Source organism: Micromonospora aridisoli, assembly GCF_056150025.1.
This window is the reverse complement of the sequence record NZ_JAXCFK010000001.1, coordinates 115,344-346,029: the sequence shown is the minus strand read 5'-3', so window position 1 is coordinate 346,029 and position 230,686 is coordinate 115,344. Positions and strand designations below refer to the sequence as shown.

Sequence of the window (230,686 nt, the reverse complement as noted above, 5' to 3'; positions counted from 1 at the left end):
CTTCAGGTACGCGAAGGTGGTCTCGTCCGGCGCGATCATGCCGGCCTTGGCGCCCCACTCGATGGACATGTTGGCGATGGTCATCCGCCCTTCCATGGACAGCGCCCGGATCGCCTCGCCCCGGTACTCCACGATGTGACCGCGTCCACCGCCGGTGCCGACCTTCGCGATCAGGGCCAGCACCAGGTCCTTGGCGGTGACGCCGGGGCCAAGCTGACCGTTGACGGTGACCGCCATCGTCTTCGGCCGGGCCTGCGGCAGCGTCTGGGTGGCCAGCACGTGCTCGACCTCGCTGGTGCCGATGCCGAACGCCAGGGCGCCGAAGGCGCCGTGGGTGGCCGTGTGCGAGTCGCCGCAGACGATGGTCATGCCCGGCTGGGTGAGGCCGAGCTGCGGGCCGATGACGTGCACGATGCCCTGGTTGGCGTCGCCGAGCGGGTGCAGCCGTACGCCGAACTCGGCGCAGTTGCGCCGCAGCGTCTCGATCTGGGTGCGGGAGGTGGGGTCGGCGATGGTGAGCAGGTCGCCGCGGCGCTGCTGGAACGAGGGATCGGCGTACCCGGTCGGGGTGTTGTGATCCTCGGTCGCGAGGGTGAGGTCGGTACGCCGGACCCGGCGGCCGGCCATGCGCAGTCCGTCGAACGCCTGCGGGCTGGTGACCTCGTGCAGCAGGTGCAGGTCGATGAAGAGCAGATCGGGCTCACCATCGGCGGACCGGACGACGTGCGCGTCCCAGACCTTCTCGGCCAGGGTCCTCGGCTCAGGAGTGACTCCCACCATCTGGACATCCTAAATTCTGGGAGGTAAATTTCGGCTTGTGGGACACAGTATGAGCGGTGTCGGCGTTCTCGACAAGGCGGTGGTCATCCTGGCCGCCTGTGTCGACGGCGCCAGCCTGGCCGAACTCGTTGAACGCACCAAGCTGCCCCGGGCCACCGCGCACCGGCTGGCGCAGGCGCTGGAGATCCACCGGATGCTGGTCCGGGACACCCAGGGTCGCTGGCGTCCCGGCCCGCGCCTGGGCGAACTGGCGAACGCGGCCCCAGACGTGCTGCTGACCGCGGCCGAGCCACTGCTGGCCGCACTACGGGACGCCACCGGCGAAAGCGCCCAGCTCTATCTGCGCCGGGCGGACGAGCGGATCTGCGTGGCCGCCGCCGAGCGGGCCAGCGGACTGCGGGACACCGTGCCGGTCGGCTCGGTGCTGCCGATGACCGCCGGGTCGGCGGCGCAGATCCTGCTCGCCTGGGAGCCGCCCGAGGCGGTGATGCCACTGCTGCCCCGGTCGAAGTTCACCGGCCGCACCCTCGCCGAGGTACGCCGCCGGGGATGGGCGCAGAGCGTGGCGGAACGCGAGGCCGGTGTGGCGAGCGTCTCGGCACCGATCCGCGACCGCACCGGCCGGGTCATCGCCGCCATTTCCATCTCCGGCCCCATCGAGCGCCTAGGCCGCCGCCCCGGCGAACGCCACGCCATGGCCGTCGTCCGAGCCGGCCAACGCCTCTCCGGCCTCTAACCCCCACCCACCCACCCCACCCCGCCCCACCCCGCCGAACAGGGTTGATCATGGAGTTGTTGCCATGACACGCCGAACACAGGGGCAACAAGTTCATGATCAACCGCGCGATGAGGCGCCACAGGGACGACTGGGCGGGAAAGGGTGTTGGGGCGGTCGAGTGACGGCCTGTGGTAGCCCCGACCGGATTCGAACCGGCGCTACCGCCTTGAGAGGGCGGCGTCCTGGGCCGCTAGACGACGGGGCCAGGTACTTTCCTGTTCACCAGCCCTCGCGGGTGGTGCGGCAGTAGTCTAACGACGCCGCCGTACGGTGCCGCAGAGGGGTCCACGAGCGGGGCGACGACATCCCACGTACGACAAACGGCCCGCCTCACCGAAGTGGGACGGGCCGGATCTGTAGCCCCGACCGGATTCGAACCGGCGCTACCGCCTTGAGAGGGCGGCGTCCTGGGCCGCTAGACGACGGGGCCAGGCACAACATCGCGGCACCACCTGTCAGGCGGTGCCGCCGAACTCTACCAGACCTCGTGACCGAGCCCCTCGCGGTGCACCGGTGCCGAACTCCAACAGAATCCAGCGACCTCGATTCGTGACGAATCTCGGCTGCGCTGGGGTACCAGGACTCGAACCTAGACTAACTGAACCAGAATCAGTCGGGCTGCCAATTACCCCATACCCCATTGGCCCCTTGCGGCGCCGGGATCAAACTCTACCCTCCCGGCACCGACAGGCCAAATCGACTTCCCCAAAACGCCCCTGAGCTGCCAAAACGTCGCTCAGGCCGGCGACACCACCGGGTTGGTGAGCTCGCCGATCCCCTCGATCCGGACGCTGACCGTATCCCCGTCCGTGAGCGGGCTAACCCCCGCCGGAGTACCGGTCAACACAACGTCACCGGGTAGCAGCGTCATCACGTGTGAGACGTAGGACACCAGCGCCGGCACGTCGAAGACCATGTCCCGGGTCCGGCCCAGCTGGCGTACCTCCATCTCCTCCGGCGTGCGTCCCACCTCACAGCGGATCTCCAGGTCGGTGACGTCCAGCCCGGTGGTGATCCACGGCCCGATCGGGCAGAACGAGTCGAACCCCTTCGCCCGGGTCCACTGGCTGTCGGAACGCTGGAGGTCGCGGGCGGTGACGTCGTTGGCACAGGTGTAGCCGAAGATGGCCCGTTCCGCGGCGGCCCGGTCCGCCCGGCGGGCGCCCGGCGCGCCGATCACCACCGCCAGCTCGGCCTCGTGCTCGACCTGCTTGCTGAACTCCGGAAGCCGGATCGCGTCCCGGGGGCCGATGACCGAGGTCGAGGGCTTGAGGAACAGCAGCGGCTCCTTCGGCACCTCGGCGCCGTGTTCGGCGGCGTGCTCGGCGTAGTTGCGGCCGACGCAGACCACCTTGCTGGGCAGGATCGGCGACAGCAACCGGACGTCGGACAACGCCCAGCGGACGCCGCTGAAGGTGATCTGGCCGAACGGGTGACCGGAGATCTCGGCGATGGTGAGCCCCTGGGGGCCCGCCTCCGGCTCCCCCTCGACGACACCGAACGACATTCCCTTGGCATGAGCGAAACGAGCGATACGCACCAGGCCAATGTAGTGCGGCGCGAGGACGGTCGTCGCAGCTTACCCGCGCCGGTCGCCGCCGGAGCCGGATTCACCGCTTCGTACCCGCACGACGTGCGCCCGCACCTAGCGTCGGCTGCGGAGGTTCGTTCGTATGCCTGCATCGACACGACACCACAAGGCCCTCGCGGCGATCGTGCACTGCGTCGGTCTGCTGACCGCCCTGCCGGTGCTGCCGGCGGCCACCGCCCCGGACGCCCCGACTGCCGGGCGGAACCACGCGGCGGCGGCCACGCCCGACCCCAGCATGCCGGCGGCACCACCGGCGGTACCCACGCCGACCCGGGTGGCCTCGCCGGCCGCCAAGCCGAAGGTGAGCGTACGGGTCGCGCCGGAGCAGAGCGCCGCGCCCGGGTACCGCATCGAGGTCCGCAACGCCGGCAGCCGCCCGGTGGACACCACCGTCCGTCAGGAGCTGCCCCAGGGCGTCTCGGCGACCGCGATCAGCGACGGGGGTCGACTGGTACGCGCCGACGGGTCGGCCGCCGCCGAGGTGACCTGGCGGCTGAGGCTGCCGCCGGGCAGCACCACCACACTGGGCACCACTCTCACTCCCGCTGCCGCCCGGCAGCCGGTGACCGCGCCGGCTTGCGCCTTCGCCAGCGACGGCCGGCAGCCGTACGACTGTGCCAGCGCCACCTGGACGGGGCCGGGGATGGCGGCGGCGCAGTCGCAGGAGCCCACGGGTTGGCGTCGCCAGGCACCCGCGCTGCTGGCCGGCGCGGCCGTGCTGCTGGGGCTCGCTGTGGTGGGACTGCTCGCCTGGCGACGCCGCCGCCGGCCGGTGGCGGCAGCTCTGGCCTCGGACGGGCCGGGCACGGTCTATCCCCGCCCGGCCGCTCCCCGGCCGTCGACCCGGCGCCGCAGGCCACCGGTCTGGGCGGTGGTGCCGGTGGCCGCCATCGTGCTGGCCGGCACGGTGGGTGCCGCCGCCTGGTCCGCGACCCGCCGGGTCGTCGCGATCGACACGGACAGCCAGCCGACCACCGGCGCCTGGAAGGGCACCAGGGTCACCGGCGCGCTGGGCATGCCACTGCGCGAGGACGCGTTCGAGTTCACCGTCTACCGGATGACCTGCGAACCGGGAGGGGGCGCACGGCAGTGCCAGGCGACGGTCGGGGTCCGCAACCTCACCCCGGAGCACCACAGCTGGCACGGCAAGTTGCAGCGGGCGTACCTGGCCAACGGCAACTGGGTCACCACCGACGAGCAGGCCACCCGACAGGCGAACCAGGGACGGGACGTGTTCGCCGAACCGATGGCGGCCGGCAGCCGCATGGTGCTGCCGTTGGTCTTCACGATCAACGGGCGTGAGGCGCCGCAACGGCTGGAGCTGCGCAGCGGCGTCTTCTCCGCCGGGGTGCGGGTCGACGTGCCCTGACCGGCGGCGGAGCGCGGCCGTACCCTTGGGCCGTGACCGCTGTCCCCGCCCCCGCCACCGTCGCCGCCTCCGGCGGGCTCGGTGAGACCGCTGCCCCGCGGCCGGAGCCGGTGACCGATCTTCCCGCGGCCGTCTGGCGGTCACGGCTGGTGGACCACGAACGGCGGGCCGACGCGCTCACCGCCGGTCACCGGGCCCGCCGGGTCACCGGGGAACGTCACGCCATCGACGATTTCCTGTACGACTACTACGGCACCCGCCCCTCGGTGCTACGACGCTGGCATCCCGGCGCCGGTGTCCGCCTGGCCCCCGGCGCGGACGGTCCGGCCCCGCACCACCGGTGGCGCTGGTACGCGACGGACGCGGACGGGGCGGTACGTCTCGACGTCGAGGCGTTCCTCGCCGACCGGGGCGAGTCGGTGCGGTTCGTCCACCGGCTGTTGACCGCGATCGCGTCCCGTCCGGCCTTCACCGGCTGCTTCGGCCTGCACGAGTGGGCGATGGTGTACCGCCAGCGGGAGCACCGGCATCCGCTTCCCCTCCGGTTGGGGCAGCGGGGCACCGACGCGGTGGTCGAGTCGCACCAGATCCGCTGCACGCACTTTGACGCTTACCGGTTCTTCACCCCGGACGCGGTCGGCCTCAACCGCGTCCGGCCGACGCGGGCCAGCCAGGTGGACCTCGACCAGCCGGGCTGTCTGCACGCCTCGATGGACTGCCACAAGTGGGCCACCAAGCTGGGTCCCGCCGTCCCCGGCGACCTGGCGCTCGACTGTTTCGAGTTGGCCGGCGACATCCGGCTGCTCGACATGCAGGCGTCCCCGTACGACTTCTCCTCGTACGGGCATCCGGCGGTGGCGATCGAGACCCCCGAGGGCAAGGCCGAGTACGTGACGCGGCAACGCGAGTTCGCCCAGCGGGCCGGCGAGCTGCGCGCCCGGCTGGTCGGGATCTGCGCGGCGCTGCTCGAACGGGCCTGATCGCGACGGAAGGTTCGCCCATCTCACCCTGGGTAGTCGTTCGACCCTGGCGGGTGATGCAGGCGTCCGGGGCGACCGATCGGTCGACGGACGATCACCGACTACTCGGCGTCGACCCGGCGGCCGACTATTCGTCGCCGACCCGGCGGTCGCGCTTGCGTTGTCCGCGGCGTTTCTTCTCGGCCAGCCGCCGCTCCTTGGCGGCCCGGGACGGGCGGGTCGGACGGCGCGGCGGCGGTGGCGGTGCGACCGCCTCACGCAGCAGCGACACCAGCCGCTCCCGGGCCGCCTCACGGTTGGCCAGCTGCGCCCGGTGTTCGCTGGCGGCGATGGTCAACACGCCGTCGACCAGCCGTCCGGCCAGCCGGTCCAGCGCCCGCGCGCGCAGCGACTCGGGGATGCTCGGCGATCCGGCCAGGTCGAAGCTCAGCTCGACCCGGGAGTCGGCGGTGTTGACCCCCTGCCCGCCCGGCCCGGACGACCGGGAGAACCGCTCCCGCAGCTCGGCGGCGGCAATCACCCACCGGTCGGTCACCCGCAGCCCGTCCTCCACGCCCTAAGGCTAGTGCGCTGTCCGGAGGCCGTCCGCGCCAATACCGCGAGCGCACCTACCGCCAGCGGCACCGGGCGTCAGCGGGCGGGACGTTCCTCCACGGTGCTGCTCGGCGTCGGCGCCGCGGGGGTCGGCTCGTCGCCGCCACCGGCGGCGGCGTACGCGACCGCACCGATCAGGAGCAGGGCGATGACGCCGACCTTCGTGGTGACCACCTTGATCAGCATCCAGGCGGCGCGGCGCGCTCCGGGCACGGTCTTCTTCGCCGCCTGGTAGTCGTTCCAGCCCCGCCGGGCGCGCGCGTACGACGACCCGACGCCACTTCCGATGATGAGGCCCACCAGCAGGAGGACCGCGATGAGAGGACGCTCCACCCACGCCAGTATCCATACTGAGCGTAATATTTCCATTCTCCGATCATCGAGCGCCGGAATCCGACAGTTGCCCCGATCGCCCCGTAATCGGACAGCTACTCTGCGTACTCACCCGCCCTTGCCGATGATCGTGTCGGCGGTCTGCTGCACCTGCTCGATCGGGATGGCGAAGCCGATGCCGATCGACCCGTTGCCGTCGATGGTGGCGATGGCCGTGTTCACTCCGACCACCTCACCCCGCGCGTTGACCAGCGGACCGCCGGAGTTGCCGGGGTTGATCGAGGCGTCGGTCTGCACCGCCCGGTGCCGGTTGTCACCGAGGCGCACCTGACGGTCGAGGGCGCTGACGATGCCCGCGGTGACCGTACCCGGCAGCCCCAGCGGCGATCCGACGGCCAGTACCGGTTCGCCCACCCGGGTCGAGCCCGGCTTGGCCAGCGGCAGCGACGCCAGGCCGGCCGAGGGCGGCACCTTCAGCACCGCGAGATCACTGCCCGGCTCCCGGCCCACCACCTCCGCCGCGAACCGCCGGCCGTCCGGCAGCTCGACGGTCACCGGGCCGCCGCGCCCCTTGGCGATGATGTGGTCGTTCGTGATGATGTGCTGCTCGGAGTCCACCGCGAAGCCGGAACCGCTCGCCGAGTTCCCGCCGGCACCGCCGACCAGCACCGACACCACACCTGGCACGGTCTTCTCGGCGGCCGTCACCAACTCGGCCGGCACGGGAGCCGCGGACGCGGCGGCCGGACCCGGGCCACCGTCACGACCGGCCACCCAGCCACCGGCTGCCGCGCCCGAGCCGGCGGAGATCGCGATGACCGCCAGCCCGGCCAGCAGCCGACGCTGCCAGCCCCACGCCGCTCCATGCCGCGCCTCCGACACCGTCTCCCGTCCGACCCGTCCGTGCGGGTCCAGGTCGGGCGAGACGAACCCGGGTCCACGTGGCTCGCCCAGTCCGGTCTGCACTGCCATACGTACGCTCCTCACGTGTGCGGCCGGGCACGGCCGCGGATCGGGCCGTCGGGATCAGGGCAGCCGGGAGAACCAGCGCATCGAGCCGAACGCCGCACCCATCGCGAACACCAGGCCGAGCCCGATGAACCGGGCCGAGACGTCCTGCCGTACCTTGCGCCACCCCACCGAGCTGCCGATGTCGTCGTAGACGGCCCGCAGCTCGGCGCTCGAGCCGGCCTCGTGGAAGCCCCCACCGGTCTCCTCGGCGACGGCCCGCAGCGTCTCCCCGTCCACCGGCACCTGGATCGGCCGGCCGCCACGGTCGACGAAGCCACCCGGCGTACCGAACGAGATCGTGTGCACCGGCACCTCGAGGGCGACCGCCTCGGCGGCGGCCTCCATCGGATCCATGCCCGAGGTGTTCGCCCCGTCGGAGAGCAGGATGATCCGGGCCGGTGGCGGCTCGGTGGCGGCCTCGGCGTCGAACGCCTTCACCGCGCCCAGCGAGGTGCTGATCGCCTCGCCGATCGCGGTGCCCTGCACACCCGTCACCCCCTCGGCGAGGCGCTCGATTCCGTCGTGCAACGCCTCCCGGTCGGTGCTCGGCGGCACCAGCACCGCCGCGCTGCCGGCGAACGCCACCAGCCCCACGTTGAACTCGCCGGGCAGACCGTCGGTGAACCGCCGGGCGGCGCTCTTGGCCGCGCTGAGCCGGTCCGGCTCGACGTCGCCGGCGAGCATCGAGGTGGAGACGTCCACCGCCACCATCACGGTGGCGCGTTCCCGGGGCACCCGGACCTCGGCGGTGGGCCGGGCGAAGCCGACCACGAGCAGGGCCAGCATCGCCAGGAAGAGGCCCGCCGGCAGGTGCCGGCGCCAGGTCGGGCGCCGGGGGGCCACCCGGTCGAGCAACCGCAGGTTGGTGAAGCGGACCGCGTACCGGCTGCGCCGCCGCTGCGCCACCAGGTACGCCACGGCCAACGCCGCCACGCCGAGCAACAGCCAGAGCCGCACGGGCGACTGCCAGATCACGCCGCACCTCCCCGGTGCGGTCCGGCCGGAGCGGCGGCCAGCCGGCGTTGGGCGTGCACGTGCCGCACGATGTCGGCGGTCCAGTCCCGGTCGGTGCGTAACGCCAGGTGGGTCGCGCCGGCCCGGCGCAGGGCCTCCCGGACCTGGGCACGCTGCGCGGCGGCCGCAGCGGCGTAGCGCTCGCGCAGGTGCCGGTCACCGGTCCACACCTCGCGGCGCTCGCCGGTCTCCGGATCGGCCAGGGTGATCAGGCCGACGTCCGGCAGTTCCAGCTCGCGGGGGTCGGTGATCTCGACCGCGAGCACCTGATGGCGCACGGAGAGTCGACGCAGCGGACGCTCCCAGTCCGCCGGTCGCCGGGAGTCGTCAGGCAGGCCGTCGAGGAAGTCGGAGACCACCACCACCAGGCCACGCCGGTGGGCCACCCGGCGCACCTCGGCCAGCGCGTCGGCCAGCCCGACGGCCTCCGGCAGGCCCGGGGGTGGGAGGTCCCCGTCGTGATCGCCCGCCCGAGGCGCGGCCAGCAACGCGCGGAGCAGCCCGAACAGGTGGGTACGCCCACCACGGGCGGGTACCCGGCGCAGCCCGTACGGCGTCAGCACCTGCGCGCCGAGCCGGTTGCCCGCGCCGGCGGTGAGGAAGCCGATGGTGGCGACCGCGGCCACCGCCAGTTCCCGCTTGTCCAGCTCGGCGGTCCCGTACTCCATGCTGGGGCTGGCGTCGACCAGCAGCCAGGTGGTCAACTCCCGGTCGGCCTCCACCTCCCGCACGTGCGGCACGGTGGTGCGAGCCGTGACGGACCAGTCCATCCGGCGCACCTCGTCCTCACCCGGCCGGTACTCGCGGCTGCCCGCCGGTTCGCTGCCGGGTCCGGGCAGCAGGCCGCGACGCTCGCCGTGCAGCAGGCCGTCGAGACGCCGGGTCACCGTGAGTTCCAGCCGTCGCAGCCGCTGGTCGGGGGTGAGGTCGGTCAGCACCGGGTCCGCCGCCACGGGCGGCGTGCCGCTCCGGCCGCCCATCAGGCGGCTGCCAGGTCGGTCGCGTACTCCGGCGTTCCGCTCGCCACCCGGGGCGGCGGAACCACCTCGACCAGCCGGCGTACCACCCACTCGGCGCTCACCCCGTCGGCGACCGCGTCGAACGAGAGCACCAACCGGTGGGCCAGTACGTCCACGGCGAGTTCCCGGACGTCGTCGGGCAGGACGTACTCCCGCCCTCGCAACAGGGCCTGGGCGCGAGCGGCCGAGACCAGGCCGAGGGTGGCGCGCGGGCTGGCGCCGTAGGCGAGCAGTCCGCCCATCTCCGGCAACCCGAACCGGCCCGGGTCGCGGGTGGCGAGGATGAGCCGGACCACGTACTCGGCGATGGCGTGGTGGACGAAGACCTGCCGGGCCTGGCGCTGGAACTCCCGCAGCCGTTCCGGATCGAGCACCCGGTGCGCCCGGGGACGGTCGGCGCTCATCCGGTAGAGAATCGCCAGTTCGTCGGCGCCGTCCGGGTAGTCGACAAGGATCTTCATGAGGAATCGGTCCCGCTGCGCCTCCGGCAGCTGGTAGACCCCTTCGGACTCGATGGGGTTCTGGGTGGCCAGCACGAGGAAGGGCTCCGGTACCCGGTGGCTGCGCCCGCCGATCGACACCTGACGCTCGGCCATCGCCTCCAGCAGCGCTGACTGCACCTTTGCCGGCGCCCTGTTGATCTCGTCGGCCAGCACGAGGTTCGCCATCACCGGGCCGAGCTCGACGTCGAAGCTCTCCTTCGAGGCACGGTAGATCCGGGTACCGACGATGTCGGAGGGTACGAGGTCGGGGGTGAACTGGATGCGGGAGAAGCTGCCGCCGACCACCGTGGCGAGGGTCTGCGCGGCGAGGGTCTTGGCCACCCCGGGGACGCCCTCCAGCAGGCAGTGCCCGTCGGCGAGCAGTGCGACGAGGAGACGTTCGACGAGCCGATCCTGCCCGACGATCACGCGTTTGACCTCGAAGAGCGTCTGGTCCAGCTCAGCCGCGGTCGCGTCGGGATCGGCCGGGCTGGGCAGGCTGGCCATGGTGTCCGAGATGTCCGTCACGGTGCTTGCTTCCCGAGGCGACCAGCGGACAAACGTCGGAATTACCGGCCCTCGCCCGCCCAGACCACGCGATCGGCGTCGTTACCGGACAGCGCCGAGGAGGGCGCCGGCCACGCACCGCCGCCACCGACACTGTCACCGGCCTCCGTCGAGCGACGGAGGCCGGTGACAGTGGACGGTTCAGCGGTGCACGAGGAGGTGGAACGGCAGGTCGGCGGCGACACCGGCGGAGTTGCGGGTCTGGATGAAGACCGCGTTCGGCGTCTCCAGCCGCGGTGCGACCGCAACCTCACCGCCCGGCGGGATGCAGCACGAGTCCGGCCGGCCGATCGTCGCCACGTAGACGCCGGTGGTGACGTTGCTGCCGAACTGCACCTCGTACTGACCGACGCCGTACTTGATGACGACGCCGGCACCGCGCGCCTTGGTGCCGTTGGCGTTGACCACCGTGGCGTAGAAGCCGGTGACGGCCTGGGTGCTCATCGAGTCACCCTTGGCGAGGGTGGCCTTCGCGCTGCTCAGCGAGGCCGTGGTGACGGCTGGCTGCTGAGCCGCGCGAGCGGGCTGGGCGGACTCTGCCGTGGGCTTCGCGGCGGCGATCCCGCCGCCGGCCAACGCCAGCGCCAGCGCCGCGATCGCCACCGCGGCCGTCTTACGTCGGAATAATCTGGTCATGACGGGTCTCCCTTGTCCGGGCGTGGAGATGCGGCCGACCCGTGACACACGGGGCGGTTCTTGCCTATTCCGAGTCGGGCGGCAATGAGCGCTCACCGCCTGCGTACCCCGTCCGGGAGCGCACCCGCAGACGTGTCCTGCTCGCCGCCTGTCATGCGCCCTCAACTGCGAACATTCCGCCGGGCGCGGCCTTCTGAGCAGGTGAAACGTAGCATCGGAAAATGCCGTGGGTCAATAGCGCAAATGCCGTCGGCGAGTTTCCGAGGGACGACCGAGCAATTGTGAAATGTGAAGCCATGACAATTCGCGAAATGAATTCGACGGCTCGACCCCAGCCGAATCTTCCTCACCATTTCGGTGAATGAACACCCGGTGGACGTGTTCGCACCGCCCCCGACGGGCAGGCGTTCAGTAGCCTGCCTCCCGTGGAGATCACCGCCGTTCGCCGGACGTGGCAGCCCTCGGGCAGCAGCCTGCTCTGCTGGCTGGTCGTCGCCCCGGCCGCGTTGTGGACGCTGGTACGTTCGACCGGGCTGGACCGGGGGCCGCTGGTGCAGGCGTTGGCGTTCACGCCGTACGTGGCTCTCGGGAGTCTGGCCCCGCTGCTGCTCGTGCTCGCCCTGCGACGCCGTGGACCGGCGGTCGTCGCGGCGTTGACCACCCTGAGCCTGGTCGCGCTGGTGATGCCCCGTGCGCTGCCCGCGCCGCAGCCGCGTACCGCCGGGCCGACCGTGCGGGTGCTCACGGCCAACCTGCTCGCCGGCTCCGCTGACCTGCGGACACTCGTGGACCTGGTCCGCACCGCGCAGGTCGACGTGCTGGTCGTGCAGGAGTTCACCCCGACCGCCCAGGCCGATCTGGACCGCGCCGGCCTCGACCGGCTGCTGCCACACCGGCAGCTCAACCCGGTCGTGGGCACCCCCGGCTCCGGTCTGTACGCCCGCCATCCGATCAGCGACGGCGGCATCCGCCAGCTACGCGGCGGATGGGGATTCACCCAGGCGTACGCGACCGTCGCGGTGCCCGGCGCGTCCCCGGTACGCGTCGAGTCCGCGCACCCGGCGGCCCCCTATGCGATCGACCAGGTGGGCTCCTGGCGCGCCGACCTGGCCGCCCAGCCGGCGGCCACCCCCGACGGGGCGCTGAGCATCCTCGCCGGGGACTTCAACGCCACCCTGGATCACGGTCCGTTGCGCACCCTGCTCGACACCGGATACGTCGACGCCGCCGCCTCGGTCGGCGCCGGACTCATCGGCACCTGGGGGCCGTACGACGGCGATCCGATCCCGCCCGTGGTGATCGACCACGTGCTGGTGGACCGCCGCATCGCGGTACGGGAGGTCACCGTGCACCCGCTGCCCGGCAGCGACCACCGCATGGTCCTGGCCGAGTTGCGACTGCCCGCCGCCGAGAGCCGATAGGAGTGCCGGCTACACCCGGGCCCGGTCCAGCCCGTAGGTGAGCGCGTCGACCAGCGCGTGCCAGCTCGCCTCGACCACGTTGGGGTGCACGCCGACGGTGGTCCAGCCACCGCCCCGGCCGTCGGCCGTTTCGACCAGCACCCGGGTCACCGCGCCGGTGCCGTGGCTGCCCTCCAGGATCCGCACCTTGTAGTCGGCCAGCTCGAAGTCACGCAGCTCCGGATAGTGCCGACCGAGACCGACGCGAAGCGCCTCGTCCAGCGCGTTCACCGGCCCGTTGCCCTCCGCGGTGGCGATCAACCGTTCGCCACGTACCCGGATCTTCACGGTCGCCTCGGAGACCACCGAGCCGTCCTCACGGTGCTCGACCAGCACCCGGTACGACTCCAGGGTGAACGGTCGCGCCGGCGCGGCGTCCGGCAGTTCGGAACGGACCAGCAGCTCGAACGAGGCGTCCGCGGCCTCGAACGACCAGCCGCCGGCCTCCAGTTCCTTGACCCGGTTGGTGACCCGGGACAGCGTCTCCGGATGGCCGGCCAGATCCAGCCCCAGCTCGCGGCTCTTGAGCTCGATGCTGGCCCGGCCGGCCATCTCGGTGACCAGGATCCGCATGTCGTTGCCGACCACCTCGGGCTCCACGTGGTTGTAGAGCAGCGGATCCACCTTGATCGCACTCGCGTGGATGCCCGCCTTGTGAGCGAAGGCAGCGGCCCCGGCGTATGCCTGGTGGGTGTCGGGGGCGATGTTGGCGATCTCGGCGATGGCGTGGGAGACCCGCACCATCTGCTCCAGGCAGCCCTCCGGTAGGACGGGCATCCCGAGCTTGAGCTGGAGGTTCGCCACGACGGCGAAGATGTCGGCGTTGCCCGGTCGCTCGCCGTACCCGTTGGCGGTGCCCTGGACGTGGCGGACACCGGCCTCGACGGCGGCGATCGTGTTGGCGACCGCGCACGCGGTGTCGTTCTGGGCGTGCATGCCGAGCAGTTCGGGCGCGGCGCCGATCCGGTCGGTCAGGTCGGCGACGGCGGCGGTCACCCAGGAGGGGAGCATCCCGCCGTTGGTGTCGCAGAGCACGAAGCGCTCGGCGCCCGCGGCGAGCGCGGTCTCCACCACCGAGGCCGTGTACGCCGGGTCGTGCCGGTAGCCGTCGAAGAAGTGCTCGCCGTCGACGAAGACCCGACGCCCCTCGGCGACCAGGTGGGTCACCGTGTCGTGGATCATCGCCAGGTTCTCCTTGGCGGTGGTGCGCAGCGCCCGTTCGACATGCCGCAGGTCGGCCTTGGCGACCAGGGCGACCGCCGGGGTCTGCGCCTCGAGCAGACCGCGGACCTGCGGGTCGTCGGCGGCGACCGCGCCGGCCCGGCGGGTGGCCCCGAAGGCGACGAGCACCGCGTGCCGGAGGTCGAGTTCGGTGCGCGCCCGGCGGAAGAATTCGGTGTCCTTCGGCACCGCGCCCGGCCATCCGCCCTCGATGAACCCGACACCGAACTCGTCGAGCAGCCGGGCCACCGCGAGCTTGTCGACCACCGAGTAGCTGAGCCCCTCGCGCTGGGCGCCGTCGCGCAGCGTCGTGTCGTAGACCTGGAACGTCATGGGGATCCCTTCGTCAGGCACCGGCCGACGCAACAAAAAGACCCCCCGCGGCTGCGGGAGGTCTGCGCGCTCGGCGGAGGGGAGGCCGGCGCGCTAGTTGCCAATAATGCGGGCGGTGCTGGTCACGATCGGTACTCTGCCACCTCCGGCCCACTTTTGGGAGGCACTATCCACATCTCGGGACGGCCGGCGACCACCGTGACTCGTGGTTCTGGCGGGATGGGTGTAGAGCGTCAGGCAAGGGGTAGGAGTTTTCGGGACAGCGAGTCACGTTCCTCCGAGACGACTCGGCAGGGTCGGGAAGGAGAGATCCCATGGACAGGTTCGACGAGAACACCACGCACGCCACGCCGGACCCGGCGCTGCGCGCCGTCGACCAGAGCGTTGTCGCCGGCGGCACCCCCGCCGGTGCCTTCGACCCCTGGAGCTACCGGGACGAGGTCGGGGTGGCCGGCGCCAACCTGGTCGGCTACAAGGTCGAGGCCAGCGACGGCTCGATCGGCAAGATCGACAGTGACAGCGCCGAGGTCAACGCCAGCTACCTGGTGGTGGACACCGGGCCGTGGATCTTCGGCAAGAAGGTCATGCTCCCGGCCGGGACGGTGAACCACGTCGACCACGAGGAGCAGAAGGTCTACGTCGACCGCAGCAAGGACCAGATCAAGGCGGCACCGGAGTACGACGAGACGGCCACCGACCCGGCCTACCGGGACAAGCTCGGCGGCTACTACAACGACACGTACGCCGCCACCCCGCCCGGTGGCGGGCTCCGGTAACCGAACAGGACCGCGTGAACGGCCGGTGGGCATCGACCCACCGGCCGTTTACCGTGTCAGGGTGGACTCCATCGAGGTCAACCGCAGGATCCCGTTCAACACCACCTTCAACTTCCGGGACGTGGGCGGATACCGCGTCCAGGACGGCCGCACGGTTCGCACCGGCCGGCTCTACCGCTCCGACTCGCTGCACCGCATCGGCGACGACGACCGGGAGGCCTTCGCGGCACTCGGCGTGCGGACGGTCATCGACCTCCGCCGCCCATCCGAGGTCGAACGCGACGGCCGGGTCCCCGACTTCGACGGGCTGTCCTACCGGCACATCCACCCCGAACACGCGGACTGGAGGGAGCGGCCGTACCAGCCCGGCGACGATCTCGCGCGCTACCTCGCCGACCGGTACGCCGACCTCGCCCGTACCGGCACCGCCGGGCTGGCGGAGGCGATCGGTCTGATCGCCGACGAGGCGAACTCACCGGTCGTGGTGCACTGCGTCGCCGGCAAGGACCGCACCGGCATCGTCTGCGGGCTGACGCTCGCCGTTCTCGGCGTGGACGACGGCGAGATCGCTTCGGACTACGCGCTGAGCACCGAGGCGTCGCAGCGGTACCAGGCGTGGATCGCCGCCACCCTCCCGGATCTCGCCGAGATCCCGGCGCCGTACCTCTCCTCCCCCGCCGAGACGATGCTGCTCTTCCTCGCCGAGATCCGGGCGGCTCACGGTTCCGTCGACGGCTACCTGCGCAGCGCGGGCGTCACCGACGACCAGCTCACCGCCCTGCGTACCCACCTGCTCGACTAGGCGTGCCCGCCCCCGCCGGCAGCGCTGCGGGCGTGCGTTAAAAGGGGGCCCCTCCTATACGCCAGGCGTTAAGAAGGGGCCCTTCCTTGCACTTCAGAGCACGCGGTGGACCCAGTTGTGCGGGTCCTCCGCGTTGCCCCGCTGGAGATCCACCAGCTGCTGCCGCAGCGCCATGGTGACCGTGCCCGGTTCCCCGCCCGCCACGGCGAACTCCCCGTCGGGAAAACGCACCCGCCCGATCGGGGTGATCACCGCAGCGGTGCCGCAGGCGAAGACCTCGCGCAGCCGGCCGCTGGCGGCGTCCGTCCGCCAGTCGTCGAAGGTCACCGGCCGCTCCTCGACCCGGTGTCCGGCCGCCGAGGCCAGGGTGAGCACCGACTCGCGGGTGATGCCGGGCAGGATGGTGCCGGTGAGCGGCGGAGTGGCGATCGAGCCGTCGTCGTAGACGAAGAAGACGTTCATGCCGCCCAGCTCGTCGACGAACCGCCGCTCCACGGCATCCAGGAAGACCACCTGGTCGCAGCCGTGCTCAAGGGCCTCGGCCTGGGCGGCCAGCGAGGCGGCGTAGTTGCCGCCGCACTTGGCCGCGCCGGTGCCGCCGGGCGCGGCCCGGGTGTAGTCGGGCGAGACCCACACCGTCACCGGCTTGACCCCGCCGGAGAAGTACGCGCCGACGGGCGAGGCGATCACCGAGTAGAGGTACTCGTTGGCCGGGCGGACGCCGAGGAAGACCTCGCTGGCGAACATGAACGGCCTCAGGTAGAGGCTGCCGCCGTCGGCACCGTCCGGGATCCATTCCCGGTCGATCTCGATCAGCCGGTGCAGGGAGTCCACGAAGGTCTCCTCCGGAAGGGCCGGCATGGCCATCCGGGCGGCCGAGGTGTTGAACCGGGCCGCGTTGGCGTACGGACGGAACATCGTCACGCCGCCGTCGGCCGCACGGTAGGCCTTCATGCCCTCGAAGATCTCCTGCGCATAGTGCAGCACCGCGCTGGCCGGATCCATGGGGATGGGCGCGCGCGCCTCGACCCGGGCGTCGTACCAACCCTTGCCGTCGGCGTAGCGGATGGTGACCATGTGGTCGGTGAACACCCGGCCGAAGCCGGGGTTTACCAGCAGGGCAGCCCGGTCGGTGGCGGATACCGGTGCGGGGTTCGGACGGATCTCGAAATCGATCTTGTCACCACCGCTCATCGCGCTGACCTCCCTGGGGGACGACGGCATGCGCCGACCGCACGCCGGAAACATGTTTGTGCCAGAAACCTACCCCGAACGGTCGTTCAGCGGATAGGTCCACCGGTGCACAGGTGGCACGCCACCGGTGAACGGCCGACGGCACACCGGCCCGGAGAACCGGCGGAGCGGGGTCGGCCGGTGGGACGCGAACGGTTCAGCCGGCGGCCTGCGCCGCGATCCGGTCGCCCACCTCGGCGGTGCGTACCGCCGTCTCGGGGCTGCGGCCGGCCAACTCCGCGCTGACCGCGGCGGTGATCCGCGCGGCGGCGTCGGCATGCCCGAGCTGGTCGAGCAGCAGGGCCGCCGAGAGTACGGCGGCGACCGGGTCGGCCACGCCGCGACCGGCGATGTCCGGCGCGGAGCCGTGCACCGGCTCGAACATCGACGGGTACGACCCGTCGGGGTTGATGCTGCCGCTGGCGGCCAGCCCGATGCCGCCGGTCACCGCGGCGGCGATGTCGGTGAGGATGTCGCCGAAGAGGTTGTCGGTGACCACCACGTCGTACCGCTGCGGCTGGGTGACCAGGAACATCGCGGCGGCGTCGACGTGCTGGTACTCGGTGGAGACGTCGGGGTGCTCGGCGGCCACCGCCTCGAAGGTGCGCGACCAGAGCGACCCGGCGTGGGTGAGCACGTTGGTCTTGTGCACCAGGGTCACCTTGCGCCGCTCGCGCCGGGCGGCGCGGGCGAAGGCGTCCCTGATCACCCGCTCCACCCCGTGCCGGGTGTTCAGGCTCTCCTCGGTGGCGATCTCCGCCGGCGTGCCCCGGTGCAGTGCGCCGCCGGCACCCGCGTACAGGCCCTCGGTGCCCTCCCGGACGACCACCAGGTCGACCTCGCCGGGCTTGACCGCGGCGAGCGGACTGGCCACTCCCGGCCAGAGCCGCGAGGGGCGCAGGTTGACGTACTGGTCGAAGGCGAAGCGCAGCTTCAGCAGCAGGCCCCGCTCCAGCACCCCGGGGGGCACGGTCGGGTCGCCGACCGCGCCGAGCAGGATCGCCTCGTGCCCGGCCAGCTCGCTGAGCACCGAGTCGGGCAGGACCTCGCCGGTGCGGTGGTACCGTGCCGCACCGAGGTCGTACTCGGTGACCTCGACGCCGGGAAGCACCGCGTCGACGACCTTGCGGGCCTCCGCGACCACCTCGGGTCCGATCCCGTCCCCGGCCACCACCGCGATCCGTGCCACGTCCGTCAGCTCCTTCGCTCGAATGGCTCGACGGTACGCCGCCGTCCCGCCCCCCGGTACGAGTGTTCCACTTTTCGGGACATGGAACGCACAGCAGCTTCCCAGGCGGCATTCATGGGGCGGTCATCTCCGCTGCCTAGCGTGAGCGTGATGGGCCGTGGGCCCGGGCGAGCACCGCGACGGGGCGGCGCGCGTCGTGAAGGGGGCGGATGCGATGTGGACCGACGAGCAACCACGAACCCGCTGGGTGGACCCCGCGGCCTTCCGGTTCCGCCGGCCCGACCTCCGACTGGGTACCCGGGAGCGACGGCCGGACCGTGCCGGCCTGGTCGCCGGTGACCGGATCGCCGTCCGGCACACCGTACGCACCTCGACCGGGGAGTACACCCTGCTGCTGAACGCCCCCGAATGGTTGGGCCGGCGCGGCACCGGCGAGGCGCTGCGGGACGCCGTGGCCGAGTTGCGGGCGATCGACCTCACGTACGGCCCGAACCGTCCGGAAAGCCTGGTGTCCCGGCTGCGCCGGGGCGAGATCAGCCCCGAGTCGTACCCTCCGCTGGCCGACCTCGTGGACAGGTGCGCCGCGATGCGCGCGGCCACCGACGGCTGGTTCGACGCCTGGGCCGTGCCCGGCGGCTTCGACCCGGGTGGCCTGCTCGGCGGGTGGGCGGTCGAGCGGGCCGCGGCCCGGCTGCGGGACGCCGGCATCCACGACTACGCCCTGCTCAGCGGTGCCGACCTGGTGGTACGCGGACACGCGGGGCACGGCGGCCCCTGGCGGGTGGCCGTGCACCACCCGACCGCCCGGGACCGGGCACCCCTGCTGCTGGAGATGACGGCCGGCGCGGTCGGCACCTCCGGAGTGACCGGACGGCACGGACACGTGGTGGATCCGCACACCGGCGAGCCGGCCGCTCAACTGGCCGCCGCGACCGTCGTGGGGCCCGACCTGGCGGTCGCCGACGCCTACGCCACCGCCCTCTACGCCGCCGGAGCGGCCGGGCTGGGCTGGTTCCGCACCGGGTCGGACTACCGGGTGCTCTTCGCCGCCCCCCGCTGATCCGCGCGGCCGCATCCGTGGCAGGCACAGCGATCGGCCTCCACGGTCGCGGCAACGACCGTGGAGGCCGGTCGGCGACGAGTGCGCGTGGCTCGCGCAATCGAGGGGTGCGGGCCGGTCGGCCGGACGTCGACCTCGCCACCCGAAGACGGGCCGGCGCCACGTGCTCGGCAGGTGACCGCACCCGTACGCTATCGAATTGACGTGTTTCGCGGCAAGGGTTCCACACGGGAGCATCTGAGCGATCCTGGTACCTCAACGGCTGGTCTGCCGCAGGGTCGTTTTCGACAAGGTGAACCGCAGATGGCACGCTGTCCGCCGTGAGTTTCGATCTGAGCGTCTGGGCCCTGGCGGACGGGGCGACGCCCGAGGACGTACGAGCGGCGGTACAACGGTGCCGCAACGGGCAGCACCACGAGCGTCAACCGGACCCGCGGTGTGTGGCCTTCTACCGGGCGATCACCGTCAGCTACCCCGATCAGCCGGCCGGTCCGAACACTCCCTGGGCGGTCGCGCCGCTGCACAAGGCGGCCGACCACATCGAGCTGAACCTGGACCCGGCCTGTCCGGACCAGGTGCTGCTCGACATCGAGCGGCTCGCCGGCGAGCACCGGCTGATGCTCTTCGACGCCCAGGACGGCTCGGTCTATCCGCCGCCGGGCATTCGGCTGCCCGGCTGACCGACTCGCCACGCAGCGGGCGACAGGCCGGCACCACGCGCCGGCGTGGAGGTCCGGCCGCACCGCGTGCTCGGCGATCGGACGACCAGGGCCTGTGTCGAAGTACTCGGTCGCGCCGAGGACTTCGACACAGGCCCCAGGGGCCCGGCCATCGGCCGGGCCCCGTCGTGGCGTGCCTGAACGTCGCGCGGCCGGTTACACGTCGCGCAGGTCGGCGGCGCTGGCCGAGGTGGCACCGATCGAGTCGGCGGCCGAGGTGAGCAGGTCGGCACCGAGCGCCTGGTCGACGGTGAGCGTCATCAGCGTCTCGCCGCCGGCCTCGCGGCGGGCCACCTGCATGGCCGCGATGTTGATGCCGGCCTGACCGAGCAGGGTGCCGACGGTGCCGACCACGCCCGGACGGTCGGCGTAGCGGAGGAAGAGCAGGATGCCCTCGGCACCGATCTCCACGTCGAAGCCGTCGACCTCGGTCAGCTTGATGATGTCGCGGGTACCGGCCTGGGTGACGGTGCCGGAGACACTGACCGTACGGCCGTCGGGCAACGCGCCACGCACGGTCACCAGCACCGGGTGGTCCACGGTCTCGGTCTGGGTGGTCAGCGACACCTCCACACCCCGCTGAGCGGCCAGGTGCGGCGCGTTCACGTAGGTCACCTGCTCCTCGACCACCGAGCTGAACAGGCCCTTGGTCGCGGCGAGCTTGAGCACCGAGACGTCGTGGCCGACGATCTCACCGCGTACCTCGACGGTGACGCTGGCGGCGACCCCGCCGGCCACCGCGGTGAAGGCGCGGCCGAGCTTCTCGGCCAGCGGCAGCAACGGCCGTACGTCCTCGGCGACCACGCCACCGGCCTGCACGTTGACCGCGTCGGGCACGAACTCGCCCTGCAGGGCCAGCTTCACGCTCTTGGCCACCGCCAGGCCGGCCTTGTCCTGCGCCTCGGCCGTGGAGGCGCCCAGGTGCGGGGTGGCCACCACGTTGTCGAAGGCGAACAGCGGCGAGGAGGTGCACGGCTCCTTGGCGTAGACGTCCACCCCGGCACCGCCTACCCGGCCCTCGGCGAGCGCGTCGGCGAGGGCCTGCTCGTCGATCAGCCCGCCCCGGGCGGCGTTGACGATCCGCACGCCCGGCTTGACGATGGACAGCTCCTTCTCACCGATCAGACCCACGGTCTCGGGGGTCTTCGGCAGGTGGATCGAGATGAAGTCGCTCTCGCGCAGCAACTCCTCCAGACCGACCAGGCGTACGCCGAGCTGCGCGGCCCGGGCCGGCTGGATGTACGGGTCGTACGCGATGAGGCGGGTGCCGAACGCGGCGATCCGGGAGGCGAAGAGCACGCCGATGCGGCCGAGACCGACCACGCCGACGGTCTTGCCCTGGAGCTCGACGCCGGTGTACTTCGACCGCTTCCACTCCCCCGCCTTGAGCGCGGCGCTGGCGCTGGCGGTGTTGCGGGCGACCGCGAGCAGCAGCGCGACGGCCTGCTCGGCGGCGGAGACGATGTTGGAGGTGGGTGCGTTGACGACCATGACGCCCCGCGCGGTGGCGGCCGGGACCTCGACGTTGTCCAGACCGACACCGGCCCGGGCCACGACCTTGAGTCGGGGGGCGGCGGCGATCGCCTCGGCGTCGATCTGGGTGGCGCTGCGGACGATGACGGCGTCGGCCTCGGAGAGCGCCGAGAGCAGGGCCGGGCGGTCGGTGCCGTCCACGTGCCGGACGTCGAAGTCGTGGGCGAGCACCTCGATGGCGGCGGGGGCGAGTTCTTCGGCGATCAGTACGACAGGAGTCATTGGTCCTCGTAGATGTCGTCAGAGCGGTCGGCCGGGGGCTGGGCGCTGCGCTGCGCCCGGCGCGCTCCCGGGCCATGGCCGTCAGGTGCCGCCTGGAGCACCTACCCGCGATCGTAGGGGGCGGGCCGCCCGGCGCGCCCCGGAGTGCGGGGTGAGTGCCCTCACAAACCGGACGTGACGTGCGTGTTAACGATCGTTAGCCGGGTGGAGACAGCACGGCACCCGGATCCGGCGTCGGGGAGAACGCCGGGTCCGGGTGCCGTTGGGGAAAGCGCTCAGGCGGTCTCGGTGATCGGGCGGTCCACCCAGCTCATCATGCCGCGCAGCTTGCGTCCGGTCTCCTCGATCGGGTGCGCGGCGCCCTCGGCCCGCCACTTGTTGTAGTTGGGCCGCCCGGCCTCGTCCTCGGCCACCCACTCGCGGGCGAACTCACCGGACTGGATCTCACCGAGGATCTTGCGCATCTCCTCCTTGACCCGGCCGTCGATGACCCGAGGCCCACGGGAGAGGTCGCCGTACTCGGCGGTGTCGGAGACGCTGTAGCGCATCCGGGCGATACCGCCCTCGTACATCAGGTCCACGATCAGCTTCAGCTCGTGCAGGCACTCGAAGTAGGCCACCTCGGGGGCGTAGCCGGCCTCGGTGAGCACCTCGAAACCGGTCTGCACCAGCGCTGCCGCACCGCCGCAGAGCACCGCCTGCTCGCCGAAGAGGTCGGTCTCGGTCTCCTCGGTGAAGGTGGTCCTGATCGCGCCGGCCCGGGTGCCACCGATGCCCTTGGCGTACGACAGGGCCAGCGCGAACGCGCTGCCGCTGCCGTCCTGCTCGACGGCGACCAGGCAGGGCACGCCCTTGCCGTCGACGTACTGCCGGCGAACCAGGTGACCGGGGCCCTTCGGGGCGACCATCGCCACGTCCACCCCGGCCGGCGGCTTGATCAGCCCGTACCGGATGTTGAACCCGTGGCCGAAGAACAGCGCCTTGCCCGGGGCCAGGTTCGGCGCGATCGACTCCGCGTAGATGTGGCGCTGGGCGGTGTCCGGCGCCAGCACCATGATCACGTCGGCCTCGGCGGACGCCTCGGCCGGAGTGAGCACCCGCAGCCCCTGCTCCTCGGCCTTGGCCCGGCTCTTCGAGCCCTCGGGCAGGCCGATCACGACGTCGACACCGGAGTCGCGCAGCGACAGCGCGTGGGCGTGGCCCTGGCTGCCGTACCCGATCACGGCGACCTTCTTCGCCTGGATCAGGCCCAGGTCGGCGTCGTCGTCGTAGTACACCTCAACGCTCATGACTTCCCTTTCGTACGGCGGCCGGAGCGGCCCGTCGTGGCTTCTGGCCGGCCCCGGTCACCCGGACCGTGGGCCGGGATGGGTCAGGCGGCCCGCAGGGCCGGGCCGGCGGTGATGGCACGCGAGCCGCGCCCGATCGCCACCAGGCCCGACTGGACCATCTCCTTGATGCCGAATGGCTCAAGGTCGCGCAGCAGCGCGTCGAGCTTGTCGGGGGTGCCGGTCGCCTCGACGGTGAGCGTGTCGGCGGCCACGTCGACGACCCGGGCCCGGAACAGGTTGACCGTCTCAAGGACCTGCCCCCGGGCGTTACGGTCGGCGCGCACCTTCACCAGCAGCAGCTCGCGGGCCACCGAGGTGGACGGATCCAGCTCGACGATCTTGAGTACGTTCACCAGCTTGTTGAGCTGTTTGGTGACCTGCTCCAGCGGCGAGGACTCCGCGTTGACCACGATGGTGATCCGCGAGACGTCCGGGTTCTCGGTCTCGCCGACCGCGAGACTGTCGATGTTGAACCCGCGCCGGGAGAACAATCCGGAGACCCGGGCCAGCACGCCCGGCTTGTTCTCCACCAACACGGAGAGAGTGTGCATCGTCATCAGATGTCATCCTCGTCGAAGGCCGGGCGGACGCCGCGGGCGAACATGATCTCGTCGTTGCTGGTGCCGGCGGGGACCATCGGCCAGACCATGGCGTCCTTGCCGACCACGAAGTCGATGACCACCGGCGCGTCGTTGATGGACATCGCCATCTCGATGGTCTTGTCCACCTCCTCGGCGGTCTCGCAGCGCAGCCCCACGCAGCCCAGCGCCTCGGCGAGCTTGACGAAGTCCGGGATGCGGTGCTTGTGGGTGCCGAGGTCGGTGTTGGAGTACCGCTCGCCGTAGAACAGCGTCTGCCACTGGCGGACCATGCCGAGGTTGCCGTTGTTGATCACGGCGATCTTGACCGGGATGCCCTCCAGGGCACAGGTGGCCAGCTCCTGGTTGGTCATCTGGAAGCAGCCGTCGCCGTCGATCGCCCAGACCACCGTGTCCGGCTTGCCGACCTTGGCACCCATCGCCGCCGGCACCGCGTACCCCATGGTGCCGAGACCGCCGGAGTTCAGCCAGGTCTGCGGCTTCTCGTACGAGATGAACTGGGAGGCCCACATCTGGTGCTGGCCGACCCCGGCGACGTAGATCGTGTCCGGGCCGGCGATCTCCCCCAGTCGCTTGATCACGTACTGCGGGGAGAGCGTGCCGTCGGACGGCTCCTCGTAGCCCAGCGGGTAGCGCTCGCGCAGGTCGTCCAGCTGCGTCCACCAGTCGGCGAGGTCGGCGGTACGTCCCGCCGCCCGCTCGGCGGTGACCGCCGCCACCAACTCGTCGATGACGTGCCGGGCGTCGCCGACGATCGGCACGTCCGCGTGCCGGTTCTTGCCGATCTCCGCCGGGTCGATGTCGGCGTGCACCACGGTGGCGTCCGGCGCGAAGGAGTCCAGCTTCCCGGTGACCCGGTCGTCGAACCGGGCACCCAACGCCACGATCAGGTCGGCCTTCTGCAACCCGTAGACCGCGGCGACGGTGCCGTGCATGCCGGGCATGCCCAGATGCTGCCGGTGCGAGTCGGGGAAGGCGCCGAGCGCCATCAGCGTGGTGATCACCGGGATGCCGGTCAACTCGGCCAACCGGCGCAGACCCTCGGTGGCACCGGCCTTGAGCACACCGCCGCCGACGTAGAGCACCGGCCGGCGGGCGCCACTGATCAACCGTGCCGCCTCGCGGATCTGCTTGCCGTGCGGGTGCAGCGTCGGGCGGTAACCGGGCAGGTCCAGGGTGGGCGGCCAGGCGAAGGTCGTCGGCGCCTGGAGGACGTCCTTGGGGATGTCCACCAGGACCGGCCCGGGACGCCCGGTCGAGGCCAGGTGGAACGCCTCGGCCAGCACCCGGGGGATCTCGCTGGCCTCCTGCACCAGGAAGTTGTGCTTGGTGACCGGCAGGGTGATGCCCTGGATGTCCGCCTCCTGGAAGGCGTCGGTGCCGATCGACGGGCGGGCCACCTGACCGGTGATCGCCACCAACGGAACCGAGTCCATGTACGCGTCGGCGATCGGGGTGACCAGGTTCGTCGCACCCGGGCCGGACGTGGCGATGCAGACCCCGACCCGGCCGGTGGCCTGTGCGTAGCCGGTGGCCGCGTGACCGGCGCCCTGCTCGTGCCGGACCAGGATGTGCCGCACGGTGGAGTCGTAGAGCGGGTCGTAGGCCGGCAGGATCGCGCCGCCCGGGATGCCGAAGACGACGTCGACGCCGAGCGCCTCCAGGGAACGCACCAGCGAGCCGGCACCGGAGACCTGGGCCGGGGCGGTGCGTACCGCCGGGACGGCCGGCGTGGCGCGGGCGTGGTCGGCGTCGCCCGGCGCCTCGGCGGCGGTGCGGGCCCGCCGGGCGGAGTGGGCGAGGGTCTCGGGCGTGGGTCTCGTCATGGCGGTTGGCCTTCGGCTGGAGTGGGTGGGGCTGCTCACACTGTGGAACGCGGGCGGAGCCGGCGTTCGATTGGTTCGACGGCAAGAAAAAGGCCCACGTGCCAGATGCACGGGGCCAGCGCACTCTCAGTCAGGGAGAGTGCGCTCAGGTAAGTACTCGCAGCGACCGGTACGACGACATGGGCTCAAGACTGACGCATCTCATGCGATGAGTCAACTGATCCCACATTTTGGTTCACGGAGGCCGGCGCGTCGTCCGACGGCACGCCGCTCGGACCGGGCGTGACCTGCTCGGCGACGCTCTGCGCCCGACGCTGGGCGGGCGGTCCGATCGGACGCGGAAGCGGGTCGCCCGGCGAGGCGGTACGGGCCGGGCGGGCACCCGGCGACGTCGCCGCGTCCAGCATCGCCTCCAGGTGCTCGGCCGGTACGCCCCAGCCGAACAACGCGCCCTGGCCGAACCGGCAGCCGGCGGCCACCACCGCGGCCAGCTCCGTCGGCGTGGTGACCCCCTCGGCGATCACCTCCAGGCCGAACTGGTGCCCCAGCCGCATGACGATGTCGACCATCGGGGCGAAGGCGGGCCCGTCGCGCCCGACCGGCCGGACCGGCTCGTGCTCCGCCACCAGCCCATGGTCGATCTTGAGGATGTCGATCGGGAGCCGCCGGAGCTGGTTCAGCGAGGAGTAGCCGGCCCCGAAGTCGTCCAACGCGATCCGCACGCCGGTCAGCCGCAGCGCGGTCAGCCGCCGGATCAGCTCGTCGAGGTCGGTGGCGACCGCGTGCTCGGTGACCTCCAGCACCAGCCGCTGCGGCGGCACGTGATGGGCCCGCAGCGCCTCGGCGACCTGCACCACGTACTCCGGGGCGTGCAGTTCACGCGGGGAGACGTTGACCGAGACCCAGACGTCGTGCCCCTCGGCCAGCCACCGGGACAACTGGTAGCAGGCCTGGTGCAGCACCCAGGCGCCGAGCTTGGCGATCATCCCGCTCTCCTCGGCGAGGGGGATGAACTCGTCCGGCCGGACGTTGCCCAGTTCGGGGTGCCGCCAGCGCAGCAGCGCCTCAGCGCCGACCGGGCGCACCGACGGAAGGGAGGCCACCGGCTGGAACACCAGCCGCAACTCGTCCCGCTCGATCGCGCCACGCAGCTCGTGCTCCAGCGTGGTACGCCGGCGCAGCAGCCGGTCGTACGCGCTGTCGTAGCACTCGATCCGGTTCTTGCCGCGCTGTTTGGCGTAACGCAGCGCGAGATCCGCGTGCCGCAGCAGCAACTCGACGTCGGGTTCGTCCGCCCATCCCGCCAGCCCGATGCTGACCGAGAGGAAGACCGGCGCCTCGGGCTGCTCGTACGCGCCGCCGAGCACCCTCAGCAGCCGCTCCGCGACCACCCCCGCCTCCGCCGGCCCCCCGTGCATGAGCACCGCGAACTCGTCGCCGCCGAGCCGGGCCGCGAGATCCCCCGGGCGCAGGTTGCCACGCAACCGTCGGCCCACCTCCGCCAGCACCGCGTCGCCGACGTCGTGGCCGCGCATGTCGTTGACGTGCTTGAAGCCGTCCAGGTCCAGCCCGAACAGCACGCACGGCACGCGCTGTTCGGCGCAGCGGTGCAACGCGCGCAGCAGCCCGCGCCGATTGGCCAGGCCGGTGAGCGCGTCGGTGTGCGCGAGCTGCCGGAAATGCGCCTCCCGCTCGGCCAACCGGTGGGCGTAGGCCCGCACGTCGTGCAGGGTGAGGTACTGCCGGGCGACCAGGGCGAATCCCTCGACGCTGCCGGCGGCGATGGCCAACCCGTCGAACCGGCCGTCCTGGAGGAGGTGGTACATCGCCGAGGCGGCCATGGCGACCATCGGCACGAAGGCGTACTCGCCGTCGCGGCGGATCACGTCGATGGCCAGCTGTCCCGGTGGCTCGATGCGGTAGGCCGCCACCGCGGCGACCAGCAGGCCCAGGGAGAGCACCACCGCGCCGGTCAGCGCCAGCTCCGGACCGGCCTGGCAGAGCCCGGCCGCGACGCCCAATCCGCCCACCGAGGCGGCGATGATCCCGGTGCCGAGCACCGCGAGGCACCGTCGAGGCGCGGGTGCCCGGAGCACCATGATCGCGGCGATACCGGCGCTCAACGCCGCGCTGACCGAGGCGAGCAGGATCGACGGGCAGGCCATCGGCGTCGAGTCGCCGAGCAGCCGGGTGGGCTCGGAAAACAGCACCCAGCCGACGAACCACAGCGCCGTGCCCACGATCACGCCGTCCAGTGCGAGCCGGGCCGCCGAGGGCACCGAACCGCTCACCCCGGGCAGGCGGAGCAGACCGAAGCAGAACAGCAGCCCGCTGGTGGCCGTGCCGAGCGCCACCAGCGTGGCCCAGGTGGTGCGCTGCTGCTGCTCGTGCGCCCAGTGCTCGCTGGTGGCCAACGCGGCGACCACCCCGACCAGCAGGGCCACCGTGGCAAACGCGCCAGCGACCGCCAGCAGCGCGTACGCCGGACGGTGGCGGGCGGCCCGGCGCCGGACCGCGGCGGTCAGCAGCACGCCGGCCGTGAGGGCGACCAGCGCGCTCAACACCGCGGCGCCGATCATGGCCGGGGGTGTGTGCACGCCCTCAACTCTGCCGGATCGACGCTCACCGTGGGGATCGGGTGTGCATCTGTTGGGACACGGCGCCACGCCCGTGTCCGGACGCTCCGACCGGTGCCAGACTGGTACCCATGCCTGAGCTGCGGTCGAAGACCTCCACGCACGGTCGGACGATGGCCGGTGCCCGGGCCCTCTGGCGGGCCACCGGGATGACCGACGACGATTTCGGCAAGCCGATCGTCGCCATCGCGAACAGTTTCACCCAGTTCGTGCCGGGCCACGTACATCTCAAGGACCTCGGCGGCCTGGTCGCCGACGCGGTGGCCGAGGCCGGCGGGGTGGGCCGGGAGTTCAACACCATCGCGGTCGACGACGGCATCGCCATGGGCCACGGCGGCATGCTCTACTCCCTGCCCAGCCGGGAGTTGATCGCCGACGCGGTGGAGTACATGGTCAACGCGCACTGCGCGGACGCCCTGGTCTGCATCTCCAACTGTGACAAGATCACCCCAGGCATGCTGCTGGCCGCGTTGCGGCTGAACATCCCCACGGTGTTCGTCTCCGGCGGGCCGATGGAGGCCGGCAAGACGGTGGCGATCGAGGGGATCGTGCACAGCAAGATCGACCTGATCGACGCGATGATCGCGTCCTCGAACGAGGCGGTCACCGACGAGCAGCTCGGCGAGATCGAGCGGTCCGCCTGCCCCACCTGCGGCTCCTGCTCCGGCATGTTCACCGCGAACTCGATGAACTGCCTGACCGAGGCGATCGGACTGGCGCTGCCCGGCAACGGCTCGACGCTGGCCACCCACGCCGCGCGCCGGTCGCTCTTCGTCGAGGCCGGTCGCACCGCCGTGGAGATCGCCAAGCGGTGGTACGACGGCGACGACGCCTCGGTGCTGCCCCGGGCGGTGGCCTCCCGGGCCGCGTTCGAGAACGCCGTCGCGCTGGACGTGGCGATGGGCGGCTCGACCAACACGATCCTGCACCTGCTCGCCGCCGCCCGCGAGGCCGAGTTGGACTTCTCCGTGGCCGACATCGACGCCATCTCGCGCCGGGTGCCGTGCCTGGCCAAGGTCGCCCCGAACTCGCCGCAGTACCACATGGAGGACGTGCACCGCGCCGGCGGCATCCCGGCCATTCTCGGTGAACTGGACCGCGCCGGCCTGCTGCGCCGGGACGTGCACGCGGTGCACTCCCCCAACCTGGAGCGCTGGCTGGCCGACTGGGACGTGCGCGGCGGCACCGCCACCCCGGAGGCGATCGAGCTGTTCCACGCCGCGCCGGGCGGGGTGCGCACCACCGAGCCGTTCTCCACCAGCAACCGCTGGTCGTCACTGGACACCGACGCGGCCGGCGGCTGCGTGCGGGACCTGGCGCACGCGTACAGCGCCGACGGCGGGCTGGCCATCCTCTACGGCAACCTCGCGCCGGAGGGCTGCGTGGTGAAGACCGCCGGGGTGCCCGAGGAGTGCCTCACCTTCCGCGGCCCGGCGAAGGTCTACGAATCGCAGGACGACGCGGTGACGGCCATCCTCGCCAAGGAGATCGTCGCTGGGGACGTCGTGGTCATCCGCTACGAGGGGCCCAAGGGCGGCCCGGGCATGCAGGAGATGCTCTACCCCACCTCGTTCCTCAAGGGTCGAGGGCTGGGCCGGGCCTGCGCGCTGCTCACCGACGGCCGGTTCTCCGGCGGCACCTCCGGGCTCTCCATCGGGCACGTCTCGCCGGAGGCCGCCTCCGGTGGGCTGATCGCGCTGGTGGAGCCGGGCGACGAGATCGTCATCGACATCCCGGCCCGCTCGATCGAGCTGAACGTTCCGGCCGACGTGTTGGACGCCCGCCGGGTCGCCCAGGAGAAGCGGGACCGCCCCTACACCCCGCTCGACCGGCAGCGCCCGGTGTCGGCGGCACTGCGCGCGTACGCCTCGATGGCCACCTCGGCCAGCGACGGCGCCTACCGGCGCGTTCCGGAGTGATCGGCCGGATGGCCCGGCCTCCGGTGGCGGGCCATCCGGGTGCGGGTGCTGTCGAGCTGGTGGCGCGAGTGGATCGCGGTGGCTGCTGCGGGTGACGGACCCCGCTTGACAGCACGGACGGATCAGCTCGACCGTGCCCACGGGGTGCATCCAGGGGCAACGGTCGCCGACTCCGTCGGGTAGCCTGAGCCCAACGTCGCGTGCCGGTGACAGACCGTGTCAGGCATGGAGGCGTCGGATACGAAGGACCACGACGATGACATTGTCGTTGCCTTCGCCCTCCTGTGACTGAGGGCGAGAAGACCAGGCTCGTCGCCTGGAGCCACGAGCTTCGCAGCGTGCACGATCGGCTGCGCGAAGCCCTGCACCTGGCCCGCAGCGCACTCGCCGGTGGCGATGCGGCGGAACCCGCCACCCGTGACCTGCTGCTGTTCTGTCACGGCTTCTGTGCCGCGCTGACCGGGCACCACGAGGGTGAGGACCACGAACTGTTCCCCGCGATCTCCGCCGCCCATCCGGAACTGCGCGACACCCTGCGCTATCTCAAGCAGGACCACTCGATGATCGCGCATCTGCTCGCAGGGCTGCAGGCTGCCGTGGACCGGGCCGCTACCCCGGCCGAACTCGACCGCCACGTCGAGGGCATCGCCGCCATCATGGAGAGCCATTTCCGTTACGAGGAACGCCAGCTACTGGCGGTGCTCGACACGCTCGCACTGAACGCGGACCCGTCGGACGTCCTGGGGCCGCTGTGAGCTGTCGCGGCCCACAGTGACAAGCGATGAGAGACGGTGACCGTGCCGACGTTCGTGTCCGGCCTGTCGCTGGCCGCCAGCACGTACCACGAGGCGGTCCGGCCGATACTCGATGCCAGCTTCCCCGGGCTCCCGCACTCGGCGGCGCTGCTCGGTCCCGGTTCCGAGGTGCTCGGCTTCGACACCGCTCGTTCGACAGATCACGACTGGGGTCCACGGCTGCTGCTGTTCCTCCGGCCCGCCGACGCCCGCCGACACGCCAGCGACCTCAGCAGCGTGCTCGCCGAGCGGATGCCCGTCGCGGTGCGCGGCTGGAGCACCAGCTTCAGCCCAGCCGAGCCCGGACGCTCCCGCACCCTGCGGACCGCCGGCCACGGCCCCGTCGACCACCGCATCGAAGTGCTCGACCTCGACGCCTGGCTGGCCGCCCGCCTCGGCCGCGACCCGCGCAGCGGCCTGACCGCCCGCGACTGGCTGGCCATCCCGACCCAACTGTTGCTGGAGGTCACCGCCGGGGCGGTCTTCCACGACGGGCTCGGCCAGCTCGGACCCGTCCGCACCGCGCTGACCTGGTATCCCGACGACGTCTGGCGCTATCTGCTGGCCTGCCAGTGGCGGCGCGTCGCCCAGGAGGAAGCCTTCCCCGGCCGCTGCGCGGAGAACGGCGACGACCTGGGCTCCCGGCTGGTCACCGCCCGGCTGGTCCGGGACCTGATGCGCCTGACGATGCTCATCGAACGTCGCTACCCGCCCTACAGCAAGTGGCTGGGTACCGCATTCGCCCGGCTGCGCTGCGCCCCGGCGCTGCAACCACTGCTCACCGCCGCCCTCGCCGCCACTGACTGGCCGCGCCGTGAGGACGCGCTCTGCGCCGCTTACCAGCATCTCGCCCGCGCCCACAACGCCCTCGGCCTGGCCGACCCGGTCGAGCCCACGGTGCGCCCGTTCCACGACCGGCCGTTCCGCGTCCTGGCCGCGGACCGGTTCGCCGACGCCACCTACGGCGCGGTCACCGACCCGGAAGTGTCCACACTGCCGCGGCACGTCGGTGGCGTCGACCAGTTCGTGGACAGCACCGACGTGCTCAGCGCGGCCGACCCGGCCCGGGCCGTCGCCGCCGCCGCACTGCACGGGCCGTGACCGGACCGGCCACAACAGTTGATCGTCGACCACGGTTCACCCTGGCGTCATGGCGGTCCCGGTAGCGTGGCGATCGTTGATCGTGAATCGGGAGGGTGTCGATGGGTGCGAAGCGAACGGTGTGCGCCGGGATCATGGCGGCGCTGCTCGCCGCGACGACGACGGTCGCGGTGACGGCGCCCGCCACCGCGGGTGGACAGCAACCGGGCGGGAAACGGACCGGCCCGCTGCGGGTGGCGACCTTCAACGCCTCACTGAACCGGGACACCGCCGGCGGGCTGGTCACCGACCTGTCCCGGCGGGACAACACCCAGGCCGGCAACGTCGCCGAGGTGATCCAACGGGTACGCCCGGACGTGCTGCTGATCAACGAGTTCGACCACGACCCGCAGGGGCGGGCGCTGGCACTGTTCCAGGACAACTACCTGTCCGTACCGCGCAACGGGACCCGGGCGATCCGCTACCCGTACCGCTACGCCGCCCCGTCGAACACGGGTGTCCCTTCCGGACACGATCTCAACAACGACGGGACCGTCGGTGGGCCCGACGACGCCTACGGCTTCGGTCTCTTCCCCGGCCAGTACGGCATGGCGGTCTACTCGGCGTACCCGATCGACCTGGCAGGTGTTCGTACGTTCCAGACGTTCCGCTGGCGGGACATGCCCGGGGCGCTGCTGCCCGACGACCCGGCCACCCCCGCGCCGGCCGACTGGTACTCCCGGCAGGAGCTGGCCGACGTGCGGCTGTCCTCCAAGAGCCACTGGGACCTGCCCGTCCGGTTGCCCGGCCGCACCGTGCACCTGCTGGCCAGCCACCCGACGCCACCGGTCTTCGACGGGCCGGAGGACCGCAACGGCCGCCGCAACCACGACGAGATCCGTTTCTGGGCCGACTACGTCTCCCCCGGACGGGCCAGCTACATCTACGACGACAACGGTCGGCGCGGCGGTCTGCGACCGGGAGCGGCGTTCGTGATCGCCGGGGACCTGAACTCCGACCCGTACGACGGTGACAGCGTGCCCGGCGCGGCGCAGCAGCTGCTCGACCACCCCCGGGTCGACGACCGGGTCGTGCCGGCCAGCGCCGGCGGTACCGCCGCGGCCCGGCGGCAGGGCGGTGCCAACCTCGACCACCGCGGCGATCCGCGTTTCGACACCGCCGACTTCGCCGACACCAGCCCCGGCAACCTGCGGGTCGACTACGTGCTGCCGAGCCGGGGCCTGCCGGTCCGCTCCACCGGGATCTTCTGGCCGGTGCCGGGTGACCCGCTGTTCCGGCTGGTCGGCGACTACGACCCGGCCCTGCCGGGCGGCTTCCCCACCTCCGACCACCGGCTGGTCTGGCTCGACCTGCGGCGCTGAGATGTCGCGGGCCCGGCAGCCGGTCGAGCCGGGCCCGCCCGGCCGCGGCCGGCTACCCCGCCCGGTTCAGGGTGAGGGACACCCAGGCCCAGCCGGCGACGACCGCGACAGCAAACGCGATCATCGCGATCGGGTGCCCGCCGGAGCCGATCAACGCCAGCCAGGCCAGGGCGAAGAAGCATCCGGTGGCGATGCTGTACGCCGCCCAACCACGCTCGCCCTGCCGCGCGTACCGGCGACCGGCCACCAGGCAGGCCCCGATGAGGGCGGAGAACGCGACGGCACCCGCCCCGAAGTGCGCCAGGCCGTGCCAGCTGACCTCGCCAGGACCGGCGGGAGTACCGGCGGGAAAGCCGTCGAGCGGATCGGCGACGAAAACACCCGCGAGGACCAGCCCGACGCCGTACTGGCCGACAAGCCACGGGCCGGCACGCCGGCCGAGCCCGGGATGCTCGACCCGGCGCAGGGCCGCCGCCGCGCCGACGCAGAGCAGGCCGGCGACCACGAAACTGCTGATCTGGAGCCAGCCCAGCTCGCCCGTGCTCAACACGCTGACCGGGTGCCGCCGGAAGTCGAAAGCCTCCCGGGTCAGCCCCTGGACCAACGCGACAGTGACCCACACCGGCCCGGCGAGCACACCGCCGGTCAACAGCAGCCGGTCCAGGCCGGCCCGGCTGCTCATCCGGTCGACGCCGATCGCCTCGGTCATCGTGCCGCCCCTCAGCCCTTGTCGAACATCTGCCCGATCCGGATCCGGTTGCCGAACGGGTCGCGGATGCCGAAGTCGATGCCGTACGGCCGCTCCATCGGCTCGTCGGTGATGTCGACACCCTTGGCGACCAGTTCCTCGTACGTCTTGTGGGCGTCGTCGGTGGTCATGAAGAGGAAGCCGCCCGCGGCGCCCTTGGTCAGCAGCTCGCGGACCTGCTCGGCGGTGGCCGGGTCGAGGTTCGGCGGGCCCGGCTTCTCCAGCAGGATCTCCCGCTGCCGGTCGCCGGGGATGTTCACCGTGAGCCAGCGCATGAAGCCGAGATCCTGATCGGTGTTCAGCTCCAGGCCGAGCTTGCCGATGTAGAAGTCGAGCGCCTCGTCCTGGTCGAGGACGTAGATCTGGGAGCGGCTGATCGCGTTCATCGTCATGCCCGGAACGCTAGTGCAACGGCCTGACCTGCTGCTTATCCAAAACTGCTCGGTCTGGTCCACGCCTTCGTGAAGCAGCTCGGCACCGGCGCGACGGGCGCCGTCCGCCGCTTGCGGTAGTCGGTGGGGGACTCCCCGACGATCTGCCGGAAGGTACGGCTGAACGTGCCGAGACTGCCGAAGCCGACCGCGGTGCACACCTCCGTCACGTCCTGACGGGTGTGCAGCAGCAGGTACATGGCCCGTTCCACCCGACGCCGTTGCAGGTAGCGGTGCGGTGTCTCACCGAAGGTGGCCCGGAAGGTGCGGATGAAGTGCGCCTCGGACACGTGCGCGATCCGCGCCAGCGTCGGGATGTCGAGCGGTCGCGCGTACGCCCGGTCCATGGCGTCCCGGGCGCGCAGCATCGCCCGATTCGTCTCCTCAACCGCCCTGCTCACCCCGCCACCTCCCCGGACCACCATGCACCGTCGGGCGCTTGTGTTCATCTTCCCATCGCTCGAAGGCGTGCAGGGCGTGGCGCACCTACCTCCGCCTGGATGCTCGGACACTTTCTCTAGTTGACGCTTGATAAAGCAGATGCTTGAGTAAGCTCATGGGAACCACCATCGAGGACCAGCGGCTTGACGCGGTGTTCACCGCCCTGAGCGACCGCACCAGGCGAGACATCGTCGCCCGGCTCAGCGTGGGCGAGGCGACGGTCAAGGAGTTGGCGGAGCGGTACGAGATGAGCATGCAGGCCGTGTCACAGCACATCGGGGTCCTTGAGCGATCCGGCCTGGTCAGCCGGGGCCGACACCGGCAGACCCGGCCGTGCCGGCTCGAACCGGCGGGCCTGGCGGTCGCCGTCTCGTGGATCGAGCAGAGCCGCCGCACCTGGGCGGCACGAATGGACCGGCTGGAAACCCACCTCGCCGATCTGCAACAGGGTGAGAGCCGGTGAGCGACGAGCTTGTCTACCGACGAGTGCTGCGGGCTCCACGCGAATTGGTGTGGCGTTGCCTCACCGAGCCCGCCGAACTCGCGCGCTTCTGGGGGCCGCAGGGGATGGACACCCCCGTCGACGGCATCGTCGTCGAACTCCGGCCGGGCGGCCGCTTCGAGACCTTGATGCTCGGCACGCACGGCAGCCACCGGATGGTCGCCACGTTCACCGAGGTGGTGCCGCCCGAACGGCTGGCCTGGATCGAGCCGGCCAGCGGGATGCACACCACCAGCACGCTCGATGACCTCGGCGACGGCACCACCTGCGTCGTCATCCGTCAGCGGCACGTACCCGAGGCGATGCGTCGGCCCGAGGCGCGAGCGGGCTTCCTCACCTCCCTCGACAAGCTCGAGGAACACCTCGCGCACCTCATGCAGGGAGACCGACAGTGACCGATCCGCAGTTCTGGGCGGCAACGACCTACGAACGGCTCGCCGATCTTCTCGCCGCCGCAACCGTCGCGACGTGGGACGCACCGTCGCTGTGCGATAAGTGGCTCGTACGTCACGTGATCGCGCATGTGACGATGCCGGTGCGGCTGACCCCCGCGCAGTTCGGCGCCGAGATGGCGGCGGCCGGCGGTGACTTCACAGTGCTCTCCGACACCGTGGCGACGCGGGACGCCGCGCTGCCCCTCACCGACCTTCTCGATCAGCTTCGGTCGCCGGAGCTGCACGCGTGGCAACCGCCGGGCGGCGGCGCGGCAGGTGCGCTGAGCCACGCCGTCATCCACTCCCTGGATGTGACGATCGCCCTCGACCGGCCCACCGTCGCACCACGGGAGGCGGTGACCGCCGTCCTCGGCCACGTCACCGCCGCCAACGGCACCCTGTTCGGGGTGGACGTGACCGGTCTCCGGCTCGAAGCCACGGACATCGCCTGGAGCACGGGGCATGGCCGGCTCGTCCGCGCCGACAGCGGCGCGCTTGTGGCACTCCTCAGCGGTCGCGCGCTCCCCGGCGGGTCCACCCTTCCCCGCAGCTGACCGCTGGGGCCATTCAGGGACAGCCAGCGAGACTGTCAGCCTGGCAGCAGTGAAAGGGCCCGTTCCCGGCATTGCTGGAGGTGTGCCCGCTCGGCGGGGTCGTGGGTGAGGTCGATCGCGCTGGCGTAGGCGACGGCCGCCTCCGTGTGGCGGCCGAGCCGTTCGAGCAGGTGGGCGCGGGCGGTCCTGGCCGGTTGAAACCGTCGGGCCCGACCGTTCTCGACGCTCAGCAGCTCGTCGAGCCGGGCCAGCCCGGCCGCTGGGCCCTCGACTTCGGCGGTGGTGACCGCGAAGGCGACCGCGCCGCCGAGCGACGGCGCGAGCGCGTGTAAGGCGCGATGCAGGTCCAGCAGCGTCGGCCAGTCGGTGATGCCGGTCTCGCGCCGGGCACAGTGCACGGCCTGGACGGCGGCCTCAAGCTGGAAGCGGCCGACCTGCCCGCGCCCGTGCGCGGCGCGCAGGTGCGCGTACGCCCGGTGGATCAGGCGGTCATCCCAGCACGACGGGTCCTGCTCGGCCAGCGGCACGAACCGCCCGTCTGCGTCGAGGCGGGCCGGCAGACGCGCGGACGAGAGCTGGACGAGGGCGGCGAGGCCGTGCGCCTCCGGGTCGTCGGGCACCAGCGTCGTCAGCACCTCCGCGAGGTGCAGGGCCTCGGTGGGCACCTGCCGGGCCTCCGGTCCGGTCGTCGCCCAGTCGATGACGTACGCCCCGTAGACCGCCTCCAGCACTGCCGCCATCCGCCCCGGCAGATCGCCGCGGTCGGGGATGCGGAACGGGATCCGCGCGGCCTTCACGCGCCGCTTCGCCCGCACCAGACGGGTCGCCATCGTCGAACCCGGTACCGAGAAGGCCCTGCCAACCTGAGCGGCCGTGAAGCCGAGCACCGTGTTGAGCATGAGCGGGGTGTGCACGCCGCGCTCGATCGCCGGGTGGGCGCACACGAGCATCAGTTCCAGCCGCCGGTCCGGAATGGCGTCGAGGTCGAGGCCGTCGAGATGCACCGGGCCGTCCCGCTCCACGTCGAGCGGTCCGGTGCGTTGCCAGTGCGCCGACTTCCACAGGTCCCGTAGCCGGTTACGCGCCACGGTCAGCAGCCACCCGTCGGGGGACTCCGGCACGCCCTGGTCGGGCCAGGTGCGCAGGGCCCGCTCGAACGCGTCGGCGAGGGCGTCCTCGGCGGCGGCGAGGTCGCCGGTCGACGCGGACAACAGGGCGAGCAGCCGCCCGTAGCTGTCGCGGGCGGCGACAGTCGCGGCTGCCCACCCTTCGTCGCCGATGGTCAGCTCGTCCATGCCCCGTCGACGATCGCCGTCGCGCTCGGACGTACCTCCACCACGCCCCACTGCGCGGCCGGGCACTTCTCCGCCCAACCGATCGCGGCGTCGAGGTCCGGTACGTCGAGGAGGAACACCCCGGCCAGCGCCTCCTTCGTCTCGGCGAACGGGCCGTCCTGCACCCGCAGGTCACCGTCCCTACGGGTCACTGTCGTCGTCGCCGCGGTCGGCTGCAACACGTCGGCCGCCAGCAGCACCCCGGCCGCGACCAGCGCCCGGCCGTACGCGTCGAAGGCCGCCCTCGCCTCGGCGACGACCTCGTCGCTCAGCTCACCCTCGCCCGGCTCACCGTAGTGAATCAGCAGCGCGTAACGCATGGTCATCTCCTTCGCTCCCAGTGTGGGCCATTGGTGCCCGCACCGAGATGACGAACGACGGCAACCCGAATCGCCACCCGCCGCCGGGAAAGCCTCGGATGTGCATCCACCAGCCATGGAGCGCGCCGGGCCGTGGCTCAGCCACCACCCGGCGACAGGTTCAATCCTTGCGTCCGGTGACGGCCACGGTGACGCCGAGCCCGATCAGGGTGAGCCCACCGACCCCACCGACCAGGGAGAGCCGCCTCGGCGAGCGGGCGAACTCCGTTGGACCGGGACTCAGCGCAGTGTGGCTATCGCGGCCCTGAGGTCGGACTGGGTGATCGGATCCACCGACACGCCTCCGACCGCCTCCCGCATCGCCTTGGCGAACTGGACCCGGCGCAGCAGTTCGCGGATGTCGGCACCGGTGAAGCCGACGCTGAGCGCGGCCAGCTCCTGGACGTCGATATCGTCGGCGACCAGCCGGAAACCGGGACGCTCCCGGGCGACCAGGTTCCGCAGCATCTTGACGAAGATGTCGGCGCGGCCGGTCTCATCGGGTGCCGCGATGGCCAGCTTGACGTCGAACCGCCCGGAACGGACAAGTGAGGCGTCCACCCGGTGCGGGAAGTTGGTGGTGGCCACGACGATGACGTTCGGGTTCTCCTCGACCAGGGTGTTCATCTCCTGCTTGAAGATCCCGGCCACCGCGTTGACCGCCTGGCTGGCGGCGTCGCCACCGGCCCCGGCGTAGCTGATGATGCTGTCGAACTCGTCGAAGAGCAGCACGGTTGGCTCCCGCCAGCGCCGGGCTTCCCGGAAGATCCGCTTGATGTTGCGCTCCGACCCACCGAGCCACTTGTCGAGGATCTCCGGGGTACGGATCTCTCGGAACTCTGCCCCGATCTCGTTGGCCAGGGCCCGAGCCAGCATGGTCTTGCCGGTTCCCGCCGGACCGTACAGCAGAATCCCCTGTGGTCGGCGGGCACCCCAGCGGGCCAGCACCTCCGGATGACGGAACGACACGGCGATCTCGCGGAATCGGGTGACCACCTCGTCGAGACCACCGACCTGATCGAGGGTCACCGCGCCGGAATCGGGAAGGGCCAGCGGCCGGGTCACCTCCGGCGACCTGCCCAGCACGTACCGGTGCCCGCGCAGCAGCCGGGGATCCGGGCCGTCCCCGACGATTTCCCGCACCGCCTGGAGCACCACACCGAAAGCCGCGTTCACGCTCGCCGGCGTGACGGTATCGCCGGGCATCGTCACCAGCATGGTGATGCGCTGTTCACCGCGACCGCCCGGCGCGGGCCACTGAAGGTCGGTACGCAGACCCAGCTCCGCCGCCTCGCCGAGGGTCGCGATGCCGGCCGAATCGGTGGCTCGCATGCCGTCGGGAAGCGGGGCGGGGGCGGCAATCCCCAGGCGGTGGGACGCCGCGACCGCGACCCTACCCACCCCGGCCAGCGCTTTGTCGGCGCCGGGTCGGGTGCGAGCCAGCCTGCGGGCCAACAGCAGCCCCGCCGGGCCGACGAGCACGCCGAGCAGTGAGTTGGCCGTGACGACCGCCAGCGGATGCGCGGGGCCGGTGCGGATCTCGGCTTCGAACCGGTACCCGGGCCGGCCACCGTCGTGCTGCGCACGGAGCGTGCAGCGCACCTGGCGTACCGGCGTGGGGAAGGCGGTGCTGTCCAGCAGCGGCACGGCACCGGTACGGGCCGCGCTCAGTGTGCCGGCCAGGTCGACGACGCTGATCTGCGCGCCGAACCGCTCGAAGTGGTCGGCGTGCGGTCGGAGCTGGTACCGCTCTTCGTCCACCTGGACCACGTCCCTCACCCGGGGATATCGACCAGGAGAAGTCTGCCAGGGCGAAGGGGCACCTGCCACCGCGGAAGGCGGTGGGCCCGCTACAGGGCGGGTCGGACCACGAAGGTGGCCGTCGAGGGCGTTGCCCCCTCACCGATCAGGGAGATCCGCATCTGCGCGTGGGGGTGATGGCTCAGGTACCGATCCGGGTAGTTGTGCGCGCGCAGTGACGTGTGCCGGCCGCCGATGCCGGTGACCGGGCAGAACGTGGCGTCGGCGCGGAACAGGGCGCTGCCGTCGGGACGGTGCAGGAACACGCGGAATTCAGCGTGCCGTAGGTAGTGGCCGGGGAAGTTGACCGACTCGAAGGAGACACAGCTGCGCCTGGCGAGGCCGGTACGGACGACGAACGCGGCGTCGGCTTTCGCGCCGGCGCTGCTGGTGGCACCGACCGGGTCGACTCGGGCCTGGAAGTTGGTGTGTCGGACCCGGTGACCGGGCAGGTTGGCGGCTTCCAGACCGATCCGGGCGCCCGGAACCAGCACCGGTCCGGCGGGCCCGGAGGGCACGGAAGAGGGTGCTGCGGGGGTTCCCGGGGCCGGTGGTGGGGCGTTGGTGGCCGGCATCGCCGGTGTCGTGACGGGGGTGATGGTCGGGCCGGGGCCGGCAGTGCCGCCGCCGGTGCGTGGGTTGAGGCCGGGCCGTACGACCGGGTCGGTGGTCGGGCCGGGCGACGTGCTCCCGTCGCCTCGGTCGTCGGACCCGGTGCCGTTCATGCCGGCCGGCCGGCCGTCGTTGACCGGATCACCCGGTTGGGGCACCCCGGCGACGAACTCGCCGCGGATGGGCTCCTGCGGGTCCCCGTCGCGGAGCGCCATCACCCCGACGAATGCGGTAATGACGACGAGGGCGACCCCGCTGAGCAGATGTGTGCGCCGTGGGGCGGCCCGGCCGACGATCCCGGGAAGCCAGCCACCCATCCGCAGGTGTGACCGACCGTTGCCGTGCTGCGACATGGTGCTCTCCTGCTGCTTAGCGCACACGCCTGACCCGCGCATGATCAAAGGGCCGCAGCGGACACACTCTCACCTTCGCCGCGTTGATGCCAGTAGCACGGCTCCTCGCTGTGCGCGGCGGCCGGTCCGGTACCCGGGTGACGCTGGGCGGTCAGGTTCGCCCGGTCGGTGCCAGCGCGAGTGTCCTCGCGTACGCGATGGCGGCCGGGGTGTCGGGGAAGACCAGTCCGTCGCGGCGCAACTGGTCGGCGACGCCGAGCGCGTCGAGGACCTGGTCGTGACCGGGCACGATGCCGGAGAGCAGCACCGTGGTCCCGCGTCCCTGGAGCCGGCGGATCGCGTCGCCGAGGACGTGGGCGCCGGTGGCGTCGATGGTGGTGACCCGGGACATCCGCAGGATCACCACCCGCACGTCGGCGACGTCGGAGAGCCGGAGCAGGAAGGTGTGCGCGGCGGCGAAGAAGAGCGGCCCGTCGAGCCGGTAGGCCACGATGTGCTCGGCGAGCAGGGCCTGCTCCTCGTCGGTGTGCTCGGTGGAGTCGAGCGGCACCTGTTCCAGTTTCGCGCTGCGGGCGATGGCACGCAGCGCTACGACGACCGCCACTGCGACGCCGACGGCCACGGCGGTGACCAGGTCCCAGATCACGGTGACGGCGAAGGTCAGCACCAGCACGAGCGCGTCGCCCCGGGTGGATCGGGCCAGTGCCCACAGCGACGCGGCCTCGACCATCCGTACGGTGGTGGCCAGCAGGACGCCGGCCAGGGCGGCGAGCGGGATGCGGCCGACCAGCGGGGCGGCGGCCAGCACGATGACGGCCAGCGCCACCGCGTGGGTCAGCGCGGCCAGTTTCGAGGCCGCGCCGGCCCGCACGTTGACGGCGGTCCGGGCGATGGCCGCCGTGGCCGGGATGCCGCCGAACAGCGGCGAGGCCAGGTTGGCCAGGCCCTGACCGAAGAGTTCCCGGTCCGGGTCGTGCCGCTGGCCGACGGTCATCCCGTCGGCGACGGTGGCCGAGAGCAGACTCTCCAGCGCCGCCAGCGCGGCCACCGCGAGTGCGGCGGGCAGCAGTACGCCCACCGCCCCGAGATCGAGGAAGTCCAGCGACGGCGCGGGCAGCCCCTGCGGCAGCGCACCGATCCGGACCAGGTCGGCCGGCACGAACTCGGCGAGCAGCGTTGCGGCGGCCACCGCCAGCAGGGAGAAGGGCAGCCCTGGACGCCACCGGGCACCGAGCAGCATCACCGCCGCGACGCCGAGGGCGACCGCGACGGCGGCCGGCCGGGGGTGTACGACGAAACGGGCGACCGCGTCGGCCGCCACCGCCCACACCCGGTCGCCCTGCGCGTCGGTGACGCCGAGCGCGGCGGGCACCTGTTGCAGGGCGATGACCACGGCGATGCCGGCGGTGAAGCCCTCGATCACCGGCACCGGCAGGTAGCGGACGTAGCGGCCGAGTCGGGCGAGGGCCAGGGCGATCAGGATCAACCCGGCCAGCGCGCCGACCATGAGCACCCCGACCGCCCCGAACTGCGCGACGACCGGCACCAGCACCACGGTCATCGCGCCGGTCGGGCCGGAGACCTGGAGGTTCGAGCCGCCGAAGACGGCCGCCACCGCACCGGCGACCACGGCGGTGATCAGCCCGGCCTCCGCGCCGAGCCCGGAGGTGACCCCGAAGGCGAGCGCCAGCGGCAGCGCGACCACGGCCACGGTGAGCCCGGCGACCAGGTCGCGGCGGGGTGAGCGGCGTACCGCCTGCCAGTCGGCACGGCCCGGTAGCAGGTCGCGGACCCGACGCCAGGCGGCGGACAGGGTCGGGCCGGCCGGATCGACCGGCCTGGTGCCGGTGGCCGTCACCGGTCCGGTCCGCCGGCGCGCAACTCGTCGAGCAGGGCGTCCCGGTCGGTGAGCACCGCGCCGAGGATCCGCCGTCCGGCGGCCAGCAGGTCGGCGACATCGGGCGTGCTGAGCGCGTACATCACCAGCGGGCCGTCCCGGTGCGAGGTGACCATGCCGGCTCGGCGTAGCACGGCGAGCTGCTGGGAGAGGTTCGACGCCTCCACGTCGATGGCGGCCAGCAGGTCGCGTACCGGTCTGGGACCGTCCTGGAGCAGTTCCAGCACCCGGATCCGGACCGGATGCCCGAGGGTGCGGAACAGCTCCGCCTTGGCCTGGTACAGCGGCACCGACATGCCACGCTCCCCCTTGATGTGTCGCCACCGCGGCAGCACCCTGAAGACTTTAGCACTTGCGAAATTCTTCAACACGCGGCGCCTGGTCCACCGTCCTGGGTGCATCTGTTGTCGTGACAGCGACAACAGATGCACCCAGAGACAGGTGAAGGGCGGGCCGCTGGCGCGGCCTACTCGGCGCGGAGGTGGTCCAGGTCGTGGACGCCGGGGCTGACCCAGATCAGGATCGCGCGGACGTCGGCCAGGTCCGAGGTGTCGCAGGACATCTGGGTAAGCAGGTCGATCTCCACGGTGGTGGTGGTGCCCTCGCCGATCCAGCCGAACGCCGACTGGCACCAGGCCCACCCGGCACCGGTCTGCACGGCGATCGAGGTGGAGGTGCCCGCCGAGGCCGAGGTGCGCAGGTCGTAGCGGAGCACGCTCTTGGCGGACAGGTCCACCGGTTCGGGCAGGGTCACGCCGAACCAGCCGCCGCCGGTCGCGGTGACCCGCAGGCCGTACCCGCCGTCGGTGGCGAAGGCGTCGGTCCGCGTCAGGGTGCCGGCGTCGGTCTGCCAGTCGCCGGGCGCCCAGCCCTCCAGGCCGGTCTCCCACGAGGCCAGCACGATCGGGTCGCCGGGTGCCGGCTTGACGGTGACGGTCAACTCGGCCACGTTCGACCGCCGGCCGGCGCTGTCCTGGACGGTGTACGAGGCGACGGCCCGGCCCTGGAACCCGTCGGCCGGGGTGAACTCGACCGCCCCGTCGGTGCCGAGCGCGAAACGGCCGCCGGTGACGGACACCGCGCGCTGCTGTCCGCGTACACCCGGGTCGAGGTCGATGGTGGACGGCCGCACGGTTGCCGCGTACGCGATGTCGTTGCTTGTCGGGGTGAGGGTGACCGGCGTGCCGGCCTCGGTGACCGCGGTGTCGTGGTCGGCGACCGGCGGGCGCGGGCGGAAGCCGCGCCGGATCGTCTCGCCCGCGTTGCTCAGGGTGGTGCAGACGGGGCTCGGGCAGTAGACGGTATAGCCGTCGTAGTCCGGGTAGAGGGTGCCGTCGTCCTGGCTGCCGGAGAGGATCCAGTGCATGAGGCCGGTGCCGCCGGTGCGGATGAACGTGTCGGTCCAGCGCTGGTAGACCGGGTTGCGGGTGGCCTTGTCGTGCCAGCCGAACTCGCCGAGCACGGCCGGCTTGCCGATCCGCCTCGCCTCCCGGTTGTGCCGCTCGATCCAGCGCACGCTCCAGTCGGCGTCGGTGCCCCAGTGGTCCGGGTACAGGTGGTAGCCCAGCAGGTCGACGGCGGGCAGCCGGCTCAACGCGATCGAGTCGACGCCCTCACCGCAGTTGACCGTCCAGTGGCCGGCGTCGGGGCCGTCGCAGAAAAAGCCCTCGTCGCCGACGCCGACCAGATGCCGACGGTCGACGGACCTGATGTGCCGGCTCATCTCGTCGGCCCAGGCGGTGATGGTGTCGGTGGAGCACCGCGGTGAGGGCGGGTAGACCCCGGAGCCCTTGCAGCGCGGCTCGTTGGCCAACTCCCAGGCCATGATCGTCGGGTCGTCCTTGTACGCCACCCCGGTCAGCGTGTTGACCCGGTTGAGCAGGTGCGACACCCAGTCGCGGTACCAGCCACGGATCACCGGATCGGTGTAGAAGTCGTCGTGGTGCTCGGCCCCGCGCCAGCGCACGTACTGGTCGATGCCGCCGAAGTCGCGCCAGTTGTTGGTGAGCGGGATGACCACGCGGACGCCGGCCCGGCGGGCGGCGTACAGCACGTAGTCGAGGCGCTCAAGGCCGTCCGGGCCGTCGTTGATCGCGGGCTTCTGCCCGTCCCAGTACTGGAACCAGACGCCGTCGGCGGGGCCGTGCACCGAGTCGGAGCCGCCCGGGGTGCCGATGTCGAGGAAGCCCCAGTGCCGCAGCACGGTGAACCCCGCGGTCCTCGCGTCGGCGAACACGTCGTCGACCATCGTGCGGGACTTGTACATCAGGTAGTAGTTGTTCGTTCCGGCGAACCGGAACGGCTTGCCGTCGACGAACAGCCGGTCGCCCCTACGAACCACGAATCCCTGGGCCTGACCGCCGACACCCCCGGCACCTCTCGGCACCGCCTCGATCGCGGCGCTTCCCCGCAGCGTCGCGGCACGCCCCGGCAGCGTCGCGGCATCACCGGGCGGCGTCGCCGGGCGCACGGCATCCGTCGGTGTCCGCGGGGGTGCGGCCACCGCCGACCCGGCACCCGCCGTGGCCATCAGGCCAGCCAGGGCCAGCAGTACGCCGGCCAGTCTCTTCCTCATCGGTTTCCCCTTCTGGTGGTGGTGTTAAGAAGGGGCCCTTCCTCTACCGGAGGCGTTAAAAGGGGGCCCTTCCTTACAGGTCGTTCACGCAGCGGAGCACCGGGCGGGTGGTGAGGGCGGTGGGGTCGAGGGGGGTCGCCGACCGGACGGTGAAGGTCGCCGACTCGTCGGGGAGCAGGGTCACCAGCGCCGCGTCGACCTCGGCGGACGGGTCGAGCCGGTCCGGGAAGAGGGTCACGTCACGCAGGATGGTGCGGGCGGTGACGCGTACCCGCTGACCGCCGTCGACCGGCTGCACCGTCGCGTCGAAGGCCGCCGCCGGCCATCGGACGTCGCGGTCCTCGGCGAAGAACCACCACGCCCGTTCGGCGGGGTCGCCGGCGTCGGCGACCAGCAGTTCCTCGTGGGCCTCGTCGGGACGGGCCAGTTCCGCCGGCAGCGCCAGGTCGGCCGTCGCGTACGCGGGCACGTCCAGTTCCACGGTGGTCTTCGCCCTCGGTTCGCCGGCCAGGGTGAGCCGGGTGACCGTGGTCGACGCCCGCCACGGCTGGCCGCCGTCGTTGACCGCGACCAGGGCCAGCCCACCGTCCCGGGGCTGGAGGGTGAGCAGCCGGTCGGCGTAGGCGTGGCGCAGCGCGTACCAGAGTGGCTTGCGGCGACCGTCGCCGTCGATCGCCGCCCACGAGGTGACCGGCCAGCAGTCGTTGAGCTGCCAGACGATGGTGCCCATGCAGTGGCCCCGGTGGGAGCGGAAGTGTTCCACCCCGAGGGCGATGGCCCGGGCCTGGTTGAGCTGGGTGAGCCAGTGCCAGTCGTCGAAGTCGCGCGGCTCGGGCAGGTGCGCGTCCAGCCCTCGGCGCAGTTTCCGGTCGCCGTCGGTGGCCTTCTGGTGGTGCGCCATGCCGGGCGAGTCGTGGGCGAGCGGTTCGTCGGAGAGCGCCCGGCGCAGCGTCGCGTACGCCGGTGGACCCTGGTAGCCGAACTCGGCGACGAACCGGGGCAGATACCCGCGGTACTTCACGTAGTCGTCGGTGTTCCACACGTCCCAGATGTGGGTGGTGCCGTACGCCGGGTCGTTGGGGTGGATCTCCTCGCTGCCCGACCACGGGCTGCCCGGCCAGTAGGGCCGGGTCGGGTCCAGCGTGGCGACGATGCCGGGCAGCAGATCGAGGTAGTAGCCGCGGCCCCAGGTGCGCCCGGCCAACGGTGCCTGCCAGTCCCAGTCGTGCCATCCCCAGAGGTTCTCGTTGTTGCCGGTCCACAGCACCAGCGAGGGGTGCGGCGCGAGACGGATCACCTGCTCGGTGGCCTCGGCGGCCACCTCGGTGGCGAACGGCTCCTCCTCCGGGTAGGCGGCGCAGGCGAAGAGGAAGTCCTGCTGCACCAGCAGTCCGCGCTCGTCGGCCAGGTCGTAGAAGTCCTCCGACTCGTACCGGCCGCCACCCCAGACCCGCAGCAGGTTGACGTTGGCCGCCTCGGCCTGGTCGAGGCGGTGGGCCAGGCGCTCCCGGGTGACCCGGTGAGGGAAGGCGTCGTCGGGGATCCAGTTGACGCCCCGGACGAAGACCGGTGTCTCGTTGACGTGCAGCACGAACGGGGTGCCGTGTTCGTCGGGGGTGGTGTCGAGGCGTACGGATCGGAAGCCGATCCGCCGGTGCCATTCGTCGAGCGGGTCGCCGTCGGAGTCGTGCAGGGTGACCGTCAGCTCGTGCCGGTACGGTGCGCCGTAGCCCCGCGGCCACCAGAGTTCCGGCCGGTGCACGGTGAGGGTCAGCACCACGGACCGCTCCCCCGCCGGGACGGTCGCCTCGGCGCTCTCTCCCGCGACCTGCGCCCGTACGGTGAGCGGCCGGTCGGCCGCCCGTTCCACCTCGACGTGCAGTTCCACCCGGCCGGTGTCGCCGTCGACGGTGACCAGTGGACGCACCACCGCCAGTCGGGCGACCGACCAGCCGTGCAGGGCGATCTCCTGCCAGATGCCGGCGGTGACCAGGGTCGGCCCCCAGTCCCAGCCGAAGTTGCAGGCCATCTTGCGGATGAACTGGAACGGCTCGGAGTACGCGTTCGGCCGGTCGCCGAGCCGTTCCCGCTGCGCCTCGGCGTACCGGTAGGCGGAGTCGAAGCGTACGACCAGGTTGTTGTCCTCGGCGGCCAGCAGCGACGTGACGTCGAAGCGGTGGCCGCGGTGCATGTTCTCGGTGCGGCCGACCTCGACGCCGTTGAGCGTGATCGTGGCGACCGTGTCCAGGCCGGCGCAGACCAGGTCGAGGCGGGCGTGCCCGGCGGCCGGCCGGTCGAAGGTGGTCTCGTACTCCCAGTCGGTACGCCCGATCCAGGTCAGCGCGGTCTCGTTGGCGTCGAGGTACGGATCGGGGATCAGCCCGTCCGCCAGCAGGTCCGTGTGCACGCAGCCCGGCACGGTGGCGGGCACCCGCGCGCCGTCGACCTCGGGCGGCACCTGCTGGCCGGAAACCGCCCGCATGGTCCACCCGTCGTGCAGCGCCAGCCGGAACGGGCCGGTCCCCCGCGCGTCGCTCAAGACTTCACCGCGCCTTCCATGATTCCCCGGACGATCTGCCGACCGCCGATGACGAGCATGATCAACAATGGGACGGTCGCCACGAACGCACCCGCCAGCACCCGGCGGTAGATGACGTAGTTGCCGCTGGCCAGGTCGGAGATGGCGACCATCGAGGTGGGGTAGTCGGTGCCGTTGAGGGTGATCAGCGGCCATTGGAAGTCGTTCCAGGTGGCCACGAAGGTGAGCAGGCCGAGCACCGCCAACGCCGGCCGCACTGCCGGTAGCACGATGTTCCAGTAGACCCGCATGGTGGTGGCGCCGTCCACCCGGGCCGACTCGACCAGTTCGTCGGGCACCGTGTTCACGATGAACTGTCGCATGTAGAACACCCCGAAGGCGGTGACCAGGCCGGGCACGATCACGGCCAGCAGGGTGCCGTTCCAGCCCAGTTTGCCCATCACGATGTAGAGCGCGACCACGCCGAGCTGGTTGGGCACGGTCAGGGTGAGGATCACGAACAGCATCAGCGGCCTGCTGCCCCGGAACCGCAGCTTGGCGAAGGCGAAGCCGGCCAACGAGCAGAAGAACAGCACCGACGCGGTGACCACCGTCGAGACGATCACGCTGTTCACCAGGGAGGCGGCGAAGTAGACGTCCTGGAGGGAGAAGACCTCCTCCAGGTTGACCAGGAACTCCCCGCCCGGCGTCACCACCGGCGGCAGTTGGGAGGTCGCCTCGTCGGTGCTGGTGGCGATGACCAACATCCAGTACAGCGGAAACGCGGCGAACAGGGTGGTCAGCGCCAGGAACAGGTAGGTCCAGAAGCCCGCCGAGGTGTCCTGCGGTGCCCGGCCCAGCAGCGTGGCCCGCCTGCGTCCGCCGGGCGTCGCCTGCCGTGATCGCTCCAGCAGGGTCATTTGCGTCCCCCCGAGATGCGGTTGGTCAGCAGGGTGTTCAGGGCCGCGACCACGAGGATGATGAGGAACAACGCCCAGGACATCGCGGCGGCGTAGCCGAGGTTGAGGTCCTTCCAGCCCACCTTGTAGATCAGCTGCGCGACGGTCTGCCACTCGCCGCCGGCACCACCGGTGGCGGCTTGGCCGTTCAGGTCGAACAGCATCGGTTCGGTGAACAGTTGCAGTCCGCCGATGGTGGACAGCACCACGGTGAAGATGACCACCGGACGGATCATCGGCACGGTGATCCGCCAGAGTTGGCGCCACGGGCCGGCACCGTCGAGCGCCGACGCCTCGTAGACGTCGCGCGGGATGGACTGCATCGCGGCCAGGTAGAGCAACGCGTTGTAGCCGATCCACTTCCAGTTGACCATCGTGGCGATGGCCAGCCACGAGTGCAGCTTGTCGGCCCGCCAGTCGATCGGGTTCTCGGTGCCGATACCGAGCAGGCCGAGGGCCCAGTTGGCCATGCCGAAGTCGCGGGAGAAGAAGACGTTGAAGACCAGCGTGGAAGCGGTGATCGGGGTGATGTAGGGCAGCAGGGCGCCGACCCGCCACCAGGTCTGCCCCCGCAGCCGGCGGTTGAGCATCGACGCGACGATCAGGGCGAGCAGGAGTTGCGGGACGGTGGAGAGCAGGAAGATGCCGAAGGTGTTGTAGAGCGCATTGCCGAAGTCGCCGTCGGTGAACAACCGGTTGAAGTTCTCGGCGCCGGCCCAGCCGGTCAGATCCGGGTCGTCCAGGCGCCAGTGGCGCAGCGCCACCACCCCGTTGAAGATCATCGGGAAGAGCCCGAAGACGAAGAAGAGCAGGAAGAACGGCGCGATCATCAGGTACGGCATGTACCGCACGTCGAATCGGTGCAGCCGGTCACGCCAGGTCATCGACCGGTCCGGGGAGGTCCTGGGGCGGCGGGTGGCGGGTTCGGGGGCCGCGCGCGTGGTGGACATGGGCACTCCAGGTGCGGGGGCGACGGGGACTTCAGACCGGAACCGGGGCGGCACGGGCAGCCACGCACCCGCGCCACCCGCGGTGGCGTTACCTACCGGCCTTCTCGGCTTCCTTGATCGCCTCGGCCCAGGCGGCGTCCGACTTGAGCGTGCCGTTCTGCACCCGGTTGATCACGTTTTCCACGGCGACCCGGGTCGGGCCGTTCTTCCTGCCCAGGTACTGCGGCGTCAGACCCTCCGCCATCTTCGGGAAGATCTGGCCGACCGGGGCGGAGTTGAAGAACTCGTTCTGGAAGTCGGCGATGGCGGGGTCGGTGTAGAGCGCCGGCTGCGAGGGCAGGTTGCCGACCGTCTTGAAGATCTCGATCTGCTGCTCCGGCTGGATCAGCCATTCCAGGAACTTGTACGCCTCGTCGACGTTCCTGCCCTGCTTGGGGATGGTGAGGAAGGAACCGCCCCAGTTGCCACCGCCGCCGGGCACCGCGGCGATGTCCCATTTGCCCTTGGTGCCGGGGGCGGTGTTCTGGATGTGGCCGAGCATCCACGCCGGGCAGGGCAGCACCGCGAAGGCGCCGCTGGTGAAGCCCTTGTCCCAGTCGGCCTGGAAGCTGGTGAGGTTCGCCGACAGACCGGCGTCGGCGGCTCGGATCGCGTAGTCGAAGGCGACCTTCGGACCGCCGTCCATCCGCAACTGCTCGCTCTCGTCGTAGAAGCCGGCCTGCTGCTGGCCGAGGATCGGGTTGAACAGGTTCGTCGCGTTGTCGATGAACTTCTTGTTGGTCTTGGCGGTGTACTGCTGGCCCACCTGCAGGAACCTGTCCCAGGTGGGCCAGAGCGCGGAGACCTGGTCCCGCTCGGTGGGCAGGTCGGCGGCGGAGAACAGGTCGGTGCGGTAGCACATGGCCAGGCCGCCGACGTCGGTGCCGAGCCCGATCTGGGTGGCGCCGTCGGCCGACAGCGACTGCTTCCACTTCCACGGCAGGTAGTTCGTCTCGTACTTGCCGGCACCGAAGTCGAGCAGGTTGACGAACTGGTCGGCCTGGCTGCGGAACTGGACGATGAAGCCCTCGTCGATGGCCGCGATGTCCGGTGCACCCGACCCGGCGATCAGCTTCTTCTGCAGGTCCTCGTGCTGGGCGTTGTACTCACCGGAGTTGAGAGCGATCTTGACGTGCTGGTTCTCCGCCTCGTACTTCGCCTTGAGGTCCTGGAGCCCGAAGTCGCCCCAGAAATTGATCGTCAGCGTCACCGCGCCGTCGCCACTGCTGCCGCTGCCCTGAGTGCTGCGACCGCTGCACGCGACGACCAGGGAGCCGACCATCAGACCCACGGCTGCGACCCGCAGCCACCGAGGCGTAGACCGTCTCATGACCCATCCTCCAAGACCGTTGGAAACGCTCCAGGCATCGAGGAACGTTGACTGAACCGGATAAGTGAGGCCACCGTACGGGCGGCACTTTCTCCGTGTCAACGAGGCCGAAGCCGTAGACTGAACCGAGCAAGTTCCTGCCCTGGGCGGTCGACAAACCGCCCCGTACCGATCCACGAGCGGACGACGGGTAGCGTGTCCAACGCCGCCTGCGCCACCGACGCGGCCGGCAGGACGAACTGGTTCAGGAGGACGTACGCCGGTGAAGCGGCCCACGATCGCGGACGTCGCCCGGCGGGCAGGGGTCTCCAAGGGCGCGGTGTCGTACGCGCTGAACGGCCAGCCGGGCGTCTCCGAGGCGACCCGACAGCGCATTCTCGCCATCGCCGCCGAGATCGGGTTCAGCCCGAGCAGCGCCGCCCGGGCCCTGTCCGGCGCGACCGCCCGCGCGATCGGCCTGATCCTCGCCAGGCCGGCCCGCACCCTCGGCATCGAGCCGTTCTTCATGGAGCTGATCAGCGGCGTCGAGGCGGAGCTGTCCGCCCGTTCGTACGCGCTGACCCTCCAGGTCGTGGCCGACCAGAGCGCCGAGATCGCGGTCTACCGGCGGTGGTGGGGCGAGCGTCGGGTCGACGGTGTGCTGGTCTGCGATCTGCGTACCGACGACGGGCGGGTGCCGGTACTGGAGGAGCTGGGACTGCCGGCCGTGGTGATCGGCGGCCCGGCCGGCACCGGCGGGCTGCCCAGTGTCTGGTCGGACGACGCGGCGGCACTGGTGGAGACCGTGGAGTACCTCTACGCGCTGGGTCACCGGCGGATCGCCCGGGTCGGCGGTCTGCCCGAGCTGCTGCACACCGCGATCCGCACCGAGGCGTTCACCGAGGTGTGCCGGCGTCTCGCCCTCGCCGACGCGGTCACCGCCTCCTCCGACTACACGGGCGAGGAGGGCGCGCGGGCCACCCGGCGACTGCTCAGTTCCCGCGTGCGTCCCACCGCCGTGATCTACGACAACGACGTCATGGCGATCGCCGGGCTGTCGGTCGCCCAGGAGATGGGACTCACCGTCCCCGCGGATCTGTCGATCGTGGCCTGGGACGACTCCCCGCTGTGCCGCCTGGTGCACCCGCCACTGACCGCACTGGGCCGGGACATCCCGGCCTACGGGGGGCACGCGGCGCGCCAGTTGCTCCAGCTGATCGAGGGGGCGCCGACGGTCGGGCTGGAGGACGAGACCGCCCGGCTGACCCCGCGGGGCAGCACCGGCCCCGCTCCCATCGACAGGTGAAACGGTTAAGCCCCCTCAGCGCGAGGTGGAGGGAAACTCCTCGAAGTACGCCTCGACCCGCTCGGCGGTCGCCGGCCTGGCCAGCTCGAAGCCCTGGCCGTACCGGCATCCGGCCCGGTGCGCCCCCTCGACCTGGTGAGCCGACTCCAGCTCCTCGGCCACTACCTCAAGGCCCAGTCGCTCGGCCACCGTGACCACCACGTCCAGCAGCGGACGGTGCGGATCACCGCCCGCCGTGGCGACCTCCGGTCCGACCTTGAGCAGGTCGATCGGCAGCCGCCGCAGCTGAGCGAGGGAGGCGTGCTCGGCACGGAAGTCGTCGAGCGCGGTACGGATGCCCAGCGAGCGCAGCCCGGCCAGCCGGGCCACCACCGTCGGCAGCTCGGCGGCGACTCTCGGCTCGGCGACCTCGATCACCAGCTGGTCCGGCCCCACCCCGTACGCCTCCAGCACCGCCGCGGTCCGGGGTACGAAATCCGGTGAGGTGAGTTCCCGGGTGGTGACGTTGACCGCCATCCACAGCCGTCGGCCGCCCACGTTCCAGTCGGCCAACTGCCGGCAGGCCCGGTCCAGCACCCAGACCCCCAGCTCGCCCACGATGTCGAGATCCTCGGCCACCGGCAGCAGCTCCGCCGGGAAGACGGTGCCCAGCACCGGATTGCGCCAGCGCAACAGCGCCTCCGTACCGACCGGAGCCCGGTCGGCCAGGCCGAGCACCGGCTGGTAGACCAGGTCCAATTCGCCCCGCGCGACCGCGCCGGGCAGTTCCCGTTCCAGGTCGAGCCGGCGGACCAGTTGTTCCTCCAGGAAGGCGTCGTACCACTCGACCCGGTCCCGGCCGAGCTGGGCCGCGCGCCGGCGGGCCAGGTCCGCCTGGCGGAGCAGGTCCTCCGGCCGGCCCCGGCCCAGCTCGGCGAGCCCGATGCTGGGTCGCGACCGCAGCACCGCCCCCGAGACCTCGTACGGCCGGCTCAACGCGGTGAGCAGCCGGGCGCCCAGTGCGTACGCCAGCACCGGCCCGGACCCGGTGACCACCGCGAGACCGCTCCCGGCCAGGTCGAACACCTCGTCATCGTCGGCTGCCACGGCTCGCGCCCGGCGGACCGCCTCGGCGGCCACGTCGTCGCGCACCAGCCGGCCGGGCAGCTCGGTGAGGTGCAGGTCGATCACGAGCAGTGCGCCACAGACCGGGTCGGGCCGGGCCGCCAGGGCCCGCAGCAGGGCCGCGCGACCGGCCGGGCAGCCCGGGTCGACCGGTGCCGCCGTGGGTGCCGTGGCCGGCTCGGTGGCCGGTGGCGGGTCCGTGGTCACCAGCGACGGCGCGGCGGCACCGAACAGCTCGCGCGCCACCAGCGGCGGCACCGCGGCGAGCGCGAGCAGCACCGCCGTACGGTCCGGCAGGAGGCCGGCCTGCAACTGGTGGACGATGGCGAGCACCGCTGCGGCCGGTGGGAGCACCGCCCGCGGCCAGACCCACGGGGTCCGCCCGGCCGGGCCGTCCGGTGCCACCCGCCGGCCCCCGGCGGCGACCAGCAGCACGCCGCACACCAGTGGAGGCACGGCCAGCAGCGCCGCGCGCCCGGCGGCGGGACCGGCGGGCAGCGCGGCCAACAGCACCAGGGCGAGCAGGGTCGACGCGGCGCCGCCGCGGCAGCGGGCCGCGCCGCTGTCGCGGTCCGCCCCGGTCAGCGCGGCCAACGCGGCGACGGCGAGCAGCCCCAGCGCCACCGCGACCGCCAGCCGCACCGGTGCCGCCACGCCGGCGTACGGCAGCAGCAGCCAGGCGGTGAGCACGAGGCACACGCCGGGGGCGGCCTGGTCGAGCAGCGCGCGTAGCCGGCCCCGGGTCGACGGCCGTGCCCGGTACGGCAGGCTGAGCAGGCCACCACCGAGCAGCGCGGCGGTGCCGGCCAGCCCGGCGACGGCCGCCGCCGGCCGGTATCCCGCCGAGGCCAGCGGCAGCACGGCGGCGGTGAGGCCGGCGGTCACCACCGCGGCGTGCAGCAGTGCGGCCGCCCGGCGGGGACGGGCCGCCCGACGGCGCGCCAGCCGCCCGGCGGGCGGGTCGACGGAGGTCGGGTCAGGCCCGAGAGCCAGCCGGGACAGCCGCACTCCGGCCAGGGTGGACGCGGCCGCACCGGCGAGCGCCACCACGGCGAGGGCCGGCACCGGACCGGCCGCGCCGAGGGCGATCAGCACGGTGGAGACCGCGAGGACGCAGATCTCCGGCAGGATCGGGCGGTGGGCGGTGGCGCGGAGCGGGGCGACACGGAACACAGACGCGACGGGCACGACGTTCGCCTTCGTGAGGGGGCACGGGGGCGGTGCGCGGACGGTGGACATGGTCCACCGCCCACCCTCGGTGAACGAGTCGGCCGGCGGGAAGTGACGGCCAGTCGACAGTGAGTCAGGTCACTGCAACAGAGCGTCAACGCGACGCCGCGCGCTTCCTCGCCGGCCGGAAGCCACGCCCCGGGAGGTGGTCGTGGCACCGCCGCCGTGGTCCACTGCCAGCCGTCGCCGACCAGGTGGGATCATCGGGTCATGGCTCGCACCAACACCGCGCGTTTCCGACACAACCAGGCCATCCTGGTCGGCGCGATCGTCGCCACCCTCGGCGCCCTGCCGCTGGCCAGCGCCCGCGCCTATCTGCTTCCGGTGCTGCTGGTGCCGCTGGGGGTGGCCGTCTGGGCCTGGCGTGCCGGCACCGACGCCGACGGCCGTGGGTTGCGGCTGCGAGCACTGGCCGGCGAGCGTCGGATTCCCTGGGACCAGGTGGCCGAGTTCAGGGCCGACCCGCGCGGTCGAGCGGTGGCCCAGCTCGACGACGGCCGGCAGCTCGTGCTCCCGGCCGTGCGTCGTGCGGACCTGCCGCGACTCGTGGCCGCGTCGGAACGCGACGGCCCCGACCCGGATCAGTAGCCGTCCACCACCACGTTGCGCGGCGGCTCACCGGCCGCGAACCGTCGGACCTGCTGACCGACCAGGCGGTAGGCCCGGGGCAGCAGACCCCGCACCGAACCGGCCACGTGCGGAGTGATCAGCACGTTCGGCAGCTCCCAGAGCGGATGGTCGGCGGGCAGCGGCTCCGGGTCGGTCACGTCCAGCGCGGCGGAGATGCGGCCGGTGGCCAGCTCGGCGACCAGCGCCTCGGTCCGGGCCACCGGGCCCCGGGCGGCGTTCACCAGCAGGGCGCCGTCCCGCATCGCGGCCAGGAACTTCTCGTCGACCAGCCCCCGGGTCTGCTCGGTCAGCGGCACCAGCAGCACCACGACGTCGGCCTGCGGCAGCAGTCGCGGCAGCTCGTCGACGCCGTGCACCCCCTGCTCCGGCCGGGCGGTCCGGGCCACCAGCACGAACTCCACCTCGAAGGGCGTCAACCGGTCCCGCAGGGCGGTGCCGATCGACCCGGCGCCGACGATCAGCACCCGCTTGCCGGCCAGTTCGTCCGTGGGCGCCACCTCGTCGTACGCCCACCGTCGCCGGGCCTGGGCCCTGGCCATCGTCGGGAAGGCACGCAGCTGGGAGAGGATCGCGGCGACCACCCACTCGGCGGTGGACGGATCGTGCACCCCCCGGGCGTCGCAGAGCGTCACCCCGGGCGGCATCCGACCGGCCCAGGCGTCCGCGCCGGCCGAGAGCAGCTGCACCACCGCCAGGTCGGGCAGTTCGTGCAGCAGGGCCACGGCGTCCCCGCCGGCCAGGAAGGGCGGCACCCAGAACCGGACGCCGGCCAGTGGCGAGGGAGGCTTCGTGGGATCCTCCATCGTCTCGACGGTGACCTCCGGCGGTAGCTCGCCAAGCAGGTCGTGACCGGCCTCGTGCGGGATCCATACCTTCACCTCGCCGACGATAGGCGCGTCGGAACGGGCGTACCAGCCGATGGGGGTGGACCCACGTCGCCTTCCACGGCATCGGCCCCGGCGGGCTACCCTGGGGCGGGTGAGCGCTCCCCCGTATCTCCGCGCCCGTCCGGTCCGTGCCGCCCTCGTGGCCTCCTGCGCGACGCTGCTGCTGGTCGCCGGGGGTTGCAGCCTCGGCGAACCGGAACCCGACCCGGCCGGCGAGCCGCCGAACCTGCCCAGCCCCACGGTCACGGCGGGCAACGGCGACCAGGAGGTCGTCGCCACCGTGCTCGCCCAGGGTCTGCGGGTGCCGTGGGGGATCGCCTTCCTGCCCGACGGCGGCGCGCTGGTCACCGAACGCGACAGCGGCCGGATCGTCCAGGTCGGGCCGGAGTCGACTCCCGACGGCCTGAAGATCACCGAGGTGCAGACCATCGACGACGTGGTCGCCTCGGGCGAGGGCGGTCTGCTGGGCATCGCGGTCTCCCCGCAGTTCGCCCAGGACCGCACGGTCTTCGTCTACTACACCGCCGAGCGGGACAACCGCGTCGCGCGGATGCGGCTCGGTGAGCAGCCCACCCCGATCCTCACCGGCATCCCCAAGGCGGGCATCCACAACGGCGGCGGTCTCGCGTTCGGCCCCGACGGGCAGCTCTACGCCAGCACCGGCGACGCCGGGGACACCGACCAGTCGCAGGATCGCGAACAGCTCGGCGGCAAGATCCTGCGGATCACGCCGGAGGGTGAGCCGGCGCCCGGCAACCCCTTCCCGAACTCGCCGGTCTGGTCGCTGGGCCACCGCAACGTGCAGGGCATCGCCTGGAACGGCGACCGGATGTACGCCGTCGAGTTCGGTCAGAACACCTGGGACGAGATCAACCAGATCACCAAGGGCAAGAACTACGGCTGGCCCGAGGTCGAGGGACGCGGCGACGACGAGAGGTACGTCGACCCGATCGTGCAGTGGTCGACCGACGAGGCGTCCTGCTCCGGCCTGGCCGCCACGGAGCGGATGCTCGCCACCGCGTGTCTGCGCGGGCAGCGCCTCTGGCTGGTCGAGCTGACCGAGACCGGCACGGTCCTCGGCCAGCCGCAGGCGCTGCTGACCGAGCGCTACGGGCGACTGCGCGCGGTCGCCACGGCACCGGACGGATCGCTGTGGGTCAGCACCTCCAACCACGACGGGCGGGGACGGCCGGCGCCCGAGGACGACCGGCTGCTGCGGCTGGTCTTCTCCGGTGGCGGTGCCGGGCGTAGCTGAGGCCACCGCCCGACGCGTCATCGCAGGTTTGCCAAGATCCTTCGGCGGGCAGGTCAGAATCTCACCATGGACGGTCAGCAGAACGAGGAGCCGCGCCGCGACCGGGACCGGGGCACACCCACCGGTCGTCCGCGCCGCTTCCCCTCCCTATGGCGGGGCACCGCGCCGCGAAACGCCGGTGGGCGGCACCTCGGCCTGCGCCGAGTCGCCGTCGCGCTGGCCGTCCTCGCCGTCGCGCTGGCCGGCGTGCTCGCCGGTGTCGTCGCGGGCGGGCACGTGGGTACGGACATCGGGCCCTTCCACGCCCGGCTCTCCGTTTCGGCCGCGACCACCGGCGGCACCAGCGTCGACATCCCCCCGCTGGGCTCGTTGCAGCTGAAGAGCCATGACGGGCCGACCCACCTGACCGTGGAGCTGGGCGCGCTCGACCAGCGCCGCGTCGAGGCCCTGATCGACGACCCGGCGAGCCTCAACCGGGCCACCCAGTCGGCGACGGACGAGGTCCGGGAGGGGGTGATGCGGCTCGGGCTGCGAACCGTCGGCTCGGCCGTCCTGGCCACCCTGGTGCTGGCGCTGCTGGTGTTCCGGGACACCCGGCGGGCGGCCTGGGCCGGCGGCCTGGCGCTGTTGATCACGGCCGGCAGTCTGGGCACCGCCGCGGCGACCATCCGCCCTCAGTCGATCGAGGAACCCCGGTACGAGGGGCTGCTGGTCAACGCCCCGGCGATCGTCGGCGACGTACGCAAGATCGCCGACGACTACACCCGGTACGCCGAGCAGCTCCAGCGCCTCATCGGCAACGTCACCCAGCTCTACACCACGGTGTCGGCGCTGCCGCTGTACGAGCCGGAGCCGGGCACCACCCGGGTGCTGCACATCTCCGACATGCACCTCAACCCGACCGCCTGGCAGCTCATCCGGACCGTGACCGAGCAGTTCGGCATCGACGTGGTGATCGACACCGGCGACATCACCGACTGGGGCAGCGAGCCGGAGGCCTCCTACGTCGGTTCGATCAGCCTGCTCGAGAAGCCCTACGTGTACATCCGGGGCAACCACGACTCGGGCCGTACGGCGGCGGCGGTGGCCCGCCAGCCGAACGCGATCGTGCTGGACAACACCACGACCACCGTTGCCGGGTTGACCATCGCCGGCATCGGCGATCCCCGCTTCACTCCGGACAAGAGCACCTCGCCGGCGAGCGGTGGGCTCACCCAACCCACCGCCAACGAGTTGATCACCAACGGCGAGAAGCTGGCCGCCACGATCCGCAGTTCGCCCCGGCCGGTCAACATCGCGTTGGTGCACGACCCGGCCGCCGCCGGCCCGCTCTCCGGCACCTGCCCGCTGGTGCTCGCCGGGCACACCCACGACCGGCGGGTCAACACGCTGCCGGAGGTGCCGGGCCAGCAGCCCACCACGCTGATGGTGCAGGGTTCCACCGGCGGCGCCGGACTGCGCGGGCTGGAGGGCGAGGAGCCGACCCCACTGGCCATGACGGTGCTCTACTTCGACCAGGACAAGCAGCTCCAGGCGTACGACGACATCACCGTGGGCGGCACCGGCCAGGCCCAGGTGAACCTGGAACGCACCGTCATCGCCCCACCCACCACCACCCCCGCAACCCCCACCCCCACCCCGGCCCTCTCCCCAACCCCCACCCCCACCCGCTAGTCCGATCCGTTGATCATGAAGTTGTTGTCCGGGAGAGCGCTTCCGGGCGACAACAACCTCATGATCGACGGACGGGGTTTGGGGTGGGGTGGGGTGGGGACAGTCAGCGGAGGGAGAGGGCGGCGAGGGCGGCGTTGACGATGCTGCCGGGGAGCAGGTCGTGCAGGTCGTAGAGGTCGTGGACACTGCCGGACTGGCCGAACTCGTCGACGCCGAGCGGGACCGCCGGTGCGGCCACGGCCGAACCGAGCCAGGCCATCGCGTGCGAGGCGGCGTCGTGCACCGTCACCACCGGCACCCGGTCGGCGAAGGCGGACCGCAGGGCACCGGGCACGCTCGGCACGGTCGCCGTGCGTACGCCCTGACGCAGGGTGCGCTGCCAGGCCCGGTAGAGGCGGTCCAGGCTGGTCACGTCGACGACGTGGGCGGCGACCCCCTCGTCGGCCAGTTCCGCCGCCGCGGCCAGCACCTCGGGCAGCACCGCGCCGGAGGCGGCCAGTTGCACCGTCGGCGCGTCGGCCAGGTGCGGGTACGCCTGATGGGCGTCGACCAGGCGGTACGCCCCGGCGAGCACCTGCCGACGCAGCACCGCGTCACCGAGCCGGACCCGGGCCGCCTCGAACGGCGCCTGGTCCACCGGCCGGGTGCTGAGTCGGAAGTAGTACGCCCCGTCCTCGGCCGGCACCGCCGTCGGCGTCGGCCGGGTCGCGCCGGCGACGTGGCCGAGCGCGTCGCAGAGCAACCAGTCGAGGCTGGCCGCGTACGCGGGCTCGACGAACGTCACCCCGGGCAGTTCCAGGCCCACGCTCGCGGTGATGGTCGACTGGTGGGCCCCGCCCTCCGGGGCGAGGGTGACGCCGGACGGGGTACCCGCGACGACGAACCGGGACCCGGAGTACGTGCCGTAGAGGAAGGCGTCCAGGCCGCGCAGCACGAACGGGTCGTAGACCGTGCCGACCGGCAGCAGCGGCTGCCCGGACAGGTCCCACGCGAGGCCGAGCTGCCCGAGGAGCAGGAACAGGTTCATCTCGGAGATGCCCAGCTCGATGTGCTGGCCCTCGGGGCTCTCCGTCCAGCGCAGCATCCGGTCCTCGGACCAGGAGCGCTGGGCCGTCGGGGCGAACACGCCGGTCTTGTTGATGAACCCGGCCAGGTTGGTCGAGGTCGCCACGTCCGGCGCGGTGGTGACGAGATACCTGCCCACCTCCGGATCGCGGGCCAGGTCGACCAGCACCCGACCGAAGACCTCCTGGGTGGAAATCGGCTTGTTGGCGCGTACGTTCGTGGCCGCAGGCACCGTGACCCCGAGCGCACGCTCACGGGGCGCGCGGGACAGTGCCTCGCGACGCTGCCCGGCCCGGATCCCGGCCGGCGAGGCCGGGTCGAGGCGGTCCCACTCGGTGTCACGGGTGAGCCCGTGCGCGGCGCGCAGCGCGTCGACCTGTTCGCTGGTCAACAGCGCCGAGTGGTTACGCGGGTTGCCCGCGATCGGCAACCCCCACCCCTTGACGGTGTACGCGAACACCACGCTCGGCCGGTCGGTGACCGCGTCGCACTGGGCGTACGCGTCCAGCAGCGCCGCCAGGTCGTGCCCGCCCAGGTCGGTGACGAGCGGGCCCAGATCCTCGTCGGAGACGTCGGCCAGCAGCGCGGCGATGCCGTCGGGAGCGCCGTCCAGGAACTGCTTGCGCAGCGCCGGCCCGGTCAGCCCGAACAGCGACTGGTACTGCTCGTTCGGCATCGCGTCGATCCAGTCGCGCAGGGCCTCCCCGCCCGGCCGGTCGTACGCCTCGGCGAGCCGGCGGCCGTACTTCACCTCGACCACGTGCCAGCCGGCGGCCTCGAACTGGCCGCGCCACTGGTCGATCCGCACGCCGGGGACGACCCGGTCCAGCGACTGCCGGTTGAAGTCGACCACCCACATCACGTTGCCGAGGCCGGTGGTGGCCGGGTCGGCGACGGCCTCCCAGATGTTGCCCTCGTCCAGCTCGGCGTCACCGATCAGCGCGACGAACCGGGAACGCGGCCGCTCGCCGAAGTGCGCGTCGACGTAGCGCCGGGTCACCGCCGCGAACAGCGGCGCGGCCGCGCCGAGCCCCACCGAGCCGGTGGAGAAGTCCACCTCGTCCGGGTCCTTGGTCCGCGACGGGTACGACTGGAGCCCGCCCCGCGCCCGCAGCCGGGTCAGGTACGACCGGTCCAGGTTCCCCAGCAGGTACTGGATGGCGTGGAAGACGGGTGAGGCGTGCGGCTTGACCGCCACCCGGTCCTCGGCGGAGAGATGCGCGAACCACAGCGCGGTCATCGCGGTCACCAGTGAGGCGCTGGACGCCTGGTGCCCGCCGACCTTCACCCCGTCGCCGGTGCCGCGATCGTGGTTGGCCGCGTCCACTATCCGGGTCGCGAGCCACAGCACCCGCCGCTGGATCTCGTCGAGGACATCGAGGTCGTGCTCGTTCACGGTGGACTCCATCCGGGCGTCGCCGTTGACGCCCTCACGGGGGTGGCGCGGGGGGTGTCTGCTGCGCACCTGCTGTCTCGGCCGTTAGGAAGGGGCCCCTCCTCTACACCAGGCGTTAAGAAGGGGCCCTTCCTTACACCTCAGACGCCGAGGCGCTCCAGGATCAGGGTGCGGACGGTCTGGGCGTCGGCCTGACCGCGGGTGGTTTTCATCACCGCGCCGACGAGGGCGCCGGCGGCTGCGATCTTGCCGCTGCGGACCTTGTCGGCGATGGCCGGGTTGGCCGCGATCGCCTCATCGACAGCGGCGGTCAGCGCGCCGGCGTCGGAGACGACCTCCAGGTTGCGGGCGGTCATGATCTCGGTCGGCGAGCCCTCCCCGGCCACCACGCCCTCCAGGACCGTACGGGCCAGCTTGTCGTTGAGCTTGCCGGCGTCGACCAGGCCCTGCAGCTCGGCGACCTGTGCCGGGGTCGCCCCGATGTCGGCCAGCTCCACGCCCGTCTCGTTGGCCCGCCGGGACAGCTCGCCCAGCCACCACTTGCGGGCCGCCGCCGGCGTCGCACCGGCCGCCACGGTGGCCTCGATCAGCTCGACCGCACCGGCGTTGAGCACCGACTGCATGTCCAGGTCGGACAGCCCCCACGCCTGCTGGAGGCGGCGGCGGTGCAGCCGGGGCAGCTCCGGCAGGGCGGCCTTCAGCTCGGCCACCCAGGCCGGGTCCGGCGCGAGAGGGACCAGGTCCGGCTCCGGGAAGTACCGGTAGTCGGTGGCGGTCTCCTTGGACCGGCCGGGGGTGGTGTCCCCGGTGTCCTCGTGGAAGTGCCGGGTCTCCTGGGTGATCCGCCCGCCGGAGTCGAGGACGGCGGCCTGGCGCAGCATCTCCGAGCGGACCGCCCGCTCGACCGACCGCAGCGAGTTGACGTTCTTGGTCTCGGTACGGGTGCCCCACTCCTGCCCCGGCAGGTTCAGCGAGGTGTTCACGTCGCAGCGCAGGGAGCCCTCCTCCATGCGTACGTCGGAGACACCGAGCGAGCGGATCACGTCCCGCAGCTCGGTGACGTACGCCCGGGCCACCTCGGGGGCCAGCGCGCCGGTGCCGGGGATCGGCTTGGTGACGATCTCCACCAGGGGGATCCCGGCCCGGTTGTAGTCGACCAGCGACTCGGTCGCGCCGTGGATGCGGCCGGTGGCACCACCGACGTGCAGCGTCTTGCCGGTGTCCTCCTCCAGGTGCACCCGCTCGATGCCGATCCGCACCGTCTCGCCGTTGACCTCGACGTCCAGGTAGCCGTCGACGCAGAGCGGCTCGTCGTACTGGCTGATCTGGAAGTTCTTCGGCATGTCCGGGTAGAAGTAGTTCTTCCGGGCGAACCGGCACCACGTCGCGATGGAGCAGTTCAGCGCCAGGCCGATCCGGATGGTCGCCTCGATGGCCGCCTTGTTCGCCACCGGCAGCGAGCCGGGCAGCCCCAGGCAGACCGGGCAGACCCGGGTGTTCGGCTCGCCGCCGAAGTCGGTCGGGCAACCGCAGAACATCTTGGTGTTCGTGCCCAGCTCGACGTGGGTCTCCAGGCCGATCACCGGCTCGTAGCGCGCGACGACCTCGTCGTACGCGGGCAGTGTCGTGGTCATCTGTGCTCCTGCCTCACAGTGCCGGTGGGGTGAACGTGCCGACGGCGCTCTCCAGCGCGGCGGCGACCCGGTACATCCGGTCGTCGGCCAGCGTGGGAGCCATCACCTGAAGACCGACCGGCAGCCCGTCGGAGAGCCCGCACGGCACCGAGATGCCCGGCCCGCCGTAGAGGTTGGTCGGGATGGTGAACAGGTCGGCCAGGTACATCTGGTACGGGTCGGAGGTACGCGCCCCCAGTGGGAACGCCACGAACGGGGTGGTCGGCGAGATCAGCGCGTCGACCCGCTCGAACGCCGCGGTGAAGTCCCGGGTGATCAACGTACGCACCTTCTGCGCCTGCCCGTAGTAGGCGTCGTAGTAACCCGACGAGAGCGCGTACGTGCCGATCATGATGCGTCGCTTGACCTCGGGGCCGAAGCCGGCCTCCCGGGTCAGTGACATGACCTCCTCCAGCGACCGGTTGCCGTCGTCACCGGTCCGCAGCCCGAACCGGACGCCGTCGAAACGGGCCAGGTTGGAGGAGCACTCGCTGGGCGCGATCAGGTAGTACGCGGGCAGCGCGTACCGGAAGTGCGGGCAGGAGATCTCGACGATCTCCGCGCCGAGCTTGGTCAGCGTGTCGACGGCCTCGTTGAAGGCGGCCATCACGCCCGGCTCGGCACCCTCGCCGCCGAACTCGGTCACGATGCCGAGCCGCACGCCGCTCAGGTCACCGGTCGCGCCGAGCTTCGCCGCGGCCACCACGTCCGGCACCGGCGCCGGGATGGAGGTGGAGTCGCGCGGGTCGTGACCGCCGATCGCCGCGTGCAGCAACGCCGCGTCGAGCACCGTGCGCGCGCACGGGCCGGGAGTGTCCAGCGAGGAGGAGAAGGCCACCAGGCCGTACCGGGAGGTGCCGCCGTAGGTCGGCTTCGCACCGACGGTGCCGGTGACCGCGCCGGGCTGACGGATCGAGCCACCGGTGTCCGAACCGATCGCCAGCGGTGCCTCGTACGCGGCGAGCGCCGCCGCGCTCCCCCCGCCGGAGCCGCCCGGGATGCGGTCGGTGTCCCACGGGTTGCGGCTCGGCCCGTACGCCGAGTACTCCGTGGAGGAGCCCATCGCGAACTCGTCCATGTTGGTCTTGCCGAGCATCACCGTGCCGGCCGCGCGCAGGCGCTCCACGATCGTCGAGTCGTACGGTGGACGCCAGCCCTCGAGGATCTTCGACCCGACGGTGGTCGGCACGCCCCGGGTGGTCAGCACGTCCTTGACCGCCACCGGCACGCCGGCCAGCGGCCCCAGTTCCTCGCCGGCGGCCCGGCGGGCGTCGACGTCGCGGGCGGCGGCGAGGGCCCCCTCGGTGTCGACGTGCAGGAAGGCGTGGACCCGGTCGTCGACCGCGGCGATCCGGTCCAGGTGGGCCTGGGTGACCTCGACGGCGGAGGTCTCACCGGTGGCGACGAGCTCCGCGATCTGCGTCGCGGTCATTCTGGTGACGTCGGTCATGAGGCCACATCCTCGTCCAGGATCCGCGGTACGCGGAACCGCTGCTCCTCCGCGTCGGGCGCACCCGACAGCGCCTCCTCGGGCGTCAGGCACGGCGTCACGACGTCCTCCCGGAGCACGTTGGTCAGCGGCACCGAGTGGGAGGTCGGCGGGATGTCCGCGGCGGCGACCTCGCCCACCTGGGCGACCGCCTGGAGGATCACGTCGAGCTGGCCGGCGAAGGTGTCCAACTCCTCCTCCGTCACGGCGAGCCGCGACAGTCGCGCCAGGTGCGCGACCTCCTCGCGGGAGATGGCGGCCATCGGTGCCCCCTTCGTGGCTGGTTCTGCGTGTGCCCGACCTGTGCCCACCGGCGTCGGGTACGCGACGCGTGGTGACGGCAGCGAGTCTATTGTTTCGCGCCCGGCGGGCCGTTGCCGCCTCCCCGAGCGCCCGCCGTCAGCGGGCGTGCCGGCGGGGCACCTCCGCCTCGTCGTGTCCGCCGAGCGGGCGCAGCGGACGGTACCGGGCCAGCCAGGCGACCAGTTCCTCCGCCGGCATCGGCCGGGCGTAGAACCAGCCCTGGGCGGCGTCGCAGCCCGCGGCGTGCAGCATCCGCCAGGTCCGCTCGTCCTCCACGCCCTCGGCCACCACCCGCAGACCCAGCGCCTTGGCCAGCTCGATGGTGGAGCGGACGATCGCCGCGTCGTCGGTGTCCTCGGTCATGCCGAGGACGAACGAGCGGTCGACCTTCACCTCCGACAGCGGCAGCCGGCGCAGGTGCTGAAGGGAGGAGTAGCCGGTGCCGAAGTCGTCCAGCGCGATGCCCACGCCGATCCGGTGCAGTCGGGTGATGGTGGTCAGCACCCGACGCGGGTCGGCCATCAGCGCGCCCTCGGTGATCTCCAGTTGCAGCCGCTCCGGTGCCACGCCGTAGCGGCTGAGCCGCTCCGCGATCTGGTCGGCGATCTCGGCGGTGTGCAGGTCCCGCACGCTGACGTTGACCGCGGCCCGCAGTCCCAGACCGGCCGCCGACCACTTGGCCAACTGCTCCACCACGTCGTCGATGACCCGGCGGGTGAGCAGCCGCATCACCGCACTCTGCTCCGCGACCCGGATCAGCTCCTCCGGGTCGACCATTCCCCGCCGTGGGTGCCGCCAGCGCAGCAGCGCCTCCACCCCGACCACCTCGCCGGTGGCGATGGCAACCTGCGGCTGGTAATACATCATGATCTCGCTCGCGTCCGCGCCCGATCCGGCGTCGGGGCGATCGTCGAGAGCGGCGGCAGGGACGTCCGCCCCGCCAGCGCCGCGCGCGAGATCCGGCCGGTCACCGGTACGCGGCCCGGACCACGCCGCGCCGTCGGCCGCCGCGTGATCCGACTCACCGGCCCGGACAGCCCGGCGCAGGGTCGGGTCCGCGCCGGTGATGATCCGGGCGATCAGCTCGTCGTCGTGGTCGACCACCCGGGGCCGGCGTCGTCGTCGACCCCACCAGCGGGCACCGCCCGACTCCTCCAACGCCGGGGAGGTGGGCAGCACCGCGCCGTCACCGCCACGGACGGTGCTCCGGTCGGCGGGCGCGGACCCGTCCGCCCGGCCCGACGCGCCGACCTCCAGCACCCGGCGCAGGTCGGCCAGCAGACCCAACCGCTCGGCGGAGTTGTGGTCGGACTCGGCGGTGTAGACGGCGACGGTGTCGTTGCGGTGCTTCGCGTCGTACATCGCCACGTCGGCGTGCCGCATCAGGGTGGCGAAGTCCTCGCCGTGTTCCGGGTAGAGGGCGATGCCGATGGAACCGCCCACGTCCAGCGGCAACCCGTCCAGCGGCACCGGCTCGGCGAGGGCCTGGACGACCTGGTCGGCCAGCCCACGCGCCTCGCCGACATCGGTCAGCCCGGTCATGACGATCGCGAACTCGTCGCCGCCGAGCCGGGCCACCATCTGCGGCGGCGCGACCACGTCGGTCAACCGGGCGCTCACCTCGACCAGCAGCCGGTCACCGACCGCGTGGCCCAGCGCGTCGTTGACGTTCTTGAAACGGTCCAGGTCGATCAGCAGCAGGGCGAGGCGGGCGTCGGACGCCCCCCGGGCGGCGCGTTCGGCGTGCCGGTGCACCTGCTCGTTGACCTCGGCGAGCAGCGCCTTGCGGTTCGGCAGCCCGGTGAGCGGGTCGAGTGAGGCCAGCTGATGCTGCTCGACGGTGAGCCGGGCCATCCGGTACACCGCGAACAGCGGCACCAGCACCAGCGGCACCAGGGCCGCGCTGGCTCTGGCGGCGGTGACCAGCACCGGTGCGAGCAGCAGCAGCGACCCGGTGGAGAGCAGTTCGAAGGGCAGGCCGTGCCACGCGTTGGGCCACCACCGCTCACCGAAGCGCAGCCGTACGGCGGCGGTGACCAGCCCGTAGTTGACCGCGAACCAGGCCACCCCGGCACCACCGATCGCGGCGATGTCGGTCCAACCCAGCGCGTCGCCGTCGTAGATCCCGCCCGGACCGAGCCGGGTGATCGCGTACGCGGCGGCCAGCGAACAGGCGTACTGCCCGGCGTTGAAGGCGGTCCGCCAGGGCGCGTGCCGCATCCGGACCCCGGACACCACCACGGCGACCGCCTGCACCGCGACCGCCGGGCCGAGCCCCCAGCCGAGCAGGATCGCGAAGGTGAAGCAGGTGGAGGGAAAGACCGCCGAGGAGGACTGTCCCCGGCCCGGCGGCAGGAAGGGCCGCGCGTCGCAGGCCACCGCGAGCACCGCCATCGTCCAGAACGCCGCCGGCAGGTCGGGCAGGGCGGTGGCGAGCGACACCAGACCGTCCGCCGACACCAGCACGGCCAGCACGAGTACGGCCGCGACGAACGTCGAGAACGGCGCGGTACGTCCGGGCGGGACGAGGTTGCGCGGATCGGGCGACTCCATCACACCTCCCGGCACGGAACCGGCCCGTGGTTTCACGCGCCGTGCCCCAATGAAACGCCCACAACGCCCGATTACCCGACGCGACAGTCACGAATCGGTCGTAGTCGTAATTAAGTTGGTATCCGGGAGAGTGTCCTAAAGATCGTTGGAGCGACCGCTCCTACTCCTCGACGCGCGCCACCTGCCGGGCCGCGTCGGGGCCGGAGTCGAGCAGCACCCGGAAGCCCTCCTCGTCGAGCACGGGCACCTTCAGGCTGGCCGCCTTGTCCGCCTTGGAGCCGGGATTGTCGCCCACCACCACGAAGCCGGTCTTCTTCGACACCGAGCCGCTGACCTTGCCGCCCCGGGACTGGATCGCCTCCGCGGCCTGGTCCCGGGAGAAACCGCCGAGCGTGCCGGTGACCACCACGGTCACCCCCTCCAGCGGGCGTGGCCCCTCCTGCACCGCCTCCTCGGCCATGCGGACACCCGCCTCCGCCCACTTGCGGACCACCTCGCGGTGCCAGTCGACGGCGAACCACTCGCGGATGCTGGCGGCGATGGTCGGGCCGACACCGTCGACTGAGGAGAGTTCCTCCTCGGTCGCCTTGTCGATCGCCTCCACCGACCGGAAGTGCCGGGCCAACGCCTGCGCGGCGGTCGGCCCGACGTGCCGGATGGAGAGGGCCACGAGCACCCGCCACAGGTCGCGCTCCCGGGCCGTGGCGAGGTTGTCGAGCAGCTTGACGGCGTTGCTGCCGAGGCTGCCGTCCTTGTTGACGAAGAACGGCGCGCGGGCCAGCCGCTCGGCGTCGAGTGAGAAGAGATCACCCTCATCGGTGATGATCTGCGCGTCGAGCAGCGCGGCGCCGCTCTTGTAACCGAGCGCCTCGATGTCGAAGGCGCCCCGCCCGGCCAGGTGGAACACCCGCTCGCGCAACTGCGCCGGGCAGCTGCGCGAGTTGGGGCAGCGGATGTCGACGTCGCCCTCCTTGGCGGGGGCGAGCGGGGTGCCGCAGGCCGGACAGGTGGTCGGCATGACGAACGCGCGGGCGTCCGGTGGACGCAGGTCGACCACCGGCCCGAGCACCTCGGGGATCACGTCGCCGGCCTTGCGGATCACCACCGTGTCGCCGATCAGGACCCCCTTGCGCTCCACCTCGCGGGCGTTGTGCAGGGTCGCGTACTCGACGGTGGAACCGGCCACCCGCACCGGCTGGAGCACGGCGCGGGGTGTGACCCGGCCGGTGCGCCCGACCTCGACCTCGATGTCGAGCAGCGTGGTGTTGACCTCCTCCGGCGGGTACTTGAAGGCGATCGCCCAGCGGGGAGCCCGACTGGTCGAGCCCAGCCGGCCCTGGATGGGCACCGGGTCGACCTTCACCACCACGCCGTCGATCTCGTGCTCGACGTCGTGCCGGTGCGTGGCGTAGTGCGCGACGAAGTCCCGGACACCCGCCAGATCGGGCACCACCCGCCACCGGTCGCTGGTGGGCAGACCCCAGGCCCGCAACGCGGCGTACGACTCGGACTGGGTGGCCGGCTGGAAGCCGCGGCGGGCACCGATGCCGTGCACCACCAGGCGTAGCGGCCGGGAGGCGGTGATCCGGGGATCCTTCTGGCGGAGGCTGCCGGCCGCGGCGTTACGTGGATTGGCGAAGGGCGCCTTGCCCTGCTCGACCAGCCCGGCGTTGAGGTCGGCGAAGGCGGCCACCGGGAAGTAGATCTCGCCACGGACCTCGATGAACTCCGGGGCCGGACCGAACTCGGCCGAGTCCGTCAACCGACCCGGCACGTCCCGGATGCTGCGCACGTTGGCGGTGACGTCCTCACCGGTGCGACCGTCACCACGGGTCGCCGCCCGCACCAGCCGGCCGCCCTCGTAGGTGAGGTTGATCGCCAGCCCGTCGACCTTCAGCTCGCACAGGTAGGGCACCGGCCCACCGGCGTCCCGCTCGACCCGCTCCGCCCAGGCGGCCAGCTCCTCGTCGGCGAAGGCATTGTCCAGCGACATCATCCGCTCGGCGTGGGCGACCGGGGTGAAGTCGGTGGAGAACGTGCCGCCGACCCGCTGCGTCGGGGAGTCCGGGGTACGCAGCGCCGGGAACTCCGACTCCAGTGCCTCCAGCTCGCGCAGCTGGCGGTCGAAGTCGGCGTCGGAGATGGTCGGCGCGTCGAGCACGTAGTAGCGGTACTGGTGTTCCGTCAGCTCCTGGCTGAGCGTGGTGTGCCGCTCCCGCGCCTGCGGCGTCGGCTCGGGGCCGGCGGCCTCCTGCGCCGCATCGACCTGCTGAGGAACCGCTTCCTCGGACACCCTGCCGCCTTCGGACACCGCTGTCGACCTCCCGTGATCGTGCTACCCCCGCACGGTAGTCCCCGGGTGGGACAACCGTGCGGCCAGCGCGGCGAGTTGGTCCGCGTACTCGATCCGGCTCGCCCATCCGGACGGCCAGCCGGCCATGCCGTGGGCCGCGCCGACGAAGGCACCGGCGAGGGCGGCGATCGAGTCGGAGTCGCCGGCGGTCCGCGCGCCCCGCACGAGCGCGTCCACCGGGCGGTCGGCGTGCCGTAGGGCGCAGTACAGAGCCACCGCGAGCGCCTCCTCGGCGATCCAGCCCTCACCGAGGAGCCGGCACGGGTCACCCCCGTCGTCCGGTACGGCCAGTGCCGCGTCGAGCCGGTCCAGTGCGCGTCGGCACTCGTCCCAGCCCTCGGCGATGAACTCCTCGGGTGTCGTGGCGTCCGAACGCCGCCACAACTCACCGAGCCAGTCGCCCCGGTAGACCCGGCGCTGCTCGTGCGCCCGGGCGGTGAGCAGGTGGGGCAGCTCGGTCAGTCCGGCGTCGCCGTGGACCAGCAGCCGGACCGCGTACGCGGTCAGCTCGCTCGCCGCCAGACCGGTCGGGTGGCCGTGGGTGAGGCCGGCCTGAAGTTGGGCCAGCCCCGCGAAGGTGTCCAGGTCGACGTCGAGCAGCCCGACCGGGGTGACGCGCATGTTCGCCCCGCACCCCTTCGAGCCGGCCTCGGTGGCCTCCTGCCAGGGCAGGCCCCGGGACAGCTCGGCGCAGGCCCGCAGACAGGTCATCCCCGGCGCGCGGTTGTTGTCCGGGCTGGCCGCCCAGTCCAGGAAGCGGCGACGCAGCAGCGGCTGCACCGCCTCGGCGGTGTAGCTGGGCGCGTCGTGCAGGGCCCAGCCCACCGCCAACGCCATCTGGGTGTCGTCGGTGACCAGCACCGGGTCGCCGACCAGTTCCCGGGGGCCGGTCGGGCCGTACCGTCGGTCGATCTCGGCAACGGTGAGGAACTCGGTGGGTCTGCCGAGGGCGTCACCGTAGGCGAGACCGAAGAGCGAGCCGGCGGCACGCCGAGCTGCGGGACTGATCATGGACGCGATGATGCCCGCCGCCCGCAAACCCCGCTGCGTCCGATCGGCTCACCAGTGTCGGGCGGTCGGCCGGTCGGGCCCGCTGGTCAGTCCCAGCAGAGGCAGAACGGGTGGCCGACCGGGTCGGCGTAGACCCGGAAGCCCTCGCCATCGCCCCCGCCGGGCAGTCGGCGTGCCCCGAGGGCCAGGGCCGCCTTCTCCGCCGCCTCGATGTCGTCCACCGTCACGTCGAGGTGGAACTGTTGCGGCCGCTCCGGATCGGGCCAGGCCGGCGGGCGCAGGTCGATCGCCCGCTGGAAGGCCAACCGTGGCAGGTGGCCGGGCGGACCGCCGAGCACCACCCAGTCGTTACCGTCGGAGTTGTCCTCGATCAGCGGCAGGCCGAGCAGCTCCGAGTAGAAGCCGGCCAGCGCACGCGGGTCGGGGCAGTCGATCACCGTCGAACGCAGTTGTCCAATCATGGTGAGCATCGTGCCCCGTGGGTACGACGGGAAAACTCACTCCTCGGACAGCCGGCGACCGGCGTCCCGGCACGCGGTGAGGACCGCCCGGGCGTACGCCTCGGTGGCCCCGGCCAGACCGCAGGCGGGGGTCACCACCACCTGCTCGGCGAGCCTGCGCCGGGGGAACCCGAGGCGGTCCCAGAGGGTGCGGACGCGATCGGCCAGCTCGGCGGAGGTCGGCGCGCGCCCGGCCGGCGTCGTCGGCGCGGCACCGGCCAGCAGCCCGAACCCCGCGTCGAGCGCCTCGCCCAACGGATCCAGGTCGGTGACCAGGCTCAGGTCGAGCGCGACGCCGATCGCGCCGGCGGAGCGGAGCAGTTCCAACGGCACGTCCGGGGCGCAGCAGTGCACCACGCTCGGCACCCCGACCGCCTCGATCACCGTGCCCAGCAACGCGCGGGCGTCGCCCGACTCCACCGCCCGGTAGGCGCCGAGGCCGCTCTCGGTGGGTACCCGGCCGGCCAGCACCGCCGGCAGGGACGGCTCGTCCAACTGGAGCAGAACGGAGGCGCGCGGCACCCGGCGGGAGACCGCCTCGACGTGACCGCGCAACCCCTCGGCCAGCGAACCGGCCAGGTCACGCAGCGCACCGGCATCGCGCAGCATCCGACCGCCGATCGGCAGCTCGATCGAGGCGGCGAGGGTCAGCGGGCCGGCCGCCTGGATCTTGAGCGGACCGGCGTAGTCCTCGGCCTGTTCGGCGAGCTGGTCCAGATCACGTTCCATCAGGTCACGCGCCCGGCGCAGGTCCCGACCGGGACGCGGGGCCACCCGCCACCGCGCGGCGTACAGCTCGATCGGTAGCTCCACCAGCAGGCCGCCGGTGCGCCCGATGAGATCGGCACCCGGACCTCGGGCCGGCAGCTCCGGAAGATGCGGCAGGGCGGGCAGCTCACCGAGGACGATCCGCTGCGCCTCCGCGATGTCGGTGCCGGGCAGCGACCCCACCCCCGTCGCCGCACCCGCCGACCACGGCAACCCCTGATCACTCACGGCCGCAGCCTACCCGCCACCACCTCAGCCACCTGTTGATCAAGAAGTTCTGGTCACGATTCCGGGGTGCGGTGGACGAAAACTTCTTGGTCAACTCCGGAGAGGGGGTCACTCGGTGATGGTGGCGGAGCCGAGGACGATGTCGCCGGCGGGGTCGGGACGGTAGGCGACGATGGCCTGGCCGGCGGCCACGCCCCGCACCGGGTGGCGCAGGTCGGCGTGCAGGGTGTCGCCGTCGACGGTGACGGCGGCGGGCACCACGACGCCGTGGGCGCGCAACTGGACCTCGCACTCGATCGGGCCGTCGGGCCGCGGGCCACCGGCCCAGACCGGGCGGGCGGCCCGGACCGTGGAAACCTCCAGCGCCTCCGCGGGGCCGACGGTGACGGTGTTCGTCTTCGGCGTGATGGAGAGCACGTAGCGGGGCCGGCCGTCCGGGGCGGGCCGGTCCAGGTGCAGGCCCCGCCGCTGGCCCACCGTGTACGCGTACGCACCGGCGTGCTGTCCCACCACCGCGCCGGTGGTCGCGTCGACCACGTCGCCGGGCGCCTCACCGAGGCGCTGGGCCAGGAAACCCCGGGTGTCGCCGTCGGCGATGAAGCAGATGTCGTGCGAATCCGGCTTGTCTGCGACGGCGAGTCCCCGATCGGCGGCCTCCTGCCGGACCTGCGCCTTGGTCGAGTCGCCGAGCGGGAAGATCGAACGGTCCAGTTGTTCGCGGGTGAGCACGGCCAGCACGTACGACTGGTCCTTGGCCGTGTCGACGCTGCGGCGCAGCAGGCCGTCGGAGCCGAGCCGGGCGTGGTGACCGGTGACCACGGCGTCGAAGCCCAGGGCCACCGCGCGGTCCAGCACCGCCGCGAACTTGATCTTCTCGTTGCACCGGAGACACGGGTTCGGGGTACGCCCGGCCGCGTACTCGGCGACGAAGTCGTCGACCACGTCTGCGTGGAAGCGGTCGGCCATGTCCCAGACGTAGAACGGGATGCCGAGCACGTCGGCGGCCCGCCGGGCGTCGCGGGAGTCCTCCAGGGTGCAGCAGCCCCGAGCACCCGTGCGGTAGGTCTGCGGGTTGCGGGCCAGAGCCAGGTGCACGCCGGTGACGTCATGCCCGGCCTGCACGGCCCGTGCCGCCGCCACGGCGGAATCCACGCCGCCGGACATCGCCGCCAACACCCTCACCCGGACCACACTCCCTTCCCGTCGAGCCTATCTCCGCCCGACACCGGCTCAGCGCGGAGTACGCAGCGCCGCCGCCCGTCGGGCCCGGTGCACGGCCGTCGGGAGGGCGGCGATGAGGGCGTCGATGTCGGCGGTGGTGCTGGTGTGGCCGAGCGAGAAGCGCAGCGAGGAGCGGGCCCGGTCGTCGTCCGCGCCCATCGCCAGCAACACGTGGGAGGGCTGGGCCACCCCGGCCGAGCAGGCCGAGCCGGTCGAGCAGGCGATGCCCTGGGCGTCCAGCAGGAGCAGCAGCGCGTCCCCTTCGCAGCCGGGGAACGAGAAGTGCGCGTTGCCGGGCAGCCGATCGGTCGGGTCGCCGTTGAAGACGACCTCGGGGACCGCCTGACGGACCCGCCGCACCAGGTCGTCGCGGAGCGCGGCCACCCCGGCCGCGTACTCCTGCTGGTCCTTCACGGCCTTCTCGACGGCGACCGCGAAGGCGACGATGCCGGCGGTGTCGAGGGTGCCGGAGCGCACGTCCCGCTCCTGCCCCCCGCCGTGCAGCAGCGGAACCGCAGCGACGTCCCTGGCCAGCAGCAGCGCCCCGACGCCGACCGGGCCACCGAGCTTGTGGCCGGTCACGGTGAGCGCGGCGACCCCGCTGGCGGCGAAGTCGACCGGTACCTGACCGACCGCCTGGATGGCGTCGGTGTGGAACGGCACGCCGTACTCGGCGGCCACGGCGGCCAGCTCGCCGATCCGCTGGACGGTGCCCACCTCGTTGTTGGCCCACATGGCGGTGACCAGCGCCGCCCGGTCGCCGTGCTCGGCGAGTTCGGCGCGGAGCGCGTCGGGGTGCAGCCGGCCGGCCCCGTCGACGGGCAGCCAGCCCACCTCGGCCCCCTCGTGCCGGCCCAACCACTCCACCGCGTCGAGGACGGCGTGGTGTTCGACGGCGCTGCAGATGACCCGGCTCCGGTCGGCGTCGGCGGCCCGGCGCGCCCAGAAGATGCCCTTCACCGCGAGGTTGTCGCTCTCCGTGCCACCGCCGGTGAAGATCACCTCGGACGGCCGGGCGCCCAGCGCGGCGGCCACCCGCTCCCGCGACTCCTCCACCCGCCGACGGGCCCGCCGGCCGGACGCGTGCAGGGAGGACGCGTTGCCGACCTCGCGGGCGGTCGCGACGTACGCCTCCAGTGCCTCGTCGAGCATCGGAGTGGTCGCGGCATGATCCAGGTAAGCCATCACGGTTCAGCCTAACGACCACTCCCGCCTCCCCCGCAGACCGGATTGCCCGGTGGGACCGTCAGGCCGGTACCGCGGTCACCACGATGTTGTCCCGGTAGCGGCGGGCGTCGGCGTCGAACGGCCCGCCGCAGGTGATCAGCGTCAGTCGGGGTCGACCGTCGCGGGCGAAGTACCGCTCCAGCGGGATCTTCGTCTTGTCGTACTCCTCCCGGGCCACCACCCGGTAGGTCCGCTCGGTCCCGTCGTCGCCGGTGGCCGTGACGGTGTCGCCCGGTGCGAGTTCACGCAGCCGGTAGAAGGCTCCCCTACCCTGTTCGGCGCTGTCCACGTGCCCGGCGATGACCACCGATCCGGACTCGGTCTCGAGCCCGGGACCGTAGCGGTACCAGCCGATCTGGTCGACGCTGGGCGGCACGTCGAACTCCCGGGTGCGCTCGTCGACACCGACCGGGTCGACCCGTGCGGTGACCCCGATCGAGGGGATCCGCAGCCGGACCGGGCGCACCGGTTCGGCGTCGTCCGGCAGCGCACCCGGGGCCACCGCCACGGCCGGTCCGGTGGCCGACGGGCCGGGGCTGGCCAACGCGGCGGCCTGCTCGGCGCCGACGTTTCCCGCCGGCCTGGAGACGACGGCCACCACGGCCGCGACGGCGAGCGCGGCGGCGCCGGCGGCCACCGCCGCCAGCGCCCCACGGTTGACGACGGTCACCGGCGACCCGACCGGACGACAGCCGCCCGCGCCCCACCCGCGACCAGCAGCAGGATCCCGGTGCCCGCCAGGGCGTACCACCAGGCGCCGAGGCCGGTGCCGGCCTGCCCGCCGGTGCCGCTCGGCACGCCGGACGGGGCCGAGTGCAGGCCGTCGATGGTCTGCGCCACGACGGAGAGGTTCTCCGCCTCGGCGGAGCCGATGGCGTAGACGATCGTCGCCGTACCCTCACGCAGGTTGAGGTCGGCCGGCCCGATCACCACGGTGTCGGTGCCGGCGAGCACGACGTCCGCAGCGACGCTGCCGGCGTCCACGTCGCCCTTGGCCTCGTTCGGGTTGGTCAGGTCCTCGAAGACCGGGCTGCCGCCGGCCCGCACGTCCACGGCCGGCGCGGCGGCGGTGTGCCGGACGATCAGCCGGGCCTTGCCGGCGTCGACCTTGGCGGTGTCGTTCACGAACGGGGTGATCGTGGGCTGGCCGTCGGCGTCGAGGTGGGCGGCGATGCTGATGTTCGCCCCGCCGGGGACCTCGGCATCGTCGGCGGTGAGGATGGCCTGCCCGATCGGCTCGCCCGGCTTGGTCAGGGCGATGTCGTACTGCCCCTCGGGCAGGTCCAGCGGCCCGGCCACGTCACCGGGCTCGAAGTTCTCCAGGGTCTTCTCCCCGTTGACGTAGACGTCCACCGGGGTGTCCGGAATCCCGTGCACGACGGAGACCTTCGAGCTGGCGGCGTACGCCGGGGTCGCGGTCGCGATGCCGGCGCCGACGAAGGTCAGCGCGGCGACCGCACCACCCGCGGCGACGCGACGAAGGTACGCGAACTGCATGTCTGCCTCCTGGTGTTTCATCCCACTTCGTCAGGCTTGCTGTGCACCCCGAGTTACGCCGGCGTCTCGCCGCCCGGATGCGGCCGGAGGCGACTTTCTTTTTCCGGTCGCGGCCGCATCCGGCGGGCACCGCGCGGACGAAGAGAGGTCAGGAGACGCTGGGCTGACAGAGGGGACGGCGCCGGTGCGAGCTACAGTCGGGCATGCCCCCAACCAGGCGAACCGTCCCGTGACCGGGATCCGGCAGCAACCGGGCACACCCGAGGACGATATGGCCGACCGTTTCCGCGCCGGCGATGAGCAGGCGCTGCGCGAGGCGTACGACCGTTACGGTCGGGCCGTTCTCCACCTGGCCACCAGCACGTTGGTGAACCGCAGCGACGCGGAGGACGCCACCCAGGCCACGTTCGTCGCCGCCTGGCTCGGCCGGGAGACCTTCGATCCGTCGAAGGGGTCCCTGGTCGGCTGGTTGCTGGGGATCGGCCGACGCAAGGTCATCGATCGGCTCCGGTCCGCCGCACGGGAGAACCGGGTGGTCGAGACCGTACGCCAGCTACCCGAGCCGGCACCCGCGGAAAGTGACCCGGACACGGTGGTTGATCGGCTGGTGGTGGCCGACGAGCTGGCGCGCCTGCCGGACGAACAACGGCGCATGCTGGAATTGGCCTTCTTCGACGACCTGACCCACCAGCAGATAGCGACGGTGACCGGCGTACCGCTCGGCACGGTCAAGAGCCATATCCGGCGTGGCATGGCAAGTCTGAAGCGCAGATGGGAGGTGGACGGTGCAGCACCTGGAGCACGACCGGCTGGTATTTCTGGCGCTCGGTGAGAGCGAGGTCGACACCGCCGACCGCACCCACCTTGACGCCTGTCCGCACTGCCGGACGGAGTTGGAGAGCCTGCGCCATGTCGCCGGTCTCGGCGCCGCCACGCAGGGTCTGAACGACCTGCCCGATCCGCCGGAGCACGTCTGGCAGGGCATCATGGCCGAGATCACCGCGGCCGAGGAGCTGCCCCGGCTCACCGCCGACCGGCAGCGGCCGACGCCGATCGACGCGACAGACGAGGACACCACCGCCGCCACCCGCGTTCCGCGCCGGGGCCGGCGCGGACGCTGGTCGCGCCTGGCGACGATCGCGGTCACGGCCGTCGCCGCGGCCGCTGTCGGTGTGGTCGGCACCGCCGCCGTACTGCGTGAGGGCCCACCCGCCGAGCCGACGGTGGTGGTGGCCAGCGGCCCGCTGGCGGCGTACGGCTCGACCCCGCCCGAGGCCCGGGGCGACGCCCGGGTGCTGGGCACCGGCGAGTTGCACCTGCACGTGGCGAATCTCCCGGCCGTACCGGGGTACTACGAGGTATGGCTCATCAACCCGCAGAACATGGAGATGTTCTCGGTCGGCGTGCTCGGCGACGGCTCTGATGTGCTGCTGCCGCTGCCACCCAACGTCGACCTGGGGCGGTTCTCCGTCGTTGACGTCTCGGCCGAGGAGTTCGACAACGACACCGCCCACTCCGGCGACAGCCTGTTGCGGGGCTCCCTGACGGGCTGATCGGCGGGCCGGTTCAGCTCCCCGGCCCGCCGATCAGCTCCCTGCGCGACGCGGACCGAAGTCCCTCGTGGACGACGCAGCCGCCGCCCGATTCCCGGGCGGCGGCTGCTCGGCCACGTCTCACTTGCGCTTGCGGATCTCCTCCGCGGCCTGCGGGACGATCTTGAACAGGTCGCCGACCACGCCGAAGTCGGCCAGCTCGAAGATCGGCGCCTCGCCGTCCTTGTTGACCGCGACGATGGTCTTCGAGGTCTGCATGCCGGCCCGGTGCTGGATCGCGCCGGAGATGCCCAGCGCGATGTAGAGCTGCGGGGAGACGGTCTTGCCGGTCTGGCCCACCTGGAACTGGTGCGGGTAGAAGCCGGAGTCGACCGCGGCCCGGGAGGCGCCCACGGCGCCGCCGAGCAGGTCGGCCAGCTCCTCGACCAGCTTGAAGTTGTCCGCGTTGCCGACGCCCCGACCACCGGAGACGACCACGCCCGCCTCGGTGAGCTCCGGGCGGGAACCCTTCTGCTCGGCCACCCGGTCGACCACCCGGGCCAACTTGTCGCTGTCGGTCACGGTGACGGTGAGCTGCTCGACCGCGGGGCTCGCCGCGGCCGGCGCCGGCGTGACCGAGTTCGGCCGGACGGTGACCAGCGGCAGGCCGCGGGTGACCTTGGACTTGACGATGGTCGACCCGGCGAAGGCCACCTGGGTGGCGGTGCCGTCGGCGGCGAGGGCCACCACGTCGGTCAGGATGCCGTTGTCCAGCTTGACCGCCAGCCGGGCGGCGATCTCCTTGCCCTCCTGGGAGGAGGCGAGCAGGACGGCGGCCGGCTGCACCCGCTTGACCAGGTCGGCGACCACGGTCGCCTTCGGCGCCACCAGGTAGCCGTCGATCTCGTCACCCTCGGCCGCGTAGATCTTCTCCGCGCCGTACTCGCCCAGCTTGCCGGCGAGGGCGTCGGCGGCACCGGCACCGCCGAGCACCACCGCTGACGGGGTGCCCAGCTCACGGGCGAGGGTGAGCATCTCCAGGGTGACCTTCTTGACGCCGAATTCCCCGGTGGCTTCGACGACGACGAGAACCTCAGACATGTCCCACACCCCTCACACGAACTTCTCGGTGGCGAGGAACTCGACGAGCTGCGTGCCGCCGGAGCCCTCATCGGTGACCTTGACGCCACCCGAACGCGGCGGGCGCTTGCTGTGCTCCAGCACGGCGCTGGTCGCGCCGTCGAAGCCGACCTCGTTCGCGGCCACCCCCAGGTCGGCCAAGGCGAGCGTCTGCACCGGCTTCTTCTTGGCGGCCATGATGCCCTTGAACGACGGGTACCGCGGCTCGTTGATCGTGTCCCACACGGAGACGATGGCCGGGGTCGAGGCGGTGACCACCTCGTAACCCTCCTCCGTCTGCCGCTCGACGGTCAGCGTGGCCCCGTCGACCGTGAGCTTGCGGGCACCGGTCAGCGCCGCGATGCCCAGCCGCTCGGCGAGCATGTGCGGCATCACCTGCACCCGCCCGTCGGTCGACTCCGAGCCGCAGAGCACCAGGTCGGCGTTGAGCTGCCCCAGCGCGGCGGCGAGCACCTTCGAGGTGGCGACGGCGCAGGAACCGTGCAGGGCCTCGTCCACCACGTGGACCGCCTTGTCGGGGCCCATCGACAGCGCCTTGCGGATCGACTCGGTCGCCCGGTCCGGACCCATGGTCAGGATCGTCACCTCGCCGCCGTGCGCCTCCTTGATCTTCAACGCCTCCTCGATGGCGTACTCGTCCATCTCGTTGATGACGTTGTTCGCCGAACCGCGGTCGACAGTGTTGTCGTCAGTACGCAGGTTGCGGTCCGCGCCCGAATCGGGCACCTGCTTGACGAGTACGACGATGTTCATCGCGCTTCGACGACCCTCCTGCTGTGGTGGTGTGATCTTCTCACCCTGATCTGGGGCGCAGCCTCGCGTGTGCGGTGCCGTCCGGTCAACCGTGGGCTGTTGTGCGGTTTCCCACGGGCGCAATGTTACCTGCCAGTAGCATCCGCCTCCGGGCCACCCGGGGTGACACAGCTCACCGCATTGTCCCCCGCCGCTGTCGCCGGCGGCCGCACCGTCAGGCGGACTCGCCCAGGACGTTTCGGATCCGCTCGATGACGTCGGCCTCGGCGGGGCTGACACCGTCATGGGCGCGGGCCGTGCGATCCGCCGCCGACAGCACCACCGCGCGGTAGACCGACACGTCCTGCGGGGCCTTCTCAATCAGGATCTCGATCCCCCGGCGCAGCGCCGGCAGCACCACCGACTCCACCTCCAGCGCCGAGTCACGGGGCAGCTTCGGCAACGGACCGCTGGTCAACGCCTCCTTCACCACTCCGCTGGCGTCGGCCATCGCGCCGGAAGCGGCGAAGCTCTCCCGGAACAGCGCGAGCACCCCCGGATCGGCGTTCGAGACCATGAGCACCGCGCCGAAGGCACCGGTCTTGAGGGTCAGTTTCTCGTCGTCCGTCAGCCGCTGGCTCATGATCACGGAGTGTAGACGTAGGGCGTGGTGGTGGTGACCGCGACGAGTCCGAGCCGCTCCAGCACCGGCCGGCTCTCGTCCGACGCGTCGACCTGCAGCAACGTCCGACCACGCTGCCCGGCCAACCGGGCGCGATAGGTGACCAGCGCACGGTAGATGCCCTGGCGCCGCCACTGCGGTCGGGTCGCGCCGCCCCAGAGTGTGGCGAACGTGCTGTCCACCGGGTAGCGCACCCAACCGGCACTCACCATCGTGTCGCCGGCCTCGGCCACCACGATCGCGACCGACTGCGGATCGGCGGCGATCTCCCGTTCCAGCCCGTCGGCGAGTCCGGACAGGTCACGGCCCCACACCTCGGTCTTCAGCTCCGCGATCCGGTCCAGGTCCGCGCGGCCGGTGACCTCCCGCAGGCGTACGCCCTCAGGCACCACCGGCAGCGCGGAGGCCAGCGGAGCGACCGGGCCGACCACGACGGTCTCCTGGTCCTCCGGCACGAAGCCCGCCACTCGCAGCCGCTGCGGCAGGTCGGCCGGCTCGTCGTGGCCGTGCAGCTTCCACTCGACCGACTCGCCCCGCTCGCGGAACACCGCCACCTGCCGGGCGATCAGCTCGTCGAGATCGGCACCGGCCAGCCCACCGAGGTCGCGGTAGGTCACCATGCCCCGATCGTCCAGACCCCGCACCCGGAACAACGGACCGTCGGACTCCACCACGACGCCGTCGGGTACCGGGTCCGGCAGATCCGGCCGCAGCTGGGTGTCGTACGCCGAACGCAAGGTGGCCACGTCAAGATCCGTCATGCTCCCAACCTATTCCCGCTGGGAACCGGATAATCACCTTCGTGTGGCAGATGATCAGGAACTGGTTCGATCCACGGGAGTTGCGGTCGGTGGGGAGCACCCCCGACTACCGCTTCTCGCTGGCCAACGAACGCACGTTCCTGGCCTGGCTGCGTACCGGCCTGGCGCTGATCGCCGGTGGGCTCGCCGCCGCCCAGTTCCTGCCGACGTTGTCCCTGGTCCACCTGCGCGAGGCGATCGCCGTGGCGTTGCTGCTGCTCGGCGGCACGGTCGCGATCCGGGCGGTCGATCACTGGGCACGCACCGAACGGGCCATCCGGCTCGGCGATGAACTGCCCGCGTCCCGCTTCCCGGCCGCCTTGGCCCTGATCGTCGGCTTCGGCGCGCTGGCGCTGGTGGCGGCGGTGCTGGCCGGCGCGATCAGCGGATGACCCCGGTCCGCGACCCGGGGCTGCAACCCGAACGCACCAGGCTGGCCTGGCGACGCACCCTGCTCACGCTGACCGTGGTGGCGCTGCTGACCGTCCGGCTCGCACTCACCGGTGGCCCGGCCGGCGCCGGGCCGGCGGCGCTGGCCATCCTGATCTGGGGCGTCGCCGTCACACTCTGTTGGCGGCGGGCGACCGGTGGTGGCGTCCCTCGGACCGGTGGTCGGCTTCTCGCCCTGGTGGGCCTGGCCACCGCCGGATTCGCGCTCCTGGGAGCGCTACTGGTGCTGCGCGGGCTGTGACCGCTGTCCCGGGTAGGTAATGATGGTTACATGGCCCGGCTGTACATCCTCCTCTTCCTGGTGCAGGTCGTTCTCGCCGTCTGCGCCCTGATCAGCTGTCTCTCCGCCGAGGAGGACGGCATCCGCCACCTCCCCCGGATCGGCTGGCTGCTGATCATCCTGTTCTTCCCGCTGGTCGGCTCGATCGCCTGGTTCGTGGCCGGGCGGGAGCGCAAGGCCGTCGGCGGGTCCCCGTCCTGGACCGGCGGTACCCGCCCGGCCGAACGCCCCCGGGCGCTCGCCCCGGACGACGACCCCGAGTTCCTCCGCTCGATCGAGGAACGCTCCCGCAAGGAGGACCAGGAACTCTTCCGTCGCTGGGAGGAGGACCTGCGCAAGCGCGAGGACGACCTGCGCAAGCGCGAGGGCGAACCGCCACGCGAGGAACCCCGCCCCGAGGTCTAGTGCGGTGTCGGGGCGGGGCTGCCCGGGTCAGGCCAGGTTCGAGGAGCGGGGGTAGGCGTCGGCCGGGTCGGTGAGCACGTTGACCAGGTACGGCACCCCGGCGTCGAACGCGCGTTGCAGGGCCGGCCCGAGATCCGCGGCCTTGGCCACCGTTTCGCCCGCGCCGCCGAGCGCGCCGACCACCTGGTCGTACCGCAGCTCGGGCTGGAGGTCGGCGGCGACGTCGTAGCCGTACATGGCCCGCATCGGGTGCTTCTCCAGGCCCCAGATGCCGTTGTTGCCGACCACGATGACCACCGGCAGCTGCTGCCGGGCCAGCGACTCCACGTCCATCAGCGAGAAGCCGGCCGCGCCGTCACCCATCAGCACGCAGACCTGCCGGTCCGGGTGGGTGACCCGGGCACCCATCGCGTAGCCCATGCCGGTGCCGAGGCAGCCGTACGGGCCGGGGTCGAGCCAGGTGCCCGGCTGGGCCGGTTCCAGGTAACGCCCGGCGTACGAGACGAAGTCACCGCCGTCGCCGATGGTCACCGCGTCGCGGGCGAGGACCTTGCGCAGCTCGCCGTAGATCCGGGCCGGTCGGATCGGGTCGGTCTCGGCGGCCATCTCCTCGGCGTCGCGGGCCTTCGCGGCGTCCTCGGCGGTCCGCAGCTGGGCGACCCAGTCTTCGTGGTCGACCCGGTCACCGGGGTGGTCGGCCAGCGCGGTGAGGATGCCACGCAGGTCTCCGGCGGGGGCGGCGGCGGGTTGCACGTGACCGGCGCGCTGGCTGGGCGCGTCGACGATGTGCACCACCTTGGCGTCGCCGAAGTCGCCGAAGGAGAGGCGGAAGTCCAGCGGGGTGCCGATCACCACGACCACGTCGGCATTGGACAGGGCCACCCGACGGGCCTTGGCGAAGGCCAACGGATGCTCGGGCGGCAGGGCGCCGCGGCCCATGCCGTTGGTGAAGACCGGCACGGTGAACGCCTCGGCCGCGGCGCGCAGGGCGTCCACCGCGTCGCCGGTCCAGACGTCCGACCCGGCGATGATCACCGGACGCGCCGCGCCCGCGATCAGGCCGGCGGCGCTGGCCACCTCGTCGGGGTCGGCGTCGAGGGGGGTGATCTGCGGCCCGGCCGGCAGCTCGGCGTCGCCGACCGAGAAGATCGCCTCAAGGGGGAAGTCGAGGAACACCGGTCCCCGGTGCGGGGTGAGGGCGGTGGTCAGCGCGGCGGCCACCGCGCGGGGGATGTCGTCCGCGCTGAACACCGTCTCCGCGTGCTTGGTGACCGGGGCGACCAGCGGCAGGTGGTCCATCTCCTGGAGGCTGCCCGAGCCCCAGCGGAACTGTGGTGCCCGACCGCCCAGCACGAGCACCGGCGAGGCGTTGAAGAAGGCGCTGGTCAGCCCGGAGATGCCGTTGGTCACGCCGGGACCGGCGGTGAGCACGGCGAGACCGGGTCGGCGCTGCAGCTTCGCCACCGCCTCGGCGGCGAAGACGGCGGACTGCTCGTGCCGCACGTCGTAGATCGGGAAGCCGGTCTTGTGCGCGGCGTCGTAGAGCGGGAACACGTGCCCGCCGGAGAGGGTGAACATCTCCCGCACCCCGTACGCGCGCAGCGCCGCGAGGGCGAGTTCCCCGCCGTGGCCTTCGATCCGCTCCGTCATGCCCGCTCCTTCTCGTCGCCCGACCGGAGTCACACGCTACTGGCCAGTAGGAGGAATGTGAACCATCCTCGCGCGGTCAGCGTCCGGTGAAGTCCGGCTTCCGCTTCGCCACGAACGCCGCCATCCCCTCGCGCCGGTCGTCGGTGGCGAACAGCGCCGCGAAGAGCTGGCTCTCCCACGCCAGGCCCGAGGTCAGGTCCATGTCCAGGCCGCCGTCGACGGCGAGCTTCGCCGCGCGCAGCGCCTGCACCGGGCCGGTGAGGTACGGCCGTACCATCGCCACCGCGGTGTCGTACACCTCGGCCGCCGGTGCGATCCGGTCGGCCAGGCCGATCCGCAGCGCCTCCTGCGCGTCCACCATCCGCCCCGACATGATCAGGTCCTTGGCGCGGGCCGGGCCGACCAGCCGGGCCAACCGCTGGGTGCCCCCCGCGCCGGGGATGATGCCGAGCTTGATCTCGGGCTGACCGAGCTTGGCGTCCTCGGCCACCACCCGCCAGTCGCAGGCGAGCGCCAGCTCGCAGCCGCCACCGAGGGCGTAACCGGTGATCGCGGCGACGACGGGCTTGGGGATCCGGGCGATGGCGCCGAGCGCGCTGGACAGGTCGGCGGCCCGCGCGGCCATGTCCACGTAGGACATGTCGGCCATCTCCTTGATGTCCGCGCCGGCGGCGAAGACCTTCTCCCCGCCGTACACGATGACCGCGCGGACGCCGCTGTCGGCGGTGGCGGCGGTCGCGGCGGCGCGCAACTCCTCCTGCACCTGGGTGTTGAGCGCGTTCATCGGCGGCCGTTCCAGCCGAATGGTGCCGATGCCGTCCCGGGTCTCCAGCCGCACGAACTCGCCCACGCTGAGCCTCACTTCCTCGTCGAAGTCGCGTGCCAACCTTACGACCCGGCTCGTTTGGGTAAGTAGTCTGGTGCCAGCCCCGTCAGCCGGGAGTCGCACGATGAACCGTCCGCCATCTCAACCGCGCGGTGTCCGTGCCGCGCCATCCGCCCACCCCGCGGGCGGGACGCACGGACAGTTCGACAGGGGCTCCGTGACGTACTACGACGACCGGCTGGTACGGGTCACCTCGGCCGCCGTCACAGTCGACGGCCGGGTCTATCCACTGGCCGAGATCAGCGAGATCTGGCACCAGCACGGCACCCGCTCCTGGCGCGTCCTGGCCGGACGCGGTGCGATCGGTGCCGCCATGGCCGCCCCGCTGGTGGCCGCCGCCGCCGGAGTCGCGCTGGCCGTCCGGCTGGACCGGTCGGCGACCGTCACGATCGCGATCATCGGGGCCTCCGTGCTGGTCGGGTTGGCGGTCGGGCCGGTCGCCGACTTCCTCTTCGAGCACCTGGACCGTTCCTACGCGCGCGGCAGTCGCCAGCGGGAGGTCTGGATCCGCTGGCGGGGCCGCCCGGTGCAGTTGCTCCGCACCCCGGACGCGCTGCGTTTCGGGCAGATCTACCGCGCCGTGCAACGCGCCTTGGAGGCCGGCCGACCGACACCACCCCGCCGACGCTGAGCGACCCCCTGGCTACGACAAGTTGCCCGGTGGTGCTTAGTCTTAGTGATGACCCTCTATTACCGGGACGACGCGGTGCAGGTGACCTCCGAGTCGATCCAGGCCGGAGGACACGTCATCCCGATCACCGAGGTGACCTACGTCTGGCACGCCAAGGGCCGCACCACCCTCGCCGTACGCGGTCGGGTGCTCGGTCGCGGGGTCCTGGTCCTGCTGCTGTCCCTGCCGCCACTGATCGGGCTGATCTGCGTACTCTCGCTGGCCTGGTCCGCCCACGACCGGGGCGAGTGGGTCCCCGCGCTGATCGTGCTCGTCGCCTGCGTGGTCATCACCCTCGCCCTGGTGCCGTTCCTGGAGCTGCCCCTCGGTTGGCTGGACCGCTCCTACGAACGCGGCAACCGGGTGCAGGAGTTGTGGGTGCAGTACCGCCGGCAGGAGGTGATGGTGCTGCGCACACCGGACGCGCTGCGCTTCGGGCAGATCTACCGGGCGGTGCAGCGCGCCGTGGAACAGCAGAGCGACCACTGGTAGGCGTCGCCGGGCGGCCCTGGCCCGCCCGGCGCACACTTGATCCCATGGCACTCCCCCTTCCCCGGCCGACCGCGGTTCTCGGTCTCACCCGTACCGCCCTCGACCAGGCCGCGTCCTTCGCCGCCATCCCGGCCCGCGCCTTCGCGGTGCTCGACGAGGTGGAGGCGCTGCTGGCCCGGATCAACGGAGTGGTGGACCGGGTCGAGCAGACCCTGGACCGGACCGACCGGATGGTCACCGACGCCGAGGCGGCGGTCCGCGAGGTGGCGGTGATCAGCGCCGCCGCCACCGCCGCCGTGGACAACGCCACCGAGGTCGCCGCGACGGCGGCCGTCGTGGTGGAGTCTGCGCGGTCGGTCGCCGGGCGGGCCGCCGAGACGGTGGGCACGGCCGCCGAGGCGGCCGCCACCGCGGCCGAACTGCTGTCGGCGTACGAACCGGCGCTGCGGCGGGCCGCCCCGATGGCCAACCACTTCATCGAGCAGCTCAGCCACGAGGAGGTGACCGCGGCGGTCCGCCTGGTCGACGAGTTGCCGAAGCTGCGGCAGCACCTGACCGCCGACGTCCTGCCGATCCTGGCCACCCTCGACCGGGTCGGCCCCGACCTGCACGACCTGCTCGACGTGACCCGGGACCTCAAGCTGGCGGTGGCGGGCATCCCGGGTCTGTCGATGCTGCGCCGTCGCGGCGAGAAGCTCAACGACGACGCCGGCTGAGCACCCGCCCGCGCCCCCGTGTGGCGCGGGCGGTGCCTCACCCCGCGGTCAGCGGACGGTGCCTGCCCGGCGGTCAGCGGAGGGTGCTCGCCCGGCGGTCAGCAGTCGCAGGCGACGGAGGTGCGCGGCGCGGTCAGGTCGTCCACCGGCCGGTGGGTGAGTCCCGTGGCGGTCACCACGGGCAGTCCCTCCCGGACCCAGTACTCGTAGCCGCCGCGCATCTCCTTCACCGCGTAGCCGAGCCGGGCGAACTCCAGCGCGGCCCGGGTGGCACCGTCGCAGCCGGGACCCCAGCAGTAGGTGACCACCCGGGCCCCGGGCGGCACCACGGCGGTGGCCCGCTCGGCGATCAGGGCGGTGGGCAGGTGCACGGCGCCGGGCAGATGGCCCTGCCCCCAGGCTTCGTCGCCGCGCGAGTCGACCACGACGAGGTCGGGCACCACGGCGGTGAGGTCGGCGTGCACGTCGGCCACGTCGGTCTCGAAGCGCAGCCGGGCGAGGTAGTGGCTGACGGCGGTGGGTGGATCGGCGGCCGGTACGGCGAAGGATCTGGTCATGCCATGAATGATCGGCCGGGGCCGGGCGGTGGACGAGTGGCGGTGACGCCGTACTCCGCTAACATCCGGCCATGGCTCCGGTCGATCGCAGCGTGGCCGTGCTCGCGTACCCCGGGATGTCGGGTTTCGAGACCGGGATCGTCACGGAGGTCTTCGGGCTGCCCCGGCCGGAACTCGACGTGCCCTGGTACGACCTGCGGCTCTGCGCCGAGCGACCCGGCCCCGTTGCGCTGCTCGGCGGCGCCACCCTGCACAGCCCGTACGGGCTGGAGGTGCTGGCCGCCGCCGCGACCGTCATCGTTCCCGGCGTGCCCGACGTGCACGGGACGCCCTCGCCGGAACTCGTCGCGGCGCTGCGCCGCGCACACCGCGCCGGTGCCCGGCTGCTCTCCATCTGCTCGGGCGCGTTCGCCCTGGCCGGCGCCGGACTGCTCGACGGCCGGCGGGCCACCACCCACTGGCGGTACGCGGACCTGCTGGCCCGCCGCTACCCGCGGATCACCGTGGACGCCGACGTGCTCTACCTCGACGACGGAGACATCCTCACCAGCGCCGGCAGCGCCGCCGGTCTCGACCTGTGCGTGCACGTGGTGCGGCGCGACCACGGCGCGCTCGTCGCCAACGCGGTGGCCCGCCGGCTGGTGATCCCGCCGCACCGCGACGGCGGTCAGGCGCAGTTCGTCGAGGCGCCGGTGCCGGTCGACCCGGACGACGACCGGATCGCCGGCAGCATCACCTGGGCGCTGGAACACCTGGCGGAGCCGCTCACGGTGGCCCGGCTGGCCCGGCAGGCCCACATGTCGCCCCGCACCTACCTGCGACATTTCGCCAGGGCCACCGGCACCAGCCCCATCCGGTGGCTGGTCGAGCAACGGATCCGGGCCAGCCTGGCGCTGCTGGAGAACACCGACGCCACGGTGGGACAGATCGCGACGGCAGTCGGCTTCGACGCCCCGGTGACCTACCGTCACCACTTCACCCGGGCGATGCGGACCTCACCGTCGGCGTACCGTCGCGCCTTCCGTACCGGCTCCCACGCCGTGGCGGGAGCGGGGCACGACCGATCGGGCACGCCCGTGCGGCCCTAGGCTAGGCCGCGTACAACTGGTCGATCTCGACCCGGTGCGGTAGCGACACGCTGGCACCGAGCCGTCGTACGCAGGCGGCGCCGGCCGCGGCCGCCCAGCGGACCGAGTCGACCAGGTCGCGCCCCTCACCCCAGGCCACCGCCAGCGCGCCGGTGAACGCGTCGCCCGCGGCGGTCGAGTCGACGGTGTCCACCTTGACCGCCGGGACGTGCACCGCCGTGCCGTCCCGGTCGCCGTACCAGGCACCCTCCGCGCCGAGGGTCAGCACCGCCCGGGGCACCAGGTCCAGCAGCGCGTGCGGCTCCTCGCGGCCTCGTCCGGTGTACGCCTGCGCCTCGTTCTCGTTGACCACGAGCAGGTCCACGGCGGCGAGCAGTTCCGGCGGGAGGGGGACGGCCGGCGCCGCGTTGAGCACCACCCGGGTGCCGGCGGCCCGGGCCGCCACCGCCGCACCGGTGACCGTCTCCACCGGGATCTCCAGCTGCGCGACGAGTACGTCGGCGTCGCGTACGGCGGCGAGATCGGTCTCGGTCAACTCGGTCAGGGAGGTGTTCGCTCCCGGGGTAACCAGGATCGCGTTCTCACCCTCGGCGTTGACCATCACCAGGGCCACCCCGGACGCGCCGTAGGTGGTGCGCAACTGGCTGGTGTCGACCCCGGCGGCGGTGATCCGGGCGCGCAGGGTGACCCCGAAGGAGTCGGAGCCGATCGCGCCGAGGAAGACGCTGGCCGCACCGGCCCTCGCGGCGGCGATGGCCTGGTTGGCGCCCTTGCCGCCGGGCACGGTGACGAAGTCGGTGCCGAGCCTGGTCTCGCCCGGGCGGGGCAGGGCCTCGGCGGTGGCGACCAGGTCCATGTTCGCGCTGCCCACCACCACGACGCGGGTCTGACGCACGGGAGCCTCCGGCGGGGTTGCAGTGGTTAGGAAGGGGCCCTTCCTATACAACAGGCGTTAATAAGGTGCCCTTCCTTACAGCTCAGGCGGCGCGGGCGGTGAAGCGGTCGCCGTTGCGCTCGACCAGCAGCGGCAACCCGAAGGTCTTGGTGAGGTTGTCGGCGGTGAGGGTGTCGTCGAGCAGGCCCTGCGCCATCACCGCACCGTCGCGCAACAGCAGCGCGTGGGTGAAGCCGGGCGGGATCTCCTCGACGTGGTGGGTGACCAGCACCAGCGCCGGGGCGTCCGGGTCCTGCGCCAGGCCGGCGAGGCGGCCGACCAGGTCCTCCCGTCCGCCCAGGTCCAGCCCGGCCGCCGGCTCGTCGAGCAGCAGCAGCTCCGGGTCGGTCATCAGCGCCCTCGCGATCTGAGCCCGCTTGCGCTCCCCCTCCGACAGGGTGCCGTACGTCCGGTCGGCCAACGCGCTGACGCCCAACTGGTCCAGCAGGGCCCGGGCACGGGCCTCGTCGGCCGGGTCGTAGCTCTCCCGCCACCGGCCGACCACCGACCAGGCGGCGGTCATCACCACGTCGACGACCCGCTCCTGGGCGGGCAGCCGCTCCGCGAGCGCGGCGGTGGAGAGGCCGATGCGGGTACGCAGCTCCATGACGTCGGTACGCCCGATCCGCTCGCCGAGCACGTACGCGGTGCCGGTGGTCGGGTGCAGTCGTCCGGCCGCGATGTTGAGCAGGGTGGTCTTGCCGGCGCCGTTCGGCCCCAGCACCACCCAACGTTCGTCCAGCTCCACCCGCCAGTCGACGTCGTGCAGCAGGGCGGTGCCGGACCGGCGTACGGCGACGCCGTCGAGGCTGACCACCAGATCCGCGTCCACGGGCGAGGGGGCGGGTGCGGCACCGGCGGTGCCGGGGATCAGGTCACCAGTCACCAGCCCATCCAACCACGCACCGCCGGGGTGCCCCCACGGGCCGGCTCCGCCACCGTAGGGTGAGGCGCCGTGTCGTTGCTCACCCCACCCGGAGGACCGCCCATGACCAGTGGGGTCATCGAGATCGAGGGTCTACGCAAGACCTTCCACAGCATGCGCCGGGGGCGACGGGTCGCGGTCGACGGTTTCGACCTGCTGGTGGAGGCCGGCCAGGTGCACGGCTTCCTCGGGCCCAACGGGTCGGGCAAGACGACCACCCTGCGCGCGCTGCTCGGGTTGGTACGCGCCGACGACGGTCGGATGCGGGTGCTCGGCGCCAGCGCGCCGGAGCAACTGCCCCAGGTCGCCGGCCGGGTCGGTGCGATCGTGGAGAGCCCGCAGTTCTACGGCAACTTCACCGGGTACCGGACGCTGCGGCTGCTCGCCCTCGCCGGTGGCGTACCGGTCGGTCGGGTCGACGAGGTGCTGGAGCAGGTCGGGCTGGCCGACCGGGGCGACGAGCGGGTGAAGGGCTACTCGCTGGGCATGAAGCAGCGGTTGGCGGTGGCCTCGGCGCTGCTCAAGCGACCCGAGCTGCTGATACTGGACGAGCCGGCGAACGGGCTCGACCCGGCGGGCATCCGGGAGATGCGGGATCTGGTGCGGGCGCTGGCGGCCAACGGCGTCACGGTGCTGATCTCCAGCCACATCCTGGCCGAGATCCAGCTGATCTGCGACCACGTCACGATCATCTCGCGGGGCCGGCGGGTGGCGTCAGGGCCGGTGGCGCAGGTGCTCGCCGGTTTCGACCACAACGAGCACCTGGTCCGCGCCGACGACCTGGCCCGGGCCGAGGAGCTGCTGGTGGCGGCCGGGCTGACGGTCACCGGGCACGCCGACCACCTGGTGGTCAGCGGCGTACCGGACCCGGCCGCGGTGAGCCGGACCCTGGGCGAGCAGGGCGTCTGGGTACGCGAGCTGACCCCGCTACGCCCGGATCTGGAGAGCGTCTTCCTGGAGTTGACCGGCAGCCCGGCGCAACCGGCGGTACCCCGTCAGGTGGACGGGTCGGCACCGGCCGTCGAACGGCACATCGACCTCGGCATGCGGGGAGTGGACGCGTGAACCTGATCCGCGCCGAGCTGGAGCGGCTGAGCGCCCGCCGCTTCGTACAGCTCATGATCGTCCTGTTGATGCTGGCGTTCGCGGTGACCGCGGCGACCACGCTGGCCGGCTCGCACCAGCCCACCGCCGTCGAGCTGGCCGAGGCACAGCGACAGGCCCTCGCGGAGCGACGCGACCTGGAACTGGCCCACGAACGGTGCCTGGCCCGGGATCGGGGCGAGCCACTGCCCCGCGACGAGCACACCTACCTGCCGCCGGACTGTTCCGAGCTGGACCCGGCGCTGCGGGACCGGCTGCCGGTGGCCGCCGACTACCTGACCGGGGTGTTCACCTTCACCCGGCAGGCCGAGCCACTGCTGTACTTCCTCGTGGCGTACCTGGTGCTCTTCGGGTTCCTGGTCGGTGCCTCGTACATCGGCGCCGACCTGAACTCCGGGGGCGTGGTCAACCTGCTGCTCTGGCGACCACGCCGGCTGACCGTGCTCGGCGCCAAACTCGGGACCTTGCTCGGGGCCGTACTGACCGTGTCGGTGCTCGCTTCCCTGGCCTATCTCGTCACCTTCTGGGTCATCGCCCAGATCTCGGGCTATCCCGGCCCGACCAACGCGGCGTTCTGGGGCGACCTGGGCGCGATCTGGGGTCGCGGGCTGACCCTGGTGCTGCTCGCCGCGGCGACCGGCTTCGCCATCGCGACGATGGGGCGGCACACCGCGGCGGCGCTCGGCGCGGTGGCCGCGTACCTGGTGGTGTGGGAGCTGGGCGGGCGGATCGTGCTGCAGATCATCGAGGTGGCCCGCCCCGACCAGCTCATGCTCGCCAGCTACGTGGGCGCATGGCTGGCCGGAGAGGTGACCTTCTGGGACGGCAACGCCTGCCGGACGGTCAGCTACGGCTACTGCGACGGCAGCTACACCCTGACCTGGCAACCGGCGCTGGCGGTGCTGTTTCTGCTCACCGCCGGGCTCACCGCGGCCGCCTTCGCCCTCTTCCGCCGACGCGACCTGATCTGACAACCTTCTCCTCGTCGATCATGAAGTTGTCGTCACCGGCGGGCGCTCTCGCCGACAACAACTTCATGATCGCGGAAGAAAGGGGCGCGGGCTCGGCTCAGCCGACCGTTGAGCCGAAGACCTCGTCGCGGACGGCGTCCAACGCCGTCCGCAGGGCGCCGTGCAGGATCGGTTCCTCGGTCAGCCCGGTGGGCACCACCCGGGGACGCACCAGGGTGATCGCGGCGACCTCCTGCTGCACCCGCTCGGCCAGGGCCGCCCCGCCGGCCTGCCCCACCTCCCCGGCGAGCACCACCAGGGGCGGGTCCAGCACCACGCAGGTGCTCGCCACACCGAGGGCGAGCCGGCGGGCCACCTCGTCGAGCATCGGCGCGCCCGAGGTGCCGTCGGCGATCGCGGCGCGTACCGCGTCCGCGGCGCCCCCGTCCGGGTAGCCGTGCTCCCGGGCCAGGGCACGGATCGCGTCCGCGCCGGCCAGCTGCTGGAACGCCGGCTTGGCCCGGCGCGAGACGTCGCGCGGGATGGGTGCGCCGGGCACCGGCAGGTAGCCGATCTCACCGGCGGCACCGCTGCTGCCGTGGTGCAACCGCCCACCCAGCACGATCGCCAGACCGACGCCGGCACCCACCCAGACCAGCACGAAGTCCGACAGTCCCTGGGCCGCACCGGACTGCGCCTCGGCGAGCGCGGCGAGGTTGACGTCGTTCTCGAAGACGACCGGGGTGTCCAGGTCGTCGCGTAGCGCGGCGAGCAGACCACGATGCCAGCGGGGCAGGTTGTACGCGAAGGTGATGTCGCCGGTGCCCGGATCGACCAGGCCGGGGGTGCCGAGGACGATCCGGCGCACGCTCGACAGCTGCGCCCCGGCGCTGCCGGCCACCCTGACGACGGCGTTGTGCACCACGCCGACCGGGTCGTCGGTGTCCTGGGTGGACTGTTCGACCCGACCGATGACCGCGCCGGTGATGTCGGCGCAGGCGGCGACCACCCGCTCCGGCCCCACGTCGACACCGACCACGTGGGCGCTGCCGGGCCGCACGGCGTAGAGCTGGGCGTTCGGTCCCCGTCCACCGGCCTGCTCGCCGACGCGGGCGACCAGCCCGCGTTCCTCCAGCCGCTCCACCAGCTGCGAGGCGGTGACCTTGGACAGGCCGGTCAGCTCACCGATCCGGGCCCGGGTCAGTGGCCCCCGTTCCAGCAGCAACTCCAGCGCCGCGCGGTCGTTGAGGGCCCGCAACAGACGTGGGGTGCCGGGCAACCGGGTCGCACTCATGCCATGTCCTCAGGATTAGTAAACTTTGCTAACCTTTAAGCTTTTAAGTAGCTGTGCACCGCCCTGTGAACGGGTAGCCGATAGCGTATCGGCCACGTGGGAGCGCGGCCCTCCGCCGACCCGGTACGACATCCGTACCGGCCGGCACGAGAGGAGAGAGCACGTGGGGCTGGATTCAGGACTGCGCCGGCTGGCGCTCGGCACCCTGCTGGCCGCGTACCCGGGGCCGGTTCCGCCGCAGTGGGCCGTCGACCTGGTCGCCGACGGGCTGGCCGGGCACACGCTGTTCGGCACGAACGTCCACGAACCGACGCAGGTGTCGGCCAGTACGGCGGCGCTGCGCAGCGGCCGGGCCGACGTGCTGATCGCGATCGACGAGGAGGGCGGCGACGTCACCCGGCTGGCGCACGCCACCGGCAGCCCGTACCCGGGCAACGCCGCGCTCGGCGCGATCGGCGACCCGGCGCTCACCCGACGGGTCTACCAGGCCCTCGGTGCCGAGTTGGCCAGCCTGGGCATCACGGTCGACCTGGCACCCACGGTCGACGTCAACACCGTCGACGACAACCCGATCATCGGCACCCGTTCCTTCGGTGCCGACCCGGTCAGCGTCGCGGCGCACGCCGCCGCCGCGACGTCGGGCCTCCAGGCCGCCGGGGTGGCGGCCTGCGCCAAGCATTTCCCCGGCCATGGCGCGACCGTGGCCGACTCCCATCACGAACTGCCCACCGTGGACGTCACGCCCGACGAGCTGCGCCAGCGGGACCTCCCCCCGTTCGCCGCGGTGGTCGCCGCCGGGGCGAAGGCGGTGATGACCGCGCACATCCGGGTACCCGCGCTGACCGGGGACGGACCCGCCACGTTCAGCCGTGCGGTGCTGGTGGACCTGCTGCGTCGCGAGTACGGCTTCGACGGTGTGATCGTCACCGACGCGTTGGAGATGAAGGGCGCGGCCCTCGCCGCCGGCGGCATCGCGCCCGGCGCCGTACGCGCCCTGGCCGCCGGCGCCGACCTGCTCTGCATCGGCGCCAAGGTCGACGGCGACCTGGTCGAGCGGGTCGCCGCCGAGATCGTGGCCGCGCTCGGCGACGGACGGCTGGAGCGCGCCCGCGTCGAACAGGCCGCCGGCCGCGTCGCCGACCTCGCCGCCTGGACCCGGACCGCAGGTCGCGCCACCGTCGCTGCCGACGACCTGGGGTACGCGGCGGCCCGCCGAGCGGTCCGGGTGGAGGGCGTGCTCACCGGGCTTGACCGGCCCCTCGTGGTGCAGCTGCACGCGCGGTCCACCATCGCCGAGGGGCGGGTGCCGTGGGGACTCGAACCCCACCTCGACGGCACCGAGCAGATCCGGGTGGTGGCGGCCGAAGCGGACCCGGCCGACCTGCGCCGACGCGCCGGTGACCGCCCGATCGTCCTGGTCGCCCGCCACCTGCATCGGCTGCCCGGCGGCCCGGAGCTGACCACCGCGCTGGCGGCCACGCATCCGGTGGGCGTGGTGGAGATGGGTTGGCCGGCCGCCTGGCGGCCCGCCGGTGTCCGGGCATTCGTCACCACCTACGGGGCGAGCCACGCCAACGGCCGTGCCGCCGCCGAGGCGCTCGGCCTCACGACTGCGCGTGCTGCGCCCGGTGACCCAACAGGCTCTCGGTCTGATTCACACCCTGCGTCACTGACGGAGGCGAGCGAGCCAGAGGCGTCGCACCAGGTCAAGTCCACAATTGGACAGCAAGAAGACGGTGGCGGCGGCTTGCCGAGTTGATTCTGAATACGTAGCGTGATCGGCACTGAAGCCTCGCGCGGACCTGGGGAGAGGCTGCGGACCGTGGATCCGGCCCGGGATCCACGGTCCGCCCTGCCGGTCGACGTTCAGGTCGGATAGACGCCGTAGGACCGCCAGCCGCGGTCGGGAAAACCGGCGGCCTCCGCCACCCGCGCCGAGGCGGCGTTGCCCCGGTCGTGCAGATAGGTCGGTACGGCACCGTCGTCGATCACCCGTCGGGCGGCCTGGGCCACCAGCCGCCGGGCCAGTCCGCGCCCCCGAGCCGCGGGGACGGTGCCCACCGCCAACTCGTGTCCGTGCCGGTCGTGCCGTTTGATGCCGACGCCGGCCAGGTAACGGCCCTGCCCGTCGCGGACCACGAGCACCGGGCGGTCGAACAGTCGCAGCCAGGAAGGCAGCCCGGCGGTGGTGGGCGGCACCCATTCACCGGCGTCCGGCAGGGATGCCGGTGCCACGCTCCACCGGAACACGTCGTCGTGCACGGACCAACCCGGATGCCCGACCGCCGCGGGCAGCGCGGCCAGCAGACGGTCCGGCAGCCGCGCCAGTTCGCGTACCGCCGTGACCCGGTCGGGTGGCACCGAGAGCACGCCGCTCCGGCCGGTGGTGACCGCGATCGCCGGGCGCAGCCGGCCGTCCCAGGCCGGTCGGGTGCGCCGCCCGGACCCGACCACGTGCAGGCCGGGACCGGCCGGCCACTGTCCCAACCAGGTCGCCAGGTGCAGGTGCAACCGCCGGTCGACCATCGTCACCTCCCGGTCCCGCACCCGCCGACGCCGCTCACGGTACGACGGCGCGGCCGGTCGGGTGCGTAGGTGGGCCCGATTCGGGGAACCTGAGCGATCGATTGACCGTCATATCCATTTCCATACATGGACAACTTTCTTTGGAACGGTGGGGGCATGCCGAAACAGCCGCACGACCGTTATCAGCAGGACACCGAGCGCGTCTGGCGCAGTCGCGCGGTCACCGCGCACTTCCCGGCCCAGGCTTCTTACCGGGGCCACCGCACGCACCCCGGGACGCTCTCCTGGCACGACCTGAACAGCCTGCCGGCCGGTGCCGTGCGCCGCCACCTGAACCCCCGCTGACGCGCCGAGCGACTGGTGACCCCGGTGAGCGGAGTGGGTCGCTCCCGGGAGGCCTCCGGCCGGACCCCGGCGGCGAGCCAGCGCGCGCTTTCGCACACCTGTCGGGTAACGTCTGCTGGTCCTCTGACGGGTCACGACGGGAGCTGGCGCATCCATGGGCAAGAAGACGATCCACGTCTCCGACTTCAGCGGCACGGTGCTGGGTGCCGACGACGAGGCCGTCCGCGTCGTCGTCCTCGAGCACCCTGACCTGGTGGCCGGGCCCGTGCAACTGGACGCGACCCCGGTGGAGGTGGAGAGCATCGACGACGCCGCGCTGGACGTGGCGGTGGTCGAGATCCACGACCGTCACGGGCACGGCGAGCCGCGCCGGGTGGTGCTGACCGCGAGCGAGTTCGACGCCATGGCCACCGACGTGCCGATGGCGCAGTTGCTGAAGACCGCCGAACGGGTACGTCCGCCGAAGACCCGCCGCAGCGCTGAGAAGATTGACTACGGCACCGTCGAGCACGCGGGCCGGCCGCACCGGGGGCGGGTCACCGAGGAGGAGGCCCGGTTGGTGCGTGAGCGACTCGACGAGGTGAACAAGCGCCTCGCCGACGCCGGGCTGCGCCAGATCGATCCGGCCGACCCGGAGCACGCCGCCCGGTACGGCTTCCCCACCGCATCCTGATCCGTTACTCGAACACCCGGAGCTTGGCCAGGGCCGCCACGAGGTACGCCTCGGTGGCGGCCTTGTCGACCCCGAGGCCGGTCAGCACGCCCTCGCCGTCCTCGTGTTCGAGCAGCGCCAGCAGGATGTGCTCGGTGCCGATGTAGTTGTGCCCGAGGCGCAGCGCCTCACGGAAGGTCAGTTCCAGGGCTTTCTTGCCGGCCGCGTCGTACGGGATCAGCTCCGGAACCTCGCTCGCCGACGGCGGCAGCGCGGCGGAGGCCGCCTCGCGCACCGCCTCGGCCGTCACCCCTGCGGCGGTCAGCGCCTTGACGGCCAGCCCTTCCGGTTCGGCGAGCAGGCCGAGCACCAGGTGCACCGGTCCGATCTCGGTGTTGCCGGCGGCACGGGCCTCGTTTTGCGAGGCCGCCACGACGTTGCGGGCGCGCGGGGTGAAGCGGTTGAACCCCTGCTGCGGGTCGATCGGCCCGGCGTCCCCCTTGGCCACGAAGCGCTTCTGGGCGGCCTGCTTGCTCACCCCCATGCTGCGACCGATCTCCGTCCAGGAGGCGCCGGAGCGGCGGGCCTGGTCCACGAAGTGGCCGATGAGATGGTCGGCGACCTCACCGATGTGGTCGGCGATCATGACCGCGTCGGTGAGCTGTTCGAGTGCGTCGGAACGGGTCTGCTTGATGGCCTGGATCAGGTCGTCGAGCCGGACGGGGTTGGTCATCTGGACCGGATTCGTCATGCGTCAACCATAAGTTGACGCATGCCGGGCCGTCAACCACGAGTTGACGATCACCAAGCGTGGCGGCCTGCCATGATCGCTGTTAACAACCTTGACTAAATCTTCATAAATCGACACACTGCGATGTGGAGAGCGCTCTCTTCTCCTCGCCGGGGCGCCAGCCTCATCCGCCCACCCCAAGGAGACCATCGTGTCCACCACCTCCCGCAGACTCCGACGGACGGCCGCGGTCCTCGCCGCGGCCGTCGTCGCCAGCCTGCTCGTCGTACCCGTGACCGCCGCGCCGGCCGCCGCCGCCATCGGCGGGCTCACCTGGCAGGACGAGTTCAACGCACCCGCCGGCACGCCGGTCGACCAGGCCAAGTGGCGCTTCGACATCGGCGGCCACGGCTGGGGCAACAACGAACGGCAGTACTACACCAACAGCACCAGCAACGCCGTGCACGACGGGCAGGGCAACCTCGTCATCACCGCCCGCCGGGAGAACCCGGCCAACTACCAGTGCCACTACGGACGGTGCGAGTACACCTCGGCCCGGCTGCTCACCGCCGCCACCTTCAGTCAGGCGTACGGCCGGTTCGAGGCACGCATCAAGATCCCCCGGGGTCAGGGCATCTGGCCGGCCTTCTGGATGCTCGGCAACGACTTCGGCAACGTCGGCTGGCCGGCCTCGGGCGAGATCGACATCATGGAGAACATCGGGCGGGAGCCGAACACCGTACACGGCACCATCCACGGTCCGGGCTACTCCGGCGGGGCCGGCATCGGCGGCAGCCGCACCATCGGGCAACCACTGGCCGACGCCTTCCACACCTACCGGGTGGACTGGGAGCCGAACATCATCCGCTGGTACCTCGACGGGGTGGAGTTCTTCCGGGTCGACCCGGGCCGGCTCGGTGGCAACCGTTGGGTCTTCGACCACCCCTTCTTCATGATCCTCAACGTGGCGGTGGGTGGTAACTGGCCCGGCTACCCCGACGGCAGCACCCAGTTCCCGCAGCAGATGCTCGTCGACTACGTCCGGGTCTACGGCTACGTCCCGGACGGCAACACCGGCACCACCACCCGGATCCGGGGGCAGCAGAGCGGCCGGTGCATCGACATCCCCGGCGCCAACCCGGTCGACGGGGCAGCACTGCAGATCTGGGACTGCAACACCACCGCCGCGCAGGCGTGGACCTTCGCCGCCGACGGCACCGTCCGCGCGATGGGCAAGTGCATGGACCCGGCCTGGGCCGGCACCGCCAACGGCACCGAGGTCAACCTCGTCACCTGCAACGGCAACCCCGCCCAACGCTTCACCCTGAACGCCGCCGGCGACCTGGTCAACCTCAGCGCGAACCGCTGCGTCGACGTACGCGACAACAACCCGAACAACGGCGGCCGGTTGCAGCTGTGGGACTGCGCCGGCACCCCCAACCAGAAGTGGTCCCGGGCCTGAGACGCACCGTCCATCAGGGACCGCTGGGCTCACCGCCCCGACGTCGGCGGTGAGCCCGGCGGGCCTCCCACGCGTAAGAGTCGGTGACGGGCGGGTAGTAACCCCTGCGGTCACCGACGTACGGGAGGCGACGTGGAGAACACTCAGGCGGTCGGCGGGCGACGGCTCTGGTGGTGGCTTGGTGCTGCCGTACTGGTCATCATCGTGGTGGTGGTCGCCACCTGGACGTGGGTGACCGTCCGGGGTGACGGCCGCAACGGGCACGTCGTCACCGGTGCCGTCGGCGACCTGCAGGAGGCCACCTTCGTCCTGCTCGACGGTGCCGACGTGGTCCGGTTGCGCACCGCCGACCTCGGCGACGACGCGTACCGGGTGTCGACGCCCCGCGAGGCGAACGTACGACCCGCCGTCTCCCTCACCGACGGGAACCTGCTGACCAGCCTGCGCGGCACCGACCGAGACGGCCCGGCGGTCGTGGAGGTGGTGCTGGCCGAGTCGGTGCGCTGGCACGTCCGGCTCAGCGGTGGCGCGAAGGAACAGCACCTCGACCTGCGTGGCGCGCGGCTCGGCGACATCGAGTTCACCGCCGGTGCGAACCGGATCGAGCTGACGTTGCCGGCGCCGGAGGGGACGCAACGGACCCTGCTCGGCGGTGGCGCGAGCCAGGTCGTCGTCCGCCTGGCCGGCGACGCCCCCGTGCAGGTACGCGCCGGCGGCGGTGCCGGTTCGGTCACCATCGACGGCACCACCCATTCGGGGGTGGCCGGCGGCAGCACCTTCACCCCGCCGGAGTGGGACTCGGCGACGGACCGCTACGACATCGACGCCACCGGCGGCGTCTCCACCCTCACCGTCGCCCGCGCCGACACCGACTGAGCATCACCGGTACCGCAGACACCAGACTGGGCCGGCATTGAGCGTCCGGATACGGTACGTCCGGTGCTCGTTCGGCGGGTGCGGGGTACCGAAGCGGGAGGGGCCGGCGTGGTCATGCGGCTGCACGTCGGGTGCGCGATGTGGACGCACCGGTCGTGGCAGGGGAGGCTGCTCCCCCACCCCCTGCCGGCGCACGAACGGCTCCGGCACTACGCCGGCTGGTGCGACGCGGTCGAGGGCAACACGACCTTCTACGCCACGCCGTCCCGCGAGACGGTCGCCTCGTGGGCGGAGCAGACCGGGCCCGACTTCCGCCTCGTGGTCAAGCTGCCGAAGGTGGTCACCCACGAGCGCCGCCTCACCGACGTCGATCAGCCGATGCGTGCCTTTCTCGACGCGATCGAGCCACTCGGCTCCCGGGCGTACGCCCTCTGGGTCCAGTTGCCCGGCTCGTTCGGACCGGGCGACGTGCCCACGCTCGCCCGTTTCCTGCGCCGCCTGCCCGCCTCCCACCGACCCGCCGTGGAGGTCCGCGATCCCGCCTTCTTCACCGACGCCGACGCGACCCGGCTGCTGGAGGCGGCGCTCGCCGAGACGGACGCCGAGTGGATCCCGTTCGACACCACCGCGTTCTTCGCCGAGCCACCGACCAGCGACGCCGAGCGGGACGCCTGGACGAAGAAGCCGAGGATGCCGCTGCGCACGGCCGCCCTCACCGACCGGCCGATCGTCCGCTACCTCGGTCGCGACGACCCGGCGCGCACCGTCGAGGGCTGGCGGCGGTGGGTCGACGTCACCGCGGCGTGGCTTCGGGAGGGCCGCTCACCGACCGTCTTCATCCACACCCCGGACAACGCCGACGCGCCGACCCTGGCCCGCCGCTTCCACGACGAGGTACGCGGCCGCGTACCCGAGCTGGCACCGCTGCCCGAACCGATCCCGGTCGAGCCCACCACCCTCTTCTGACGGCTCCCGCCGACCGTCGCAGGGCGTCACCGCGCTGGACTACGTGGCGGTGCTGGACTACGTGGCGGTCGCGTCCGACCCCGGTCGGGGAGGTTCGGGACCACGGTTCTCCTGGATGGTCCGGGTGACCTGGTCGAGCAGTTGCCTGGGATCGGTTCGCCCGGTCACCTGGACCTCCACCTCCGACTCGCCGATCCGCATTCGGACGCTGGCACCGCTGGGTTGCTGGCTGACCCAGGTCTGGAGCAGGGCGAACAGGCCGGGCAGCAGGCTCTGCGCCACCACCGCGATGATGACGGCCTCGCTGAAGCCGGCCCGCCCGCCGGTACGGGCACCGAGATCCCGCACCCCGGTGCGGAACTCCGGCCGACGATGGAGCCAGTCGACGAGCGGCACCTGGGCCGGCTGGCGGAGAATCGTAATCATCTGTAGCCGGACGGGCTGCCTCGCCGACGGGTTCGGATCGGTCACCGGATACTCCTGATCAATCGTCGATGCCGGGCTGGAAGGAGAACTCCTCGCCGGTCACGGTGACGACGCCGGCGACGGCGATCGGGTAGGTCTCCGTGAACGTCTCCTTGCCGTAGAAGGACTGGTAGGTGCCGCTCACCTGCACCTCGCCCCGCCCGTCGTACGGCGTCGAGACCTGCGCGGCGGCCGAGCCGAGCACGTCGATCTGCAGCGTGGGGTAATTGTTGATCGTCCATTTGATTCCGTCGGCCTCCTGGTAGCCGGACAGCCGGAAGGGGCAGCCCTGCGGGGCGGCGTCGGTCTGCCGCGCGCACTCGTCCAGGTACGCCTTCACCTGCGCGTCGATGGTGTCCCGGGCGTTGGGCTTCAACTCAGGGACGGCCTGGATCGCAGCGCCGGTCCCGTCGCCGGGCAGGACCATGATGCGCTGCGGTGCCACCTCACTGAGCGGGTTGGACACCGTGGTGACAACGTGCACACCCGGGACCGAGAGCACCGACTGCTCCTGCGGGCTCTCCGGCACCGGCACACCATTGATCATCAGACCCTGCTGGTCGGCACCAACGAAGAGGTTTGGGACGCCACCGACGACGTGCCAGCCCTTGAAGACACCGAGGGTCGCTTCCTCGTCGCGACGGAGCATCAGCTCCGCCTCCATCCGGGTCTCCCCGACCACGAACGAGACCAGGGCGGTCGTGTCGTCGTCCTCCCGATCGATCGACCGGATGTCGACGTCAGCGGGCGGCTGGTAGTCGGCTGACTTGAGCAGGTCAGCGAAGAGGGCGTCGTTCCGTACCGCGGCCGCCTCAGTCGGGCTCAACCATCCGGCCAGGTCGTTCACGTCGCGGTCGGCCAGGGCGGAGAAGTACCCTTCCACGGCGGCCGCCGGCCGGAAGAAGCCCCACTGCACGACGCCGAGCAGGCTGGAGACCAGACAGACGGAGAGCAGAGCGACTCCACCGATCACGGCGGGACGCCGCAGGTCGACCGGGTCGTCGCCGCCGAACAGCTCCTCGGTGGCGACCACCCGTCTCGGCGGGTTCTCCGGTTGCACGGTGTCGTTCCCGGCCCGCACCATCTCCAGCCTTTCCAGGCGCAGCTCGTTCGGCGGGTGCTCGGCGCAGACCGCCTCGTCCCAGCCGCTGCGCCCGCTCTCGAACGATTTCCGTCGTTCGAGGACGGCCCGCAGGCCGTCGGTGTGGCCGGTCACCACCGCGCCCAGGTCCGCCCGATACTCGGCGGCCCGGACATCAGCTCGGTGTAGTGGCTGAACCAGGTACTTCATCGTCAGCAGGACCGGCCAGAAGAAGACGAACACGAACAGGTTCGTCGCCGGGTGCGGGAACTTCCGCATCAGCCAGGTCGGCACGGCGTGCACGAGGACGAGTGGCAGACCCACACCCCGGACGAAGGCCGAGGTGATCTCGTCACCCGTGCGCCAGTGCACCAGCTCGTGACTCAGCAGCGCGGCGATCTCGTCTCGCGGGTTCGTGAGCAGGCCGGTCGTGACGACGATGTGCCGGGCGTAGGTACGCGCATTCGTGCTGACCAGGTCGTCCTCGACCAGCAGTCGCGGCTCCCCGGGCAGACCGAGCCGCTCCGCACATTCGTGCAGGATCGGCATGATCAGCTCCTTTTCCCGGCGGCTGAGGTCACGCGCGCCCGACACCCGGAGCAGTCGGTGCTCGAACAGCACCCGGTACAGGGTGTAGAGAACACCCACGAGGATGGCCGCAGCCACAATTCCGACCAGTTGGGCGAGCACCGAGACGCCGCTGTCCGCTCCGCTGAACCGGAGGACCGGCACCAGCAGCAATCCGACCAGGAGCGCCAGCGCGACACCGACGAATGCGCCGATCGCGCCCCCGGACTGCTCCAGGAAGGAACTGATCAACCGCCCGATGATCGGGGCGTCCCGGACCTCGTCCGGGACCTGATCCGCGAACATCTCACCGCCGGTGAACACCAGCGTGAGGCCGGCGACGACGGCGAGCACCACCGCGCTGAAGAGCGCCACCGGCACGTAGAACCAGGCGGCGATGAAAGAGCCCAGCACACCGCGCCAGTCACGCAGAATCCCGACGCGCAGCCAGATGATCGCGTTCGGATAGCCGGGGGGCCGGTTGGCGAGGCGTCCGCCTTCCGGGCTGGGGCGGATGGCGTCCTCGTCGGGGACGGACGGCCGGGGCTCGTGCGGCGGGGAATCGACCGTCAGCTGATTCTTATCGCCGGAAGGCTGCACCGCATCCTGCTGCACAGAAGCTCCTTCATGGGGCCGAACAGGGAAAACAGCAGCCCGCTTCACCCGGCAACTGGTTTCCGGATTGAGACAGCGGGCCGCGTAATAGTCAGTGAACCGATCTGCGGTAGGGGCACCTTACTCCGGTCGATACCTCTACACCACCCGGATATGCGCGCGAAAAGGCGACCCGCCGACCGATGATTCCGGCAGTTGGTGCAGAGTGGACAGTCATTGGCGAGCGAAAGGGGTGGGTGGTCGGGTTCCCGACCGGAGCGACGATAAAGATGAAAATTCCACAGGAAACTGCGTTCGGCTTTCCGTCCGGACGGAACGGTCCCGGCCTGCCGTTCAGCGCAGGGTGTCGAGGTGATGGTCGAGGTTGACCGCGGTACTGATCAGCGAGAGGTGGCTGAACGCCTGCGGGAAGTTGCCGACCTGTTCTCCGGTCGGGGCGATCTCCTCCGAGTAGAGACCGAGGTGGCTGCTGTAGGTGAACATCTTCTCCAGGGTCAGCTGCGCGTCGTCGAGCCGGCCGGAGGCGGCGAGGGCCTGGACGTACCAGAAGGTGCACATGCTGAAGGTGCCCTCGGCGCCGGGCAGACCGTCCGGTGAGGCGGCCGGGTCGTAGCGGTAGACGAGACTGTCGGAGACGAGTTCGGCGTCCATCGCCCGCAGCGTCGACTGCCACATCGGGTCGGTCGCCGCGACGAAGTCGACCGAGGGCATCGCGAGCAGCGCCGCGTCCAGCGTGTCGGTCCGGTAGTGCTGGACGAAGGCGCCTCGACCGGGGTGGAAGCCACGGGTCATGATCTGCTCGTAGATGGCGTCACGTTCCCCCGTCCAGCGGGCGGTGTGGGCGGGGCGGCCCCGAGCCTCCGCGAGGCGGATCGCGCGGTCGAGCGCCACCCAGGACATGAGCCGACCGTAGGTGAAGTCCTGCCGGCCGGAGCGGTGCTCCCAGATGCCGTCCTCGGGCTGATCCCAGTGGTCGCAGAGCCAGTCCATCAGCCGGACGATGTCCCGCCACCCCTCGTACGGCATGAACAGTCCCTCACGGTCGGCGAGGTACACCGAGTTGAGCGCCTCGCCGTAGATGTCGAGTTGCAACTGGCCGGCCGCGTCGTTGCCGATCCGCACCGGGCTTGAGCGTCGGTACCCCTCCAGATGGACCAGCACCTCTTCCGGCGGCACAGGCGAGCCGTCGACCTGGTACATGACGCGCAACGGCAGGTCGGCGTCGTGAGCGTCCCGGATGCGGTCGCTCAGCCACAGCAGGTAGCGGCGAGCCTCGTCGACGAAGCCCAGGCACAGCAGCGCGTGCACCGAGAAGGACGCGTCCCGTACCCAGGTGTAGCGGTAGTCCCAGTTCCGGCTTCCGCCGACCTGCTCCGGCAGGCCTACCGTGGGCGCGGCGACCAGCGCGCCGGTCGGGGCGTACGTCATCAGCTTGAGCGTCATGGCGGACCGCTCGACCATCTCCCGCCAGCGACCCCGGTAACGGGAACGGTTCAGCCACCGCTGCCAGAAGTCGCGGGTCTCCTCGAACATCCGATTGACCTCGCCCATGCTCGCCGGGCGCGGCGGGTACGGCGCTGCCGTCTCCAGGATGACTCCGCCGGTGTTTCCCTCGTGCAGGGTGTAGACCACTCGGACGCCCTGCTCGTCGCGTTGGACGTACCGATCGTCGACAAGCGGCTCCCCCTCACGAAAGGACGTGAGGGTGAGGGTCAGAGTCGAACTGCGGAAGATCGTGCCGCACGGATGCACCTCCAACTCGTACGGATCGCGCCCGTAGTTGAAGCGCGGCCGGCAGTCCGCGCGGAACCGGATGCTCCCACGCACGATCCGGATCAACCGGACCAACCGGTGCCGGTCAGTGGCCGACTCCCCGGTGACGGGCATGAAGTCGATCAGTTCCGCCACCCCGTCCTGGCTGAGGAAACGCGTGATCAGAATCGGCGTACCGGGCAGGTAGAGCTGCTTGCTGACATAGTCGACGCCCTCCGGCGACATCTGGAAATAGCCGCCCTTGCGGCGGTCGAGCAGCCCCCCGAAGATGCTCGGGGAGTCGAAGCGGGGCGCACAGAACCAGTCCAGCGTGCCGTCCTTGCTGATCAACGCGGCGGTCTGGAGGTCACCGATCAGGCCGTGCGCCTCGATCGCCGGGTAGTTGTCCATCCCCGTCCTTTCCCTTCGCGCCGGGGAGGGCGACTACCCGGGACGAGACGGGGCAAACGGCCCGCGGAGCCGCGACGGCGGTCAGGAACTCTGCCCGATGAAGGCGGCGATGTCGTCAGCGATCTGCTCGGGCTGCTCCCCGTTGACGGCGTGGGAGGCACCCGGGTAGAGCCGGACGGTGCCGCGAGGCAGCGCCCCTCGTGCGGTCTCGGCCGCCGACTGCGGGTCGTGCATCACCGATTCCCCGGCGATGATCGCCAGGACCGGCAGGTCGAGTCCACGGAGCCGTTCCTCGCTGATCCGCGTGGGCTGCGGCAGCCGAAGTTTGTAGTGCTGCATGCCCGCTTCGATCATGTCGGCGACCGGCACGTCCTCGACCGGTGCGCCGCCGGCCGTATAGGAGTTGAAGCTGTCCCGCCAGGACCTCGGTAGCCAGGGCAGGGCGGCGGGGATGGACCGCACGATCGTGCCGAACGGCATGTCGGCGAAGACGTAGACCGGGTCGATGACGGTCATCGACGCGATGTGCTCCGGGCGGTGCAGGGCCAGGTTGACCGCGGTCCAGCCACCGATCGACAGGCCGACCAGGTGGAACTTCTCCGGCACGAGCGCCCGGAGGGTCTGGTGCAACCACTCGGCCTGCTCCTCGTCGCTGTCGATCGGACGATCCTGCACGCTCATCCCCGGCTCGCCGAGCAGGTCGATCGTGTAGACGTCACCGATCCTCAGCAGCAGGGGCACGTTGTCGGCCCAGACCGGCGTGGCCGAGGCCCGCCCGGGCAGCAGCAGAAGCGGGACGTTTTCGCCGCCGGCTCCGGTGCCGGCGAAACGGTAGACCCGCACGACGCCGAAGTCCGTGCGTACGTCCATGGTCTCCGCCGGGGTGGGCAGGTCGGCGAAGGCCTCCCGGTAGGCCCGCAGGAAGCGGTCCTGGCCGTCGGCACTGTCCCAGTGCCCGACCGGAGCGGGCGTCCGCACCGCGAAGGTGACGACGAGGGCGATCAGTCCCAGCACGACCAGGACGACGCGCACGCGGCGTGACCTCGGCCGGAGCCGATCGAGAACCTTACTGAGCGTGGTACGCATGGAAGCTCCTAACCGCTCGGTAGATTTTTCTACCGTACGGTAGAATCCGATGGGTGACAAGGCGACGAGACGATGCGACGGCCGGGCTGACCCTGATCGAGCGCGCCCGACGCGCCCAGCTGATCGAGGTCACCATCGAACTGGTCGCCGACCGGGGCTACGCCGGAGCTTCCCTGGCGGCGATCGCCGAGCGCGCGGGGATCACGAAGGCCGCGGTGCTCTACCACTTCCCCACCAAGGCCGCGGTCGTGCGCGCCGCGCACGAGCACGCCCTCTCCGCCCTCGTCCGCGACGTCGCCAGCGCGGTCGAGGCCGCCGACGTCGGCGACCGACCCGCCGCGTACGTCAGGTCGATGGTGGGGCATCTACGGGAGCATCCCCGGCACACCCGCATGATCATCGAGGCGATGGTCCACGACGACGGCGACCGCGATCCGGCCGCCCGATGGCGTCCGCTGGCCGAACTCATCAGCGTCGCCCGACGCGCGCGCGGCGGCAGCGGCGACACCGACGTACGCACGACCGCGATCATCGTCGGTGGTGGCATCGACGCGATCGTCGCCGAGCAGCTCCACGACCCCGACTACGACACGGCGGCGGCGGCCGAGCATCTGATCGAGATGCTCGACCGCACTCTCGTCACCTGAGCCGGCGCGGCGGCGACACCCGTCGCACCGGCCCGCCGGCCCCGGTCACGACGCGCTCGTGGCGAACTGTCTCGACCTCCGGTGGTACTTCGGTCCGTCCGGGTCGTGCATCACGCCGCGGTAGATGCCGTGCCGCAGCTCGGAGACGTAGCCGTCCAACTCGGGCATGCCCAGTCGGGCGGCCACGGTCAGCTCGGCCTCGACGTCGTACGGCACGCGCACGAACTGGATCGAGAACGGCGCGTCGAGCTCCGAGCCGACAACACCTTCGAGGATCACGTAGACCGGAGTCGGATCGCCCATGGCGTTGCCCACGCTGCCGGTGTTGAACAGGGTGCGGCGTTCGAGGTCCACCTCGTAGAACGGATCGTGCGTGTCGCCGTAGCCCACGACGGAGGGTTCCGGTCCGTCACCGGTCGCCGGGGTGTTGGCGAACATGCCGAGGAACTCGGCCTCGTCGTGGTCGAACCGCACCCGACGGTGCACGCTGGTCGGCGAGGCGTGGAAGAGCCGTACCCGACGCCCGCTCAGCAGGAAGTCGTGGCTGAACGGCAGCCCGCGCAGCCAGTCGCCCTGGCCCTCGGCGAGCTGCGCCAGCCACCAGGCGATCGCCTCGCTGTCGTACGTCCGGTCCGGGTCGGGAAGGAAGTCGTCCCAGTTGCCGAGGATGTTGACCTCGCAGCGGTCCCGACAGACCTCGATCACCTCCCGACCCCGCGGCCCCTTGCCGACGTAGTCACCGAGGTTGAAGATCCGCTCGATGCCACGCGCGTCGATGTCGGCAAGCACGGCCTCCAACGCGGTCAGATTGCCGTGGACGTCGGAGATGAGCGCGATGCGATCGAGGGATCGAGCCACCGCCTGATCCTAGACGTGATGATGACCGACGGTGGTGTCGGCGACGGCGTTGCGGGTAGTGGGGCGGACATGCCGCAGCGATATGAGAACTACCCCCGGATCGCCGTCGTCACGGGCGCCGACTCGGGCATCGGCCGGGCCTGCGCGGTCGCGCTGGCCCGCGCCGGCTTCGACCTCGGCGTCACCTGGCATCGGGACTCGGCCGGGGCCGAAAGGACCGCGAGCGAGGTACGCGCCGTCGGCCGGCGATGCGTCGTCGCCCACTTGGACCTGACCCGGCTGCCCGACGCGGCGTCCGTGGTGGACGAGATCGCCGACGAGTTGGGCGGGATCGGCGTGCTGGTCAACAATGCCGGCACCGGCTCGTCCACCCCGTACGTCGACACCAGCTACGAGCAGTGGCGGGAGGTTCTCTCGGTCGACCTCGACGGCCCGTTCCTCTGCGGCCAGCGGGCCGCCCGCCGGATGCGGGCAGCGGGCACCGGAGGCCGGATCATCAACATCACCAGCGTGCACGAGCACGCACCCAGGGTGGGTTCGGCAGCGTACTGCGCGGCCAAGGGCGGCCTGGGGCTGCTGACCAAGGTGATGGCCCAGGAACTGGGGGTCGACGGCATCACGGTCAACGCGGTCGCGCCGGGCGAGATCTCCACCCCGATGACCGGGCAGGAGGACGTCGACCCGTTCACCGAGGAACGGCCCGGCATCCCGGTGGGCCGTCCCGGCGACGCCCGGGAGATCGCGGCGGTGGTGGCGCTGCTCGCCTCGCCGGCCGCCGCGTACGTCAACGGTGCCTCCTGGGTCGTCGACGGCGGCATGACGTTGATGGGTCCGCAGGGCGCCTCCGGCCTGGAATCCACCGCCTGGCGCGACGTCTGACGTGAGGCACCCAGCCTCGGCAGGCTCTCCATCCGGTATTTGCCCACACCGCGGCGTCAGCCCTGAACAGGCCCGATCCGGACACTGAGCTGAGCACCAAGCTCGCGGAATCCCAGCGCCCGCGCCACCTGACGCGAGGGCTGCGGACGGGCCCGCCACTGCGGCAGCAGCCGGTTGGCCAGGCTGTCCGTCACCGCGGCGGCGGCGGCGACCCGCGCCAGCCCGCGTCCACGCCACTCCGGCGCGGTCAGCACGCTCAGGTGTGCCACGTCGCCGGGCCACCGGCGGTAGCCGGCCGCAGCGACGATCCGGCTGCCGCCGCGTACCACGAAGGCCGCCGAGGTGATCTCCGCCAACCCGCACTCCTCGGCGTCCTCGACCGGGACTTCGGCAAGAAGGGTGGCGAGGTCGGGGTGGTCGCCCCGGAGTTCCTCGACGCCGTTCGGTGCGGTGGGTCGGTGATCCCGTGCGTCGAGATACGCCAGGCTCGCCGGTCCCAGGACTTCGGCGACCGGAAGCGCGGCACGTAGCCGGTCAGGATCTGTCATGGCCGCGACCGGCATCCCGTCAAGCGCCTCCCGCACGACCTCGACCAGTTCGTCGACCGGCACGGTGACGATCGCGGCATCACCCAACGCGACGATCCCCGCCCAACCCGGCGGACACAGTCGCGACCCCGCCGAGACCATCACGTCGGCACCCCACTGGGCGGGAAAGTCGACAGGTACGCCGGCCAGCCCGACCCAGAGCCGACGGACCCGAGCCAGGAACGCGTCATCGACCACGACGCAGCCTCGCCGCCGCTGACAGTTCGTGGCCCTGCTGCTCCGCCCGGCTCGACCTCAACGCGGTGCCGAGCCCACGGAACCGACGCCGCTCTCGCCCGGTGGGTCAGCGGCCGGTGTCGGTGCCACCGACCCGGTGCCGCCACCCGCCCCGGTCGTCAGGCGCAGGTCAGCCGGGTAGCGGTCGAACCGGCGCAGGCCCAGCTTGCGCACCGCGACCGACCACGGCCTATCGGTGGCGGACACGACGAGATGCTCGAAGTTTGCCAGGTACGACTCGCCGCGCGCTGCCCGCTCGGCGAGGATGTACGGCTCCAGCACCGCCCACGCCTCCCGGGCGCGGAACCCGCCCGTGCCGATCAGCAGAGCCGGGTCGACCACGTTGAAGGCCAGCATCTGGCCGAGCCCGTTGTAGTACAGCGCGATCCGGTTCACGTGCTTGCGGGCGTCGGGCGGCAGCTCGCTGACCCGTACGCCCGGCGGGTGGTTCGTCCTCAGCTCGGTGAGCACGAACTGCTGGCTGTCCAGGAAGGCGTCGCTCATCCGGTCGCGGGTGAGCAGCTCGATCGCGACCAGCGTGTGGTTCGCGCTCTGCGACAGCCGCAACTGGCGGAGGGCGAAGAACACCGAGACACCGACGGTGATCACCGAGACCACGGCCACGACCGCGTTGGCGACATCCATGGTGGTCATCGTACGGAGGTCACTCCACTGACGAGGCCCTGACCCGGGGCCGGATCCGGGTCGACCCGGCCCCGGTGTGGCTGGTCAGCTACGCAGGTTCCACTGCTGGTTGGCGCCTCCGTTGCACGCCCAGAGGATGATCCTCGTGCCGTTGGCGGTGGCGGCGCCGTTGGCGTCGAGGCAGAGCCCGGACTGGACGTTCGTGACGGTGCCGTTGGCGTTGAGGTTCCACTGCTGGTTGGTGCCGCCGTGGCAGTCCCAGATGATGACCGCGGTGCCGTTGGCCGTGCCCGCCCCGGAGGCGTCCAGGCACTTGTTCCCGTACACGGTCAGCTGCCGGGCGGTGGTGTGGGTCCACCGCTGGTTCGCGCCGCTGGAGCAGTCCCAGAGCTGCGTCTGGGTTCCGTTGGTGGTCGTCGAGTTCGGCACGTCCACACAGCGGCCGGACTGTCCGCCGACGAGTTGCCCGGTGCGCTGACCGCCGCTGCCGGCCTGTTGCCGGACGATCGAGGTGGACTCGGCTGACCGGTTGCCCTGGGCGTCGACGACGTAGAGCCGGTACTCGCCGGGTGACGTGGGCACGGCGATGGAGGTGGCGGTGCCGCCCGCCCTGGTCATCGTCGGGCCGGTGGCGAAGGTGGTGGTGCCGGAGGGGGCCAGCCAGATCGTGCTGGCCGCGTCGCCGGTGCTGCGGACCGGGATCGACGCCGTCGTGCTGGTGACGAACGTGCTGGCCGGCAGGACGTAGTTCGGCCTGGAGAGACTGCTCGCCGGGATGATGTCCCGGAAGGAGTCCTCGAGACCGGAGTTCACGGCGATGCCATGGGCCGGTGCCGGCCAGACATAGTCTGCCGAAACGAGGATGTCGTGAATCGTGCTGTTCGGCAGATTCTTGTTGGAGACCTTGTTGATCGGTCCGTACGTCTGCGTGATGTTCAGATCGTGCTTGCGGCCGAAGTCGTCGGAATTGATCATCCAGGTGATGTTCTTGTCCACGCTCAGCACGTTGTCGCGGAAGGTCATGTACGCCGAGCCCTCGTCCGGGTGCAGCCCGTACTTGTGGCCGGCCGGCACGCCCTGGAGGTAGTTGTTGGTGACCGTGGTGCCCGGCTGGCTGCCCAGCGTGTAGATGGGGGCCGTGTCGCTGAGGCGCTGCACGGTGTCGATGATGTGGTTGTAGCTGATGTTGTTGTTCTTCGCCGTCGTGGTCGGCCGGTTGGGCACGATCGACCCGGCGGACCCGTCGAAGTTCCACCACCCCCAACCGAGCGTGATGCCCGCCCACGGCGCCTTTTCGATGCGGTTGTGCTGCACGGTGAGGGAATCGGCGAAGTAGGCGGCGACCGCGCCGTGCCCGTTGAACAACACCGCGCTGTCGTGGATGTAGTTGTTCTTGATCTCGATGTTCTTCGGTAGGCCCTCGACCTGCGCCGGGTACTTCTCCCGGTTGGTGGAGGTGTGGTCTCCGATGTACACGTGCTGCGGATGACCGACGGTGATGGCGCTGCCGGCGATGTCGTTGGTGTAGTTGCCGATCAACTGGCTGCCCTGCACGTCGTTGACCATGTTGATCCCGTCGGCGCCGGTGTGCTGGATCCGGTTGCGCTGGAACAGGATCCCGTCGGCGTTCTGCACCTGGACGATGCCGGGGGTGACGTCCACGTTCCGGTAGTGGTAGACGTGGAAGTTCCCCTTCGCGTACGCGAAGGCGCTCAGGTTGCCCTGTTGCGCCTGCTTGAAGACCGAGCCGGCGACGTTGACCAGGTTCCAGTCGGAATGCTGCACCGTCAGGCCGGAGAACGTGATGTTGCGGGCGTGGTTGCTCGTCGAGGTGCCGGCGACCCGCAGCAATGTGGACACGTTGTTCGGTGCGTAGACCGTCGCGGTGGCCATGTTCTCGGTGTTCGACTTGTAGTAGTACAAGGTCCGCGTGCCCTTGTCGAAGTAGAACTCGCCGGGCGCGTCCAGGAACTCGTACGCGTTCATGACCTTGTGGCTGCCACCCACCTGGGCGTTGCCGTTGAACGCACCCTGGGCGATGGCCGCGCCGGGTTGCTGGAAGAGGGCCACCCGGTTGGCGCCGTCGGTGGTCACCTGACGCACTCCCACGAAGGCCGTGGTCCAGGTCGTTCCCGTCTCGATCTCGATGTCGTCGTGATTGCGGGCGATGGCCGGGAAGTCGGCCTGGCTGTACCGTGCGCCAGCGCACTGTGATCCCGATTCCCAGGCCCAGTCGGCCTGGCCAGCGGTGATGGTGTACGTCCCGTGGCATCCCGCCGAGCTGATCGTCTTCGAGGCCATGAACGCGCGTCTGTCGTTGACGTAGAGCGCCCGCAGCTTGTTGGCCCGGTCGAGCGGCGCCTTCCAGATGTTGCCGCTGTGCTGGGTCCAGCCGGTCACCTGGACGCCGCCTTCGAGCACCGGCCGCTCGTTGGGATAAGCGGCGTACACGACCCGGAACCCGTTGGTGCCGGAGTCGGCCGCGCCGAACTCGATGGTGCTGCTGACCGGATAGCTCCCACCACGGAGGAAGACGTTGATGTCGCCCGTCATGCTCGTGTTCACCGTACGAACGGCGTCCCGCGCGCGTTGCAGGGTCCGGAACGGGGACTGGAGCGTGCCCGGGTTGGCGTCGTTACCGTCCGGAGCGACGTAGTAGGTCTGTTGGACCGCGGCCGAGGCCGGCGCCTGGTTCGTCAGCACCGCCGGCAGCGTGGCGGAGACGAGCACCGCGACCGCCAACAACGCTGTGCGAGCGGTGGACACGATTGACTTCACGCCCTGTTCCTCTCACTTGCCCTCGACATGGACCTGCGCACGTTCAGACGTTCTGTACCTGCCACTTCTGGTTGTCGCCGCCCCAACAGGCCCAGAGCTGGACCTTCGACGTCGCGGTGTTCACGTCCAGACACAGGCCGGACTGGGCGCCGCGGATCATGCCGTCGCCGCCGATCGTCCACCGCTGGTTGTCGCCGCCGTTGCACGCGTACGTGCCGACGACCGTGCCGTTCGTCGTCCCCCGGTTGTAGGCGTCCAGGCACCGTTGACCGGCAAGGGCCGTGAGCTGTCCAGCGGCCGTCGCGGTCCACCGCTGGGCGGCGGTGTCGTTGCAGGCGTACACCTGGACCTGGATGTTGGCGGTGGTGGCGCCGGGGATGTCCAGACACTGCCCGGTGCCGACGTTGCGCAGCCGGCTCACCCGGTCGGGAACGCCACCGTCGGTCAGGCCCCAGGCGTACCGGAGACGGTCGAGGCCGCTGGCGTTGGGAGTGCTCAGGGTGAGGTTGGTGCCGCTGCCGTGCAGCTTCTGCATGGCGTACCAGTCGTCGCCCTGACCGGCGGTGACCTTGCCGCCCAGGGCCGGCCAGTAGATCGAGCCGATCCGCAGTTCCCGCAGCACCTGGGTGGTGGCGCGGTAGTAGCGCACGAAGTTGTCCGTACTGGTGGCGTCGTGGTAGTTGAGCCCGGTGTCCATCGGCGCGCCGAACTCGTCCATCACGGTGCGCGCGGCGCAGGTCCCGATCGCGTCCCGCAGGAAGGCCACCCACTGGTCGTAGGTCTTCGCGCCGCTGAAGAAGGTGTAGTGGTGCAGCGACACGATCGTCCCGTCGAGGCGGCGGTCGGCGCACATCGACTTGATGTCGGTGTTCAGGCCGGCGCCGCTGACGAAGACGCGGTTGCGGGGGATCGACGGACGGGCGTTGAGCCAGTTGTTCACCACGTTGGCCCAGTCCGCGGCGCTGTGCCCGCCGGGCTCGTTCATCGGCTCGAAGTACACCAGGTCGTTGGTGCCGTACCTGGCGACCACGGTGTTCCACATGGTGTTGAAGGCGGCGGTGTCGACGATCCGCCCGCCGCTGGCGGCCACGCCGTCGTCCCAGTAGGAGAGGACGACCTTGAAGCCCTTCGCGGTGGCGGCGTCGATCGCCCCGGTGTACGCGTTCCACCAGCTCGTACCGACGGTGTAGGTGTTGATCGGCAGCCGGACGGTGTTCGCGCCCAGGTTGTTCTGGAAGCCGGTGTAGATGGCGTTGGCCTTGGCCTGGACCGTCGCGTAGCTGTCCGAGCTGCTCAGCCCGTGCAGCACCAGCGGTCCGCCATGGAAGTTGTCACCCAGCCGGGCCCAGTTGACCCCACGGAACTGGGTGGTGTCCGCGGCGGCCGGCGAGGCGCCGGCGAGCACGGCGGTCGGCACCGCGCCGAGTGCGACCACGGCGCAGGCGAGAAGCCGGGTCAGGTGACGACTCGAACGGAATCGGATTACTGTGGTTCCCTCCTGTGCGGTGCCGACCGTCGTACCTGCTCGTCAGCTCACGCCCTCGACCAGCGTTGGTTGGCTCCGCCGTGGCAGCTCCACACGATCACCGCGGAGCCGTTGGCGGTGGCGGCGCCGTTCACGTCCAGGCACAGCCCGGTCTGCGCGTTGCTGATCGTGCCGTTGCTGTTGATCACCCACTGCTGGTTCGCCCCACCGTGGCAGTCGTAGATCTGCACCCGGGTGCCGGCAGCGGCATTGTTCGGTACGTCCAGGCACTTGCCCATCACCTGCAACGCCCGCCCGTTCTGGGTGAACTGCTGGTTGGCATTGCTGTGGCAGTCCCAGATGATCATCTGTGCGCCGTTGGCCGAACTCGCCCCGTTCACGTCCAGGCACCGGCCGGCTCCCTCGTTGCGGAACCTGTTGCCGGTCGGATTCGGAGTGCTGCCGCCGTTGAGGGTGTCGAGGACCGCCGTGTACGCGGGCTTCTTGTTGCCCGCGCAGTCGAAGAGCAGGGCGTTGTCTCCGCCGCGCCAGGAGTCACAGTCCCGCACGCCCCACACCGTGATGCCGGTGCAGCGCGAGATCGCCAGGCAGGCGCGGGTGACGGTGGCGTAGATGTTGGCCTGGTTGCCGCCCTGGGTGACGTCCAGCTCGGTGATTTCCACGTCCACGCCCAGGTCGGCGAAGCGCTGCAGGTTGGCCTGGTAGTCACCGGGGATCGAGGTGCCCAGGTGGGACTGGAAGCCGACGCAGTCGATCGGCACACCACGTTGCCTGAAGTCCCGGACCATGTTGTAGACGCCGGTCGACTTCGCGTTGATCCCGTCGGTGTTGTAGTCGTTGTAGCAGAGCTTCGCGCCGGGGTCGGCCGCGCGGGCGGCGCGGAACGCCGCCTCGATCCAGTCGTTGCCGGTGCGTTGCAGGTTCGAGTCGCGCCGGGCGCCGCTGCCGCCGTCGGCGAACGCCTCGTTGACCACGTCCCAGGAGTAGATCTGCCCGCGGAAGTGGGTGGCCACCCGGGTGACGTGGTTGATCGCGGCGTTGCGCAGGTCGCCGCCGGACAGGCCCTGCGCCCAGCCGGGCTGCTGGGCGTGCCAGAGCAGGGTGTGCCCACGTACCTTCATGCCCCGCGACCGGGCGTGGTTGACGATGCGGTCGCCGGCGCTGAAGTTGAACACCCCCCGCTGCGGCTCGGTCGCGTCCCACTTCATCTCGTTCTCGGCGACGAGGCTGTTGAACTCGCGGTTCAGCACCGTCATGTACGTGTTGTCGTTGAACTTGTACGTGCCGACGGCGGCACCGAAGTAGCGGCCCTTCTCCGCCGCCGCGGTGCCCAACGTGGTGCCCGCGTTGGCTGCCCCGACAGGTGCCAGCGCCATGCCGGCCGCCAGCAGCCCGGCCGCCAGCAGGCGCAGCGTCCTTCCGGCGAACCACCGTCGGCGCGGAGAACCGCTCGGATGTACGAGATTCTTCATGTGTCCCAGCACCTCCAGAGTTGCGTCATGTCGAGGAGTTAGCGCTAACACCGGCTGGCCGGCTCGGGTGCTCTTCGGGCAGACCACGGGGGACGGGAGAACGCTACACATCGATGAAAGTGAGATTGCCACAAAGTTACGGGGCGCTCAAGAAACTCAGCTCATTCACTCGAAAAAGTCGACGTTTACCAAGGTCAACGCTCTGCTCAAGTCAGCTCAACCGCAGTGCTCCCCGCCCGGAGACCTGCGGCCCGAAGATCCACAGTGGCGAACCGAGCCCGACACGTGCCAAACCTCGGCGCGCGATGTGCACGCGAACATTGCGCGGCCACGGGGCCACTCTGGACCGGGCCACGGATGAGGCGATCACGGACATCGGCGGACCTCGAACGGGGGCGAGGGGACGCGTCACCCCTCGGGCGACGGCCCGATGCGCACCGGTTGGATATCGATAGGAGCTTATGTATGGTGGGAACGCTCCCAGCTCGCCCGCCAGTCCACCTGCCCGAGGAGCTGAAGAAGATGTCGCGATGGCGCTGTCGCCCGGTCCCCGCGCTGGCCGGTCTGCTCGTTCTGGTCCTGTCCGTGCTTCTGCTGCCACCGGTGTCGGCGACCGGCACCGCCGCGGCCGGCACGTCCCACCCCGGCCGCGTGCCACTCACCGAGCTGACCGTGTCGTACGAACAGGTGGCTTTCGGACTGCAGCGCCCGATCGCGCTCACCGGGCTGCCCGACGGCCGGATGCTGATCGCGGAGAAGAACGGCACCGTCCGCGCCTACCACCCGGACACCGGCCTGGCGGCCGAGCCGGTGCTCGACCTGACCGCCCGGATCGACACGTCGGGCAACGAGCGCGGCCTCCTCGGCATCACCCCGGCCCCGAACTTCGCCCGGACCGGAATGCTCTACGTGGCCTACACGAGCCTCCCGGCCGGCGCACTGACCCTGGCGCGACTGCCCATCAACGCTCCCGAGCGGCTGCAGGTGCTGCTCACCCAGGAGCACGCCGAGTACAACAACCACAACGGCGGACAGGTGGCGTTCGGTCGCGACGGCTACCTCTACTGGTCCCTGGGCGACGGCGGCCACGCCAACGACCCGTACAAGGCCGGTCAGGATCTCGGCACCCTGCTCGGCAAGATCCTGCGGATCGACGTCAACCGCAGTTGCGGAGCGAAGCCCTACTGCGTACCCGCCGACAACCCGTTCGTCCGCACCCGCGGCGCACGCCCGGAGATCTGGCTCTACGGGCTGCGCAACCCGTGGCGGTTCTCCGTCGACCCGGTCGACGGCTCACTGTGGATCGGTGACGTCGGCCAGGGTCTGGTCGAGGAGATCAATCACATCCGTCCCTGGCAGGGTGGGGCGAACCTCGGGTGGTCCTGCCGGGAAGGCACCCCGGTGTTCGACCCGGAGCAGTGCCGGCCGGGCGTGAAGTACACCGATCCGGTCTTCGAGTACGAGCACTACATGACGGAGAGCTGCGCGGTGACCGGCGGCGTGGTGTACCGAGGGTCCGCCACCCCGGAGGCATGGGGCACCTACGTGGCGAGCGACTACTGCTCCACCACCGCCTTCGCCGTACGCCCCAAGCCCAGGGGCGGCTACGAGACCGCCACGATCGGCAACTTCCCCATCCAGCCGACCGCGATCGACGTCGACGTGCACGGCGAACTGTATGTGCTCAGCGACCTCCCGGGCTGGCTGAGCAGGGTGCGGTTCGAGCGGGTCCGCCCACCGGCTGGCAGCGGAGCGACGAACCGCTGAACCTCGGGACACGGGCCGGCGGCCCCTGCAGATGATCGTCGTCTGCGCCGCCGGCCCCGCCGGGCGGTCAAGCGCGGCCGACTTCGAGCAGGGCGAGGAAGCGACGGAGCGCCGGGTTGCCGCTGTCCTCTCGCCAGGCCAGGGCGACATCCACGACGGGTGTCGGGGCGGCGAGCCGGCGCAGGCGTACGCCGGGCATCCGTAGCGCGCGGGCTCGGCCGGCCGGAACGGCCGCGATCACGTCTCCCTGTGCCACCGCCCGGAGCAGTTGCTCGTCGTCCGGTTCCTGCCGCACGAGTCGGAAGCCGCCGTCCGGCCAGACCTGCTCGATGGTCCGGTCGAACATGCCGGGGCCGTTCTCCCGTGGCCACATCACGACCGGAAGGTCGACCACGTCGGCGCGGCTGACCCGCCGGCGACCGACGGCCAGGGGATGACCCGCCGGCAGGGCCAGCAGCAGTTCCTCGCTGTCGACGGTGTGACAGGCCAGTGCGGGCTCGTAGACCGGCGGGCGGACGAACGCCACATCGAGCCGACCGGCGAGCAGGCCGGCCACGTTCGGCGCGGTCCAGGCGGTCTCCGGGATCACCTCGACGTCGGGATGGGCGGCCCGGAACCGGGCCACCAGGTCGTCGACCCGGCCGCCACGCGCCGAGCGGGTGTAGGCCAGCCGCAGCCGACCGCCCCGCCCGACCGCCAGATTCCGGATGCGCGCGGTCGCCGCGTCGACGTCGGTGAGCAGCCGGACGGCCTCGTCGGCGACCTGTGCCCCCACCTCCGTCAGGCTGCAGCCTCGACTCGTGCGGTGCACGAGCGGCACGCCGAGTTGGCGCTCGAGGGCACGGATCTGTTGGCTGAGCGCGGGTTGGGCGATGCGCAGCCGGGCGGCTGCCCGGGTGAAGTGCAGTTCCTCGGCGAGCATCGCGAAGTAACGCAGGCGGCGTAGGTCCGACCAGGCACTCGGGGCCGGTGCGTCGGACATGGAGCCCATCATAAGCGCTGCTTATCGCCACCTGGCCGGTTCGTCTTGGACGGCGGGTGGTCGGCACGGCCACGATTCGGAGGCCAGCCGCACGAGTGACGGGAGAAGACGATGACGGTAGCTACGGACGTGGTGGTGGTCGGCGGAGGCATCGTCGGCATGACGGCAGCGGTCACCCTTGCGCAGCGAGGGGCACGGGTGACCGTGCTCTCCGCCGACGACCCGGCGGACACCGTGTCCACCGTGGCCGCGGCGGTCTGGTACCCGACCCACACCGACGAGGACCCGCGGGTGCTGAACTGGGCACGCCAGACGTACACGGAATTGAGCCGCCAAGCGGCCGACGGCGCGCCGGGGGTGGTCGACCGGCCGACCCGGATGCTGCTGCGCGGCCCGTACGTCGGCCCGCCCTGGTGGGCCCAGGCGTGCACGGACGTGGTGGCAGAGCCGGCGGAGACACCGTTCACGGCACTGCTGCGGTTCACCGCGCCGACCGTGGAGATGCCGCCGTACCTGGCCTGGCTTCGGCAGCGGTTGACGACCGCCGGAGGAAGGCTGCTGCGCCGCCGGGTGAATCGGCTCACCGACGCGTTCGACATCGCGCCGACGGTCGTCAACGCCACCGGGCTGGCCGCCGGCCGACTCGCCGCCGACCCGGCCGTGTATCCGGTGCGTGGGCAGCTGGTGCTGGTGGCGAATCCGGGCCTGACCGTGTCGGTCCGCGACGAGGACAACCCGGCCGGGATCACGTACGTGCACCCGCGCCGGCACGACGTGGTTCTCGGCGGCACGTACCAGCCGGGGGTGGGGCACACCGAGCCCGACCCGGACGCCGCCGCGGCGATCCGACGTCGCTGTGTCGCCCTGGTGCCGGAACTCGCCGACGCCCCGGTCCTCGGCGAGCGGATCGGCCTGCGGCCGGCACGCCACGGCGGCCCCCGAATCGAGATCGACCCGGGGTCCCACCCCGGTCGCCGACTGGTGCACGCCTACGGGCACGGCGGAGCAGGCGTCACGCTGTCCTGGGGATGCGCCACCGAAGTCGCGGACCTCGCGCTCGACGGTTGATCACCACTCGACGCCGACCCACCCATCGTGCTGCTCCACATGCTGGTTCCCGATACGCCGCCCGTGATCGCCTCGTCCCTTCTGTGCTTCCGCGGTCGACGTGGGAAAGGATGGACACATGCTGCGATCGCCTCGCGCGCTCCTGTTGGACTTCGGCGGCGTCCTGGCCGACGCTCCGCGACAGCCAGCGGCGCCACCGGATCTGGTGCGTCGACTGTTCGACCTGGCAGGTGGCACGGTGTCGGCCGAGCAGATCGCCGCCGACCTGACCGAGGGCGGCCGGGCCTACGCCCGGTGGCGCGACGACATCGGCCGCTCCGACGATCCGATCGAGCTGCCACACGCACGGGTGTGGGCGGACTTCGTCACCCCGACCTGGCCGGCACCGGCCCGCAGGGCGGTCGAGGAAGCGGCAACGCCGCTGGCGTACGCCTGGGCCTGGCGACCGGAATGGCACGTCCGCCCGGGCATCCCGGAGGCGCTGCGGGCCGCGGCCGATGCGGGTCTGCCGATGGCGGTGGTCAGCAACGCGCTCTGCGGGGCGGCGCATCGGGACTATCTCGCCGCAGCCGGGCTGTCCGACCTGTTCGTGGCCGAGTTCTACAGCGACGAGGCCGGACTCCGCAAACCCAACCCCCGCCTGGCCCGGTTGGCCGCCGACGCCGTCGGCGTACCGATCGAGGACTGCTGGTTCGTCGGCGACAGTGTGCACCGGGACGTGGCCTGCGCCCGTCGGGCCGGTGCCGGTGCCGCCATTCTGATGCGCTCACCCCGCACCGACCGCGAACCGCCCCACCCCGACCTGCGACCGGACGCCCGCATCGAGGACGGCCACGAGCTGCTCGCCTTGCTGGATCCCAGCTCACAGAAAGGGGTCAGAGCCTACCCCGGCCAGTTGGCCAGGTAATCGTCAAATGGAACGTCGTCAGGCCGCTGGCCGCCGATCTCGACGTAACCGTCGATGTCCCGGCCGTACGGTGGACCGACCAGGATCGGCAACTCGTGCGTGGAGTGACGGGCCAGAAACCGCCAGGCCGCCCGGTTGAGCACCGGCTGCCGCGAGTTGGCCGGAGCCTCCGGACCACCATGGTGGAAGAACAACACCCGACCGTCGGCATCGCGCACCGCCTGCCCCAGGCAGAGCCGTTCCCGACAACGAAAACAGGCAAGGTAGCCGACCTTCGACACATCCCAGCCGCTATCCCGATAGGCGGCGAAATCGTCCTCTGGCCAGCCGGCGAGGTAGTCATCGAACTCGATGTCACCAGGCTCGTCGCCGCCAATCATGGCCGGCGGCCCAGGTGGCTCCCACATCTCGTCGTACTCCAACTGAGAGTCGTAGATCACCTGCAACTGGTGACCGACATGCTCAGCGAGAATCTTCCACAACGCCCCCGACATCCGCCGCGACTGACTGTGCTTTGGCGTACTCGGGTGCACGTAGGCGAAGTAAATGATGTCGTCCCACGAGTTACGCACGGGCTTGCCGAGAACGAGCTGGACCCGTCGGCACAGGCAGAACAAGGTGGCGTCTATTCCCACAGTCGTCCCCCGCTCAGCCCGGCACGCCCATGCCACGCGCGCCCGGCATCCACAAGCCCAGCGGCCTTCCGTCCGGAGAACGAAACGCCACCCACATGTTCTGGTAGGCGGCCAGCCGCGCATCGGAGCGGTTGCCCCAAAAGCTCTTGCGGGCAAGCACCTCGACGGGATTGACCGGCGCGGCGCCGACTCCAAGCAAGAATGTTCTGGCCAGCCGCCTACAGCGAGAGCAGGGCCTCCTTGTTGGAGGTGATGAACTCGGTCAGCCCTTCCGGCTTGAGATCCACCGCAGGCAGCCTCTCGATCGTCACTCGATCGAGCTGATAGTCACCACGCGATGGATCATCGAACTCCGGCCCGGTTCGAGCATCCTCCCGCAGCCCAAGTAGCCGACAGACGAAGAAGTGCTGGACAGAAACACCCTCACCAGCCGGGACGGTACACAGGAACACCTGGGCGAACCGGTCGGTCTCGGCACCAAGTTCTTCGTGCAACTCCCGGTGGAGCGCCGCCTCCAGGGAGACGTCCGTCGACTCCACGCCACCACCCGGCGTCGTCCAGTACGGCGCCTGACCGGGCTTGATCCGCTTGATCAGCACGAGGCGGCCTTCCTCGTCCACAAGAATGGCCCGCACCGACCTGCGCACGACCCGACGCACAGCTAACCCCCTACCCACGCCCAACAGGCACTGCCTACAGCGCACCCAATCGGCACCGGTCGCATCGCCCCTGGCTAGCGCCCAGGAGCTTAATATGCGAAGCTATCTATGTAACGAGAAGTGCACAGGTAGCCACACTAAGCGATGCTGGTGGTTCTGTTGGGACAACTTCCGTTGTGGGGACCGAGCGCGAACGATCATCCGTCGTCCAAGCCAGTACTGACACGACCAGCGACACTTCGCCTCTTGATCACCGTGAAGGCGGCACCCAATCCCTCCGCCCGTTACGGGGAGACGGTCTGCGTCGGTGCACTCGGCCTTGACCCGCCCTGGACGCGCTGGACGCGCCTCTACCCGATCCACTTTCGGGAACTCGCTGCCGACAGCAGGTTTCGCAAGTACGACATCGTCCGGCTCCAGGCAATGCCCGCCAAGAAAGACGTACGCCACGAGAGCTGGACGCCGATCGTGGACACCATCACCACCGAGCAGCACCTTGCGAACGAACAATCACGTCGCAATCTCCTCGATCCACTCGTCGAAGACTCCATGTGCCGGCTCAACGAGCAGACCCGCGACGCCCCGAGCCCGCGGTCGATCGCCCTGATCCGCGTCGCCGATGTCTCGTCCATGCAGATCAAGCGCCATCGCGGCTGGTCGGCGGAAGACCGCAGAAAGATAGCGGGCTACCTCAACCAGTTCGACCTGTTGGAGCCGTCCAAGCCCACCCCTCTTCAAGCACCACGATTCACCGGCTCCTACCGCTACCGATGCGCAGACCGCCACTGCCGCGGGCACCAGCAGACACTGTGGGACTGGGAGTTCGTGGCCCTGCAACGTCGCCTGACCCAGCTCACCGACGCGGAGGCCACGGATCAACTCAGAGACAAGTTCCTCACCCAGCTCTGCGCGTCCGACCGCGACGTCGCCTTCTACGTGGGCAACCAGGCGGCACGGCCACAATCCTTCAGCATCGGCGGCGTCTACGCACCCAGACGCCCCACCACTCGATACCGACTACACGTCAACCGATGACCTCGGCCAGCACATCAGCGTGGCAGGCATCCTCAACGCGGCACCAACACGCCAACTGCTTCCCGGCGAGCTCCCGACGCGCCCGCTCGACAAGCGCAGGCTGCCCCACAAGCCACCGCCGATACAGGCGCAACGCCTCAGCCCGATCGTGCTGTCGAAGACTGAACGGATTGGCCCAGGGCGAACGCCGCAACCCGAACCCCTGCCGCCCGACATAGACCGCACCGGACGGCACCACCGGATGGTAGAGATCCCCCTGCACACGAACCCGGGACGGCACCAGCACGCGGCCAGCGTAGCTGCCGACGGCGGGCTCCGACGGCAGCTCATCAGTACACCGCGTCCAGGCAGATGCGGTGCTTCCAACGGCTCCCGAGCACCCAGCGAGCGACCACCCGCCACCGGCGTACGCGAAAAAGGCCCCGACCGGCAGAGTTCTACCAGGTCAGGGCCTTGCTCGTTGGTGCGCCGCCAGGGACTCGAACCCCGAACCCGCGGATTAAGAGTCCGCTGCTCTGCCAGTTGAGCTAGCGGCGCTCGTTGGCAACGGGGAGAACACTAGCACGCACCCTGAACCGGGTTCCAATCCGATCCCCGGGTCCTCCCTTCGGCCGAGCTTTTCGGGCATTTGGCGAGAACCCCTTGCAAAGTGTGGGACCGGGGTGATGCCGGGCGGCAGCGATACGGCACGATGTCCGCCAGGTGCGCGAGGACAGGGGTGGGCATGGGCAGGTTCGCGCGGTCCGGGGCGCTGCTGGGGGCCCTGGGCCTGGTGGCGTCGCTGGCGTTGTCGGGCTGCGGCAAGGAGCGCGCGGCGGCCGAGTTCGTGCCCGGGGAGACGCCCGGGGCGACCGGCGCGCCGACGCCGGGGACACCGGGGGCGCCGGAGGTGCCGAGCGGCCCGCCGTTGGCGGTGAGTCCGGCCGACGGTGCGAAGAACCGGCCGGTGAGCGTGGAGATCGGGGCGAAGCTGCCGGACGGCGGCGAGGTGTCGCAGGTCACGCTGACGACCGAGGACGGCAAGCAGGTCAAGGGCAAGCTGCGCACGGACGGTTCCGCCTGGGTTCCGTCGGCTCCGCTGAAGTGGTCCACCCGCTACACCGCCACCGTCACCGCGAAGGGGTCGGACGGCACGGTCAGCGAGGGGACCAGCACGTTCACCACGATGGCCAAGCCGGGCTCGATGATCACCTCGGGGCTGTACCTGTTCGACGACCGGACGTACGGGGTGGCCATGCCGGTGGTGGCGGAGTTCCACCCGGGCATCCCGGAGAAGGACCGGGCCAAGGTGCAGAAGCGGATGTTCGTGCAGACCGACCCGCCGCAGCCGGGCGCCTGGCACTGGGTGAGCAACGGCACCCAGGCGTACTACCGGGCGCCGGAGTACTGGAAGCCCGGCACCAAGCTGACCGTACGTATCGCGCTGGCCGGCATTCCGCTGAGCAACGGTCGGTACGGCAACGTCGACCGCAACGCCACCGCCAAGATCGGGTCGGCCTTCGAGATGAAGGTCACCAACTCAGACAAGCGGATGCGGGTGTACGAGAACGGGCAGCTGATCAAGACGTTGCCGGTGAGCCTGGGCAAGAAGAAGACCCCCTCCTCCAGCGGCACGCTGGTGGTGATGGAGAAGAAGGAAGCGACCGTCTTCGACACGATGGACGACCCGGATCCGGAGAACCGGTACGTCACGGACATCCAGTTCGCCCAGCGGCTCACCTGGGGTGGCGAGTACATCCACGCGGCACCCTGGTCGGAGCACGTCCAGGGGCGGCAGAATGTCTCCCACGGCTGCGTGAACGTCTCCATGGCGAACGCCCGCTGGCTCTTCCAACGTACGAAGATCGGCGATCCGATCACCATCTCCGGCACCGAGCGCAAGCTGGCGTCGGGTAACGGCTGGACCGCGTGGAACCTGAGCTGGTCGGAGTTCGTCAAAGGCAGTGCGTTGCCGGTTCCGGATGGTGGCGCCGGTCCGGCCCTGTGACCGGACGAAATATGTCACTATCCGGACATCCCGCTCCACGTGTTTCGGTTCACCTTCCGCAACGGGTACGTGAACTGGTGCGTCAGTGATGTGGAGGGGAAGCGGACCACGACTGTGAGGACACCATGCGAGTTCGGGACCAGCGCAACCGGCGGCGGGGGGTGCTCGCCGCGGGAATGCTCGCCGTGGCGTTGGCGCTGACCTCCGCCTGCACCGGCGGCAAGGGCGGCGACAAGGGGCCGGGCTGGCAGGACGGAGCGGACCAGCCGGCCGCCAAGGCGTCGGTGAGCATCAGCGAACCGGCGGCCGAGGCAAAGAACGTGCCCGCCTCGACGGCGATCGTCTTCGCCGCCGAGCAGGCGGAGGATACGAAGGTCGAGCTGACCGACAACGACGGCGAGGCGGTCGAGGGCACCCTCGCCGCCGATGGCCGCAGCTGGCTGCCGTCGAAGGCGTTGACCTACGGCGGGTCGTACACCGCCACTGTCACCGCGACCGGCGACGACGGCATCCCGGTGACCGCGACCAGTGCCTTCACGGTCATGAAGCAACCGGAGAAGCAGGTACGGATCAGCAGCTTCCTCGGCGACGACCAGACGGTGGGCGTGGCCATGCCGCTGATCGTCAAGTTCGGCCGCGCCATCCCCGAGAAGTACCGCGCCGACCTGCAGCGTCGGATGACGGTGACCTCGGAGCCGGCCCAGGAGGGCATCTGGCACTGGGTCAGCCCGACCGAGGTCCGCTACCGGCCGAAGGAGTTCTGGCAGGCGGGCAGCAAGGTGTCCTACCGCGTGCAGGCCGGTGGCCTGCCGCTGGGCGACGGCTGGTACGGCCGGGCCGACCTGACCGTCGACATCACCATCGGGCCGAAGCTGGTCATGACCGTGGACAACCGGACCAAGCGGATGGTCGTCACCCGGGACGGTGAGACGATCAAGACGATCCCGGTGAGCCTGGGCAAGAAGAGCACCCCGTCCTCCAGCGGCACCATGGTGGTGATGGAGAAGCTGCGCAAGACGGTGTTCGACACGTACGCCGAGCTGGGCCCGGACGAGGGTTACCGGACGAAGATCGACTACGCACAGCGGTTGACCTGGGGTGGCGAGTTCATCCACGCCGCGCCGTGGTCGGAGGGGCAGCAGGGCACCACCAACGTGTCGCACGGCTGCGTGAACGTCTCGATGGCCAACGGCGCCTGGCTGTTCAACAACACCAAGGTCGGTGACCCGATCATCGTCAAGGGCACCGAGCGCAAGCTCCAGCTCGGCAACGGCTGGACCGACTGGAACGTCAGTTGGGACGAGTACGTCAAGGGCAGCGCCCTGCCGTACGAGCCGGCGGAGCCCGACGTGGCCGACCCGGACATCGCCCCGAGCGAGACTCCCACCGCCTGAACACACGCGACGGCGGCCCCTCCCTGCTGGTGGGGGCCGCCGTCGTCATCTCCCACCGATGCATGGAACGCGTCAGGCCCCCTCCGTGGAGGGGGCCTGACCGGTGGGGTGACTGATGGGAATTGAACCCACGACAACCGGGACCACAACCCGGTGCTCTGCCAACTGAGCTACAGCCACCATGCCCGCCGCGCCCGGTCGAATGCCCGGGGCGGGTGCGGAGAAATCATACCCCCACCACCGCCGACTCCGTCCAGCGGGTTGCCGGCGGGCGGTCAGAGCTCCGCGGCGATCGCCTTGGCGCTCTCCACGTCGGGCCCGGGCAGAGGGACGAAGATCGTACGCCGGTAGTACTCCAGCTCCCGGATGCTCTCCCGGATGTCGGCCAGGGCCCGGTGCGCCAGGCCCTTCTGCGGCTGGCCGAAGTACACCCGGGGGTACCAGCGGCGACACAGCTCCTTGATCGAGGAGACGTCGATCATGCGGTAGTGCAGGTGCGCGTCGAGGCGGGGCATGTCCCGGGCGATGAAGCCACGGTCGGTGGCGATCGAGTTGCCGCAGAGCGGGGCGGTACGCGGGTCCTTCACGTGGCGGGTGACGTAGTCGAGCACCCGCTCCTCCGCCTCGGCCAGGGTGATGGTGGAGCGACGCACCTCGTCGGTCAGCCCGGACTTGCCGTGCATCGTCCGGACGATCTCGGGCATCGCGTCGAGCGCGGCGTCGTCGGCGTGGATCACCACGTCCACACCCTCACCGAGCACGTTGAGATCGGGGTCGGTGACCAGCGCGGCGACCTCGATCAGCTTGTCGCCGGCAAGGTCGAGCCCGGTCATCTCACAGTCGATCCAGACGAGAAGATCAGCCACCGGGACAGCCTACGCGCAGCCCAAGGCTCGTGGCTGCGCGCCGCCGCCGTCACCGACCGCTAGGGTCTTTCCCGTGCCCGCCGAACCCGCCACACCACCCAGCGTGGACCTCGACGACCCGGCGAGCCGTACGGCTCGCCGGGTGGTGGGAGCGCTGGCGCTGGCGGCGGTGCTCCCGGCCCTCTACCTGCCCGGGACCATCCACAACTTCTTCGACCTGAAGATCTACATGGCGGCGATGGACTGGTGGGCCGCCGGCAACCCGCTCTACGACTACGTGCAGCCGGACCGGGTGCAGGGCGAACTGTATTTCACCTATCCGCCGTTCGCCGCCCTGCTCCTGCTGCCGTTCTCCTGGCTGAAGCTGGGCGCCACGGTGGCGATCTTCACCGGGTTGACCCTGCTCGCCGTGGTGGTCACCACGAAGTGGCTGCTCGACCCGGTGATCCGTCGGCACCGGCTGCCGCACCTGTTCACCCTCGTGGTGGGGGTGCTGCTGGTGCTCGCGGTGGAGAGCACCAGGGAGACCATCACCTTCGGGCAGATCAACATGCTGCTGGTGGTGCTGATCCTGGCCGACCTGCTGTTCGCCGTACCCCGCGACAGTCGCTGGGCGGGCGTGGGCGTGGGCCTGGCGGCGGCGCTGAAGCTGTTCCCGGCCATCTTCGTGATCTACCTGCTGGCCACCCGGCGGTGGCGGGCAGCGGCGGTGGCCACCGCGACGGCGGCCGGGGCGACCCTGCTCGCCGCGGCGGTCGCGCCGGGAGACTCGTGGCGCTTCTGGACGCACGAACTGTGGGCCACCGACCGGGTCGGCCGCACCGACTACACCGGCAACCAGTCGCTGTTCGGGTTGCTCAGCCGGCTCACCGCGCCGGAGGAGCCGAGCCGGCTGGTCTGGCTGCTGCTGGTGGCCGTGGTCGTCGGGTACGGGTTGTGGCGGGCGGTACGGGCGGCGCAGGCGGGGGACGCGCTCACCGGCCTGACCCTGACCGGCCTGGTCGCGGCGCTGATCAGCCCGATCACCTGGACGCACCACATCTACTGGTTCATCCCGGCGGTGGTGATCCTGGCCGACGCGGCGTTGGCCACCGATCCGCGTACCGCCGCGGGGGCACGGCGACGCCGCCGGCTGGTCACCCTCGCTGTCGCCACCTCGGCGATCATCGTGTACGGGGTGGTGTCCTTCTACGACTGGGGAATCGCCCCGTCACCCACCGCCAGCCCGTGGGAGTTCCTGCTGCGCAACGCGTACGTGTGGCTCTGCCTGCTGCTGCTGGTGGTCCTGCCGGTGCGCCCCGGCACCCGGGCACCGCAGCGGCAGCACACAAAGACGGACACTCTTCCCGAGACTCCCATTCACCGGTAATCTCCCCCTAGGGGCACCAAAACCCCAACGGCCACCGATCCCCCGGTGAAGGGCGGCCCTCCGCGTCGGCAGCACGGAGGGCCGCCCGCCGCATGTCCGGGTGGGGTCAGCCGGGCGGGGCCGGGGGACGGAGCGGGTGTTCCGGGGCGGGGAGGTCGGCGAGGCTGGCTGGACGTGGGACGGGACCGATCGCTGGCCGGCTCGTCGTGGCGGTCACCGAGACGAGTTGACGCTCGGGCAGCCGGCGCGGGCCGGGCGGGGCCGGGGTGCCCAGGCCGCTGAGCGAGCTGACCCCGAGCCGTCCGGCGAGCACCGGCACCTGGTCCGGCTCGACCACGAAGACCACCTCGCGCGGGCGCATCGGACGCAGCAGCACCAGCGCGGCGAGGATCACCAGCAACGTCCCGCCGGTCAGCGCACCCCAGGTCACCGGGGCGATCCACCCCGCGCGTAGTTCCGCGCGCAGGTCGAGGGCCACCTCCGCCCCGCCGTCGGGTCGCATCAGCACCAGGCTGAGCCGTTGACCGGTCAACTCCCCGGGGCTCCAGTCCAGCACGCCGTGGCCGGCGCGTACCCAGAACGGCTGCGCTGCGGGCGCGGCCGGGACCGTCGGCGACGTACCGTCCGCCGGGCTGACCTGCTCCAGCCGGACCGGCAGCGGTCCCCGGGTCAGCGCCATCCGCTCGACCACCGCATGTGGGGCCCCGGCCAACCACCGCTGCGCCTCCTCGGCGGGCGCCAGCCCGACGAAGGCCGGCCCGTCCGGGGTGCGGGCGTCCAACCGCAGCCGGACCTGCCCGCCACGGGCGAGGGGCACCTCCTGCCGTACCAGGGCGTCGAGGTCGGTCACCACCACTGCGTGCCCCGAGGTCTGCACGGGCTCGAATCGGGCGGTGAACGCCCCACCGGGGTCCGTGTGGCCGGTCAGCAGCCCGAGCGCGGCGGCACCGAGCAGCGCGGCCGTACCGATGGTCAGCAGCAGCATTCCGGTCAGCGTCCACACGAAACGCATGCGCCCTGTCCCCCTCCGCAGCCAGATACCCGGCCGACCTTACCTACGCCGACCCGTCGATCAGGGGATATCCACGGCACCGACGCCGGAGAGCGACCGGCAACAGGGCGGCGGAAACGAGGCGGGCCCGCCGGGGTTCCCCGGCGGGCCCGTGCGGCGGTGCGGGTCGTCAGGACGTCGGGGTCGCCGTCTCGTCGCCCGGGGTCGTAGCCGCCTCGCGCCGGGTGCGCGCGAAGGCCAGCCCACCGAGGACCAGCCCGCCGAGTCCGGCGAGCAGGCCGGCGACGCCGAGGCCGATCGCCAGCCCGTTGCCGTCGGAGTCGTCGTCGTCCGATGGCGCCGCGGCGGGCGAGTCGGCCGGTGCCGCCGTGGGCGAGTCGGCGGCCGCGGCGGTGAGCGTGAGCACCGGTGCCGGGGTGGCCGGCTCCTCGCCACCGGGCTGCGGCTCCTCGATCCAGCGGACCACGGCACCGTCGGAGTAGGTCTGCAACGCCTTGAAGACCATCTGGTCCACCTCGGGCAGCGGACCCATGGAGACCGGGAACTCCTGGAACGTGCCGGGGGTGATCGCAGCCCCCTCACCGGCGGTCCAGCTGATCTTCGACACCACCTCGGTGATCTCGGTGCCGTGCACCTGCACCGGCGGATCGACCTGCCGCTTCTCCACGGCCACCGTCCAGCCGGGCACCGGCATGGTCGACACCGAGCCGACCGGTGCGTTCTCCGGCAGGAAGATCTCCAGCTTGGTGGTCGACGCGGTGTCGCTCTCGTTCGGCACGCGGAACGCGAACCGGCCGTAGCCGCCCTGGTCTGCCTCTCTCGGGTTGACCGTGACATGCGCCGACGCCGGAGCCACGAAGCCGAACACGGCCGTGGCGACGGCGCCGAGCGTCAGGGCGGCAGCGGTGGCTGCGAAACGCCGGTGTCGGAGCATCAGTGGACCTCTCTATCGGATGGGCACGGTGGCGGTCACCGTGGCCTGGTCGATCTCGGTGGTACGGGCGGTGACCCGCAGCTCCCACTCCCCCGCCGCAGGAAGACTGATCTCTCCGGTGGCGTGGTTGTCGGTGAGCGGCAGCAGCGGCACCTGGATCGGCTCGATCCCGGCCGACGGCAGGGCGACGGTGACCCGCCACTCGGCGACCGGTTGGGGCTGGTTGTCGAGCGTGTACGCGTACAGGTGCACCGAGTTGTTGCCGCGCCGCGCCGGGGACACCTCGATCTGCATGGAGTAGAGCGAGCTGTCGACCCTGGTGTTGAAGTAGGCGCTGTCGGCGGCGGACACGTCGGTGGAGACGCTTCGGGCGGGCGTGGTCTGGACCAGGGTGGCCGACACTCCCAGCACGATCGCGGTGATCGTCAGCTCCGCCCAGATCGCCCGGCGTACCGGGGCGGGTCGGCTGGCCGCGACCCGGGTGCGCACCAGGTGCCGGGAGTAGGCGGCCACCCCGATGACCAGCACGAAGAGCCCGATCTTGGCCAGCACCAGCCGCCCGTACGTGGTGTTCACCAGCGCCGCCGGGGTGGCCACCTCGATCAGCGCCTGGACGGTGCCGGCCAGCAGCAGCGCGGAGACCGCCAGGGCGGCCCACCGCGACCAGATCGGCAGGATCGCACCGAGTTCCCGCTCGTCGGCCCGGGGCAGCAGGAACACGGCGAGCATCACCAGCCCGCCCAGCCAGACCGCCATGCCACCCAGGTGCACCGTGTCGACGAGCACCGACACCGCCGGGGCGGGCGAGGCTGCCGGGTGCCCGGACACCGGCCAGGTCAGCAGCGCACCCACCGCGAGGACGCTCAGGATCACCAGGTCCGTCCGACCCACCGGCCCGGCCAGCAGCGGGCGGAGCAGCAACGCGGTGGCGGCCAGCAGCCCGAGGCGGACCAGATGGGCGGCGCCGAAGGTGCTGCCGAGCACCAGGCCCAACCCCTCGCCGGAGATGTCGAACAGCCCGCCGCCACTGGTGTACGGCACCTGGAGCAGGATCGCCGCCACGGTGGCCAGCGCCACCAGTCCAAGGCCGACCCAGGCCAGCCGGGCCGGCCCGCGTCGGGACAGCCGGCGCGGCCAGAGCAGGGCGAGGACCAGCGCCGGGCCGACGACCAGCAGCAGTCCGGCGTAGCCGACGAACTTGGCGACCTTGACCGCGGTGCCGACCACCGGGTTGGCCCGGCCGTCGTCGCCACTGTCCACCGGCGGCTCGGAGGGCGCACCCACCGAGTAGGTGAACGCGCCGGAGACGGGGTGGCTGTCGGCGGAGATCACCCGGTAGGTGACCAGGTAGGTGCCGTTGCCGCCGCCGGTGTCGACGGCGATGTTGACCACACTGCCGGCGAAGGTGGGTTCGCCCCGGTCCGCGCGGGAACCATCCGGCGCGATGACCCTGATCCGGTCCGGCACCTTCCGCACCGTCTCGCTGAAGGTGAGCACCACTTCGGCGGGCGGGGCCGGTACCACGGCCGAGGCGGCCGGGCTGCTGCTGGAGAGCACGGCGTGGGCGCTGGCCGGGGTGGCCGGGACGAGCAGCAGGGCCACGACGGTGACCAGCAGGCCGGCGGTCGCGGCCAGCCGGGCGAACCGGCGGCGATGGACGGCAGTCATGACGCCCATCGTCGCCGACGACAGCCGTTCCAGGCGAGCCAGGTTCATCGATTGGCACCGATTGCCCATGATCGAGCGCGAGCGCGCGGACACCGGGCCGGAGGTCACAGCCGGATAGTCGGCCGGAACGCCGGAAAAGTTCCCGGAGTGGTGCACCCCATGGAAGGGCCGAAGGACCCTGCTGCTCCGCGCAGCGCGGCGTAACCTGGGTTGTCGTGATCCCCGCCGCGCGCGACACCTCCGCCCCCGCCCACACCGGCGGAGGCCGTGCCGCCGGCCGTCCCGGGCGATCCGCCGGGGCACCACGAACCGGGAACCCGGAGCTCGCCGGCCCGTCGGAGTCGGCCGTCGAGTCGGCCACCCGGTGGGCGTTGGCTGCCCGGGACGGCGACCCGGTCGCCCAGTCCGCCTTCGTGCGCGCCACCCAGGCCGAGGTGTGGCGGTTCGCGGCGGCGCTGGTCGATCCGGACAGCGCCGACGATCTCACCCAGGAGACCTACCTGCGGGCGTTCCGCGCGCTGCCCGCCTTCGAGGGCCGCTCCAGCGCGCGCACCTGGCTGCTCGGCATCGCCCGCCGGGCCTGCGCGGATCACCTGCGCACCGTGGTGCGGCGACGGCGGCTCGATCAACGGCTCACCGCGCACGCGCACACCGACGTGCCGCACCCCGACCCGGCCGCTCAGCTCGGCGCGACGGACCTGGTCCGCCGGTTGGCCGCCGAGCGGCGCGGGGCGTTCGTGCTGACCCAGCTGCTCGGCCTGTCGTACGCCGAGGCCGCCGCGGTGGAGGGGGTGCCGGTGGGCACCGTGCGGTCCCGGGTGGCCCGGGCCCGGGCCGAGCTGCTCGACGCGGTCGGAGAGGCGTTGGCCGGGTGAACAGCAACCTGCGCCGCTGGCGTCCCTGGCTCGGGCTCGCCGTCCGACTCGGCCTGGCCGTCGTCTGGCTGTGGGCCGGCTGGTCGAAGGTCGGTGACCTGGCCGCCTCCGGTCGCGCGGTGAACGCGTACCAGGTCCTGCCGTACGACGTGGCGATGGTGGTCGGCGCGGCGTTGCCCTTCGTGGAGCTGGCGCTGGGCCTGCTGTTGCTGCTCGGCCTGGCCACCCGGCTGGCCGCCGGCTTCTCCGCGGCGCTGCTGCTGGTCTTCATCGCGGGCATCGCCTCGGCGTGGTCGCGCGGACTGGCGATCGACTGCGGCTGTTTCGGGCTGGGCGGCGAACTGCCGGCCGGGGAGACCCCCAGCTACCTCCCGGAGATCCTCCGGGACATCGGCTTCCTGGCGCTGGCCGGGTTTCTGCTGATCTGGCCCCGCACCGCCGTCTCCGCCGACGGCATGCTGACGGGCGAACCGGTGGAGGACGAGGATGAGTAGTCGCAAGGGACGCAAGGACGCGGCCCGGGTGGTCCGGGAACAGCTGAACCGGGAGCGGCGCCGCAAGCGGACGCTGTGGATCTCGGTTGGCGCGGTGCTGGTGCTGGTCATCGCCGGCCTGATCGGCTGGAGCGTCTGGTCGAGCCAGGAGTCCGACGACTTCACCCCGCCGCCGGGAGCCAACGACGCGGGCACCGGCATCGTGGTCGGCTCCGGGCCGGTGACCATCGACATCTACGAGGACTACCTCTGCCCGGCCTGCAAGCAGTTCGAGCAAACCAGCGGCGCCACCATCGAACAGCTGATCGCCGACGGCAAGGTGCGGGTGGTGTACCACCCGGTGGCCTACCTGAACCGCTACTCCAGCACCGAGTACTCGACCCGGTCCTCGGCCGCCTCCGGCTGCGCCGCCGAGGGCGGCCGGTTCACCGAGTTCAGCCGGGCGCTGTTCGAGCGGCAGCCGCCGGAGGGCGGCGCCGGCCTCAGCAACGACGAGATGATCGACATCGGGGCCGAGGCCGGACTGGACCGCGACGCCTTCGGCAGCTGCGTCCGGGATGGGAAGTACCGGCCCTGGACGGCGCACGTCACCGCCGAGGCGAGCCGCGCCAACATCACCGGCACGCCGAGCATCCTGGTCGACGGGCAGCCCGTGCGGGAGTGGACGCCGGAGAACATCACCGCAGCGGTGGAGGCGGCCGGCCGGTGAGCCCGCTCGCCCGGGCCGGGCTGCTGCTCGCCGGTACGGTCACCGCGATCCTCGCCAGCGCCGCCCCCGCCCTCGCACACGGCGCGGACGCGCCCAACGGCACGGACTACCGGGTGACCGTCACCGAGGTCGCTCCGGCCCGCCCGGACCTGACGGTACGGGTCATCGAGGCGGGTGCCCGGCTGGAGCTGACCAACACCGGTGGTACGCCGGTCGAGGTCATCGGTTACTCCGGTGAGCCGTACCTGCGGATCGGCCCGGACGGCGTCTACGAGAACACGCGCTCACCCGCGACCTACCTGAACCGCACGATCGTCGGGGACACCGCCCTGCCGGCCGAGGCCGATCCGGCCGCCGAGCCGCGCTGGCGTCGCGTCGACGGCGGAACGACGGCCCGCTGGCACGACCAGCGGGCCCTGTGGCGCGAGCCGGGACCACCCGCACAGGTCCGCGCCGCCCCCGACCGCGAGCACCGGGTACGCGACTGGGTCATACCGCTGCGCGGCCCGGACGGGCCGGCGGAGATCCACGGCACCCTGGACTGGGTGCCGCCGCCGGACGCGTACACCTGGTGGGTGGTGGCCACCGTCGGCACGCTGGCGGTCGGTGCGCTCGGGGTGCTGCCGGCGGCCTCCGCCCCGGGCCGGCGGGCGCTGGTCGCCCTCGGCGGGCTGCTGGTCGTCGGCGGGGCCGCGGCGGTCGTGCTCGCCCTCGGTCGGACGCTGGACGCCGGGGCGCAGGGACCGGGTGGCGTGCTGGCGGGTCTGCTCACCGGGCCGGTGTGGGCCCTGCTGACCGGTCTGGCGGCGATCGCCGCCGGAGCGCACACGATGGTCGGCCGGAGGTCACCCGTCAGCACGGATGAGCGGGCCTCGGCCGCCCGTTCGCACGCCGACTTCGTGGTGGCCCTGGCGGGCGTCTGCCTGGCCCTGTTCGCCGGGGTGGTCAACACCGCCGGGTTCGCCCGTGCCGTGCTGCCGGTGCCGTGGCCGCCCACGATCGCCCGGATGCTGGTCGTCGTCGTGCTGGTCGCCGGTGCCGGTGCGCTAGCCGCCGCGTTGCTGCGTCTGCACGCCGCCGGCCGCCAGGCGGCACCGGTCACTCCTCGTTGACCTGGGTACGCCCTCCGGTGGGGCGGAACGGGTAGGGCAGTTCGAGGCGGTGCCGGGCGAGCAGTTCCTCGTCGTCGAACAGCTCGGGCGTCGGCCCGTCGGCCACGATCCGCCCGCCGTCGAGGATGACCGAACGGTCGCAGAGTTCGAACGCGTACGGCAGGTCGTGGGTGACCATCAGCAGGGTCACCGGCAGGGTGCGCAGGATGCCGGCGAGTTCCCGGCGCGCCGCCGGGTCGAGGTTCGACGACGGCTCGTCGAGCACCAGGATCTCCGGGCGCATCGCGAGCACGGTGGCCACCGCCACCCGGCGCCGCTGCCCGAAGGAGAGATGGTGCGGTGCCCGGTCGCGATGCTCGGACATGCCCACCGCGGCCAGCGCCTCGTCCACCCGGGCCGCCAGCTCCGGCCCGCGCAACCCGAGGTTGGCCGGACCGAACGCCACGTCCTCCGCGACGGTGGGCAGGAAGAGCTGGTCGTCCGGATCCTGGAAGACGATGCCCACCCGCCGGCGGATCTCCGCCAGCGTCGCCCGGTCCCGGCCGACGGCGAGGCCGCCGACCGCGATCTGACCCTCCGTCGGCGTCAGGATGCCGTTGAGGTGCAGCACCAGCGTGGTCTTGCCGGCACCGTTCGGACCGAGCAGCGCGACCCGCTCGCCCCGCGCCACCGTCAGATCGACACCGTGCAGTGCGAGGTGACCGTCCGGGTAGGCGTACCGGACGCCGCGAACTTCCAGGCTGAGCGGGGTGGACTGCACGGTTCGATCATGTCAGGACGGCTGCGGTGGCGGCGACGGTCCCGGCCAGGACCGGTACGGTGGCCGCGATCAGCCAATGCCCGGCCGTCGCCGCCGCCGCACCCTGCCACGTCGTGGGCATCCGACCGGTGTACCCACGCGACAGCATCGCCAGATACACCCGCTCGCCGCGCTCGAAGGCGCGCAGGAACAGCGCGCCGATGCCGGCGGCGAAGCCGCGCAGCTGCCACAGGAACCGCGGGTCGTCACCGCGCGAGATCCGGGCGAGGCGCATCCGCTGGGCCTCGCCGACCAGCACGTCGAGGTAGCGCAGCATGAAGGTGGCGATCTGGGTGAGGATCTGCGGGCAGCGCAGCCGGTCCAGCCCGACGATCAGGTCACGGGTGGAGGTGGTGGCCGCCAGCAGCAGCGACGCCCACACGCCCAGGGTGCCCTTGGCGATGATGTTCCACGCACCGTAGAGACCGTCGACCGACAGGCTCAGCCCCGCCACGTCCATCCGCTCGCCCGCGCCGAGAAACGGCAGCGCGAAGGCGAACAGCACGAACGGCAGCTCGATGGTCGACCGCAGGAGCAGCCAGCGGGCGTTCACCCGGGCCAGCGCCGCGACGGCCGCGACCAACAGGGCGTACGCGCCGAAGGCCCAGAGCGCCTCCCGGGGCGTGGCGACCACGGCGATGGTGAACGCCACCATCGCCGCGATCTTGACCTCCGGCGGCAGGCGGTGCACCGGCGAGTCGACCTCCCGGTACAGCACGTGGGCGTGGCCCGCCCCCACGTCGGCTATCCCCCGCTCGTGGTGGCCGGGTCGTCGGTGCGCTCGGCCCCGCCCGCCGCCGCCGACGCCGGGTCACGACGGCGGACCAGCCAGAACACGCCACCGGCCACGGCGAAGGTCAGCAGTACGCCCAGCACCCCGGACAGTCCGGTGGAGAGGAAGTCGTTGTCGATGCCGGCGATGCCGTAGTCGGCCAGCGGCCCGCCGATCTCGTGCTCCTTCTCCTGCTGAGCAGGGCAGCTACCGCCGGTGATCTCACCGTCGGCGTCGAAGGTGCAGCCCTCCCGCAACGACGAGTCCAGCCCGTCCGGGTGCGACGAGGCGAAGTTGCTGACCACACCGGCCAGCAGCAGGGCGACGAGGAGGCCGCCGACGATGAAACTCCACTTCCTCACCGGACACCTCCAGCGGTCGTCACGGCCGCCGGCGCGGCCGGCTTCAGGGCGCGCAGCGCGTACACCAGGTCGGGCCGGACCTTCGCCACGGTGACCACCGTGGTGGCGGTGATCAGCCCTTCGCCGATGCCGATGAACAGGTGGGAAACCGCCATGGTGCCGGCCAGCCCGGCCAGGTTGCCGCCGAGGTCGGTGGTGCCACCGAGCTGGTACTGCAACACGAAGCCCATCGCCGCGACGACGACGCTGACGAGTGCCGAGACGAAGGCGGCGACCGCCAGCCCGGTCGGGGTGCGCGGCAGCACCCGGACCAGCAGCGCGATCAACAGGTACGCCACCGCGATGCCGATGATCGCCATGTTGGTGATGTTGAGTCCGAGCATGGCCACCCCGCCGTCGCCGAAGACGAGGGCCTGCACCACCAGCACCACGGCCACGCAGAGAGCGCCGACCCAGGGGCCGACCAGCATCGCGGCGAGCGCACCGCCGAGCAGGTGGCCACTCACCCCGGCGCTGAAGATCGGAAAGTTGAGCATCTGCACGGCGAAGATGAACGCGGCGACGAGACCGGCCATCGGCGCCAGCCGGTCGTCCAGGTCCTGCCGACCACGGATGACGCAGTACGCCATCGCCGCCAGCGCGATCGCCGCGAAGACCGCAGCGACGGGACCGTTGATGATCCCGTTCGAGATGTGCATCGCCAGGGCTTCCACGTGACCTCCCACGTGTCGACGGACCCGTGCCCGCCGGCAGGGGTGAGCGTATTTCCCACACCAGGCTGTTGCAAATAGCTGGCAACAGCGCCGACGTCGACCCGTACGCCGCGCCGTGCCGGCCGGCACCACCCCGGGCGACGGTAGGGTCTTGCCATGACCGCACCCGCTCGCCTCTCCCCCGGTGACCCGGCGCCCGAGTTCAGCCTGCCCACCGACACCGGCGGGCAGCTCGCCCTGACCGACCTGCGCGGCCGCAAGGTCGTCCTGTACGCCTACCCCGCCGCGATGACTCCCGGCTGCACCAAGCAGGCCTGTGACTTCCGCGACTCGTTGGCGTCGCTGCAGGCCGCCGGGTACGAGGTGGTGGGCATCTCACCGGACAAGCCGGAGAAGCTGGCGAAGTTCCGTGAGCGCGACGCGATCACCTTTCCGCTGGTAGCCGACACCGACAAGGCGGTGCTCACGGCCTACGGCGCGTACGGCGAGAAGCAGATGTACGGCCGTACCGTCACCGGGGTCATCCGCTCCACCTTCGTCATCGACGAGGAGGGTCGGATCGAGCGGGCGCTCTACAACGTCAAGGCCACCGGCCACGTCGCCAAGCTGCGCCGGGATCTCGGCCTGGACTGAGTCGTCGTACCGTCCGCTCGGCACCGCACCTCATCCTGAGGGAGGCCGGGCTCGACACGGCCAAGGGTCGCTCTAGAATCACTCAGGCCAGCGGGAGTGGCGGAATCGGCAGACGCGATAGGTTTAGGTCCTATTGTCCGAAAGGACGTGGGGGTTCAAGTCCCCCCTTCCGCACCAGTAAACGCTTTCCCCTCGAGAGTAGATCGAAGCGCTGTCGGGCTCGTCACCATCGCGGGCGGTGATGACGACTGGCGGGTCAGGATGAGCGGCGTGAGTCTGCGCTTCGTCCTCGACCCCGAACTGACCGGTGAGCTGCGCGAACAAATCGTCGCGCTCTGGGTCGACGTGACGAACGCCGGCGGTGCGGTCGGGTTCGTGGCACCGGTCACCGCCGACGAGGTCCATACCATCGCCGACCCGACGCTGGCCGGCATCGCCGACGGACCGGACCGGTTGCTGCTCGGCTACGACGGTGACCGGCTCGTCGCCATGGCGATCTTCACCGATCCCCGGTTCCACCTGAAGACACACCTGCGGGTGCTCACCCGGGTGATGGTGCACCCCGACACGCAGGGACGTGGCTTCGGCGAGGCGTTGATGCGCGAGGCCGAACGGGTGGCCCGCAACCTCGGGCTGGCGGCGCTGCACGTGACGGTCCGCGACGGGCTCGGCCTCGACCGGTTCTACCGGCGGCTCGGGTACCGGGAGGTGGGTCGTTGGCCCGGGGCGCTGCGCGTCGCCCCCGGCGACGACCGCGACGAGGTCCTGATGTGGCTCGGCCTGACCGGGCACCGGCCCGGTCACCCGGCCACGGGCTGACCGGCCCGGACAGATTGCTCCCGCAGCCGGTCAGGGCCCGGTCAGCCGCCGGCCGGTCGCGGCCCGGTCAGCCGCAACCGTCGAGAACTCGGTCAGCCGCAGCGGGGTGACGGCTCGGCGAGCGGCGGCTGTGCGAACGCGTCGACGGCGGCCGGCTCGACCGACGCGGTCGCGTCGACAGCCACCGCAGTCGACGGCGTCGGTCGGGCCGAGGAACGGGTCGACGCGCTGGCGGACGGCTTCGGACGCGCCGACGGTGTGCCGGTGAACGTGACCGAGCCGCTGGAGCCGCCGCCCCCGTACATCCGGACCGAGCTGCGCTGCACCTGGCCGGGTGCCATCCTGATGCCGGTGGCGGTGACCCGGTGGCCCCGGGTGTCGGTGACCCGGATCTGGTACGGGCCGGACCCGGCGCCGGAGTCGATCAGCCAGTAGTTGTAGCTCTCCCGCGCGGCCGCCCGCCACTGACCCGAGCTGCCCTGCCGGACCTCGACGGAGCGCAGCGGGTTGCCGTGACCGGCGACCAGCACCGCGAACCACCACTGTGACGCGCCTTCCTTGATCCGAAAGGTGAGCGGGCCGGACAGCGGCGGGTCGGCCACCATGCGATAGCTGACGCTGACGATTCCCTGCACCGGATCGGCGATCCGGGCGAAGGCCTCCCGGGACAGGTCGATGTGGCCGGCGGCGCACTCCGGGCACTGGTCCATCACGATGACCCGGACCGTGCCCTTCGGCCCGGTCACGTCGAGGTACCCGCCGCAGGCAGCGGCGTCGGCGTACTCATCGGGGCCGAGCGCGACGTAGAGCCGGTCTGCGGGAGCGGCGGGATAGGAGCAGTTGCCACCCGCACCCTTCGAGTCGTAGAAGGTCGCCTTTCCCTTGTGGAGGGTGCCGGCGGCGGGCGGGGCGAGCAACGCGTTGGCGGCCGGCAGCGCGACCCCGGCACGGACCGGTGCGGCGCACGCGGGCGCGGCACCGGAACGGAGGGCGAGGCTGAGCCCGACCACCGTGGCGAGTGTGGCCACGGCCCCACCAGCCAGCCAACGACGCAGCTGAGAACGCTGAGCCGGGGCCTGGCCGGCGGGGCCGTCGGTTCCGTCGGTCACGTGGAGACATGCTGCCCGACCGCCGAGCGCCCGGACAAGCGAGCTAAGCGAAAGCTAAGACGAGATCCATTTCTACCCCCTGGCGGTGGTCAGCCGGCGCAGCGGCTCCACGGCGTCCGGGTGGCTGCGCAGCGCGTCCTCGAATCTGACCCGCCACACGCCGGCCTCGACCAGTTCGCGGCCCTCCTGGGGAGCCGAGCGCAGCCGGTCCCGCGTCTCGCGCAGCGACGGCGTCACCCCCTCGCCCAGCACTCGCTCCAGCTCACCGGCGATTCTGGCGAACCGCTCGTCGTCGGGCACCGCCCCGACCAACGTCCGGGCCGCGTCCCACGCCACCCGAGGATGATGGATCACCGACATCTCAGACTCCTTGGTCGAGGTCCCTCAGTCCATCATCGATCCGCCGGGCGACCGGCGGCAAGGGCTTCACCTGGACCGGCTACCACGCCACGCCGATGCCGTCGCCCGGGTACCAGTGATTCGCCGGGGTCTCCCGGTAGGCGAGAAACCGCCGGCCGGTGCGCTCGGCGTGATCGGCCAGCACATTGGTGTGGGTGACGTTGTCGGTGAGCAGCATCGCGCCCGGGGCCAGCTTCGGCTCGACGGCGTCGAACTCGCGCCGCTCGTAGGCGCGGCTGTGGTCGCTGTCGTGCAGGAACAGGTCGACCGGCTGGTCCAGTGCGGTGATCGACTCGACCGAGTCACCGATGACCAGGTCGATCACTTCCGACCATGGTGCGGTGCGGGCGAGATAGCCGGCCTCGGGGTTGATGTCGATGGAGCTGACCCGACCGGGATGCCCGTCCGCGGCGTTGCGCAGCAGCGCTGCGGCCAGCACACAACTGCCCAGCCCCTTGTCGACGCCGGTTTCCACGATGTGCTTCGGTCGCCGGGCCCGGACGATCGCGTACCAGCCGATGCGCCGGGCGTAGCGGACCTGCCTGTCGGCCAGGCCGCGACGCGCGGCCCCGGCGATGGCCGAGCTGATGTGCTGCCGCAACGCGTCGTCCGACTCGATCTCCTTGAGATATCCGCGAACCTGCTTGACCGGCAACTCGCAGACAACGCTGACGAACCAGGCGAGGTGGCTGCGACTGAGCTTGGTCAGCTCGTACGTGTAGTTGTGATGCTCCCGCGAGGCGACCAGCCAGCGGGCCGAGGTGCGCAGCACCTTGGCATCGTGCCGGGCCACGGCGACCAGGCGTTTCGGAAAGGCGGCGACGGGGGCGAGGCGGGTACGCGCGATCGCCCGACGCAGCTTGACGGCGTCCACCGCTGCGTTCTACCAGACGAAGGAGTACGCCGAGATAACAATGCCCGCTCCGGGACGCCGGACGGGGCCCACACCGGAAACATGAAGTCAGTAGCATCTCCGCCATGTCGAGTGGAGAGCAGGCGGGGACCATCTCCCCGGACGAGACCCTGCCGGCGGGGGACACCGACGGCTCGGAGCGCACCGCCGACGCGCCGGCCGGAAAGCCACGTCGACGATGGCTGCGGATCACGCTGATCGTCGTTCTGGTGCTGTCACTGATCGGCGTCGGTGCCGTGGTGGCCAGCGGCCTTTACCTCAAGTCCGTCGAGTCCGACATCGAGCGGGTCGACGCGTTCGACGGCGTACCGGAGGAGAGTCGGCCCGAGGTCGTGGCCAAGGGCGCGATGAACATCCTCATCCTGGGCAGCGACTCCCGCGATCCGGACAGCACCGGTGGCTCGCGGGCGGACACCATCATCCTGGCGCACGTACCGAAGGACCGCTCGAGCGCGCAGCTCATCTCCATCCCCCGGGACACGTGGGTCCCGGTGCCCCGGTCCAAGGAGGGCCGCGGCGGCCGCGATGCGAAGATCAACGCAGCCTACGCCTGGGGCGGTGTGCCGTTGATGGTGCAGGCCGTGGAGCAGTTCACCAAGGTACGCATCGACCACGTGGTGATGGTCGACTTCGCCGGGTTCAAGGAAATCGTCGACGCTCTCGGCGGCGTCGAGATCACCGTCGAGAAGGGCTTCACCTCACGGCACTCGCTCACTCCTAACGGGCGACGTGAGTTCGTCGCCGGTAAGCAGACGATGGATGGTGCCGCGGCGCTCGACTATGCCCGCGAACGGTACGCGTTCGCCGACGGCGACTTCACCCGGATCAAGCATCAGCAGCAGGTCATCAAGGCCATTCTCGACAAAGCCGCCTCCGGTGGCACACTGGCCAGCCCCACCAAGCTGAACTCCTTCGTCCGCGCCACGGCGGACGCGGTGGCGGTCGACGAGTCGATGTCCCTGTTGGACACCGGCATGGAACTGCGCCACCTACGGGGCGGCAACCTCGACTTCTACACCTGCCCCACGAAGGGCACGGGTCGGATCGGGACCGAGAGTGTCGTTCTCGCCGACAAGGCCAAGGCGGACCGGCTCTTTGACGCGGTTCGACGTGACGCGGTGCCAGACATCCAGTCCGCCGCAAAGTAGGAAGACGGACCGGGCTTTCCTACTATGGCGGTCAATCTCACCCGGCCGTATCCTGCGGTCGCCCTTTGAGTCTTTGTCGCGCGGCCAAGGGTTCCACGGGGGGAGCGCCAACCATGACCAGCCAACCGACGATGAGCCATTCCGCGCCCGCCGGACGCGCGGGCGGGCGGGCTCAACACCGGATGACGTCGCGGCAGGACGCCACCGACGAGGAGGGCGCACCGGTCGCGGCCGGGATGCCGGCGGCGACGCTCGGCGGCGCGTCGGAGCGTATGACCGACTCCGGGCTCGACACCACCGCAGTCCTGCCCTATGCCCGGTCCCGCGCGTCGTCGCGGACGCGGTGGCTGCGGGCCTGGATGATGACGCTTCCGATCGATGTCGCGGCGCTACTCGCCCCGTTGCTGCTGAGTCAGACCTACTGGCGCGGCACATTGGCCAACGCCGTTCTGGCGTTGGCCATCTTCGCCGCCGGGGGGCTTTATCGGCCGCGCCGGCACGTGAGCATTTTGGACGAGCTACCTAGCCTCTGCGGGCGGCTGCTCGCCTCCGCCGCGGTGGTGGCCATCATCGCCGCACAGCGTCACTCCTCTGTGGAGTACGTCAGTGGGTTCATGCGCGGCGTCGCGCTGTCGGCCGGCCTGGTGGTCCTCGGTCGGGTGGTCAGCCGGGCCCTCACCGTTGCCGTACGCAAACGGCGATGGGTGGAGCACAACGCGATCATCATCGGAAGCGGCCCGATCGGTCTGGAACTCGCTCGGCTTCTCCGCCGTTACCCACGCTACGGGCTCAGGTTCGTCGGCTGCGTCGACGCTCCCTCCGGGCAGACCAGCACCGCCCTGCCGCTGAGTGGCACCCTCGACGACCTCGAACACCTCGTTCGGTTGCTGGAGTGCGAGGTTCTGGTCATCGCCGACCCGAACTGTCCGGAGTCCACCCTCATGGAAACCCTGCTCCGCCCCCGCAGCGCCCGCTGCGACCTCTGGGCGGTGCCTCGCCTGTGGGGCTCCGGTGCGCAGGGCGGGTACCCCGATCACATCGGCGCGATCCCGATCATCAAGATCAGCGATGTGACCTTCTCCGGTCCACGATGGGTGGTCAAACGGGCGTCTGATCTGGTGTTCGCCGCGGTCGCGCTGATCGTGCTGTGTCCGTTGCTCGTACTCTGCGCCGTCGCCACCTTCATCGAGGGAGGTCGCGGCATCTTCTTCCGCCAGGAGCGGATCGGGCGGCACGGCAGGCCCTTCAAAGTGATCAAGTTCCGCTCCATGCGGCCGGTGGACGAGCAGGAGTCGCGGACCAACTGGACCATCGCCCATGACCGGCGGGTCGGCCCGGTCGGCCGGTTCATGCGTCGCACCTCGCTGGACGAGCTTCCTCAACTGTGGAACATCCTGCGCGGCGACATGAGCGTGGTCGGACCGCGCCCGGAGCGTCCGTACTTCGTGGAGAAGTTCTCCGCGGCGTACCCGAACTACGCGGCGCGTCATCGGGTCCCGGTCGGCCTGACCGGGCTCGCGCAGGTCAGTGGCCTGCGGGGAGACACGCCGATCTCCGACCGCGCCCGTTTCGACAACTACTACATCGAGAACTGGTCACTCTGGCTCGACGTCAAGGTCGTCCTCCGTACGGTGGCGGAGGTGTTTCGCGGCGGGGGTCACTGACCGGCCTGTCCACCAGCACCCGGCCCGATCGGGAGTCGTGCCCGGGTCGCCGTCCATGCCGTCCGAAGGTCGGCGCGGATGGGCGTGCCCGTCCTGCGGTACGCATGGCACATGGCGATGCCGAGCCCGACCCCGAGACCGCCGATCGAGCCGGCAACCGCCTGCCACACCCAAGGCACCGCTTCGGGCGCCGTCGGGACAACGCCGTCCCGGAGCACGGCGACCCGTGCCCTGGAGACGAGACCGGCCGGCGCCGCGTCGCGGTCCGCGATCCGCTGCAACTCGGCCGTAAGCGCGTTGGCGATGGCCGCCGCCCCCACCGCGTCTCGGTAGGTGACGGCGACATCGATCGTCAGCGCGTTCGCCGGTGACGACGCCACGATGCGGTCGGCGAGTTGTGCGGGTGTGTCCGGCAGGTCGAGTGAGTCGATGACGGGCTTCGTCAGCCGGGGGCTGTTCATCATGCTGGTGTAGGTCTTCACCCGCCGTTGCATCAACTGCTCGACGACCACCGGGGAGGCGGTTTCCCGGGTGCCCGGCGGATCCGGCACGAAGCTGACGAGCAGCTGCGCCTCAGCGCGGTAGCTCGGGGGCTGACCACCGGCCACGACCCCTGTCCCGACACCACCGAGCAGAGCCAGCAGCGCCATCGTCACCCAGTGCGCGCCGAAGTAACGGGCGAGGTACATGTGGCTCCACGTCTGTCGTCTCCTGACGGGCCGTCAGATTACCCGGTGGTGTCAGCGGTGCGACGCCCGACGGACGGACCGCACCGGCGTGGCCGCCAGGAAAGTGCGGCGAGTTCCGACTCAGTGGGCGATTGCGGGGCCGACCGCCGTTCGGGTAGAAAGTGCCAGCGAGTTGGCGTTCTCATACCGGCTGATCCGGCGATCGGCCGGCGCATCCGCCACATCTTCGGGGGAGACGAGTGGAAAGCGTGTGGCTGGCCGACGCTGCCCGGTCTCAGCCGGACAGCGGCCCGCGGCTCACCTGGGACCCCGGGTGCTAGGTCTGTTCCGGCGGCACCTCTCTCCCGAACGTCTCTACCTCGCCGCTCTCGGCCTGACCGGACTCGCGGCACTCGTGTCGGTGGCGCTCCCCGCGACGGAGCGGGGCGAACTCGCCGCGAACATGGTGAGCGCCACGATGGGCGCGGCGATCGGTGGTTTCTCCACCGACACGTTCCTGCTGTCGCGTCCCGCGGGCTGGGTGATGTCGCGCGGACGGAACTGGATCCTCGGCATCGTCGGGGTCTCGCTCACGCTCACGGTGGTGGCCGCGGCTGTGCTGACCGCGGTGGCCGGGATCGGCAGCTTCGCGGTGGCCATCGGTGCCGCCTGCGCGCTCACCGTCTTCAACACGGCGGCCTCGCTGGGGCTGCGCCTGAAGAAGTTCTGGCTCGTGTACTCGACGCGCGCGGCAGGCGGCTGCGTGCTCATGGTCGGCTACGCGTTCCTCTACTTCGGTGGCCGGCTCGATGGTGGTGTGTGGAGCGTCGTCTGGCTCCTCGTTCAGGTGGCTGCCGCGCTTGTCCTGGCCGGGGCGGTCCTGGCCTGGGCCCGGCGGCTTCGCCCGTTCCCAGAGGCCACCGCGCGGCGGCCCGATTACCGGGCCGACCTCGCTGCCGTGGGGCGGCTGCACGTTGGCATCTCCGCTCAGATGGTGACGTACCGGCTGAGCCAGATCCTGGTCGCTCGCTTCGCCGGGGCCGGACCGCTCGGCGTCTACGCGCTGGCCGTGGCCGCGCTGGAGTTCGCGCAGGCCGGCGCGGTCGTCAGATCGCAACGGATCCTCGCCGAGCGGGATCCCGACGCCATCCGGGACCAGAGCGGCGCGGCGCTGCGGGCGGCGCTCCCGGTGGCCTGCCTGGCGGTGATCGGGCTCGCCGTCCTCGGCGTGCTGGCGCCCGACTACCGTGACGCCTGGCTCCTCGGGCTGCTCCTGCTGCCGGGAACGCTGGCTCTCGCCGTCGGCAAGACCTGGAGCGCCGCGCTGCTCAAACAGAGCGGCGAGCGAGCCACCACGGCGGTCGCCCTGGTGACGATGTCCGTCTCGGTGGTGCTCTACCTTCTCCTCATCCCGTGGCTCGGCACGTTCGGCGCCGCCGTGGCCTCATCGCTCGCATACGGCGTGTACGCGTTCCGGACCCGGCAGCGCATGCGGCGGTCGTCGCACCTTCTACTCAATCGGATGGCCTAGCGGTGGATACCTCAATCGTCGTGTTGACCTGGGAAGACTTCGAGCGGACGAACGTCTGCGTCCGGTCCCTGCCGTCCGCTGCGGAGATCATCGTCGTGGACAACGGCAGCGCCGCCGACATCGGTTCGAGACTGCGGGCGATGTGCGACGAGACCGGGGCCACCTACATCCGGTCGGACGTGAACCTGGGGTACGCGAAGGGCATGAACCTCGGCGTGCGGCACAGCACCCGCTCGCGCGTCATTCTGTCCAACAACGACATCACCGTCCGGCCGAGGGCCGTCGAGGAATTGACCGCCTGTCTCGACGAGCCGGCGGTGGGTGCCGCGTTCCCGAAGGTCCTCGACGTGAATGGCGAGGACCGGACAGCGGTGGGACGGTTCCTGACGATGAGCACCGGAATCGCGCACGCCACCGGGCTGAGCCTGGTGTTTCCGCGGCTCCGGATAGTCTCCACGCCGGAGCGGGGCGACTGGTTCTCCGGGCCGTTCGTCGCGATCCGCCGGGAGACACTCGATGCGATCGGCGGCGTCGACGAGTCGTCTTTCTTCTACTCCGAAGATCTGCGTCTGTGCTGGGCGGTCCGACAGCTGGGTCTGCGCCTCGCCTATGTGCCGACTGCCGTCGTGACGCACGAGGACGACGCGAGCGCCAAGCGGCGGTGGCCGGCGGAGGAGATCTCGCGCCGGCAGACCCGCGAGTTCATCCGGGCGAGTCGGGAACTTGCGGGTTGGCGTGGGCAGGTCGCCTGTTCCGCCTACACCCTCGGCGTGCTGTTGCGGGCCGGGGTGGGTGGCGGGGCCACTCGTCGGGCGATGGCCCGGGGTGCCATCGAAGGAATGCGTGCGTGATGAGGGTCCTCTTCGTCTGCACGACCGGTGGATCAGGACGACGGCAACTCGGCGGTGCCGAGCGGTTCCTCGTCGAGATGCTGCCGGCGTTGGCCGGTGAGGGTGTCGACGTGCTGGCCGCCACGCCCGACGACGAGGTGGCGGCGGCGCTGCGCGACGCCGGCATCCAGTGGCTCCGGCTCGGGGCCACGCGACGGATCGACCTCGGCTATGCGCGGGAGATCCGACGGCTCGTCGACGACTGGCGGCCGGACGTGGTGAGTGCCCACCTGCTCTCCGCCGCGATGCACGCCAGAGCCGGGCTCGGTGTCCGGGGTCGACGGACGCCCCTGGTGGTGGCACTGCACAACAGTCTGTGGCAGTACCGGGACGCCGCGGAGACGCTGCGCGGCAAGGCCGCGGTGCAGGCGAACATCGGCATCGACCTGATCTCACGTCGGCTACGGCCGCATGCGACCGTAGCCGTCTCCGCCTTCGAGGCGGAGGAACTGCAGGTACGCGGACACGTCCGGGACGTACACGTGATCACCAACCCGCTGCCCGCCGTCTGGCCGGCGGTGGACGACGTGCCGACGCGCGGTCCGGGCGAGGTGACCCGGGTGGGTTTCCTTGGCCGACTCGAGCGGGAGAAGGGGGCGGATCTCCTCTCCGACATCGCGGCCGCGCTGCCCGAGGTCGAGTTCCTGGTCGCCGGGGCCGGCACCGCGCCCATCGCTCCGCTGCCCAACATCAGACTCGTCGGCCGGGTCGAGGCCGCATCCTTCCTGCCGACGCTCGACTGTCTGCTCGTACCGTCCCGGGTGGAGTCCTTCGGGCGCAGTGCGCTGGAGGCGATGTCGCTCGGCGTCCCGGTGGTGCATTCCGGGGTCGGCGGGCTGGCGGAGATCACTCGGCGCGGCGCCGGTGTGCTCGCCTATCAGGCAGCGATGACAGCACCGGCGATGACAGCGGCCGTCCGGGCGGCCACTCATCCCGGCACCGACCCGCAGCAGCGCCGCGACCTTGCACGGGAGTACGCGACAGAGCACTCCTTCTCCCGGTGCGTACGGAACTGGCTCCACCTATACGAAGCGGTCGGCAATGAGACTTCGTCAACCTGAACCGCGCGGCGCCGCTGCGCCGACCTCGACCTCGGGCCCCGACACAGCGCGGAGGGAAGGGGGTGGAGCTTCGATGACCGGGGCGGAGAAGCGGATCTGGTCCGTCGGCCTGCCATTCGTGTGCGGTGTGCTGCTCCTGTTGGCCCCGTGGGACACCGGCACCGCGATTGCGCTCGGCCTGGCGGTGGCGGCCTTGTTCGCCGCCCGGTGCCGGATGTGGGGCCTCGCTGCCTGCACGGCCGCGTGGAGCGCCGCCTTCCTCGCCGTACGGGCCCTTCCCGGCCCCTACGACTCCTGGGCCGGCCGGGCGGTGGTGCCGGTCCTCGCCGGGTACGTGGCTGTCTTCCTGACCGCCTGGGCGGTCGGGCGACGGCTGGTCGGCCGGCGGGGAGACATCGCCCTGCCACGGCCGGCGCTTTCCTGGCCCACGGAACGGCGGCTGCTGACGTACCTCCTCGTGTTGCTTGGCGTCGCGGCGGTGACGTCGGCGTTCCGTTTCCAGGGTGTCGTGCCGCCACTGCTAGCCGACAACCCGGACGCGGCACGGCAGGTGCTCCGGGACCAGTCGAACATCGTCATCGGGCTGCTGTCCGAGGCATGGACCCTCGGGATGGCGATCTCCCTCCTGCGCGCCCTGTCCCGGAACTGGCGGGCGTCGCTCGTCTACTACGCGCTCGCCGGTGTCTTCACCGTCGGTGCCGCCCTCGGCGCGAGCAAGAACTCCGTGCTCGTCGGCATCGCCCCCGCGCTGATCGCGGCCCTGTCGGTGTACCGACCGAAGCGGCGGGTGACGAGGTCCTTCCCGATGACTCCGGTCATCCTGCTGATCGGCCTGGCGGTTCTCGGCACGGCCGTGTTTCTCGGCGGGCAGCGCACGATGGCGGGGACCGGCTCGTTCGAGAGCGAATTCCGGTCGCAGTACGGCGGCAACGCCCTGGCCAGCAGTCTGGGCTCGCTCGACCTGTCCCTGAGCTCGTCCACCGAGACATTCGGTCGGCTCTGGTCCCAGCGGGAGCACTTCGATCCGGCGTACGGCGCGTACTCCCTGACCTTCCTGGGGTCACGCGTCGAGCCGCTGGTCGGCCAGGTCGACCTGTACGCGGCCACGTCCCAGCTGAGCCAGCCGTACCACATGAACACCGCGACGTTCGCGGCCATCCCACTGCTCGACTTCGGTGCGGGCGGCGTCGTCTTCTTCCTCGCCGCCCTGGGCCTGGTGGTCGGCGGGGCCGAACGCCGGCTCGAGTTCTCCAGCGCGCCCGCCGGCCAGTTGGGGCGGGGCTTCATCGTGTACTTCGCCATGTTCGGCATCTACGAGCTCTACCCGTTCATATATCCGACCTGGTTGAGCCTGGTACCCGGGCTCTACGTCCTGCACCGGCTGGGGAGATCCGCGAAGTGAACGACGCGCCGGCCACGGGCCTGACGGTGGTCACCGTGCTGTACCGGTCCGCCGACATGCTGACCCGGACGCTGCCGACGTGGGTACGTAGCGTCGGCGAGCTTCCGGTCCGCTTCGTTTTCGCCGACAACAGCCCCGACGACGACTGCGAGAAGATCATCGCTGACCGTCTGGACGGCGACCGGTACACATATCTACCCGACCCCTCGAATCCTGGCTTCGCGGCGGGCTGCAACCGAGCGGTGGCGGCGACGACGACGAGCCACGTCCTGCTGCTGAATCCGGACGTCTGGCTGCCCGACGACGGTCTGGCTCGCATCTGGGCCGCCGTCACCGAGGATCCCGGCACGCCGGTCGCCGTTGGTCTGGCGATGCACGGCGGTGAGTACGTCGGCATCGATCTCAACCCGGTCTCCCTGTTCATCGACCGGCCGGCAACGGTGTCCCGAGGCCCGCTCGGTCCGTCCGGCGGCGCGGCGGTCTTTCCCACCGACCTGTTCCGCCGGTTCGCCGGATTCCACGAGCACCTGTTCGCGTGGGGTGAGGACGCCGACCTCGCCTTCCGGCTCTACGCTGCGGGCCTGCGCACTCGCGGGCTGGATCTCGTGCTACCCCACGCGGGAGGGCACAGCGTCGAGGGCGACGACAAACTCCAGGGATTTCGAGCGCTGCTGCTGGCGCGCAACCGACTCCTCGTCGCGGCGCGTACCTTCACCTGGCCGCTGATGCTCGTCGCGGTTCCCGTGCTCGCCCTCGCCCATCTCGCGCTGGCTGCCCGCCGCGCCCGTCAGGGCCTGCTCCGGCCGTTCCTCCGCGGTCTCGGGCGGGGCCTGGTCGAGGCGCCGGGCGCCCGCCGGCAGTGGAACGGGGAGCGGTTCGGCCTGGTCACCCTGTACCGCTACCTCATAGTTCGGGGATCGTGATGGCGGAAGGTCAGTGGAGCGTCATCACGGTCACCTACAACTCGGCGGAGACGCTACGCCGGTGCTGGCGCGGCGAGTCCCGACCGTACGAGTGGATCGTCGTCGACAACTGCTCGACCGATGATTCGGCGCGGACGGCAGAGCAACTGGGTGCCCGAGTCATCCGATTGCCGGAGAATGTCGGCTTCGCCAAGGCCAACAACATCGGGGTAGGCCAGGCGGGCGAGTACGTCCTGTTCGCCAACCCGGACCTCGAGATCCGCCCGGACGGTCTCGGCGTACTGAAACGACACCTCGACCGGCATGGCGGCCTGGCGGCGCCGCAGTTGCTCTCGTCGGACGGCATCGCCCAACCCAATGGGCGCGGGTTCCCGTACGCCACGGCGAAGCTGGGCAACCGGAGGCTCTGGCCACTGAACCGGCTGCACGCCTCGTACCGCATCCTGGCCGGTCCCGGCGAGACGGTCCACGTCGCCTGGGTCATGGGCGCGGCGGTCGCCGCCCGTACCGCGGACTTCGTCGAGTTGGGCGGCTGGAACGAGCGGTTCTTCCTCTACTACGAGGACCACGAGCTCGGACTGCGCGCGTGGCGGCTCGGCCACCCGGTCGCCCTGCTCGGTGACGTCCGCTGGACCCATCACTGGGCCCGTGCGACCAACTCGCTGCACTGGTCACGGGCACACACTCTCGAGTTGCGCAGCGCCCGGACCTTCTTCGGTATGTTTCCCGAGTTTCTGCTCGGACTGCCGCCGGTGTCCCGGCGGCACCGCACCGCCGCCCGCCTCATCGGGTCGAGGGTGGACAATGGGCGTACCGGTGACCCCGACGATGGTTTCACCACTCAGGACGGTGCCGGCCCTTGATAGCGTCTCGCCGTGCCCGAGACGCGTCAGCTCCCGGTCCGCTCCGCTTTCGCGGCAGCTGCTCCAGCCGGGTCCCGCGACACCACGACAGCCGCCTCCGGGGCGTTCCCCTGGGCAGCTGACCTCAGGGGCCGACTCCGCTACTGGCCACTCGTCAGCCTGATCGTGGCGCTCGGCGCGGTCCTGCGGATCCGTCAGTGGGCGTCCGGACGCAGCTTCTGGAACGACGAGCTGTACGTGGCACACAACCTGCGCGACCGGAGCTATCTGGAACTGCTGGAGCCGTTGGCGTTCAGCCAGTCGGCACCGCCAGGCTGGTTGTGGCTCGAACGGCTCTCGCTACAACTCTTCGGGCCGACGGAGCAGTCGCTACGACTCGTGCCGCTGCTCTTCGGGCTCGCGCTGCTGCCACTGGTCGGATACCTCGGGTGGCGACTCATGCCGCCGCTGGCCGCGATGACGGCTCTGTCGCTGGTCGCGATCGCACCGTTCCTCATCGCCTACTCGAACGAACTCAAACCGTACAGCGCGGAAGCGTTCTGCACGACGTTGCTCGTCGGGGTGGCTCTGCTCCTGATCCGCGACAGGTTGTCGTGGCGCAGCGGCGTCGTGTTCTGGGGGTTGTCACTGCTCGCCTCGGGGCTGAGCATCATGGCCATCCCGGTCGCCGGTGCGCTGGGAGTGCTGATCGGGCTGCACGCGCTGACCCGTCCGGGCCGTCCGTGGCCGAGTCGATTGCGTGAGCTGGGCCGCTTCGTGCTGCCGGCACCGGCCTGGATCGCCGTCGTGCTGTGGATCTACCTGGTGGTCCTGGCGCCTGCTCGGTACGACGCCCACCTGCAGGCGTACTGGCTGAGCAAGGCGATCTACCCGTATCAGCCGCTGACCGACGTTCCCGCCACCCTGGACTGGTTCGGCTCGACGTACCAGAGCCTGGCCCGGGTGCCGTTCGTGACCTGGTCGGCGTGGATCGTCGTACCCCTGCTGCTCGCCGGTGCGGTGCTGTGGTGGCGTCGGGTGGCCGCCCTCGCGGTGTTGATCCTGCTCACACCACTGGTCGTCGGGCTGAGCGGCGCGGCCGTGTCGAGCTACCCGTTCACCGGCCGGCTGGCGCTCTACGCGGTGCCCGCTTCCCTGATGCTGGCCAGTCTCGCGGTGGCGTCGCCGGACACCGGGCACGGCCTTCCCGACCGGCTCCGCCGGTCGGCCGGGATGGCGCTCGTCATCGCGCTCGCGATACCCCAGCTGGCCGTTGACCTGACGGCGACCATGCATCCACAGCGCGCCTTCCCACAGGGTGAGGGTGCCAACGTGGCCGACTACCGGACCGCGCTTCGCCATCTGAGCACCGAGCGACGCGCGGACGACCTGCTGCTCGCCACCCGCCTATCCTGGACTTCACAGTCCTACTACGGCCCGCCGGTCGACGGGTACGTGGCTCCGGCCCCACCGGCCGGCTGTCCGAAGCGAAGCGTGTCGGATCTGCTGGCCGGACGGTCCCGGGTCTGGCTGTTTCAGATCACCGATTGGGAGGAGACCGAGAACCGGGACGTCATCGTCCGACTCGGAAGCGGCGGTGGAGCGGTCACGGAGCGGGCCTTCCGCGGTGCGCGGGTGGTCCGGATCGACCTTCCCGCCAAGGTCACCGTGGGCACCGATGTCTGTCTGGTCACCCCGCCCGACGGGGCTGCGGTGCCCTAGGCCGCCTAGCTGTTCCGCTGCCAGAGATCCCGTAGCGCGTCCCAGTTGCCCCCGAGTCCCGCGCCACACGGGGTTTCCAGGTAGAGCGAGCTGACGCTGTCGTCGCGGCCCCACCAGATTCCACAGACCGGCCGCCCGTCGTGGCCGTTGCCCGCGTACTCGACATAGCTGCCGGAGACCCCGCTGAACCCGCCGGTGGCCTGCGTCGCCTCCCGCAGACCAGGTGCGAGCGCCCGCCCGATGATGCCCATCTCCTGGCGGAAGGCTCGCGCGGCCTCCTTCGTCGCCGTCGACTCGTAGAGGGCGAAGTGCACTGCCACGCCACGGTACCGGCAGAAGACGTGCCGTTTCTCGCCCTTGAGCAGCTCGGGACCGCCGACCTCGGTGTCGATCGCGCAGCCGCCCATCTGGCTCAGCCAGGGCTCGGCGAGCGGCATGAGATCGCCGTCGAACTTCGCCTTGTTCAACGAGTCCTGCGTCGCGTCGTACAGCGGCGGGGAGGCGCTGGTCGACGGCTCGCCGGCCGGCTCTGCCGAGCCGCCGAACGTGCTGCCGGCGAAGAATCCGGCGCTGCCGGCCAGCAGCGCGGCCACGACGACCCCACCGATCCAGAGGCCGAGCCGGTTGCGCGGCGGACGCGCGACGGGTGCGATTCGTCGCCCACCGGACGAGTCGAGCGGGTCTGCGGCGGGTGGCGCCGATGTCATCGCCCGGGGAGCTGCGGGCGATGCCGGCGCACCGGAGATCGGATGCGGCTCGGCGGACGTCGGTTGCTCGGGAATCTGGGCCGTCCACTGTGCGACAGGCGAGCCGGAGACCGGCTGCGGAGCACCCGACACGGGTTGCGGAGCGCCGGAGACGGGTTGCGGAGCGCCGGAGACCGGCTGCGGCGGTCCGGAGACGGGTGGCGCTGATCCTGTCTGGATCGGTTCGTAGTCCACCCCGAGCGACCGCATGAGCCGCTCCGCGCCCGGCCCCGCCTCCGCCGGGTACGCGACCCACGGCGCGGGTGCCGAGAAGTCGGCGTAGGTGTACGACATGCCCTCCGGCGCCTCGGCCAAGGAGTTCGCCATCCCGGCGAACGCCTCTCGCCAGCCCTGGGCGGCGGCGACGGTGGCATCCAGGACGGCCACGGTGACGAGGCGCCCCTGTTCGTCGATGGCCGCCCAGGCCTTGCCCACCGGAGAGCCGCCCAGCATGTGGGTGTACCTGTAGGGCGTTCCCGGCTGCATGCCAACTCCTTCGCTAAACCGCCATGCGGATCCTACCGAGACGGCACCAGCCGAATGGGCCCGCCGGCCCCATCGCACGAACGCCGGGGAGTTGCCCCATGAAAGTTTTCATGCATAAGGTCTAGCCATGAATGAAGGAGCCGTCGCGGCACCCGTCGATCAGGTGCTGGGTCTGTTCCAGGGCATCCGGCTCACCCCGACGCAGCGGCGCATCGCGCACTGCCTGGTGCAGCACGCCCCCGCCATCGGCTACCTCTCCGCCGCCGAGGTCGCCGAGCTGGCCGGGGTCAGTCAGCCGTCGGTCACCCGGTTCGCGGTGGCGCTGGGCCACGACGGCTACCCGGCCCTGCGTCGTCGGCTCCGCGAGCTGACCGCCGCCACGCCCGGTCCGTCTCCCACCGGCAACGAACTCCAGCAGGCGGTACGCGCCGAGATCGACAACCTGGATCGGCTGGCCGGGCAGTTGGCCGACCGGGAGCGGATCGCCGAGACCGGGCGACTGCTGGCGGCCAGCCGCCCGCTGCCCGTGCTCGGCCTGCGGGCCGCCGCGCCGCTGGCCGCGTACTTCGCGTACTTCGCCGCCAAGGTGCACCCCGACGTGCGGGTGCTCGACGACGGCGGCAGCCTGCTCACCGACCGCCTCGAACAGGCCGCCGAGGCGGGGGCGCGGGCGCTGCTGGCGTTCGTGCTGCCGCGCTACCCCCGGGAGACCCTGGACGCGCTGCGCGAGGCCCGCGAGGCGAAACTGACGGTCGTGGCGATCACCGACTCGCCGGTGAGCCCGGCGACCGAGCACGCCGACGTGGTGCTGCCCGCCGCGGTCGGCGCGCAACTCGTGTTCGACCTGCACACCGCCCCGATGACCCTGGCCATGGTGCTGCTCCAGGCGATCTGCGACGCCGCCCCGGCCGAGACCCAGCGACGGCTGGAGGCCTTCGAAGCCTCAGCCACCCGTCGACAGTTGTTCCTCGGTTAGGAGGAGGCCCGCAATGACGCAATCCACCCAGGCCGCGCCCGGTCCCGTCCGGGCCGCACGCGGCACCGAGCGCACCGCCCGGGGCTGGCCGCAGGAGGCCGCCCTGCGGATGCTGATGAACAACCTCGATCCCGAGGTCGCCGAGCGCCCCGACGACCTCGTCGTGTACGGCGGCACCGGCCGCGCCGCCCGGGACTGGCCGTCGTACCACGCGCTGGTGCGGACGCTGACCGACCTGCGCGACGACGAGACGATGCTGGTGCAGTCGGGCCGCCCGGTCGGCGTCATGCGTACCCACGAATGGGCGCCCCGGGTGCTGCTGGCCAACTCGAACCTGGTCGGCGACTGGGCGACCTGGCCGGAGTTCCGCCGCCTGGAGCAGCTCGGCCTGACCATGTACGGGCAGATGACCGCCGGCTCGTGGATCTACATCGGCACCCAGGGCATCCTCCAGGGCACCTACGAGACCTTCGCCGCGGTCGCCGCCAAGAGGTTCGACGGCACCCTGGCCGGCACGCTGACGCTCACCGGCGGCTGCGGCGGCATGGGCGGGGCGCAGCCGCTCGCGGTCACCATGAACGGCGGCGTCTGCCTGATCGTGGACGTGGACCGGACCCGGCTGGAGCGCCGGGCGCACGACCGCTACCTGGACGAGATCGCCGACAGCCTGGACGACGCGGTCGAGCGGGTGCTGGCCGCGAAACGCGACCGGCGGGCGCTGAGCGTCGGCGTGGTCGGCAACGCCGCCACGGTCTTCCCGGAACTGCTGCGGCGAGGCGTACCGATCGACATCGTCACCGACCAGACCAGCGCCCACGATCCGCTGTCGTACCTGCCGGAGGGGGTGGAGCTGGCCGACGCCCGGGAGTACGCGGCGGCCAAGCCGGCCGAGTTCACCGATCGGGCCCGGGCCTCGATGGCCAAGCACGTCGAGGCGATGGTGGGCTTCCTCGACGCGGGTGCGGAGGTCTTCGACTACGGCAACTCGATCCGGGGCGAGGCGCGCCTCGGCGGGTACGAACGCGCGTTCGACTTCCCCGGCTTCGTGCCGGCGTACATCCGGCCGTTGTTCTGCGAGGGCAAGGGGCCGTTCCGGTGGGCGGCGCTCTCCGGCGACCCCGCCGACATCGCCACCACCGACCGGGCGATCCTGGACCTGTTCCCGGAGAACGAGTCCCTCGCGCGGTGGATCCGGTTGGCCGGCGAGCGGGTCGCCTTCCAGGGCCTGCCGGCACGCATCTGCTGGCTCGGCTACGGTGAGCGCGACAAGGCTGGCGTACGGTTCAACGAGATGGTCGCCTCCGGTGAGCTGAGCGCGCCGGTGGTGATCGGCCGCGACCACCTGGACTGCGGCAGCGTGGCCAGCCCCTACCGGGAGACCGAGGCGATGGCCGACGGCTCCGATGCGATCGCCGACTGGCCGCTGCTCAACGCGCTGGTCAACACCGCCAGCGGGGCGTCCTGGGTGTCCATCCACCACGGCGGCGGGGTCGGCATCGGCCGCTCCATCCACGCCGGTCAGGTCTGCGTGGCCGACGGCACCGCCCTGGCCGGACAGAAGATCGAGCGGGTGCTGACCAACGACCCGGCGATGGGCGTCATCCGGCACGTCGACGCCGGTTACCCCACCCCGCACACCGACGTCCGCATTCCGATGGCGGAGTAAGGAAGGGCCCCTTGTTAACGCATACGGTAGAGGAAGGGCCCCTTCTTAACAGGTTCCGCAAGCTCTGGGACGAGATCGCCCCGATCGGGCGGGACGACCGCAGCGGCGGCTACCTGCGGTACGCGTTGACCGAACCGGAACTGCGGCTGCGGGAGTGGTTCCGCGGGCAGGCCGACCAGCGGGGCATGCCGGTCCACGAGGACGGCAACGGCAACCTGTTCGCCTGGTGGGGTGACCCGGACGCCGGGAACGCGATCCTGACCGGCAGCCACTTCGACTCGGTGCCGCACGGCGGTGCGTACGACGGGCCACTCGGCATCGTCAGCGCGCTGCTGGCCGTGGACGAGCTGCGCGCGGCCGGCGTCGCGCCGTCCCGGCCGCTGGTCGTCGCCGCGTTCGTGGAGGAGGAGGGGGCCCGGTTCGGCGTACCGTGTCTGGGTTCCCGGCTGCTCACCGGGCAGCTCGACGCCGAGCGGGCGGGCGCGCTGCGCGACGCGGCCGGGGTGAGCTTCGCCGAGGCGCTGGGTGCCCGGCCGGCGGGCGTCGACCCGGTGCTGCTCGGCCGCCTGTCCGCCTTCGTGGAGCTGCACGTCGAGCAGGGCCGCGCGCTGGTCGATCAGGGTGCCCCGGTCGCGGTGGCCAGCGCGATCTGGCCGCACGGCCGGTGGCGCTTCGACTTCACCGGCGAGGGAAACCACGCCGGTACGACCCGGATGGCCGACCGCCGCGATCCCATGTTGACGTACGCGTTCACGGTGCTCGCCGCCAACAAGGAGGCCCGGCTGCGCGACGCCCTCGCCACGGTCGGCCGGGTGGCCGTCGAGCCGAACGCGACCAACGCCGTGCCCTCGCGGGTCACCGGCTGGCTGGACGCCCGCGCCGCCGAACCGGAGACACTGACCGGCCTGGTCGAGGCGGTCCGGGCCAAGGTCGTCGAGCGGGCCCGCCGCGACGGCACCGAGGTCACGCTGACCGAGGAGTCGACGACCCCGCTGGTGGCCTTCGACGGTGGGCTGGCCGACCGGCTGGCCGGGCTGCTGGCCGCCCCGGTGCTGCCCACCGGGGCGGGACACGACGCCGGGGTGCTCGCCGCCCACGTGCCCACCGCGATGCTCTTCGTCCGCAACCCGACCGGGGTGTCGCACTCCCCCGCCGAGTCGGCCACCGACAGCGACTGTGCCGCCGGGGTGGTCGCGCTGGCCAGGGTCTTGGAGGAGCTGACATGCCGCTGAACACGGTGGGCGAACCGACGCCGGCAGCCGCCCGGCCGGGTGCTGACCGGCTGATGACGCAGGCGGTTCAGCTCGACAGGGAGCAGACCCGATGACGTCGATCCGCTGGCTCACCGAGTACGCGTGGCTGCCCGAGCAGACCGAGCCGACCCCGGACGTGTTGATCGAGACGGTCAATGGCCGGATCACCGGCGTCACCCCACTGTCGTCGGGCGGCCAGCCGGACGCCGGGGTGGACGTGCTGACCGACGCGGTCCGGCTGCCGGGGCTGACCCTGCCCGGCCTGGCCAACGCCCACTCGCACGCCTTCCACCGGGCGCTGCGCGGACGCACCCACGGTGGGCGGGGCGACTTCTGGAGCTGGCGGGACCAGATGTACGCGGTCACCGCGCGCCTCGACCCCGACTCCTATCTGGCGCTGGCCCGGGCGGTCTACGCCGAGATGGCGCTGGCCGGGATCACCTGCGTCGGCGAGTTCCACTACCTGCATCACGGGCCGGGCGGCACCCCCTACGCGGACCCGAACGCGATGGGCGCGGCGCTGGTCGAGGCGGCGGCGCAGGCGGGCATCCGACTGACCCTGCTGGACACCTGCTACCTGACCGCCTCGGTGGACGGCCGGCCGCTGGTCGGGTCACAGCAGCGGTTCGGCGACGGTGACGCGCTGCGCTGGGCCCAGCGGGTCGACCGGTTCACCCCGGAAGGTGGGCACGCCCGCCTCGGTGCCGCGATCCACTCGGTCCGCGCGGTACCGGCCGCGCAGCTCGCCACGGTGGCCGGCTGGGCGCACCGCCGCGACGCGCCACTGCACGTGCACCTTTCGGAGCAGCCCGCCGAGAACGACGCCTGCCGCGCGGTACACGGGTGCACCCCGACGCGTCTGCTCGCCGACCACGGGGTGCTCGGCCGGGCCACCACGGCGGTGCACGCCACCCACCCGACCAGCGCCGACGTGGGTCTGCTCGGCGAACACCGCACCGGGGTCTGCCTCTGTCCGACCACCGAACGCGATCTCGCCGACGGCATCGGGCCGGCCCGCCGGATGGCCGACGCGGGTATCCCGCTCAGCCTGGGCAGCGACAGCCACGCGGTGATCGACCCGTTCGAGGAGGCACGCGCCGTCGAGCTGGACGAACGGCTGCGCACCCGCAAGCGCGGCCACTTCGCCCCGGCCGAGCTGCTGACCGCGGCGAGCGAGGCCGGGCACGCCGCGCTGGGCTGGACCGACGCCGGCCGGATCGCCGTAGGTGACCGGGCCGACCTGGTCACGGTGCGGCTGGACAGCGTACGCACGGCCGGGGTGACCCCGGCGGGCGTCTGGTTCGCGGCCAGCGCGGCCGATGTCGCGCAGGTGGTGGTGGACGGCCGGGTGCTGGTCCGCGACGGCCACCACGTCCGCATGGACGTGCCCCGGGAACTGGCGACGGCGATCGCGGGAGTGGCCGATGTCTAGTCTGCTGGTGGACAACATCGGTGAGCTGGTCACCAACGAGGCCGGCCGGGGCGAGGGCGGGCCGCTGGGGATCCGGCGACGGGCCGCGGTGCTCGTCGAGGACGGCGAGGTGGCCTGGATCGGCCCGACCGCCGACGCTCCGGCCGCCGACCGGCGCATCGACGCCGCCGGTGCGGCGGTGCTGCCGGGCTTCGTGGACAGTCACGCCCATCTCGTCTTCGCCGGGGACCGGGCGGCCGAGTTCGCCGCCCGGATGGCCGGGCAGCCGTACACCGGTGGCGGCATCCGCACCACGGTCGGTGCCACCCGGGCGGCCTCCGACGGCGAGCTGCGCGCCACCGTGCGCCGGTTGCGCGCGGAGGCGTTGCGGCAGGGCACCACCACGATCGAGATCAAGAGTGGGTACGGCCTGACCGTCGTCGACGAGGCCCGGTCGCTGCGGATCGCCAGCGAGGTCAGCGAGGAGACCACCTACCTCGGGGCGCACGTGGTGCCGGCCGAGTACGCCGACCGCCCCGACGACTACGTCGGGCTGGTCTGCGGGCCGATGCTGGCCGCCGCCGCGCCGTACGCCCGCTGGATCGACGTGTTCTGCGAGCGGGGGGCCTTCGACGCCGACCACGCCCGGGCGATCCTGGCCTGCGGGCAGGCCATGGGGCTCGGGGTACGGGTGCACGCCAACCAGCTCGGCCCCGGCCCGGGCGTGCGGCTCGGGGTGGAGCTGGGCGCGGCCAGCGTCGACCACTGCACCCACCTGAGCGACGCCGACATCGACGCGCTGGCGTCGACCCGGGTCGACTGCATGTGCGCCGAGGGCGGCCACACGGCGACCGTGGCGACCCTGCTGCCCGGGGCCGAGTTCTCCACCCGGTCGCCCTATCCGGACGCCCGCCGGCTGCTCGACGCCGGGGTCACCGTGGCCCTGGCCACCGACTGCAACCCCGGCTCGTCGTACACCTCGTCGATGCCGTTCTGCATCGCGCTGGCCGTACGCGAGATGAGGATGACCCCGGCGGAGGCGGTCTGGGCCGCGACGGCCGGCGGCGCGCGGGCGTTGCGCCGCGACGACGTCGGCGTGCTGCGGCCCGGTGCCCGTGCCGACCTGATCATCCTCGACGCCCCGTCCCACCTGCACCTGGCCTACCGGCCCGGGGTTCCACTGATCCGCCAGGTCCTGCACAACGGAGTACCGCGATGACCGTCACCATTCAGCCCACCGGGATCTCCCCCGCCGACGTGATCGCCGTGGCGCGCGGCGCGGCCAAGGTCGTCCTCGACCCGGCCACCATCGAGGCGATGGCCACCAGCCGGTCCATCGTGGACGGAATCGAGGCCGCCGGCCGGCCCGTGTACGGCGTGTCGACCGGTTTCGGGGCCCTGGCGAACACCTTCGTCGCGCCCGAGCGCCGCGCCGAGCTGCAGCACGCGCTGATCCGGTCGCACGCCGCCGGGGTCGGCGCGCCGATGCCGCGGGAGGTGGTGCGGGCGATGATGCTGCTGCGGGTCCGCTCGCTGGCGCTCGGCCATTCCGGGGTACGGCCGCTGGTCGCCGAGGCCCTGGTGGACCTGCTCAACCACGACGTCACCCCGTGGGTGCCGGAACACGGTTCGCTGGGCGCCTCCGGTGACCTGGCACCACTGGCGCACTGTGCGCTGGTGCTGCTCGGCGAGGGCTGGGTGCTCGGCCCGGACGGCGGGCGGATGCCCGCCGCCGAGGCGCTGCGCCGGGCCGGCCTCGCCCCGGTCGAGCTGGCCGCCAAGGAGGGGCTGGCGCTGATCAACGGCACCGACGGCATGCTCGGCATGCTGCTGCTCGCCATCCACGACGCCGCGCACCTGTTCACCATGGCCGACGTGACCGCCGCGCTGGCGATCGAGGCGATGCTCGGCTCGGAGCGGCCGTTCCTGCCGGAGCTGCACGCCATCCGCCCGCATCCCGGGCAGGGCGTCTCGGCGGCCAACATCCACCGGCTGCTGCAGAACTCGGCGGTGATGGACTCGCACCGCGACGACCTGGCCCACGCGGTGCAGGACGCCTATTCGATGCGCTGCGCCCCGCAGGTGACCGGCGCGGCACGAGACACCCTGGAGTTCGTCCGTACGGTCGCCGCCCGGGAACTGGTCTCGCTGGTGGACAACCCGGTGGTGCTACCCGACGGTCGGGTCGAGTCGACCGGGAACTTCCACGGCGCGCCCCTGGGCTTCGCGGCGGACTTCCTGGCCATCGCCGCCGCCGAGGTGGGCGCGATCGCCGAACGTCGGGTGGACCGGCTGCTCGACGTCACCCGCTCGCGGGACCTGCCGGCGTTCCTCTCCCCCGACGCGGGGGTCAACTCCGGGCTGATGATCGCCCAGTACACGGCCGCCGGGATCGTCGCCGAGAATCGCCGGCTGGCCGCACCGGCCTCGGTGGATTCGCTACCCACCAGCGGCATGCAGGAGGACCACGTCTCGATGGGCTGGGCGGCGGCCAAGAAGCTACGTACCGTCCTGGACAACCTGACCAGCCTGCTCGCGGTCGAACTGCTCGCGGCCGTACGCGGGCTCCAGCTCCGGGCCCCGTTGACGCCGTCGCCGGCCGGCCGGGCGGCGATCGCCGCGCTCGGCGGGGCCGTCGGCGAACCGGGCCCCGACGTCTTCCTCGCCCCGTTGATGGAGGCCGCCCGCGCGGTGCTGGCCGGCCCCGACCTCCGCACCGCCATCGAGGCGGAACTCGGCCCGCTGAGCTGAGGCGATCCTGGTCCGGGAAGCGCCCCTCGGAGGGCGTACCCGGACCAGGATCCACCCGGTCAGAGGACCTTGGCGACCAGGGCGGCCAGCTCGCGCAGGGCCTTGCCACGGTGGCTGACCGCGTCCTTCTCCTGCGGGGTCAGCTCGGCGTTGGTGCGGTCCTGGCCGTCGCCGAGGAAGATCGGGTCGTAGCCGAACCCGCCGTCACCGCGCGGGGCGCGCAGCAGCCGGCCCGCCTGCCGGCCGTCGACCAGATGCTCCTTGCCGCCGGGCAGCACCAGCGCGACGGTGCAGACGAACGAGGCGCCGCGGTGTTCGTCGGGCACGTCGCCGATCTGGTCGAGCACCAGCTGGAGGTTGGCCTGGTCGTCACCGTGCCGCCCGGCCCAGCGGGCGCTGAACACCCCCGGCATCCCGTTGAGCGCGTCGACGGCCAGCCCGGAGTCGTCGGCGATCGTCGGCAGCCCGGTACGCCGGCAGCCCTCCCGAGCCTTGATCAGCGCGTTCTCGCCGAAGGTCAGCCCGGTCTCCGGCAGCTCCGGGTACGCCTCGACGTCGTCCAGCCCGATCAGGGCGATCCGGTGCGCGCCGAGCGCCCCGTCCAGGATGCGCTGCAACTCGATCAGCTTCTTCTGGTTCCGCGTGGCGAGGAGCACCTTGTTCATGCTGAGTCATCCTTCGTTCGCGACTGCGGGGCTCGCAAGCTCACTCCTCGCGCTCACGCGGAGAGAAGAGCCTTCCGCTGGGCTTCGGCAAGGTCCAGACAACCGACCACCGCCAGGTCGAGCAGGGCGTCGAGCTGCTCGCGGGCGAACACACCGGCTTCGCCGGTCCCCTGCACCTCGACGAAGTCGCCGGCGCCGGTGCAGACCACGTTCATGTCGACCTCGGCGGCCACATCCTCGTCGTAGCACAGATCCAGCCGCGGCTCGCCGTTGACCACACCGACGCTCACGGCGGAGACCGAACGGTGCATGACCTTTTCCGGGTTGCCGGCCAGGGCCTTGCGCGCGGCGAGCCAGTTCACCGCGTCGTACAGCGCCACGTAGGCCCCGGTGATCGCGGCGGTGCGGGTACCGCCGTCGGCCTGGAGGACGTCGCAGTCGAGCACGATCGAGTTCTCGCCGAGCGCCTTGAGGTCGATGGCGGCGCGCAGGCTCCGACCAACCAGTCGGGAGATCTCGTGGGTACGCCCACCGACCCGGCCCTTGACGCTCTCCCGGTCCGAACGGGTGTTGGTGGCCCGGGGCAGCATCGCGTACTCCGCGGTGACCCAGCCCAGCCCGGAGCCGCGACGCCAGCGGGGCACCCCCTCGGTGACACTGGCGGTGCACAGCACCCGGGTGCCGCCGAATTCCACCAGCACCGACCCCTCGGGATGGGTGCTCCACCCACGGGTCAGGGTCACCGGTCGAAGTTGGTCGGGTCGCCGCCCGTCAGGTCGCGCCATGCCTGCACCCTATGTGGTGCGCTGATCGAACCGTCCCCGGGTGTCCGCCGCCGTCGGCGCCGGCCCGGTCAGCGGTGGACGTCGACGCGGTGCGCGCGGAGGAACCCGGCGACCGCCGAGGTCCAGCCGAACTGCTCGGCCCGGTGTCGGGCGGCGGCCCGCCGCCGGTCCTCAGGGTGCGCCAGGAGTTGACGGACGGCGTCGGCGATCGTCGACGGGGTGCCGTCGGCGGCGAGCCCGCCCGACCCGATCACCTCGGGCAGGGCGCTGGCCGCGTTGACCACCACCGGGGTGCCGCAGGCCAACGCCTCCAGCCCGGCCAGGCCGAAGGTTTCCACCGGGCCGGGGGCCAGGACCACGTCGGCGCTGGCCAGCAACGCCGCGAGGGCCCGACGGTCGGGCAGGAAGCCGGTGAAGGTGACCGGCAGGTCCGCCGCGCGCCGCAGCAGGGCGGTACGGCGCGGGCCGTCGCCGACCATCACCAGCACCGCCGGTACGCCGGCTTCCCGCAGCTCGGCCAAGGCGTCGATGGCCAGCTCCGGTCGTTTCTCCACGGACAGCCGGGCACAGTGCACCAGCAGCACCTCGGTCGAGTCGGCGTACCGTTCGCGGACCGTCGGGTCGGCCCGGCCGGGATGGAAGGTGTCCAGGTCGACGCCGAGCGGTACGAGGTCGACGTGGGGCACGCCGATGCGGGTGAACTCCTCGGCCGCCCACCGGGTGGTGCAGACGATCCGGTCGTAACGGCGGGCGGTGTCGGCGTTCAGCCGGTCGGCGAGCCGCCGCCCCAGCGCGCCGGGCACGCCCCAGGCACCGAGCAGGCCGGTGAGGGACTCGTGGGAGACCATCACCGACGGCACGCCGTGTGCCCGTGCCCAGTCACCGGTCCAGCGCAGCGTCGACCGGTCGGACACCTCCAGGCGGTCCGGCGCGAGCGTGGTCAGCAGCCGGGACAGTCGACGTCGGTCGGTGAGCAGGCGGTAGCCGCCGCTGAGCGGCAGCGGCGGACCGGCCAGGGTGACCACCCTGCCCCACGGGTGGTGGCGGTCGTCGTCGTGGCGTCCGGGCACGACGAGGACCGGTTCGTGACCGGCTTCCCGGTAGCCCGCGCCCAGTTGCTGCAACGCGGTGCGCAGCCCGCCGGAGGTGCCGGTGACGAAGCTGGCCAGCCGGACGATCCGGAGCGCACCGGTGGGCGTTCCCGCGGCCCGGGTCGCGGCGCCGGCGCCGCTGGTCTGGATCGTGGTGGTGCGGGCCGGGTAGGGGCCGGTCACGACGCCGCCGGCAGGTCGACGACCGGCGTGGTGGCCAGGGCTGCCCGGTAGTGCCCGAGCAGTTCGTCGCCGACCGCCGCCCAGCTGCGTCCGTTCACCGCCGCGCGGGCCGCGAGGCCGTACGCGCGCCGGCGTGACCCGTCGGCGGCCAGCGCGGCCACCGCGTCGGCGATCGCCGTCTGGTCACCGGGGGGCACCAGGACGCCGGTCTCGCCCGGCGTGACCAGGTCGAGCGGCCCGCCGCTGGCGGGCGCGACCACGGGCACGCCGCTGGCCAGCGCCTCCTGGACGGTCTGGCCGAAGGTCTCGTGCGGACCGGTGTGCACGAACAGGTCGAGACTGGCGTAGAGGCGGGCCAGGGCCTCGCCCTGCTGGACGCCGAGGAAACGCACCCCGGGCAGATCCCGTTCGAGCTGACGGCGGGCCGGGCCGTCACCGGCGACCACGACCCGGACGCCGGGCAGTCGGGCGGTGGCGGCGAGCAGTTCGACCCGCTTCTCCGGGGCGAGCCGCCCGACGTACCCCACCAGTATTTCGCCGTCGGGTGCGAAGGCCCGACGCAGGCTCGGACAACGCTTGTCAGGGTGGAAACGCTCGGCGTCGACGCCCCGGCGCCACAGCCACACCCGCTGCACACCGTGCGCGGCGAGGTCGGCGGCGGCCCGGGTGGAGGGGGCAAGCGTGCGCCGCGCCGAATTGTGGATCTCGCGCAGCCGCCGCCAGGCCGCGGTCTCACCCCAACCGACCCGGTACGCCCGGGCGTAGGCGGCCACGTCGGTCTGGTAGACGGCGACCGTGGGCAGCCCGTGCCGGGTCGCCAGCACCGCCGCCCGAGCGCCGAGGATGAACGGGCTGGCCAGATGCACGACGTCGGGCGCATGCTCCAGCAGCACCCCGGCCAACCGGTTGTTCGTCGGTACGCCGAGCCGGAAGCCCTGGTAGCGGGGCAACGGCACGCTCGGGATGCGGACGACCGGGTACGGGTAGCGGTCGGCGTCACGACGCCGCGTCCCCGGCGGCGCGGGGGCGATCACCAGCGGCTCGTGGCCGCGTTTGACGAGGTGCTCGGCCGCCCGCACGACCGAGTGTGCGACTCCATTGACGTCCGGCGGGAACGACTCGGTCACGATGGCGATCCGCATGCCTCTCACCGTGGTGGTGGCAGCGAAGGTCCAGGAGACGTCAGGTTGACCGGCCGGCGAACACTACGGCACGAACCCGCGCCCGACGGATCGGCGGGTCAGACGTCGTAGCTGGCGCCGGGCCGGACCACTTCCAGCGGGCCGGCGTACGCGGCGGAGGCGGCGGCCACGGTGAGCGCCTCGCTGCCCCAGGCGGGGACCAGGTGGGTCAACAACAGCCGTCCGACGTTGGCCTTGGCCGCCGCCTCGCCCGCTTCGCCTCCGGTGAGGTGCAGGTCCGGCGGGTTGTCCACGCCGTCGAGGTAGCTGGCCTCGCAGAGGAAGACGTCGGCGTTCTGGGCCAGCCGCAGCAGCGCCTCGCAGGGGGCGGTGTCCGACGAGTAGCAGAGCACCCGACCACCGTGCTCCAGCCGTACGCCGTAGGTCTCCACGGGATGCAGCACCCGGTCGACGGTGACGGTGAACGGGCCGATCGGGAAGGTGCCGGGCTGCAGCGCGTAGAACTGGTAGACGTCCTCGACGGTGCTGTCCTCCTGCCCGTACGCGGTGGCGAGCCGGTCCGGAGCACCGGCTGGCGCGTAGACCGGCAACGGCGGATACGGCCCGTCCGGGGCGTACCGCCGCACGACCACGTAGGTCGCGGCGTCGAGGATGTGGTCGCAGTGCAGATGGGTCAGGAGGATGGCGTCCGGGGCGTGCAGCCCGGCGTAACGCTGAAGGGTCGACAGTGAGCCCGAGCCGAAGTCGACCAGGAGCCGGAAGTCCTCGGCCTCGACCAGATAGGCCGAACAGGGGGACTCGGGTCCGGGGAAGCTGCCCGCACAGCCCAGGACGGTCAGTCGCATCGAGTTGTCTCGCTGTCACGGTAGGTAGTGATCGTGCCGGCCGCCGCTCCGGCGGTGATCACTACCGACGCGTACGCCACGCTGCGCAGCCTACGCCCGCGCACGCAAGGGCAAGAATGATCTGCTGGAAGTTGTCATCAACGTGACACCGGTTTCGCCCGTCCGATCGACCATCGGGTCACCGGAGTGGCCGGTCCGGACGAACCGACGCGCCGAGGGCCACCGGCATCGCGCCGGTGGCCCTCGTCACTTGTCGATCGCGTCGCAGGTCAGGCCCAGAGCTGGCCCTCCAGCGCCTCCTCGGCGTCGGAGAGCGTCCCACCGTACGCCCCGGTGCTCAGGTACTTCCAGCCGCCGTCACTGACCACGAACGCCACGTCGGCGCGACGGCCGGCACGCACCGCCTCGTGCGCCACGGCCAACGCGGCGTGCAGGACCGCGCCCGTGGAGAAGCCCACGAACAGCCCCTCGACCTCGACCAGCTGCCGGGTACGCAGCACCGCGTCCCGGGTGCCGACGGAGAACCGCCGGGTCAGCACGGTCGCGTCGTAGAGCTCGGGGACGTACCCCTCGTCGATGTTGCGCAGCCCGTATACCAGCTCGCCGTAGCGCGGCTCGGCGGCGACGATCTGGATGCCGTCGACCTTCTCGCGCAGGTAGCGTCCGGTGCCCATCAGGGTCCCGGTGGTACCCAGCCCGGCCACGAAGTGGGTGATGGTCGGCAGGTCGTGCAGCAGCTCGGGCCCGGTCGTCTCGTAGTGCGCCCGGGCGTTCGCCTCGTTGCCGTACTGGAAGAGCATCACCCAGTCCGGATGCTCGGTGGCGATCTGCTTGGCAGTGGCCACCGCCTGGTTGGAACCGCCCGCCGCCGGCGAGAAAATGATCTCAGCGCCGTACATCCGGAGCAGTTGCACCCGCTCGGTGGAGACGTTCTCGGGCATCACGCAGACCAGGCGGTAGCCGCGCAGCTTGGCCACCATGGCCAGGGAGATGCCGGTGTTGCCGCTGGTCGGCTCCAGGATGGTGTCGCCGGGCCGGAGCCGGCCGGCGGCCTCCGCGGCCCGGACCATGAACAGGGCGGCCCGGTCCTTGACGCTGCCGGTCGGGTTGCGGTCCTCGAGCTTCGCCCACAGCCGCACCGGCGGTGCGCCCTCGGGCACCGTCGGCGACAGTCGGGGCAGCCCCACCAACGGGGTCCCACCGCAGGCGTCCAGGAGGCTGTCGTACCGCGCCATCGCGGCCGCCTCAGCTCACGGCGACGCGCGCCGGGTGTCCGCTCGCGGCGGCGGGCTGCGCGATCGCGGCGGCGCTGTGCTGGGCGATCGCCGCGGCGGCGGCGAAGCCGAACGCGCCGCCGGCCACCGCGGGCAGGATGGTCACGCTGTCGCCGTCGTTGAGCTTGGCGTCCAGCGCGCCGAGGAAGCGGACGTCCTCGTCGTTGACGTAGACGTTGACGAATCGGTGCAGCGCGCCGGCCTCGGTGACCAGCCGGCCGCGCAGCCCGCCGTGCCGGGAGTCCAGGTCGGTGAGCAGGTCGTCCAGCGTGTCACCGCTGCCCTCGACGACCTTCGCGCCGCCGGTGTAGCTGCGCAGGATGGTGGGGATGCGAACCTCGATGGCCATGGTGTCGTACTCCTCGATCGGGTGTGCTCGGTGACGGGAAAGGGTGTGCGGGGGCTGAAGGAGATCAGCGGCCCGAACACTCGTAGTCGACCGTCGCCGGGCTCTGCCCGAACATGTAGGACTGCACGGCGTGCGGATCCACCCCGGCGTCGAGGATCCGCACCGGCTCCTCGGTCACCACGCCGTCCACGATGCGGAAGGAGCGGATCTCCTCCGTGTCGGGCTCGCGGGTGGAGACGAGCAGATAGTGCGCGCCGGGCTCACCGGCGAAGGAGATGTCCGTGCGTGACGGGTACGCCTCGGTGGCGGTGTGCGAGTGGTAGATGACCACCGGTTCCTCATCCCGGTCGTCCATCTCGCGCCACACCCGCAGCTGCTCCATCGAGTCGAACTCGTAGAAGGTCATCGAACGGGCGGCGTTCTCCATGGGGATGTGCCGGGTCGGCGTGTCCTTGCCGACGGGACCGGCGACCACGCCGCAGGCCTCGTCGGGGTGGTCCCGACGGGCGTGGGCGACGATCGCGTCGACGATCGACCGGTCGATGCTCAGCACGTCGCCAAGGGTAGCGCCCGACCACCGCCATCCGCGAGGCGGTGCCGGTCACAGTCAGTCGATCAAGGCGTTGAGCAGGGACTCCTGGAGATAACCGAGATACGCGTAGACCGAAAGCTGGAACACCCGGCTGGAGCTCGGGTCGTCGGCGACCGCGTCGTCGAGTTCCGCGCCGAGGTCCGTCCCGTCCTTGATCTCCAGCCGCACGCCCATCGCCAGCCGAGCGTCGTTGAGCGCCCGCAACCACGCCTCCGCCGCCTCGGCGTCCAGGCGTACCTCCCCGCCACTGTCGCCGGGCAGCGCGGCCAGGATCGCGCCAGCCTGATCGATCTTCGCGGTCTTCAGGTCGCCCTCGGTGTAGCGGCGGAACTCGGCGGTGCCCGCCGAGTCGTCGGGGTAGGCCTCCGGGAAGAGCCGACAGACCACCGGGTCGGAGTGGTCGAAGCCGTCGGTGAGCAGGCCCACCACCTCGGAGGCGACCTTTCGGAGGACCCGCACCTCGTCCACGGCGAAGGTGGCGACGTACCGGTCGCCCCGGCGGCGGAACATGCTCACGACCGCTCCACCGTCGCCCAGAGGCCGTACGCGTGCAGCTGCGACGCGTCGTGCTCCATGCGTTCCCGGGCCCCGCTGGAGACCACGGCCTTCCCCTTGTGGTGCACGTCCAACATGAGCTGCTCGGCCTTCTCCCGGCTGTATCCGAAGAGCTTCTGGAACACCCAGGTCACGTAGGTCATCAGGTTGACCGGGTCGTCCCACACGATCGTCACCCACGGCCGGTCGGGTGCCGGCACCTCATCGGTGTCCGGGGTCTCGACCGGTGCAACCTGCGGAGCTGCCATGCCCCCCATCGTGCCACCGGATCCGGGGAACCGAGGAACCGGAACGCCGGACCGGCCCGGATCGCCACCCACGGCCGCGCCCTCACCACGGCCGGTCGCGCTCAGGACGTGCGGAGGCACCCCGCCGGCACCGCCGGAAGGGTGGCTGGCGGCCCGGTCAGGCGAGCAGGATGCCGTGTTCGGCAGCATCTGACAGCACCGTGCCGAGCGAGAGGCGGACCGCCTCGAACCGTCGCGCGACCTCCCGCGACAGCTCCAGCTCGATCTCCCGCAACGCCCGCTGGGCCCAGGCCCGCGCCGCGCTCGGGTCGTTGTTGCCGGGTGCCCGCCAGTGCTGCCAGCAGCCACCCGACAGCGCCACGGCCACCGGCGGGAGAACCGCCGTGCGGGCTGGCGCCGGATAGGCGGACAGCATGTCGATCGCCGCGGCGTCGGTGAGTGAGGCGACGCCGGCCGTACTGGTGACCAGGAAGGCCCGCTCCAACTCCTGTCCGGTGGCGTCGTCGACCAGGCCCCAGCGCACCGCCTTGTCGATACGCCGGCGGATCCCCTCGGGCAGCGGCGCACCGAAGAGCCGGCCGGCGGCGTCCTCGACGAGTTCGGCGGCGTGGTGGTCACACTGCTCCGTGGCCAGCAGCGACAGCGCCGCCATCTCCCGGTCGAGCAGTTGGGGCAGACCGGCACAGCCGACGCCGAAGACGATCTCCTGCACCACCCGCATGTGCATGTTGGCCAGTTCCAGGGCGAGGTGCTGGCGGATGCGCCGGGCGGCGTTGCGCGCCTGCCGGTCGAGCTGTTCCGACCATTCGACCGGCTCGGCCAGCACCGGCACCCGGCCACGCTCGCCCGGCAACTCGGGTGGCTCCAGGCTGCCGCGGCGCAGTTCCTCCTCGGCGGCCCAGTCCACCAGCGCCCGCCGCACGTCGGCCTCGGCGCCGGCGACCATCGGGAACCAGCGGGCCTCGGCCAGCCCGGGCACGGCGGCGAGCAGTGTGGCCCGGTGCGCCTCGACGGTGACCGCGACCGGATCAACCGCCGGACCTCCGGGCTCCCCCGAACTCCGCACCGCCGCCGTGCCCTCACCGGCCGCCCAACCTTCGGCGCCCGGCGTGACCGCGAAGAAGACCCGGACGGGTGTCCCGGCGATCTCGGACAGCAGGTTCAGCTCTGCGGCGCCGAACGACTGATCCGCCGCGATCACGAACAGGAGTGCGCCGGCCCGGCCCACCGCGTCGAGCAGGACCCCGCAACCGGGCGGACCGAGCGTGGCGATGTCCGGCGTGTCGACCAGCACGAAGCGCTTCAACAAGGGCTGGGGCAGGCTCAGCTCGACCCGCCGCGGCGGCCTGGCCAGCGCCGGCCCGACAGCCGGAAGGTCCGGTCGGTACGAGTGCGGCGTCCGGTAGCCGGGCACGTAGGCGGCCCGGGTCGGCTCGACACTGTGCCGTACCACCAGCCAGCTACCGGCTGGCACGGCGAGCAGGCCGGAGTCCAGTTCGAGCAGCGTGGCGAGCAGGCCGCTCCGCCCGGTGGCCGCAGGCCCGGCCGCGATCACCGCAATCGGCTCGTGGGCATCGGTGCTCGAGACGCCGAGCCGCTCGGGAAAGGGCCGTCGACCGTGCGGTCCGGCCTCGTCGTCGGGCGTGCCGAGGTGGTGGAGCGGGCCCGGCTTCATCAGGCGGCGGCCTCCGAGGCAGGGCGACCGTCAGGCCGGTCGCGGTGAAGTCGGGTGGCGACACCCGGATTCCGGAAGAGTAAGGCTGCCGGCGTCGGGAACGGGACAATTGCGATACTCACCGGTAACTCTATGTCTACTCAAGTTCGCCGCCGCGCGCTACCGTCCGAGTGGAAGTTCCATCGATATGCTGCGCGAATGAGTCGGTGGAGCTTCGTGGGCCGGGCTGAGCAACTCGACCGTCTCCGGCTGGCGGTGGCCGGCGTCCGCGGCCGGGGAATCCTCTTCACCGGCAGCGCCGGGATCGGCAAGAGCCGGCTGCTGCACGAGGCCGTCGACGCGTTGCCGGGCGAGAAGTACGCGGTCTGGCGGATCGCGGCCAGCGCCACCACCTCCGCGATGGCCTTCGGTGGCGTGGTCCAGGTGCTTCCCGTCGAGCAACCGCAGGGCCTCTCCCCGGCCGGCATCCTACGGTGGGCCGTCGACGTGTTGCAGCAACAGGCCGCCGGCCGGCGGATCGTGCTCGCGGTCGACGACGCCCACCTGCTCGACCCGCCGTCGGCCGCGCTGGTGCACCTGGTGGCCCGGGCGGAGAACGCCTCGGTGGTCGGCACCCTGCGTGACGGGGAGCAGATCCCGCTGCCGATCCGGGCACTGTGGACGGACGGCCTGGTCGAGCGGGCCGAGCTGGGGCCGATGACGCCGGACGAGACGGCCGGCCTACTCACCGCCATCGTCGGCGGCCAGGTGGACAGCGGCTCCACCGACCGGCTGGGGCGGCTCAGCGCCGGCAACCCGCTGCTGCTGCGCGAGCTGGTGCACGCCGCCACCAACAGCGGCGAACTGGTCGAGAGGTACGGCGTCTGGACCTGGACCGGTCGGCTGGAGCTGGCACCCAGCCTGACCGAGCTGATCGACATCCGGATCGGACAGCTCACCCCGGGCGTGCGGGCGGTGGTCGAGCTGGTCGCGTTCGGCGAGCCGCTCGGTCTACGACTGCTGCACCAGGCCGTGGAGCAGCACGACGTGGAGTACGCCGAGGAACGCGGACTCATCACGATGGTGGAGTCCGACCGGCGGCTCGACGTCCGGCTGGCGCACCCCCTCTACGGCGAGGTGGTACGCCGGCAGTGCCCGGTGAGCCGTACCCGCCGGTTGCAGGCGCACCTGGCGGACCTGTTGGAGCAGGTCGGCAAGCGGCGGCGGGAGGATCTGCTGCGGGTGGCGAGGTGGCGACTGGCCTCGGGCACCGCGCAGGACCCGGCGATGCTGATCGCCGCGGCCGGTGAGGCGTTCGCGCGCTACGACGTACCGCTGGCCACCCGGCTGGCCCGTGCGGCGCTCGACGCCGGTGGCGGGTTCGACGCGGCCGAGCTGCTGGCCACCATCCTGATGTTCGCCGACCGGCCGGCCGAGGCGCTCGGCGTGCTCGACGCCGTCGCCACCGACGCCGGCCAGGAGGAGCGGCTCAGCCGGTGGCTGACGGTCCGCGGGATGGTCAGCTACTGGGGGCTGAGCCAGGCGTCCACCGTGGAGGAGATCGCCGCCGAGGGCACGAAACTGACCGACTCCGCCGCTCAGGCCCGGGCTCGCGCCTTCGAGGCGATCATGCGGCTGCACCGGTTGGACGCACCCGCCGCGCTACGGCTCGCCCAGGGTGTGCTCGACCGGCCGGCGGCCAGCGTCGCCGCCCGCGAGCTGGCCCGCTGCACGATCGCCCACCTGCAGGCGGTGCAGGGGCAGTTCAGCCGCAGCGCCGCAGCGGTGGACCTGGTGCAAGCGAAGGTGGCCAGCTGGCGGGCGGACATGCCGTACCTGCAACTGGCGGTGGAGCTGGCCCGGGGGACCCGGTTGGCACTCTCGGGTGATCTCGACGGCATCGACGCACTGGTCGCCGACGAGTTCGCCGACCTCGCTGACGCGGGCGATTTCCGGCTCGGCACCGGCTACCTGGCGGTCCTGCGGTCGTACGCGGCTCGCCTGCGCGGACGCAGCGACACCGCGTTGCAGGCGGCGCTCAGCGCCTGCGCGGTGCTGGCGACCAGCCGGGTCTACGCGGGGCTGGCCCAGTCGGAGCGGGCCCAGGCCGCCGCGCTGCGCGGCGACGCCCGGCAGGCGGCCGAGGCGATGGCCGAAGCCGACCGCCTCCACTCGCCCAGCATGGGCGTGCTGTACCCGTGGCTGGAGCAGGCCCGAGTGGCGACGCTGGCCGCCGGCGGCGACCTGCCCACGGCGGTGAGCAAACTCCACGGCCTGGTGGATCGGCTGCGTGCCGACGGCTTCGCCGGGCACGAGGCGCTGGTGCTGCACGACCTGGTGCGGCTGGGCCAGGCTGCGGCACCGACCGGCCCGAGGTGTTCCGACGGCAGCCGCCGCACCGTGGCGCAGCGGTTGACCGAGCTGTCGGAACAGGTCGACGGCGAGCTGCCGCCGCTGCTGGCCCGGCACGCCCGAGCGGCGGCCGACGGCCTGCCGGAGGGCCTGCTCAGTGCCGCCGACTGCTTCGCGGAGCGCGGGCTCGACCTGCTGGCGGCCGAGGCCGCTGCCGGCGCGGTGCAGCTGCTGCGGCAGCGCCGCTCCCCCGAGGTGGCGCACGCCCGTCAGCGGCTTGGCGCGCTGCTCGCCTGCTGTGACATGGTGCACACGCCGGCGCTGCAGGCGGCCACCCCGACGTTGACCGACCGGGAGTGGCAGGTGGCTCGGCTCGCGGTGGACGGTGGCACCAGCCGCGCCATCGCCGAGCAGCTGTTTCTCTCCGCCCGCACGGTGGAGAACCACCTGCAACGCGTGTACAGCAAGCTCGGGGTGACCAGCCGCGCGGAGCTCAAGACGGCCCTGCGTACGATCCCGGGGCACGACGGCACGGCGGCGACGTGAACCCTAGTCTGTGGGAGTGCACACCCTTCGTCCCGCGCTGCTGACCGACCACTACGAGCTGACCATGGTCAGTGCCGCCCTACGGGACGGCACGGCCGACCGGCGCTGCGTGTTCGAGGTGTTCAGCCGTCGACTGCCCACCGGACGCCGGTACGGTGTGGTCGCCGGCACCGCACGCCTGATCGACCTGATCCGCGAGTTCCGGTTCGACCCGGCCGACATCGAGTTCCTGCGCCGCGCCGGGGTGGTCGACGAGCCGGGCGCCGAGTGGCTGTCCCGCTACCGGTTCACCGGCGACGTCGACGGGTACGCCGAGGGTGAGCTCTTCTTCCCCGGCTCGCCGATCCTGACCGTCTCCGGCAGCTTCGCCGAATGCGTGGTGCTGGAGACGTTGGTGCTCTCGGTGCTCAACCACGACTGCGCGGTGGCCGCCGCCGCAGCGCGGATGGTCACCGCCGCCCGTGGCCGGGCACTGATCGAGATGGGGTCACGGCGGGCACACGAGGAGGCGGCGGTCGCGGCGGCCCGGGCGGCCTACCTGGCCGGTTTCCGGTTCACCTCCAACCTGGCCGCCGGCCAGCGGTACGGCATTCCCACCGCCGGCACCGCCGCGCACGCCTTCACCCTGCTGCACGACGACGAGCGGGCGGCGTTCGCCTCGCAGGTCGCCACGCTGGGCAAGGAGACCACGCTGCTGGTCGACACGTACGACATCAGCCAGGGCATCCGTACTGCGATCGAGGTGGCCGGCCCGGAGCTGCGGGCGGTCCGGATCGACTCCGGCGACCTGGCCGTGATCGCCCAGCAGTCCCGGCAGTTGCTGGACTCCCTCGGCGCCACCGAAACCAAGATCATCGTCTCCGGCGACCTCGACGAGTACGCCATCGCCGCGCTGGCCGCCGAGCCGGTGGACATGTACGGCGCCGGGACCGCCGTGGTGACCGGCTCCGGCGCGCCCACCGCCGGACTGGTCTACAAGCTGGTCGAGGTCGAGGGCCGCCCGGTGGTCAAGCGATCCGAGCAGAAGGCCACCATCGGCGGTCGCAAGGTCGCCGTCCGCCGGCACAAGCCGACCGGCACCGCCATCGAGGAGGTCGTCGTGCCGCAGGGGGTGCCGGACCACCGCGCCAACGACCGGCTGCTGCAACGGTCGTACGTCGTCGACGGCGAGCCGGTGGTCCTGCCGCCCCTCGACGAGTCGCGGGAGCACCTGCGGCAGTGCCTGATCTCGATCCCGTGGGAGGGGCTCAAGCTCTCCGCGGGCGACCCTGCCATCCCGGTCACCGTCGTACCCGCCGAGTGAGAGGAGTGGAACCGGTGAGCAGCGCGCTGATCATCGTGGACGTGCAGAAGGACTTCTGTGAAGGTGGCTCGCTGGCCGTGGCCGGCGGGGCCGGCGTCGCGGCCGGCATCTCCCGGCTGCTGGCCACCGAGCCGGACCGTTGGGATCACGTCGTGGCGACGAAGGACTACCACATCGACCCGGGCACGCACTTCGCCGACTCGCCGGACTACGTGAGCACCTGGCCCCGGCACTGCGTCGTCGGCACCCCCGGCTCCGAGTTCCACCCCGAGCTGGCCACCGACCGGATCGAGGCGATCTTTCACAAGGGCGAGTACGCTGCCGCCTACTCCGGGTTCGAGGGGCACGCCGAGGACGGCGAGGGCCTGGCCGACTGGCTGCGGAGCCGCGGCGTGGCGCGGGTCGACGTGGTCGGCATCGCCACCGACCACTGCGTCCGGGCCACCGCGCTGGACGCCGCCCGGGAGGGCTTCGCCACCACCGTGCTGCTGGACCTGACGGCTGCCGTCGCGCCGGACACCACCGATGTGGCGCTGCGTGCCTTCGACGGAGCCGGGATCACCATGCTCGGGTCGCCTGTGATCAGAGCCGCATGAGCCGGTAATTCGTTGGCAGCTGTCGTACCGCCCGTCAAGGATGTCCGGCGGAGGTACGGACCGACGTGAACATGAAGCCTTACCGGGAGGCGCTCGCCCTACCCGGCCTGCGGTCACTGCTGCTCGTGGCGGTGCTGGCGCGGGTTCCGCTGACCGCGACCGGCGTCACGCTGACGTTCTACGTCGTGCAGGACCTCGGACGCGGCTACGGCGCGGCCGGGCTGGTCGGTGCCGCGATCACCGTCGGCGCGGCGGTCGGCGGTCCACTGCTCGGCCGTCTGGTGGACCGCCGCGGCCTGCGTCCCGTGCTGGTTCTCACCGCCGTGGCCGAGGCCGTCTTCTGGTCCGCCGCACCGATGCTGTCGTACTCCCTGCTGCTGCCGGCCGCGTTCCTGGCCGGCCTGCTGGCGCTGCCGATCTTCTCGGTGATCCGGCAGTCCATCGCCGCCCTGGTGCCGCCGCCGCAACGTCGTCCGGCGTACGCGCTGGACTCCATGTCGGTCGAGCTGTCGTTCATGATCGGCCCTGCCCTGGCCACGGTGGGTGTCACCACCATCTCCGCCCGCCTCACCCTCTACCTGGTCGGTGCCGGCATCGTCGCCGCCGGTGTGGTGCTGTGGCTGCTCGACCCGCCGGTACGCAGCGCGTCCGAGGCCGCGACCGGGCCGCAGCCGCGGATCGCCCGGCGGCAGTGGCTCACCTCGCGGCTGGTTGCCGTGTTCGCGGTCAGCGCGGCGGCCACCCTGGTTCTCGGCGGCACCGACGTGGCGGTCATCGCGGTGCTTCGGGAGAACGGCGACGTCGGTTTCACCGGCGCGGTGCTCTCCGTCTGGGCGGTGGCGTCGCTGGTGGGCGGGTTCGCCTACGGCGCGATCCGCCGCTCGTTCTCCCCGGTGGCGCTGATGGGCGTGTTGAGCCTGTGCACCATCCCCGTCGGCCTGGGCGGCTCACACTGGTGGCTGCTCTGCCTGGCGTTGATCCCGGCGGGCGCGCTCTGCGCGCCGACCATCGCGGCCACCTCCGACACCGTCAGCCGCCTCGCCCCGGCCGAGGTCCGCGGCGAGGCGATGGGCCTGCACGGCTCGGCGGTCACCGTCGGCATCGCGGTGGGCGCTCCGCTGGCCGGCGCGGTCATCGACGCCTCGGCACCGCTGTGGGGTTTCGCGGTCACCGGAGCGATCGGTGCCCTGGTGGCGCTGGCGGTGTTGCCGATCGAGCTACGCCACCGCCGCGCCGACCTCGCCGCAACCGCCCGCAGCAACGCCGACGACAGCGCCAACGGGGACGCCGCCGCAGAGAGCACAACGACTCTCACCCCCACCCGACCTTGACCGACGGCCCGTCGCCCTCCCCCGTTCTCCGACCAGAACCAGCCCCCGCCGCCCCAGCCCTAGCTCCGGCTCCGACTCCGACTCCGGCTCCGGCTCCGGCTCAGCCTCGCCATCACGTTCAGTAACTTTTCGCCGGAGCACCAACCTTCCTCCTTGCCTCCTTTGCTCTGCTTCAACCCACGCAACGGTCACGCTGCGCACCGAACCCAGGCATCATGCTTCGAGGACACCGCAGCAAGACCACAGCTCAGAGGTCATTGCGTCCGTTGAAGCAGAGCAAAGGACGCACACAGGCAACTAGACGGTGGGGCCGGCACGCTCACGCATAGTGATTAACCGAATCGGGCAAAGTTGACACGGAGGGTAGCCGACACGGGGCATAGAACCGCGCAAGAAAGCGGCCCGGGCCGCGTGAGCAGACAGGACCGGGCGGGATCGGCTCGGCGCGGGTCGGGCGGGTCGGCGCGGGTCGGCGCGGGTCGGCGCGGGCCGGGCGGGTCGGCGCGGGCCGGGCGGGTCGGCGCGGGCCGCGCGGGTCGGCGCGGGCCGCGCGGGTGGCCGGACAGCCGGCGGCGACGGAGTCCGCAGCGGGAAACGGGACGGGCGCCATCCCCGTCAGGGGGTGGCGCCCGTCCCGTTTCGCGTCGTGGTCAGCCGCGGTCGAGGTTGCCGGAGGTGTCCTCGGTGTAGGTGGCGCCACCGTCGGACTCACTGGTCAGCGGCTTGGAGCCGCCCTCGGGCGGACCGGCCAGGGTCTGTCCGGCGGCCAGCTCGGGGAACTTGTGGTCGAAGGCCGGCCGCTCGGAGCGGATACGCGGCATCCGGTCGAAGTTACGCAGCGGCGGCGGCGAGCTGGTCGCCCACTCCAGGGAGTTGCCGTGGCCCCACGGGTCGTCGACCTCGACCACCGGGCCGGCCTTGTAGGACTTCCAGCAGTTGTAGAGGAACGGCAGCGTCGAGATGCCGGTGATGAACGCGCCGATCGTGGAGATCATGTTCAGCGTGGTGAAGCCGTCACCGGGCAGGTAGTCGGCGTACCGCCGGGGCATGCCCTCGTTGCCCAACCAGTGCTGGATGAGGAACGTGGTGTGGAAGCCGATCATGGTCAGCCAGAAGTGGACCTTGGCGAGCCGTTCGTCGAGCATCCGGCCGAACATCTTCGGGAACCAGAAGTAGATCCCGGCGAAGACCGCGAAGACGATCGTGCCGAAGAGCACGTAGTGGAAGTGCGCCACCACGAAGTACGAGTCGTGCAGGTGGAAGTCCAGCGGCGGGGCGGCCAGCAGCACGCCGGTCAGGCCACCGAAGAGGAAGGTGACCAGGAAGCCGATGGAGAACAGCATCGGTGACTCGAAGCTGATCTGCCCCCGCCACATGGTGCCGATCCAGTTGAAGAACTTCATGCCGGTGGGCACCGCGATGAGGTAGCTCAGGAAGCTGAAGAACGGCAGCAGTACCTGGCCGGTGGCGAACATATGGTGCGCCCACACGCTCATCGACAGGCCGGCGATGGCGATGGTGGCGGCGACCAGGCCCTTGTAGCCGAAGATCGGCTTGCGGGAGAAGACCGGGATGATCTCGCTGATGATGCCGAAGAACGGCAGCGCGATGATGTAGACCTCGGGGTGACCGAAGAACCAGAACAGGTGCTGCCACAGCATCGGCCCGCCGGTCTCGGGGCTGTACACGTGGGCACCGAGCAGCCGGTCGGCGGCAAGGGCGAACAGGGCGGCGGCCAGCAGCGGGAAGACCAGGATCACCAGGAGGCTCGTGACCAGCATGTTCCAGGTGAAGATCGGCATCCGGAACATGGTCATGCCCGGGGCGCGGAGGGTCAGGATCGTGGTGATCAGGTTGACCGCGCCGAGGATGGTGCCCAGACCGGAGATGGCCAGACCGACGACCCACATGTTGGCGCCGACGCCCGGGGCGTGCTCGGTGGTGCTCAACGGGGTGTACGCGGTCCAGCCGAAGTCGGCGGCGCCGCCCGGGGTCAGGAAGCCGGCGGTGGCCATGGTGCCGCCGAACAGGTACAGCCAGTAGGCGAAGCTGTTCAGACGCGGGAAGGAGACGTCGGGAGCACCGATCTGGATGGGCACGACGTAGTTGCCGAACGCGAACACGATGGGCGTCGCGAAGAACAGCAGCATGATCGTGCCGTGCATCGTGAACAGCTGGTTGTACTGCTCGGGCGACAGGAACTGCAGCCCGGGCCGGGCCAGCTCGGCCCGCATGATCAGGGCCATCAGACCACCGATCATGAAGAACACGAACGCGGTGACCATGTACATGATCCCGATTTGCTTCGCGTCCGTGGTCCGCAGCAGCCGCGCGATGGCCGACCCCTTGACCGGCTCCCGGACCGGCCAGGGCCGGGTCACGACCGGCTTGGGTGCGACGGTGGTCACGAGTGGCCTCCGGTTCTGGGTTGTCCCGCTCGGCACGCGCTGTCTCGGCGGGCCGTCATCCGCAAGGAGGATAGTCCCCGGCAGGTGACAGCGCCGCGTGGGGTCGCCGCAGGTGGATCACAGGGGGCCGAGGAGCAGCCGGTAGTGCTCCCCGAAGATGCGGTCGCCGCGTCCGCGCAGCAGCGGATCGCGCAGCGCTGGCGGCACGTCGCGGGTGCGGTTGCGGTCCCGGGTCCGGTCCTGCACCCAGCGGGTACGCGGGCGGCGGCGACTCTCGTACGCGGTCAGCGCCGCCTCGACGCTGCCCGCCGCGTGCAGCGACTCGGCCAGCACCACCGCGTCCTCCAGGGCCATCGCCGCCCCCTGCGACAGGGTCGGCGCGGTGGCGTGGGCGGCGTCGCCGACCAGCAGCACCCGACCTCGGTACCAGCGCCCGAGCTCGACCTCGTCGGTGATCGTGGCGTGCACGCCGTCGAGCGCGTCGAGCACCTCCGGCACCGGCCCGCCGTAGTCACCGAACAGCTCGCGGAGCCGGGCCAACGGGTCGACCGGCAGATCCGTGCCGGCCTCGTCGGCGTAACAGTGCAGCCGGCCGGCGCCGATCGGGACCATGAGGAAGCCGCAGCGCTGCCCGAGCAGGGCGGTCCACTCGTCGACGGCCGGCCCGTCGCGTACGACGCCGCGGTAGACCACCTGGCCGGCGGGGCGGGGCGGACCACCGAGCGCGGCCAACGCCCGGATCGAGGAACGCGGCCCGTCGGCACCGATCACCAGGTCGTACTCGGTCCGGGCACCGTCGACGAAGGTGACCCCGACGGTGGTCGGCAGCAGCTCGATGGCGCGCACCTCGGCACCGTGCCGTACCGCGCCACCGGCGCCGCTGAGCAGCACCCGGTGCAGGTCGGAGCGGGCCATCGCACGGCACTCGCCGACGCCGGCCCAGAGCGCGTCGAGATCGACCTCGCACAGCGGCGCGCCGGCCGAGTCGAGGAACCGTTGCCGGTGGATGACCTGCCCGTACGGGCGGACCGGGCCGTCGAGGTCGAGCCGGCGCAACGCGCGGGCCGCGTTGCCGGGGAGGTAGAGGCCGGCGTCGGTGAGATCACCCGGCGGCGCCTTGTCGGTCAGGTCCGGCCGGAAGCCCGCCAGGCGCAGCGCACGGGCCACGGCCAGCCCGGCGATGCCCGCGCCGACGACGAGGATGCGCAGGGGGGAGCCACGCATGGGGGTGTACGCCTCCGGAGGGGGTTCGGCACGCGTTGAAGGCAAGAGACTACTCGGTGCAATCGGCACACACCAGAGGCAACCGGCCCAGCCCCGACACCCCTTGGCAGCACCGCATCCACCCGTCGGTGCCGGCCCTCGACCGGCCGGCGCCCTCCGGTCGCCCGATGGGGGCGTGAGTGACACACGTCATATTTGGTGCCATTCACCCTCGCCAGTTGCGCCCTTTGTTTCAAGGATGTAAATGTGACGATGAGCATGGGAGCGCTCCCGGAACCCCCTCGGAGCGCGCTCCGACCGCTCCGTCCGCATCCGTCCCGGCGTCCGCGTGGCGCCGCAGCGCAAGGAGCATCATGAGACGTACCCTGCGGGCCATCATGGCCGTCGGGCTGGTAGCCGCCAGCTCGGTCGCCGCCGTGGCCCTCGGCGGCTCCGCCTCCGCCGACACCCAGATCTGCGAGCAGTACGGCTCCACCGTGATCCAGAACCGGTACGTGGTGCAGAACAACCGCTGGGGCACCACCGCCCAGCAGTGCATCAACGTCACCAACAACGGGTTCGAGATCACCACCCAGAACGGCAGCAGCCCGACCAACGGCGCCCCCACGGCGTACCCGTCGATCTTCCTCGGCTGCCACTACACCAACTGCTCCCCCGGCACCAACCTGCCGATCCAGGTCAGCCAGATCAGCAGCGCGACCACCAGCATCAACTACCGGTACGTCAGCAGCGGCACGTACAACGCCTCGTACGACATCTGGCTCGACCCGTCACCCAAGCGGGACGGGGTGAACCAGATGGAGATCATGATCTGGTTCCACCGCCAGGGCCCGATCCAGCCGATCGGTTCCTCGGTCGGCACCGCCACCATCGACGGACGCACCTGGGACGTCTGGCGGGGCAGCAACGGCTCCAACAACGTCGTGTCGTACCTCGCACCGTCGTCGATCAGCAGCGCCAACCTCAACCTGCTGGCCTTCATCAACGACGTGCGCAACCGGGGCGGAATCACCAACTCCTGGTACCTGACCAGCATCCAGGCCGGCTTCGAGCCCTGGCAGGGCGGTGTGGGCCTGGCCGTGACCAACTTCTCGGCCGCGGTCAACGGCGGCGGTAACAACCCGCCGCCCAGCAGCCCGCCGCCCACCACTCCCCCGCCCTCGGGTGGCGCCTCCTGCGCGGTGAAGTACACCGCCAACTCGTGGAACAACGGCTTCACCGCCGACGTGCAGATCACCAACAACGGGTCGAGCACGATCAACGGCTGGACGCTTACCTACTCGCTGCCGTCCGGGCAGCAGGTGACCAACGCCTGGAACGCCACGGTGAGCCAGAGCGGCTCCACGGTGACCGCCCGCAACGTCAGCCACAACGGCACGATCGCCCCACGCGGCACGGCCAGCTTCGGCTACCAGGGCACGCTGAGCGGGTCGTACTCCAACCCGACCAGCTTCTCCCTCAACGGCACCGCCTGCTCCCGCTCCTGACCAGCGTGTGACGGGGGTGCGGCGTTGGCCGCACCCCCGTCACAGGTCGCCGTACGTTGCGGCCGAACCCGCGCAGCCCCGAACCCTACGTGCATCACTCAGCCGAGAAGTCGCGACTGCAACCGCAGGGCACTTGCCGGGTTCGGTCCAGAATCACAATCTCTCCATCCGAAACACCGATCCTCCGCGGAGCCTGACCGGGCCCCTCAGGTGTCCACTCGATCGAATTGTCGAACGCGCCCTGACCATTCCTCGGCTCAGGACTATTTACTCCCCGCGAAGAATTCCTTGCCGTGGGGCCATGCTTCCCACCAGCTTGATAAATGCCCTCACCGCAGTTGTGTACAAGGACCGGGGTTTCGCCGGCGAGCACATAGTACGTGTGGGATTTTCAGCCCGTCACGCAGTGTGAATTACGTTTTCACGACGTTTCACCTGGCCTTTCGCGCGAGGCACCAACCTGCCGCATCGATATCTATCGGTGTTGACGGCTACGGTGACGTTCCGCTACCTCGAGGTTAAGCCATCGACGCATTTGCATTGTCTGATGCTTCTTGACGGCAACCGTGACGGCAACGCGGGCTGACCACCACGGACCTGCACGGACTACTGCCACGCTCCGCATTCACCTCAGTCACGGACACGGCCAGAGGCAGCGCATTCGAAAACGGGTAGCCACCGGTCGCAAGAACGGCTACGGGAACGAATGAAGCTGAGCGCGGTGGCGCTCAGAGATGGCCGACTCTCGCAATCCGATCCCCTCACGCTCCTTAGCTTCTATTAGTTTCGACCGAAGCGCAGCATAGTCCGTTTCGGGCTTGATATCGACGGCGTAATAGGTCTCACCATTTGCCGTCTCCCACGATGCACCAAAACCAGACAGGAGTCGCTCCAGGTCAGCGCGATGCTCGGGTGATTTGACGAGAATCTGCACTGTCGAGTGCCCCGATTCCGACAAGAGCCTTTCAAATACAATCTCCCGCCGGTCGTTGTCAGGGCGGACGAGGACAACGTCTCCGTATGCAACTCCTCGACAGTAGAAGGGCACATTGCGCAGAGCCAGGTTCAGCTTGACCTGCGTCTTCGCGGCCCACAGTCGCTCGCAGCTGACGGGCGGCCACGTTGGACTCTCCTCTGGAAGGTCGAAGACTACTTGGAACAAGCGCTCGCTGGAAGCAGGGTTATCGGTCATTAGTCGTCCAAAAGGTCACGGAGTTCGCCGTCCCATACTTCCAAGGGCTTAGTACTCTTGTCCCGATTGCAGCGTCGGCAGGAAACGGCACCATTATGCGCACCTCCGTGTCCACCAGTCGCACGCGGTTCAACATGGTCAATCTGCGCATCATCCGGCCTGCCCGGTACCCCACTCTGCGATGGCCGACGGACCACATCGCGTCCGCAGTACTCGCACTTGAGGACGCCGCCGTTGGCTTCGAGGTTCGCCTCGTAGACCTTCGCGCGTTCAGCGTCAGTGAAGTCCAATCCCGCCCGGTTGCAGTTGTGTACGAGGACCGGCGTGTTGCCGGCTACCACATAGTACGTGTGGATGTCGTCGACGGTGAGGTTGTAGACGGTGGCTTGCTCGCCGTACGCGACGATGTCGATGACTCGGACGCGACTGCCGTCCGGCGTCCGCACCACCTGCCCGGCGCGCAGGTCCACGGCACCGATCCACTTGCGCTGGCTGTCTTCCCAGAAGGGGTGGTTGTCGGTGGCGATGACCGTGGCGGTGGCGTCGCCGGATGCTCCGTCGATGTCCAGCACCACCCGCACGAGGATCTTGTCGCCGGATCCCTTGATCTCCGCAGTCACGGTGCGCGGGCCGGATTCGCCGGTCTCCGGATCAGTGGCGATCACCTCGTCACCAACCCGGACATCCTCGATGGGCTTGGTCGTGCCATCGGCCATCAGCACCAAGGTGCCGGGTAGGAAACTGTTGAAACAGTCCTTCGCGTAGCGGCCGTACTTCCCGGCCCGGCCGGCGGGAAGAAGTCCGACGACCTCGAGCGTGGCTCCGAGGTAGTCGCCGTTCTTGTACGCGTCGTGTGCCAGCAAGAGGGATGACGGCACCCCGAGGACCGGCACGTTGCTCATGATCTCGTGGTACGTCTTGCCCTTCTCGTACTGGTATGCCTCCTCGGCAGCGCAGTCGTCGTAGTAGGCGCAGACGTACGTCGCGAAGGCCCTGGCGATGTCCTCGTTCGAGCGCGAGTTGATGTGACAGCCACCTGGCATGGATCCGTAGCCGCAGTAGTAGCTCGTCACGTAGAAGGCGAACGGCGGGGGGTCGGGCCGCACCAGGCCAGTGTCGGGGTCAAGCTTCTGCCGGACCCGGCCCTGCTGCTCCTGGCGCTGCTTCCTCTTTTCCTTCGCCTCCTTCGCCCCTTCCTTGGGCGTCGGGTACCGCTTGCCACCACCGTCAGGATCCTCGAAGACGTACAGGCCGCTCGGGTCGCTGAGGCTCACCGGGCTGTTGTGTGCGTACGCGTAGCCGTTCCAGCTCTGCGGCGACGTCAGGTTCATCAGCGGGTCGACCGAGACGAACCGGCCCAAGGCCGCGTCGTAATGGCGCGCGCCGATGAGGACCATGCCGCTGGGGTTGTTGTCGCCGCCGACGAAACCCTTCCCGTTCATCCACGGAACGCCGCTCGTCCCCCGCGGTCCGCCGTACGGCAACTGCCGTCGCGTCGTCACCGTCTGGGAGGCAGCATCGATCGCGGTGTGCTGGGTGCCTTGGTGATCGACGTAGAGCCAGGTCAGCCCGCTCGGCGTTCGCATCGCGCAGACCTGGCCGGCGAAGCTGTAGTAGCGCGTGCCGGTGACGGCCGAGTTGTTGTCCCGCCGAATCTCCTGCCCTGGCAGGTAGAGGGTGGTGCCGGTGGCATCCCGCCGCACCCAACGGTCGCCGTCGGCGTGGTAGACGTTGGTTTCCACCGTGCTACCCGCTGCGGCCACCGAGGCGAGACGCCCCTCAGCGTCCCAGTCCAGCCGCTGGGAGCCGCTGCCGGTCGGGCAGGTGTTGGTGGTCGCACCGGCCGGTCGGCAGATCATGTTGCCGGCGGCGTCGTACGCGTAGTTGTTGACCACCGGGGGCTGCCCCGCAACCGTCGTGGTCACCTTGGTGACCGCGTGTGGGCGTACCACTCCGGGGCCGCCGGTCGGCAACCCGTACTCCCGGGTGGTCACCTGACCGGAGGCGGTGGTGGAGATCTCCTTCGTCCGGTTCCCGACGTTGTCGATCTCCCACTGCAGCCAGTAGGGCGCCGGACCACCGAGATTCGCCGCGCTCGGGTCGGTGTCGCAGCCAACGCCGGTCTTGGGCGTCCAGGCGGTCGCGAGCCGTTGCAGCCGGTCAGGCCGGAAACACTGCTGGTCGCCCTGGCCGACCTGCGGGGTGTCCTTGATGGCGGTGATGCCACCGGCATCGTTGTAGGAGAAGTGCCGGTCCGAGACGGTGCCGGCCGCCGTCTCCGGCCGGATCGACGTGTGGGTGACCTGGCGGGTGTGCGGGTCGTAGTAAGTGCTGTCCTCGACGTAGACCCCGCCCGCGGTCTTGCGCGTCGTGATGGTCGGCTCACCGTAGGCGGTGTACTGCTGACCGGCCACATACATGCCCGCGGCGTTCGTGGTCTTGAGGTCCTTCGGCAGGCCGGTCGTCTCGTCGTACGAGGTGGTCACCGTTTCGGCGAGCAGTCCGCCGCCCGACGGGTAGCTCATGCTCGTGGGACTACCGTCATACGGCGAGTAGCCGTAACCGTATGACCAGGTTCCGGCCAGGGAGGTTCCCTCGATGGCGGGAATGACGTAGTTGACGTTCGTCGGCTGGTAACGCTCATTGAACCCGCCGACCTGCCACCGGTAGATCTGCGTCGACCCAGCAGGTTCGTAGCGGTAACGGAACACCTCGGCGAGCTGCCCCTTGGCCCGCACCGTCGAGCCGGTGTAGAGACTGTCGTAGCGCCATCGGGCCTGCAACTGGCCGGTCTCCGAGCCGTCGCGCAGTTCGGTCTGTCGACCCAGGCTGTCGTACCCGCGCCAGAGCGTGTTGCCCGCCGCATCAGTGGTGGTCACCAACTCGTCGTACGAGTTGTAGCCGCTGGTGCTCCTACCGTTGTCCGGGTCGTTTGCCTCGTACTGACGGCCCTTGACGTCGTACTTGTAGGTCCATTCGTTGCCGTCGGCATCGGCGAACTTCGTCAGTTGGCCCTTGCCGTCGTAGGTGTACCAGGTCGACACGTAGTCGCCGTTCACGCCGACCGCAGTGGTGTGCTTGCGCAGTTCCCTCACTCGACCGAGGGCATCACTGACCGTGGTGGTCGGCGTGTTGCCCTTCGGCGGCGTCACCTTCACCAGGTCGCCCTCGTAGGAGGTGGTGGTTCGCCAGCGCTCGACCAGGTTGTCCTCGCCGTACCCGGAAAGGAAAATCCCGGCGATGGCGCGGTCCGCCCGGTCGTAGACGGTCCGGCCCACCGCCGGTACCGACCATTCCGGCTCCCACCACAGCGTCCCGGAAGGGCTGCCCGGCTCGAGATGGGGCTGATAGGTCGCCGAGACGCGTCCCCACGCGTCGTACAGCGTGTCGGTGACGACCCTTTCTCCACCGACCCCTGGCGTCTGCGTCTGCCGGGGGCGCAGCAGCGAATCCGCGATGTGGTACGAGGTGACGTACCTGCCAGCGGCGTTCAGTACCTTCGTCACCACATATGGATAGGAGTTCCGGTTCGGTGCCAGCTCATAGCTGTACTCCGCCGAAGGGGTGTCCTCACGGCCGACCCGCGACCAACCGAGCTTCCACTCCCGCCAGACGCGACCAAGCGGGTCGTACGCCGTCTCGCTGGTGCCGTTGTTCTGGTCCGTGGTCTTCGTGATAGCGCCCCAGTAGGGTGCGAGTTGGTTGGTCGTCGTCCAGTTGTACGGTGCCGGACCCTTAGTCGTGACCGCGGTGGCCAGTCCACCGGTGGCTGGCGTGTAGGTCGTTTGAGTGGTGTTGCCCCGCACATCTGTGGTGCTGTCGACCCGGCCGAATACGTCGTAGGTGGTCCGGCCCACGGTATGCCAGACGGTGCCGCCTGAGGCGGACCAGTCGCTCAGGGCGTCCGTGCGCGTGGGCTCCCCGCGTTCGGGGAGGGCATCGAGGCTGCTCTTACCGTCGTAGTAGGTGCGGGTGTCGGAGACGATGTGCTCCGGCTGGGTCGGGCTGGTCCCGCACGGCAGTGCCGTGGTGGTGGTCTGCTTGACCAGCAGCAGGAGATTCTTGTCGGTGTTGCGGTTGTAGTGATGGACGGTGCACTTCTCGTCGCCGGTCTCGGCGATGTCGCCGTCGTTCTGCGTACGCTCCAGCGTGCCGTAGGTGTCGGAGAACCAGGACTCGCTGCGGGTCGTGCGCCAGCCGCGAGCCCCGTCGACTCCCAGGGCGGTCGCGGCGTAAGACACCCGCGTCTTGGTGAACCGTGCGGTCACTGACACGTTGTTGACGGTGCGGGTCGCGGTGGCCGGTGACCGCCATGGGACATTGACGGTCTTGGACACCGGCTTCGACTCGACGCCGTTGTACACCACCTCCTCCCGTACCATCCCGGCGAACTGGTCCTCGTCGTACACCGTCTCGGAGCCTAGGGAGGCTGGCACGGTGACGGTACGAGTCCCGCCCGACGGGGCCAGACGATCGCCGTGCAGACCACGAAGGAACTTGGTCGCGGTCAGGGTCTGACCGGCACCGACCTGCCCGACCCGGGTGTTGACCTGCGCCCAACCACGGAACTGGCTCCACGTCTTGCGCTCGGCTTTGACCAGCCCGTCGTCGTCGGCGTACCGCCAGGCAGGAGAGCCGACATAGTCGAAGTAGGTGAACACCGGCGGCGCCTGGTGCCCGGTCGGATCGGTCGGCAGGTCGGATTCGGAGATCGACTTGACTCGGTGTTTGTGCCACCACTCGGTGGTCAACCGCTCACGCTTGGGGTCGTCGGGGTCAAGCACCTTCACCGGGTAGCACCGCATGGCGTTGTTGTGTTCCTCTGCGGGAACGTTCGCCGCGGTGCACTGCTTGTCGTCCCACTCCAGGTCGATCTGGGCACCGGCCTCGGTGATGATGTAATCGATCCGCTGCCAGTTGTTCGCGGTGTTGTTCATGGTGCGAACCCGGTTGGGCAGCGATACCGGAGTGAACGTGACCGCCGGCATGGTCTTGGTACCGCCGACGTGGCCGGCGTGAACGATCTTGTCGAGCCAGAGGCCGGCGTGGTCAGAGCCATCGCCCGGCGGCGGGAAGGAGTGGCTGAAGGTCCAGGAGTCCACCGGCTGCCATGCCGGGGTGCTCTTGGTGGTGTCCCACACCCGTGTTGTGATCTTCGCTAGCCGCTTGGTGGTCCAGAAGGTCGGCGCGTACTTGCCGGCGCAGGTGGAACCAGTGCACTCCTGGTCCCACGGGGTGTCGGGCCAGTTGGTGGCATTGCGCGTACCACACGAGGTGGTGACACAGCGATCCGCCACCTCGAACTGCACCTGGGCTTTTGCTGCGATCGACCGATCGGCGGCGCCTCGGTCCCAGGTGCCGTAGTCGATCCGGGTCAGGTAGCCACCCCGATCGTAGGACCGAGTGTCGGCATCCTCGTTGTTACGGGCGTACTTGTTGGTCTCCTTCGCGTACCAGTACGACACGGTGTTGCCCCGCGCGTCGACGACATAGTCCAGGTTCCATCGCCAGGCCTGGTCGCAGAACGAGGCGAGAAACCCTCCCGACTTGCGACAGGGTTCGGTGCTGTGGTTGCCCACGACCGGCACCGTCCAGGTCGAGTTGGTGCTGGCCGTGTGCCCCGGCGGACTGTGCATTCCGAAGTAGTACTGAGTGCCGTCGGAGGTCGTCACGCGCCAGTACTCACCGGTGTCGTCGGGGTCGCCCCCGTCGCCGTTCTGCGCGCCGATCAGCTTTTCGATCTTCGAGCCGTCGTCGTTGCGGCTGTGCCAGCCCTTCGTCTTGTCGAAAATCAGCTCATCGCCCTGGCCGTTGAGGTTGATGACGGCGTTGTCCGTGCGCCAGCACTGGTCACCGGTACGCAGTGAATTGTTGCCGTCCTTCATGTCCTCGCTACACGAGACGTACTGCCGCTCGATGTAACCCGGCCAGTAGTCGAAGCCCTCGCCCAGCCAGGAGGGCTGGTTGTTGGTGACCTCCGAGCGGCCATCGACGCTCGACGACGAGTAGTCGAGCGACATCGGTGGCGTGGGGCCGGCGATTCCCGGTGGCACCCGCAGGCCGTAAGACCAGGAGAAGCCGCCGGAGTTGCCCCCGGCCGTCCAGGTCGCGGACGGGGAGAGGCTGGTGGCACCGAAATCGCCAGCGGAGCCTGCGGAGCCGGCCGCCAGAGCGACCAGGGTGCCACCCAAGTCCGCCGGTACCGCCCCGTCGTCCGCCAGTCGTCCGTGACGCGCGGACTCTGCGCCGGGCAGGATCTTGACGTCCGCCGACACCCGAGCCGACGTGGCATCGTTGGCCGAGTCGAGCGGTCGGGCCGAACATCCGGACTTCTCCGGCGTGGTCAGCGCGCATTCGGGCAACTGCCAGAGCCGGAGCCGGGATGCCCAGTCGCCGCCGTACGCCCATCGGAATCCCGAGTAGTCCACGGAGACAGCAGCCGTGGCGGCAGTGACGGGGGTGTCCAGCCGGACTACCAGGCCGTCACGCCAGTCGTGCGGCAGGTTGGCGCGGTCCAGCACCGTGACGTCGACCTGGGACAACGACTGGTTCCTCGTGCTGGACGGGTGACCGATGAAGATCGGCGAGTCGCCAGCCCGCCTGAGGTCAGCCGTTCGCGTCTCAGGGGCGGTGAGCACAGCGCGGTTCCGGCCTGGCCTCGGCCAGGTCGGAGTAGGGGCGGGAACCTGCTGCTGCGGCCGGTACGGCCATGCCTTCGGCTGCACCTGCCGGCCATGCTGATCGATCTCGTCCGTGTGTGGAGCCAGTCGCTTCGGCTCCGCAACGGCCTGCCGGGCTGGCAGACCGTTGAGCAGAGTTACCGCCATGACTATGGCGACCATCGCTCGCGAGGTGGTGGTGAGCCTACGCCGCCAGGCCCGCCGCCGTGCTACGGCAGGCGACGACGAAAGTTCCGGATCGGACGAATATGACACGAATGCCTCCAGCGCTCGGCGGGCATGTGGCGTACGAGGTGGGTGAAGGTCGAGAAGGACTGCGGCCCGGAGCCGCGGGCGTCAAGCTGGCCGGAGACGGATCACAATTCCTCACCCTCGACGGCCTCGGCCTCGTAGAGGGATCGCACCTGGGCATCGGTCATCGCGCCCTGGTAGACACTGAGGTCGTCGATGGCGCCGTACAACGGGTTCCATCTGTCATCGAAGTTGCGGCCCACGGCCAGCGACCCGTTCGCCTGCCACGGCTGCCAACCTGCGGCGAGGGTGGTGGTCCGGTGAAGGTCGCCGTCCGCATAGAGCCGCATCTGCCGACGACCGACATCCAGCACCGCAACCAGGTGGTGCCAGCTGTCCGTCGCGTCCGGTGCGGGGGCGTTCGCAAAGTTGGCGCCGCTGCCGTCGTCGGGTGTGGTGGCGCTGTTGAGCACCTTGAACCGCCACACGCCACCGTCGGTGCTGTAGTAGAGGTAGAAACCGCCCGTGATCGCACCGTCCTGCAGCACGATCATCTGAGTCACGTCGGTCCGGTCCAGGTTGACCCAGACCGACACGCTGAACGACTGGTCGGTACGCAACACGGGGGTGTCGACCCAGGCGGTCCGTTCGTTGCCGTCGCCGTCAACGGTGACGCCGTTCTTGTACGCCGTCTTTCCCCATTCCCGAGTGCTCTCCCAGGGCTCCGGGTTCTCCTCCGGGAAGTAGTAGCCGTCGAGGTGCAGGCCGTTGTCGCGGTTGCCGGAACCGATCTCGGCACCCCGTCGCAGCGCCAGCCAACGGTCGAAGCCGGTGCCGTCCATGGCGTCGCAGGTGTCGGGCAGGTCCTGCAGGTAGCACGGCCGCGCGACGCCGAAGTCCCACCGGCCCACCAGGATCGGGGTCAGGAAACCCGGCTCGTCCACCCCGCCTGAGTAGGGATCGTCCTGAAGCGTCCCGGTGAAGTCCTGGTCGAGCAGAACCCGGTTGAAGACCTGAACGTCGGCAATTTCCCCCTTGAAGAACCCCTGGTCAGCACCGGACCAACGGCTACGTCCCACCACCACGTTGTTCGCCGAATAGCCACCGCCTCGGCTGGTCAGCCAGGCACTCGACGGCGTGACGGAGGACGTGAGCACGCCGCCGACGTAGAGCTTGAGCTTCTGATCGACCTCGTCCCACACCCCGGCCACGTGCGTCCACTGCCGCACCGCGGCCGGAGTACTCGACGCGGCGTCGATAAGTGTCCCGGCGTCACGGTCCGCTACCCGCATCCGGAATCTGTTGGCCCAGCAGTCGTACTCGAGGATGAGAGCGCTGGAGCTTGGACCGTCGGCGGAGATCGCCGACAGGTTCGCACATCCACTGTAGGGGTCAGGCTTCAGCCAGGCCGCGACGCTGAACGACCCGGACGTGTCGAGGGCCTGCGCCGATGCCACCGCACGCGACGAGGTGCCGTTGAACGTCGCAGTACGTCCCGCCACCAGGCGACCCGGATCCGACCACGTCACATTGGTGACGGTCAACGGAGTGTCGCCGTTGAGTGCCTTCTGCTTGTCCTCTAGCGCCTGTGCCTGACTCTCACCCGGATAGGTCTCCAGACCCCAGCGTGCGGTGGGAGGCGAGGGACGGCCGACGATGATGTCGTGGCTGCCGGAACCCTCGTTGAGCGTGGTGTCGATCGCCGAGACGAAGAGGGTGTTCTGGCCGTACTTCGGCACGGTCAGGGTGACGGTCGCGCTCTTCGGGCTACCGCTGGCCGCGATGGTGGTGGTCGGACCGGTCCAGCCGTAACGGAACTGGGTGACATCACTGTGCGACGACGTGATCCGGAAGGTGACGGGTTGCCCCGGGCCGGCGGCCGGCGTCACGACCGAGACCGACACTGGCGGTCGCGTGGTGTCGACCTTGAACTGACACCAGGCGCTCCAGTCGCTGGTCCGACTGTAAGGTGTCGGGTCGGTGGTACGGACTCGGTAGGCGTACGTCTTGTCCTTGACGACGCTCACCTGCGTCGTGGTGGCTCGGCCATCGGCCTTGGCAGTGGGACGGTTGGGTGGGGTCCGACGGGTCGGCGAGGTGTCGGTGACTCCACCCATACCGCTGGCCGGGACCTCGATCCATTCGTAGGTGCCGGTGAGCGTCTGGCCTGAGTCCGCGTCCGGGTAGACGGCGGAGAAGGTCGGGGTCAAGGTACCGATGGAGATCGCCCCGGAGGCCAGACAGGCGACACCGGAAACCTGCAAGCCGTTCGGCTTGCCCGGGTACGAGTCATAGTCGACGACCAGCTTCGCCTTGCCTGGGGTGAACTTCTTCCAGCGGTTCTCAGTACCCTCGTCGCTGCCGTCGGAGTCTCGGGCACTGAAACCGAAGGTGATCGAGTTCGCACTGTTGTCCGCAGCGGTCTGCACCTGTGACCTGACCGCGTTCGTGTCGAAGTTCATCACCATGTCCGGCTGCGGGGAGTCGGAGCAACCGCTGCCCTTGTTCGCATGCCCCGATGCCGATGCCAGGTGCGTCTTCAACGTCATGGACGAGTAGGAGGCCTTCATCGTCGCGTTGATCACCGGGGTCAGGTACATGTTCGCGGCGGTGTTACCGCAGGACCATGAGTGGTACAGCGTCATCTGGACATAGGCGTCGTAGATGTACTTCTTCTTCAACGACACCTTGCCGTTGGTGGTGGGAAACTCGAAGTAGGAGCGGAAGCGGACGCCGGAGCAGGGGCCCTCGGGGCTCAGACCCACCCGGGCCACCGAGTAGTCGGTGTTGGTGCAGTTGTTGCTGGTCCCGTACGCCCACTTCGACCGGGTCACGTCCCAGGCGGGATCGACGAAGATCGGGAACGTCGCCTCACCGGAGTCGAGCAACTGCGCGTCTGGCAGCAACCGCAGATGCCCGTCGTGAGTCACCTCGGTCTCCACCCGGGCGGTACGGGCGCCATCGCCCGCCGCGACCGCGTCCGAGCGCGCGATCCAGGCTCTCTGCGCTGCACCCGTCGCGTCCGACGGCGTGGACGAGTCCCACATGACGGCCGGCTGGGCACGCGCGAAGGTGGCCTTGCCGATCGTCGCCTGCAGCGCGCCGTCGGGAAGTTCACTGATCTGCGCGTCACCGCTGCGCCGGAGGGTGATGGCGCGGGCCGCCGGGTTCATCGCGGCACTACGGGACTTGAGGACCACGACGTGCGTGAAGCCGGTCCTGGTCGCCCGGACCACCAGATCCGCGTCGGGGAAGACCTCCGCATACGTCGCCGAGTCACCTGAGACGGTCGGCGTCGGCAGGCGATCGGGCCAGGAGAGGCCCATCGACTGGCCGCTGCGGCGCAGTTCCACCAGCGGCTTGTCACCACCGTTCGAGAAGGCCACATCTGCTACCGACGCCGCCGGACGGAGCAGACCGTCGACACCGAGCCGAAGAGTCAGGTCCACGTCGACCCACGAGCCGTCGGCGCGGCGCGTCCGTTGCGGCTCCACCGCCGACTCGAACCGCAGGCGACCATCAGGCTGTGCCACAACCTGCGCGTACTCGCTGAGCGTGGACTCGACCACGACCGGTTGATCGCACGAGACCGCCGCCGCGATCGCCTTCTGTTCGGAGCTCTCAGTCCCGTCGCACGACGGCGCGGCGGCCGGTGCGGGCGTGGCGCTGGTGGTCAGCACCAACAGCGTGGACGCTGCCACCGCCGCCGCCAAGACCGCCGCGAGCCCGGCCCGAAGTTGACCCGGACCCGGGGCTGGCGATGACGATGGGCCCACTGCCGAGAACGACGCATCGGCACCCGGAGAGGCGACTTTGGGCAGGCGCCATCGGTCGATGAGCATGCAATTCCCCCGTGGTCAATATAGAAGATCAGCGACAACATATGAGGGCCCCTCATGCTCGTCAACCAATCGTTCAGGGGGTTGCGTACTACCGCTGATTGCTCTACGAAACACGGCTGTCGTCGGTGAGTGACAGCCATGGTCGGCCCCGCCGTCCGGGCTCCCGGCGGGTTGCTCTGGCCGCCCCTAGCTCGGAGACTGGAGCCTCGACGACGGGGGGTCGGATGCTGAGCGCGGACGTACGGCTGGAAGGTGACGGCGTCGTTCTGCGGCCCTGGTCCGAATCCGACGTGCCGCAGCTGGTGGCGATCTTCGACCACGCCGAGATGGCGTACCGCCTGCCGGTGACCGCACCGTTCGACCTGGCCGCCGCCGAGGCGTACCTGGCCACCGCCTGGAGGGCCCAGCAGACCGGTCACCGGATCTGTCTCGCCGTGACCGGCGGCGACGACCTGGCTCGGGGCGAGGTGATGCTCAACGTGGCCGCCGGCACCATCGGCTACGCGATCGGGCCCGCCTACCGCGGTCAAGGACTGGCCGTCCGCGCCCTACGGCTGATGACCGGGTACGCCCACACGGTGGTCGGCCTGTCCACGGTCTACCTGGAGATCGAGCCGGACAACGTCGGCAGCGTGGCCGTGGCCCGGTCGGGCGGCTTCCGGCCGACTGGCGACGAGCCAGTGTTCGTCGAGGACAAGGGCCGCCGCTATGCCCTGCGCCGCTGGGCGCACACCGACCCGGCACCGCCGGCCGCCGGCTGACGAGGGCCCATGGCCCAACCGACCTGCGGCGACTCGGGTCCTCCCCGACGTCGGGAGCGGCCGAATCGCCGCAAGTCGCGGCCGGTGCCGGCTCAGGAGCCGCCGAGGGCGTCGATGTCGCGGATCTCCTCGGCGGTCAGCGAGAATCCGAAGATGTCCGCGTTGGCCCGGATCCGCTCCGGCGTCACCGACTTGGGGATCGCCACGATCTCGTGGTCGAGGTGCCAACGCAGCACCACCTGGGCGGGCGAGACGTTGTGCGCACCGGCGATCCGGGTCAGCACCGGGTCCGACAGGTCACTGGTCTTGAACGGGCTGTAGCCCTCCAGCACCACCCCGCGGTCCCGGTGCTCGGCGTGCCGCTTCCGGTCGTAGAGCCGGGGGCTCCACTTGATCTGGTTGACCGCCGGATTCTCCTCGGTCGCCTGGATCAGCTCGTCGATCTGGGCGGTACTGAAGTTGCTGACCCCGACCGCGCGAGCCAGGTTCGCGTCCCGGGCGGCGAGCATCTCCCGCCAGACCGGGATCAGGTCACCCGGATCACGCGGCGGCCAGTGCACCAGCCACAGGTCGACGTAATCGACGCCGAGCGCGCGCAGGCTCTCCTCGATCGTCTCCCGCTCCCGCCCGACCCGCTCGGGTGGGAGCTTGGTGGTGATGAAGACGTCCTCCCGGCGCAGCCCACTCTCGCGGATCGCCCGGCCGACCTCCTCCTCGTTGCCGTACATGGTGGCGGTGTCGATGTGCCGGTAGCCGGCGTCGAGCGCGGCGAGCACGGCCTTGTAGCCCTCTTCGCCGGTCGCCTGCCAGGTGCCGAAACCGAGCAGGGGAATTCGGACGTCACCGGGGAGAACTGCGGTGGGGTGGTCAGCGTGGTTCATACCGACCGTTCTACCCCCGATGGCCGTCGACATGCCCGGGATCGAGCGCCCCGACCCGACGCCGGCCGGGCGCGTCGGCGTGTTTTACCGGAGAATGCGGGATGTGGGTGACCGGCTGGAGGAGTACCGGCGCAAGCGGGACGCCGCGCGTACGCCCGAGCCGGTGCCACCCGAGCGTCCCCGACGACGCCGGGCCGGCGACCGCGCCCGATTCGTGATCCAACAGCATCATGCCCGCAGCCTGCACTGGGATCTGCGGCTGGAGCGCGACGGGGTGCTCGTCTCCTGGGCGGTGCCCCGCGGGCTGCCCCGCGATCAGGGGCGCAACCACCTCGCCGTGCACACCGAGGACCACCCCATGGAGTATCTCGACTTCTCCGGCGAGATCCCGGCCGGCGAGTACGGCGGCGGCCGGATGCTCATCCATGACCGGGGCACCTACCGCTGCGAGAAGTGGCAGGACCGCGAGGTCGTGGTGGAACTGCGGGGTGAGCGGACCGCCGGGCGGTACGTGCTCTTCGCCACCGGCGGACGCGACGGCCGGGACTGGATGGTGCGACGCACCGATCCACCGCCGCCGGGCTGGACCGCCATGCCCGACCTGGTCGCGCCGATGCGTCCCGAACCGGCCGGTCGGCTCCCCACCGACCAAGCGGCCTGGGGGTACGAGCTGCGCTGGGACGGGGTACGGGCGGTGGCGTACGTCTCCGGTGGGCGGTTGCGGCTGCTCTCCGAGACCGGTGAGGAGATCACCGGGACGTACCCGTGGCTGCGGCCGATGGCCGAGTCCCTGGCACCGACGGAGACGGTGCTGGACGGCGTCCTGGTCCGCATCGACCGGTCCGGGCAGGTCCGGCCGGCTCGGGGTGGGCGCAGCACCGCCGATGCCCAGTACCTGCTGGTCGACCTGCTCTGGTTGGAGGGGGTGAGCAGCCTGGAACTGCCCTACCCGCAGCGCCGGGAGCTGCTCGACTCGCTGGCGCTGACCGGGCCGCACTGGCAGACTCCGCCGTGGTTTCCCGGCGCCGGTGCCGAAACCATGCGGGCGGCCCGCGAACAGGGGCTGCCCGGGGTGGTGGCGAAGCGGTTGGACTCGGTCTACGAGCCAGGGCGGCGCAGCCGGGCGTGGCGCAGCGTGGACGCGAGCTGAGACGGCGAGGAGCGGCGTGTACCTGACCCACCTCGAATGCCCGCGCTGCGGCCGGGAACACGACGCCGGCGTACCGCAGAACCTGTGCGAATGTGGGTCGCCGCTGCTGGCGCGCTACGACCTCGCGGCGGTGGCGCGGGTGATCGAGCCGGAGCGGTTCGGGTTGCGCCCGGCCGATCTCTGGCGTTACCGGGAGCTGCTTCCGGTGGCCGACCCGAGGAGCGTCACCACGCTCGGGGAGGGATGGACGCCGATGCTGCGCGCGCCCGCGTACGGCGCCGACATCGGCATCGACGAACTGCTGGTCAAGGACGAGGGGCTGACCCCGACCGGCTCGTTCAAGGCGCGCGGGGCGGCCGTGGGTGTGAGCCGCGCCCGTGAGCTGGGCGTGCGGCGGATCGCCATGCCGACCAACGGCAACGCGGGCGCCGCGTGGGCCACCTACGCCACCCGGGCCGGGCTCGGCGTCACCATCGTCATGCCGCTGTCCGCACCGACCATCTGCCGTCGGGAGTGCGTGGCCGCCGGTGCCGACCTGCGCCTGGTCGACGGGCTGATCGGCGACGCCGGGCGCCAGGTGGCCGCGCTCGTCGCGTCCTCGGACGGCACCGTCTTCGACGCCGGTACGCTGCGCGAGCCGTACCGCCTCGAAGGAAAGAAGACGATGGGGTACGAGATCGTCGAGCAGCTGGGCTGGCAGGTGCCCGACGTGATCATCTATCCGACCGGCGGTGGGGTGGGTCTGATCGGCATCCACAAGGCCCTCGGCGAGTTGCGGGAGCTCGGCTGGGTCGAGGACAAGCTGCCCCGACTGGTGGCGGTGCAGTCCACCGGCTGCGCGCCTATCGTGCGGGCGTTCGCCGCCGGGGACGATCGGGCGCGACCGTGGGCGAACGCCCACACGGTGGCGTTCGGCATCACCGTTCCGGCGCCGCTGGGCGACGAGCTGATCCTCGCCGCGCTGCGCGCCACCGCCGGCACCGCGATCGCCGTGGACGACGCCGAGATCCTGACCGACCTGCGGGACTTCGCCGCCCGGGAGGGCCTGCTGCTCTGCCCCGAGGGGGCCGCCTGCCTGACGGCCGCGCGCAGGCTGCGGGCCGGCGGGTGGATCCGTGCGGGCGAACGCGTCGTGGTGCTCAACACCGGAGCGGGCCTCAAGTATCCGGAGACGATCGACGTGTCCGGCGTACCGGTGCTACCGCGCTGAGGCGTGACGGCAACAGAAAAGGGGGCGCGGAGCCTTCAGTCGACAGTGGGCTCGGTCAGCCGCCAGGCCGCGTTGACCTGCCCGATGTGGGACAACGCCTGCGGCGTGTTGCCCAGGTGTTTCCCGGTGGCCGGGTCGACCTGTTCGCTGAACAGCCCCACGTCGTTGGCGTGCCTGCTGACCCGCTCGAACAGCTCGGCGGCGCGCTCTCGCTCGCCGGCCAGAGTCAGGCACTCCACCAGCCAGAACGAGCAGAGCAGGAACCCGGCGGGGTCGTCGTCCCAGCGGCGGATCAGCCCGGCCTCGGCGCCGAGTTCCCGCTCGACCGCCTCGATGGTTGCCCGCATCCGCGGGTCGGTGGCCGGCAGGAAGCCCACCACCGGGAGGTACAAAGCAGCGGCGTCCAGCCCCGGCAAGCCGAAGGCGCCGGTGAAGACGCCCCGGCGCGCGTCGAACCCGTCACGCAGGACCGTGGCGCGGATCTCGTCCCGGACGCCGGTCCAGCGCCGCACGTCCGCCCGCTCCCCCAGCTTCGGCGCCAGCCGCACCGCGCGGTCCATCGCCACCCAGCAGAGCACCTTGGACGACAGGTGGTGCCGCTCCCGGTCGCGCGGCTCCCAGATGCCCCGGTCGGGCAGCCGCCAGGTCGACGCCACCTGCTCGGTGAGTCCGAGCACCATGTCGCGCAGCTCGGCGGGAAGCGGGTCGCCGAGGTAGTCGTGCAGCCGCCAGACCGCGGAGACGACCTCACCCGGCACGTCGAGCTGCCGCTGTAGCCAGGCGTCGTTGCCGACCCGCACCGGTCCGCTGCCGGCGTATCCGGCGAGATGGGGGCAGGAGTGTTCGGAGACATCCCGCTCCCCCTCCAGCCCGAACAGCACGGGCACCGGCTCGGCGCCGACCCGGCCGATCGAGCGGGCCGCCCAGTCGAACAGCCGGGTCGCCTCGGTCGGGCAGGCCGCCACCCACAGGGCGCGCATGGTCATGGCGAAGTCCCGCAGCCAGCAGAAGCGGTAGTCGTAGTTGCGGTCGTCACCGAACCGTTCCGGCAGCGAGGTGGTCGCCGCCGCGGCGACCGCTCCGCTGCGGGCGTAGGTGAGGCCGGTGAGGACCGTGGAGCTGTGTCGCACCATCTCGGGATAGCGACCGTCGTACCGGTGGCTCTCGCGGAACGCCTGCCAGGCCCGCACCGTGTCGGCCAGCGTCGGGACGGGGTCCAGCCGGGCGGGCGGATCGCCGTACGCCGGCGCGTAGGCCAGGTCGAAGCCGAGCACCTGTCCCTCGTCGATGGTGAACGTGTGCCGCACCCGGTCGTGCTCGGCCCGCAGGCGCAGCCCGGCGCAGCGGAGCACCAGGTGGACCGGACCGGCCGAGGCCGCCACCGCGCCGTCGTCCAGTTCGCGCAGGTACGGGGTGAGCAGGCCGTACTCCGGTCGCGGACGGTACTCCAGTGCCATCGACACCCGGCCGGACAGCCCTTCGACGACGCGCAGCAGCACGGCCGGCGAGCGCATGCCGAACTCGTGGGCGCGGGCACCCGGCTCGGCGGCGAGGGCGTCGGTGACCGCGACGCTTCCTTCGGCGGTGTGGTGCACGGTACGCAGCACCAGCGTGTCCGGCTGGTACGAGCGCTGCACCCGGTGCCCGGGGTGTCCCAGGGCGGCAGGTGCGATGCGCCAGTGACCGCCGTTCGGGTCGAGCAGCCGGCCGAAGACCGAGGGTGAGTCGAACCGGTGCGGACACCACCAGTCGATCGAGCCGGTCCGGCTCACCAACGCGCCTGAGCGGCAGTCGGAGAGGTACCCGTAGTCGGAGATCGCCGGCTGCTGCATCCGGTCGGCGTACCCGGGATTCCGGGGCTCATCACGCCTCGCGTGGTGTTCGCCGGCCCGGCCGGGCCGGGCCGGCGAACGGGTCAGGAGGTCGGTGGCTCGTCCTCGCCGGCGGCCTCGGCGGCGTCGGCCTCCTCCTTGGTGTGGTGGACGGCCTGGTCGGCGTGCTCCGGCGGGCCGTATACGGTGTAGAGCACCAGCGGGTTCGGCCCGGTGTTGACGAAGTTGTGCCGGGTGCCGGCCGGTACCACCACCAGGTCGCCCTGCACCACCTCACGCTTCTCTCCGGCCACCTGCGCCTCACCGGTGCCGCTGACGAAGGTCAGGATCTGGTCGATGTCCTCGTGGACCTCCTCACCGATCTCTCCGCCGGGCGGGATCGTCATGATCACCAACTGGGTGTGCTTCCCGGTCCACAGCACCCGCCGGAAGTCCGGGCTCTTCTCGGCGACGGTCGCGATAGTGAAGTGCTCCATGCTCCGACACATACCCCACCGCGGGCCGGCGCACGCCGTCCTTCGCAGATGGTGGAATTGACGGCCGACCGAGGGTTTGGACCGCCACCGAGCGGGGATCGACACGAGCGACCGGTACGACCGGTCATGCCAGGTCCCCGCTGACGTACCGCCGTACGGCTGCGACGGTGGGAGACGGCCGAGCGCGGCGCGGTTTCGACCTCCGGGTCAGCGGCGCCGCGCGCTCGTGTCCGGCGTTCAGGAAAGTACGGCCAGGTGGAAGGGTCGGTCGGCGGCGGCACCCGCGCTGTCGAAGGTGGTCACGAAGACCGCGTTCGGAATGCCGGTACGGCCGGCGACCGCGATCTGGCCGACGGGGGGCAGCCCGGAGCTGCCCGCGAGACCGACCGTGCCGATCAGGCTGGCACCGGTCACATCCTGATCGAAGACCACCTGGTACATGCCGGTCCGCAACCGGTTGGCCGCCGCCGCCCCCAGCCCACGGACCAGGAGGCCCTCGGCGTTGACCACGGCGAACAGGACTCGCGCGCTCAACGGCATGCCGGCACCGGCACAGGTGGTGTGTTCGGCGTCGGCGTGGGCGGTCGCCTCGTCCTCCGGCACCGGCTGGGGTTCTCCTCTGCTCCTGGCCCTCGCGCTGGACATCGCACTCCTTCCCAGCCCGAACAGCGCCCAGGCGGGTTGAGTTGGTTGCGGCGGCTAAAGGGGGATCAGCACCGATCGCCCCCTTTGTGTATCGAACGTATGTCGCGTTCCCCGTCGGTAGCCAGGCGAACAGCTGTCCGATCAAGGACAGAAGGCGAGTCGATCATGGCGTTGACCTGCGGCGATGCCGCAAACGTGTACGGTGCTCAGGCGTCGGGGTCGAGCGCGGGTACGCCGCCCACGCACCGCACCGACAGCTCGTACTCGCCGCTCGGACCGACGAAGGTGACCTCCGCGTCGTCGTCCGGGCCACGATCGACGTCATCGACCCGGTAGCCCTGCCGGGGCGACCAGGAGACCAGGTACACGCCACCCGGCCGGCACTCGGCCACCGCACTGCCGCCCACCGTGGCGAAGCTGCGCCGGTTTTCCGGCTCCACGCTCGGACCGGCCGGCGACTCCGGGCTCGACGGCGTTCCGTTCGGATCGGTGCCGGGAGTCCCGGTCGGTGCGCCGCCGGGCGTCGCGGCGCCGGTCGGCACCGGCTCGGCCAACGCGCGGGCGATCTCCTCCTGACTGCGGACCCCGCCCGGCGTCCCGGTCAGGCTCTCACCCACCAACCGGATCGCGGCGAGCCCGATCAGGGTGGCGACGACCGCCGTGGCCAGCCATCCGGCCACGGCGAGGAAGGTACGACGGCCCATCACCCGATGATCCCCGATAACGGGTTGGGGCGACCTTCGGGCAACGCTAAGGGAGAGTTAACGCAACCGGCCAGCGACCACCGCCGGGGATACCCTGCCTGCTGTGGCCCGCCTGCTGCTGATCGAGGACGACCTGACCATCCGTACCCCGCTGGTGCGGGCGCTGCGCGAGCGGGGACACGCCGTGGCCGCCGCCTCCAGCGCGATGACCGGGTTGCGCGACGCCCTCGACGACCGCCCCGATCTGGTCGTGCTGGACCTGGGGCTGCCCGACCTCGACGGCCGCGAGCTGCTACGGATGCTGCGGGCGGTCAGCGCCGTCCCGGTCATCGTCGCCACCGCCCGCGACGACGAGCGGGAGATCGTCCGGGTGCTCGACGCGGGGGCCGACGACTACGTGGTCAAGCCGTTCACCGCCGCCCAGCTCGACGCGCGGGTACGCGCGGTGCTGCGCCGCGGACCCGGCGGGCCGGCCGAGGAGGACCCGACGGTGGTGGTCGGTGGGCTGCGGATCGACCCCCGCTCCCGGCAGGTCAGCCTCGACGGCGAACCGGTCGAACTGACCCCACGCGAGTTCGACCTGCTGCGGCACCTGGCCACCCGGGTCGGCGAGGTGGTGACCAAGCGGGAGCTGCTGACCGAGGTGTGGCAGATCCCGTACGGCGGCGCGGACAAGACCGTCGACGTGCACCTGTCCTGGCTGCGTCGCAAGCTCGGCGAGAGCGCCCAGCACCCGCGCTACCTGCACACCGTACGCGGGGTCGGGGTGCGGCTGGTCACCCCGGAGGTCGGCGGGTGAGGGCACGCCTGGCGCTGCTGGTCGCCGCGGTCAGCGTCCTCATCGTGATCGCCTTCCTGGTGCCGCTGGCACTGCTGCTACGCACCGCCGCCGAGGACCGGGCGACGGTGCGGGCCACGGCCGACGCACAGAGCCTCGCCCCCGTGGTCGGCACCGCCGACGCGGAGACGGTACGGCTCACCGTCGAGCAGCTCGCCGCCGAATCGGCCCGCCCGGTCAGCGTGTTCCTGCCCGACGGCAGGGTGCTCGGCTCGGCGGCCGACCGCACCCCGGCGGTGGAGCTGGCCGGGCGCGGGCAGAGCCTCACCGCCGAGACGGCCGAAGGTCGGGAGGTGGTCATCGCGGTGCAGGGTCGCGCGGACGGCACCGCCGTGATCCGCACCGTCGTGCCGCAGGCGGAGATGACCTCCGGGGTGGGCCGCGCCTGGCTGGTGCTGGCGCTGCTCGGCGCGCTGCTGGTGCTGATCGCGCTGACCGTCGCCGACCGGCTGGCCCGCACCCTGGTCCGCCCGATCGGCGAGTTGTCGGAGGTGTCGCACCGGCTGGCCAACGCCGAACTGGACGCGCGGGTGAACCCGTCCGGGCCGGCGGAGCTGCGGGAGGTGGGCGGCGCCCTCAACCACCTGGCCGGCCGCATCCAGGAGTTGCTGGTGCAGGAGCGGGAACAGGTGGCCGACCTGTCGCACCGACTGCGTACGCCGCTGACCGCCCTGCGTCTGGAGGCCGAGTCACTGCGCGATCCGCAGGACGCCGCCCGGGTGACCGACGCGGTGGACGGGCTCGAGCGGGCCGTCACCGGGCTGATCCGGCAGGCCCGCTGGCGTACCCCCGCCGACGGTGCCGTGGTCGCCGACGCCGTGGCGACGGTGGCGGACCGGGTGGCGTTCTGGTCGGTGCTGGCGGAGGAGACCGGCCGGGCGGTCGACCTCGACCTGGCACCCGGACCGCTTCCCGTCGGTGTTCCGGGCGATGAACTGGCCGCGGCGGTGGACGCCCTGCTCGGCAACGTCTTCGCGCACACCCCGGACGGCACCGCCTTCGCCGTCCGGCTCGGCGCCGCCGTCGATCAGGTGGTCCTGACCGTCGCCGACGAGGGCCCCGGTATCACGGCGGACTCGGTGCGCCGGGGAGCGAGCCAGGCCGGCTCGACCGGGCTCGGGTTGGACATCGCCCGCCGGGCGGCCCAGGCCAGCGGCGGCCGGCTGGAACTGGGCGAGCGGCCCGGCGGCGGGGCCGAGGTGACGCTCCGGCTCGGCCGGCCGAAACCCTGACGGGCCGCCGGACGTCCTTAACCCGGGCTTAGGGTTCGGACAGCGCGCCGCTATCGCCCGGGGACCGATCCTCGATGCAACAACCGAGGAGAGGTGCAGACGATGAAGCGCAACCCCCTGATCCTGGCGTCGGTCGGCGGCGCGGCGGCGGTGCTCACGGTGGCCGGGGTGTTCCTGGGCGTCGCGGCGGCGGACGGCGACCGGGTCCGGCAGACGACCCTGACCGCGGCGACCGGCGCCCCGACGACCGTCAGCACTCCCGACGACCCCACCGCGACCCCGCCCACCACGGTCGACCCGTCCGGCGCGACCACGGTCAGCCCCACCGGCGCTCCGACGGAGCAGGGCCAGTCGGCCACCGAGGATGATGCGGTGAGCCGGGAGCGGGCGGGTGAGATCGCGCTGGCACACGCCGGTGGTGGCCGGATCACCGAGACCGACCGGGACCGGGAGAACGGCCGGCCGGTCTGGGAGATCGAGATCGTCAACGGCGACACCGAGCACGAGATCGACGTCGACCGGCAGACCGGTGAGATCGTCAAGGCCGAGCAGGAGCCGGTGGACGACGATGACGACCGGGACGACGACTGATCCGGTCCCCCTCGGGCCGGCCGCCGGCCCACCGACGCCCCTGGAGCGGCACCCGCCCTCCGGGGGCGTCACCGTCACGTCCCGGTTCGGTGCAGCCAGGCCAGCAGGTCCGACGGTGCCAGGGCGGCGGCCCGGGCGTGATAGCGGGCCCGCGTCTCCCCGTCGAGCAGCGAGCTGCCCTGACCGGACCGGCCACTGCGGAAGAAGGCGTTGCGATCCTTCAGCACGCCGGCCGGGTCGGGCGCGAGCCGGTCGGCGCGGGCTCGCATCCGCTCGAAGGTGGCCGCCTCCACCAGCTCGGGTCCGGGAGGTTCGAGGTCAAGACGTCGGGCCAGGCGGTGCATCTGCCCGGACAGGTCGTCCCGGAGGTCGTCGTAGTGGACGAGATGGACGTTCGGCCGGTGCCGGCGGGCCCAGGCGTCGCCCAGGTGCAACAGCACGCCCGGCAACGAATCCAGTTCGGTGCGCGGATCCGGATTCGCCTCGATCCAGCGTACGAGGGCCTGCTTGACCGACGGCCGTGGCCGGTCCGGCTCCGGCGGTACGGGCTGACCGGTCAGTTCGGCGAGGCGCGCACGATCCAGGTTGGCACCCTGGTGGTGCAGTGACACCGCCATGTCCAACGGATGGCGGGCCACCACCACGTAGTGCACCCGGGGATCGCTCGGCAGGCCGTCCAGCGGAGTGTGGGTCTTGATGAAGCGACGGTGCCGCTGCGCGGCCAACCGCGCGTACACCTCGTCCCGGGGCTCCACCAGCCAGTCGAGCCAGGGCGACAGCTCGGTCAGCGGCGCGGGCAGCTCCGGCGTACGCAGCACCAGCAGGGCACAGATCATCTGCATCCAGGTCGTCCCGCTCTTGGAGCGGGTGCTGATCACGATGTCTCCCGGGCGCAGGGTGAAGTCCTGCCAGCGGGCGCTGTCCTCGTCGGCGGACCGGTATCGGATCGGGGTGTCGGGCACCGCCGCGAGGATAGTCGGGGAGCTGACACCTGTCGGGGGAATTCCCGCTGCTCCGCCCTGGGAGGTGGGTAATCGTCTGGCTACATTGAATTATGATGCCCGCCCCCCGGGGCTGGGCGGAGGAGCCGGTCTACCGCCCCGTTCTCGCCGCACGGCGCGGCGAACTGGAGGCGCTCGGCCACCTCGACGACGCCCGGTCCCCGATGCTCAGCCCGATCCTGGAACTGTCCGAAGTAGACAAAAGTTTTGTCGACCTGCTGGCTCGGTTGCCGTCCGGGCTGCTCCCGGCCGTCGACACCGGCGCCCTACCCGACGCGGCGGCGTCGGAGCTGGCCCGTCTGGGCGTACCGCTGGTGCCGGTGATCGGCCTGGCGGACGGTGAGCGGCGGTTGGCGACGCTGGGTATGACCGCCCGGGCGCACACCGGGCGGGCCGTGGTACGCCTGCGGCTCCGCCGGGACCGGGCCGGCCCCGACGCCACCACCGCGGTCCTGGAACGGATCGGACGGCACGCGCGCCTGGCCCCGGAGCAGTGCGACCTGCTGGTCGACTGCGGTGACGTGTGCTGCCCGGCAGACGTCCGGCTGGCGGAGAACCGGGCCCGGCGGGTGCTGGACTGGGCCCGGCGGCACGCCTGGCGGTCGGTGAGCGTGGTGGCCGGTGGGATGCCGCCGACGCTGTCCCGGTTGGCCACCGACGAACCCGTCCGGCTTGAACGGTGGGACTGGCTGCTCTGGCAACGGCTGGCCGACCTCGGCGTGGCGTTCGGTGACTACGGCGTCGCGCCGGCCACGATCCCTGCTCAGCCGGCCGTCGACCGCCACCTGACGGTCCCCTACACCGACGACGGTGCCTGGTGGGTCCACCGCTGGTCGCGCCGGCGGGGCCAAGGTGACCAGCGGGTCGCCGACCTGTGCCGCACGCTGGTGTCGGGACCGCACTGGCCAGCGACGGGAGCGAGCTTCTCCTGGGGCGATCACGAGATCGCACGTCGGGCACGACGGGGCGCAGGTGCCGGCTCGGCCACCAACTGGACGGCGTGGAGCACCTCGCACCATCTGGCCCACGTACTGGATGAGCTGGGCCGACCGGCCCGTGGCGGCGGCGTCCGGCGTACCGCCGGGACGCCGCCGACGCGCGGTCGGACGCAACGCGGCGGCGAGACCCGCCGCGCGGGCTGAGCGGAGATCTACTCCTTCTCGGTGAACCCGAACTGCACGACGCCCTCGTCGTCGACGGTCGCGTCCACCGAGGCGTCACCGAGCAGATCGGCCGCGTCGGAGTCTAGAAAGATCCGCGCGCCCTGGTTGTCGACCACCTGGTCGCCCTCGGCCGGTGCGGGCACCAGCTCGACGGAGAGCGAACCGGCCGCGGTGTCCGCGGCGATACGTACGCCGCCGCCCTCCGAGACGTCCTGCTGCGCGGCGAGATCACGGATCACCAGGACGGCATTGTCGGTCATCGTGAGCATGGTGGGACTCCTCGTGGGTGTTCTCGGCTCCCGGGCGGTGCCACTCACCGCCACATCGGGGCAGCTCAAGGCCCCTCCAGCCCTCCACGGTGCCCGCTGCCGAGGCATCCGTCAAATAGAGCGATGTCAGCTCGATCGGAGGCATGGACGCCCGCCGGTCGGGTATTCGTGCGGGCTACGCCCCCCTTCTCGCTCAGGCCGGTGACCGTGGCGGCAGCGGAGCAGCGGGGTCGCCACGCTCGATCAACGCGGCGATGTCGGCGTCGTGCAGGCCGCGCAGCGCGAGCACCCGGGTGCCCCACCGGTGCAGCCGGCACGGGTGCGGGCTGGCGTCGTTGCGGCAGACCGTGCCGCCCGACCATCTCCTCGGCGCGTGCACCACGACGGCCCGCACGGCGAACTGGGCATCCTCGGCGGTCACGTACGGCGGCAGCGGGATCTCCCGCAGCCCCACCCCCGTCCGCTCGCCGGTGGGCGGGGACGGACGGACGGTACTGCTGCTGTTCATCGGCCTGGCCTCCACACAGGACAGTCGAACACGGACAGCAGGACGTTACGATCCGATGGACCCAGGGTGACGGACAAACTGTCCCGGCGGCTCAGCCGGCGGCCCGCAACGCCGCGGCGGTCTGCCCCGGGTCGTAGCCCGGACCGACCCCGTCGAAGATGATGGCCGAGGCGTCGATGTGTCGGGTGCGCAGCGGCAGGATCTCCTGGTACGCGGGCGAGTCGTACCAGGCGTGCGCCTGCTGCCGGTCGGGGAACTCGAGGATGACCACGCTCCCCGGCCATTCACCCTCACGCACGTCCACCTCCGGGCCGTGCACCACGAACCGGCCGCCGAAGGGCTCCAGCGTGGCCTGGATCCGCTCAAGGTAGTTCAGAATGTCCTCGTTGACCTGCGGGTTCCGCAGGTGGGCCAGCGCGTAGGCGGGCATCGATCGTCCTCCCCGGTCGTCTCGTCAGTCGCGTTCGAGCAGCACCACCGGGATGTCCCGGTCGGTCTTCGCCTGGTAGTCGTCGTAGGCCGGCCAGATGCTGGTCATGACCGGCCACAGCCGCGCCTTCTCCTCCGGCGTGGCGGTCCGGGCCCGGGCGGTGAATCGCTCGGCACCGACCTGCACCTCGGCCTGCGGCTCGGCCAGCAGATTGAGATACCAGGCCGGGTGCCGGGGATCGCCGCCCTGCGAGGCGACCACCACGTACGCGTCGCCGGACCGGCCGTAGATCAACGCGGTGCGCCGCAGCGCGCCGCTGCGCCGGCCCCGAGTGGTCAGCAGCAGCGTGAAGACGCCCGGCCGCCACTCGTGCCCGTCGGCACCGTCGGTCTCGACGTATCGACTGATGTGCTCGGCCACCCAGTTCGTGGGGCTGTCCAACACCTTGTCGCCTGTGGTCACAGGTCCTCCCGGTCTCGTACGTCGGTCGCCGACCAGGCTACTGGCGAATCGGGCCACCGGCCGGGCAACGACCGGCGTGACAGCCGAACGGCACGCTCCGGCCCGGTCAGCGCAACGCCACGGCCTGCAGGCCGACGTTGCCGCAGTGCGGGGTGAAGCTCTCCTCCACCGTCCAGGTGAGCAGCAGCCGGGTGCCCTTCGGGGCCTGGAACCGGATGGTCGCGCCGGTGGACTGGCTGGTGTGCCGTTCCTCCAGCTGGAGCGTACGGCTGGGACCACCGCTGCTCAGCCGCGCCTCCAACCGGCCCCGGGCCATCCACACACCCAGGTAGACGGTGACGGTACGGGGTTGTCCGTCGGCGTCGACGGCGAGGCTGAAGCCACTGCCCGTCCCGCAGGTGTACACCCCGTCGGGCGTGGGGTCGGCGGACCGTACCGGCGCCCCGTCGCGCCACCGGAAGAGTTCCTGGTTGCCGTCCCAGCCGCCCCGCTCACCCCGACCGCCCAGGTCGCGGATCTCTCTGGAGCCGTCGCGTTTGCGCACCGTCGTCCCGGCACCGCCCAGTCCCCAGTGCACCCAGTCACGCTCGCCCACCCGGCTCAGGTTCACCGTCGCCGGGATGTCCGCGCGATCGACGGTTAGCAGCGCCCCCGTCGGTGTCGGACCGGTCGACGTGGGGCTCGGTGTGGGGCTGGGGCTGGGAGGACGCTCCCGGGGCCGCAGCCCGGGCACGGCCGGAGCGGTGGGCGCGGTGCTGGGCAGGCTCGGGCGTCCGACCACCGCGGGCAGGCCGTCCGGCTCGGCCGACTCCTCCGGGCTGGGCTCCGACCACCAGTGCACGTACCCGACCAGGGCGAGCAGCCCCGCCAGGGCGGCGATCCCCTCCAACGCCCAGCGGCGACGCCGACGGGCTCGGGCGAGCCGCCGGGCAGCGCGGGTCTCATGGTCCTGACCGGGAAGCTGCCGCCCGCTCACCGGTCCGCGTCGTCCGGCGGAGCCGGTGCGGCGAGCTGCCCGTGGGGGGATTTCCTCCGCCACCGACTCTCCACTTCTGCCGGACCGGACTCGCACCGGCACACTCCACCCGGTTGTGTGGACACCTCACATTGGCACTGCCGGGACCCTCGGCGCTAGGCCTGAAGACTCTGACACAGGCTCTTCGGGGCACACCCCTCAGGCCCGGTCCGTCGCGGACGGACGGCGTTCGGGCATCCGTCGACGTCTCCCCACCACGGGTCAGTCGCGGATGTCGAAGCCGAGAGCCCGGGCGAGGGTCGCCGCCTGCATCAGATCGATGACCGTCCCGGCGCGGTGCACCACGGTCGGATCCAGCCCGCCCAGGTCGCTGCCGCGCAGGTCCGCACCGGACAGCCGGGCGCCACGCCACTGCACGTCGGACAGGTCGCACCCGGTCAACGTCGAACCCGTCAGGTCGGTCCCGGACAGGTCGGTCTCGCGCATTCGTACCCCGTCGAACCGAGCGCCGCGCAGGTCACCACCGGCGAGCGTGAGGAACGACCAGTCGCCCCCGGTGACCGTCAACGGCCGCAGGTCGCAGCGGTCGAAGGTGCTGCCCACCAGCTTGCAGCCGGTGAACTCCGCCTCGAAGAGGTTGCAGCGGATGAAGACGCACCGGGTGAAGGCGGAGTCGGTGTGCCGGGAGACGTTGAACGCCACGTCGCCGAAGGTGCAGCCCTCGAAGACCGCGCCGCGGCTGGCCGCCTCGGTGAGGTCCACCCGGTGGAAGGTGCAGCCGACGAAGCGGCGGTCGGCCAGGTCCTCCGCGTACCAGTCCTCGTCGTGGAAGGTGACGTCCTCCGTCGGCTCCGGCATGTCAGGAGGTTAGCCAGTGACCCCGACAACACGGCTTCCCCGCCCCGCATACCGGCCGGTAGGTTCGCTGGGGTGAGCATGGCACCCAGCATCGAGGCGGAGCATCTCGGATTCGACCCGACGCGGCTGGCCCGGATCGACGAGCACTTCGCCCGGTACGTCGACGCCGGGAGACTGGCCGGTTGGCAGGCGGTGGTCACCCGCCGCGGCGAGATCGCGCACAGTTCGACGTACGGGCTGCGGGACCGCGAGGCCGGCACCCCGGTGGAGCCGGACACCCTCTGGCGGATCTACTCGATGACGAAGCCGATCACCTCGGTGGCGGCGATGATGCTCTGGGAGGAGGGCCGCTTCGAGCTGACCGACGAGATCGGGCGCTGGCTGCCCGAGTTCGCCGAGATGCGGGTCTACTCGAAGGGTTCGACACTCAGGCCGTACACCGTTCCGGCGATCGAGCCGATCCGGATCTGGCACCTGCTCACCCACACCGCCGGGCTGACCTACGGTTTCATGCAGACCTCCGTGGTCGACGGGCTGTACCGGGCCGCCGGCTACGACCTCTACCCACCGGCAGAGGTCGACCTGGCCGAGGCCTGCAAGGTCTTCGGCGAGCTGCCGCTGCTCTTCCAACCCGGGACCGCCTGGGGCTACTCGGTCGCCACCGACGTGCTCGGCCGGCTGATCGAGGTCGTTTCCGGGCAGAGCCTCGACACCTTCCTGACCGAGCGGATCCTGCGCCCGCTCGGCATGGGCGACACTCGCTGGTACGTCGACGGTGCCGACGCCGAGCGGCTGGCCGCCCTGTACGTGCCGGACCCGGCGTCGGGTCGCGCGGTTCGTCACGACGCGCTCGGCGTGCTGGCCCACGAGAAGCCGGTGCTGCTCTCCGGCGGCGGTGGACTGATCTCGTCGGCCGCTGACTACCACCGCTTCACCCAACTGCTGTTGCGCGGTGGCGAGCTGGACGGCATCCGCCTGCTCGCCCCGCGCACGGTGCGGTTCATGGCTCGCAACCATCTGCCGGACGGGCAGGACCTGGGCGCCCTGTCCACCGGCGGGTTCGCCGAGACGAACTTCGACGGCATCGGGTTCGGCCTCGGCTTCGCGGTGGTCGACGACCCGGTACCGAGCCGGTTGCCGAGCAGCGTCGGCGAGTACTACTGGGGTGGGGTGGCCAGCACCATGTTCTGGGTCGATCCGGCGGAGGAGATCACCGCCATGTTCTTCACCCAGCTGATGCCGTCAAGCACCTGGCCCATCCGCCCGCAGCTACGCCAACTGGTCTACTCGGCCCTGGTCGACTGAGCGGTTCCGCCGACGCCCACCAGGTCTGCTGCCTAGCCTGAGGACGTGAGCGAGCGTGCGAGCGAACCAGCCAATGCAGCAGCGGGCGCCTCGCGCCGCCGCGGAGCGAAGCGAGCGGCGGCGTGAGCAACATCGTCGTGTTCGGTGCGGGTGGCACCGCGGGTTCCCGGATCGTCAGGGAAGCGTTCGACCGCGGACACCGGGTGGTGGCCGCGGTACGCCGCCCCGAGGCCGACGCGCCCTTCCTACCGGCCGGGGTCCGGGTCGTCACCGGGGACGCGACCAGCGAACGCAGCGTGCGGGAGCTGGCACCGGAGGCGGACGCGCTGGTGGTGGCGATCGGCGGTGGTGGCCGTTCGCTGTGGCCGGACGCGGCGCGGAGCGTGCTCGACGCGTTGCGCGGGATGCCGGCGGCACCCCGGGTGATCCACGTCGGCGGCGGGGCCACCCTGCTCACCCCGGCCGGCACCCGGCTGTTGGACGATCCGGATTTTCCCGAGGAGTACCGGGACGCCGCGCTGGGGCAGGCGGAGGCCTTGGACGTCTACCGTTCCTCGGCCGACGGCGTGACCTGGACGTACGTCTCTCCGCCACCACTTGAGTTCCATCCGGGTGAGCGCACCGGTCGGTACCGGACCGGCGCCGACCAGCCGGTGACCGACGCAGCGGGCCGCAGCGTGCTCAGCTACGAGGATCTGGCGGTCGCGGTGGTCGACGAGATCGAGAACGGACGCTTCCAGAATGCACGCTTCACGGCCGCGTACTGAAACCGGAGGGCGGACCGCGGCGCGCCACCCCACCGAGCCATCACTAATCTGATCTTGAGTAACGGCAGCTCGCCGGATAGATTCGAGTCTCTGTGACCCGGGCGTCACACCCCTGACGCGCGGGTCGGACCTCGAATCAGGAGGGCGCCGTCTTGGCTTCGCTCGACGACACCGTGACATCCCCGCACGAATCGTCCCGCTCCACCGGATCAGGTTTGCTCGACCGGCGACGGATGCTGACCGTCGCACTCGGTGGCGCCGCCACCGTGGCGCTGCCCGCGCCCGCCTGGGCAGCGACCGACCAGCGCCCGGGCGCGCACCGGCCCCCGGCCCTCACCCCGCACGACCGGGTCGTGATCGCCCAGCTGTCGGCGGAGCGCGCCCTACAGCACCTGAAGGTGCTCTCCGAGGACATCGGTCCGCGCATCGGTGGCACCGACTCGGAGCGCCGGGCCGCGCACTACATCGCCAGTCAGCTCGACAAGCTGCGCTACGACACCACCCTGCAGCCCTTCCCGGTCGCCGACAAGTTCCTCGCTCAGCTCGGTTCGCCCGCCGGACTGCCCGGTGACCTCAACTGGCAGGCCGGGGCGAGTGGTCAGGCCGCCCTGGACGTCACGGTCACCGGTTCCGTCGTCGACGTCGGGGCCGGAGCGCCGGGTGACTACCCGGCCGACGTCAGCGGCAGGATCGTGCTGGTCGACTACGTCGCGGCCGCGCGGGAGCAGCTCGCCGCCACCGCCGTGGCGGCCGGGGCCGCCGCCGTGATCTTCCTTCCGGCCGATCTGGTGGAGCCGCGCCGGGCGTCGGCGTTCTCCCCCACGCTGCCCGGTTCCGCCGCCGCTCCACTGCCGATCCCGGTCGTCGGGGTGGCCCAGGCGCAGAAGCACCGGCTACGGGCGCTGCTGGCCGCCGGCCCGCTGACGTTGACCATCGCCACCACCACCCACCGGGGGTTGACCTCGCACAACGTGCTCGCCGAGCGGCGCGGTCGGGCGGGTCGCAACGGTCCGGTCGTCATGGTCAGCGCCCACTACGACTCGGTCATCGGCGCTCCGGGCGCCAATGACGACGGCTCCGGCACCGTGCTCTGCCTGGAACTGGCCCGGGTGCTGAAGGCGGTGCCGATCGACGCCACCGTGCGGTTCGCCCTGTGGGGCTCCGAGGAGCAGGGACTGATCGGATCCCGTTACTACGTCGCCCAGCTGCCGCAGCCCGAGCGGGACCGGATCCTCGCCGTCTACCAGAACGACATGGTCGCCACGAGCTGGGACCCGGCCACCCGGTACTGGCTGCTGTCGTTCACCGGTGAGAGCAACCGGGCCACCGACGAGGTCGCCGCCGCCGCCCGGCGGCTCGGCTACGAGCCGCAGATCTCCCCGGTCACCCAGCGCGGCGCCAGCGACCACCAGTCGTTCCAGGAGGTCGGTATCGCCAGTGCGAACTTCTCCTGGCGCGGTGAGGAGTCACCGGCGCTGCTGGAGCCGCCGTACCACAGCCCGGAGGACACCATCGCCAAGAACATCAGCCTGGAGCGGCTCCAGGTGTCGATGGAGCTGATCGGCTGCGCCACGTACGCGACGGCCCGACGCTGAGTCCGGCGGGGCGCGGCACCCGCCGCGCCCCGCCCGCGTCACTCGGCCAGTCGGGCCGGGAAGCCCCCGGTCGCGATCGGGCCCCACCCGGTGATGGTGATCCTGATCAGCGACTTGCCCTGGCGCTGCATCGCCTGTCGGTACTCGTCCCAGTCCGGGTGCTCGCCGGAGATGCAGCGGAAGTACTCCACCAGCGGTTCGAGGGCCTCGGGCAGGTCGAGCACCTCGGCGGTGCCGTCGACCTGTACCCACGGCCCGTTCCAGTCGTCGGAGAGCACGCAGGCGGACACCCGCGGGTCGCGGCGGATGTTGGCGACCTTCGCGCGCTCGGGATAGCTGGAGATCACCAGCCGTCCCTCGGCGTCGACCCCGGCGGCGACCGGTGACGACTGCGGCCGGCCGTCCGCGCGGGTGGTCATCAGCACCACCCGGTGCCGGGGGCGGAGGAAGTCGAGTAGCTCGTCCCGGTTCACCCGGGTGTTACGAGCGATCGTGGGTGACATCGCTCGTTTCTACCAGGCGTCAGGCGTGCTGGCCGGCGGACGGCTGACTGGGCACGCGGGGGCGCATCGACGGCCGCCAGGCCCGCCCGTTGGCGTAGATGATCCGGAAGCCCAGGTACGACGCCAGCGGCGCCCAGTGCGCCGAGCCCATCCGCAGTTCGGCGGCGTTGTGCCGGCGGCCGTTGGCGAGCACGTCGAGCAGGACCGTCTCGAACGCCGCCGACTCGACCCAGTCCACCTCCCGGGTGAAGCCGCAGATCAACGCGGCACCGGTGACGGCGAGGAAGTCCCGGAGCACCGGTTCGGGGGCACGCAGCACCGAGCAGCTACCGAAGTAGAGGCGCCGCCCCTCGCAGCGCCCGGCCATCAGCTCGGCCACCTCGGTGAGTTCGACCGAGTGCCAGTCGGTGAGGCACAGCCGGTTGGGTTCGCCGTGCATGGCGAAGAAGCCGAGCCGGTGGTCGGCGTACTGCTTCAACAACCAGCGGTCGATGAAGTAGAACAGTTCGTCCCGGGTGGCCGCGTCCTTGTGGATGAAGCGGACCTTGCCCAGGCGTTCGAGCAGTTCGAGAGTGGGCAGCACGGATCCGCGTTCGTTGAGATCCCGGTGCCACTGGCCCTCGACACAGAAGATGCCGCCACGCGCCACGCCCACCTCCCCGTCGTCGCCCGCGCTGACGTTACCGGGCCGGATGGCTCGGGGAACATCACCCTCCGTGGCACCGGCTGCGACCTTCCGCGCCGAAATCGCCTTTCTCGGGCCGCTCGCCGTCGATTGCCTGTTTCGCAAATGGCCTTAATTCCCAGCCAATGCCCAGGTACGGCAAATTGTGAGGACAATTCTCGTTAATCGCCTCCAATCGGCTGGTCCGGTGCGAGGGTGGATCCACGGGACGACCCGGTCGAAGTCCCGGCTGCCACCCCAATTGCTGCCTTCAGGAGGACTTCTGTGCGCGTACACACTGTGAAACGGGCAGTCGTCGCCCTCGCCCTGGCCCTGCCAGGCGCCGCGGTCGCCACGGTGGTCGCCGCGCCACCGGCCCACGCCGACGCCTGCTACACCTGGAACCGCAACCTCTACCAGGGGCGCTCCGGCAGCGACGTACGTGAGCTGCAACTACGGATCGCCGGCTGGGCCGGCAACAACGACATCGTGGAACTCGACGGGCGGTACGGCCCGAAGACCGCCGCCGCGGTTCGCCGCTTCCAGTCGGCGTACGGCATCAGGGTCGACGGGATCGCCGGGCCGCAGACCTTCGCGAAGCTGTACCAGATCCAGGACAACGACTGCACCCCCCGGCACTTCAGCTGGAGCGAGATGGACGAGGGCTGCGGCGGCAGCGGATGGTCCGGTGGCCCGCTGACCACCGCCCAGACCCGGCAGAACGCGCTGCGCACGATGTGGAAACTGGAGGCGCTGCGCAAGAGCCTCGGCGAGCGGCCGCTGATCGTCACCAGTGGCTTCCGCAGCCGCACCTGCAACAGCCGGGTGGGCGGGGCCACGGACAGCCAGCACCTCTACGGCAACGCCGCAGACCTCGTCTCGCGCGACAGGTCGCTGTGCCAGATCGCCCGCCAGGCACGCAACCACGGTTTCAGCGGCATCATCGGGCCGGGCGTGGCCGGCCACAACACCCACGTCCACGTGGACTCGCGGCGGGAGAACAACCAGGACCGCAGCCCGAACACCACCTACTGGGCGGCACCCGACTGCGGGATCCCCGCCGGGAACCGCTGACGGCAGGCTGCATCGCGACGCCGGCCCGGGCGCGGGAGGGGAATGACCGCGCGCTCCGGGCCGGCGTCGTACCGCCGCCGGGCGAGCCCCTCTCAGCTCGCCCGCGGCCAGCGCGGCGCGGTGGTGGGGGGTACCACCGGCCGGCCGGAGCCGGCGGGTCGGGCGCCGGTACGCGCCGCCGGTGCGGCCACCCGCGGCACCGGACCACGCGTCGGGTACCCGGCGGCGCGATCGGGCCGCGCCGGATGTCCCGCCGCCCGGTCGGCCCGTGGCGGGTAGCCGGCGGCACCGGCCGGACGGGCGGCGGCACCGGCCGGACGGGCGGCGGCACCGGCCGGACGGGCGGCGGGGGTACGCCCCGCCGACGGCCCGTTGATCAGGAACGGGAACGGCACGTGCACGAACGGATTGCCGTGCCGGATGAGGGCGTCGAGCTGTCGCTCGTTTAGCCCGTGGTTCAGCAGCACCCGCCGACCCCAGCGATGCAGCCGGCAGGGGAACCGGGCACCGTCGTTGCGGCACAGCGCGCCGGTCGGCCACTCCTCGGCCGCGTGCACGACCACCGCCCGGACGGCCAGCCGGACGTCCTCAGGGGTCAACGGCGTCGGGACCGGCAACTCGCCCAGAATCTGATCGATGGGATCCGTCGACTGCTCATCAACTCGCACGGCAGACCTCCCGCAGCTCCGGTAGCGGTGCGCTTGAGCACCGCACCTCGGGCAGTGGTACGGCCATCGCAGCCGGATAGTTCAAATCCCTTACCGGGTCCGTTACCGGGCCGTCAGACCAGCCCGGCGTCGTGCACGAGCAGGGCCACCTGCACCCGGTTGTTGAGACCGAGACGGGTCAGCAGTCGCGACACGTACGCCTTGACGGTGGCCACGCTCATGTACAGCTCGGCGGCGATCTCGGCGTTGGTACGCCCCTGGCCGAGGGCCACCGCCACGGCGCGTTCCCGCTCAGTCAGACCCTCGATCAGCCGGGCGGCCCGGTCCCGGCGCGGATCGGCCGTCGGGCCCGCCATGACGTGCTCGATGAGGGTCCGGGTCACCGTCGGGGACAGGGTCGCCTCGCCGGCCGCCACCCGACGCACCGCCCGCACGATCTCCAGCGGCGGGGTGTCCTTCAGCAGGAACCCGCCGGCACCGGCCCGCAGCGCCCGCAGCACGTGCTCGTCGGCGTCGAACGTGGTCAACACGAGCACCTCCGGCGGCCGGGGCAGCGCGCGCAGCGCCTCGGTGGCGGCCAGCCCGTCCAGCTGGGGCATCCGAATGTCCATCAGCACCACGTCCGGCCGGCAGGCGGCGACCGCCCGGATGACCTCGCTGCCGTCGGCCGCCTCGCCGACCACCTTCAGGTCGGGCGTACCGCCGAGGATCATCGACAGTCCGGCGCGTACCAACGCGTCGTCGTCCACGATCAGGATCCGCACCGGCCGACCCTCGCCCGGCGCGGTGCCGGCGTCGCCTGCCGCCGGCTCGTTCCCGGCGACCGGCACCGCGTCACGCACCGCCCCTGCCGGCAGCGGGGCGATCACGTCCGCCTCGGGTGGCACCCGACCGGTCACGTCGTCGGCCACGGCAACCAGGCGGCGAGTCGGAAGTCGCCCTGCCCGTCGCGGCCGTGCTCCAGCCGCCCACCGGCGAGGCTGACCCGTTCGGCGATGCCGACCAGTCCGGTGCCGGTGCCGGGGATCGGGATGGGCGACCCGGCTGGCTCGCCCACCGGTCTACGGTTGCGGATCTCGACGCTCAACCCGTCGCCGGGCGCCCCCCTGAGCGCGACCGTGACGGCGGCGCCGGGGGCGTGCTTGCGGGCGTTGGTCAGCCCCTCCTGGACGATGCGGTAGACGCTGCGGCCCACGGCCGCCGGCAACCGGTCCGACGCGGAGACCCGTTCGCACAGGTCGACGCGGACCCCGGCGGCCCGGGAATCGGCGACCAGCTCGGGCAGGTCGTCGAGGGTGGGCTGGGGGCGTTCCGGTTCGTCGGAGAGGGAGTTCTCGGCGCGCAGTACGCCGATCACCGCACGCAGGTCCTGAAGTGCGGCGTGCGCACTGCCCCGGATCACCCCGGCCGCCCGGGCCACCTCCTGCGAGGGCGCGTCGGGACGGAACTCCAGCGCCCCGGCGTGCAGGCTGAGCAGTGAGATCCGGTGGGCGAGCACGTCGTGCATCTCCCGGGCGATGCGGGTGCGCTCCAACTGCCGGGCCTGGGCCACCCGCAGCTGCTGCTCGGCCTCGGCCCGCTCGGCGCGCTCGCGCAGCGACAGCACCAGTTGTCGGCGCGCCCGCACGAACATCCCCCAGGCCAGCACCAGCAGGGTGATCACCACGCCCCAGACGGTGGAGACCCAGTACGGGCTGCCCGGCTCGGGTCGCAGCAGGGCGAAGAACATGTTGGTGAACAGCCCGGCCGCGGTGACCGCCAGGGCGACCGCCGTCCGGCGGTGCACCACCACCGTGAAGTAGATGATCAGCAGGGCGGCGACGGAGGTGATGGAGAACATCGTCAGTGGCAGCGTGACCAGTGCCAGCCCCACCGGCCAGCGACGCCGCCACCAGAGCGCCGCCGAACAGGCCAGACCGAGCAGGGCGTCGGCCGCGATCATCCAGTCGTGCGGGAGCCGCTCGGCCAGCGCCGGGCTCGGGGAGGCGGCGTCGAAGGTGGCCAGCGTCACCCAGGCGAGGCAGACCAGGAAACCGAAGCTGTCGACCAGCCAGTCCCGGGTGGTGCGCCGACGACGACGGGTCGCCGCGCCGAGCGACCCGGGCAGCAGCCACGGGTGCTCCAGTACGACGGCGCTGGTCACAGGCGCAATGGTAGGCAGCCCGGCGGGCACCGGACCAGCTACCAAAGTCGAGACCTGGACGTCGACCTTGGTCTGCGGGAAGCAGACCGATGGCCGCTGCGGTCGGCCGGCCGGCTCGGACAGGCTGACCGCATGATCGCCGTACATCAGCTCACCAAACGGTACGGGCGGCACACCGCCGTCAAGGACGTGTCGTTCCACTGCGAACCGGGCACGGTCACCGGGTTCCTCGGTCCCAACGGGGCCGGCAAGTCGACCACGATGCGCATGATCTGCGGACTCACCCCGCCGACCGCCGGCACCGCCACGGTCGACGGACGTCCGTACCGCCAGTTGCCCAACCCGGGCCGCACGGTCGGCGTGCTGTTGGACGCCTCCGCCCAGCACGCCGGGCGGACCGGCCGGGAGGCGTTGACCGTGGCGGCGGCCACCATGGGTGTCGACCGGCGCAAGGTCGACGAGGTGCTCGACCGGGTGGGGCTGAACGCGGCGGCGGCCCGCCGCCGGGTACGCGCGTACTCGCTGGGCATGCGTCAGCGGCTCGGCCTGGCCCACGCGCTGCTGGGCGATCCCCGGGTGTTGGTCCTGGACGAGCCGGCCAACGGCCTGGACCCGGAGGGGATCTTCTGGATGCGCGGCGTGCTGCGGGACTTCGCCGACCGGGGCGGCACCGTGCTGCTCTCCTCCCATCTCCTGCGTGAGGTGGAGGCGGTCGCGGACCGGCTGGTGGTGATCGGGGGCGGCCGGATCGTGGCCCAGGGCGGCAAGGACGAGTTGCTGGCCGGCGACGGCACTGTCGTGCGCGCACGGGACGTCACGGCGTTGCGGGGCGCGCTGCACCGGAGCGGCCTGGCGGTCAGCGAGGGTTCCGACGGGCTGCTGGTCGGTGCCGACGCCGAGACGGTCGGTGAGGTCGCCCTGGCCGCCGGGGTCGCCCTCACCGAGCTGCGCCCGGCCGGCGGTGGTGGCCTGGAGCAGCTGTTCCTCACCCTCACCGCCACCGCGTCGGACCCCGGCACCGCCACGAACTCCACCACCACCGAGCCGACCGGGGAGGTCGTCCGATGACCACCGTCACCACCGCACCCGAGGTCACTCCGGGGCGTCGCGCGGCCGAGCACCGGCCGTCGCTGGTCCGGCTGACCGCCGTGGAGCTGCGCAAGCTCGTCGACACCCGGGCCGGCCGCTGGCTGCTGATCACCATCGGCCTGATCAGCGCCGTCATCGTCGCGCTTCTGCTGGTGTACGCCGAAGCTGCGGAACAGACCTTCACCACCTTCTTCATCACCTCGCTGTTGCCGGTGGGGGTGCTGCTGCCGGTGCTCGGCATCCTGTCGATCACCAGCGAGTGGTCGCAGCGCACCGCGCTGACCACGTTCGCCCTGGTGCCCCGGCGGGAGCGGGTGATCGTCGCCAAGCTCATCGCGGTGGTGCTGGCGGCGCTCGGGTCGGTGCTGACCAGCCTGGCGTTCGCCGCCGTCGGCACGCTCATCGCCGGTGCCACGGGTGGCTCGGGTACCTGGCGGATCGAGGGCGCCCTGGTGGCGCACGCCGTGGTGTTCCAGGTGGCGAACGTGCTGATGGGGGCGGCGTTCGGGCTGTTGCTGCTGAACACCCCGCTGGCCATCGTGGCCTACCTGGTGCTGCCGATCGCCTGGTCGATCGTGGGCGAGCTGGTCCGGGGGCTGCACCGTGCGGCCGAGTGGCTGGACACCGGACGGACCATGGAGCCGCTGTTCACCGCCGAGGTGACCGCCGGACAGTGGCAACGCCTCGCGGTGTCGCTGCTGGTGTGGCTGGTCGTGCCGCTGGTCGCCGGGCTGGTGCGGACCATGCGGCGGGAGGTGGCATGAGAGCGTACGGCACGCCGAGCGTGGTCAGCGGAGGAGTCCTGGAGCTGGTCGTGCTCTGGGGCGGGATCCCGCTGGCCGGCGGCGCGGCGGGTGGGCTCCTGGCGGCCGGGGCGGGCTGGGTGGCCGGCCTGCCCTGGGCACCCGCGCAGGGACTGTTCCGCGCGGTCGACGGTCTGCCCGACCGGTACGCGCTCGCCGGTGGGGTGGCGGTCGGCGTCCTGGTCGGGTTGGCGATCGCTGTCATCGGCACCGCCGAGCGGGTACGGGTGACCGTGTCGGGCAGCGGCGTCGGGCTGCGTCAGGGCAGCACCCAACGGGAGATCGACCGGCGGACCGTCCGGGCGGTCTACGTGGACGGCAAGGACCTGGTGCTGCTCGATCCGGACGACGCCGAACTTGCCCGGCAGCCCAGTGACCTGCCGGCCGACCGGCTGGCCACCGCCTTCCGGGAGCACGGTTGGCCGTGGCTCGACGGCGATCCGCACCGGGCCGCGTACCGGCGTTGGGTGCCGGACCTGCCGGGGCTGCCGGCCGGCGCGGACGCGCTGCTGCGGGCCCGGCAGCAGGCGCTGGAGCAGGACCGGGGCGGCGAGGCCCGGGAGCTGCGCGCCGAGCTGGCCCGCTACGGCGTGGTGGTCCGCGACGAGGGCAAGCGGCAGCACTTCCGGTTGACCAGCTCCGCCCGGCCACCAGGCTGAGCGGGTCAGGAGAGCAGAGCGGCGGTCAGTACGCCCGCGACGGCCAGCGAGGCGGTCGCCGACGTGACCCGCCACCGTGGCCGGGCGGCACCATTGACCGGCAGCTCCCGCCAGCGGTACGCGGCCAGGGCCAGCCCGGCGCCGGAGGCCGCGAGCCCGAGCGGCCAGAGCCAGCCGGGCACGGCCGACCAGTCGCCCAACTGGTGGCCCAGGGCCGGGTAGAGCAGTGCCCAGACGGCGGCCGGCAGCGCGGTCAGCCGGTCCAGGGTGGGGCGCAGCGCGGTGCCGAGCAGGGACAGGCCACCGATGAAGGTGAACAGCAGCGCGATCCCGACCCCGATCCAGGTGGGCAGCCCCGGCGAGGCGCTGCCGGCCTCGTCGCGGGGTACCCCGAGCAGCCGCAGCCCGATCGGTTCCACTCCCTTGTCGGTGTTGCCGAGCACCACCACTCCCTGTCCGGTGGCCCGGTCGAAGCCGACGTACGAGTGGAAACCGCTGGTGGCACCGTTGTGCCAGGTGATCTCGCGCTCGCCGTAGCGGGTGGTGAACCAGCCGTACCCGATGCGGGTGCGCTCGGTGTCGTCGAAGCGCGGGTCGCGCGCCTCGGCGCCGGGCGCGGTGCCGGCGGCGGTGGCCGTGACCAGCCGCGCGAGATCCTCCACCGTGGACCACCAGCCGATGCCGGCCGGCGCATATCCGGTGCCGACCCACGGATCGGGGGTGCGACCGCTGCCACGGGCACCCTCGGCGCGCCCGGCGGGCAGGGCGTCCGGAGCGGTGACCTGGACGGTCCCGGTCATGCCCAGCGGGGTCAGCAGTTCCCGGTCGAGCAGCTCGGGATAGCTGGTGCCGGCGTCGGCCGCGAGAGCCTGGCCGAGCAGTGCCATGCCGAGGTTCGAGTAGCCGACCTCGCCCCGGCCGCCGCCGGGCGCGTGCTCGTCGGCGGCGGTACGGACCCGGTCGACGTCCTGACCGGCGTACGGGTTGCCCGCCGCGTAGTTGGCCCAGAGCGTGCGCGCCCAGTCGGTGACCGAGCCGAGCGGGACCCGGGGCAGCCCGGAGCGGTGGCTGGCCAGTTCGGCCAGGGTCACGTCGCGCGCGGCACCGGTGACCGCGGGCCATGTCGCGCCGAGGGTGTCGTCGGTGCTTACGGCTCCGGTGCCGGCCCGGTGGGCCAGCAGCATGCCGGTGAGGACCTTGGGCACCGAGCCGACCTCGAACGGGGTGCCCGACTCGACCGGGTTGCCGTCGCGGTCGCGGTCGCCGAGGCCGGCGGTGCGGACCTGACCTCCGTCGATCAGGGCGACGGCGAGCCCACGGTAGCCCGCGGGGTCGTCCACGGCGGCCCGGGCGGCGGCGGCCAGGTCGGCGTCACCGGTGGTCTGTGCGGTCAGCCGGGGTTCCCGGGGCATGACGCCGAGCCCGACCAGGCCGGCGACCACCCCGGCGACCAGGGCGATGACGGACGTCCTGCGCATGACGTGCTCCTTCCGTTCCTGCCGGACCGACGGGCGGCCGTCCTGCCGGCCACGGTGGTGGCCCGGGTCGGCGGGTCGGCGGGTCGGCGGGTGAGGTCAACGACCGGCGGCGGTCAGGATGGCCAGCAACGGGACCACCCGCTCGGCGGGGATGGCGTACCGGCCCCGGCCGGCGCTGCGCAGCCAACCGGCGGCGGTCAGCTGGCGCAGGTGGTGGTGCAGTTGGCCGGTGGTGCCGAGATCCTCGATGCCGGCCAGCTCGGCGGTGCCCTGCCGGCCGCCGAGGATCTCGCGCAGCAGTCGTAGGCGTACCGGATGGGCCAGGGCGGACAGGACGGCCGGCAGGTCGGCCCAGTCGTCGGCCAGCAGGTCGTCGACGCCCCGGCCGTACTGCCAGTCGTAGTGCTGCCCGGCCAGACGGACGGTGCCGGTGTAGAGCACGGCGCCGGAACTGTCCGTGGGCAGTCGTTGCTTGAGCCCGTCGAGTGCCCAGAAGACGCCCTCGGGCGGCGATGCCGGCCGATCCGCGTCGCCGAGCCGATCGACCAGCCCGGCGACCTGCGCCTCCAGCGCGGCCAACCGCTCCTCCACGTTCGCCATTATTCGATGGTACGAACTTACGTAGTTACGTGCAAACGGAGGAAGATCGACTTTTCGCCGGACGGCCCGCTACCGTCGGTCGTCTTGGGGAGGTACGTCGATGTATGTCGTGTCCGTAATCAACTACAAGGGCGGGGTCGGCAAGACCACGGTGACCGCCAACCTGGGGGCCGAACTGGCCAACCGGGGCATGAAGGTGCTGCTCATCGACCTCGACCCGCAGGCCAGCCTGACCTTCGGCTTCTACGACCCGGACGACTGGCGGGAACGACTGCGCGACAGCCGGACGGTGAAGCGCTGGTACGACGGCCTGCGCGAGGGCAACCCGTCGGTCACTCTCGGTGAACTGGTGGTCTCACCCGGCCCGGCCAACGCCCGGCTCACCGGCGCCGGGCGGCTCGACCTGATCGCCTCGCACCTGCAACTGGTCGACATCGACCTGGCCCTGGCCCGCAGCGTCGCCGGTGGCGAGGAGTACGACGCCGAGCTGTTCCGGGTCCGAGGTTCGCTCGCCGAGGGGCTGCTCGCCGACGGGCTCGACCCGTACGACATGGTGCTGATCGACTGCCCGCCGAACTTCAACGTGGTCACCCAGTCGGCCATCATCGCCAGTGACCACCTGGTCATCCCGGCGAGGGCCGACTACCTGTCCACCCTCGGCATCGACTACCTGCACGGCAACGTGCGGGAACTGGTCGAGCAGTACAACGCCGACGCCCGCCGGTTCGCCACCGTACGCCGGCACCAGAAGGTCGCCCCCGGCGTGGCCGGCGTGGTCTTCACGATGATCCAGTTGCTGTCGCGGCAGCCCATCGCCACCCACCAGAGCTACATGGACCAGGTCCGCAACCTGGGGCTGCCGGTCTTCACCACCGCGCTGCGGGAGAACGTCACCCTCTACGCGACGAACACCCCGCGCGGTGTGCCGGTGGTGCTGCGCGACCGCGTCACCGTGCCCGCCGTACGCGACGAGCTGCGCCGCCTCGCCACCGAGTTCCTCGACCACCTGCAACCGGACCGGCAGTCGGCATGAGCGAGCGACAGCGAGCGAATCATCAACTCTGCGCGTCGGTGCCTCATGGCGGCCCGCAGCGCAGCGGAGGGCCGGCATGAGCAGCCGCGACGACGTGACCGACACCGTCGACCGGTTGGCCACCATGACCAGCCGCACCGACGGTACGGCGTACCTCTCCCCCTGGCCGCTGCGCGACCTGCGGAAGCTGGCCGCGGACCTGGGGCTGCGCGGCGTCGCCGGGCTGCGCAAGGCGGACCTGGTCGAGCGGCTGGTCGAGCACACCATCGGCTACCGCCTCACCTCCACCGCGCTACGCCGCCGCTGAGCCGCGCGGGCACTTGTCACCCGCCGGTGCTGGCCGGCTGGCGCGACCGGCCGCTGCCGCCGGTGGCCTGACGGCCGATCACGGTCCGTTCGGCCGGATGCGCCGACGGCACCCGGTCGAGCAGGGCCCGGTAGGGGTTACGCAACGCCCGTTCCCGGTGGCTGGTCCAGCGCGTGAGCACGACGATCGCGCCCGCCAGCGCGACGACCACCACGACGGTGAACGTGATGCCCAGCCAACCGGCCACGGTGGCGAACGCGACCGGCGCACCCGCACCCGCCAGTCCGACCCCACTGAGCATCAGAGCGACGGCAGGCATCCACAGCAGGTCGCGGTCGGCTGGCATGAACAGTGCGACCACGAAGGAGATGACGAGAATTCCCGCGCACATCAGTACGAGCGCCGCCAGGTCCTCCGTCCCCCACGCCCACCGACGACCGAGCACCGTGCTGAACGACCGGATGATCGCGATGCCGATCAGGGCCACAGCGGCCAGTACCCCGAGCGTCACGGCGACGTTGCGCAGGAAGACCAGGACCGTGGGTGACTCCGGCCGCTCGTTGAGCGTCCGCCAGTCACGCAGATCGGCGTCGAGCCGGGCGGCTGTCCACAGGCGACCGGCCAGCTCGGCCAGCACCGGCGTCGGAAGGCTGGCCAGCAACGCGACCCGCCAGCCGGACACCCGACGCTCAAGGGCCCGCATCGCCAAGTCGCGTGCCGCCTCGGGCTCCCGCCGGACGATCACCTCGAGCATGCCGCGAATCTCGTACTCCCCGACAACGCCGGAGAGCAGCCGCTTGTAACCGAGGCTGTGCGCCTTGCGGCTCAGCTCCTCGGTCAGCTCCTTGGGCATCGGGTCATCGACGAACACGCCGGGTCGCGTGACGAGGCCGACCGCGAGACGCACGTCGACGGCGCCGAGATCGCTGGGCGCGTCGTTCGTCGACTCGAGGATCAGCCAGCCGAGGCGGCCCATCGTCCGGGCGATGGCGGTACCCGGCTCGAAGGGCGCCCACAACCAGTCGTACCACTCCGCGCCGGGCAGGCGTCCCGGTCGCCGGTCGGTCAACCGCGCCGTCGCGGCCGCCACGGCCGCCGCCTCCACGGGCGCGGGGTCGAACCTGCGGAGTTCGTTCTCCACGTCCGGTGCGCCGACCAGGACGGCCAACCGCCACGCCGCGCGCACGGCGACCCGCCGGTGGCGTCCCCACAGCAGCTCCGCGAGGGCCACCGCAGCGGCGGGCGTGCCGATGGCGGCCAGGTCGTCCACGGCCGCCACCAGGCCGTCGTCGGCCCGGGCGGCCAGTGTGGGAATGGCCAGTTCCCCGGTGGCCCGCAACGCCGTACGGGCCGCCGGCACCCGGGCCGCCATCTCGCTCAGCAGCTCGATCGCCTCGCGGCGGCGGGACTCCGCGAGGACCGCCACGGCGTCCACGGCCTCCGGGCCACCGGCCCACGCCTGGTGCCGCAGCCCCTCGAACAGTTGCTGGCCGAACGGCCCCGGATTACCGGCCACCGCGCCGAGCGCCGCCAGCACCAGGTGCTTGTCGGCGACCGGCGCACCGAGCAATCGAAGGTGACTGTCCACTACGGCTCCGGCCAGGTTCTCGTCGATCTGCCGGGCCTCGGCGACGCACTCCAGGGCGAGCAGCCTGTCCCGCTCGTCGCCGGCGAAGATCTGCCGGACCACCCCGGAGGCGTCGCGGTTCGCCCCGGCGCACCAGAGTTTCACCGTCTCCCGCCACCTGCGCGGGTTCTCCCGGTACAGCCCGAGCAGCCGGTCGGGGTCGTCGGCGAGTTCCACCGCCGCCAGGTACTCCTGCAGGGTCATGTGGGCGAACTCGTAGAGCAGGTTGTTGTCGTCGATGCGGATCAGCAGCCCGCTGCGCTCCACGATCTCGTCGACCATGCGCGGCAGGTGCTCCTCGGCCAGGCGGAACCGGGGCAGGATGCGGGCGAGTTCGGCGTACACCTCCGCCTCGCCGATCACCCGATGGTCCGTGCCCTGGGACCGGCCGCCCTGCGCGGCCAGCGCGATCGCCCGCAGCGCCATGAGTTTGTGACCCGCCTGGTAGCGGGCCAGGTTGCGGTGCCGGCCGAGATCCCGGTCCCGGCGCAGCAGGTGGTCGATGGCCTGCTGGTAGAACTCGGCCCGCGAGTTGGTCACCATCGGGCCGGTGCCCGCGTCCGCCTCGTACAGCGTGGTGATCATCGTGAGCATGAGCGGGCTGCGGGCCAGCCGCATCATCGTCGCGCTCGACCGCAGCTCCGCCATGAGCTGCTCCACGATGTGCCGAGGGTCGGTCCGCACCTCGTCACGGCCGTGCTGCTCCTCACCCATGGCCGAGCCCCGGTTGAACCACAGCCGCAGGAAGTGCCGGATGCCGGCGTCGTCGAAGCCGGTCACCCGGATCTCCCGGTCGAAGACGGGCCGCAGGTCGCCGTCGTAGACCGCGTCACGGCAGGTCACCACGATCTGCGTCGTCGAATGACGCTCGGCGAACTCCTTGATGTCCTCGGCGACAGTGGCCCGCCGCTCGGTGACCACCTCGTCGAGCCCGTCGAGGAACACGCAGAGTCGGCCACTGGCGAGCGCCATCTCGGCGACCTGATGCGCGTCGGCGACGAGCGGGCGGGCGGGGCGGTGCCGACGGCGACGCCCGGATTCCTCGTCGAGCCGGCCGAGAGCCTCCGTGATCAGCTGCCGGATGGTGCGGCCGTCCGGATTGGATCGAGCCAGTTCGACCAGGACCGGTACTCGCTCGAACCGCTCGGGCGCGGCGGCCCAGCGCACCATCGAGTGCCGCAGCAGCATCGACTTTCCGGCGCCCGCCGCACCGAGGATCACCGTGCGTCGGCGGCCCTGGAGGTCGCGGTAGACGTCGACCCGCCGACCGTCCTGCTCGTACTCCAATGGCACGTACACCTCGTCGAGCGCGACCGAGACGTCCCGGAGAAAGCCGAGTTCCATCCGGTTGTAGGTGCGGGCGACCCAGGCGCGGTAGCGACGCCACTCGTCCCGCCGGATGCCGCGCCGCCGACCGGCGACAAGACCCCACAGCCGCGCCAGGAGTGACCTGGCCCAGTCGGCGAAGAACTGTTGCACCACCCCGACGAGCACCGCCACCAGGAAGAGCCCGAGTCCCGCGTACTCCCAGCCGAATGGCAGGTCCGGCAGCTCCGGCACGGCACAGCTCCTCTACTCAGTGAGATCGGACAGGAACACACCGTATGGGCGGGGCTGCCGGTCCGCACCGGGCTCAGGTGTCACCGTCGATGGACCTTCGGCCATGCGGGGAGGGTCAAGGGGTTGACCTCGAGTGCGCTCGAAGACGCAGGCTGATGCGGCGTCCACCCCTTCGGGCGCACGAGAGGAGTTCTGATGCGTTACCGCACGATCGGCAGTGACCCGCGTACCCGGCGCGAGGTCAGCGTGCTCA

General features: G+C 71.4%; 208 protein-coding genes, 6 tRNA genes and 1 pseudogene (2 of these 215 only partly in view). 89 read left to right on the top strand and 126 right to left on the bottom strand.

Annotated elements, in window-relative coordinates; translation table 11 throughout:
* Window positions 1-780, bottom strand: the 5' portion of a protein-coding gene (leuC, locus tag SM447_RS01545) for a 3-isopropylmalate dehydratase large subunit (RefSeq protein ID WP_474570897.1). It extends 666 nt beyond the left edge of the window; the window shows 780 of its 1,446 coding nt (coding positions 1-780); it begins with the start codon at window positions 778-780; its stop codon lies beyond the left edge, outside the window.
* A gap of 49 nt (window positions 781-829) precedes the next feature.
* Between leuC and SM447_RS01540 the strand changes: the two genes are divergently transcribed.
* On the top strand, window positions 830-1,516 hold the full coding sequence (locus tag SM447_RS01540) for an IclR family transcriptional regulator (RefSeq protein WP_013284529.1): 687 nt from the start codon (window positions 830-832) through the stop codon (window positions 1,514-1,516).
* 171 nt (window positions 1,517-1,687) lie between these two features.
* Here SM447_RS01540 and SM447_RS01535 read toward each other — a convergent pair.
* From SM447_RS01535 to SM447_RS01520, 4 genes are all read right to left on the bottom strand, one after another.
* A tRNA-Glu gene (locus SM447_RS01535) sits at window positions 1,688-1,763 on the bottom strand.
* 152 nt (window positions 1,764-1,915) lie between these two features.
* A tRNA-Glu gene (locus SM447_RS01530) sits at window positions 1,916-1,988 on the bottom strand.
* Between the two features lie 138 nt (window positions 1,989-2,126).
* Window positions 2,127-2,198 (bottom strand) — tRNA-Gln (locus tag SM447_RS01525).
* Window positions 2,199-2,294: 96 nt separating this feature from the next.
* A complete protein-coding gene (locus tag SM447_RS01520) occupies window positions 2,295-3,098 on the bottom strand; it encodes a fumarylacetoacetate hydrolase family protein (protein WP_474570896.1) in 804 nt (267 codons plus the stop codon).
* A gap of 133 nt (window positions 3,099-3,231) precedes the next feature.
* Here SM447_RS01520 and SM447_RS01515 point away from each other — a divergent pair, with 133 nt between their 5' ends.
* Together SM447_RS01515 and SM447_RS01510 are read left to right on the top strand one after the other, a co-directional pair.
* Window positions 3,232-4,518: a hypothetical protein gene (locus SM447_RS01515; RefSeq protein ID WP_474570895.1), complete on the top strand. Its 1,287-nt coding sequence runs from the start codon at window positions 3,232-3,234 to the stop codon at window positions 4,516-4,518.
* 32 nt (window positions 4,519-4,550) lie between these two features.
* On the top strand, window positions 4,551-5,498 hold the full coding sequence (locus SM447_RS01510; protein ID WP_474570894.1) for a 3-methyladenine DNA glycosylase: 948 nt from the start codon (window positions 4,551-4,553) through the stop codon (window positions 5,496-5,498).
* A gap of 127 nt (window positions 5,499-5,625) precedes the next feature.
* On the opposite strand, the gene arfB is transcribed toward SM447_RS01510, so the two are convergent.
* The 7 genes from arfB to SM447_RS01475 form a co-directional block, all read right to left on the bottom strand.
* Window positions 5,626-6,051, bottom strand: coding sequence for an alternative ribosome rescue aminoacyl-tRNA hydrolase ArfB (gene arfB / locus SM447_RS01505; RefSeq protein WP_474570893.1), 426 nt, complete (start codon window positions 6,049-6,051; stop codon window positions 5,626-5,628).
* A gap of 77 nt (window positions 6,052-6,128) precedes the next feature.
* A complete protein-coding gene (locus SM447_RS01500; RefSeq protein WP_474570892.1) occupies window positions 6,129-6,425 on the bottom strand; it encodes a hypothetical protein in 297 nt (98 codons plus the stop codon).
* A gap of 108 nt (window positions 6,426-6,533) precedes the next feature.
* On the bottom strand, window positions 6,534-7,397 hold the full coding sequence (locus SM447_RS01495; RefSeq protein ID WP_474570891.1) for a S1C family serine protease: 864 nt from the start codon (window positions 7,395-7,397) through the stop codon (window positions 6,534-6,536).
* Window positions 7,398-7,451: 54 nt separating this feature from the next.
* Window positions 7,452-8,411, bottom strand: coding sequence for a VWA domain-containing protein (locus SM447_RS01490; protein WP_474570890.1), 960 nt, complete (start codon window positions 8,409-8,411; stop codon window positions 7,452-7,454).
* Window positions 8,408-9,403, bottom strand: a complete 996-nt coding sequence (locus SM447_RS01485) for a DUF58 domain-containing protein (protein WP_474571230.1) — start codon at window positions 9,401-9,403, stop codon at window positions 8,408-8,410. Before SM447_RS01485 ends, SM447_RS01490 begins: the two co-directional genes overlap by 4 nt.
* Before the next feature lie 26 nt (window positions 9,404-9,429).
* Window positions 9,430-10,479: an AAA family ATPase gene (locus SM447_RS01480; protein ID WP_474570889.1), complete on the bottom strand. Its 1,050-nt coding sequence runs from the start codon at window positions 10,477-10,479 to the stop codon at window positions 9,430-9,432.
* Between the two features lie 180 nt (window positions 10,480-10,659).
* Window positions 10,660-11,154 (bottom strand): hypothetical protein, encoded by a 495-nt coding sequence (locus tag SM447_RS01475; protein ID WP_474570888.1) that lies wholly within the window; start codon window positions 11,152-11,154, stop codon window positions 10,660-10,662.
* Between the two features lie 473 nt (window positions 11,155-11,627).
* Between SM447_RS01475 and SM447_RS01470 the strand changes: the two genes are divergently transcribed.
* Window positions 11,628-12,575 carry an endonuclease/exonuclease/phosphatase family protein gene (locus tag SM447_RS01470; protein ID WP_474571229.1) on the top strand — a complete coding sequence of 316 codons (948 nt, stop codon included), beginning with the start codon at window positions 11,628-11,630 and terminating at the stop codon, window positions 12,573-12,575.
* Between the two features lie 9 nt (window positions 12,576-12,584).
* Here the strand turns inward: SM447_RS01470 and cimA are convergent, their stop codons facing one another.
* Window positions 12,585-14,168 (bottom strand): citramalate synthase, encoded by a 1,584-nt coding sequence (gene cimA / locus SM447_RS01465; RefSeq protein WP_474570887.1) that lies wholly within the window; start codon window positions 14,166-14,168, stop codon window positions 12,585-12,587.
* Window positions 14,169-14,482: 314 nt separating this feature from the next.
* On the opposite strand from cimA, the gene SM447_RS01460 reads away from it, so the two are divergent.
* Together SM447_RS01460 and SM447_RS01455 are read left to right on the top strand one after the other, a co-directional pair.
* Complete coding sequence (locus SM447_RS01460; RefSeq protein WP_474570886.1) at window positions 14,483-14,944, top strand: PRC-barrel domain-containing protein; 462 nt, start codon at window positions 14,483-14,485, stop codon at window positions 14,942-14,944.
* A 31-nt stretch (window positions 14,945-14,975) separates the two neighbouring features.
* Window positions 14,976-15,746: a tyrosine-protein phosphatase gene (locus SM447_RS01455; RefSeq protein ID WP_474571228.1), complete on the top strand. Its 771-nt coding sequence runs from the start codon at window positions 14,976-14,978 to the stop codon at window positions 15,744-15,746.
* A 93-nt stretch (window positions 15,747-15,839) separates the two neighbouring features.
* On the opposite strand, the gene SM447_RS01450 is transcribed toward SM447_RS01455, so the two are convergent.
* Together SM447_RS01450 and SM447_RS01445 are read right to left on the bottom strand one after the other, a co-directional pair.
* Complete coding sequence (locus SM447_RS01450; protein WP_474570885.1) at window positions 15,840-16,940, bottom strand: branched-chain amino acid aminotransferase; 1,101 nt, start codon at window positions 16,938-16,940, stop codon at window positions 15,840-15,842.
* A gap of 196 nt (window positions 16,941-17,136) precedes the next feature.
* Window positions 17,137-18,168 carry a 3-isopropylmalate dehydrogenase gene (locus tag SM447_RS01445; protein WP_474570884.1) on the bottom strand — a complete coding sequence of 344 codons (1,032 nt, stop codon included), beginning with the start codon at window positions 18,166-18,168 and terminating at the stop codon, window positions 17,137-17,139.
* A gap of 214 nt (window positions 18,169-18,382) precedes the next feature.
* Between SM447_RS01445 and SM447_RS01440 the strand changes: the two genes are divergently transcribed.
* Window positions 18,383-19,228: an FAD:protein FMN transferase gene (locus tag SM447_RS01440; protein WP_474571227.1), complete on the top strand. Its 846-nt coding sequence runs from the start codon at window positions 18,383-18,385 to the stop codon at window positions 19,226-19,228.
* A gap of 320 nt (window positions 19,229-19,548) precedes the next feature.
* Window positions 19,549-19,908: a hypothetical protein gene (locus tag SM447_RS01435; protein WP_474570883.1), complete on the top strand. Its 360-nt coding sequence runs from the start codon at window positions 19,549-19,551 to the stop codon at window positions 19,906-19,908.
* A gap of 195 nt (window positions 19,909-20,103) precedes the next feature.
* Here SM447_RS01435 and serA read toward each other — a convergent pair whose 3' ends face one another.
* The 5 genes from serA to SM447_RS01410 form a co-directional block, all read right to left on the bottom strand.
* A complete protein-coding gene (serA, locus tag SM447_RS01430; protein WP_474570882.1) occupies window positions 20,104-21,702 on the bottom strand; it encodes a phosphoglycerate dehydrogenase in 1,599 nt (532 codons plus the stop codon).
* Between the two features lie 275 nt (window positions 21,703-21,977).
* Window positions 21,978-22,991 (bottom strand): ketol-acid reductoisomerase, encoded by a 1,014-nt coding sequence (gene ilvC / locus SM447_RS01425; protein ID WP_474570881.1) that lies wholly within the window; start codon window positions 22,989-22,991, stop codon window positions 21,978-21,980.
* A gap of 83 nt (window positions 22,992-23,074) precedes the next feature.
* The gene (ilvN, locus tag SM447_RS01420) at window positions 23,075-23,590 is read right to left on the bottom strand and encodes an acetolactate synthase small subunit (protein WP_474570880.1); all 516 of its coding nucleotides are present in this window, start codon (window positions 23,588-23,590) and stop codon (window positions 23,075-23,077) included.
* On the bottom strand, window positions 23,590-25,458 hold the full coding sequence (locus SM447_RS01415; RefSeq protein WP_474570879.1) for an acetolactate synthase large subunit: 1,869 nt from the start codon (window positions 25,456-25,458) through the stop codon (window positions 23,590-23,592). The genes ilvN and SM447_RS01415 overlap by 1 nt, the downstream gene beginning before the upstream one ends.
* 185 nt (window positions 25,459-25,643) lie before the next feature.
* The gene (locus SM447_RS01410) at window positions 25,644-28,055 is read right to left on the bottom strand and encodes a putative bifunctional diguanylate cyclase/phosphodiesterase (RefSeq protein ID WP_474570878.1); all 2,412 of its coding nucleotides are present in this window, start codon (window positions 28,053-28,055) and stop codon (window positions 25,644-25,646) included.
* Window positions 28,056-28,165: 110 nt separating this feature from the next.
* Here SM447_RS01410 and ilvD point away from each other — a divergent pair, with 110 nt between their 5' ends.
* The 4 genes from ilvD to SM447_RS01390 all read left to right on the top strand — a co-directional run bounded on the left by ilvD (window position 28,166) and on the right by SM447_RS01390 (window position 33,269).
* On the top strand, window positions 28,166-30,013 hold the full coding sequence (gene ilvD / locus SM447_RS01405) for a dihydroxy-acid dehydratase (protein ID WP_474570877.1): 1,848 nt from the start codon (window positions 28,166-28,168) through the stop codon (window positions 30,011-30,013).
* Between the two features lie 284 nt (window positions 30,014-30,297).
* On the top strand, window positions 30,298-30,768 hold the full coding sequence (locus SM447_RS01400) for a hemerythrin domain-containing protein (protein ID WP_474570876.1): 471 nt from the start codon (window positions 30,298-30,300) through the stop codon (window positions 30,766-30,768).
* A gap of 36 nt (window positions 30,769-30,804) precedes the next feature.
* The gene (locus SM447_RS01395) at window positions 30,805-31,908 is read left to right on the top strand and encodes a DUF4037 domain-containing protein (RefSeq protein WP_474570875.1); all 1,104 of its coding nucleotides are present in this window, start codon (window positions 30,805-30,807) and stop codon (window positions 31,906-31,908) included.
* Window positions 31,909-32,009: 101 nt separating this feature from the next.
* The gene (locus tag SM447_RS01390) at window positions 32,010-33,269 is read left to right on the top strand and encodes an endonuclease/exonuclease/phosphatase family protein (protein ID WP_474570874.1); all 1,260 of its coding nucleotides are present in this window, start codon (window positions 32,010-32,012) and stop codon (window positions 33,267-33,269) included.
* 52 nt (window positions 33,270-33,321) lie between these two features.
* Here the strand turns inward: SM447_RS01390 and SM447_RS01385 are convergent, their stop codons facing one another.
* Genes SM447_RS01385 through SM447_RS01375 form a run of 3 tightly spaced genes read right to left on the bottom strand, consistent with a single transcriptional unit; the run spans window position 33,322 to window position 34,849 of the window.
* Window positions 33,322-33,978, bottom strand: coding sequence for a DUF998 domain-containing protein (locus tag SM447_RS01385; RefSeq protein WP_474570873.1), 657 nt, complete (start codon window positions 33,976-33,978; stop codon window positions 33,322-33,324).
* Window positions 33,979-33,989: 11 nt separating this feature from the next.
* On the bottom strand, window positions 33,990-34,409 hold the full coding sequence (locus SM447_RS01380; RefSeq protein ID WP_474570872.1) for a VOC family protein: 420 nt from the start codon (window positions 34,407-34,409) through the stop codon (window positions 33,990-33,992).
* Window positions 34,410-34,444: 35 nt separating this feature from the next.
* Complete coding sequence (locus tag SM447_RS01375; protein ID WP_474570871.1) at window positions 34,445-34,849, bottom strand: helix-turn-helix domain-containing protein; 405 nt, start codon at window positions 34,847-34,849, stop codon at window positions 34,445-34,447.
* A 155-nt stretch (window positions 34,850-35,004) separates the two neighbouring features.
* On the opposite strand from SM447_RS01375, the gene SM447_RS01370 reads away from it, so the two are divergent.
* From SM447_RS01370 to SM447_RS01360, 3 genes are read left to right on the top strand one after another with little or no spacing between them, the layout of a single operon-like run.
* Entirely contained in the window at window positions 35,005-35,352 is a 348-nt protein-coding gene (locus tag SM447_RS01370) for an ArsR/SmtB family transcription factor (RefSeq protein WP_474570870.1), read from the top strand.
* Window positions 35,349-35,786 carry an SRPBCC family protein gene (locus SM447_RS01365; protein WP_474570869.1) on the top strand — a complete coding sequence of 146 codons (438 nt, stop codon included), beginning with the start codon at window positions 35,349-35,351 and terminating at the stop codon, window positions 35,784-35,786. The genes SM447_RS01370 and SM447_RS01365 overlap by 4 nt, the downstream gene beginning before the upstream one ends.
* Complete coding sequence (locus SM447_RS01360; RefSeq protein WP_474570868.1) at window positions 35,783-36,379, top strand: maleylpyruvate isomerase family mycothiol-dependent enzyme; 597 nt, start codon at window positions 35,783-35,785, stop codon at window positions 36,377-36,379. Before SM447_RS01365 ends, SM447_RS01360 begins: the two co-directional genes overlap by 4 nt.
* A 35-nt stretch (window positions 36,380-36,414) precedes the next feature.
* On the opposite strand, the gene SM447_RS01355 is transcribed toward SM447_RS01360, so the two are convergent.
* The 11 genes from SM447_RS01355 to SM447_RS01305 form a co-directional block, all read right to left on the bottom strand.
* A complete protein-coding gene (locus tag SM447_RS01355) occupies window positions 36,415-37,674 on the bottom strand; it encodes an RNA polymerase sigma factor (protein ID WP_474570867.1) in 1,260 nt (419 codons plus the stop codon).
* Entirely contained in the window at window positions 37,662-38,033 is a 372-nt protein-coding gene (locus tag SM447_RS01350; RefSeq protein WP_474570866.1) for a YciI family protein, read from the bottom strand. The genes SM447_RS01355 and SM447_RS01350 overlap by 13 nt, the downstream gene beginning before the upstream one ends.
* A gap of 279 nt (window positions 38,034-38,312) precedes the next feature.
* Window positions 38,313-39,833, bottom strand: coding sequence for an ATP-binding protein (locus tag SM447_RS01345; RefSeq protein ID WP_474570865.1), 1,521 nt, complete (start codon window positions 39,831-39,833; stop codon window positions 38,313-38,315).
* Window positions 39,834-39,922: 89 nt separating this feature from the next.
* Window positions 39,923-40,837 carry an AbfB domain-containing protein gene (locus tag SM447_RS01340; RefSeq protein ID WP_474570864.1) on the bottom strand — a complete coding sequence of 305 codons (915 nt, stop codon included), beginning with the start codon at window positions 40,835-40,837 and terminating at the stop codon, window positions 39,923-39,925.
* A gap of 151 nt (window positions 40,838-40,988) precedes the next feature.
* Window positions 40,989-42,650 carry a SulP family inorganic anion transporter gene (locus SM447_RS01335; RefSeq protein WP_474571226.1) on the bottom strand — a complete coding sequence of 554 codons (1,662 nt, stop codon included), beginning with the start codon at window positions 42,648-42,650 and terminating at the stop codon, window positions 40,989-40,991.
* Window positions 42,651-42,691: 41 nt separating this feature from the next.
* The gene (locus SM447_RS01330; protein WP_474570863.1) at window positions 42,692-43,030 is read right to left on the bottom strand and encodes an ArsR/SmtB family transcription factor; all 339 of its coding nucleotides are present in this window, start codon (window positions 43,028-43,030) and stop codon (window positions 42,692-42,694) included.
* Between the two features lie 170 nt (window positions 43,031-43,200).
* On the bottom strand, window positions 43,201-45,309 hold the full coding sequence (locus SM447_RS01325) for a cellulase family glycosylhydrolase (RefSeq protein WP_474570862.1): 2,109 nt from the start codon (window positions 45,307-45,309) through the stop codon (window positions 43,201-43,203).
* A gap of 73 nt (window positions 45,310-45,382) precedes the next feature.
* The gene (locus SM447_RS01320) at window positions 45,383-47,791 is read right to left on the bottom strand and encodes a glycoside hydrolase family 2 protein (RefSeq protein ID WP_474571225.1); all 2,409 of its coding nucleotides are present in this window, start codon (window positions 47,789-47,791) and stop codon (window positions 45,383-45,385) included.
* Between the two features lie 53 nt (window positions 47,792-47,844).
* Window positions 47,845-48,747, bottom strand: a complete 903-nt coding sequence (locus tag SM447_RS01315; protein ID WP_474570861.1) for a carbohydrate ABC transporter permease — start codon at window positions 48,745-48,747, stop codon at window positions 47,845-47,847.
* The gene (locus SM447_RS01310) at window positions 48,744-49,736 is read right to left on the bottom strand and encodes a carbohydrate ABC transporter permease (RefSeq protein WP_474570860.1); all 993 of its coding nucleotides are present in this window, start codon (window positions 49,734-49,736) and stop codon (window positions 48,744-48,746) included. The genes SM447_RS01315 and SM447_RS01310 overlap by 4 nt, the downstream gene beginning before the upstream one ends.
* An 88-nt stretch (window positions 49,737-49,824) precedes the next feature.
* A complete protein-coding gene (locus SM447_RS01305) occupies window positions 49,825-51,105 on the bottom strand; it encodes an ABC transporter substrate-binding protein (RefSeq protein ID WP_474570859.1) in 1,281 nt (426 codons plus the stop codon).
* 262 nt (window positions 51,106-51,367) lie between these two features.
* Between SM447_RS01305 and SM447_RS01300 the strand changes: the two genes are divergently transcribed.
* The gene (locus tag SM447_RS01300) at window positions 51,368-52,390 is read left to right on the top strand and encodes a LacI family DNA-binding transcriptional regulator (protein ID WP_474570858.1); all 1,023 of its coding nucleotides are present in this window, start codon (window positions 51,368-51,370) and stop codon (window positions 52,388-52,390) included.
* 15 nt (window positions 52,391-52,405) lie between these two features.
* Here the strand turns inward: SM447_RS01300 and SM447_RS01295 are convergent, their stop codons facing one another.
* Window positions 52,406-54,682 carry an EAL domain-containing protein gene (locus SM447_RS01295; RefSeq protein ID WP_474570857.1) on the bottom strand — a complete coding sequence of 759 codons (2,277 nt, stop codon included), beginning with the start codon at window positions 54,680-54,682 and terminating at the stop codon, window positions 52,406-52,408.
* Between the two features lie 252 nt (window positions 54,683-54,934).
* Here SM447_RS01295 and SM447_RS01290 point away from each other — a divergent pair, with 252 nt between their 5' ends.
* Complete coding sequence (locus SM447_RS01290) at window positions 54,935-55,312, top strand: PH domain-containing protein (protein WP_474570856.1); 378 nt, start codon at window positions 54,935-54,937, stop codon at window positions 55,310-55,312.
* Here SM447_RS01290 and SM447_RS01285 read toward each other — a convergent pair.
* Window positions 55,306-56,232, bottom strand: coding sequence for a 2-hydroxyacid dehydrogenase (locus SM447_RS01285; protein ID WP_474570855.1), 927 nt, complete (start codon window positions 56,230-56,232; stop codon window positions 55,306-55,308). The two genes, SM447_RS01290 and SM447_RS01285, sit on opposite strands and share 7 nt — an antisense overlap.
* 40 nt (window positions 56,233-56,272) lie before the next feature.
* Here SM447_RS01285 and SM447_RS01280 point away from each other — a divergent pair, with 40 nt between their 5' ends.
* Both SM447_RS01280 and SM447_RS01275 read left to right on the top strand, forming a co-directional pair.
* Window positions 56,273-57,496: a PQQ-dependent sugar dehydrogenase gene (locus SM447_RS01280; protein WP_474570854.1), complete on the top strand. Its 1,224-nt coding sequence runs from the start codon at window positions 56,273-56,275 to the stop codon at window positions 57,494-57,496.
* Between the two features lie 66 nt (window positions 57,497-57,562).
* Complete coding sequence (locus SM447_RS01275) at window positions 57,563-59,170, top strand: metallophosphoesterase (protein ID WP_474570853.1); 1,608 nt, start codon at window positions 57,563-57,565, stop codon at window positions 59,168-59,170.
* 103 nt (window positions 59,171-59,273) lie between these two features.
* On the opposite strand, the gene SM447_RS01270 is transcribed toward SM447_RS01275, so the two are convergent.
* The 13 genes from SM447_RS01270 to SM447_RS01210 form a co-directional block, all read right to left on the bottom strand.
* Window positions 59,274-61,631: a transketolase-like TK C-terminal-containing protein gene (locus SM447_RS01270; protein WP_474570852.1), complete on the bottom strand. Its 2,358-nt coding sequence runs from the start codon at window positions 61,629-61,631 to the stop codon at window positions 59,274-59,276.
* A gap of 140 nt (window positions 61,632-61,771) precedes the next feature.
* Window positions 61,772-63,265 carry an Asp-tRNA(Asn)/Glu-tRNA(Gln) amidotransferase subunit GatB gene (gatB, locus tag SM447_RS01265; RefSeq protein WP_474570851.1) on the bottom strand — a complete coding sequence of 498 codons (1,494 nt, stop codon included), beginning with the start codon at window positions 63,263-63,265 and terminating at the stop codon, window positions 61,772-61,774.
* 13 nt (window positions 63,266-63,278) lie between these two features.
* On the bottom strand, window positions 63,279-64,754 hold the full coding sequence (gene gatA, locus SM447_RS01260; protein WP_474570850.1) for an Asp-tRNA(Asn)/Glu-tRNA(Gln) amidotransferase subunit GatA: 1,476 nt from the start codon (window positions 64,752-64,754) through the stop codon (window positions 63,279-63,281).
* A complete protein-coding gene (gene gatC, locus SM447_RS01255; protein ID WP_088995614.1) occupies window positions 64,751-65,056 on the bottom strand; it encodes an Asp-tRNA(Asn)/Glu-tRNA(Gln) amidotransferase subunit GatC in 306 nt (101 codons plus the stop codon). Before gatC ends, gatA begins: the two co-directional genes overlap by 4 nt.
* Window positions 65,057-65,192: 136 nt before the next feature.
* Complete coding sequence (locus tag SM447_RS01250) at window positions 65,193-67,649, bottom strand: putative bifunctional diguanylate cyclase/phosphodiesterase (protein WP_474570849.1); 2,457 nt, start codon at window positions 67,647-67,649, stop codon at window positions 65,193-65,195.
* A gap of 160 nt (window positions 67,650-67,809) precedes the next feature.
* Window positions 67,810-69,942, bottom strand: coding sequence for an NAD-dependent DNA ligase LigA (ligA, locus tag SM447_RS01245; RefSeq protein WP_474570848.1), 2,133 nt, complete (start codon window positions 69,940-69,942; stop codon window positions 67,810-67,812).
* Between the two features lie 42 nt (window positions 69,943-69,984).
* The gene (locus SM447_RS01240; RefSeq protein WP_474570847.1) at window positions 69,985-71,013 is read right to left on the bottom strand and encodes an ADP-ribosylglycohydrolase family protein; all 1,029 of its coding nucleotides are present in this window, start codon (window positions 71,011-71,013) and stop codon (window positions 69,985-69,987) included.
* 86 nt (window positions 71,014-71,099) lie between these two features.
* On the bottom strand, window positions 71,100-71,474 hold the full coding sequence (locus SM447_RS01235; protein WP_474570846.1) for a VOC family protein: 375 nt from the start codon (window positions 71,472-71,474) through the stop codon (window positions 71,100-71,102).
* Between the two features lie 36 nt (window positions 71,475-71,510).
* Window positions 71,511-72,509 carry a methionine synthase gene (locus tag SM447_RS01230; protein WP_474570845.1) on the bottom strand — a complete coding sequence of 333 codons (999 nt, stop codon included), beginning with the start codon at window positions 72,507-72,509 and terminating at the stop codon, window positions 71,511-71,513.
* A gap of 108 nt (window positions 72,510-72,617) precedes the next feature.
* Window positions 72,618-73,691 (bottom strand): tRNA 2-thiouridine(34) synthase MnmA, encoded by a 1,074-nt coding sequence (gene mnmA / locus SM447_RS01225; RefSeq protein ID WP_474570844.1) that lies wholly within the window; start codon window positions 73,689-73,691, stop codon window positions 72,618-72,620.
* A gap of 48 nt (window positions 73,692-73,739) precedes the next feature.
* A complete protein-coding gene (locus tag SM447_RS01220) occupies window positions 73,740-74,915 on the bottom strand; it encodes a cysteine desulfurase family protein (protein ID WP_474570843.1) in 1,176 nt (391 codons plus the stop codon).
* Window positions 74,916-74,976: 61 nt separating this feature from the next.
* Complete coding sequence (locus tag SM447_RS01215) at window positions 74,977-75,627, bottom strand: class F sortase (RefSeq protein WP_474570842.1); 651 nt, start codon at window positions 75,625-75,627, stop codon at window positions 74,977-74,979.
* Window positions 75,624-76,454, bottom strand: coding sequence for a DUF4397 domain-containing protein (locus SM447_RS01210; RefSeq protein ID WP_474570841.1), 831 nt, complete (start codon window positions 76,452-76,454; stop codon window positions 75,624-75,626). The genes SM447_RS01215 and SM447_RS01210 overlap by 4 nt, the downstream gene beginning before the upstream one ends.
* A gap of 271 nt (window positions 76,455-76,725) precedes the next feature.
* On the opposite strand from SM447_RS01210, the gene SM447_RS01205 reads away from it, so the two are divergent.
* Window positions 76,726-77,286, top strand: coding sequence for an RNA polymerase sigma factor (locus SM447_RS01205; protein WP_474570840.1), 561 nt, complete (start codon window positions 76,726-76,728; stop codon window positions 77,284-77,286).
* On the top strand, window positions 77,240-78,007 hold the full coding sequence (locus SM447_RS01200) for an anti-sigma factor (RefSeq protein WP_474570839.1): 768 nt from the start codon (window positions 77,240-77,242) through the stop codon (window positions 78,005-78,007). The genes SM447_RS01205 and SM447_RS01200 overlap by 47 nt, the downstream gene beginning before the upstream one ends.
* Before the next feature lie 120 nt (window positions 78,008-78,127).
* Here the strand turns inward: SM447_RS01200 and SM447_RS01195 are convergent, their stop codons facing one another.
* The 4 genes from SM447_RS01195 to SM447_RS01180 form a co-directional block, all read right to left on the bottom strand.
* Window positions 78,128-79,087, bottom strand: coding sequence for an electron transfer flavoprotein subunit alpha/FixB family protein (locus tag SM447_RS01195; protein WP_474570838.1), 960 nt, complete (start codon window positions 79,085-79,087; stop codon window positions 78,128-78,130).
* A gap of 12 nt (window positions 79,088-79,099) precedes the next feature.
* A complete protein-coding gene (locus SM447_RS01190; protein WP_474570837.1) occupies window positions 79,100-79,879 on the bottom strand; it encodes an electron transfer flavoprotein subunit beta/FixA family protein in 780 nt (259 codons plus the stop codon).
* 214 nt (window positions 79,880-80,093) lie between these two features.
* Window positions 80,094-80,501, bottom strand: coding sequence for a hypothetical protein (locus SM447_RS01185; RefSeq protein ID WP_474570836.1), 408 nt, complete (start codon window positions 80,499-80,501; stop codon window positions 80,094-80,096).
* A 2-nt stretch (window positions 80,502-80,503) separates the two neighbouring features.
* Window positions 80,504-81,301 (bottom strand): GNAT family N-acetyltransferase, encoded by a 798-nt coding sequence (locus SM447_RS01180; protein WP_474570835.1) that lies wholly within the window; start codon window positions 81,299-81,301, stop codon window positions 80,504-80,506.
* Between the two features lie 50 nt (window positions 81,302-81,351).
* On the opposite strand from SM447_RS01180, the gene SM447_RS01175 reads away from it, so the two are divergent.
* Genes SM447_RS01175 through SM447_RS01165 form a run of 3 tightly spaced genes read left to right on the top strand, consistent with a single transcriptional unit; the run spans window position 81,352 to window position 82,475 of the window.
* Window positions 81,352-81,732, top strand: a complete 381-nt coding sequence (locus SM447_RS01175) for a YidH family protein (protein ID WP_474570834.1) — start codon at window positions 81,352-81,354, stop codon at window positions 81,730-81,732.
* Window positions 81,729-82,031: a DUF202 domain-containing protein gene (locus SM447_RS01170; protein ID WP_474570833.1), complete on the top strand. Its 303-nt coding sequence runs from the start codon at window positions 81,729-81,731 to the stop codon at window positions 82,029-82,031. The genes SM447_RS01175 and SM447_RS01170 overlap by 4 nt, the downstream gene beginning before the upstream one ends.
* 30 nt (window positions 82,032-82,061) lie before the next feature.
* Window positions 82,062-82,475, top strand: coding sequence for a PLD nuclease N-terminal domain-containing protein (locus tag SM447_RS01165; RefSeq protein WP_474570832.1), 414 nt, complete (start codon window positions 82,062-82,064; stop codon window positions 82,473-82,475).
* 27 nt (window positions 82,476-82,502) lie between these two features.
* Here the strand turns inward: SM447_RS01165 and SM447_RS01160 are convergent, their stop codons facing one another.
* Complete coding sequence (locus tag SM447_RS01160; protein WP_474570831.1) at window positions 82,503-84,125, bottom strand: acetolactate synthase; 1,623 nt, start codon at window positions 84,123-84,125, stop codon at window positions 82,503-82,505.
* A gap of 76 nt (window positions 84,126-84,201) precedes the next feature.
* Window positions 84,202-84,975 (bottom strand): enoyl-CoA hydratase-related protein, encoded by a 774-nt coding sequence (locus tag SM447_RS01155; RefSeq protein WP_474570830.1) that lies wholly within the window; start codon window positions 84,973-84,975, stop codon window positions 84,202-84,204.
* 193 nt (window positions 84,976-85,168) lie between these two features.
* Between SM447_RS01155 and SM447_RS01150 the strand changes: the two genes are divergently transcribed.
* Genes SM447_RS01150 through SM447_RS01140 form a run of 3 tightly spaced genes read left to right on the top strand, consistent with a single transcriptional unit; the run spans window position 85,169 to window position 86,889 of the window.
* Complete coding sequence (locus tag SM447_RS01150) at window positions 85,169-85,642, top strand: DUF6232 family protein (protein WP_474570829.1); 474 nt, start codon at window positions 85,169-85,171, stop codon at window positions 85,640-85,642.
* Between the two features lie 48 nt (window positions 85,643-85,690).
* A complete protein-coding gene (locus tag SM447_RS01145; protein WP_474570828.1) occupies window positions 85,691-86,173 on the top strand; it encodes a DUF6232 family protein in 483 nt (160 codons plus the stop codon).
* A gap of 44 nt (window positions 86,174-86,217) precedes the next feature.
* On the top strand, window positions 86,218-86,889 hold the full coding sequence (locus tag SM447_RS01140; protein WP_474570827.1) for a hypothetical protein: 672 nt from the start codon (window positions 86,218-86,220) through the stop codon (window positions 86,887-86,889).
* A gap of 98 nt (window positions 86,890-86,987) precedes the next feature.
* Here the strand turns inward: SM447_RS01140 and SM447_RS01135 are convergent, their stop codons facing one another.
* On the bottom strand, window positions 86,988-87,446 hold the full coding sequence (locus tag SM447_RS01135) for a rhodanese-like domain-containing protein (protein ID WP_474570826.1): 459 nt from the start codon (window positions 87,444-87,446) through the stop codon (window positions 86,988-86,990).
* 71 nt (window positions 87,447-87,517) lie between these two features.
* Between SM447_RS01135 and SM447_RS01130 the strand changes: the two genes are divergently transcribed.
* Complete coding sequence (locus SM447_RS01130) at window positions 87,518-88,534, top strand: helix-turn-helix domain-containing protein (protein WP_474570825.1); 1,017 nt, start codon at window positions 87,518-87,520, stop codon at window positions 88,532-88,534.
* Window position 88,535: 1 nt separating this feature from the next.
* On the opposite strand, the gene SM447_RS01125 is transcribed toward SM447_RS01130, so the two are convergent.
* Together SM447_RS01125 and SM447_RS01120 are read right to left on the bottom strand one after the other, a co-directional pair.
* A complete protein-coding gene (locus tag SM447_RS01125) occupies window positions 88,536-89,429 on the bottom strand; it encodes a ribokinase (RefSeq protein ID WP_474570824.1) in 894 nt (297 codons plus the stop codon).
* A gap of 82 nt (window positions 89,430-89,511) precedes the next feature.
* On the bottom strand, window positions 89,512-90,354 hold the full coding sequence (locus SM447_RS01120) for an ABC transporter ATP-binding protein (protein ID WP_474570823.1): 843 nt from the start codon (window positions 90,352-90,354) through the stop codon (window positions 89,512-89,514).
* A 102-nt stretch (window positions 90,355-90,456) separates the two neighbouring features.
* Here SM447_RS01120 and SM447_RS01115 point away from each other — a divergent pair, with 102 nt between their 5' ends.
* Together SM447_RS01115 and SM447_RS01110 are read left to right on the top strand one after the other, a co-directional pair.
* Window positions 90,457-91,458, top strand: a complete 1,002-nt coding sequence (locus tag SM447_RS01115) for an ABC transporter ATP-binding protein (RefSeq protein WP_474570822.1) — start codon at window positions 90,457-90,459, stop codon at window positions 91,456-91,458.
* Window positions 91,455-92,468, top strand: a complete 1,014-nt coding sequence (locus SM447_RS01110) for an ABC transporter permease subunit (protein ID WP_474570821.1) — start codon at window positions 91,455-91,457, stop codon at window positions 92,466-92,468. The genes SM447_RS01115 and SM447_RS01110 overlap by 4 nt, the downstream gene beginning before the upstream one ends.
* A gap of 97 nt (window positions 92,469-92,565) precedes the next feature.
* On the opposite strand, the gene SM447_RS01105 is transcribed toward SM447_RS01110, so the two are convergent.
* Window positions 92,566-93,741, bottom strand: a complete 1,176-nt coding sequence (locus SM447_RS01105; protein WP_474570820.1) for an ROK family transcriptional regulator — start codon at window positions 93,739-93,741, stop codon at window positions 92,566-92,568.
* Between the two features lie 163 nt (window positions 93,742-93,904).
* On the opposite strand from SM447_RS01105, the gene SM447_RS01100 reads away from it, so the two are divergent.
* Window positions 93,905-95,500, top strand: a complete 1,596-nt coding sequence (locus SM447_RS01100; RefSeq protein WP_474570819.1) for a glycoside hydrolase family 3 protein — start codon at window positions 93,905-93,907, stop codon at window positions 95,498-95,500.
* A 107-nt stretch (window positions 95,501-95,607) separates the two neighbouring features.
* Here the strand turns inward: SM447_RS01100 and SM447_RS01095 are convergent, their stop codons facing one another.
* Window positions 95,608-96,267, bottom strand: coding sequence for a GNAT family N-acetyltransferase (locus SM447_RS01095; protein ID WP_474571224.1), 660 nt, complete (start codon window positions 96,265-96,267; stop codon window positions 95,608-95,610).
* 156 nt (window positions 96,268-96,423) lie between these two features.
* On the opposite strand from SM447_RS01095, the gene SM447_RS01090 reads away from it, so the two are divergent.
* Both SM447_RS01090 and SM447_RS01085 read left to right on the top strand, forming a co-directional pair.
* Window positions 96,424-96,612, top strand: a complete 189-nt coding sequence (locus SM447_RS01090; RefSeq protein ID WP_474570818.1) for a DNA repair protein — start codon at window positions 96,424-96,426, stop codon at window positions 96,610-96,612.
* 154 nt (window positions 96,613-96,766) lie between these two features.
* Complete coding sequence (locus SM447_RS01085) at window positions 96,767-97,285, top strand: hypothetical protein (RefSeq protein ID WP_474570817.1); 519 nt, start codon at window positions 96,767-96,769, stop codon at window positions 97,283-97,285.
* Between the two features lie 4 nt (window positions 97,286-97,289).
* On the opposite strand, the gene SM447_RS01080 is transcribed toward SM447_RS01085, so the two are convergent.
* The gene (locus SM447_RS01080; RefSeq protein WP_474570816.1) at window positions 97,290-98,015 is read right to left on the bottom strand and encodes a Clp protease N-terminal domain-containing protein; all 726 of its coding nucleotides are present in this window, start codon (window positions 98,013-98,015) and stop codon (window positions 97,290-97,292) included.
* A 190-nt stretch (window positions 98,016-98,205) separates the two neighbouring features.
* Here SM447_RS01080 and SM447_RS01075 point away from each other — a divergent pair, with 190 nt between their 5' ends.
* The 3 genes from SM447_RS01075 (at window position 98,206) to SM447_RS01065 (ending at window position 101,298) form a co-directional block, all read left to right on the top strand.
* Entirely contained in the window at window positions 98,206-99,456 is a 1,251-nt protein-coding gene (locus SM447_RS01075; RefSeq protein ID WP_474570815.1) for a ricin-type beta-trefoil lectin domain protein, read from the top strand.
* 132 nt (window positions 99,457-99,588) lie between these two features.
* Window positions 99,589-100,332: a hypothetical protein gene (locus SM447_RS01070; RefSeq protein WP_474570814.1), complete on the top strand. Its 744-nt coding sequence runs from the start codon at window positions 99,589-99,591 to the stop codon at window positions 100,330-100,332.
* A 138-nt stretch (window positions 100,333-100,470) separates the two neighbouring features.
* The gene (locus SM447_RS01065; RefSeq protein WP_474571223.1) at window positions 100,471-101,298 is read left to right on the top strand and encodes a DUF72 domain-containing protein; all 828 of its coding nucleotides are present in this window, start codon (window positions 100,471-100,473) and stop codon (window positions 101,296-101,298) included.
* Window positions 101,299-101,355: 57 nt separating this feature from the next.
* Here the strand turns inward: SM447_RS01065 and SM447_RS01060 are convergent, their stop codons facing one another.
* From SM447_RS01060 to SM447_RS01045, 4 genes are all read right to left on the bottom strand, one after another.
* Window positions 101,356-101,769, bottom strand: coding sequence for an effector-associated constant component EACC1 (locus tag SM447_RS01060; RefSeq protein WP_474570813.1), 414 nt, complete (start codon window positions 101,767-101,769; stop codon window positions 101,356-101,358).
* Window positions 101,770-101,782: 13 nt separating this feature from the next.
* Window positions 101,783-104,026 (bottom strand): M48 family metalloprotease, encoded by a 2,244-nt coding sequence (locus SM447_RS01055; RefSeq protein WP_474570812.1) that lies wholly within the window; start codon window positions 104,024-104,026, stop codon window positions 101,783-101,785.
* Window positions 104,027-104,359: 333 nt separating this feature from the next.
* Window positions 104,360-106,189, bottom strand: coding sequence for a glycoside hydrolase family 15 protein (locus SM447_RS01050; RefSeq protein WP_474570811.1), 1,830 nt, complete (start codon window positions 106,187-106,189; stop codon window positions 104,360-104,362).
* Window positions 106,190-106,270: 81 nt separating this feature from the next.
* Window positions 106,271-107,221, bottom strand: coding sequence for an alpha/beta fold hydrolase (locus tag SM447_RS01045; protein ID WP_474570810.1), 951 nt, complete (start codon window positions 107,219-107,221; stop codon window positions 106,271-106,273).
* A gap of 107 nt (window positions 107,222-107,328) precedes the next feature.
* On the opposite strand from SM447_RS01045, the gene SM447_RS01040 reads away from it, so the two are divergent.
* On the top strand, window positions 107,329-107,922 hold the full coding sequence (locus SM447_RS01040) for a TetR/AcrR family transcriptional regulator (RefSeq protein WP_474570809.1): 594 nt from the start codon (window positions 107,329-107,331) through the stop codon (window positions 107,920-107,922).
* A 45-nt stretch (window positions 107,923-107,967) separates the two neighbouring features.
* Here SM447_RS01040 and SM447_RS01035 read toward each other — a convergent pair whose 3' ends face one another.
* Entirely contained in the window at window positions 107,968-108,780 is an 813-nt protein-coding gene (locus SM447_RS01035) for a metallophosphoesterase family protein (RefSeq protein ID WP_474570808.1), read from the bottom strand.
* A 69-nt stretch (window positions 108,781-108,849) separates the two neighbouring features.
* Here SM447_RS01035 and SM447_RS01030 point away from each other — a divergent pair, with 69 nt between their 5' ends.
* On the top strand, window positions 108,850-109,659 hold the full coding sequence (locus SM447_RS01030) for an SDR family oxidoreductase (RefSeq protein WP_474570807.1): 810 nt from the start codon (window positions 108,850-108,852) through the stop codon (window positions 109,657-109,659).
* 56 nt (window positions 109,660-109,715) lie between these two features.
* Here SM447_RS01030 and SM447_RS01025 read toward each other — a convergent pair whose 3' ends face one another.
* The 5 genes from SM447_RS01025 to SM447_RS01005 all read right to left on the bottom strand — a co-directional run bounded on the left by SM447_RS01025 (window position 109,716) and on the right by SM447_RS01005 (window position 116,864).
* Window positions 109,716-110,444, bottom strand: a complete 729-nt coding sequence (locus SM447_RS01025) for a GNAT family N-acetyltransferase (RefSeq protein WP_474570806.1) — start codon at window positions 110,442-110,444, stop codon at window positions 109,716-109,718.
* Between the two features lie 57 nt (window positions 110,445-110,501).
* Window positions 110,502-111,128: a DUF4760 domain-containing protein gene (locus SM447_RS01020; RefSeq protein ID WP_474570805.1), complete on the bottom strand. Its 627-nt coding sequence runs from the start codon at window positions 111,126-111,128 to the stop codon at window positions 110,502-110,504.
* An 84-nt stretch (window positions 111,129-111,212) separates the two neighbouring features.
* On the bottom strand, window positions 111,213-113,906 hold the full coding sequence (locus tag SM447_RS01015; RefSeq protein WP_474570804.1) for an RICIN domain-containing protein: 2,694 nt from the start codon (window positions 113,904-113,906) through the stop codon (window positions 111,213-111,215).
* A gap of 43 nt (window positions 113,907-113,949) precedes the next feature.
* Window positions 113,950-115,341 carry an RICIN domain-containing protein gene (locus SM447_RS01010; RefSeq protein WP_474570803.1) on the bottom strand — a complete coding sequence of 464 codons (1,392 nt, stop codon included), beginning with the start codon at window positions 115,339-115,341 and terminating at the stop codon, window positions 113,950-113,952.
* A gap of 98 nt (window positions 115,342-115,439) precedes the next feature.
* Window positions 115,440-116,864, bottom strand: coding sequence for an endo-1,4-beta-xylanase (locus tag SM447_RS01005; RefSeq protein ID WP_474570802.1), 1,425 nt, complete (start codon window positions 116,862-116,864; stop codon window positions 115,440-115,442).
* Between the two features lie 465 nt (window positions 116,865-117,329).
* Between SM447_RS01005 and SM447_RS01000 the strand changes: the two genes are divergently transcribed.
* Entirely contained in the window at window positions 117,330-118,631 is a 1,302-nt protein-coding gene (locus SM447_RS01000; RefSeq protein ID WP_474570801.1) for a PQQ-dependent sugar dehydrogenase, read from the top strand.
* Between the two features lie 67 nt (window positions 118,632-118,698).
* Here the strand turns inward: SM447_RS01000 and SM447_RS00995 are convergent, their stop codons facing one another.
* Window positions 118,699-119,613: a LysR family transcriptional regulator gene (locus SM447_RS00995; RefSeq protein ID WP_474570800.1), complete on the bottom strand. Its 915-nt coding sequence runs from the start codon at window positions 119,611-119,613 to the stop codon at window positions 118,699-118,701.
* A 111-nt stretch (window positions 119,614-119,724) separates the two neighbouring features.
* Between SM447_RS00995 and SM447_RS00990 the strand changes: the two genes are divergently transcribed.
* Window positions 119,725-120,681 carry an FAD-dependent oxidoreductase gene (locus tag SM447_RS00990; protein ID WP_474570799.1) on the top strand — a complete coding sequence of 319 codons (957 nt, stop codon included), beginning with the start codon at window positions 119,725-119,727 and terminating at the stop codon, window positions 120,679-120,681.
* 118 nt (window positions 120,682-120,799) lie between these two features.
* Window positions 120,800-121,588, top strand: a complete 789-nt coding sequence (locus SM447_RS00985) for an HAD family hydrolase (protein WP_474570798.1) — start codon at window positions 120,800-120,802, stop codon at window positions 121,586-121,588.
* Here SM447_RS00985 and SM447_RS00980 read toward each other — a convergent pair.
* Entirely contained in the window at window positions 121,564-122,223 is a 660-nt protein-coding gene (locus tag SM447_RS00980; protein WP_474570797.1) for a hypothetical protein, read from the bottom strand. The two genes, SM447_RS00985 and SM447_RS00980, sit on opposite strands and share 25 nt — an antisense overlap.
* 218 nt (window positions 122,224-122,441) lie before the next feature.
* Entirely contained in the window at window positions 122,442-122,882 is a 441-nt protein-coding gene (locus SM447_RS00975; RefSeq protein ID WP_474570796.1) for an NUDIX hydrolase, read from the bottom strand.
* Window positions 122,883-123,026: 144 nt separating this feature from the next.
* Between SM447_RS00975 and SM447_RS00970 the strand changes: the two genes are divergently transcribed.
* Window positions 123,027-123,917 (top strand): hypothetical protein, encoded by an 891-nt coding sequence (locus SM447_RS00970; RefSeq protein ID WP_474570795.1) that lies wholly within the window; start codon window positions 123,027-123,029, stop codon window positions 123,915-123,917.
* On the opposite strand, the gene SM447_RS00965 is transcribed toward SM447_RS00970, so the two are convergent.
* Both SM447_RS00965 and SM447_RS00960 read right to left on the bottom strand, forming a co-directional pair.
* Complete coding sequence (locus SM447_RS00965; protein ID WP_474570794.1) at window positions 123,907-124,203, bottom strand: DUF4326 domain-containing protein; 297 nt, start codon at window positions 124,201-124,203, stop codon at window positions 123,907-123,909. The genes SM447_RS00970 and SM447_RS00965 overlap by 11 nt on opposite strands.
* A gap of 175 nt (window positions 124,204-124,378) precedes the next feature.
* A tRNA-Lys gene (locus SM447_RS00960) sits at window positions 124,379-124,454 on the bottom strand.
* A gap of 187 nt (window positions 124,455-124,641) precedes the next feature.
* Between SM447_RS00960 and SM447_RS00955 the strand changes: the two genes are divergently transcribed.
* Both SM447_RS00955 and SM447_RS00950 read left to right on the top strand, forming a co-directional pair.
* Window positions 124,642-125,904 (top strand): L,D-transpeptidase, encoded by a 1,263-nt coding sequence (locus tag SM447_RS00955; RefSeq protein WP_474570793.1) that lies wholly within the window; start codon window positions 124,642-124,644, stop codon window positions 125,902-125,904.
* 125 nt (window positions 125,905-126,029) lie between these two features.
* On the top strand, window positions 126,030-127,298 hold the full coding sequence (locus SM447_RS00950) for a L,D-transpeptidase (RefSeq protein WP_474570792.1): 1,269 nt from the start codon (window positions 126,030-126,032) through the stop codon (window positions 127,296-127,298).
* Window positions 127,299-127,402: 104 nt separating this feature from the next.
* Here the strand turns inward: SM447_RS00950 and SM447_RS00945 are convergent.
* Window positions 127,403-127,478 (bottom strand) — tRNA-His (locus tag SM447_RS00945).
* Window positions 127,479-127,573: 95 nt separating this feature from the next.
* Window positions 127,574-128,164: an oligoribonuclease gene (gene orn / locus SM447_RS00940; RefSeq protein WP_474570791.1), complete on the bottom strand. Its 591-nt coding sequence runs from the start codon at window positions 128,162-128,164 to the stop codon at window positions 127,574-127,576.
* A 73-nt stretch (window positions 128,165-128,237) separates the two neighbouring features.
* Here orn and SM447_RS00935 point away from each other — a divergent pair, with 73 nt between their 5' ends.
* Window positions 128,238-129,533 carry a glycosyltransferase family 87 protein gene (locus SM447_RS00935; RefSeq protein ID WP_474570790.1) on the top strand — a complete coding sequence of 432 codons (1,296 nt, stop codon included), beginning with the start codon at window positions 128,238-128,240 and terminating at the stop codon, window positions 129,531-129,533.
* Window positions 129,534-129,639: 106 nt separating this feature from the next.
* On the opposite strand, the pseudogene SM447_RS00930 reads toward SM447_RS00935, so the two are convergent.
* The 3 genes and pseudogenes from SM447_RS00930 to SM447_RS00920 form a co-directional block, all read right to left on the bottom strand.
* A pseudogene (locus tag SM447_RS00930) lies at window positions 129,640-130,020 on the bottom strand (hypothetical protein); the annotation flags it as partial.
* A 694-nt stretch (window positions 130,021-130,714) separates the two neighbouring features.
* Complete coding sequence (locus tag SM447_RS00925) at window positions 130,715-131,479, bottom strand: YcnI family copper-binding membrane protein (RefSeq protein ID WP_474570789.1); 765 nt, start codon at window positions 131,477-131,479, stop codon at window positions 130,715-130,717.
* 12 nt (window positions 131,480-131,491) lie between these two features.
* A complete protein-coding gene (locus SM447_RS00920; RefSeq protein WP_474570788.1) occupies window positions 131,492-133,147 on the bottom strand; it encodes a copper resistance CopC/CopD family protein in 1,656 nt (551 codons plus the stop codon).
* A 215-nt stretch (window positions 133,148-133,362) separates the two neighbouring features.
* On the opposite strand from SM447_RS00920, the gene SM447_RS00915 reads away from it, so the two are divergent.
* The 4 genes from SM447_RS00915 to SM447_RS00900 are packed head-to-tail and all read left to right on the top strand — an operon-like array spanning window position 133,363 to window position 136,337.
* Window positions 133,363-134,022 (top strand): sigma-70 family RNA polymerase sigma factor, encoded by a 660-nt coding sequence (locus SM447_RS00915; RefSeq protein ID WP_474570787.1) that lies wholly within the window; start codon window positions 133,363-133,365, stop codon window positions 134,020-134,022.
* A complete protein-coding gene (locus tag SM447_RS00910; RefSeq protein ID WP_474570786.1) occupies window positions 134,019-134,516 on the top strand; it encodes a MauE/DoxX family redox-associated membrane protein in 498 nt (165 codons plus the stop codon). The genes SM447_RS00915 and SM447_RS00910 overlap by 4 nt, the downstream gene beginning before the upstream one ends.
* The gene (locus tag SM447_RS00905; RefSeq protein WP_474570785.1) at window positions 134,509-135,225 is read left to right on the top strand and encodes a DsbA family protein; all 717 of its coding nucleotides are present in this window, start codon (window positions 134,509-134,511) and stop codon (window positions 135,223-135,225) included. The genes SM447_RS00910 and SM447_RS00905 overlap by 8 nt, the downstream gene beginning before the upstream one ends.
* On the top strand, window positions 135,222-136,337 hold the full coding sequence (locus tag SM447_RS00900) for a hypothetical protein (RefSeq protein ID WP_474570784.1): 1,116 nt from the start codon (window positions 135,222-135,224) through the stop codon (window positions 136,335-136,337). Before SM447_RS00905 ends, SM447_RS00900 begins: the two co-directional genes overlap by 4 nt.
* Here SM447_RS00900 and SM447_RS00895 read toward each other — a convergent pair.
* The 4 genes from SM447_RS00895 to SM447_RS00880 are packed head-to-tail and all read right to left on the bottom strand — an operon-like array spanning window position 136,324 to window position 138,983.
* Window positions 136,324-137,097, bottom strand: coding sequence for an energy-coupling factor ABC transporter ATP-binding protein (locus tag SM447_RS00895; protein ID WP_474570783.1), 774 nt, complete (start codon window positions 137,095-137,097; stop codon window positions 136,324-136,326). The two genes, SM447_RS00900 and SM447_RS00895, sit on opposite strands and share 14 nt — an antisense overlap.
* Window positions 137,098-137,104: 7 nt before the next feature.
* Window positions 137,105-137,875 carry a cobalt ECF transporter T component CbiQ gene (gene cbiQ / locus SM447_RS00890; RefSeq protein ID WP_474570782.1) on the bottom strand — a complete coding sequence of 257 codons (771 nt, stop codon included), beginning with the start codon at window positions 137,873-137,875 and terminating at the stop codon, window positions 137,105-137,107.
* Between the two features lie 5 nt (window positions 137,876-137,880).
* Entirely contained in the window at window positions 137,881-138,270 is a 390-nt protein-coding gene (locus SM447_RS00885; RefSeq protein WP_474570781.1) for a PDGLE domain-containing protein, read from the bottom strand.
* Complete coding sequence (locus SM447_RS00880) at window positions 138,267-138,983, bottom strand: energy-coupling factor ABC transporter permease (RefSeq protein ID WP_474570780.1); 717 nt, start codon at window positions 138,981-138,983, stop codon at window positions 138,267-138,269. The genes SM447_RS00885 and SM447_RS00880 overlap by 4 nt, the downstream gene beginning before the upstream one ends.
* 156 nt (window positions 138,984-139,139) lie before the next feature.
* Here SM447_RS00880 and bcp point away from each other — a divergent pair, with 156 nt between their 5' ends.
* The 3 genes from bcp (at window position 139,140) to SM447_RS00865 (ending at window position 140,435) form a co-directional block, all read left to right on the top strand.
* A complete protein-coding gene (gene bcp / locus SM447_RS00875; RefSeq protein WP_474570779.1) occupies window positions 139,140-139,616 on the top strand; it encodes a thioredoxin-dependent thiol peroxidase in 477 nt (158 codons plus the stop codon).
* Between the two features lie 90 nt (window positions 139,617-139,706).
* Window positions 139,707-139,793 (top strand) — tRNA-Leu (locus SM447_RS00870).
* Between the two features lie 93 nt (window positions 139,794-139,886).
* Complete coding sequence (locus SM447_RS00865; protein WP_474570778.1) at window positions 139,887-140,435, top strand: N-acetyltransferase family protein; 549 nt, start codon at window positions 139,887-139,889, stop codon at window positions 140,433-140,435.
* 92 nt (window positions 140,436-140,527) lie between these two features.
* Here the strand turns inward: SM447_RS00865 and SM447_RS00860 are convergent, their stop codons facing one another.
* From SM447_RS00860 to SM447_RS00850, 3 genes are all read right to left on the bottom strand, one after another.
* Entirely contained in the window at window positions 140,528-141,544 is a 1,017-nt protein-coding gene (locus tag SM447_RS00860; RefSeq protein ID WP_474570777.1) for an expansin EXLX1 family cellulose-binding protein, read from the bottom strand.
* 72 nt (window positions 141,545-141,616) lie between these two features.
* A complete protein-coding gene (locus SM447_RS00855) occupies window positions 141,617-141,904 on the bottom strand; it encodes a hypothetical protein (RefSeq protein WP_474570776.1) in 288 nt (95 codons plus the stop codon).
* 79 nt (window positions 141,905-141,983) lie between these two features.
* Complete coding sequence (locus tag SM447_RS00850; protein WP_474570775.1) at window positions 141,984-142,817, bottom strand: O-methyltransferase; 834 nt, start codon at window positions 142,815-142,817, stop codon at window positions 141,984-141,986.
* Between the two features lie 104 nt (window positions 142,818-142,921).
* Here SM447_RS00850 and SM447_RS00845 point away from each other — a divergent pair, with 104 nt between their 5' ends.
* Together SM447_RS00845 and SM447_RS00840 are read left to right on the top strand one after the other, a co-directional pair.
* Window positions 142,922-144,004 (top strand): LCP family protein, encoded by a 1,083-nt coding sequence (locus tag SM447_RS00845; RefSeq protein WP_474570774.1) that lies wholly within the window; start codon window positions 142,922-142,924, stop codon window positions 144,002-144,004.
* Window positions 144,005-144,363: 359 nt separating this feature from the next.
* Window positions 144,364-145,668 (top strand): sugar transferase, encoded by a 1,305-nt coding sequence (locus SM447_RS00840; RefSeq protein ID WP_474571222.1) that lies wholly within the window; start codon window positions 144,364-144,366, stop codon window positions 145,666-145,668.
* Here SM447_RS00840 and SM447_RS00835 read toward each other — a convergent pair.
* On the bottom strand, window positions 145,662-146,357 hold the full coding sequence (locus tag SM447_RS00835) for a YveK family protein (RefSeq protein ID WP_474570773.1): 696 nt from the start codon (window positions 146,355-146,357) through the stop codon (window positions 145,662-145,664). The genes SM447_RS00840 and SM447_RS00835 overlap by 7 nt on opposite strands.
* A 313-nt stretch (window positions 146,358-146,670) precedes the next feature.
* Between SM447_RS00835 and SM447_RS00830 the strand changes: the two genes are divergently transcribed.
* The 7 genes from SM447_RS00830 (at window position 146,671) to SM447_RS00800 (ending at window position 154,707) form a co-directional block, all read left to right on the top strand.
* On the top strand, window positions 146,671-147,867 hold the full coding sequence (locus SM447_RS00830; RefSeq protein ID WP_474570772.1) for a lipopolysaccharide biosynthesis protein: 1,197 nt from the start codon (window positions 146,671-146,673) through the stop codon (window positions 147,865-147,867).
* 20 nt (window positions 147,868-147,887) lie between these two features.
* On the top strand, window positions 147,888-148,718 hold the full coding sequence (locus tag SM447_RS00825) for a glycosyltransferase (protein ID WP_474570771.1): 831 nt from the start codon (window positions 147,888-147,890) through the stop codon (window positions 148,716-148,718).
* Window positions 148,718-149,818 carry a glycosyltransferase family 4 protein gene (locus SM447_RS00820; RefSeq protein ID WP_474571221.1) on the top strand — a complete coding sequence of 367 codons (1,101 nt, stop codon included), beginning with the start codon at window positions 148,718-148,720 and terminating at the stop codon, window positions 149,816-149,818. Before SM447_RS00825 ends, SM447_RS00820 begins: the two co-directional genes overlap by 1 nt.
* Window positions 149,819-149,891: 73 nt before the next feature.
* A complete protein-coding gene (locus tag SM447_RS00815) occupies window positions 149,892-151,220 on the top strand; it encodes a hypothetical protein (protein ID WP_474570770.1) in 1,329 nt (442 codons plus the stop codon).
* Entirely contained in the window at window positions 151,217-152,143 is a 927-nt protein-coding gene (locus SM447_RS00810; RefSeq protein ID WP_474570769.1) for a glycosyltransferase family 2 protein, read from the top strand. The genes SM447_RS00815 and SM447_RS00810 overlap by 4 nt, the downstream gene beginning before the upstream one ends.
* Entirely contained in the window at window positions 152,143-153,006 is an 864-nt protein-coding gene (locus SM447_RS00805; RefSeq protein WP_474570768.1) for a glycosyltransferase family 2 protein, read from the top strand. The genes SM447_RS00810 and SM447_RS00805 overlap by 1 nt, the downstream gene beginning before the upstream one ends.
* A gap of 12 nt (window positions 153,007-153,018) precedes the next feature.
* Window positions 153,019-154,707, top strand: coding sequence for a glycosyltransferase family 39 protein (locus SM447_RS00800; protein ID WP_474570767.1), 1,689 nt, complete (start codon window positions 153,019-153,021; stop codon window positions 154,705-154,707).
* A gap of 5 nt (window positions 154,708-154,712) precedes the next feature.
* Here the strand turns inward: SM447_RS00800 and SM447_RS00795 are convergent, their stop codons facing one another.
* Window positions 154,713-155,939: a hypothetical protein gene (locus SM447_RS00795; protein WP_474570766.1), complete on the bottom strand. Its 1,227-nt coding sequence runs from the start codon at window positions 155,937-155,939 to the stop codon at window positions 154,713-154,715.
* Window positions 155,940-156,066: 127 nt separating this feature from the next.
* Between SM447_RS00795 and SM447_RS00790 the strand changes: the two genes are divergently transcribed.
* From SM447_RS00790 to hutH, 6 genes are all read left to right on the top strand, one after another.
* Window positions 156,067-156,915 (top strand): MurR/RpiR family transcriptional regulator, encoded by an 849-nt coding sequence (locus SM447_RS00790; protein ID WP_474570765.1) that lies wholly within the window; start codon window positions 156,067-156,069, stop codon window positions 156,913-156,915.
* A 13-nt stretch (window positions 156,916-156,928) separates the two neighbouring features.
* Window positions 156,929-158,581, top strand: coding sequence for a urocanate hydratase (locus SM447_RS00785; RefSeq protein ID WP_474570764.1), 1,653 nt, complete (start codon window positions 156,929-156,931; stop codon window positions 158,579-158,581).
* 11 nt (window positions 158,582-158,592) lie between these two features.
* Entirely contained in the window at window positions 158,593-159,813 is a 1,221-nt protein-coding gene (locus SM447_RS00780) for an allantoate amidohydrolase (protein ID WP_474570763.1), read from the top strand.
* A gap of 91 nt (window positions 159,814-159,904) precedes the next feature.
* The gene (locus SM447_RS00775) at window positions 159,905-161,266 is read left to right on the top strand and encodes a formimidoylglutamate deiminase (protein WP_474570762.1); all 1,362 of its coding nucleotides are present in this window, start codon (window positions 159,905-159,907) and stop codon (window positions 161,264-161,266) included.
* Window positions 161,259-162,464, top strand: a complete 1,206-nt coding sequence (gene hutI, locus SM447_RS00770) for an imidazolonepropionase (RefSeq protein WP_474570761.1) — start codon at window positions 161,259-161,261, stop codon at window positions 162,462-162,464. Before SM447_RS00775 ends, hutI begins: the two co-directional genes overlap by 8 nt.
* Window positions 162,461-163,996, top strand: a complete 1,536-nt coding sequence (hutH, locus tag SM447_RS00765; RefSeq protein ID WP_474570760.1) for a histidine ammonia-lyase — start codon at window positions 162,461-162,463, stop codon at window positions 163,994-163,996. The genes hutI and hutH overlap by 4 nt, the downstream gene beginning before the upstream one ends.
* Window positions 163,997-164,055: 59 nt before the next feature.
* On the opposite strand, the gene rdgB is transcribed toward hutH, so the two are convergent.
* The 11 genes from rdgB to SM447_RS00710 all read right to left on the bottom strand — a co-directional run bounded on the left by rdgB (window position 164,056) and on the right by SM447_RS00710 (window position 173,400).
* Window positions 164,056-164,661, bottom strand: a complete 606-nt coding sequence (gene rdgB, locus SM447_RS00760) for an RdgB/HAM1 family non-canonical purine NTP pyrophosphatase (RefSeq protein ID WP_474570759.1) — start codon at window positions 164,659-164,661, stop codon at window positions 164,056-164,058.
* Window positions 164,662-164,714: 53 nt separating this feature from the next.
* Entirely contained in the window at window positions 164,715-165,446 is a 732-nt protein-coding gene (rph, locus tag SM447_RS00755; protein WP_474570758.1) for a ribonuclease PH, read from the bottom strand.
* Window positions 165,447-165,514: 68 nt separating this feature from the next.
* A complete protein-coding gene (locus SM447_RS00750) occupies window positions 165,515-166,624 on the bottom strand; it encodes a glycosyltransferase (protein ID WP_474571220.1) in 1,110 nt (369 codons plus the stop codon).
* A gap of 92 nt (window positions 166,625-166,716) precedes the next feature.
* A complete protein-coding gene (locus SM447_RS00745) occupies window positions 166,717-167,862 on the bottom strand; it encodes a glycosyltransferase family 4 protein (protein ID WP_474570757.1) in 1,146 nt (381 codons plus the stop codon).
* Between the two features lie 98 nt (window positions 167,863-167,960).
* Complete coding sequence (locus SM447_RS00740; protein WP_203997800.1) at window positions 167,961-168,707, bottom strand: MBL fold metallo-hydrolase; 747 nt, start codon at window positions 168,705-168,707, stop codon at window positions 167,961-167,963.
* Between the two features lie 269 nt (window positions 168,708-168,976).
* Window positions 168,977-169,942, bottom strand: a complete 966-nt coding sequence (locus tag SM447_RS00735) for a PLP-dependent cysteine synthase family protein (protein WP_474570756.1) — start codon at window positions 169,940-169,942, stop codon at window positions 168,977-168,979.
* Window positions 169,943-169,952: 10 nt separating this feature from the next.
* Window positions 169,953-170,330, bottom strand: coding sequence for a MoaD family protein (locus SM447_RS00730; protein WP_474570755.1), 378 nt, complete (start codon window positions 170,328-170,330; stop codon window positions 169,953-169,955).
* 64 nt (window positions 170,331-170,394) lie between these two features.
* Window positions 170,395-170,883: a M67 family metallopeptidase gene (locus SM447_RS00725; RefSeq protein WP_474570754.1), complete on the bottom strand. Its 489-nt coding sequence runs from the start codon at window positions 170,881-170,883 to the stop codon at window positions 170,395-170,397.
* A gap of 54 nt (window positions 170,884-170,937) precedes the next feature.
* Window positions 170,938-171,432 (bottom strand): DUF2017 domain-containing protein, encoded by a 495-nt coding sequence (locus tag SM447_RS00720; RefSeq protein ID WP_474571219.1) that lies wholly within the window; start codon window positions 171,430-171,432, stop codon window positions 170,938-170,940.
* 2 nt (window positions 171,433-171,434) lie between these two features.
* On the bottom strand, window positions 171,435-171,725 hold the full coding sequence (gene clpS / locus SM447_RS00715) for an ATP-dependent Clp protease adapter ClpS (RefSeq protein ID WP_474570753.1): 291 nt from the start codon (window positions 171,723-171,725) through the stop codon (window positions 171,435-171,437).
* Between the two features lie 157 nt (window positions 171,726-171,882).
* Window positions 171,883-173,400 carry a P-loop NTPase family protein gene (locus tag SM447_RS00710; protein ID WP_474570752.1) on the bottom strand — a complete coding sequence of 506 codons (1,518 nt, stop codon included), beginning with the start codon at window positions 173,398-173,400 and terminating at the stop codon, window positions 171,883-171,885.
* A 198-nt stretch (window positions 173,401-173,598) separates the two neighbouring features.
* Between SM447_RS00710 and SM447_RS00705 the strand changes: the two genes are divergently transcribed.
* The 4 genes from SM447_RS00705 to SM447_RS00690 all read left to right on the top strand — a co-directional run bounded on the left by SM447_RS00705 (window position 173,599) and on the right by SM447_RS00690 (window position 179,507).
* On the top strand, window positions 173,599-176,277 hold the full coding sequence (locus SM447_RS00705; RefSeq protein ID WP_474570751.1) for a LuxR C-terminal-related transcriptional regulator: 2,679 nt from the start codon (window positions 173,599-173,601) through the stop codon (window positions 176,275-176,277).
* Between the two features lie 16 nt (window positions 176,278-176,293).
* Complete coding sequence (locus tag SM447_RS00700) at window positions 176,294-177,580, top strand: nicotinate phosphoribosyltransferase (RefSeq protein ID WP_474570750.1); 1,287 nt, start codon at window positions 176,294-176,296, stop codon at window positions 177,578-177,580.
* Between the two features lie 14 nt (window positions 177,581-177,594).
* Window positions 177,595-178,176 (top strand): isochorismatase family protein, encoded by a 582-nt coding sequence (locus SM447_RS00695; RefSeq protein ID WP_474570749.1) that lies wholly within the window; start codon window positions 177,595-177,597, stop codon window positions 178,174-178,176.
* Between the two features lie 71 nt (window positions 178,177-178,247).
* A complete protein-coding gene (locus SM447_RS00690) occupies window positions 178,248-179,507 on the top strand; it encodes an MFS transporter (RefSeq protein ID WP_474571218.1) in 1,260 nt (419 codons plus the stop codon).
* A gap of 650 nt (window positions 179,508-180,157) precedes the next feature.
* Here SM447_RS00690 and ctaD read toward each other — a convergent pair.
* Both ctaD and SM447_RS00680 read right to left on the bottom strand, forming a co-directional pair.
* Window positions 180,158-181,915, bottom strand: a complete 1,758-nt coding sequence (gene ctaD, locus SM447_RS00685) for an aa3-type cytochrome oxidase subunit I (RefSeq protein ID WP_474570748.1) — start codon at window positions 181,913-181,915, stop codon at window positions 180,158-180,160.
* Window positions 181,916-182,032: 117 nt separating this feature from the next.
* Complete coding sequence (locus SM447_RS00680; RefSeq protein ID WP_474570747.1) at window positions 182,033-183,139, bottom strand: FAD-dependent monooxygenase; 1,107 nt, start codon at window positions 183,137-183,139, stop codon at window positions 182,033-182,035.
* Window positions 183,140-183,492: 353 nt separating this feature from the next.
* Here SM447_RS00680 and SM447_RS00675 point away from each other — a divergent pair, with 353 nt between their 5' ends.
* Window positions 183,493-184,626, top strand: a complete 1,134-nt coding sequence (locus tag SM447_RS00675) for a glycoside hydrolase family 12 protein (protein ID WP_474570746.1) — start codon at window positions 183,493-183,495, stop codon at window positions 184,624-184,626.
* Window positions 184,627-185,320: 694 nt separating this feature from the next.
* On the opposite strand, the gene SM447_RS00670 is transcribed toward SM447_RS00675, so the two are convergent.
* The 3 genes from SM447_RS00670 to SM447_RS00660 all read right to left on the bottom strand — a co-directional run bounded on the left by SM447_RS00670 (window position 185,321) and on the right by SM447_RS00660 (window position 196,430).
* Window positions 185,321-185,818 (bottom strand): DUF4265 domain-containing protein, encoded by a 498-nt coding sequence (locus SM447_RS00670; RefSeq protein ID WP_474570745.1) that lies wholly within the window; start codon window positions 185,816-185,818, stop codon window positions 185,321-185,323.
* Window positions 185,818-192,360 (bottom strand): polymorphic toxin-type HINT domain-containing protein, encoded by a 6,543-nt coding sequence (locus SM447_RS00665; RefSeq protein WP_474570744.1) that lies wholly within the window; start codon window positions 192,358-192,360, stop codon window positions 185,818-185,820. The genes SM447_RS00670 and SM447_RS00665 overlap by 1 nt, the downstream gene beginning before the upstream one ends.
* Window positions 192,361-192,854: 494 nt before the next feature.
* Entirely contained in the window at window positions 192,855-196,430 is a 3,576-nt protein-coding gene (locus SM447_RS00660; RefSeq protein WP_474570743.1) for a LamG domain-containing protein, read from the bottom strand.
* A gap of 365 nt (window positions 196,431-196,795) precedes the next feature.
* Here SM447_RS00660 and SM447_RS00655 point away from each other — a divergent pair, with 365 nt between their 5' ends.
* Window positions 196,796-197,332, top strand: a complete 537-nt coding sequence (locus SM447_RS00655; protein WP_474570742.1) for a GNAT family N-acetyltransferase — start codon at window positions 196,796-196,798, stop codon at window positions 197,330-197,332.
* 92 nt (window positions 197,333-197,424) lie between these two features.
* Here the strand turns inward: SM447_RS00655 and SM447_RS00650 are convergent, their stop codons facing one another.
* On the bottom strand, window positions 197,425-198,213 hold the full coding sequence (locus SM447_RS00650) for an aldo/keto reductase (RefSeq protein ID WP_474570741.1): 789 nt from the start codon (window positions 198,211-198,213) through the stop codon (window positions 197,425-197,427).
* Window positions 198,214-198,316: 103 nt separating this feature from the next.
* On the opposite strand from SM447_RS00650, the gene SM447_RS00645 reads away from it, so the two are divergent.
* Window positions 198,317-199,363 (top strand): DNA polymerase ligase N-terminal domain-containing protein, encoded by a 1,047-nt coding sequence (locus tag SM447_RS00645; RefSeq protein WP_474570740.1) that lies wholly within the window; start codon window positions 198,317-198,319, stop codon window positions 199,361-199,363.
* Between the two features lie 16 nt (window positions 199,364-199,379).
* Window positions 199,380-200,573 carry a threonine synthase gene (locus SM447_RS00640; protein WP_474570739.1) on the top strand — a complete coding sequence of 398 codons (1,194 nt, stop codon included), beginning with the start codon at window positions 199,380-199,382 and terminating at the stop codon, window positions 200,571-200,573.
* A 35-nt stretch (window positions 200,574-200,608) separates the two neighbouring features.
* On the opposite strand, the gene SM447_RS00635 is transcribed toward SM447_RS00640, so the two are convergent.
* The 4 genes from SM447_RS00635 to SM447_RS00620 all read right to left on the bottom strand — a co-directional run bounded on the left by SM447_RS00635 (window position 200,609) and on the right by SM447_RS00620 (window position 204,230).
* The gene (locus tag SM447_RS00635) at window positions 200,609-202,405 is read right to left on the bottom strand and encodes a glycoside hydrolase family 15 protein (protein ID WP_474570738.1); all 1,797 of its coding nucleotides are present in this window, start codon (window positions 202,403-202,405) and stop codon (window positions 200,609-200,611) included.
* 83 nt (window positions 202,406-202,488) lie between these two features.
* Complete coding sequence (locus SM447_RS00630) at window positions 202,489-202,881, bottom strand: cupin domain-containing protein (protein ID WP_332906761.1); 393 nt, start codon at window positions 202,879-202,881, stop codon at window positions 202,489-202,491.
* 237 nt (window positions 202,882-203,118) lie between these two features.
* Window positions 203,119-203,526 carry a hypothetical protein gene (locus SM447_RS00625; protein WP_474570737.1) on the bottom strand — a complete coding sequence of 136 codons (408 nt, stop codon included), beginning with the start codon at window positions 203,524-203,526 and terminating at the stop codon, window positions 203,119-203,121.
* A gap of 206 nt (window positions 203,527-203,732) precedes the next feature.
* Window positions 203,733-204,230: a septum formation initiator gene (locus tag SM447_RS00620; RefSeq protein WP_474570736.1), complete on the bottom strand. Its 498-nt coding sequence runs from the start codon at window positions 204,228-204,230 to the stop codon at window positions 203,733-203,735.
* A 103-nt stretch (window positions 204,231-204,333) separates the two neighbouring features.
* Between SM447_RS00620 and SM447_RS00615 the strand changes: the two genes are divergently transcribed.
* From SM447_RS00615 to SM447_RS00605, 3 genes are all read left to right on the top strand, one after another.
* A complete protein-coding gene (locus SM447_RS00615; protein ID WP_474570735.1) occupies window positions 204,334-205,029 on the top strand; it encodes a response regulator transcription factor in 696 nt (231 codons plus the stop codon).
* A complete protein-coding gene (locus SM447_RS00610; RefSeq protein WP_474570734.1) occupies window positions 205,026-206,300 on the top strand; it encodes a sensor histidine kinase in 1,275 nt (424 codons plus the stop codon). The genes SM447_RS00615 and SM447_RS00610 overlap by 4 nt, the downstream gene beginning before the upstream one ends.
* A 102-nt stretch (window positions 206,301-206,402) precedes the next feature.
* Window positions 206,403-206,891 (top strand): PepSY domain-containing protein, encoded by a 489-nt coding sequence (locus tag SM447_RS00605; protein ID WP_474570733.1) that lies wholly within the window; start codon window positions 206,403-206,405, stop codon window positions 206,889-206,891.
* 74 nt (window positions 206,892-206,965) lie between these two features.
* Here the strand turns inward: SM447_RS00605 and SM447_RS00600 are convergent, their stop codons facing one another.
* Window positions 206,966-207,853 carry a sulfotransferase domain-containing protein gene (locus tag SM447_RS00600; RefSeq protein ID WP_474570732.1) on the bottom strand — a complete coding sequence of 296 codons (888 nt, stop codon included), beginning with the start codon at window positions 207,851-207,853 and terminating at the stop codon, window positions 206,966-206,968.
* 95 nt (window positions 207,854-207,948) lie between these two features.
* Between SM447_RS00600 and SM447_RS00595 the strand changes: the two genes are divergently transcribed.
* On the top strand, window positions 207,949-209,034 hold the full coding sequence (locus SM447_RS00595; RefSeq protein WP_474570731.1) for a beta family protein: 1,086 nt from the start codon (window positions 207,949-207,951) through the stop codon (window positions 209,032-209,034).
* A gap of 8 nt (window positions 209,035-209,042) precedes the next feature.
* Here the strand turns inward: SM447_RS00595 and SM447_RS00590 are convergent, their stop codons facing one another.
* The 6 genes from SM447_RS00590 to SM447_RS00565 all read right to left on the bottom strand — a co-directional run bounded on the left by SM447_RS00590 (window position 209,043) and on the right by SM447_RS00565 (window position 212,558).
* Window positions 209,043-209,324, bottom strand: a complete 282-nt coding sequence (locus tag SM447_RS00590) for an adhesin (RefSeq protein WP_474570730.1) — start codon at window positions 209,322-209,324, stop codon at window positions 209,043-209,045.
* A 193-nt stretch (window positions 209,325-209,517) separates the two neighbouring features.
* Window positions 209,518-209,832, bottom strand: a complete 315-nt coding sequence (locus tag SM447_RS00585) for a hypothetical protein (protein WP_474570729.1) — start codon at window positions 209,830-209,832, stop codon at window positions 209,518-209,520.
* A gap of 91 nt (window positions 209,833-209,923) precedes the next feature.
* A complete protein-coding gene (locus SM447_RS00580) occupies window positions 209,924-210,262 on the bottom strand; it encodes a DUF1330 domain-containing protein (RefSeq protein WP_474570728.1) in 339 nt (112 codons plus the stop codon).
* Between the two features lie 24 nt (window positions 210,263-210,286).
* Window positions 210,287-210,724 carry a nitroreductase family deazaflavin-dependent oxidoreductase gene (locus SM447_RS00575; protein WP_474570727.1) on the bottom strand — a complete coding sequence of 146 codons (438 nt, stop codon included), beginning with the start codon at window positions 210,722-210,724 and terminating at the stop codon, window positions 210,287-210,289.
* Window positions 210,725-210,830: 106 nt separating this feature from the next.
* Window positions 210,831-211,763, bottom strand: coding sequence for a hypothetical protein (locus SM447_RS00570; protein ID WP_474570726.1), 933 nt, complete (start codon window positions 211,761-211,763; stop codon window positions 210,831-210,833).
* 198 nt (window positions 211,764-211,961) lie between these two features.
* The gene (locus tag SM447_RS00565; RefSeq protein ID WP_474570725.1) at window positions 211,962-212,558 is read right to left on the bottom strand and encodes a pentapeptide repeat-containing protein; all 597 of its coding nucleotides are present in this window, start codon (window positions 212,556-212,558) and stop codon (window positions 211,962-211,964) included.
* A 78-nt stretch (window positions 212,559-212,636) separates the two neighbouring features.
* Here SM447_RS00565 and SM447_RS00560 point away from each other — a divergent pair, with 78 nt between their 5' ends.
* From SM447_RS00560 to SM447_RS00550, 3 genes are all read left to right on the top strand, one after another.
* Entirely contained in the window at window positions 212,637-213,863 is a 1,227-nt protein-coding gene (locus tag SM447_RS00560) for a serine hydrolase domain-containing protein (RefSeq protein WP_474571217.1), read from the top strand.
* 122 nt (window positions 213,864-213,985) lie between these two features.
* Complete coding sequence (locus tag SM447_RS00555) at window positions 213,986-214,630, top strand: NAD(P)-dependent oxidoreductase (protein ID WP_474570724.1); 645 nt, start codon at window positions 213,986-213,988, stop codon at window positions 214,628-214,630.
* Window positions 214,631-214,863: 233 nt separating this feature from the next.
* A complete protein-coding gene (locus SM447_RS00550) occupies window positions 214,864-216,225 on the top strand; it encodes a M20/M25/M40 family metallo-hydrolase (RefSeq protein WP_474570723.1) in 1,362 nt (453 codons plus the stop codon).
* Window positions 216,226-216,263: 38 nt separating this feature from the next.
* On the opposite strand, the gene SM447_RS00545 is transcribed toward SM447_RS00550, so the two are convergent.
* Both SM447_RS00545 and SM447_RS00540 read right to left on the bottom strand, forming a co-directional pair.
* A complete protein-coding gene (locus SM447_RS00545) occupies window positions 216,264-216,728 on the bottom strand; it encodes a PPOX class F420-dependent oxidoreductase (protein ID WP_474570722.1) in 465 nt (154 codons plus the stop codon).
* Window positions 216,729-216,747: 19 nt separating this feature from the next.
* Window positions 216,748-217,377, bottom strand: a complete 630-nt coding sequence (locus SM447_RS00540; protein ID WP_474570721.1) for a DUF6642 family protein — start codon at window positions 217,375-217,377, stop codon at window positions 216,748-216,750.
* Window positions 217,378-217,677: 300 nt separating this feature from the next.
* Between SM447_RS00540 and SM447_RS00535 the strand changes: the two genes are divergently transcribed.
* Window positions 217,678-218,466, top strand: coding sequence for a D-Ala-D-Ala carboxypeptidase family metallohydrolase (locus SM447_RS00535; RefSeq protein ID WP_474570720.1), 789 nt, complete (start codon window positions 217,678-217,680; stop codon window positions 218,464-218,466).
* A 92-nt stretch (window positions 218,467-218,558) separates the two neighbouring features.
* On the opposite strand, the gene SM447_RS00530 is transcribed toward SM447_RS00535, so the two are convergent.
* The 3 genes from SM447_RS00530 to SM447_RS00520 form a co-directional block, all read right to left on the bottom strand.
* Window positions 218,559-219,134, bottom strand: coding sequence for a hypothetical protein (locus tag SM447_RS00530; protein ID WP_474570719.1), 576 nt, complete (start codon window positions 219,132-219,134; stop codon window positions 218,559-218,561).
* A gap of 113 nt (window positions 219,135-219,247) precedes the next feature.
* Window positions 219,248-219,964, bottom strand: a complete 717-nt coding sequence (locus SM447_RS00525) for a response regulator (RefSeq protein WP_474571216.1) — start codon at window positions 219,962-219,964, stop codon at window positions 219,248-219,250.
* Between the two features lie 65 nt (window positions 219,965-220,029).
* Entirely contained in the window at window positions 220,030-221,277 is a 1,248-nt protein-coding gene (locus SM447_RS00520; protein WP_474570718.1) for a sensor histidine kinase, read from the bottom strand.
* 132 nt (window positions 221,278-221,409) lie between these two features.
* Between SM447_RS00520 and SM447_RS00515 the strand changes: the two genes are divergently transcribed.
* The 3 genes from SM447_RS00515 to SM447_RS00505 are packed head-to-tail and all read left to right on the top strand — an operon-like array spanning window position 221,410 to window position 223,828.
* Window positions 221,410-222,345 (top strand): ABC transporter ATP-binding protein, encoded by a 936-nt coding sequence (locus tag SM447_RS00515; protein WP_474570717.1) that lies wholly within the window; start codon window positions 221,410-221,412, stop codon window positions 222,343-222,345.
* Complete coding sequence (locus SM447_RS00510; protein ID WP_474570716.1) at window positions 222,342-223,130, top strand: ABC transporter permease; 789 nt, start codon at window positions 222,342-222,344, stop codon at window positions 223,128-223,130. The genes SM447_RS00515 and SM447_RS00510 overlap by 4 nt, the downstream gene beginning before the upstream one ends.
* A complete protein-coding gene (locus tag SM447_RS00505) occupies window positions 223,127-223,828 on the top strand; it encodes a YqeB family protein (RefSeq protein WP_474570715.1) in 702 nt (233 codons plus the stop codon). Before SM447_RS00510 ends, SM447_RS00505 begins: the two co-directional genes overlap by 4 nt.
* 5 nt (window positions 223,829-223,833) lie before the next feature.
* Here the strand turns inward: SM447_RS00505 and SM447_RS00500 are convergent, their stop codons facing one another.
* A complete protein-coding gene (locus tag SM447_RS00500) occupies window positions 223,834-225,306 on the bottom strand; it encodes a serine hydrolase domain-containing protein (protein ID WP_474570714.1) in 1,473 nt (490 codons plus the stop codon).
* A gap of 96 nt (window positions 225,307-225,402) precedes the next feature.
* Window positions 225,403-225,906, bottom strand: a complete 504-nt coding sequence (locus SM447_RS00495) for an ArsR/SmtB family transcription factor (protein WP_474570713.1) — start codon at window positions 225,904-225,906, stop codon at window positions 225,403-225,405.
* Between the two features lie 100 nt (window positions 225,907-226,006).
* Between SM447_RS00495 and SM447_RS00490 the strand changes: the two genes are divergently transcribed.
* Complete coding sequence (locus SM447_RS00490) at window positions 226,007-226,939, top strand: ParA family protein (RefSeq protein WP_474570712.1); 933 nt, start codon at window positions 226,007-226,009, stop codon at window positions 226,937-226,939.
* 76 nt (window positions 226,940-227,015) lie between these two features.
* Window positions 227,016-227,246 (top strand): Rho termination factor N-terminal domain-containing protein, encoded by a 231-nt coding sequence (locus SM447_RS00485; protein ID WP_474570711.1) that lies wholly within the window; start codon window positions 227,016-227,018, stop codon window positions 227,244-227,246.
* A gap of 16 nt (window positions 227,247-227,262) precedes the next feature.
* Here the strand turns inward: SM447_RS00485 and SM447_RS00480 are convergent, their stop codons facing one another.
* Window positions 227,263-230,433 carry an NACHT domain-containing protein gene (locus tag SM447_RS00480; protein ID WP_474570710.1) on the bottom strand — a complete coding sequence of 1,057 codons (3,171 nt, stop codon included), beginning with the start codon at window positions 230,431-230,433 and terminating at the stop codon, window positions 227,263-227,265.
* Window positions 230,434-230,628: 195 nt separating this feature from the next.
* Here SM447_RS00480 and SM447_RS00475 point away from each other — a divergent pair, with 195 nt between their 5' ends.
* Window positions 230,629-230,686, top strand: partial view of an aldo/keto reductase gene (locus SM447_RS00475; protein ID WP_474570709.1) — the 5' end (the start) only. Its footprint extends 929 nt past the window's final position; the window shows 58 of its 987 coding nt (coding positions 1-58); its start codon is at window positions 230,629-230,631; its stop codon lies off the right edge, out of view.

Bases quoted from the DNA above. Each gene is read 5' to 3' on its own strand.
- SM447_RS01540 (WP_013284529.1), top strand. From the start codon at position 830: ATGAGCGGTGTCGGCGTTCTCGACAAGGCGGTGGTCATCCTGGCCGCC.
- SM447_RS01515 (WP_474570895.1), top strand. From the start codon at position 3,232: ATGCCTGCATCGACACGACACCACAAGGCCCTCGCGGCGATCGTGCAC.
- SM447_RS01495 (WP_474570891.1), bottom strand. From the start codon at position 7,397: ATGGCAGTGCAGACCGGACTGGGCGAGCCACGTGGACCCGGGTTCGTC.
- SM447_RS01475 (WP_474570888.1), bottom strand. From the start codon at position 11,154: ATGACCAGATTATTCCGACGTAAGACGGCCGCGGTGGCGATCGCGGCG.
- cimA (WP_474570887.1), bottom strand. From the start codon at position 14,168: ATGACGTTCCAGGTCTACGACACGACGCTGCGCGACGGCGCCCAGCGC.
- SM447_RS01460 (WP_474570886.1), top strand. From the start codon at position 14,483: ATGGACAGGTTCGACGAGAACACCACGCACGCCACGCCGGACCCGGCG.
- SM447_RS01450 (WP_474570885.1), bottom strand. From the start codon at position 16,940: ATGAGCGGTGGTGACAAGATCGATTTCGAGATCCGTCCGAACCCCGCA.
- SM447_RS01440 (WP_474571227.1), top strand. From the start codon at position 18,383: ATGTGGACCGACGAGCAACCACGAACCCGCTGGGTGGACCCCGCGGCC.
- serA (WP_474570882.1), bottom strand. From the start codon at position 21,702: ATGACTCCTGTCGTACTGATCGCCGAAGAACTCGCCCCCGCCGCCATC.
- ilvC (WP_474570881.1), bottom strand. From the start codon at position 22,991: ATGAGCGTTGAGGTGTACTACGACGACGACGCCGACCTGGGCCTGATC.
- ilvN (WP_474570880.1), bottom strand. From the start codon at position 23,590: ATGACGATGCACACTCTCTCCGTGTTGGTGGAGAACAAGCCGGGCGTG.
- SM447_RS01415 (WP_474570879.1), bottom strand. From the start codon at position 25,458: ATGACGAGACCCACGCCCGAGACCCTCGCCCACTCCGCCCGGCGGGCC.
- ilvD (WP_474570877.1), top strand. From the start codon at position 28,166: ATGCCTGAGCTGCGGTCGAAGACCTCCACGCACGGTCGGACGATGGCC.
- SM447_RS01390 (WP_474570874.1), top strand. From the start codon at position 32,010: ATGGGTGCGAAGCGAACGGTGTGCGCCGGGATCATGGCGGCGCTGCTC.
- SM447_RS01385 (WP_474570873.1), bottom strand. From the start codon at position 33,978: ATGACCGAGGCGATCGGCGTCGACCGGATGAGCAGCCGGGCCGGCCTG.
- SM447_RS01380 (WP_474570872.1), bottom strand. From the start codon at position 34,409: ATGACGATGAACGCGATCAGCCGCTCCCAGATCTACGTCCTCGACCAG.
- SM447_RS01370 (WP_474570870.1), top strand. From the start codon at position 35,005: ATGGGAACCACCATCGAGGACCAGCGGCTTGACGCGGTGTTCACCGCC.
- SM447_RS01355 (WP_474570867.1), bottom strand. From the start codon at position 37,674: ATGGACGAGCTGACCATCGGCGACGAAGGGTGGGCAGCCGCGACTGTC.
- SM447_RS01350 (WP_474570866.1), bottom strand. From the start codon at position 38,033: ATGCGTTACGCGCTGCTGATTCACTACGGTGAGCCGGGCGAGGGTGAG.
- SM447_RS01340 (WP_474570864.1), bottom strand. From the start codon at position 40,837: ATGTCGCAGCACGGCAACGGTCGGTCACACCTGCGGATGGGTGGCTGG.
- SM447_RS01330 (WP_474570863.1), bottom strand. From the start codon at position 43,030: ATGTCGGTGCCGCTGTACCAGGCCAAGGCGGAGCTGTTCCGCACCCTC.
- SM447_RS01325 (WP_474570862.1), bottom strand. From the start codon at position 45,309: ATGAGGAAGAGACTGGCCGGCGTACTGCTGGCCCTGGCTGGCCTGATG.
- SM447_RS01320 (WP_474571225.1), bottom strand. From the start codon at position 47,791: ATGCGGGCGGTTTCCGGCCAGCAGGTGCCGCCCGAGGTCGACGGCGCG.
- SM447_RS01315 (WP_474570861.1), bottom strand. From the start codon at position 48,747: ATGACCCTGCTGGAGCGATCACGGCAGGCGACGCCCGGCGGACGCAGG.
- SM447_RS01310 (WP_474570860.1), bottom strand. From the start codon at position 49,736: ATGTCCACCACGCGCGCGGCCCCCGAACCCGCCACCCGCCGCCCCAGG.
- SM447_RS01305 (WP_474570859.1), bottom strand. From the start codon at position 51,105: ATGAGACGGTCTACGCCTCGGTGGCTGCGGGTCGCAGCCGTGGGTCTG.
- SM447_RS01290 (WP_474570856.1), top strand. From the start codon at position 54,935: ATGGCTCGCACCAACACCGCGCGTTTCCGACACAACCAGGCCATCCTG.
- SM447_RS01280 (WP_474570854.1), top strand. From the start codon at position 56,273: ATGGGGGTGGACCCACGTCGCCTTCCACGGCATCGGCCCCGGCGGGCT.
- SM447_RS01275 (WP_474570853.1), top strand. From the start codon at position 57,563: ATGGACGGTCAGCAGAACGAGGAGCCGCGCCGCGACCGGGACCGGGGC.
- gatB (WP_474570851.1), bottom strand. From the start codon at position 63,265: ATGACCACGACACTGCCCGCGTACGACGAGGTCGTCGCGCGCTACGAG.
- gatA (WP_474570850.1), bottom strand. From the start codon at position 64,754: ATGACCGACGTCACCAGAATGACCGCGACGCAGATCGCGGAGCTCGTC.
- gatC (WP_088995614.1), bottom strand. From the start codon at position 65,056: ATGGCCGCCATCTCCCGCGAGGAGGTCGCGCACCTGGCGCGACTGTCG.
- SM447_RS01250 (WP_474570849.1), bottom strand. From the start codon at position 67,649: ATGGAGTCGCCCGATCCGCGCAACCTCGTCCCGCCCGGACGTACCGCG.
- SM447_RS01240 (WP_474570847.1), bottom strand. From the start codon at position 71,013: ATGATCAGTCCCGCAGCTCGGCGTGCCGCCGGCTCGCTCTTCGGTCTC.
- SM447_RS01235 (WP_474570846.1), bottom strand. From the start codon at position 71,474: ATGATTGGACAACTGCGTTCGACGGTGATCGACTGCCCCGACCCGCGT.
- SM447_RS01220 (WP_474570843.1), bottom strand. From the start codon at position 74,915: ATGGCTTACCTGGATCATGCCGCGACCACTCCGATGCTCGACGAGGCA.
- SM447_RS01210 (WP_474570841.1), bottom strand. From the start codon at position 76,454: ATGCAGTTCGCGTACCTTCGTCGCGTCGCCGCGGGTGGTGCGGTCGCC.
- SM447_RS01205 (WP_474570840.1), top strand. From the start codon at position 76,726: ATGGCCGACCGTTTCCGCGCCGGCGATGAGCAGGCGCTGCGCGAGGCG.
- SM447_RS01195 (WP_474570838.1), bottom strand. From the start codon at position 79,087: ATGTCTGAGGTTCTCGTCGTCGTCGAAGCCACCGGGGAATTCGGCGTC.
- SM447_RS01190 (WP_474570837.1), bottom strand. From the start codon at position 79,879: ATGAACATCGTCGTACTCGTCAAGCAGGTGCCCGATTCGGGCGCGGAC.
- SM447_RS01185 (WP_474570836.1), bottom strand. From the start codon at position 80,501: ATGAGCCAGCGGCTGACGGACGACGAGAAACTGACCCTCAAGACCGGT.
- SM447_RS01180 (WP_474570835.1), bottom strand. From the start codon at position 81,301: ATGACGGATCTTGACGTGGCCACCTTGCGTTCGGCGTACGACACCCAG.
- SM447_RS01175 (WP_474570834.1), top strand. From the start codon at position 81,352: ATGATCAGGAACTGGTTCGATCCACGGGAGTTGCGGTCGGTGGGGAGC.
- SM447_RS01170 (WP_474570833.1), top strand. From the start codon at position 81,729: ATGACCCCGGTCCGCGACCCGGGGCTGCAACCCGAACGCACCAGGCTG.
- SM447_RS01165 (WP_474570832.1), top strand. From the start codon at position 82,062: ATGGCCCGGCTGTACATCCTCCTCTTCCTGGTGCAGGTCGTTCTCGCC.
- SM447_RS01160 (WP_474570831.1), bottom strand. From the start codon at position 84,125: ATGACGGAGCGGATCGAAGGCCACGGCGGGGAACTCGCCCTCGCGGCG.
- SM447_RS01145 (WP_474570828.1), top strand. From the start codon at position 85,691: ATGACCCTCTATTACCGGGACGACGCGGTGCAGGTGACCTCCGAGTCG.
- SM447_RS01140 (WP_474570827.1), top strand. From the start codon at position 86,218: ATGGCACTCCCCCTTCCCCGGCCGACCGCGGTTCTCGGTCTCACCCGT.
- SM447_RS01135 (WP_474570826.1), bottom strand. From the start codon at position 87,446: ATGACCAGATCCTTCGCCGTACCGGCCGCCGATCCACCCACCGCCGTC.
- SM447_RS01130 (WP_474570825.1), top strand. From the start codon at position 87,518: ATGGCTCCGGTCGATCGCAGCGTGGCCGTGCTCGCGTACCCCGGGATG.
- SM447_RS01115 (WP_474570822.1), top strand. From the start codon at position 90,457: ATGACCAGTGGGGTCATCGAGATCGAGGGTCTACGCAAGACCTTCCAC.
- SM447_RS01105 (WP_474570820.1), bottom strand. From the start codon at position 93,741: ATGAGTGCGACCCGGTTGCCCGGCACCCCACGTCTGTTGCGGGCCCTC.
- SM447_RS01095 (WP_474571224.1), bottom strand. From the start codon at position 96,267: ATGGTCGACCGGCGGTTGCACCTGCACCTGGCGACCTGGTTGGGACAG.
- SM447_RS01090 (WP_474570818.1), top strand. From the start codon at position 96,424: ATGCCGAAACAGCCGCACGACCGTTATCAGCAGGACACCGAGCGCGTC.
- SM447_RS01085 (WP_474570817.1), top strand. From the start codon at position 96,767: ATGGGCAAGAAGACGATCCACGTCTCCGACTTCAGCGGCACGGTGCTG.
- SM447_RS01080 (WP_474570816.1), bottom strand. From the start codon at position 98,015: ATGACGAATCCGGTCCAGATGACCAACCCCGTCCGGCTCGACGACCTG.
- SM447_RS01065 (WP_474571223.1), top strand. From the start codon at position 100,471: ATGTGGACGCACCGGTCGTGGCAGGGGAGGCTGCTCCCCCACCCCCTG.
- SM447_RS01050 (WP_474570811.1), bottom strand. From the start codon at position 106,189: ATGGACAACTACCCGGCGATCGAGGCGCACGGCCTGATCGGTGACCTC.
- SM447_RS01030 (WP_474570807.1), top strand. From the start codon at position 108,850: ATGCCGCAGCGATATGAGAACTACCCCCGGATCGCCGTCGTCACGGGC.
- SM447_RS01020 (WP_474570805.1), bottom strand. From the start codon at position 111,128: ATGGATGTCGCCAACGCGGTCGTGGCCGTGGTCTCGGTGATCACCGTC.
- SM447_RS01005 (WP_474570802.1), bottom strand. From the start codon at position 116,864: ATGAAGAATCTCGTACATCCGAGCGGTTCTCCGCGCCGACGGTGGTTC.
- SM447_RS01000 (WP_474570801.1), top strand. From the start codon at position 117,330: ATGGTGGGAACGCTCCCAGCTCGCCCGCCAGTCCACCTGCCCGAGGAG.
- SM447_RS00995 (WP_474570800.1), bottom strand. From the start codon at position 119,613: ATGTCCGACGCACCGGCCCCGAGTGCCTGGTCGGACCTACGCCGCCTG.
- SM447_RS00990 (WP_474570799.1), top strand. From the start codon at position 119,725: ATGACGGTAGCTACGGACGTGGTGGTGGTCGGCGGAGGCATCGTCGGC.
- SM447_RS00985 (WP_474570798.1), top strand. From the start codon at position 120,800: ATGCTGCGATCGCCTCGCGCGCTCCTGTTGGACTTCGGCGGCGTCCTG.
- SM447_RS00970 (WP_474570795.1), top strand. From the start codon at position 123,027: ATGCTGGTGGTTCTGTTGGGACAACTTCCGTTGTGGGGACCGAGCGCG.
- SM447_RS00955 (WP_474570793.1), top strand. From the start codon at position 124,642: ATGGGCAGGTTCGCGCGGTCCGGGGCGCTGCTGGGGGCCCTGGGCCTG.
- SM447_RS00950 (WP_474570792.1), top strand. From the start codon at position 126,030: ATGCGAGTTCGGGACCAGCGCAACCGGCGGCGGGGGGTGCTCGCCGCG.
- SM447_RS00925 (WP_474570789.1), bottom strand. From the start codon at position 131,479: ATGCTCCGACACCGGCGTTTCGCAGCCACCGCTGCCGCCCTGACGCTC.
- SM447_RS00920 (WP_474570788.1), bottom strand. From the start codon at position 133,147: ATGACTGCCGTCCATCGCCGCCGGTTCGCCCGGCTGGCCGCGACCGCC.
- SM447_RS00905 (WP_474570785.1), top strand. From the start codon at position 134,509: ATGAGTAGTCGCAAGGGACGCAAGGACGCGGCCCGGGTGGTCCGGGAA.
- bcp (WP_474570779.1), top strand. From the start codon at position 139,140: ATGACCGCACCCGCTCGCCTCTCCCCCGGTGACCCGGCGCCCGAGTTC.
- SM447_RS00855 (WP_474570776.1), bottom strand. From the start codon at position 141,904: ATGTCGGTGATCCATCATCCTCGGGTGGCGTGGGACGCGGCCCGGACG.
- SM447_RS00845 (WP_474570774.1), top strand. From the start codon at position 142,922: ATGTCGAGTGGAGAGCAGGCGGGGACCATCTCCCCGGACGAGACCCTG.
- SM447_RS00840 (WP_474571222.1), top strand. From the start codon at position 144,364: ATGATGACGCTTCCGATCGATGTCGCGGCGCTACTCGCCCCGTTGCTG.
- SM447_RS00835 (WP_474570773.1), bottom strand. From the start codon at position 146,357: ATGTACCTCGCCCGTTACTTCGGCGCGCACTGGGTGACGATGGCGCTG.
- SM447_RS00820 (WP_474571221.1), top strand. From the start codon at position 148,718: ATGAGGGTCCTCTTCGTCTGCACGACCGGTGGATCAGGACGACGGCAA.
- SM447_RS00815 (WP_474570770.1), top strand. From the start codon at position 149,892: ATGACCGGGGCGGAGAAGCGGATCTGGTCCGTCGGCCTGCCATTCGTG.
- SM447_RS00805 (WP_474570768.1), top strand. From the start codon at position 152,143: ATGGCGGAAGGTCAGTGGAGCGTCATCACGGTCACCTACAACTCGGCG.
- SM447_RS00795 (WP_474570766.1), bottom strand. From the start codon at position 155,939: ATGCAGCCGGGAACGCCCTACAGGTACACCCACATGCTGGGCGGCTCT.
- SM447_RS00790 (WP_474570765.1), top strand. From the start codon at position 156,067: ATGAATGAAGGAGCCGTCGCGGCACCCGTCGATCAGGTGCTGGGTCTG.
- SM447_RS00785 (WP_474570764.1), top strand. From the start codon at position 156,929: ATGACGCAATCCACCCAGGCCGCGCCCGGTCCCGTCCGGGCCGCACGC.
- SM447_RS00775 (WP_474570762.1), top strand. From the start codon at position 159,905: ATGACGTCGATCCGCTGGCTCACCGAGTACGCGTGGCTGCCCGAGCAG.
- hutI (WP_474570761.1), top strand. From the start codon at position 161,259: ATGTCTAGTCTGCTGGTGGACAACATCGGTGAGCTGGTCACCAACGAG.
- hutH (WP_474570760.1), top strand. From the start codon at position 162,461: ATGACCGTCACCATTCAGCCCACCGGGATCTCCCCCGCCGACGTGATC.
- rdgB (WP_474570759.1), bottom strand. From the start codon at position 164,661: ATGAACAAGGTGCTCCTCGCCACGCGGAACCAGAAGAAGCTGATCGAG.
- rph (WP_474570758.1), bottom strand. From the start codon at position 165,446: ATGGCGCGACCTGACGGGCGGCGACCCGACCAACTTCGACCGGTGACC.
- SM447_RS00745 (WP_474570757.1), bottom strand. From the start codon at position 167,862: ATGCGGATCGCCATCGTGACCGAGTCGTTCCCGCCGGACGTCAATGGA.
- SM447_RS00740 (WP_203997800.1), bottom strand. From the start codon at position 168,707: ATGCGACTGACCGTCCTGGGCTGTGCGGGCAGCTTCCCCGGACCCGAG.
- SM447_RS00735 (WP_474570756.1), bottom strand. From the start codon at position 169,942: ATGGCGCGGTACGACAGCCTCCTGGACGCCTGCGGTGGGACCCCGTTG.
- SM447_RS00730 (WP_474570755.1), bottom strand. From the start codon at position 170,330: ATGGCCATCGAGGTTCGCATCCCCACCATCCTGCGCAGCTACACCGGC.
- SM447_RS00720 (WP_474571219.1), bottom strand. From the start codon at position 171,432: ATGTTCCGCCGCCGGGGCGACCGGTACGTCGCCACCTTCGCCGTGGAC.
- clpS (WP_474570753.1), bottom strand. From the start codon at position 171,725: ATGGCAGCTCCGCAGGTTGCACCGGTCGAGACCCCGGACACCGATGAG.
- SM447_RS00710 (WP_474570752.1), bottom strand. From the start codon at position 173,400: ATGAAGCCGGGCCCGCTCCACCACCTCGGCACGCCCGACGACGAGGCC.
- SM447_RS00705 (WP_474570751.1), top strand. From the start codon at position 173,599: ATGAGTCGGTGGAGCTTCGTGGGCCGGGCTGAGCAACTCGACCGTCTC.
- SM447_RS00690 (WP_474571218.1), top strand. From the start codon at position 178,248: ATGAAGCCTTACCGGGAGGCGCTCGCCCTACCCGGCCTGCGGTCACTG.
- SM447_RS00680 (WP_474570747.1), bottom strand. From the start codon at position 183,139: ATGCGTGGCTCCCCCCTGCGCATCCTCGTCGTCGGCGCGGGCATCGCC.
- SM447_RS00675 (WP_474570746.1), top strand. From the start codon at position 183,493: ATGAGACGTACCCTGCGGGCCATCATGGCCGTCGGGCTGGTAGCCGCC.
- SM447_RS00670 (WP_474570745.1), bottom strand. From the start codon at position 185,818: ATGACCGATAACCCTGCTTCCAGCGAGCGCTTGTTCCAAGTAGTCTTC.
- SM447_RS00655 (WP_474570742.1), top strand. From the start codon at position 196,796: ATGCTGAGCGCGGACGTACGGCTGGAAGGTGACGGCGTCGTTCTGCGG.
- SM447_RS00650 (WP_474570741.1), bottom strand. From the start codon at position 198,213: ATGAACCACGCTGACCACCCCACCGCAGTTCTCCCCGGTGACGTCCGA.
- SM447_RS00635 (WP_474570738.1), bottom strand. From the start codon at position 202,405: ATGCAGCAGCCGGCGATCTCCGACTACGGGTACCTCTCCGACTGCCGC.
- SM447_RS00630 (WP_332906761.1), bottom strand. From the start codon at position 202,881: ATGGAGCACTTCACTATCGCGACCGTCGCCGAGAAGAGCCCGGACTTC.
- SM447_RS00625 (WP_474570737.1), bottom strand. From the start codon at position 203,526: ATGTCCAGCGCGAGGGCCAGGAGCAGAGGAGAACCCCAGCCGGTGCCG.
- SM447_RS00620 (WP_474570736.1), bottom strand. From the start codon at position 204,230: ATGGGCCGTCGTACCTTCCTCGCCGTGGCCGGATGGCTGGCCACGGCG.
- SM447_RS00605 (WP_474570733.1), top strand. From the start codon at position 206,403: ATGAAGCGCAACCCCCTGATCCTGGCGTCGGTCGGCGGCGCGGCGGCG.
- SM447_RS00595 (WP_474570731.1), top strand. From the start codon at position 207,949: ATGCCCGCCCCCCGGGGCTGGGCGGAGGAGCCGGTCTACCGCCCCGTT.
- SM447_RS00590 (WP_474570730.1), bottom strand. From the start codon at position 209,324: ATGCTCACGATGACCGACAATGCCGTCCTGGTGATCCGTGATCTCGCC.
- SM447_RS00585 (WP_474570729.1), bottom strand. From the start codon at position 209,832: ATGAACAGCAGCAGTACCGTCCGTCCGTCCCCGCCCACCGGCGAGCGG.
- SM447_RS00580 (WP_474570728.1), bottom strand. From the start codon at position 210,262: ATGCCCGCCTACGCGCTGGCCCACCTGCGGAACCCGCAGGTCAACGAG.
- SM447_RS00565 (WP_474570725.1), bottom strand. From the start codon at position 212,558: ATGCCGGAGCCGACGGAGGACGTCACCTTCCACGACGAGGACTGGTAC.
- SM447_RS00560 (WP_474571217.1), top strand. From the start codon at position 212,637: ATGGCACCCAGCATCGAGGCGGAGCATCTCGGATTCGACCCGACGCGG.
- SM447_RS00550 (WP_474570723.1), top strand. From the start codon at position 214,864: ATGCTGACCGTCGCACTCGGTGGCGCCGCCACCGTGGCGCTGCCCGCG.
- SM447_RS00545 (WP_474570722.1), bottom strand. From the start codon at position 216,728: ATGTCACCCACGATCGCTCGTAACACCCGGGTGAACCGGGACGAGCTA.
- SM447_RS00515 (WP_474570717.1), top strand. From the start codon at position 221,410: ATGATCGCCGTACATCAGCTCACCAAACGGTACGGGCGGCACACCGCC.
- SM447_RS00510 (WP_474570716.1), top strand. From the start codon at position 222,342: ATGACCACCGTCACCACCGCACCCGAGGTCACTCCGGGGCGTCGCGCG.
- SM447_RS00505 (WP_474570715.1), top strand. From the start codon at position 223,127: ATGAGAGCGTACGGCACGCCGAGCGTGGTCAGCGGAGGAGTCCTGGAG.
- SM447_RS00500 (WP_474570714.1), bottom strand. From the start codon at position 225,306: ATGCGCAGGACGTCCGTCATCGCCCTGGTCGCCGGGGTGGTCGCCGGC.
- SM447_RS00495 (WP_474570713.1), bottom strand. From the start codon at position 225,906: ATGGCGAACGTGGAGGAGCGGTTGGCCGCGCTGGAGGCGCAGGTCGCC.
- SM447_RS00490 (WP_474570712.1), top strand. From the start codon at position 226,007: ATGTATGTCGTGTCCGTAATCAACTACAAGGGCGGGGTCGGCAAGACC.
- SM447_RS00485 (WP_474570711.1), top strand. From the start codon at position 227,016: ATGAGCAGCCGCGACGACGTGACCGACACCGTCGACCGGTTGGCCACC.